General features: G+C 50.0%; 156 protein-coding genes and 2 pseudogenes (1 of these 158 only partly in view). 77 read left to right on the top strand and 81 right to left on the bottom strand.

What is annotated here, in order from left to right; translation table 11 throughout:
• A partial coding sequence (locus KRX19_09540) for a hypothetical protein (GenBank protein ID MBV7435265.1) occupies window positions 1–207 on the top strand: 207 nt, incomplete at its 5' end.
• An 11-nt stretch (window positions 208–218) separates the two neighbouring features.
• Here the strand turns inward: KRX19_09540 and KRX19_09535 are convergent.
• Window positions 219–2,117: an ATP-binding cassette domain-containing protein gene (locus tag KRX19_09535; GenBank protein MBV7435264.1), complete on the bottom strand. Its 1,899-nt coding sequence runs from the start codon at window positions 2,115–2,117 to the stop codon at window positions 219–221.
• Between the two features lie 403 nt (window positions 2,118–2,520).
• On the opposite strand from KRX19_09535, the gene KRX19_09530 reads away from it, so the two are divergent.
• From KRX19_09530 to KRX19_09515, 4 genes are read left to right on the top strand one after another with little or no spacing between them, the layout of a single operon-like run.
• Window positions 2,521–3,270 (top strand): SIS domain-containing protein, encoded by a 750-nt coding sequence (locus KRX19_09530; GenBank protein ID MBV7435263.1) that lies wholly within the window; start codon window positions 2,521–2,523, stop codon window positions 3,268–3,270.
• Between the two features lie 24 nt (window positions 3,271–3,294).
• On the top strand, window positions 3,295–3,762 hold the full coding sequence (locus tag KRX19_09525) for a PTS sugar transporter subunit IIA (protein MBV7435262.1): 468 nt from the start codon (window positions 3,295–3,297) through the stop codon (window positions 3,760–3,762).
• A gap of 22 nt (window positions 3,763–3,784) precedes the next feature.
• Window positions 3,785–4,066, top strand: a complete 282-nt coding sequence (locus KRX19_09520) for a PTS sugar transporter subunit IIB (protein ID MBV7435261.1) — start codon at window positions 3,785–3,787, stop codon at window positions 4,064–4,066.
• A gap of 29 nt (window positions 4,067–4,095) precedes the next feature.
• Window positions 4,096–5,529, top strand: a complete 1,434-nt coding sequence (locus KRX19_09515; protein ID MBV7435260.1) for a PTS ascorbate transporter subunit IIC — start codon at window positions 4,096–4,098, stop codon at window positions 5,527–5,529.
• Between the two features lie 75 nt (window positions 5,530–5,604).
• Here the strand turns inward: KRX19_09515 and KRX19_09510 are convergent, their stop codons facing one another.
• A complete protein-coding gene (locus tag KRX19_09510; GenBank protein ID MBV7435259.1) occupies window positions 5,605–6,441 on the bottom strand; it encodes an SDR family NAD(P)-dependent oxidoreductase in 837 nt (278 codons plus the stop codon).
• A gap of 428 nt (window positions 6,442–6,869) precedes the next feature.
• On the opposite strand from KRX19_09510, the gene yegD reads away from it, so the two are divergent.
• Both yegD and KRX19_09500 read left to right on the top strand, forming a co-directional pair.
• The gene (yegD, locus tag KRX19_09505) at window positions 6,870–8,222 is read left to right on the top strand and encodes a molecular chaperone (GenBank protein ID MBV7435258.1); all 1,353 of its coding nucleotides are present in this window, start codon (window positions 6,870–6,872) and stop codon (window positions 8,220–8,222) included.
• 263 nt (window positions 8,223–8,485) lie between these two features.
• Window positions 8,486–9,121: a CDP-alcohol phosphatidyltransferase family protein gene (locus tag KRX19_09500; protein MBV7435257.1), complete on the top strand. Its 636-nt coding sequence runs from the start codon at window positions 8,486–8,488 to the stop codon at window positions 9,119–9,121.
• Between the two features lie 342 nt (window positions 9,122–9,463).
• On the opposite strand, the gene KRX19_09495 is transcribed toward KRX19_09500, so the two are convergent.
• From KRX19_09495 to KRX19_09470, 6 genes are all read right to left on the bottom strand, one after another.
• The gene (locus tag KRX19_09495) at window positions 9,464–10,114 is read right to left on the bottom strand and encodes a MarC family protein (GenBank protein ID MBV7435256.1); all 651 of its coding nucleotides are present in this window, start codon (window positions 10,112–10,114) and stop codon (window positions 9,464–9,466) included.
• Between the two features lie 44 nt (window positions 10,115–10,158).
• On the bottom strand, window positions 10,159–11,169 hold the full coding sequence (locus KRX19_09490) for a mechanosensitive ion channel family protein (GenBank protein MBV7435255.1): 1,011 nt from the start codon (window positions 11,167–11,169) through the stop codon (window positions 10,159–10,161).
• Between the two features lie 247 nt (window positions 11,170–11,416).
• Complete coding sequence (locus KRX19_09485) at window positions 11,417–11,971, bottom strand: hypothetical protein (protein ID MBV7435254.1); 555 nt, start codon at window positions 11,969–11,971, stop codon at window positions 11,417–11,419.
• A gap of 181 nt (window positions 11,972–12,152) precedes the next feature.
• Window positions 12,153–13,094, bottom strand: coding sequence for a cation diffusion facilitator family transporter (locus tag KRX19_09480; protein ID MBV7435253.1), 942 nt, complete (start codon window positions 13,092–13,094; stop codon window positions 12,153–12,155).
• A gap of 98 nt (window positions 13,095–13,192) precedes the next feature.
• Window positions 13,193–13,987, bottom strand: a complete 795-nt coding sequence (gene fetB, locus KRX19_09475; GenBank protein ID MBV7435252.1) for an iron export ABC transporter permease subunit FetB — start codon at window positions 13,985–13,987, stop codon at window positions 13,193–13,195.
• Window positions 13,984–14,643 (bottom strand): ATP-binding cassette domain-containing protein, encoded by a 660-nt coding sequence (locus KRX19_09470; protein MBV7435251.1) that lies wholly within the window; start codon window positions 14,641–14,643, stop codon window positions 13,984–13,986. The genes fetB and KRX19_09470 overlap by 4 nt, the downstream gene beginning before the upstream one ends.
• A 227-nt stretch (window positions 14,644–14,870) precedes the next feature.
• Here KRX19_09470 and KRX19_09465 point away from each other — a divergent pair, with 227 nt between their 5' ends.
• Window positions 14,871–16,226: a cation:dicarboxylase symporter family transporter gene (locus KRX19_09465; GenBank protein ID MBV7435250.1), complete on the top strand. Its 1,356-nt coding sequence runs from the start codon at window positions 14,871–14,873 to the stop codon at window positions 16,224–16,226.
• Window positions 16,227–16,358: 132 nt separating this feature from the next.
• Here KRX19_09465 and crcB read toward each other — a convergent pair whose 3' ends face one another.
• The gene (gene crcB / locus KRX19_09460) at window positions 16,359–16,754 is read right to left on the bottom strand and encodes a fluoride efflux transporter CrcB (GenBank protein MBV7435249.1); all 396 of its coding nucleotides are present in this window, start codon (window positions 16,752–16,754) and stop codon (window positions 16,359–16,361) included.
• 71 nt (window positions 16,755–16,825) lie between these two features.
• Here crcB and KRX19_09455 point away from each other — a divergent pair, with 71 nt between their 5' ends.
• The gene (locus tag KRX19_09455) at window positions 16,826–17,905 is read left to right on the top strand and encodes a tRNA nucleotidyltransferase (GenBank protein ID MBV7435248.1); all 1,080 of its coding nucleotides are present in this window, start codon (window positions 16,826–16,828) and stop codon (window positions 17,903–17,905) included.
• Between the two features lie 73 nt (window positions 17,906–17,978).
• On the opposite strand, the gene KRX19_09450 is transcribed toward KRX19_09455, so the two are convergent.
• The 7 genes from KRX19_09450 to KRX19_09420 all read right to left on the bottom strand — a co-directional run bounded on the left by KRX19_09450 (window position 17,979) and on the right by KRX19_09420 (window position 25,166).
• On the bottom strand, window positions 17,979–19,178 hold the full coding sequence (locus KRX19_09450) for a low temperature requirement protein A (protein MBV7435247.1): 1,200 nt from the start codon (window positions 19,176–19,178) through the stop codon (window positions 17,979–17,981).
• Between the two features lie 88 nt (window positions 19,179–19,266).
• On the bottom strand, window positions 19,267–20,538 hold the full coding sequence (locus tag KRX19_09445) for an MFS transporter (protein MBV7435246.1): 1,272 nt from the start codon (window positions 20,536–20,538) through the stop codon (window positions 19,267–19,269).
• A 312-nt stretch (window positions 20,539–20,850) separates the two neighbouring features.
• On the bottom strand, window positions 20,851–21,627 hold the full coding sequence (locus KRX19_09440; protein ID MBV7435245.1) for an ATP-binding cassette domain-containing protein: 777 nt from the start codon (window positions 21,625–21,627) through the stop codon (window positions 20,851–20,853).
• On the bottom strand, window positions 21,624–22,613 hold the full coding sequence (locus KRX19_09435; protein ID MBV7435244.1) for an iron chelate uptake ABC transporter family permease subunit: 990 nt from the start codon (window positions 22,611–22,613) through the stop codon (window positions 21,624–21,626). The genes KRX19_09440 and KRX19_09435 overlap by 4 nt, the downstream gene beginning before the upstream one ends.
• Window positions 22,610–23,638 (bottom strand): iron chelate uptake ABC transporter family permease subunit, encoded by a 1,029-nt coding sequence (locus KRX19_09430; protein ID MBV7435243.1) that lies wholly within the window; start codon window positions 23,636–23,638, stop codon window positions 22,610–22,612. The genes KRX19_09435 and KRX19_09430 overlap by 4 nt, the downstream gene beginning before the upstream one ends.
• A gap of 9 nt (window positions 23,639–23,647) precedes the next feature.
• Window positions 23,648–24,595, bottom strand: a complete 948-nt coding sequence (locus tag KRX19_09425) for an ABC transporter substrate-binding protein (protein ID MBV7435242.1) — start codon at window positions 24,593–24,595, stop codon at window positions 23,648–23,650.
• Window positions 24,596–24,692: 97 nt separating this feature from the next.
• Entirely contained in the window at window positions 24,693–25,166 is a 474-nt protein-coding gene (locus tag KRX19_09420) for an Lrp/AsnC family transcriptional regulator (GenBank protein ID MBV7435241.1), read from the bottom strand.
• Window positions 25,167–25,286: 120 nt separating this feature from the next.
• Between KRX19_09420 and leuA the strand changes: the two genes are divergently transcribed.
• The gene (gene leuA / locus KRX19_09415) at window positions 25,287–26,960 is read left to right on the top strand and encodes a 2-isopropylmalate synthase (protein MBV7435240.1); all 1,674 of its coding nucleotides are present in this window, start codon (window positions 25,287–25,289) and stop codon (window positions 26,958–26,960) included.
• Between the two features lie 51 nt (window positions 26,961–27,011).
• Here the strand turns inward: leuA and dtd are convergent, their stop codons facing one another.
• On the bottom strand, window positions 27,012–27,449 hold the full coding sequence (dtd, locus tag KRX19_09410; GenBank protein MBV7435239.1) for a D-tyrosyl-tRNA(Tyr) deacylase: 438 nt from the start codon (window positions 27,447–27,449) through the stop codon (window positions 27,012–27,014).
• A 126-nt stretch (window positions 27,450–27,575) separates the two neighbouring features.
• Here dtd and pyrB point away from each other — a divergent pair, with 126 nt between their 5' ends.
• Genes pyrB through ybaK form a run of 3 tightly spaced genes read left to right on the top strand, consistent with a single transcriptional unit; the run spans window position 27,576 to window position 29,475 of the window.
• Window positions 27,576–28,628, top strand: coding sequence for an aspartate carbamoyltransferase (gene pyrB, locus KRX19_09405; GenBank protein MBV7435238.1), 1,053 nt, complete (start codon window positions 27,576–27,578; stop codon window positions 28,626–28,628).
• Window positions 28,629–28,631: 3 nt separating this feature from the next.
• Entirely contained in the window at window positions 28,632–28,970 is a 339-nt protein-coding gene (gene glnK / locus KRX19_09400; protein MBV7435237.1) for a P-II family nitrogen regulator, read from the top strand.
• A 34-nt stretch (window positions 28,971–29,004) separates the two neighbouring features.
• Window positions 29,005–29,475: a Cys-tRNA(Pro) deacylase gene (gene ybaK, locus KRX19_09395; GenBank protein MBV7435236.1), complete on the top strand. Its 471-nt coding sequence runs from the start codon at window positions 29,005–29,007 to the stop codon at window positions 29,473–29,475.
• A gap of 47 nt (window positions 29,476–29,522) precedes the next feature.
• Here ybaK and KRX19_09390 read toward each other — a convergent pair whose 3' ends face one another.
• Window positions 29,523–30,047 (bottom strand): hypothetical protein, encoded by a 525-nt coding sequence (locus KRX19_09390; GenBank protein MBV7435235.1) that lies wholly within the window; start codon window positions 30,045–30,047, stop codon window positions 29,523–29,525.
• Between the two features lie 258 nt (window positions 30,048–30,305).
• On the opposite strand from KRX19_09390, the gene htpX reads away from it, so the two are divergent.
• The gene (htpX, locus tag KRX19_09385; protein MBV7435234.1) at window positions 30,306–31,172 is read left to right on the top strand and encodes a protease HtpX; all 867 of its coding nucleotides are present in this window, start codon (window positions 30,306–30,308) and stop codon (window positions 31,170–31,172) included.
• Window positions 31,173–31,314: 142 nt separating this feature from the next.
• Here htpX and KRX19_09380 read toward each other — a convergent pair whose 3' ends face one another.
• Window positions 31,315–32,967 (bottom strand): phospho-sugar mutase, encoded by a 1,653-nt coding sequence (locus tag KRX19_09380; GenBank protein MBV7435233.1) that lies wholly within the window; start codon window positions 32,965–32,967, stop codon window positions 31,315–31,317.
• Between the two features lie 117 nt (window positions 32,968–33,084).
• On the opposite strand from KRX19_09380, the gene KRX19_09375 reads away from it, so the two are divergent.
• Window positions 33,085–34,359: a valine--pyruvate transaminase gene (locus tag KRX19_09375; protein MBV7435232.1), complete on the top strand. Its 1,275-nt coding sequence runs from the start codon at window positions 33,085–33,087 to the stop codon at window positions 34,357–34,359.
• Window positions 34,360–34,480: 121 nt separating this feature from the next.
• On the opposite strand, the gene KRX19_09370 is transcribed toward KRX19_09375, so the two are convergent.
• Together KRX19_09370 and KRX19_09365 are read right to left on the bottom strand one after the other, a co-directional pair.
• Entirely contained in the window at window positions 34,481–35,068 is a 588-nt protein-coding gene (locus tag KRX19_09370; GenBank protein ID MBV7435231.1) for a BON domain-containing protein, read from the bottom strand.
• A 105-nt stretch (window positions 35,069–35,173) separates the two neighbouring features.
• Window positions 35,174–36,346 (bottom strand): MFS transporter, encoded by a 1,173-nt coding sequence (locus KRX19_09365; GenBank protein MBV7435230.1) that lies wholly within the window; start codon window positions 36,344–36,346, stop codon window positions 35,174–35,176.
• Window positions 36,347–36,797: 451 nt separating this feature from the next.
• Here KRX19_09365 and KRX19_09360 point away from each other — a divergent pair, with 451 nt between their 5' ends.
• The gene (locus KRX19_09360) at window positions 36,798–37,397 is read left to right on the top strand and encodes an NAAT family transporter (protein MBV7435229.1); all 600 of its coding nucleotides are present in this window, start codon (window positions 36,798–36,800) and stop codon (window positions 37,395–37,397) included.
• Between the two features lie 9 nt (window positions 37,398–37,406).
• On the opposite strand, the gene KRX19_09355 is transcribed toward KRX19_09360, so the two are convergent.
• Window positions 37,407–37,907: an alpha/beta hydrolase gene (locus KRX19_09355; GenBank protein ID MBV7435228.1), complete on the bottom strand. Its 501-nt coding sequence runs from the start codon at window positions 37,905–37,907 to the stop codon at window positions 37,407–37,409.
• Window positions 37,908–38,099: 192 nt separating this feature from the next.
• Here KRX19_09355 and KRX19_09350 point away from each other — a divergent pair, with 192 nt between their 5' ends.
• On the top strand, window positions 38,100–38,822 hold the full coding sequence (locus KRX19_09350) for a transglutaminase family protein (GenBank protein MBV7435227.1): 723 nt from the start codon (window positions 38,100–38,102) through the stop codon (window positions 38,820–38,822).
• A gap of 187 nt (window positions 38,823–39,009) precedes the next feature.
• On the opposite strand, the gene KRX19_09345 is transcribed toward KRX19_09350, so the two are convergent.
• The 7 genes from KRX19_09345 to ribD all read right to left on the bottom strand — a co-directional run bounded on the left by KRX19_09345 (window position 39,010) and on the right by ribD (window position 43,716).
• A complete protein-coding gene (locus KRX19_09345; GenBank protein ID MBV7435226.1) occupies window positions 39,010–39,522 on the bottom strand; it encodes an NAD(P)H-dependent oxidoreductase in 513 nt (170 codons plus the stop codon).
• Window positions 39,519–39,776 (bottom strand): recombinase RecA, encoded by a 258-nt coding sequence (locus KRX19_09340; protein ID MBV7435225.1) that lies wholly within the window; start codon window positions 39,774–39,776, stop codon window positions 39,519–39,521. Before KRX19_09340 ends, KRX19_09345 begins: the two co-directional genes overlap by 4 nt.
• Entirely contained in the window at window positions 39,748–40,266 is a 519-nt protein-coding gene (nusB, locus tag KRX19_09335; GenBank protein MBV7435224.1) for a transcription antitermination factor NusB, read from the bottom strand. Before nusB ends, KRX19_09340 begins: the two co-directional genes overlap by 29 nt.
• A 64-nt stretch (window positions 40,267–40,330) precedes the next feature.
• The gene (gene ribE, locus KRX19_09330; protein ID MBV7435223.1) at window positions 40,331–40,807 is read right to left on the bottom strand and encodes a 6,7-dimethyl-8-ribityllumazine synthase; all 477 of its coding nucleotides are present in this window, start codon (window positions 40,805–40,807) and stop codon (window positions 40,331–40,333) included.
• A 19-nt stretch (window positions 40,808–40,826) separates the two neighbouring features.
• Entirely contained in the window at window positions 40,827–41,930 is a 1,104-nt protein-coding gene (gene ribB / locus KRX19_09325) for a 3,4-dihydroxy-2-butanone-4-phosphate synthase (GenBank protein MBV7435222.1), read from the bottom strand.
• A 22-nt stretch (window positions 41,931–41,952) separates the two neighbouring features.
• Window positions 41,953–42,594, bottom strand: a complete 642-nt coding sequence (locus KRX19_09320) for a riboflavin synthase (protein ID MBV7435221.1) — start codon at window positions 42,592–42,594, stop codon at window positions 41,953–41,955.
• 30 nt (window positions 42,595–42,624) lie between these two features.
• Complete coding sequence (ribD, locus tag KRX19_09315) at window positions 42,625–43,716, bottom strand: bifunctional diaminohydroxyphosphoribosylaminopyrimidine deaminase/5-amino-6-(5-phosphoribosylamino)uracil reductase RibD (GenBank protein ID MBV7435220.1); 1,092 nt, start codon at window positions 43,714–43,716, stop codon at window positions 42,625–42,627.
• A gap of 486 nt (window positions 43,717–44,202) precedes the next feature.
• Here ribD and KRX19_09310 point away from each other — a divergent pair, with 486 nt between their 5' ends.
• The 4 genes from KRX19_09310 (at window position 44,203) to KRX19_09295 (ending at window position 49,461) form a co-directional block, all read left to right on the top strand.
• On the top strand, window positions 44,203–44,721 hold the full coding sequence (locus tag KRX19_09310; GenBank protein ID MBV7435219.1) for a DUF2271 domain-containing protein: 519 nt from the start codon (window positions 44,203–44,205) through the stop codon (window positions 44,719–44,721).
• Between the two features lie 36 nt (window positions 44,722–44,757).
• Window positions 44,758–46,938, top strand: a complete 2,181-nt coding sequence (locus KRX19_09305) for a PepSY domain-containing protein (protein ID MBV7435218.1) — start codon at window positions 44,758–44,760, stop codon at window positions 46,936–46,938.
• 44 nt (window positions 46,939–46,982) lie between these two features.
• Entirely contained in the window at window positions 46,983–48,344 is a 1,362-nt protein-coding gene (locus KRX19_09300; protein ID MBV7435217.1) for an ankyrin repeat domain-containing protein, read from the top strand.
• 127 nt (window positions 48,345–48,471) lie between these two features.
• Complete coding sequence (locus tag KRX19_09295; GenBank protein ID MBV7435216.1) at window positions 48,472–49,461, top strand: FAD:protein FMN transferase; 990 nt, start codon at window positions 48,472–48,474, stop codon at window positions 49,459–49,461.
• A gap of 60 nt (window positions 49,462–49,521) precedes the next feature.
• Here the strand turns inward: KRX19_09295 and nrdR are convergent, their stop codons facing one another.
• The 4 genes from nrdR to KRX19_09275 all read right to left on the bottom strand — a co-directional run bounded on the left by nrdR (window position 49,522) and on the right by KRX19_09275 (window position 54,659).
• The gene (nrdR, locus tag KRX19_09290; protein ID MBV7435215.1) at window positions 49,522–49,992 is read right to left on the bottom strand and encodes a transcriptional regulator NrdR; all 471 of its coding nucleotides are present in this window, start codon (window positions 49,990–49,992) and stop codon (window positions 49,522–49,524) included.
• 16 nt (window positions 49,993–50,008) lie between these two features.
• On the bottom strand, window positions 50,009–51,262 hold the full coding sequence (locus tag KRX19_09285) for a serine hydroxymethyltransferase (protein MBV7435214.1): 1,254 nt from the start codon (window positions 51,260–51,262) through the stop codon (window positions 50,009–50,011).
• 62 nt (window positions 51,263–51,324) lie between these two features.
• On the bottom strand, window positions 51,325–52,698 hold the full coding sequence (locus KRX19_09280) for an MATE family efflux transporter (protein ID MBV7435213.1): 1,374 nt from the start codon (window positions 52,696–52,698) through the stop codon (window positions 51,325–51,327).
• A gap of 314 nt (window positions 52,699–53,012) precedes the next feature.
• Complete coding sequence (locus KRX19_09275) at window positions 53,013–54,659, bottom strand: glutamine--tRNA ligase/YqeY domain fusion protein (protein MBV7435212.1); 1,647 nt, start codon at window positions 54,657–54,659, stop codon at window positions 53,013–53,015.
• 88 nt (window positions 54,660–54,747) lie between these two features.
• Here KRX19_09275 and KRX19_09270 point away from each other — a divergent pair, with 88 nt between their 5' ends.
• From KRX19_09270 to purE, 4 genes are all read left to right on the top strand, one after another.
• A complete protein-coding gene (locus KRX19_09270) occupies window positions 54,748–55,353 on the top strand; it encodes a transglycosylase SLT domain-containing protein (GenBank protein MBV7435211.1) in 606 nt (201 codons plus the stop codon).
• A gap of 12 nt (window positions 55,354–55,365) precedes the next feature.
• Window positions 55,366–55,923, top strand: a complete 558-nt coding sequence (locus KRX19_09265; GenBank protein ID MBV7435210.1) for an L-threonylcarbamoyladenylate synthase — start codon at window positions 55,366–55,368, stop codon at window positions 55,921–55,923.
• A gap of 94 nt (window positions 55,924–56,017) precedes the next feature.
• Window positions 56,018–57,142 (top strand): 5-(carboxyamino)imidazole ribonucleotide synthase, encoded by a 1,125-nt coding sequence (locus KRX19_09260; GenBank protein ID MBV7435209.1) that lies wholly within the window; start codon window positions 56,018–56,020, stop codon window positions 57,140–57,142.
• Window positions 57,135–57,638, top strand: a complete 504-nt coding sequence (purE, locus tag KRX19_09255) for a 5-(carboxyamino)imidazole ribonucleotide mutase (GenBank protein MBV7435208.1) — start codon at window positions 57,135–57,137, stop codon at window positions 57,636–57,638. The genes KRX19_09260 and purE overlap by 8 nt, the downstream gene beginning before the upstream one ends.
• A 129-nt stretch (window positions 57,639–57,767) precedes the next feature.
• On the opposite strand, the gene KRX19_09250 is transcribed toward purE, so the two are convergent.
• Entirely contained in the window at window positions 57,768–58,223 is a 456-nt protein-coding gene (locus KRX19_09250) for a hypothetical protein (protein ID MBV7435207.1), read from the bottom strand.
• A gap of 107 nt (window positions 58,224–58,330) precedes the next feature.
• Here KRX19_09250 and KRX19_09245 point away from each other — a divergent pair, with 107 nt between their 5' ends.
• Window positions 58,331–58,831, top strand: a complete 501-nt coding sequence (locus KRX19_09245; GenBank protein ID MBV7435206.1) for a hypothetical protein — start codon at window positions 58,331–58,333, stop codon at window positions 58,829–58,831.
• 81 nt (window positions 58,832–58,912) lie between these two features.
• Here the strand turns inward: KRX19_09245 and KRX19_09240 are convergent, their stop codons facing one another.
• On the bottom strand, window positions 58,913–59,320 hold the full coding sequence (locus tag KRX19_09240) for an OsmC family protein (protein ID MBV7435205.1): 408 nt from the start codon (window positions 59,318–59,320) through the stop codon (window positions 58,913–58,915).
• 201 nt (window positions 59,321–59,521) lie between these two features.
• Between KRX19_09240 and KRX19_09235 the strand changes: the two genes are divergently transcribed.
• Window positions 59,522–60,061 carry a shikimate kinase gene (locus KRX19_09235; protein MBV7435204.1) on the top strand — a complete coding sequence of 180 codons (540 nt, stop codon included), beginning with the start codon at window positions 59,522–59,524 and terminating at the stop codon, window positions 60,059–60,061.
• Window positions 60,062–60,201: 140 nt separating this feature from the next.
• Here the strand turns inward: KRX19_09235 and rnhA are convergent, their stop codons facing one another.
• Complete coding sequence (gene rnhA, locus KRX19_09230; GenBank protein ID MBV7435203.1) at window positions 60,202–60,666, bottom strand: ribonuclease HI; 465 nt, start codon at window positions 60,664–60,666, stop codon at window positions 60,202–60,204.
• A complete protein-coding gene (gene asd / locus KRX19_09225; GenBank protein ID MBV7435202.1) occupies window positions 60,659–61,492 on the bottom strand; it encodes an archaetidylserine decarboxylase in 834 nt (277 codons plus the stop codon). Before asd ends, rnhA begins: the two co-directional genes overlap by 8 nt.
• Before the next feature lie 344 nt (window positions 61,493–61,836).
• On the opposite strand from asd, the gene KRX19_09220 reads away from it, so the two are divergent.
• Window positions 61,837–63,588: a lysophospholipid acyltransferase family protein gene (locus KRX19_09220; GenBank protein ID MBV7435201.1), complete on the top strand. Its 1,752-nt coding sequence runs from the start codon at window positions 61,837–61,839 to the stop codon at window positions 63,586–63,588.
• A gap of 117 nt (window positions 63,589–63,705) precedes the next feature.
• Here KRX19_09220 and KRX19_09215 read toward each other — a convergent pair whose 3' ends face one another.
• Window positions 63,706–64,248, bottom strand: a complete 543-nt coding sequence (locus KRX19_09215; protein MBV7435200.1) for a superoxide dismutase family protein — start codon at window positions 64,246–64,248, stop codon at window positions 63,706–63,708.
• Window positions 64,249–64,556: 308 nt separating this feature from the next.
• On the opposite strand from KRX19_09215, the gene KRX19_09210 reads away from it, so the two are divergent.
• Window positions 64,557–65,402: a hypothetical protein gene (locus KRX19_09210; GenBank protein ID MBV7435199.1), complete on the top strand. Its 846-nt coding sequence runs from the start codon at window positions 64,557–64,559 to the stop codon at window positions 65,400–65,402.
• 18 nt (window positions 65,403–65,420) lie between these two features.
• A complete protein-coding gene (locus KRX19_09205) occupies window positions 65,421–65,894 on the top strand; it encodes a hypothetical protein (GenBank protein ID MBV7435198.1) in 474 nt (157 codons plus the stop codon).
• Between the two features lie 94 nt (window positions 65,895–65,988).
• Here the strand turns inward: KRX19_09205 and KRX19_09200 are convergent, their stop codons facing one another.
• From KRX19_09200 to smpB, 5 genes are all read right to left on the bottom strand, one after another.
• On the bottom strand, window positions 65,989–66,621 hold the full coding sequence (locus tag KRX19_09200) for a hypothetical protein (protein MBV7435197.1): 633 nt from the start codon (window positions 66,619–66,621) through the stop codon (window positions 65,989–65,991).
• Entirely contained in the window at window positions 66,618–67,166 is a 549-nt protein-coding gene (locus KRX19_09195; GenBank protein MBV7435196.1) for a DNA glycosylase, read from the bottom strand. The genes KRX19_09200 and KRX19_09195 overlap by 4 nt, the downstream gene beginning before the upstream one ends.
• 61 nt (window positions 67,167–67,227) lie before the next feature.
• On the bottom strand, window positions 67,228–67,506 hold the full coding sequence (locus KRX19_09190; protein ID MBV7435195.1) for an N-acetyltransferase: 279 nt from the start codon (window positions 67,504–67,506) through the stop codon (window positions 67,228–67,230).
• Between the two features lie 14 nt (window positions 67,507–67,520).
• Entirely contained in the window at window positions 67,521–68,228 is a 708-nt protein-coding gene (locus tag KRX19_09185; GenBank protein MBV7435194.1) for an MBL fold metallo-hydrolase, read from the bottom strand.
• Between the two features lie 28 nt (window positions 68,229–68,256).
• Entirely contained in the window at window positions 68,257–68,733 is a 477-nt protein-coding gene (gene smpB, locus KRX19_09180) for an SsrA-binding protein SmpB (GenBank protein MBV7435193.1), read from the bottom strand.
• Here smpB and KRX19_09175 point away from each other — a divergent pair.
• The 18 genes from KRX19_09175 (at window position 68,653) to lpxC (ending at window position 87,304) form a co-directional block, all read left to right on the top strand.
• Window positions 68,653–69,237 (top strand): type II toxin-antitoxin system RatA family toxin, encoded by a 585-nt coding sequence (locus tag KRX19_09175; GenBank protein MBV7435192.1) that lies wholly within the window; start codon window positions 68,653–68,655, stop codon window positions 69,235–69,237. The two genes, smpB and KRX19_09175, sit on opposite strands and share 81 nt — an antisense overlap.
• Complete coding sequence (locus KRX19_09170) at window positions 69,218–69,496, top strand: RnfH family protein (protein MBV7435191.1); 279 nt, start codon at window positions 69,218–69,220, stop codon at window positions 69,494–69,496. The genes KRX19_09175 and KRX19_09170 overlap by 20 nt, the downstream gene beginning before the upstream one ends.
• Window positions 69,497–69,738: 242 nt before the next feature.
• A complete protein-coding gene (gene mraZ, locus KRX19_09165) occupies window positions 69,739–70,197 on the top strand; it encodes a division/cell wall cluster transcriptional repressor MraZ (GenBank protein ID MBV7435190.1) in 459 nt (152 codons plus the stop codon).
• A complete protein-coding gene (rsmH, locus tag KRX19_09160; GenBank protein MBV7435189.1) occupies window positions 70,194–71,111 on the top strand; it encodes a 16S rRNA (cytosine(1402)-N(4))-methyltransferase RsmH in 918 nt (305 codons plus the stop codon). The genes mraZ and rsmH overlap by 4 nt, the downstream gene beginning before the upstream one ends.
• Window positions 71,108–71,374, top strand: coding sequence for a cell division protein FtsL (locus KRX19_09155; GenBank protein ID MBV7435188.1), 267 nt, complete (start codon window positions 71,108–71,110; stop codon window positions 71,372–71,374). Before rsmH ends, KRX19_09155 begins: the two co-directional genes overlap by 4 nt.
• A gap of 18 nt (window positions 71,375–71,392) precedes the next feature.
• Window positions 71,393–73,276, top strand: a complete 1,884-nt coding sequence (locus KRX19_09150) for a penicillin-binding protein 2 (GenBank protein ID MBV7435187.1) — start codon at window positions 71,393–71,395, stop codon at window positions 73,274–73,276.
• 32 nt (window positions 73,277–73,308) lie between these two features.
• Window positions 73,309–74,715 carry a UDP-N-acetylmuramoyl-L-alanyl-D-glutamate--2,6-diaminopimelate ligase gene (locus KRX19_09145; GenBank protein MBV7435186.1) on the top strand — a complete coding sequence of 469 codons (1,407 nt, stop codon included), beginning with the start codon at window positions 73,309–73,311 and terminating at the stop codon, window positions 74,713–74,715.
• On the top strand, window positions 74,706–76,046 hold the full coding sequence (locus KRX19_09140) for a UDP-N-acetylmuramoyl-tripeptide--D-alanyl-D-alanine ligase (GenBank protein ID MBV7435185.1): 1,341 nt from the start codon (window positions 74,706–74,708) through the stop codon (window positions 76,044–76,046). Before KRX19_09145 ends, KRX19_09140 begins: the two co-directional genes overlap by 10 nt.
• A gap of 130 nt (window positions 76,047–76,176) precedes the next feature.
• Window positions 76,177–77,259 carry a phospho-N-acetylmuramoyl-pentapeptide-transferase gene (gene mraY, locus KRX19_09135; protein MBV7435184.1) on the top strand — a complete coding sequence of 361 codons (1,083 nt, stop codon included), beginning with the start codon at window positions 76,177–76,179 and terminating at the stop codon, window positions 77,257–77,259.
• Window positions 77,259–78,560, top strand: coding sequence for a UDP-N-acetylmuramoyl-L-alanine--D-glutamate ligase (gene murD / locus KRX19_09130; GenBank protein MBV7435183.1), 1,302 nt, complete (start codon window positions 77,259–77,261; stop codon window positions 78,558–78,560). Before mraY ends, murD begins: the two co-directional genes overlap by 1 nt.
• On the top strand, window positions 78,550–79,755 hold the full coding sequence (gene ftsW / locus KRX19_09125; GenBank protein MBV7435182.1) for a putative lipid II flippase FtsW: 1,206 nt from the start codon (window positions 78,550–78,552) through the stop codon (window positions 79,753–79,755). Before murD ends, ftsW begins: the two co-directional genes overlap by 11 nt.
• Window positions 79,752–80,843: an undecaprenyldiphospho-muramoylpentapeptide beta-N-acetylglucosaminyltransferase gene (gene murG / locus KRX19_09120; protein MBV7435181.1), complete on the top strand. Its 1,092-nt coding sequence runs from the start codon at window positions 79,752–79,754 to the stop codon at window positions 80,841–80,843. Before ftsW ends, murG begins: the two co-directional genes overlap by 4 nt.
• Before the next feature lie 47 nt (window positions 80,844–80,890).
• The gene (gene murC / locus KRX19_09115) at window positions 80,891–82,297 is read left to right on the top strand and encodes a UDP-N-acetylmuramate--L-alanine ligase (GenBank protein ID MBV7435180.1); all 1,407 of its coding nucleotides are present in this window, start codon (window positions 80,891–80,893) and stop codon (window positions 82,295–82,297) included.
• Window positions 82,290–83,243: a D-alanine--D-alanine ligase gene (locus tag KRX19_09110; GenBank protein MBV7435179.1), complete on the top strand. Its 954-nt coding sequence runs from the start codon at window positions 82,290–82,292 to the stop codon at window positions 83,241–83,243. Before murC ends, KRX19_09110 begins: the two co-directional genes overlap by 8 nt.
• On the top strand, window positions 83,243–84,052 hold the full coding sequence (locus KRX19_09105) for a cell division protein FtsQ/DivIB (GenBank protein ID MBV7435178.1): 810 nt from the start codon (window positions 83,243–83,245) through the stop codon (window positions 84,050–84,052). The genes KRX19_09110 and KRX19_09105 overlap by 1 nt, the downstream gene beginning before the upstream one ends.
• 15 nt (window positions 84,053–84,067) lie before the next feature.
• Window positions 84,068–85,273 (top strand): cell division protein FtsA, encoded by a 1,206-nt coding sequence (gene ftsA, locus KRX19_09100; GenBank protein MBV7435177.1) that lies wholly within the window; start codon window positions 84,068–84,070, stop codon window positions 85,271–85,273.
• Between the two features lie 22 nt (window positions 85,274–85,295).
• Window positions 85,296–86,366 (top strand): cell division protein FtsZ, encoded by a 1,071-nt coding sequence (gene ftsZ, locus KRX19_09095; GenBank protein ID MBV7435176.1) that lies wholly within the window; start codon window positions 85,296–85,298, stop codon window positions 86,364–86,366.
• A 2-nt stretch (window positions 86,367–86,368) separates the two neighbouring features.
• Complete coding sequence (lpxC, locus tag KRX19_09090) at window positions 86,369–87,304, top strand: UDP-3-O-acyl-N-acetylglucosamine deacetylase (GenBank protein ID MBV7435175.1); 936 nt, start codon at window positions 86,369–86,371, stop codon at window positions 87,302–87,304.
• A gap of 327 nt (window positions 87,305–87,631) precedes the next feature.
• On the opposite strand, the gene KRX19_09085 is transcribed toward lpxC, so the two are convergent.
• Entirely contained in the window at window positions 87,632–88,048 is a 417-nt protein-coding gene (locus KRX19_09085; protein MBV7435174.1) for a hypothetical protein, read from the bottom strand.
• A gap of 342 nt (window positions 88,049–88,390) precedes the next feature.
• Between KRX19_09085 and secA the strand changes: the two genes are divergently transcribed.
• The 9 genes from secA (at window position 88,391) to KRX19_09040 (ending at window position 98,632) form a co-directional block, all read left to right on the top strand.
• The gene (gene secA, locus KRX19_09080) at window positions 88,391–91,099 is read left to right on the top strand and encodes a preprotein translocase subunit SecA (protein MBV7435173.1); all 2,709 of its coding nucleotides are present in this window, start codon (window positions 88,391–88,393) and stop codon (window positions 91,097–91,099) included.
• Between the two features lie 4 nt (window positions 91,100–91,103).
• Entirely contained in the window at window positions 91,104–91,523 is a 420-nt protein-coding gene (locus KRX19_09075; GenBank protein ID MBV7435172.1) for a (deoxy)nucleoside triphosphate pyrophosphohydrolase, read from the top strand.
• A gap of 297 nt (window positions 91,524–91,820) precedes the next feature.
• The gene (locus tag KRX19_09070) at window positions 91,821–91,973 is read left to right on the top strand and encodes a glycine zipper 2TM domain-containing protein (GenBank protein ID MBV7435171.1); all 153 of its coding nucleotides are present in this window, start codon (window positions 91,821–91,823) and stop codon (window positions 91,971–91,973) included.
• Window positions 91,974–92,094: 121 nt separating this feature from the next.
• Window positions 92,095–93,687 (top strand): peptide chain release factor 3, encoded by a 1,593-nt coding sequence (locus KRX19_09065; GenBank protein MBV7435170.1) that lies wholly within the window; start codon window positions 92,095–92,097, stop codon window positions 93,685–93,687.
• Between the two features lie 82 nt (window positions 93,688–93,769).
• Window positions 93,770–94,537: an ATP-binding protein gene (locus KRX19_09060; protein MBV7435169.1), complete on the top strand. Its 768-nt coding sequence runs from the start codon at window positions 93,770–93,772 to the stop codon at window positions 94,535–94,537.
• A 3-nt stretch (window positions 94,538–94,540) separates the two neighbouring features.
• The gene (locus KRX19_09055; GenBank protein ID MBV7435168.1) at window positions 94,541–95,956 is read left to right on the top strand and encodes an MATE family efflux transporter; all 1,416 of its coding nucleotides are present in this window, start codon (window positions 94,541–94,543) and stop codon (window positions 95,954–95,956) included.
• A complete protein-coding gene (locus KRX19_09050; protein ID MBV7435167.1) occupies window positions 95,953–96,417 on the top strand; it encodes a tRNA (cytidine(34)-2'-O)-methyltransferase in 465 nt (154 codons plus the stop codon). The genes KRX19_09055 and KRX19_09050 overlap by 4 nt, the downstream gene beginning before the upstream one ends.
• Window positions 96,417–97,325: a 1,4-dihydroxy-2-naphthoate octaprenyltransferase gene (gene menA, locus KRX19_09045; protein MBV7435166.1), complete on the top strand. Its 909-nt coding sequence runs from the start codon at window positions 96,417–96,419 to the stop codon at window positions 97,323–97,325. Before KRX19_09050 ends, menA begins: the two co-directional genes overlap by 1 nt.
• A gap of 29 nt (window positions 97,326–97,354) precedes the next feature.
• Window positions 97,355–98,632, top strand: coding sequence for a TRAM domain-containing protein (locus tag KRX19_09040; GenBank protein ID MBV7435165.1), 1,278 nt, complete (start codon window positions 97,355–97,357; stop codon window positions 98,630–98,632).
• Between the two features lie 51 nt (window positions 98,633–98,683).
• On the opposite strand, the gene deoA is transcribed toward KRX19_09040, so the two are convergent.
• The 3 genes from deoA to KRX19_09025 all read right to left on the bottom strand — a co-directional run bounded on the left by deoA (window position 98,684) and on the right by KRX19_09025 (window position 102,213).
• Entirely contained in the window at window positions 98,684–100,018 is a 1,335-nt protein-coding gene (gene deoA, locus KRX19_09035; GenBank protein MBV7435164.1) for a thymidine phosphorylase, read from the bottom strand.
• 9 nt (window positions 100,019–100,027) lie between these two features.
• Window positions 100,028–100,777, bottom strand: a complete 750-nt coding sequence (gene deoC, locus KRX19_09030; protein MBV7435163.1) for a deoxyribose-phosphate aldolase — start codon at window positions 100,775–100,777, stop codon at window positions 100,028–100,030.
• A 140-nt stretch (window positions 100,778–100,917) separates the two neighbouring features.
• The gene (locus tag KRX19_09025; protein MBV7435162.1) at window positions 100,918–102,213 is read right to left on the bottom strand and encodes a NupC/NupG family nucleoside CNT transporter; all 1,296 of its coding nucleotides are present in this window, start codon (window positions 102,211–102,213) and stop codon (window positions 100,918–100,920) included.
• 183 nt (window positions 102,214–102,396) lie between these two features.
• On the opposite strand from KRX19_09025, the gene cdd reads away from it, so the two are divergent.
• Window positions 102,397–103,224, top strand: a complete 828-nt coding sequence (gene cdd, locus KRX19_09020; protein ID MBV7435161.1) for a cytidine deaminase — start codon at window positions 102,397–102,399, stop codon at window positions 103,222–103,224.
• 59 nt (window positions 103,225–103,283) lie between these two features.
• Here cdd and mutS read toward each other — a convergent pair whose 3' ends face one another.
• From mutS to KRX19_08955, 13 genes and pseudogenes are all read right to left on the bottom strand, one after another.
• Window positions 103,284–105,923: a DNA mismatch repair protein MutS gene (mutS, locus tag KRX19_09015; protein MBV7435160.1), complete on the bottom strand. Its 2,640-nt coding sequence runs from the start codon at window positions 105,921–105,923 to the stop codon at window positions 103,284–103,286.
• A gap of 14 nt (window positions 105,924–105,937) precedes the next feature.
• Complete coding sequence (locus KRX19_09010; GenBank protein ID MBV7435159.1) at window positions 105,938–106,732, bottom strand: inositol monophosphatase; 795 nt, start codon at window positions 106,730–106,732, stop codon at window positions 105,938–105,940.
• Between the two features lie 121 nt (window positions 106,733–106,853).
• Window positions 106,854–107,882: a HesA/MoeB/ThiF family protein gene (locus tag KRX19_09005; protein MBV7435158.1), complete on the bottom strand. Its 1,029-nt coding sequence runs from the start codon at window positions 107,880–107,882 to the stop codon at window positions 106,854–106,856.
• Window positions 107,882–108,304: a molybdenum cofactor biosynthesis protein MoaE gene (locus KRX19_09000; protein ID MBV7435157.1), complete on the bottom strand. Its 423-nt coding sequence runs from the start codon at window positions 108,302–108,304 to the stop codon at window positions 107,882–107,884. Before KRX19_09000 ends, KRX19_09005 begins: the two co-directional genes overlap by 1 nt.
• A 66-nt stretch (window positions 108,305–108,370) precedes the next feature.
• Complete coding sequence (locus KRX19_08995) at window positions 108,371–108,625, bottom strand: MoaD/ThiS family protein (GenBank protein MBV7435156.1); 255 nt, start codon at window positions 108,623–108,625, stop codon at window positions 108,371–108,373.
• Window positions 108,612–109,085 (bottom strand): cyclic pyranopterin monophosphate synthase MoaC, encoded by a 474-nt coding sequence (gene moaC, locus KRX19_08990; GenBank protein MBV7435155.1) that lies wholly within the window; start codon window positions 109,083–109,085, stop codon window positions 108,612–108,614. The genes KRX19_08995 and moaC overlap by 14 nt, the downstream gene beginning before the upstream one ends.
• The gene (locus tag KRX19_08985) at window positions 109,082–109,666 is read right to left on the bottom strand and encodes a molybdenum cofactor guanylyltransferase (protein MBV7435154.1); all 585 of its coding nucleotides are present in this window, start codon (window positions 109,664–109,666) and stop codon (window positions 109,082–109,084) included. The genes moaC and KRX19_08985 overlap by 4 nt, the downstream gene beginning before the upstream one ends.
• A gap of 3 nt (window positions 109,667–109,669) precedes the next feature.
• Complete coding sequence (moaB, locus tag KRX19_08980; GenBank protein MBV7435153.1) at window positions 109,670–110,188, bottom strand: molybdenum cofactor biosynthesis protein B; 519 nt, start codon at window positions 110,186–110,188, stop codon at window positions 109,670–109,672.
• Between the two features lie 11 nt (window positions 110,189–110,199).
• Window positions 110,200–111,651 carry a phosphoethanolamine transferase gene (locus KRX19_08975; GenBank protein ID MBV7435152.1) on the bottom strand — a complete coding sequence of 484 codons (1,452 nt, stop codon included), beginning with the start codon at window positions 111,649–111,651 and terminating at the stop codon, window positions 110,200–110,202.
• A gap of 83 nt (window positions 111,652–111,734) precedes the next feature.
• Window positions 111,735–112,709, bottom strand: coding sequence for a GTP 3',8-cyclase MoaA (gene moaA, locus KRX19_08970; protein ID MBV7435151.1), 975 nt, complete (start codon window positions 112,707–112,709; stop codon window positions 111,735–111,737).
• Window positions 112,706–113,869: pseudogene (locus KRX19_08965) on the bottom strand (molybdopterin molybdotransferase MoeA). Before KRX19_08965 ends, moaA begins: the two are co-directional and overlap by 4 nt.
• Window positions 113,870–114,054: 185 nt before the next feature.
• Complete coding sequence (hemW, locus tag KRX19_08960; protein ID MBV7435150.1) at window positions 114,055–115,191, bottom strand: radical SAM family heme chaperone HemW; 1,137 nt, start codon at window positions 115,189–115,191, stop codon at window positions 114,055–114,057.
• Window positions 115,188–115,748 carry a DUF615 domain-containing protein gene (locus KRX19_08955; GenBank protein ID MBV7435149.1) on the bottom strand — a complete coding sequence of 187 codons (561 nt, stop codon included), beginning with the start codon at window positions 115,746–115,748 and terminating at the stop codon, window positions 115,188–115,190. Before KRX19_08955 ends, hemW begins: the two co-directional genes overlap by 4 nt.
• Window positions 115,749–115,824: 76 nt before the next feature.
• Here KRX19_08955 and dacB point away from each other — a divergent pair, with 76 nt between their 5' ends.
• The 7 genes from dacB (at window position 115,825) to KRX19_08920 (ending at window position 126,052) form a co-directional block, all read left to right on the top strand.
• Window positions 115,825–117,249, top strand: a complete 1,425-nt coding sequence (gene dacB, locus KRX19_08950; GenBank protein ID MBV7435148.1) for a D-alanyl-D-alanine carboxypeptidase/D-alanyl-D-alanine-endopeptidase — start codon at window positions 115,825–115,827, stop codon at window positions 117,247–117,249.
• Window positions 117,246–117,959 carry a murein L,D-transpeptidase gene (locus KRX19_08945; protein MBV7435147.1) on the top strand — a complete coding sequence of 238 codons (714 nt, stop codon included), beginning with the start codon at window positions 117,246–117,248 and terminating at the stop codon, window positions 117,957–117,959. Before dacB ends, KRX19_08945 begins: the two co-directional genes overlap by 4 nt.
• Before the next feature lie 125 nt (window positions 117,960–118,084).
• Window positions 118,085–119,125 carry a TAXI family TRAP transporter solute-binding subunit gene (locus tag KRX19_08940; protein MBV7435146.1) on the top strand — a complete coding sequence of 347 codons (1,041 nt, stop codon included), beginning with the start codon at window positions 118,085–118,087 and terminating at the stop codon, window positions 119,123–119,125.
• Window positions 119,126–119,237: 112 nt separating this feature from the next.
• The gene (locus KRX19_08935) at window positions 119,238–122,069 is read left to right on the top strand and encodes a 2-oxoglutarate dehydrogenase E1 component (protein MBV7435145.1); all 2,832 of its coding nucleotides are present in this window, start codon (window positions 119,238–119,240) and stop codon (window positions 122,067–122,069) included.
• A gap of 24 nt (window positions 122,070–122,093) precedes the next feature.
• Complete coding sequence (sucB, locus tag KRX19_08930; GenBank protein MBV7435144.1) at window positions 122,094–123,284, top strand: dihydrolipoyllysine-residue succinyltransferase; 1,191 nt, start codon at window positions 122,094–122,096, stop codon at window positions 123,282–123,284.
• 62 nt (window positions 123,285–123,346) lie between these two features.
• Window positions 123,347–124,789, top strand: coding sequence for a dihydrolipoyl dehydrogenase (gene lpdA / locus KRX19_08925; protein MBV7435143.1), 1,443 nt, complete (start codon window positions 123,347–123,349; stop codon window positions 124,787–124,789).
• 408 nt (window positions 124,790–125,197) lie between these two features.
• Window positions 125,198–126,052 (top strand): DegV family protein, encoded by an 855-nt coding sequence (locus KRX19_08920; protein MBV7435142.1) that lies wholly within the window; start codon window positions 125,198–125,200, stop codon window positions 126,050–126,052.
• Between the two features lie 179 nt (window positions 126,053–126,231).
• Here the strand turns inward: KRX19_08920 and KRX19_08915 are convergent, their stop codons facing one another.
• On the bottom strand, window positions 126,232–126,573 hold the full coding sequence (locus KRX19_08915) for a rhodanese-like domain-containing protein (GenBank protein MBV7435141.1): 342 nt from the start codon (window positions 126,571–126,573) through the stop codon (window positions 126,232–126,234).
• Between the two features lie 173 nt (window positions 126,574–126,746).
• On the opposite strand from KRX19_08915, the gene thrC reads away from it, so the two are divergent.
• The 3 genes and pseudogenes from thrC (at window position 126,747) to nemA (ending at window position 130,414) form a co-directional block, all read left to right on the top strand.
• Window positions 126,747–128,177 carry a threonine synthase gene (gene thrC / locus KRX19_08910; GenBank protein ID MBV7435140.1) on the top strand — a complete coding sequence of 477 codons (1,431 nt, stop codon included), beginning with the start codon at window positions 126,747–126,749 and terminating at the stop codon, window positions 128,175–128,177.
• A 195-nt stretch (window positions 128,178–128,372) separates the two neighbouring features.
• Window positions 128,373–129,146 (top strand): glucose 1-dehydrogenase, encoded by a 774-nt coding sequence (locus KRX19_08905; GenBank protein ID MBV7435139.1) that lies wholly within the window; start codon window positions 128,373–128,375, stop codon window positions 129,144–129,146.
• Window positions 129,147–129,311: 165 nt separating this feature from the next.
• Window positions 129,312–130,414 (top strand): annotated as a pseudogene (nemA, locus tag KRX19_08900) (N-ethylmaleimide reductase).
• Window positions 130,415–130,482: 68 nt separating this feature from the next.
• Here the strand turns inward: nemA and KRX19_08895 are convergent.
• The 6 genes from KRX19_08895 to KRX19_08870 form a co-directional block, all read right to left on the bottom strand.
• On the bottom strand, window positions 130,483–130,857 hold the full coding sequence (locus tag KRX19_08895; protein ID MBV7435138.1) for a hypothetical protein: 375 nt from the start codon (window positions 130,855–130,857) through the stop codon (window positions 130,483–130,485).
• Between the two features lie 18 nt (window positions 130,858–130,875).
• On the bottom strand, window positions 130,876–132,747 hold the full coding sequence (locus KRX19_08890) for a transglycosylase SLT domain-containing protein (protein ID MBV7435137.1): 1,872 nt from the start codon (window positions 132,745–132,747) through the stop codon (window positions 130,876–130,878).
• A gap of 135 nt (window positions 132,748–132,882) precedes the next feature.
• Window positions 132,883–134,643, bottom strand: a complete 1,761-nt coding sequence (locus KRX19_08885) for a lytic transglycosylase domain-containing protein (protein ID MBV7435136.1) — start codon at window positions 134,641–134,643, stop codon at window positions 132,883–132,885.
• 3 nt (window positions 134,644–134,646) lie between these two features.
• The gene (locus tag KRX19_08880; GenBank protein MBV7435135.1) at window positions 134,647–135,543 is read right to left on the bottom strand and encodes a DUF4339 domain-containing protein; all 897 of its coding nucleotides are present in this window, start codon (window positions 135,541–135,543) and stop codon (window positions 134,647–134,649) included.
• A 4-nt stretch (window positions 135,544–135,547) separates the two neighbouring features.
• Window positions 135,548–136,615 (bottom strand): toxic anion resistance protein, encoded by a 1,068-nt coding sequence (locus KRX19_08875; GenBank protein MBV7435134.1) that lies wholly within the window; start codon window positions 136,613–136,615, stop codon window positions 135,548–135,550.
• A complete protein-coding gene (locus tag KRX19_08870; GenBank protein ID MBV7435133.1) occupies window positions 136,605–137,501 on the bottom strand; it encodes a 5-bromo-4-chloroindolyl phosphate hydrolysis family protein in 897 nt (298 codons plus the stop codon). Before KRX19_08870 ends, KRX19_08875 begins: the two co-directional genes overlap by 11 nt.
• Window positions 137,502–137,833: 332 nt before the next feature.
• Between KRX19_08870 and KRX19_08865 the strand changes: the two genes are divergently transcribed.
• The 7 genes from KRX19_08865 (at window position 137,834) to KRX19_08835 (ending at window position 145,803) form a co-directional block, all read left to right on the top strand.
• Entirely contained in the window at window positions 137,834–139,969 is a 2,136-nt protein-coding gene (locus KRX19_08865; GenBank protein MBV7435132.1) for an FAD-dependent oxidoreductase, read from the top strand.
• Window positions 139,966–141,036 carry an FAD-dependent oxidoreductase gene (locus KRX19_08860; protein ID MBV7435131.1) on the top strand — a complete coding sequence of 357 codons (1,071 nt, stop codon included), beginning with the start codon at window positions 139,966–139,968 and terminating at the stop codon, window positions 141,034–141,036. Before KRX19_08865 ends, KRX19_08860 begins: the two co-directional genes overlap by 4 nt.
• A gap of 95 nt (window positions 141,037–141,131) precedes the next feature.
• The gene (locus KRX19_08855; GenBank protein MBV7435130.1) at window positions 141,132–142,325 is read left to right on the top strand and encodes an ABC transporter substrate-binding protein; all 1,194 of its coding nucleotides are present in this window, start codon (window positions 141,132–141,134) and stop codon (window positions 142,323–142,325) included.
• 54 nt (window positions 142,326–142,379) lie between these two features.
• Window positions 142,380–143,990 carry a hypothetical protein gene (locus KRX19_08850; protein ID MBV7435129.1) on the top strand — a complete coding sequence of 537 codons (1,611 nt, stop codon included), beginning with the start codon at window positions 142,380–142,382 and terminating at the stop codon, window positions 143,988–143,990.
• Window positions 143,990–144,634 carry an ATP-binding cassette domain-containing protein gene (locus KRX19_08845; protein MBV7435128.1) on the top strand — a complete coding sequence of 215 codons (645 nt, stop codon included), beginning with the start codon at window positions 143,990–143,992 and terminating at the stop codon, window positions 144,632–144,634. The genes KRX19_08850 and KRX19_08845 overlap by 1 nt, the downstream gene beginning before the upstream one ends.
• A complete protein-coding gene (locus KRX19_08840) occupies window positions 144,627–145,229 on the top strand; it encodes a CDP-alcohol phosphatidyltransferase family protein (GenBank protein MBV7435127.1) in 603 nt (200 codons plus the stop codon). Before KRX19_08845 ends, KRX19_08840 begins: the two co-directional genes overlap by 8 nt.
• A 136-nt stretch (window positions 145,230–145,365) precedes the next feature.
• Window positions 145,366–145,803, top strand: coding sequence for a DUF2147 domain-containing protein (locus tag KRX19_08835; GenBank protein ID MBV7435126.1), 438 nt, complete (start codon window positions 145,366–145,368; stop codon window positions 145,801–145,803).
• Between the two features lie 177 nt (window positions 145,804–145,980).
• Here the strand turns inward: KRX19_08835 and KRX19_08830 are convergent, their stop codons facing one another.
• From KRX19_08830 to rph, 6 genes are all read right to left on the bottom strand, one after another.
• The gene (locus KRX19_08830) at window positions 145,981–146,766 is read right to left on the bottom strand and encodes a MetQ/NlpA family ABC transporter substrate-binding protein (protein ID MBV7435125.1); all 786 of its coding nucleotides are present in this window, start codon (window positions 146,764–146,766) and stop codon (window positions 145,981–145,983) included.
• A 50-nt stretch (window positions 146,767–146,816) separates the two neighbouring features.
• Complete coding sequence (locus tag KRX19_08825) at window positions 146,817–147,599, bottom strand: MetQ/NlpA family ABC transporter substrate-binding protein (protein MBV7435124.1); 783 nt, start codon at window positions 147,597–147,599, stop codon at window positions 146,817–146,819.
• A gap of 22 nt (window positions 147,600–147,621) precedes the next feature.
• Window positions 147,622–148,278: an ABC transporter permease gene (locus tag KRX19_08820; GenBank protein ID MBV7435123.1), complete on the bottom strand. Its 657-nt coding sequence runs from the start codon at window positions 148,276–148,278 to the stop codon at window positions 147,622–147,624.
• On the bottom strand, window positions 148,259–149,293 hold the full coding sequence (locus KRX19_08815; protein MBV7435122.1) for a methionine ABC transporter ATP-binding protein: 1,035 nt from the start codon (window positions 149,291–149,293) through the stop codon (window positions 148,259–148,261). The genes KRX19_08820 and KRX19_08815 overlap by 20 nt, the downstream gene beginning before the upstream one ends.
• Before the next feature lie 222 nt (window positions 149,294–149,515).
• Window positions 149,516–150,109, bottom strand: a complete 594-nt coding sequence (gene rdgB / locus KRX19_08810; GenBank protein MBV7435121.1) for an RdgB/HAM1 family non-canonical purine NTP pyrophosphatase — start codon at window positions 150,107–150,109, stop codon at window positions 149,516–149,518.
• An 8-nt stretch (window positions 150,110–150,117) separates the two neighbouring features.
• A complete protein-coding gene (rph, locus tag KRX19_08805; protein MBV7435120.1) occupies window positions 150,118–150,840 on the bottom strand; it encodes a ribonuclease PH in 723 nt (240 codons plus the stop codon).
• A 106-nt stretch (window positions 150,841–150,946) separates the two neighbouring features.
• Between rph and KRX19_08800 the strand changes: the two genes are divergently transcribed.
• Complete coding sequence (locus tag KRX19_08800) at window positions 150,947–151,804, top strand: YicC family protein (GenBank protein ID MBV7435119.1); 858 nt, start codon at window positions 150,947–150,949, stop codon at window positions 151,802–151,804.
• 254 nt (window positions 151,805–152,058) lie between these two features.
• On the opposite strand, the gene KRX19_08795 is transcribed toward KRX19_08800, so the two are convergent.
• The 4 genes from KRX19_08795 to grpE all read right to left on the bottom strand — a co-directional run bounded on the left by KRX19_08795 (window position 152,059) and on the right by grpE (window position 157,064).
• On the bottom strand, window positions 152,059–153,063 hold the full coding sequence (locus KRX19_08795) for a lipoate--protein ligase (protein MBV7435118.1): 1,005 nt from the start codon (window positions 153,061–153,063) through the stop codon (window positions 152,059–152,061).
• Between the two features lie 205 nt (window positions 153,064–153,268).
• Window positions 153,269–154,399, bottom strand: a complete 1,131-nt coding sequence (gene dnaJ / locus KRX19_08790) for a molecular chaperone DnaJ (protein MBV7435117.1) — start codon at window positions 154,397–154,399, stop codon at window positions 153,269–153,271.
• A 61-nt stretch (window positions 154,400–154,460) separates the two neighbouring features.
• Window positions 154,461–156,389 (bottom strand): molecular chaperone DnaK, encoded by a 1,929-nt coding sequence (gene dnaK, locus KRX19_08785; GenBank protein MBV7435116.1) that lies wholly within the window; start codon window positions 156,387–156,389, stop codon window positions 154,461–154,463.
• A gap of 81 nt (window positions 156,390–156,470) precedes the next feature.
• A complete protein-coding gene (gene grpE, locus KRX19_08780; GenBank protein ID MBV7435115.1) occupies window positions 156,471–157,064 on the bottom strand; it encodes a nucleotide exchange factor GrpE in 594 nt (197 codons plus the stop codon).
• Between the two features lie 123 nt (window positions 157,065–157,187).
• On the opposite strand from grpE, the gene KRX19_08775 reads away from it, so the two are divergent.
• Window positions 157,188–159,176 (top strand): hypothetical protein, encoded by a 1,989-nt coding sequence (locus tag KRX19_08775; protein MBV7435114.1) that lies wholly within the window; start codon window positions 157,188–157,190, stop codon window positions 159,174–159,176.
• 15 nt (window positions 159,177–159,191) lie between these two features.
• Here KRX19_08775 and KRX19_08770 read toward each other — a convergent pair whose 3' ends face one another.
• The 4 genes from KRX19_08770 to betT form a co-directional block, all read right to left on the bottom strand.
• Entirely contained in the window at window positions 159,192–160,283 is a 1,092-nt protein-coding gene (locus KRX19_08770; protein MBV7435113.1) for a patatin-like phospholipase family protein, read from the bottom strand.
• A gap of 144 nt (window positions 160,284–160,427) precedes the next feature.
• The gene (locus KRX19_08765) at window positions 160,428–161,399 is read right to left on the bottom strand and encodes a porin (GenBank protein MBV7435112.1); all 972 of its coding nucleotides are present in this window, start codon (window positions 161,397–161,399) and stop codon (window positions 160,428–160,430) included.
• A 224-nt stretch (window positions 161,400–161,623) separates the two neighbouring features.
• On the bottom strand, window positions 161,624–161,845 hold the full coding sequence (locus tag KRX19_08760) for a DUF465 domain-containing protein (protein MBV7435111.1): 222 nt from the start codon (window positions 161,843–161,845) through the stop codon (window positions 161,624–161,626).
• A 188-nt stretch (window positions 161,846–162,033) separates the two neighbouring features.
• Window positions 162,034–162,125, bottom strand: partial view of a choline BCCT transporter BetT gene (gene betT, locus KRX19_08755; protein ID MBV7435110.1) — the end only. It continues 1,879 nt past the right edge of the window; 92 of the gene's 1,971 nt are visible here — the last part of the coding sequence; its start codon lies off the right edge, out of view; the stop codon is at window positions 162,034–162,036.

The raw sequence follows: 162,125 nt of genomic DNA, 5'->3' as shown, positions 1-162,125 counted from the left end.
TATTGCCTATTGCCTATTGCCTATTGCCTATTGCCTATTGCCTATTGCCTATTGCCTATTGCCTATTGCCTATTGCCTATTGCCTATTGCCTATTGCCTATTGCCTATTGCCTATTGCCTATTGCCTGTTGCCTGTTGCCTGTTGCCTGTTGCCTGTTGCCTGTTGCCTGTTGCCTGTTGCCTGTTGGTCTGCTTATGTGCAAATGAGCTGTGTATCATCACGACAGCTCGGCCTGCTTCTCTTCCAACGTCTCGGCGGCGCTCAGCCATTCGGCTTCAATGGCATTGTGCTCGCGTGTGAGCTGCGCTTGTTTGGCGAGCAAATCCTGCAGTTTTACCTTATTTGCTTCATTGTAGATGTCGCTATCAGCGAGGGCTTCTTCTACTTTGTCTAGCGCGCTTTGCAGTTTGTCGAGCTGTTTTTCTGCTTTGTCCATGGCATCGCGGTAGGGCTTGAGCAGGCGGCGCAGCTCTGCTTCGTTGCGCTTTTGTACTTGGCGTGATGGTTCGCCCCCATCATTGCCGCCGTCGTTATCGTTGGCACTTTTTTTATCGCTAAGCAGTAAGTCGCGGTAATCATCCAGCGAGCCGTCAAAGATGCTTAGGCGGCCGTCTTTAACCAATCGAAATTCATCGCATGCAGCGCGCAGTAGTGAGCGATCGTGCGAGATAATCAGCATTGCACCTTGATAGGATTGCAGGCCGAGAGTGAGTGCGTCACGCATTGCGAGGTCGAGGTGGTTGGTCGGTTCGTCAAGCAGCAATAGATTGGGGCGCTTGGCAATCACCAGCGCTAGTGCCAAGCGTGCTTTTTCGCCACCAGAAAAACGCCCGACCGGTGCAAAGACGTCATCGCCGCGAAAGCCATAAAAGCCAAGAAAAGTACGCGATTCCTGATCGCTTTGCTCAGGAAGTAAGCGCTGCATGTGGGTGAGTGCATCAGCCTCAGCATCTAGCGCGTCTAGCGAGTGCTGAGTGAAGTAGCCAATGCGCGTATCGCGGTGAATATTGCGTTCGCCTTCAAGCGGGTCGAGTACGCCGGCAAGCAGTTTCATGACGGTGGATTTGCCCGCACCGTTGCGCCCGAGCAGGCCGATGCGAGCTTCATCACCGATATTCAGCTTAATGCCGCTGACGACTGGCTTGCCATTGTAACCAGCACTGGCTTTGCTCAAATTCATCAGTGGGTTGGGCAAGCGCTCAGCAACGGGAAAGCGCAGTTCATAGCTGCTTTCCGGCGGTGGTGGTGGGGCTGCATCGAGTTTTTCCAGTGCTTTTAGGCGGCTTTGCGCTTGTTTTGCCTTGCTTGCCTTGGCGCGGAAGCGGTCGACGAAAGATTGCAAGTGCGCACGCTTGGCTTCTTCCGCACGGTATGTGGCTTCCGCCTGCATGCGGTGCTCGTGGCGCTGGCGCTCGAAGTCGCTATAGTTGCCGCGATAGCTGTAGATGGTGTTGTTCTCAATGTGCAGGATATGCTGGCACAGGCTATCGAGAAAATCACGGTCGTGGGCGATGATGATTTGGGTTGCAGGATGGGTTTTGAGGAAATCTTGTAGCCAAATGATCGCATCGAGATCGAGGTGGTTGGTCGGTTCATCAAGCAGTAGGAGATCAGCCGGCGCAATCAATGCTTGTGCGAGGTTGAGGCGCATGCGCCAACCGCCAGAAAAGGCACTGACCGGATGGTTGTGGGTGTCAGGCGTAAAGCCCAGACCGGACAGCAGTTCGCCAGCGCGTGCAGGCTGCTGGTAGCCATGGCAGGCAGCCATTAGCTCATGGGCGTGAGCAATTGCCATGCCGTCGCCGCTTGCTTCAGCTTCGGTAATAGCCTTTTGCGCCGCGGTATATTCGCTGTGCCCGCTGAGTACATAGTCGAGTGCGGAAGTGGATAAGGCGGGCGTTTCCTGCCGCACGCTGGCAATGCGCCAGCCGCCCGGCATCAGGCAATCACCTTGTTCGGGGTCGAGTTCTCCGCGCAATAATGCAAGCAAGGTGGATTTGCCACTGCCATTGCGTCCGACGAGGCCGACGCGCTGTCCGTCGTGAATGCGTGCATTGGCATTGCGGATGAGGATATCGCTGCCGCGGGCGAGGGAAAGGTCGTTGAGTTCTATCATGCGCGTACTATAGCTGCGGCAAAAAAAAATTTCATGAAATTTATGCGCCAGATAGGTTTAGCGCATTTTACGCTTTTTTATTTCGTATCTATGCCGTGCCTTGAGCAAACATATTGTGCCAGGAATGTGGAAATGCTCAGGCTGATGTTTGGTTATTTATTATATTTGTGGAAAATGATTTATTTGTATATATCATCAAAAAACCACAAAACTCACTATGAAATATATTTCATGCATTTGTGCAACATATAATCATTGTTTTTTAATGCGTTAATAATTTATTAACCAATATTTAAAGTTGATTTTTTACCTTATGTAGCGCATCATTGTGTATATTATATGAACTTGATAATAATATTTTAACGGTTTTTCCACACATTTTTGTTCACATAGTGAGGTTTGTATGAAAAACGACTTGGCAAAAACTTACTTTTCAGCGGCAATTGATTTACTGAAGCGTTTGCAGGATGAGGAAACTCCGGAAATCAAAAAAGTGGCGAAAGCCATTGGTGAACGCCTGGCAGATGGTGGCCGCCTGTTCGCATTTGGCTGCTCGCACTCTTCTTTACCAGTGCAGGATATCGTTTATCGTGCTGGTGGCTTGATGTTGGTTAATCCTCTTTATGGCCCGGGCATTGCTGCACTCGATACCCGCCCGACCACACTAGGTAGCGAGATGGAGAAATTGCCGGGCTATGCCAAGGCTATTCTCGATAATTCTCCGCTTAAGGAAGGTGACGTTCTGATCGTCGTCTCTGTCTCAGGGCGTAATGCAGTGCCAATTGAGCTTGCGCAACTCGCGCAAGAGCGCGGCATTCTCGTTGTCGCGGTGACTTCACACGCTTATACCGATGCTGTGACCTCCCGCCACGAATCTGGCAAGAAGATGAAAGATTTTGCTGATTATGTGCTCGATAACAAGGTTGATGCAGGGGATGCGGTGCTTTCGCATGACGCTGTACCGCAGAAATTCTGCCCACTTTCCGGTGTGACCAGTATTGCGCTGTTGCACGCGTTGGTTGCTGAAATTGTCAACGACCTTGCTGAGCGTGGTATTACACCGCCGGTCTTCCTCGCCGCTAATCTTGATGGCGGCAAAGAGTGGAATGCCGAGAACATGGCGAAAAATGCCGATCGCATCTTCTATCTCTAATCCATACCAGACAACGGAGGCTTTATGAGCGACGTGAAATCTTTGGTTGAGCTGCTCGCACCTGAGCAGGTCAAGGCCAAGCAGGACGCAGCAGACTGGCGTGAAGCTGTCGCCATCGCTGGTCAGTTGCTGGTAGATGCAGGATGCTGCACGGGCGACTACGTCCGTGCAATGCAGGAAGGCGTGATTGAGTTTGGTCCTTATATTGTGATTGCGCCCGGTGTGGCGATGCCGCATGCACGCCCGGAAGCAGGAGTGCTCAAGCCGGGTGTGTCAATCATTACGCTGGCAGAGCCGCGTGAATTTGGCAATGAAGCCAATGATCCGGTCGATTTTGTCATCGCATTCTCTGCTGTCGATAAGAATGCTCATATTCAGACTTTGCAGCAAATTGTCGGCTTACTCGAAAGCGAAGACACAATGGCAGCTGTACGTGCGGCAGCGTCAGACGACGAACTTTGGGCTGCGCTTGAGCAGCACCATGCAAACTAATTTTTAACCCCAGGAGACTATTATGAAAATTGTAACTGTATGCGGTATGGGGCTGGGCACCAGCATGATGTTGGCGATGCAGATTCGCCAGATCGTCGCTGACGAGGGTATTGATGCAACGGTTGATCCGGTCGACCTCGGGTCGTTCAAGACCATGCCGGCTGATATGGTCGTCTCACCAAAAGACATGGAAAAGCAAGTATCTGGCGGCAAGGTAAAGCACGTTGTATTGATCGATAATCTGATTGATAAAAACGAAGTGAAAACCAAGGTATTAGAGGCTTTGCGTTCATTTCAGGGCTGACGAGATATAGCTAATTTAAGGGGGCTCTCATGCAGATTCTCGATTTTTTGATTAAATTGTTTCAGGTGCCGGCGATCATCATTGGCCTGATTGCGCTGATTGGCTTGGTGGCGCAGAAGAAGCCGCTGGGTGACACGGTAACTGGCACAATCAAAACCGTACTCAGTATTTTGATCATCGGCGGTGGTATTACCGTCCTGATCAATGCGCTGATCCCCATTCAAAGTATGTTCGCGACCGCACTGCCAACTGATTCGATTACCACATTCGTCACGTTCGACGAAGCGGTCGTTAGTGCGGTGCAAAGTGAGAACGTCGCACGGCTTGGTATGTTGATCGGCCTGACTTTGCTGTTCGGCTACATGTTCCACCTATTCTTGGCGCGCGTGACCAAGCAGCGTTATGTGTATCTCACCGGGCATATGATCTGGGTACATGCAGGCGGCTTTGCCATCTTGTTCCACAGCTTTGGCCTTGGTGATGTCACAACCGTTGCCGTTGCGTCTATCGTGGATGGTGCGTACATGACCTTCATGCCTGCACTGGCGCAGCCTTACATGCGCAAAATCACTGGCGGCGATGATGTCGCGTTTGCACACGGTCAGACCTTGCTTAACGTCTTTGCCGGATTTATCGGTAAATATGTCGGTGATCCATCTACCAGCACTGAAGATATCAAAGTACCGAAGCAGCTGAATTTCTTCCGTGATGTCGCCGTCTCAACCACAATCGTGATGATGTTCGTCGGCTACGCGGCTGCCATTGGTGCTGTCATTGCGACCGACGTCGCGCAGGTTGAGCAGGAAATTACCGGTGGTGAGAACTGGGTCATCTTCACCTTGCTGCAAGTGCTTGGCTTTACAGCGGGTATGCTGATCATGCTCTACGGCGTACGTATGCTGATTGCCGAAATCGTACCGGCATTTGAAGGTATTGCCCGCCGCTTGATCCCGTCTGCGAAACCAGCGCTCGACGTACCGGTCATCTTCCCATTTGCACCAAACGCGCTGGTTATCGGTTTAATTTCCGGTACCATCGGTCAGTTGGTCGGTATGGCAGTGCTTGCTTCCATCGGCTGGCCGATGCCCATTCCAAGCATGATCGTGGCATTCTTCGCCTGTGGTGCGGCGGCAATCTTTGCCAACGCAACTGGTGGCGTACGCGGTGCATGGATCGGCAGCTTCCTGTGGGGCTTCATCGCATGGATTGCGATCAGCTACGCGTACAAGTTCAACGTATTTGGCGACCTGTCAGCACTCGGCGCCAGCGCTTTGGGCTTCACCGTACCTGACTTGATCATTCCTGCGATCATTGTTGACGCTCTGCGTAACTTGCTTGGTGGCTGGATTGCGATTGGTATTACCGTTGGCTTTATCGTCTTGCTGATCGGGCTTAACTGGCAACCGCGCATCCCTCAGCTAGAAGCTGAAAAAGCTGCTGATGAAGCAGCGCCAAAAGCATAGTGTATTCACACTGCATTTGATGCTTGAAAGGAAAATGGCCGCTGTGATGCGGCCATTTTTTGTACTATAAATTGATTAACGATCAAAGTCGGTACCGAGCGTCAGTGCCTTATAAGCATCTCTTTCCTTACTGATACGTTCAAATTTATTGTCGACCATCTTCTGTGCATCGCTACCAAAATACATGCGCAGTGGAGGGGCATCGCTGTGGCTTAATGTGATCAGTGCTTCGGCGAGTTTATCGGGATTGCCGCGCTGCTGATGATTCATTGCGCTGACTTGAGCGAGAATATCGTGAACATGCACATAGTCATCAATTGCCCCAGCACTGCTTTGCATGGAACTGGGGTCGAGAAAGTCGGTACGGAAGCCGCCGGGGCAGATTGCCGTTACATGAATACCCAAAGGCTTGAGCTCCGCCGCTAACCCTTCAGAGAGTTGCAGAACAGCTGCTTTGGTTGCGCTGTAAACGGCTCCGGCAGGCGCGGAAACAGTCGCTGAAACCGAAGCAATATTGAAAATATGCCCACGCTTTTGCGCGCGCATCACCGGCAGCACAGTGCGCAACATCCGCATTACGCCAAATACATTGACCTCAAATCCGTCTTCGATCGTTGACCACGGCAGCTCTTCCAAATTGCCGAGCACGCCGAAGCCTGCGTTATTGACCAAAACATCAATACTCCCAAAATGGGCTTGCACCTGTGCTACGGCATTTTTGATGCTGTCATGGTCAGTGACTTGCATTTGAAGTGGCAGAAACTGGCCACTCTTCTCCCCCAGCACTTGTGCGAGCTTATGCTGATCACGAGAAGTCGCGACGACGCGATAATTTTGTGCGAGTAACACTCGTGCCAGCGCCAAACCCAAGCCCTTGGATGCACCGGTGATAAACCATACGGGTGTATTCATGTCTTTTCCTTGTGTGGTTAATGGTGTGGTTTGTATCAATGTAGCTTGTACAGCATAAAAAAACCACCGATGGGTATCGGTGGTTTAAACACAGCCTCAGATTAATTTGCCGGAGGCAGGAGCGCTGCTGATCCGTCTTCATAGGTTCGCGGACGCAGATTCCAAGGCTTGAGTAGTGGCTTGTCGCCAGTATTTTTATGTTGGCCGAGGATTTTGCCGTTATTTAGTTTGCAAAATAAAATTTGCGAAGGCGTTAAGTATTTTAAAAGTGCTAAAAGCAGTGAGCATACCAATCAGTATGTTTTCCTCATGACCAAGATGTTTCTGCGCCGTTTGGAGCAGTTCTGTATATAGGCCACGGATTTTCATATAATGCGCGCCCTTTGAGCGTCTCAACTTGAGATGCATATGAACTTTTGAGGCAAGTGATGGATATTGGTTTTGACTTTGGTACATCGAATTGTGCCGTGGCGACGATGGACGGCGATAAAGCAGTCATGTCGCGGCTTGAAGGCGAGCACGTTTATATACCGTCGACACTCGCAGCGCCAAACCGCGCCTCGGTATCGGAATACCTGTTCAAACACCACGGCATCAAGCCGAGCAGTAGCGCCGGCGACGAACTTTTGCGCCGTGCGATGCAGATTAACCGCGAAGAAAGTATCGACCTTGACCATCAAGACGTGGCATTTGGTCGCGAAGCACTGTCGCTGTATTTGTCAGACCCTGCTGATGTCTATTACGTCAAATCCCCGAAGTCTTTTCTCGGCACGACCGGCGTACACGAAGCGCAGCTGGCGTTTTTCGAGGATTTGGTGTGCGCGATGATGGTCAACGTCAAGGCACGTGTCGAAGCACAAGCCGAGCGGGAAGTGCGCCATGTTGTGATTGGCAAGCCGGTCAATTTCCAGGGCATTGGCGGTGAAGATGCTAACCGGCAGGCACTGACCATTCTTGAAAACGCGGCAACCCGTGCCGGATTCCGTGATACAGCATTTCAATTCGAGCCAGTTGCAGCAGGTTTGGCGTATGAGGCGACGTTGGCAGAAGATAAAATCGTGCTGGTTGTCGATATTGGCGGCGGTACGACTGATTGTTCGCTGTTGCGCATGGGTCCGTCGTGGCGACAGCTAACCGAGCGCAGTGCATCACTGATTGCACACAGTGGCGAGCGCGTCGGCGGCAACGACCTCGATATTCACCTCGCCTTTGCACAGCTGATGCCGCATTTTGGGCGTGGTAGCAAGACGCACACTGGTCTGGAAATGCCGACGCTGCAATTTTGGAACCCAATAGCGATCAATGACGTCGTCGCGCAGCGCAAGTTTTACGCGCGCGAGAATGATGCACAGCTGCAAACGCTGTTGCGTGACGCGCAGGAAGTGGAAAAGCTTGAGCGCTTGCTCGATGTGTACGAACAGGCGCTGGGCTATAACGTGGTCAAGCAAGCTGAGTCATTTAAAATTGCCCTGTCGGAAACTGAGCAGCTCCGCGATGTATTGGCATTGCCGTCAGAAAATATCGACATTGACATCAGTGAAGCGGATATGGTCGAAGCCATCCGCACGCCGATGGGCAAAATGACGCGCCTGATTGAAGAAGTCATGCAGCAGGGCGGGACACGCCCTGAAGTGGTGTTTGTGACTGGCGGTTCGGCCCGCTCACCGGTGTTGCGTCAGGCAATCGAGCAAGCAGTGCCGGGCGTGCCGATTGTCAGCGGCGACTACTTTGGCTCGGTCACCGCTGGCTTGGCGCGCTGGGCGCAGCTGTGCTTTGCCTAGATCACGCCCATATACGTTATAGCCAAATACCTTTACATTTATATATCGTTGCATTGTCTTTCCGGGTTCCCACGAAAAATACATTAGTGTTTTTCGAGGGATCCCGACGCTTTGTATAAAATTCAAAATCGTTCAGCTATATAGGACATTAGCCGAATCTGTGGGGGGCATTATTTTGTAGAAATGCTACGGTACGGTTGAATTGGTGTATTGTTTGGGTTTTGCTCACAACCGCATGTGGGAATGATCAACAAGGAAGAATTATGAGTATTGAAAACCGCCGGCCAATCACCTCGCGGCAAAGCCGCTGGGCAAACAAATTTGCCTCATACTTGGCGCATCGCACGCCCATCACCCCGAATCAGATTTCGGTATTCAGCGTCGTCTTCGCACTGATCGGGGCAGTTTTATTGCTTACCGTGCCGACAACGATCGGCTATGTACTGACCGCAATTTGTGTCCAGTTGCGCTTGGTTTGTAACTTACTGGATGGCATGGTAGCCGTGGAAGGCGGTAAGAAAACCGCTGACGGGGCGTTGTTTAATGAAGTGCCGGATCGCGTTGCCGATTCACTTTTGATTGTCGCAGCAGGGTATGCCACAGGTTACGCTTGGCTGGGGTGGCTGACGGCATTGCTTGCAGTGACTACCGCGTATATCCGCGTATTGGGCGGCAGCTTGGCGCAGCCGCAATTATTCAGCGGGCCGATGGCAAAGCCGCACCGTATGGCACTGTTAACTCTGGCTTGTGTTATTACAGCAGTCGAATGCCACTATCATGCGGATCGCTACGCTTTGCTGATTGCGTTGATTGCCATGGCTATCGGAACAGCGATAACCTGTATTGTGCGCTTGAAGCAGGTCAAGGCACAGCTAGACGATGATTTTATATCTCGGTAGCGAAAGTCAGAATATATAGTCAAAGGTTATACATCGTTGCATTGCCTTTCCTGACCCCATTGAAAAAATCCAAACGATTTTTCAATGGGAACTTGCCGTGCCAGCTGTACTGTCTGCGCCAATACGGGTACCCACGAAAAATACGTCAGTATTTTTTCGAGGGATCCCTATGCCTTTTATGAAAAATTCATCTATATCAATCATTTGATGATGACGGAAAGCCCCCTGAGTTTCATATGCACCCTCCTGCAATATGGCTGCAGATCTATGCGATAGAAGCTTAAAGGTAAAGATAGAAAAGAGGGCATTACAACTTGAGTAATGCCCCTGCTTTATTTGCAATTAGTGTACTACTGAAGTAATAGCCGGAAATGCGCTATGGATTCCTGTAACCAGCATTTGTACGCCGATCACAGCAAGGATTAGCCCCATTAGGCGCGTAATGACGGTCATGATATTTTGCCCGAGGAAGCGCACTAAAGGTTTGCCCCCGAGATAGATCAAATAGGTGATAAAGCACAGTAATGCAAAAGCGGCAATGGTCACGAGAGAGTGAGCAATGTCATTGTGTGCTGAAAGGTTCATTGCGGTTGCGATTGTACCGGGGCCAGCCATCATTGGAGTTGCCAGTGGTGATATGGCTACGTTGGTGCCTTCTTCCTGTTGTGCTGCATGCTGATCGCTATTGCTTGGATGCTGAGCAGTGGCAGCAGAGCCTTGAACCATTTGGTAGCCAATCATAAAAATCAGTACGCCACCGGCAATGCGTAAGGCAGAGATTGAAATGCCGAATAGCTCGAAGAGCATTTTCCCACTGAGCGAGAAAATGGCTACGATCAAAAAGGCAATCAAGCAGGCACGTAAGGCGATCGTTTTTGATGTTGCTGGTGATTCACTGCTGGTTAGTGAAAGATAGACTGGTAAAGTCGCACTGGGGTTCATGATGGCAAAAAATGCCATGAATGCGATGCTGAATGTATGGAATAACTCCATAATTTACTCCTTGGTTGTAAGTTGATCGTGTCGCAGTTTGGGATTTATGAATGCTTTTCTGTATGTGGATTCTCTACAGCGGGTTTGCTTGGGGGAGGAGTGAGTGGCTGATCGGAATGTTGGCCAATAGTATTTTGCTCACTGATCTGCAAAGGACGATCAAAGACATTGACTCCTCCTTTGACCCCAAAATCAAGTGTGGTAACCGGATAAGCAATATCGATATTCTCTTGTTCAAAGCGCTTTTTAACGCGCATGATGATATCGCTCATTGCGAGTCGGTAGTCGTTGTTGGTTCTGAACTTTATCCAGAAGCGCAATTCGAAATTGTAGCTGTAGCCCCCAATTTCAGTGTAGTAAAAGTCGATTGCGTCATCTGTCAGAAGGCCGGGAATGTTTTGTACTTCTTCAATAGCGGCTTTTTTGACCGTCTCAAGATCATCTCCATACGAAACACCGGTGGATAAAATAATCCGCCGTTTCTGATAGGTTGAATAGTTGGTGAATGAATTGCTGTAAATAACCTGGTTAGGAATAAAAACTTCTTGCCCGGCAACGGTATGGATGACGGTAGTAATCCAGCCTATTTGCACAATCACACCGTAATTGCCATCAATTTCGACCCAGTTATCCGGTTTGAAAGGGCGCTGGACTTTCAGTAGTAACCCTGCAAAAAGGTTAGACGCAACATCTTTGAATGCAAAGCCAGCGATGATGCCAACGATACCTGCTCCGGCGAGCAGCTTGGTCAGCATTTGCTCAAGGCCGAGTACTTGCAAAGTTAGGAAGATGCCGGAGACCAGAAAGAAAGAATAGATACTGTTTGCGACTATCCGGCCGATATCAGGGTGGGTTTTGAAGCTTTTATGATAGATCTTGAGGGTAATTTGCTTTGCAATTTTTGCTAGAAGGACAAAAACAATCAGCGTGATAATACCTAGCGCGAGCTGGGGTAAATAGTCCAGGATCGATTTCTGCCAACCCAAAAGAATATGCTCAAGATAGCTGATTTGATGATGTACCGTTTGGTCTACTTTATCTACTGACTTATCCATAAGTAATTCATTCCTTAACTGATGCTTTTTAGTATTACATGATATTAAAAATCATGTAACTTTCACCTGGCGTAATACAGACTAAGTATTTATATCTATTTGAGATTACAATAAATAGCAGGAGCTACTTTAATCATGCGCTAGTAATGATTCAGCAGCACCTTTACATTCCTGTTGTGTGAAATAAGCGAACTTAGTTGCTATGGCAGAAGCTTTGGAACGGATATGAGTGCTAGGAAAAGGTAAGTTAGTATTGTATTTGCGCATTTTTTTCGACGGGTTTGCTGTATTCAGTGGTTTTGTAATGAATGTTGAGTTCATTATTTCCCGTCTCACTGACGTTGAAGTCAGATCCAAGTGCACCCCATAGTGGTACTGTATTATCCTTTTCCAGTGAAATCAGTTCGGCGCTGTATTCATCGGCACTCCCCATGCCAAACATATTTTTTGTGCTGAGAAGTGCAACATGATCATTTTGATAGAGGATGCGAGGCTCAATGAAAGCAGCATCGAGTTTGTCATAGCAATCGGCATCAGGGTTGTCTGATTGCGGCTTGATGTGACTGCCGCGACAGGCCGCCAGTTCATCATCTTGCTTGGCACGGTAGTAGGAAATGATGCTTTCATTAAATGGTAGCCCAGCTTGTGCTTCAGGTTTTGCATCAGGCTTGGCAGCAGCTGGGGTAGCTTGAGTTTGAGAGCTTGTTGCTTCTGTTTCAGCTGTTTGTTCGCTTTTCTTTGTATCTTCATTACATGCACTTAGCACAATGGCGGCACTGAGCATGATAGCGGCTACTTTCATTGTTATCTCCCTCGGTATTGGCTATGTATCTGTGTGTGATTGAAACAGTCACTATAGTGACCTTGAGGCAAAGCTAAATACTATAAGGTGTGACAGTGAGTGCAACAACCTTTCTTAAATTAGATACTCACTTTTTCAAAATACCTTGCTTGGCTTACTGGCATCACAATCCATCTGGCTATCAGCCATGGCTATGGATATGATTGCCGCCATGAGTGGGCAAAGTGTCCAGACTGCAAAATAGCGCTTCATCATCGCAGTGGTGTACGGCTTCAATTTGTACTGTGGTGTGGTTGATATGGTGTTCGTGCGCTACATGGCTGATTGCGTCCTGAATCGCGCTGGTTTGTGCGACGGTCAGGTTGCCATCGACGCCGACGTGGCAGCTTAGTGCGTGCTGGCCGCTGGTGATCGTCCAGACGTGCAGATCGTGGACGCTGTGTACTTGATCGACCTCACTGATTGCATGAGCAATCGCGCTGGTATCAAGCCCTGCGGGCGTGCCTTCCATGAGAATGTGCAACGCGTCGCGGGTGATGCGCACACCGCTGAATGCGATCAGCACGGAAACGATGATGCTGGCGAGTGGATCAGACCACGCCCAGCCAAAAGCCATAATCAGTACGGCGGCAATGATTGCCGCGACTGAGCCGAGCAAATCGCCGATGACGTGCCAGAACGCGCCGCGCATGTTGAGATTTTCGTGGGTATCGCCGCCACGGTGCATGTACCACGCAACAAATATATTAACCAGCAAACCCAGCACGGCAATGATCATCATACCTTCGGCTTCGACGTGTTCGGGGGTGTAAAAGCGGCGGATGGCTTCAATGATGATAATCAGCGACAGCACAATCAGCGCAATGCCATTGAGTGCCGCAACAAGAATTTCCGCGCGCTTGTAACCAAACGTGCGCTTGGCATCGCTGGCCTTGTTCGCGAGGTGAAAAGCGAGCCACGCCATGCCTAAAGAGGCTGCGTCCGAAAGCATATGCCCAGCATCGGAAAGCAGGGCAAGGCTGTCGGTCAGCCAGCCACCAACTGCCTCGACGAACATAAATCCGGCGATGATGAAAAATGAAACCTTGATGATGGATTGATTAGTGGTGTGATGGTGTGCCATAACGTTTCAATGGATGTTGAAGTATTGAAATATATTAGCGCGTTTGTATGGGGTAATACCATTACGATAAGGGGCGAGAATCAGATGAAAGCTTTCCGCTAACCTATCTTGGGAATGACGAGGCGGTCGCGGCTGTCGAAGAAGCGGCGGCGGATGCGCAGGACGACGATCATGCAGCCAAGTGCACTGCCGGCGGCAATCATGAACATGACGAGTATTTGATAGCGCACAGCCTGAGTCGGGTCGGCGCCGCCGAGGATTTGCCCGGTCATCATGCCGGGTAAGCTGACCAACCCGACGACGCTCATTGAATTGATGGTCGGCGTCATGCCCATGCGCACGGCGCTGCGCGCAAATTCGCGGCAGGCTTCGTGCGGCGTTGCGCCAAGGGCGAGGCTGGCGTTGATGCGTTCGCGTTTGTCGTGCAGGGCGTCGATAAAGCGTTCGGAGGCGAGCGAGATACCGGTCAAGGCGTTACCGAGAATCAGCCCGAGCAGGGGGATGATGTAATGCGGCTGATACCACGGGGTCAGGCGCAGGATCATCAGCACGGTGATGAGTGCGACCAGCCAGCACGATGTGCCGAGGGCGATAAGGTTGTCGAACAGCAAGCCGGGGTAGCGCTTGCTGATGCGGTTACGTGCGGCAGTGGCAGCGATCAGGGTCATTATGCAGAGCAGGGCGATGATCGGTGCGGCGTGGTTTTGCGCAAATATCCAGCCGAGGATCAGGCCGATCAGGCTGAGCTGGATGACGCTGCGCAGGCTGGCAATGATCAGGCTTTTTTCAAGGCGCAGCGAGAAGAAAAACGACACGCCGAGGCTGATGAGAATCAGGCTGGCGGCGATGGCGATGTCGCCATAAGTGAGATGGATGGCGCTGAATGTGTTCATGGCTGCGGTTCGTCGGTGGTGAGTTGGTGGTCGTGCATCGTCCAGCGGCGCGTGGCGATACGGCTGATTTGCCCGTCGTCGTGGCTGATCCACAGCACGGCGCGTTGCGGCGCAGCTTTTAACCATTGCTGAATCAGCGTTTCAAAGGCGAGTGCGGCTTCGTGGTCGAGTGCGGCAGTGGGTTCATCGAGCAGGATGACTGAGGGCGAAAATTGCAGGCTGCGTAGAATGTGGATGATTTGTCGTTCGCCACCGGACAAGGCACTGATGGGTTGGTCAAATAAGGTTTTGGGTTTGCCGAGTGCTGCAAGCCAGTCGTCAATTTGTTGCGGATTGAACGATTGGTCGCGGTGGGCGCGAAAGGTGAAGGGTTCTTCGAGTGCGTCGCGGGTATTGCCGTCGCTGAACAGGGCATGCTGGCCGATGTAGCAGACGCTTTGCCGCCACTCACTCGGCGACATATCGGCATAGCTTGTGCTGCAGTACTGCAGCGCGTCGCATTCACATGGATCGATACCTGCTAAAGCGCGCCACAGCAAGCTTTTGCCGCTGCCCGACGCGCCACTGAGTATGATGCAGTCGCCGCTTGTGACGCTGGCACTACAGGGTTTGATTAGCGGTAGGTTGCGCAGGTTATGCCAGTGCAGAAGATTCATGGGTATGGCTGCTGTTATTTTAGAAAGGCGTCCAGAAAACGGCTACAGCATATAAAACAAGGCGTTATTCCTGTTTTATTTTTGGTTACTCTGTAAGCGTTTTTCTGGAATAAGACTATAGCACAAAACGGGCAGATAACTTTTGGTTATACGGCTATGCAAAGTGGTTGTTGGACGGCTGCATATGCGCTACGGATAATGCGCGGTTTTATGATTTTGGAGGTCGTATGACGACAGCGATTTGGGTAGCGGCATTTGTGGCGCTGCTGTTCGGGCTATTCCGGCTGCATCAGCATTGGAATAGCCTTGGGCGTACGGTGCTGGTCGGTCTGGTTGCCGGTTTGGCGTTTGGTTGGGTATTGCATACCTTTTCCGGTACACCGAAAGCCGCGCTGGACTGGATCAATATCGTCGGCAATGGTTATGTGAACTTGCTCAAGATGATCGCAATGCCGCTGGTGTTTATTTCGATTTTGGCGGCAGTGGCGAAAATCGAGCGTGCGGCGATGATCGGCAAGATCAGCTTTTGGGTGATCGCGGTGCTGATTGGCACGACGGCAATTGCCGCATTTGATGGCGCGGTGATTGCTAATTTGTTCGGATTGGACGCAAGTTCATTGGTCGCCGGTGACGCCGAAGTGGCACGCGGGCAAAGCTTGCTTTCGCGGCAGGATAACGTCGCTAACCTGACTGTACCGGGCTTGATCCAAAGCTTCATCCCGACCAACATCACCGCGACTTTGGCGGGGCTGTCGGATACGGCGATGATTTCAGCGGTGGTGGTTGCGTCGCTGCTCGGTATTGCCGCGCTGCAAGTGCGTAAAAAAGAGCCGGAACACGGTGCGCGCATTATCGCGGCGATTGATACTTTGCAGCACTGGATCATGGCGCTGGTGCGCATGATTATCCGCTTGACGCCGTATGGCGTTGCGGCGCTGATGACCAAGGTAGTGGTGACGACCGATGCCAATGCAATTTGGCAGTTGGCGAAGTTCCTGATTGCATCGTATGTTGCGCTGGTGATTATGCTTGGCGTTCATGCGCTGGTGATTACGCTGGCCGGACGCTCGCCGGTGGATTATTTCCGCAAGGTGTGGCCGGTACTGACTTTTGCCTTTACTTCACGCAGCTCGGCGGCGACCATTCCGCTGAACATTGAATCGCAAATCAACGACCTGAAAGTGGCGTCGCCGATTGCCAATTTCTCGGCATCATTTGGCGCGACGATCGGGCAGAACGGTTGTGCGGGTGTGTATCCGGCGATGTTGGCAATCATGATTGCACCGACGGTTGGCATTGATCCGTGGTCGGTGTCGTTTATCGCATCAGTAGTGGCGGTATCGGCGATTGCTTCGTTTGGTGTGGCTGGTGTTGGCGGCGGTGCGACGTTTGCAGCGATCATCGTGCTTTCAACTTTGGGCTTGCCGATCGAGCTTGCCGGTTTGCTGATCTCGATTGAGCCGCTGATTGACATGATGCGTACCGCAGTTAACGTCAGTGGTTCGATGACCTCCGGCGTGGTCACCAACCGCGTACTTGGTGAGAAGATCACGGAAGATGAGGCGGCCACAGAAGCGGCATAATATCAGCCAAGTATTTATTTGAGTCTAAATCGAATGGGTTACTGCTTTGCAGTAGCCCGTTTTTTAGCTGTATAAATGTGGTGCATATCGACAGTAAAGCAATGGTGTGTTTTTGAATAGGGGTGCTTGCGGCTACTGCTGCCAGTTGATGATCTGTTGCGCGGTGGCAAGCCCCGCGAGGCACAGGGCAAAGCCGCCGAGTAGCTGTATGGACAAGTGCAGGGCTGCAATGCCGAATTGGCCTTTTTGCATCAGGGTGAGCGCGTCGAGGGTGAAGGTTGAGTAGGTTGTGTAGCTGCCGAGAAAGCCGGTCATCAGGATCAGCGCCCATGCCGCATGAGGTTTGTGGTGCAAAATCAGGGCACTGACTACGCCGATGGCAAAGCAGCCGATGAGGTTGATGGTCAGCGTTGCCCAAAAAGTTTCTTTGTAGATGAAGTGGATGAGAATCAGGGTAGTGCCGTAGCGCGCGAGTGCGCCAAGTGCGCCGCCAAAGGCGACAGCAAATAATGCCGGATAAAGATTCATGATTGGGCTGTTCCTGTGATTGGTTTTGCGTATTATGGCAACCGTGTTTCGTGGTTGTAAATGGTAAAGCTATGCAAGTCTATCTGGTTGGCGGTGCGGTACGCGACAAGCTGCTCGGTTTGGCAGTCAAAGATCGTGATTATGTGGTGGTCGGGGCGACGCCGGAAATCATGAAGGAAAAAAGCTTTCAGTCCGTAGGGCAGGATTTTCCGGTCTTTTTGCACCCTAACACGCATGAGGAATACGCGCTGGCGCGGATGGAGCGCAAAACAGCACGCGGACATCAGGGCTTCAGCTTTGATTATGATCCGAATGTGACGCTGGAAGAGGATTTACTGCGCCGCGACCTGACCATCAATGCGATTGCCGAAGCTGAAGACGGCAGCCTGGTCGATCCGTACGGTGGATTGAATGACATAAAGGCGCGGGTGTTGCGCCACGTCAGCCCTGCATTTGGTGAAGATCCGCTGCGCGTGCTGCGCCTGATGCGCTTTTATGCGCGTTTTGCGCCACAGCAGTTCACCATTGCACCGGAAACGCTGGCGCTGTGCCGTGAGATGGTAGCTGAAGGTGAATTGCACGATCTGACCGCAGAGCGGGTATGGGCAGAATGTGAAAAAGCGCTGAGTTATGCCGAGCCGTGGCATTTTTTCGACGGGCTGGCCGAGGTTGCTGCGCTGGACGTATTGCTCGCAGACGCAGTACCCGATACGGCTGTGCTTGCGGAAATGGACGCGGCATTAAAAGTAGCGTGTGCGCAAGTCGATGATGTGGCACTGCGCTTCGCGGCGTGGTTACGGCTGTGTAGCGCGTGTGGCGAAGCGGCGCTGCGGGTGTTGCGCTTGCCGAACAAGGCCAAGCGCTGGATTGAATTGTTGATGAAAACTCAAGACATTGCACTGGACTGGGCGAATACGTCGGCGCAAGATCGCTGGCAGTTGCTCAAGCACTGCGGCAGCCTGCGTCAAGCCGGTGATTTGGCCGATTTGCTTGCGGTGCTGGGTGTAGATGATGCGCTGCAGCAGCGGATTATCGCACAGGCGCAGGCGGTGCAAGCATTAGATGTCGGTGCATTGCAGGCAGAGGGGCATAAAGGCGCAGCACTGGGCGCGGCGATTGCCGACGCGCAGCGCCGAATTCTGGCTGGCTAGGGTCTGTTGACATTTGATTTTTGTAGATAAAACGATGCAAAAATCGCGTAGCATAATTAGTTGTCAACAGACCTTAGGATGACGCTGCGCCGCCAAATTGATGATGGCGGTTGCGGTTGAAAAAGCCGATCATGAAAATCAGTACCACAATATCGAGCCAGACGCCGACGATGATCGAGAGGCCGTTATAGACGGCGATATGGCTCAGCACCAGCAGCCCGAGCGAACTTGCGAGAATCAGCAGCGCATGTGGTAGCCGGTATTGCATAAGAATTTGCAGATAAGTCAGCGCGACGAGATAAACCGCTATCGCTGCATTCAGGCATAGCATGGTGTAGCTTGGGGATAACTGTGCGGGGTCATTGAGCGAGTCGGCGACCAGTTCCAGCCCGGTGCCGACACTGGTCAGGGCAGCAAAGATGAAAAAATGCCCGTAATTGAACAGGAAAACGTATTTGTGTTCGGTGCGCTTTTCCAGCATTTTCGCAAACGGGGTGTCGAAATAGAGCCACCACAGGGCGAAAATTAACCCCATGACGCCGGCGCTGACGAAGAAGATGTCCAGCCAGTGGTCGTAAATATGGTGGCTGTAGAGTACGTTGATGGTATTGATCGCGCCGAGAACTCCTTCACCGAGGACGATGATGGCAAGCAAACCGTAGCGTTCGGCGATGTGGTGCGGGTTCCAGTGATTTGTTTTGCCTTCGTGAATCCAGCGCGTCATCAGCAGTTCGGCAGCGATGAGCAAAAACAGGGTGAGTACCTTTAGTCCCGGGGTGAAGAACAGACGCAGTATCCACAAGCTTTGTACGATTGCTGTGCCGATGAGATAGCGTTTGGCAACGGTTTTGCGCGCCGGTTCGTCGCGGTATATGCGTAACCACTGGCTCATCAGGGCAAGGCGGATGATGGTGTAACCGGCGACGACAATGGTCAGCGAGCCGTGCTCGAACAGCTGGCTTACGCCGACTGCAATCATTAGCGAGCCGAGCATTTGTACAAATGCGGCGAGGCGGTAATAGAGGTCGTCGCTGTCGTAGCAAGAGGCGAACCACGTAAAGCTTGCCCATGCGTTCCAGAGCAGGAAAAAAGCCAGAATGAAGTGGTAAATGCCGTCGCCGATGTGTTGCTGCTCGAGCAGGCTGTGGTGCAGGCTGGTTACGGTGGTGGCAATGCCGACCACATACACCAGATCAAACAGCAGCTCCAGTGGTGTTGCGACCCGGTTGGGATCGTGCGCATCGCGCAGACGCATTTTTTTGATGTCGAACATGACGCTGCCTTCTATGGGTAAGGGATGTCATTAGGCAGCTACCATATTAGCGCTGTAACCGATTGTTGCCAAATGCTTTAGCGGCAGGTCATGTGGTGGTTTCTTCTTCGTCCATATGGAAATCAAACTCCAGCTGGCGGTCGTCAAAAGCTTGCACCAGCGAGTCTGCGAGTGGCTGGGTCATTGGGGCAAAGGTGACGCTTTGCTCGTGCATGGTATCGGTTGAGCGCTGGGTCATGCGGTAGAGAGCGAACAGGAAAAAACTACCCATGACGGCACCAACGCAGATAAAGAATGCCTGATTGGCAATGGTTTGCATCAAAAAGCCGGTAATCATTGGCCCGGCAATAGCTCCTAGCCCGGCAACCAATACGATGGTGCTTGCTGCGGGAACGATTTCGCCGCTTTCAAGCCAGTCGTTGATGTAGGCGGTGGACATGCCGCTAAGTGGCAAAATAAACCCACCTGCGAGGATGAATAGCGGCAGTAGAAGGAGTAGGTTGTTACCGACGAAAGGTGCTGTTATCGCAGCGCAGCAGCCAATCATGGATGCACCAGCAAGGATAATGCGGCGGTCGAATTTGTCCGACAGGCGGCCAATTGGCAGAGTGAAAAGCAGTGCGCCGAGGTTAAGCGCCATGACGACCCATGCGGCGCGGCTTTCGATGATACCACTATTGACAGCATAGACTGGGGCAAGCGAAGTCAGTACGCCGACGCAGAAGCTCGCAGCGAATACGCCAATAAAGCCGAGTGGCGAACGGCGATAGAGCTTGAACAGGCTCATGGATCCTTGCTGCTCCTCAATCGGTGGTGCTTTGATGCGGGTCAGCAGCAGCGGAATAGAGGCGAGTGAGATCGCGATCGACGTGATCGAAAAGAGCAGGAAGCTGGTCGGGGCGATGAAGTTGAAGAACAGCTGCCCGATCATGCCCGAGCCGTAAATCGTCATCAGGTAAACAGCCATGGCTTGGCCGCGATCCTGATTATTGCTTTGCGCGTTAAGCCAGCTTTCGCAGATGATGTAGAGGCCGGATATGCAAAAGCCGGTGATGAAGCGGATCAGCATCCACTGCCATGCGGATACAAAGACGGTGTGCAGCAAAATAGTGATTGAGCATAATGCGGAAAGCGCGGCAAAAACACGGATATGCCCGACATTGGCAATGTAGCGGCCAGCGGTCAGTGCGCTGACCAAAAAGCCGATGAAAAAGCTCGCCATGATGAAGCCGATCTCGCTTTGTGAAAAGCCCTCAGCCGCACCGCGCAGGGCGATGAGGGTGTTTTGCAGGCCGGTACCAGTCATCATCAGTCCAATACTGAAAAACAGAACTTTATGACGGCGTAAAGCGTTCCACATGGTTGATTCCCCGATAATTCAGTTATTCAAAATTTGCGTGTTTAAGTATCGGTACAGCACGTATTGATGCGCAGTTGCGCTTACCCGAAAAATCACTGCACTGTAGCTGAGTGAAGGTGCGTTATACCAGTTTGTTCACAGGTGGTGTTGAAGAGGTGTAATGGCAATGAATGATACAGGAATTTATAAAATTCAAAAATAAAACAATTTATTATTTTGACTGTACTGCTCCATTTGGCACTGCACTGTGAAAATGCGTCAACCTTAAAGCCTTTATAGCGCGAAGACAACCCCATTTTGGATACGCTTTGTTCAGAGATAGATGCACATCGGGGTATACGCGACCGGGTCGGGTATGATTTGCGCGTCGACGTTGAATACGCTTTTCAGGGTGGCTGTGGTGATGACCTCGGCCGGGCAGCCGCTGCTGTGTAGCCGACCTTGCTCAAGTATGAGTAGGTGATCGCAGTAGCGCGCGGCCTGATTGAGGTCGTGCAGGACGACAATAATGCTTTTGCCGCCGTCTTTGAGCGTGCGCAATAGCTTGAGCAGCTCGATTTGATAGGCGATGTCGAGGAAGGTGGTGGGTTCGTCGAGCATGATGATGTCGGTGTCTTGCGCGAGGATCATGGCGATCCATGCGCGTTGGCGCTGGCCGCCGGACAGGTCTTCGAGGCTGCGTTCGGCAAATTCGTGGATGCGAACCTGGCTCATGGCGGCGTGGACGTGTTCGTGGTCGTCTTTGCCGAGGCGCCCCCAATGCGAAACGTAGGGGGTACGGCCGTATTCGACCAGTTGCTTGACGGTTAGCCCTTCGGGGTGGGTGAGGTTTTGCGGAAGGACGGATATGCGCTGCGCGAGGGCACGGTTGCTATAGCTGTGTACGTCTTTGCCGTCGAGGCAAATGCGTCCGGCAACGGGTTTGAGCAGGGCCGAGATGCCTTTGAGCAGGGTGGATTTGCCGCAGCCGTTGGGGCCGATTAGTCCGACGACCTGATTGACGGGTATGGTGGTCTTGAGGTCGTCGATAATGGTGTTGCTGTGTTTGCCGTCGCCGTAAGCAAGGCTGATGTTTTGGATGTCTATCATGTCCATCCTCGATAGCGTGATAAAAGATAGATGAAGTAAGGGCCGCCAATGACCGCGGTGAGGACACCAGCCGGCAGTTCTATTGGTGCAAACAGGGTGCGCGCGGTGGTATCGGCAACGAGCAGGACGAGTGCGCCGATGAGTGCGGCAAGTGGCAAGATGAGGCGGTGTTTGTGCCCGCAGAGCAGGCGCGCCATATGCGGTGCGAGTAGCCCGATAAAGCTGATGGTGCCGACGACGGATACGGCGAGGCTGGCGATGATGACGGCAATCAGCAGCGCCGTGAGGCGTAACGGGGTGACGCGGATGCCGAGATGGGCAGCGACGTCGTCACCCAGGCCAAGGACGTCGAGTCGCCACGCGAGATAGTAGGCGATGAAAAAGAGGATAATGAAGGTTGAGAGCAGCAGCGGGATGTGCTGCCAGCCACGCCCCCACAGGCTGCCGGTGAGCCACAGCATGGCAACGTTGATGTCGAGCGGGTACATCACGAGCAGGAAATTGGTGCAGCTTGAGAGAAAGGCACTGACTGCGATGCCGACCAGAGCGAGGCGTGCCGGGGTCGGCTTTGCCCATGCGGCGAGGGCGAGAATGATGGTAAAGGCGAGGATGCCACCAATTGCGGATGCGGCAGCCAGTAACCAAAGCGACGCGGCGGGCAGGAAGATAATCAGGGCGGTGGCGCACAGTCCTGCACCGGCACTGATACCCATCAGGTCGGGTGAGGCGAGAGGATTGCGAATGATGCCTTGCACCAGTGCGCCGGATAGCCCCAGTGCGGCACCAGCAACCGCAGCGAGGATGATGCGCGGAATGCGGTGTTGCCAGAGAATGAAATCCTGCGTGCCGGTGTGAAAATAGGCGTAGATTGTCTGCCAGGTTTTGCCGATGCTGATGTCGCTGGTGCCGACAAAGATGCTGGCGAACATCAAAACGAGCAGCAGGGTCAGGGCGGTGATGATGCGATGGCGGATGAAAATAGTCATGTGCGGCGCTTGCAGGCGAGTAAGATGAAAAATGGTGCGCCGATGAGTGCGGTGAGCAGGCCGACTGGAGTTTCTGCCGGGAAGGCAACAGCGCGCGAGAGTACATCCGACCACGCCATCAGGGCAGCGCCGAGGATGGCGACCAGCGGGATGAGCAGTTGATATGAATGGGCGCGGCAGGCGAGCAGCAGTTTTTTTGCTGCGTGCGGGATAATCAGCCCGACAAAGGCAATTGGCCCTGATACGGCGACGCTGGCAGCAGTCAGCAGCAAGATGATGCTGGCGCACTGGCGTTGCAGGCTGATGACGTTGGTGCCGAGGCTGCTGGCGACGTCGTCGCCAAGTGCCAGGATGTTCAGCCGTGGCGATAGCCACCATGCCCAAGTGAAACCAAACAGCGATAGGGGCAGCAGCCACGGGATATTTTCCCAGCGGCTGTTGGCGATTGAGCCCGCGAGCCAATACAGTACGCCAAAGCTGCTTTCATCGGCAACAATCAGCGCGGCACGGGTCGCGCCGAGCAGTAGTGCGTTGATCGCCACGCCGGAAAGAATGAGGCGCAGTGGGTGGATGAGGCGGTCGCTGGTGTAACCGGCAAGTACCATGACCAATGTCGCGGCAATCATCGCACCAATCAGTGCTTGCAGCAAGGTGGTCGGCAGCAGGTCGCCGAGTGCTGTGACTGATGCCAATGCGACCAGACAAGCAGCACCGGAATTGATACCGAGGATGGTGGGTGAGGCGAGCGGATTGCGTGTGATGGCCTGCATCAGTAATCCGGCAATGGCGAGATTCGCGCCAACACACACTGCGACCAATACCCGTGGCAAACGGATGTCGATGACCAGCCGTGTCGGCGTGGATAGTGATTCGCCACCTTGCCACCATTCGCCAAACGCTGCGAGCGACAATGGGAAATGCGAATAGGCGGTCAGTGCGACGGCAAAGCCCGCCAGCAGCACGGTGATGGCGAGCAGGAACAAGGCATACAGCCGCCAACGCGGCGGCTGTATTGAACGCGTCATAAGTGGGGTTTACTCCTGACTGTGTGCGATCAGGTCTTGTGCCATGCGCTCAGCAGACGGCATGCTGCGGCTGAGTGACCAGTATGATGAATCGACTTCGACCACATGGTCGTTCTTGACCGCTTTCAGGTTCTGATACAGTGGTGAGTCTTTCCAGTCTTCGAGGACGGTGTGGTCGTTGTAGCGGCCAACCAGCAGCCAGTCGGGATCAGCAGCGAGCAGTTGCTCAAGGCTGGTCGGGATATAGGCTTCTTCGGTTTGCTCGGGAATCGGGCTTTTCAGACCCAGCGACGAGATAACCGTACCGGCATAAGACGTCGGGCCGTGCATCCACATGCCTTTGTCGGTGATGACTGCAAACTGTACGGTTTCATCCGCCATTTTGCTGCCTTGCAAAGCGTCGCGTGCATCGCGCATTTTCTGCAAGTGGTCTTCAATTGATTTGCTCATGGTGTCGTCTTGGTGCAGAACATGGCCGATGACCTGTGCCGCTTGCAGGTTCTCGTAGTAATCTTCGCCACGGCTTTTGACGAACAGGGTCGGGGCGATTTTTTCGAGGTCGTCCTTGATGACAGTGTGACGATCTTTATCGGCAATAATCAGATCGGGCTTGGCATCGGCAATGGATTCGATATTGGGCTGGTAACGCGAGCCTAGCGAGGTGTATTCACCGACTGCGTCACGGAATTCGGGTATCAGCTTTTCAGGATTGCCGTCGTCAGAAATGGCGGTAGGCCGTTTGCCTGCTGCAAGAGCACCGCCGACAAAGGAAAACTCCATTGCCGCAATGCGCTGCGGGTCAGCCGGGTAGTCATCAATATTGGGTACAAATGCTGCAATTTCTTCAGCTGAGAGCAGGTGTGCGGCGGTATCGTTGCTGTCTTGAGCCTTATCTTGAGCATGGGCAAAGCCACTTGCAGTCAAAGCTGCAGCACAAATTAGGAAAAATCTATTCATTTTTATTTGTCTATCCTCTTTAAATGAGTTTTGCGCCGCAAAGAATAGCACAAACAATACTGATTATCATTATGCAGTATTTGTCATATACATTTTTCTAGGGTTGTGGACTGCGGCGGATGACCGAGCGGAGTTCAAAGCTGGTGTGGACGTTTTGCACGCCGGGCAGCGGGGTGAGTTTGCCGAGTAGGAACGATTCATAGGCAGGCATGTCTTTGACCACAACATGGATGAGGAAGTCTTCGGCGCGGCCAGTAACGATGCTGAGGCCAATAACTTCAGGAAATTGGCTGACTGCGGCTTCAAAGTGCTCAAAGCGTTCGGGGGTGTGCTTATCCATGGTTACGCCGATATATACGCTGAGCGCATAGCCAAGCGCATCGCGGTTGAGTTCGGCGCGGTAGCCTTCGATGATGCCGAGGTCTTCGAGGCGTTTTACTCGCCGTGCGCATGGAGTCGGCGAGAGATGCACAGCTTCGGCAAGAGCGAGGTTGTTGATCCTCCCGTCACGAGTAAGAATGCGCAGGATGTTACGGTCGGTTTCGTCGAGTTGGTAGAGAGTATCGCTCATTTTTTATCCATTTGTGGTTATTATTGCTAATTAGATCGCCATTATGGCAGATTTTTGGTGAGTTTTGTCGCACTGACTCCTTTATAATAAGTGCATACTTTTTAATGACCGGAGTTCATCATGTCGCAAGCGCGTTTTACCCATACTAAATATCCCCGTTTTGAATTTGCCCCGCAGCTGACCGACCGTCAGTGGCCAAACAAAACAATCACTAAAGCACCGGTTTGGGCGAGTGTGGATCTGCGCGACGGCAATCAGGCATTGATTGACCCAATGACGATTGAGCAGAAGCTGCGTTTTTTCAAGACCCTGGTCGCGTGTGGCTTCAAGGAAATCGAGATTGGCTTTCCGTCTGCTTCACAAATTGAGTTTGATTTTACCCGTCTGCTGATTGAGGAAGGCCATATCCCCGATGACGTGACGATTCAGGTGCTGGTGCAAGCGCGCGAGCATTTGATCGAGCGTACCTTCGAGTCTTTGCAGGGTGTTCGTCGTGCCGTGGTGCATGTGTATAACTCGACGTCGAAAGTGCAGCGTGAAAAGGTATTCGCCAAGTCAAAAGAGGAAATCAAGCAGATTGCGATTGAAGGAGCGCAGCTGGTCAAGGATCACGCGGCGCAGCATCCGGACAGCGAGTGGGTGTTCCAGTATTCACCGGAAAGTTTTTCCCAGACTGAAACCGAATATGCAGTCGAAGTATGCGATGCGGTGTGCGATGTGTGGCAGCCGCAGAATGGTCAGGCGGTGATTTTGAACTTGCCTGCGACGGTCGAAGCATCGATGCCGAATATTTTTGCCGATCAGGTAGAGTATTTCTGCCGCCACTTAAAGCAGCGCGAGCATGTGGTGATCAGTATTCATACCCACAATGACCGCGGTTGCGCAGTTGCAGCAGCAGAAATGGCGATTTTGGCTGGAGCTGACCGTATCGAGGGTACGCTGCTCGGCAATGGCGAGCGCACCGGCAATATGGACATCATGGTCATGGCGATGAACCTGTACAGCACCGGTATTGATCCTGAGCTGGATTTTTCGAACATGAACGAAATTGTGCATGTGGTCAGCGAGTGTAACAATTTGCCGGTGCATCCGCGCCATCCGTACGTTGGCGAGCTGGTATTCACTGCATTTTCCGGCAGCCATCAGGATGCGATCAAGAAATCGCTCGACCGTGGTGAAAGTGCGACTTGGGAAGTGGCTTACCTGCCGATTGATCCTCTCGATATCGGGCGCAGCTATCAGGATGTGGTGCGCATCAACAGCCAGTCTGGCAAGGGCGGCGTGGCGTATATCCTGTCGCGTGATTACGGCCTCAATCTGCCGCGCTGGCTGCAAGTCGATTTTGCGCAGCGCGTGCAAGCGGAATCCGAGCGTACCCAGAAAGAATTGTCGTCGCAGGATATTATTAATCTGTTTGAAGACAAATACCTGCAAGACAGTGTGTTGGTTCTGGAAGACTATCAGGTTCGTCGTCAGTCGCGTCAGGACAGCATGGAAGCGGTACTTGACCAGCACGGTGAGCAAATCACCATTAGCGGCAGCGGCAATGGTGTACTCAGCTCGTTCATTAATGGCCTTGAACAATACAGTGGCTTGAAAATCAGCGTCACCAACTACGCCGAGCATGCGATGACGCAATCAACCGACGCAAAAGCAGTCGCTTATGTGCAGCTGATCGTCAATGGCACGCTCTACACCGGTATTGCTTACAGCACGGATACTGTGACGGCAATGTTGCGCGCAGCACTGGTTGGTGTTTCGCAGGCATTGCGCGAAGAAAAACAGGCCGCATAAGCAAAGCCCAAGTAAGGAGAGAGCCGGATGCAGTGCTGCATCCGGCTTTTTTTAGGTTTGTAGCCAGAAAGTGACCGGCCCATCATTGACCAGTGATACTTGCATATCTGCACCAAATTCACCGGTTTGAATGTGTGGGTAAAGTGTTTGCATATGCTTGCAAAAGCGGGTAAAAAATACCTCTGCTTCGGCAGGCGGCATGGCTGGATCAAAGCCGGGGCGGTTGCCTTTTTTCGTTGATGCAGCGAGGGTGAATTGTGAGACGAGCAGGATGCTACCTTCGGCTTGCTGCACGTTGTTGTTCATTTTGTCGTCAGCATCGCTGAATATGCGGTAGTTGAGCAGTTTCTGCGCCAGTTTTTCGGCTTGTGGCCATGTGTCGGTTTTTTCAATACCGATCAATGCGAGCAAGCCGTGGTCGATATGGGCAATTTCCTGCTCTGCGACGTGAACCGCTGCACTGGTGACGCGTTGTATCAAGGCTATCATGGCAAAATTCCAGTCATTATTAAGTCACTTATTATAACGTGCAGAAAGCGGCTGTTTGGCCGCAAAAGCTGCGTGTTGTGGCATAATATACCGCGCATTTATCCCATAGCCGCATAAGGAAATACCATGTCGCTCGTTGGCCGCCACGTTTTATCAATTGATCCGTTTACCCGCCCTGAACTCGAACATTTACTTGCTGTTGCACGTAAGCTGGAGCCGGTCGCACGGCGACAAGTACGCTGTAATGTGCTGGAAGGTGCGGTCATGGCAAACCTGTTTTTTGAGGCAAGTACGCGTACGCGGATGAGCTTCCACACTGCTTTTTCCCGCCTTGGCGGTAGCGTATGCGATACCACAGGCTTTACTTTTTCTTCAATCTCCAAAGGTGAGTCGTTAGAAGATACGGCGCGCGTGATTGCCGGCTATGCCGATGCGATCGTCATGCGCCATCCTGAGCAAGGCTCAGTCGCGCAATTTGCACGTGGGATTAACGTACCGGTGATCAATGCGGGTGATGGAGCAGGTGAACACCCCAGCCAGGCATTGCTCGATTACTATACGATTTGCACTGAATTCTACCGCTTGTGTAAGCATATTGATGGTATGACTATCACCATGGTCGGTGACCTCAAGCACGGCCGCACAATTCACTCTTTGTCCAAGTTGTTGGCGCTATTTGATAACATCACCTTTAATTTTGCTGCACCAGAGGCATTGGCTGCGCCGCAAGCTTTGGTTGATAAGCTGCGTGACAAAGGTCATCAGGTCAATATCTATGATGATGTCGCAGAAGCGATTGCCAAAACGGATGTTATTTACGCCACGCGTATTCAAAAAGAGCGCTTTGGTACGGGAGAAACGCCGGAAGGATACAGTGAGCAGTTCCGCATCAATCGCCGCCTGATTGAACGCCATGCGCCACAGGATGTGATTATCATGCACCCACTGCCGCGCGACAGCCGCGAGGGCGCTTTTGACCTCGCGACAGACTTGGACGATCTGCCACAATTGGCGATTTTCCGCCAGGCAGATAATGGGGTGATCATGCGAATGGCGATTTTTGCGACGGTACTTGGCGTCGATGATGGTATTGAGCGCTACTTCACTGAACAGCGCGGTTTCCGCCCGCAGCGCTACAGTAACCACGATGCCAGTTTCTACACCATCAATGAGGATTAATCTATGAAAATGATCACTGCAATTATTAAGCCGTTCAAGCTTGATGACGTGCGCGAAGCACTGGCGGACGTCGGCATTCAAGGCGTGACGGTCACTGAAGTGAAAGGTTTCGGCCGACAGAAAGGGCACACAGAGCTCTATCGTGGTGCAGAGTATGTGGTGGATTTTCTGCCTAAGCTTAAGTTAGAAATCGCAGTCACAGATGAGCAAGTTGAAGAAGTGGTGCAGACTATTCAAGAAACGGCACATTCTGGAAAAATTGGTGATGGCAAGATTTTCGTCAGTTCGCTGGAGCAGGTAGTGCGGATTAGAACCGGTGAACTCGATAACGAAGCACTTTAAGTTTTATTGCCCAATGTAACTTAAGGTCGGATCAATGACTCCAGCAATTAACCTGTGCCGCGAGCGCGGCATTGATATCGTGGTTCATGAATTTCACCACGATCCAAACAACACCAACTATGGGCAGGAAGCTGCACAAGCACTGGGTATCGAAGCGGACAGAATTTTCAAAACTTTGATGGTCGCGGCCGATGCGCGTACATTTGCGCTCGGTATCGTGCCCGTTAGTGGCACGCTTGATCTCAAGCACATGGCGACTGCAATGGGCGTGAAAAAAGTGGCGATGGCAGATGCTAAAGTGGTGCAAAGCCGCAGTGGCTATCTCCTTGGTGGCGTCAGCCCATTAGCGCATAAGCGTCCGTGCCCATTATTTCTCGATGAGAGCGCGCAGTTATACGATACGATTTTCGTCAGTGGGGGAAAGCGCGGCTTGGATATTGAAATTGCGCCTGATGATCTGCTCACCTTGAGTGATGGGGTATTCGCTGATATCGCTTGCTTTTAGTTTTGCAGGAAAGTGGCGTAGTTATGGGGCGTTTTGCCCCATTTTTCTTAGCCATCACAATTTGCATCTTTAATTGGTAAAGGAACGAGCCCTTGCGGGGTAATCTCGCGCAGCAGCATCGTACAAATGGACTTGACAGAGCCGTATCGATCTGTTTTTAAGTCTATTTGATAATCTTTACCTTCTTCCGGAACGAAGCTACCCGAAATACCGCAGCGTAGCGCCGTTTCAGGTGTGGGCACCAAAGCTATGGCAATTGGCTGATTGGCCACGACGTAGAATTCACCGCTATCTTCCAAGTCGATATGTTCAGGGTTAGGCATGCCCAGAGAGCGGCCGCGATAACCTCTACTACCGACAATACCACCAAAAATACTGCCCGCACCCGGCTTGCCCCATGCAGAGAGAGAAAGGCAATCCGTGTTTGGTACGCCTTTGATGAGCATATTTGCGGTAATGCGCAAGCGTGCGCGAGGTCCATCTTCAGGTTCGGCCATTTTGATGAACTGAGTGGCGATGCTGGCGCAGCCAAACAGGCATAAGATGCCGAGGTAGGCGAGTGGTTTTTTCATTATGGTTATACTTTATGAATGATCAGGTTTGAAAATTATACAGTAGCTGCTTAAGGAAAGCGCTACGGCTTCTCATGGCATGAGTTACCCAGCATACTGAATTTGCTTTGTTGCATCAGGACAATTGCTATTTGCCCAATGGTTTTTAGGGCGTGAGGCAATGGATTTTTGGGGTTTGAATCTGTCGTGACTGCAATTCAATTTTTTTGCCAAGCCGTTATAATCGCTTTCTTTTTTAAAAATGAGGCATAAATAACAATGAAAGCAGCTTTATTATTGGTCGCGACCAATCTCGGGGTAATGGCGGTGCTTGCAGTGATTTTGCAAGTGCTCGGCATTAACCAAGCATTGGCTGAGCAAGGCGTTGGTAGCGTTGGCTTCCTCGCCTTTGCCTGTATTTACGGCTTTGCCGGTTCTTTTATCTCTTTGATGATGTCCAAAGGTATGGCTAAGCGGCAAATGCGCGTGCAGGTGATTGATCAGCCGCGTAATGAAAGCGAGCGTTGGCTGGTTGAAACTGTTCGTCGTCAAGCGCAGCAGGCTGGTGTCGGTATGCCGGAAGTGGGTATTTTTGATCACCCTGCACCGAATGCCTTTGCCACTGGTGCGAATAAGGATAGTGCGTTGGTTGCTGTAAGCACCGGCCTATTACAGCACATGAGCGCTGATGAAGTAGAAGCTGTACTTGGGCATGAGATGGCGCATGTCAGTAATGGTGATATGGTGACCTCAGCGTTGATTCAAGGCACGATCAATAGCTTTGTCATTGTGTTCGCTCAGATTATTGCATCATTGCTCAATCGTGGTAATGATGGGCGTGGCAATAGCGCGGGCTACTTTGCTACCTACATGATTTTACAGACTGTACTCGGCTTCCTCGGTACGCTGGTAGTGATGTGGCATTCGCGCCATCGTGAGTTCAAAGCCGATGAAGGCGGCGCAACATTTGCTGGAAAGCACAAAATGATTGCCGCACTGCGTGCCTTGCAGCGTGTTCAGCAGCAAGGCGCACAAGGTGCACTGGCACAAGATTTTAAAGCCTTTGGCATCGTGCCGATGAATGGATTATTCTCCACTCATCCCCCTCTTGAAAAGCGTATTGCTGCATTGGAGGCGATGCGTTAATGTTATCTGGTAACACTCATGTAATAATCGATAGGTAAAGTGCTAATCGTGGTGTCAGGGACGATGCCACCTTTTAAGGTTATGATTATAAATAAAAAGCGGATCGTTTGATCCGCTTTTTTGATGTTGGCAGAAGTATTTGTTATGCGCTGCGTTGAGTCGCTTCATCGCGCATAGCTGCTTCGAGTGCAGCAACACTTTCTTTGGCTTGTGCGACTGTTTCGGCGGCAGCATCCAAATACATTTTGACTTTCGGTTCCGTCCCTGATGGGCGGATGATGACGCGTGAGCCACCTTCGAGCTGGAAAACGAGAATATTGCTCTTTCGCTCTGTTTGCTCGTGGTCGATAAATTCAACCACATCCTTGCCAGCAATGGCTTTTGGTGGCTCGGCACGGAAGGATTGCATTAGTGTGCCAATTTGCTTGAGATCGGTGACGCGAATGGATACTTGGCCACTGGCATAAGCGCCAAAAGTCTCAGCAAACTCGCGGCGGTGGTCAGCGAGCGTCTGTCCGCAGCCTTTGAGCTTGATGATCAGATCGAGGAATGCAAGTGTCGCGGAAATACCATCTTTATCACGGACTTTTTCCGGATCAACCAAATAGCCTAGTGCTTCTTCATAGCCATAAAGTAGCTCGGGTGCGCGGCCAATCCATTTAAAGCCGGTTAAGGTTTCTGCTGAGTTGAGGCCATAGTGTGCCGCGACTTTTGCCAGTGCCGGGCTGGAAACCATCGAGCAAGCAAGAGTGCCTTTTTTGCCGGCTGTTTCAGCGCGGCGAGCAGCTTGCCAGCCAAGCAGACAGCCGATTTCATTGCCGTGCAAGCTGTGCCATTGGCCATCTTCATCAGGTACGGCAACAGCGAGGCGGTCGGCATCCGGGTCGTTGGCAATGATAAATTCAGCACCGACTTTTTCGGCTGCTTCGATGGCGAGATCAAGCGCGCCCGGTTCTTCAGGGTTGGGAAAGTCGACAGTTGGGAAGGTTGGGTCCGGTGTACATTGAGCTTCGACCAAAGTTGGTTCATCAAGCCCTGCGGCTCGGATAGTGCGCAGAAGGGTTTCGCAGCCGACGCCATGCATCGCGGTATAAACGTAGTTAAGTGGCTGTACAGGATGTTTGATCTGTTTGATGGTCTCAGCGATATAGCGCTCGACGATGCTGTCATCAAGTTGCTCATACACTTCACTGCGTGGGATGTCGTTCACGGATTGATTGGCTGCAACTTCATCAATGGCAGCGGCGATGTCTTTATCCGCAGGAGGTACGATTTGTGCACCGGCATCTTTTCCGCCAAGATAGACTTTGTAGCCGTTATCAAGTGGTGGGTTGTGGCTGGCTGTGACCATGACGCCTGCGGATGTGTCCAAGTCGCGAATTGCGTAGGCGAGTACGGGGGTTGGTAATTGCGCAGGTAAGAGCAGGGTACGGATGCCGGCTGCTTGCATGATTTCGGCAGTATCACGTGCAAAAACGTCAGAGTTTTTACGTGCATCACAGCCAATGACGATGGATGGCTGATCGTAGTTGGCATTTAAATAGTTGGCGAGGCCGGCAGCCGTTTGGCTGACCAACACGCGGTTCATCCCGGAAGGGCCGGCCATCAATGGGCCGCGCAATCCAGCAGTGCCAAACTGTAAGCGAGTGGCAAAGCGCTTTTCAAGCGTTGACAGGGCGTCGTTATCCCCTTTTTTTGCCTGCTCGATCAACGATGCCAATTCATCGTGCGTTTCTTGGTCTGGGTCTTGCGCCAGCCATGCGTTTGCGGTCTGGATCAGCTTTTCCTGTTGCATGATATGCTCCTTCTTAACTTTGGATTATTATCGTTTTTTAGGGGTAATCGAGCAAGGAAAAAGCATTTTTAGTGTGCTTTTCTCATGCTATGCTCATGTTTTATTCATTGGGATGAAATGATGCAGTTTTCAAGCTTCGGTGAAAAATTTACCGCTCAGTCAGGTATCTTGCGCTTAATGGCGGATATCGGCGAGGCTCAGGCTAGTGGTAAGACGTTTAATATGCTCGGTGTCGGGAATCCGGCTTCTATTGCCGCAGTGAATGCGGTGTTTGCTGAGGTTTATCAGCAAGCAGGGGAAAAGATTCTTGATAATATTGCCAGCTATGCGCCGCCACAGGGAGACAGTGAGCTGATTGCAGCGTTAGTCAGCTTTCTCAATCGCCATTATGGCTGGGGTATCAGCGAAAAGAATGTGGCGTTGACCAACGGTTCGCAAAATGCTTTTTTCTATCTCTTTAACTTGTTTGGCGGTCAGTTCGCTGATGGGACGCAGAAAAAAATATTGTTGCCTTTAGCTCCTGAATATATTGGCTATTGTGATGTGCACGTTCAGGGTGTTCACTTTGCGGCAAGTCAGCCTCATATCAGCCGTACTACCTACCGGGGTATGGATGGATTCTTCAAGTATAAAGTGGATTTTGATGCTTTGGCACAACATCCAGACCTGATTGCAGGCAATATTGGCGCGATTTGCTGCTCACGGCCAACCAATCCGACCGGAAATGTACTGACTGATGAGGAAATGGCACGTCTCGCAGCGATGGCACGTGAGCACCATGTACCGCTGATTATCGACCATGCCTATGGCATGCCTTTCCCTAATATCGTGCAGACTGACGCGACAATGCATTGGGATGAGAATACGATATTGTGCTTGAGTTTGTCGAAGCTGGGTATGCCGGGGCTGCGTTGCGGCATGATTGTGGCAGATGAAAGTGTGATTGAAGCGGTGACTGCACTTAATGCGATCATTAATCTCGCCCCGACGCGCTTGGGCGCGATGCTGGCAACGCCATTGCTGCAAGATGACCGAATCAAAGTGCTGTCTGATGAAGTGATCAGGCCTTATTACGCAGCACAGACGGATTTTGTGCTCGAATTATTGCACAAGGCATTTGCTGACTTGCCTCTGATGATTCACCAACCAGAAGGTGCCATTTTTTTGTGGTTGTGGTTCCCTGATTTACCAATCACAACTTCCGAGCTCTATGCCCGCATTAAGGCAAAAGGCACGATCGTTATACCTGGTGAGTATTTCTTCCCCGGGATTGATATTGCTGATTATCCGCATGCGCATGAGTGCATCCGTATCAGTATTGCGCAATCGCATGAGGCGCTGGAGGCTGGAATTGCTGATATCGCTGCGGCTGTTCGCGACGTATATGGATAACCTTGGCCGCACAACTGAGTGCCGCACTTAATTGTGTTCGGCGTTGTATCAAGTATTTGGATGCCAAAAATAAAGCCCCATAAGTAAACAAGCTTATGGGGCTTTGTGTTGTGTCGTTAATTTATAGGGCAGCAGGTGCTTCAAATAAGGTAACGACTTCTCTAACTCCAGACACGCGGCTTGCAATTCTTGCAGCTTCTTGTCCTTCTTGTGCTGTAACCAAGCCGAGTAGGTACGTTGTGCCGTGCTCAGTGACGACCTTCACCCGAGTTGGGTCAAAACCTGGAATATTAACGTCGAACATTGCGGCTTTAACTTTTGCCGTCTGCTTGGCATCGTAGGCGCGCTCCAGAAGCGTGCTGGCACGACCGATGATGATGCGGTTATAGACGTTTTTAACATTAGGCTCGGCTGAAGCGATGTTGCCAATTGCCTGACGAACCTGCTCACTTGCCGCTTCTCCGGTCAGTAGAATATTACCGTTGTAGCCTGTGACGTTTACATGGCTTTGATCAGCAAGAGGGGAGTTTTTGGCAATAATGGCATTTATCTTAACCTCGAGTGCATTGTCATCGACGATCGAGCCGGCAGTGCGGCGGTCGTGAACGACACTTGCTGTAGTCGTTGCGCCGCCAAGCAGAACAGGCACACATGCTGAGAGCAGGCAAGATGCTGCAACGAGAGGGAGAAGATAGCGTAGTGGTTTCATTGGCAATATCCTTATAATGCGGTAGAGAATTTTTACAATAATAGCACCGATCAATTCAATACGGTCAAATCTGCATGTTTACAGTTAGATGGCATTACTGAAGTTTTATGCGGCCAGCTTCTCTGGCTTACCTGCAAACCAGCCGATTGTGAGTTGCAGTGCATTGACGATCAGCAGCGCATATATTGGTATTTGCCAGCCTCCGCTAGTCTCATATAGCCAGCCAGCCGCGACTGGGCCAATTGCCGCAATCGCATAGCCCACAGTTTGCCCCATGCCGGATAAAGCAGCGGATTGGGCAGCTGTCTCGCCGCGCATGGCGAACAGCATCAAGCAGAAGGTAAAGCTGGCGCAGCCGCCAATACCGAGAATGGTGGTGAACAGCCACATTAATGATGTAGGTGCAAACCAGACGCCAGCTATACCGGTAAAAATCAGCGCTGAAGCACCAGCCAGCAGGTGATCCATTCGGCTGTATCGTTCGCTGAGTGGTGAGATCAGCAGGGCGGTCGGAAGGGCAATGAGCTGGAACAAGGTATTGTAATAACCGGCTTCCGTTTCGGAAAATCCACGTGCTGCAATGATGGTCGCAAGCCATGCAACGAGAGTGTAGAACATCATGGATTGCAGCCCGGTGTAGAGGCTGATTTTCCACGCCAGCGCACTGCGCCATACATTAAAAGCAGGGTTTGCTGGAGATTGTGCTGGTAAGTTACGCTGGTGTTGCTGGCTGCGGATTTTCAGCCAGACAAAAAAAGCTGGGATGGAGAGCAGAGACCATACAGCCAACGCCCACTGCCATCCGGCTACCTTGGCGATAGGTACGGCAAGTGCTGCTGAAAGTGCTGAAAGAATGCTGAACGAGAACATTTGTAGTGCCGTCATGCGCTGGATGCGCGATGGCTGATCGCGCTTGATCGCAGCAGCAAGTAGCACATTACCCATGGTAATACCGGCGCAAAGAATCACCGTGCCGAGCATGATGGTCCATTCACTGGCAAACAGCGAGCGTAACAAGCCACCAGCGGCAATTAGAATCAAGCCTGCGAGAATGGTGTTTTCAAGGCCAAAGCGCCGTGCCAATTTAGCAGCAAAAGGAGAGCAGGCTGCAAATGTGAGGACTGGCAGGGTGCCAATCAAGCCCATGATTGTTGGTGTTGAGTCGATGGCGCTGCGAATGGTTTCAACCAAAGGCCCAACGGCAATAATTGGCGCACGCAAATTGGCTGCGAGCAAAATAACAGCAAGGCTGAAGAGCAAATAAGGGCGCTGGTTCATAAGATCAACGGCTTTGTCATGATGGAAACTAGAGCATCGATTTTAGCATAGAGTGCTGTCATACGATGTCATTAAACGAGGGTGCTTTCAGTGGGTAATTAAGAAAAATGATATTTATAAAATTATGATTTTTCTACAAATACCCTTATTTCTATCAAAATTTTCACCGACTTTATCTATACCATCTTTGGATAGTATGTGCGTGCTGGCCTAAGCTTTTAATCAGATTTCGTGCTAGTTTTTGCCTCTACCTTCAGAACTTATATATCCAAGTGCATCACTTCGTACAGTACTAAGTTTTATTCCCGATATCTGTGTAAAGCAGATTATTGCATTGGGTAGTCAATTAAAAATTATCTTAAGCCTCATGTATGGTGTGATACTTCCCGCAGTGAATGGGATTAGGGCTCTTTAGACGATACAATACGCATTTATTTCACTCGGAACTGGTATGGAAATTATTGCAACGGCTGTGACGCTATTTTTAATTATGGATCCGCTCGGTAACTTGCCTATATGGATGAGTGTGCTGGCGAATGTGCCGCAGCGCCGCAGGCAGCGTATTATCGTGCGCGAAACACTGATCGCATTGGTCATTATGCTGCTGTTCCTCTATTCAGGCTCGGCGGTACTGAAAGTGCTTAACCTTTCGCGTGAAGCAGTTGCTATTGCTGGGGGGCTGGTTCTATTGACCATTGCCATGCGCATGATTTTTCCAATGCGTGGCGGTGGTGGCGTGATGGGGGATGATGATACTGATTCTGAGCCGTTAATTGTGCCGCTGGCGATGCCGTTACTCGCCGGCCCGTCTTTGCTTGCGACCCTGATTCTATTGGTTGAAAATGATCCACAGCACTTTTCGAGCTGGCTATATGCCGTACTTTTGGCATGGTTTGTGTCTGCCATCATTTTGTATTTTGGCGTGTATCTCTATCGCGTGCTGGGGCATCGTGGGCTAAAGGCAATTGAGCGCTTGATGGGGATGATCCTACTCGCAGTCTCAGTTCAGATGCTGCTCAATGCCTTTACTGACTACGTTCATAGTGTCTAAGCGAAGCTTTTAATCCCCAAGCTTGCGCAGGAATGCATCAAACAAGCCGGTAATTTGAGCCGTTGCTTGGTGGAGGACGTGATCACCTGCAATCAGGTGTAGCGTTGCATCAGCTTCGCGTGCGTAGCGCACCGAATGTTCGTAGAGAATCACATCATCATCCCAGCCATGCACAATTTCGGTGTGCGGCAAATCTGTTGGGTAGGTGCGCTGCTGGTATTGCGGTACGTAGAGTGCAGGTGCAATCAAAAATAGGCCGCGCAAGTCCTGACAGTGTTCGGCAGCAAGCACCGATGTATAGCCACCCATGCTTGAGCCAACCAAAACCAAAGGCTCACCAATATCTTTAACTGTGGCAATCAGGCGTTTGAGGCGTTCGTCAGGGTCTTGAGTGTCGATGTCATTGACGCGGTGGGTGGTGTGCCCTAATGCTTCTGCTGTGCGGGCTAGATAGACGATCTTTTTGGCGTTGGCCGAGCTGCCGCGGCCGTGTGAAAGGATAACGTGCATGGTTGTTTGCCTGTATAACTTATCTTTCTGAATCATACCGTATTACAGCGTCGATGGCATAGCCGCTACACGGCTCTGAAGATGGCTTGAGTAGGGCGATAAAGCATCAGCGAAGTTATTTTCAATTAAGATGCATGCTGAGGTGCGAATAGAATACTCATGTGAATGACGAGCCAATTCGGAGCAGTCAAAATGGATGAATTAATGCAAGAAACGAAGATTTTAGACTATGCCCACCCTGAGATTCAGGCGTTGATTGCGCAAAAAAACTGGCGGCGATTGAGCGAAATTGAGCGGGTTAAGTCTATTTACAACTTTGTGCGAGATGATATTGAGTTTGGCTATAACGCCAGTGATGATATTTCCGCTTCAAAAGTTTTGGCAGATGGCTACGGGCAATGCAACACTAAAGCAACTTTATTGATGGCACTGCTTCGCGGCGTTGGCATTAGAAATAGATTGCACGGATTTACGATCGATAAGGCATTACAAAAAGGTGCAATTAGCGGGATTTGGTATTACTTTTCACCCAAAAATATTCTGCACAGTTGGGTCGAAGTGAATGTAAATGATACGTGGTACAACTTGGAAGGCATTATTCTGGATAGAAAATATTTGAAGGCACTACAAGCGATGTTTACTGACTGCAAAACAACATTTTGTGGCTTTGGCGCTTATACGGATAACTTCGCCAATCCTAATGTCGATTGGGACTTGAATGACACCTATATCCAAGACAAAGGCATTAATCAGGATTTTGGATTGTTTAATACGCCTGATGCGTTTTATGCCAAGCATCAGCAGAAATTAAGCCCACTAAAACAGTGGATTTATAGCCATATCGTCAGACATCAAATGAACAAAAATGTGAGAAAAATTAGAGCGAAATTATGGCAGGTAGAGGGCGAAAAGTGATCGTGATTTACGCAATTGGTGACGTTGGCATCTTTCGCTTTGTTGTCTGAGATTGCTTTTTGTCGGGGGCAGTCTGGGGGCGATTGATATTCAAGGGCAGCCCCCAAGTTTTTACTGAGTCATTTTTGCGTCAGTTTGTGCCACTGTATGGCTGAAACAGTACGGTGGCACAACACTGAATAGAGGTTTAGCTTAGCTTTGCCAGTGCTGCTTTGAGCTGCTGGTCGAGGTCGTTGTCGATGAGTTTGTCGTCTTGGAATACCTCATAAAACTTGGGTACGGAGACGGTCGCGACGACTTCGCCATCAAAGAACGGCAGCATTTTCTCGGTAATGGAAAGCGCTGATTGTGCGCCGCCAGCGCCGGGTGAGGTCGCGAGCAGGATGATTTTCTTCCCTTGCAGGAAAGGGCGGTTATGGCGCGATAGCCAGTCGATTTGGCTTTTGAAAAAAGCACTTGGGCTGCCGTTATGTTCAGCAAGGCTGATGATCAGAGCGTCGGCGGCGGCAATTTCATCATGCAGACGCTGTACTTCGCCGGGAATACCGTGCTCATTCTCGTGGTCAGGATCGTACAGCGGAATATCGTAGTCGGTCAGCTTGATCACTTTGGTATCGCCACACAGTGATGCGGCGTAGCTCACTAGCTGGTGGTTGATTGATGTGCTGCTGTTACTGGCAGCGAAGGCGAGAACGGTCATTTTTGCTCCTGTTGTTTAGCGGCGGCAATCGCGCTGGTAATGGCTTTTCTTGCTTGTGGGCTGTTGCGCCAGCAGCTACTACCGGTCAGTTCGCTGCCGCGGTAAAGAATATCGTCAACATCAGCATTTGCCAATTCCTCAAGACGGGTAAAGCCCATCATTTCCAGGCGCTGGATGACGGTATCACCAACGCCTTTAACGGCACGCAATATGGTTTTCTCTTGCTCAGGAAAGCCCGTTGTTTGCGTCTTCATCTTGCTCAATGGCTACGTCGTCTTGCGCAGCCTCTGCTGCTTTGGCAGCAGGTGTGGCGTTGCTGCTTTTGGCCAGTTTGTCTAGCGTGGCATTGATGAATTTGTAGCTATCCTCACCGCCGAATTGCTTGGCGAGTTCGACAGCTTCATTGATGCTGACGCTGGGGTGAATGTCGAAGCGCTGCTTGATTTCATACGCACCGATCCACAGTATCGCGCGCTCGATGGGGTCGAGGAATTTTGGCTGGCGGCTCATATAGTCGCTGTAGGCGGCTTCGAGGACGTCGTTGTGCTCGCAGATATAGCCGTAAGCATCGTCAAAATAGTGCTGGTCAACGTCGCCGGTTTGTGGGTCAGTGAGGCGGTTTAGATAGGCTTGGCGCGGTTCGTCGCCACTGATTTGCCATTGATAGAGGATTTGCAGCAGCTGGCGGCGGGCGCGGCTGCGCTGTTCGATGGCTTGTCTTTTAAGGTTGGGCGCTTTACTCATGGTGTCCTTCGGGGCTTATTTCATTAAAAATTCAATTGTTGTGGCACTAAATGGCTGATAAGCCTTAGTTGATTTGACGCAGCAGACTAACCATTTCAATGGCGGCAAGGGCAACTTCGGCACCTTTGTTACCGGCTTTGGTACCTGCGCGCTCGATTGCTTGTTCGATGCTGTTGGTGGTAAGTACGCCGTTAAGGACTGGTAGGTCGTGCTTAAGTGCGACTTGCCCAAGGCCTTTGCTCGATTCATTGACGACGACGTCAAAGTGCGCTGTTGAGCCGCGGATGACGGCACCAAGGGCGATGATGGCTTCGTAGCGTCCGGTGGCTGCGAGGCGTTGTGCAGCGATAGGGAGTTCGTGTGCACCGGGTATGTAGATGACATCAATATTACTGAGCTCAGTGCCGTGGCGCTTGAGGGTGTCGATGGCGCCGGCTTCGAGTTTGCTGACGATGAGCTCGTTGAAGCGTGAGCAGATGATGGCGTAGCGTGCGTCTTCAAGGACGAAGTCGCCTTCGATGCGGTTGACTTGCTGATTCATGGTTATTCCTTGTTCTTTATTATTCGGGTTGGATGAATTCGCTGACTTCTAGCTGGTAGCCAGAGAGCCCGGTGAATTTATATGGCGTTGAGAGTAGGCGCATTTTGCTTACGCCTTGGTCGATAAGAATTTGTGCGCCGATGCCATAGGTGCGTAGGTCTTGCTCTTGGGCGCGTTTCGGCGGTGGGTCGTTGTGGGTGAAAGCGTGCATTCGCGCAAGAATGTCATTATTAGTGTGTGCTTCGTCGATGACGACGATGATACCGTGTGGTTCTTGTGCGAGGCAGGTAAGGGCATCATCAATACTATATGTGCGTTCACTGAGCTTGGCGTGGAATAGGTCACCGAGGGCATTTTGTACATGGACACGCACAAAGGTCGGCTGATCAGCTGGGATAGTCCCTTTGACCAACGCGTAGTGCAGGGTTTCATCGAGAATGCTTTGGTAGGCGGCGAGTTTGAACGTGCCGTATGCAGTGGGCAGTTCGCATTGTGCAACTTGGGTGACGGTTTGTTCGCGTTCGAGACGGTAGGCGATGAGGTCAGCAATAGTGCCTATTTTGAGGCCATGCTCGGCGGCGAAGATTTCAAGGTCAGGGCGGCGTGCCATGGTGCCATCATCTTTAAGGATTTCGACAATGACGGCGGCTGGTTCGCATCCGGCAAGGCGGGCAAAATCGCAGCCCGCTTCGGTGTGCCCTGCGCGGATTAAGACACCGCCTTCGCGTGCAACGATGGGGAAAATGTGGCCGGGCTGGACAAGGTCGGTGGGTTGAGCATTTTCGGCTACAGCAGCTTGTATGGTGCGTGCGCGGTCATGCGCTGAAATGCCGGTAGTGACGCCTTCAGCAGCTTCGATCGATACGGTAAAGTTGGTCGAGAAAGCCGAGGCGTTGTTGGTCGCTTGCGGCCACAACTTGAGGCGGTCGCAACGCGCTTGCGAGATGGTCAGGCAGACGAGGCCGCGCCCGTATTTGGCCATGAAGTTGATCGCTTCGGGGGTGATGTGTTCGGCAATCATCATCAGATCGCCTTCGTTTTCACGGTCTTCATCGTCCATGATGATGACCATTTTTCCCGCTTTGAGGTCGGCGATGATTTCTTCGGTAGTGTTGAGATTCATGCTGGTGTCCGCTGTGGTTGGGTCAGTAGCCGAGGTCGCGCAGGCGATCAAGCGTAAGTTCGCCGCTGTCGCTCGGGCTGATGAGCAAGCGCTCGACATAACGTGCAATGAGGTCCACTTCGAGATTGACCTGTTGGCCGCTGTGATAGTTGCCTAGTGTGGTGCGGCTCAGGGTGTGTGGCACGATATTGACGCTAAACTGTTCGCCGTCAACGTGGTTGACGGTGAGGCTGATGCCGTCGATGGTGATTGAGCCTTTCGTGGCAATGTAACGGACGATGTTACGTGGGGCACGAAAGGTAAGGCGCTCACTGCGTGCGTCGCTATGGCGCTCGACGAGTTCGCCGATGCCGTCAACGTGGCCGCTGACAAGGTGACCGCCGAGTGGGGTAGCAAGTGTCAGCGCAGATTCGAGGTTGACGCGGCTGCCGATGGCGAGGGCGCCGAGGGTAGTGTGGGTCAGGGTTTCAACCGAGACGTCGGCACGGAATTGCTGTGCAGCGAGATCGACGGCAGTGAGGCAGACGCCGTTGACTGCGATACTGTCGCCAAGCTGAGTTTGGCTGAAGTCGAAGTTGGGGGCATGGATGGTCAGGGTTTGATCGTCGCCATGTTGCGTGCGTTCGCTGAGCGTGCCAGTGCAGGCAATGATGCCGGTAAACATAATCTTGTCGTCTCTGTTTTTAAAGCGTGTTCAGCAGTCGGATTGGTCGGCGCGAGTTAGGATGAAGCGCCAGTCGTCACCCAAAGCACGGCTGTCTGATATTCGGTGGGCTATTTTATCAGATAAGACGGCCGGTGGGGCAGCGTTGAGCAATCCGCGGGCACCATCGCCGAGAAAAAAAGGTGCAAGATAAAGGATGATTTCCTGATACAGCGCAGCCGTGTAGAACGCACCGGCAAGCCCAGCGCCAGCCTCAACCCATACGCTGTTTATTTGTCGTGCGCCGAGTTCGTCGAGTAGGGTCGTAAGTGGGACTTTTCCAGCATCGCTGGCTGGCAGGCGCAGCAGTTCAACGTGCGCAGGATAATGTCGCTCCGGCGCGGTAGTTGTAGTGGCAATGAGGGTAGGCAGTCCATCGCTAAGTGCCGCAGCAGTAGAGGGCGTGCGTAGTTGGCTGTCGATGATGACTTTGAGTGGTGGATTGGCAGTGAGCTTGGTCGGATAGCGTGCGCTGAGGCGTGCGTTGTCGTCGATGATGCTACCACAGCCGGCAATAATCGCGTCACTACGCAAGCGCCAGTAATGTGCATCGTGGCGGGCGGCTTCTCCGGTAATCCACTGGCTTTCACCACTTGGTAAGGCGGTTTTTCCATCCATAGTTGCAGCCATTTTCAAGCGGACGTAGGGGCGCTGGTGGGTGATGCGGTAGAAAAAAGCACGATTAAGATCGTGAGCTTCTTTTTCGAGGATACCGCATTGGGTGGTAATCCCTGCTGCTTCGAGTAAGGCGATGCCTTTGCCCGCAACCAATGGATTTGGGTCTTGGGTGGCGATGACGACATGGGCGATGCCAGCGTCAATCAGTGCTTGCGCACATGGCGGGGTGCGGCCGTAATGGGCGCAGGGCTCTAGAGTGACATAAGCGGTTGCGCCGCGTGCTTGTACGCCGGCTTGGCGCAGGGCGTGGACTTCAGCATGTGGCTCACCAGTGCGCTCATGAAATCCTTCGCCGACAATTTGCCCGTTGCGCACGATGACGCAGCCAACGGCCGGATTGGGGGCTGCGGAAAATTGGCCGCGCTTGGCGAGTTCGAGTGTGCGCTGCATGTAGGTTAGATGCATAAAGAATGTGATGTCAGATTATGATGGTTAAGTATGGCAAATTTTGCACGATTCAATGCAGGATTTGTTCATCGATAAATAAGGGTAATATTTTTTATCAAAAAATGCATAAAAAATTATAAATGTTCAAATTTTGATTTTAATTCCAAAACAACAGCATAAGTTCAGTTTATCAGATTTTTGTTGTTGTGAATGGTTCTTGTTTATTGACATGCCAGCATCAGTTCCGTAGTCTTTTTGAGCATTTTCGCTAAATGCATCTAAATCTCATGCGTATTCATACACCATCTGGATCGTTGGGTGATGATCTTGTCGTCGGTATTAGTCGGCCAAGATGCAATGTGTAGTGTTGGTGATATTTTCTGTATAGGGTTGGATGCTTGGCGCACAGAAAAGCATGCGACTGGACTCATGCTTTTGCCATGCTGATTACAAAGGAACGACTTCGTGATCAGCGCTTTTTTGTTTCTACAGGATGGAGGATACATGTCAACATCACGACAATTTTTGTCAAACCCGTTGCGCAGTGCGCTGAAAAAAGCGATTGCTGCGAGTATGTTTGCTGCTGCGGCAATGCCAGGCGTCAGTCAGGCTGCTGAAGGTACATTGCTGGTTCAGCTCAATGATTATGAAGGCTACGAAGCATTTTATGCGATGTATTTGGTCGATCCGGAAGGTCGCTATGTGCGCACTTTGTGGGTTGCTGGATCTAAGCCACAATTCTTTAAAGATATGCCACGTTGGTGGAAGTACCTTGGTCGTGCACCGCAGGACCTTGATGCGATTACTGGCGCTTCCGTCGCTCCTGGTGACCGTGATGTGATCCGTATTGATCTCGATGATGATATTCTCGATGCAGGCTATAAAATCCGAGTCGAAACTTCGGTCGAGAATCAAAACAACTACCCAGAGGATGTGGAAGTCGAGCTGGATTCTGAACACATGAAGGACAAAATTCCCGGTACCGGCTACATTCGCTATTTCCGCTACAAGTGGGAAGACTGATTCCATGATGCAAGCGTAACTGACGGATTGTAGCTTATGTGGCGCAGTATCCACTCATGGATTGGATTGCTCGGGGCATTGTTGGTGATGACACTGGCTTTGACCGGCACAATACTCTCTACCCAGCCGCTTTATCAGGCATATACGACAGATAGTGCGGGCAGTGATGTTTCGGTAGCGGATGTGATCGAACGCATCGCGACTGCCAACAAACGCATTGAACCGCAACGCCTGAAAATATTGCCATCTGGTGAAGCAAAGCTGAGCTATTCGCGCAACAGTCGCTTGCGTGAAGATACACTGGCGCTCGATAGCGGCAAGTTCGTACGCGGACAAAAAGAGCCTGAGCTATACGTGTTTGTGCGTGATCTGCATCGTTCGTTTTTGCTCGGTGAAAATGGCCGTTTGCTACCTGCAGCTGGCGGGATCGTGATGACGGTGCTGTGCTTGTCCGGCATATTTTTGTTGCTGCGTCGTCTGGGTGGCTGGAGGCAGTTTTTTGACAGCATTTCCTTGCGTGGTGCGGCTAACCAGCATGCATCCTTTGGCCGCTGGGCGCTGTTGCCACTAGTCTTGACTGCATTGACGGCACTTTGGCTATCAGCTGTGACGTTTAATCTGGTCTCCTCCGGGGAGGATAAGCCGCCAGCGTATCCGGAAAGTCTTGAAGAGCTTGACTACGTTGATCCATGGACGTTGCACGGTTTACAGGAAATACCGATCACTGATGTCAGGGAAGTCGTTTATCCGATCCCTGATGACTGGTTTGATGTATGGACGGTGCGTACAGCAAGTGAATATGTCTTCATAGATCAATTCACCGGAGATGTACTCTCACGCGAATCATTACCCGTTTTAGCGAAAGTCATGGATTGGGTGATGTTTTTCCATACTGCAGAAGGCTCGGTCGGCTGGGCGGTGGTGCTGTTCTTCTCATCGCTGAGCGTACCGTTTTTTGCCGTGACCGGAGCGATCGTTTGGTGGCGCAATAAACGCAAGGGCAAAGGCCGGATCAAGAATAACGCCTCGGCTACGACGGCAACAACGCTGATCGTGGTTGGTTCAGAAGGTGGCAGTACATGGGGCTTTGCCAAGGCATTGCACCGTGGTCTGCACGCAGCCGGTGAACGGGTGCGTATTATCGAGATGAACGCACTTGGTGTGGCCTATCCTGAGCTCAAGCGGGTTTTGGCACTGACGGCAACTTATGGCAATGGTGATGCACCAAAGTCAGCAGGGCGCTTTCTGTCTCGCTTGGAAAAAATGCACAGTGAAGGTTTGCACTATGCTGTACTGGCTTTTGGTGACAAGGCTTTTCCTGAGTATTGCGCATTTGGGCAAGTGGTTGAAGCAGCAATGGCAAAGAAATTTGCCGCACCGTTGTTGCCATTGACCAAAGTAGATAAACAGTCGGCGCAGACTTTTGAGCATTGGTGTGATGATCTGGGCAAAGCGCTTGATTTACCACTAGATGTGCATTACGAGCCGAAGCGGCCAAAAACGCGTACCCTGACCCTCACATCACGGGAAGTGTATGGTGAAAGCATCGGTACGAAGATTGCCGTCTTGCGCTTTAGTGCGGACAAGCTGCCTAAATTCCGCCCTGGAGATCTGGTCGCTATTTATCCGCCAGAATGTAGCGTGCCGCGCCTGTACTCTATCGGCTCGGATGCGAAGCATGATGGCTATCTGGAAATTTGTGTGCGCTTGCAAGAAGGTGGGTTGTGTTCACCGTGGCTATGTCAGTTATCTGATGGGGCGACGATTGAGGTAACGGTAGAGCGTAACGATCGTTTCCGCATGCCATCGCGCAGGCCGGTAGTGATGATCGGTGCAGGTACGGGCATTGCACCATTTACCGGCATGATTCGCCTGAATAACGCAGCTCGCCCATTTGATTTGTATTGGGGAGGGCGACACCCCGATGCGGATGCGCTATACGGCAAGGAAATTGGTCAATGGCTGGAAAGCAAGCGCTTGCATCACTGCGTTGTGGCGTGGTCGAGGATCGGCGAACGCCATTATGTTCAGGACAAAATCCGTGCGGACCACGATCATCTGCTTGAGCGCTTGCGTAGCGGTGCGACTGTCATGGTTTGTGGAGGGCAGGCAATGGCATCCGCCGTGCGCAGCGAAATCGAACAGCTTGCGAGCGAACTCGGTACATCCGTGAGTGAACTCAAGCGCCGCAATCGCTATCTGGAAGACGTTTATTAATGTATTTATCGAAAACACTACGCCAAACTCAACAGGAGAATATTATGCGTACATTCAAACTTTCTTTACTGGCTCTGTCTATCGGACTGAGCGTATTTAACACTGCACTGGCTGATAACCCTATGCTAGATGGGGACTACTGGAAAGATGCCGATTTGGCAAAAGTCCAACAAACTGTCGCAGAAGGTAATAACGTTACCGACATGGACAAGAAACTCTACACACCACTGATGAACGCATTGCGCAATGGCGCAAGCGTTGAAGTTGTAGACTATCTGATCGAGCAGGGTGCGGATATTAACCGTATTGGCCACGATGGTCGCCCCGCCATTTTCTGGGCGGCTTCGGGATCGGATTTACCTGTAGTACAGCACCTCATTGAACTTGGTGCTGATACTAGCGTGCGTGATGCTTCAGACCGAAGTGTACTTGGCTACGCAGCCTTTAGCCAAAAAGATCCAGAAGTGCTGAAGTATCTCATCGATCAGGGCTTTGACCCGAATGACGTTGATGACAGTGGCCGTAACGCTGCATTGTGCGCCGCCTATTTGAACCCGAATCTCGACGTCATCAAGTACCTCGCTGAAGTATCTGATATTGAAGCATTGAATGATGATGGCGAAAATGCATTCTTGCTCGCTGCTTACCGCAACAAAAATCCGGAAGCGGTAGATTGGGTACTTGAGCGTGTTGGCGGTAAAGACAGTAAAACCGAAAAAGGTGAAGATGCGCTTTCCCGTGCAGCAATCCGCAACAAGCTTGCTGTGGTTGAATACTTGATTGATCAAGGCTTTGATCCAAAAGACACCACAGATGAAGGTCGTGATGCGCTGTCACAGGCAGCCTATCGCAACTCTGCTGATGTTGTCGGTAAATTTATCGAACTGGGACTGGACGTTAACCGTGCAGACAACAAAGGCAAAACACCACTGATGTATGCGATCCATCGTAATGATCCGGAAGTCGTTAAGCTGCTGCTCGACAATGGTGCAGACGTTAGTGTTGTTGATGAAGATGGCAATACAGTGCTGATTGAAGCAGGTAACCGTAGCCGTAAAGGCAGTGATGAAATTGTTGATATGCTGATTGCCGCTGGCGCTGATGCTACAGCTGTCAATGAAAAAGGCACAAATGCGTTGGTTGCTGCTGCACGTAACGGCCATAGCCTTGCTTCGTTGCAAAAGCTGGTTGAAGCTGGTGCAGATGTCAACGCGGTTGACCGTGATAAAATGAGTGCCCTGATGTATCTCGCTCTGAAAGGGGACGATGCAGCAGCTGTTGAGTTCCTGCTCGAATCTGGTGCAAATACAGACTTCGCTGATGACTTTGATGATACAGCTGCAGACATGATCAAGGAAAACAAAGCGTTGGCTGACAGCGATGTGGCCAAAAAACTGGCACAGTAGATCCATAGTGATGCTCTGCAAAATATTGCGCCATGATTTTGTTTGACGGTAGAGCTGTTTTGCAGAGTATTCTTGCCATTCGCCAGCCTTTCGGGGCTGGCGATTTTGCTTAATTTGGAATAAATATATGACCGATCATCAACATACTGATCATGCAATCCACCACGCCGCCGGTATCGTCATGGGTGGCCCGTGGCAATTACGCCATGTGCCTGTGCCCGGTATCGATAGTGAACAAGTCGCTAGTGCTGCACTTGATGCATTGAGTAGCGTGGATCGGCAGATGTCCCACTACAAAATGGAGTCTAATTTGATGCGCCTAAATCGGGCACCCAAAGATATTTGGGTGGAAGTGGCTGCGGATATGGTTGAGGTCATGCGTGCAGCTGCGGAGATGCGCGAATATACTCATGGTGCACTTGATGTCGGGCTTGGTCAGGCAATAAATGCATGGGGGTTTGGCCCCGAGCCAGCACCACAAAGCAGGCCGGATCAGGTGCGGCTATCTACTGGGCAAGGCCGAGATTACAGCTGGCAAACAGAACCACCGGCAATTAAAAAGCATCATGATCGCAGTTATAATTTATCTGCACTAGCCAAAGGCTTTGCTGTTGATCGAGCTGCGCAAGCTGTGCGAGCGCTGGGTGTGCGTGATTTTCTCGTTGAGGCGGCTGGTGAAATCTATGCGCAGGGGCAGCGTCCAGGTGGTATGGCTTGGCAAGTTGGCCTTGAGTTGCCAGTGCCGGGCAAGACGCTCATATACGGGCATATAGCCCTTGATAACATGGCAGTTGCAACCTCGGGCGGCTACCGAAAGCATCACCGTATTGACGGTAAGACAGCGATCCATACCTTTAATCCGCAAACGGCTACGCCACTGGAAAGTGATCTATTGGCAGTGAGCGTCATGGATAAAAGCTGTATGCGTGCTGATGCACTGGCGACAGCGTTATTTGTGCAGGGTGGGCAAGCTGGTTCGGCATTTGCCGATAAGCATGATATTGCTGCATTATTTCTACTGCGCACAGACGATGGAATCTGCGAAATACGCTCACGGCGTTGGATGGACTATCTTGCCGTGTGTGATGATCAAGATCACAAAACTACGAAAGAATAGAAGGATAGTCTAACTTATTGCCTGCACGAGTGTGTCAGGTCAATAGACAGGCTTTACGGGTTATGAGATATCGTCTGCTTGGCGAATCTCGCTGATCAGCTTTTGGAAAGCTTCGACGTCTGCAAAGCTGAGGTAGACCGAAGCGAAGCGAATATAGGCAACGTGGTCGATGTCTTTTAGGCCATCCATTACCCATTGCCCGATCAATTTTGAAGGAACTTCACGCTCACCGTAATGGCGTAGCTTTTGCTCTATTTGGTCAACAAGTGTATTCACTGTATCGATACTGACCGGACGTTTTTCCACCGCACGCAGTAATCCCGCGCGCAGTTTATCGTGAGAAAACTGCTCGCGGTTACCGCTTTGCTTGATGACGAGTGGCAAAGCAATTTCTGCGACTTCATAAGTCGTGAAGCGGCTGGCGCACTCTGCACTCAAGCATTCACGACGTCGCCTGACTTTATCCCCTTCAGGGGTCAGGCGACTATCGATGACTTTGGTTTCTTGATGTCCGCAAACCGGGCAAAACAAAGTGCGTTATCCCGGCTTATGAGTAAACGGGAAATTCAGCGCACAATGCACTGACTTTTTCACGGACAGTCTGGATGACTTCTTCGTTGTCGATGTCGTCCAAAATATCGCACATCCATGTTGCGACTTGCTTGCATTCGTTTTGCTTGAAGCCACGCGTGGTGATCGCTGGCGTTCCAATGCGGATGCCGCTAGTGACAAATGGTGATTGTGGATCGTTTGGTACGCTGTTCTTGTTCACAGTAATATGTGCCCGACCCAGCGCAGCATCAGCGGCTTTACCGGTTAGCTCTTTTTTGATCAGGCTGATCAGCATCAGGTGGTTTTTAGTACCGCCGGAGACGACATCATAACCGCGAGCCATAAAGACTTTTGCCATGATTTTCGCGTTATCAACCACTTGCTCTTGATACTGGCGGAAGCTTGGATCAAGTGCCTCTTGGAATGCAACTGCTTTAGCCGCGATGACGTGCATCAATGGGCCGCCTTGAATGCCTGGGAAGATAGCAGAGTTGAGCTTCTTCTCAATATCTGGGTTGGATTTTGCGAGGATGATACCGCCGCGAGGGCCACGCAAGGTTTTGTGTGTGGTTGAGGTGACGACATCTGCAAATGGGATCGGATTAGGGTAAACACCGCCAGCGACGAGGCCAGCAAAGTGTGCCATATCAACCATAAGATAAGCGCCGGCGCTATCGGCTATCTGGCGGAAGCGCTCGAAGTCCAGTACTTGCGAGTAAGCAGAGTAACCGGCAATAATCATTTTGGGCTGATGTTCTTCGGCGACACGCTGCACCTGATCGTAATCAATTAAGCCTGTTTTGCTGTCGAGGCCGTAGTGGACAGCATTGTACGTACGACCTGAAAAGCTGACTGATGCACCGTGGGTTAAGTGGCCACCGTGGGCAAGATCCATGCCGAGAACAGTGTCGCCAGCTTCGAGCAAAGCAAGGAAAACAGCAGCGTTGGCCTGCGAGCCAGAATGCGGCTGGACGTTCGCATAATCGGCACCAAACAGGGTTTTGACTCGTTCAATAGCGAGGCTTTCGACTTTATCCACATGCTCGCAACCGCCGTAGTAGCGCTTGCCCGGATAGCCTTCGGCGTATTTGTTGGTCAGGCAGCTGCCTTGTGCTTCCATCACGCGTGGGCTGGCGTAGTTTTCTGAGGCAATCAGCTCGATGTGGGTTTCCTGACGCTTGGCTTCAGCGTTAATAGCCGCGTCGAGTTCGTCATCAAAGCCTGAGATGATCATGTCTTTGCTAAACATAGCAGTGTTCCGTATGGTTGGTTATTAAGCAGTAGGCGGCATATCTTAGCGCTTTCGCTACTTTAGGGCAATGTGCTGGAGGCTTGATTGTCAATGCTGTGAAAGTTGGTGTGGTGGTGGAAGAGATAGAGTAGTGCTGTAGCGGTTGCAGCAAGCCCGATGCCAAGGCCCGTCCATACGCCATAAATACCAAAATCTAGCACCAAGCCAAGTAGCCAGGCAGTAGGTATGCCAATTAGCCAATAGCCAATAAGCGACCATTTGAGTGGTGTGACGGTGTCGTTTAGTCCTCGTAAAATACCGGAACCGATGATTTGCCCGGCATCGAATATTTGCAGTAGCGCAGCAAACCATAACCCATGTACGGCAAGTTGGAATGCGGTTGCGCTTTGTGCTTCGCCAGACATTAGCGCGCGGATAATGTGTTCGGGTATCCACAGATACAGCGCTGCAATCAGTATGCAAGGTAGAAGCGCCAAGGTGATTGCTGTGCGTGCTTCAATATGTGCTTGTTGCCAAGCTTTGTGTGCAAAGGCTTCGCTGATGTGTATTGATGCAGCATGGGAGAAGCCAGCTGAAATCATGAATACCATGAAGATGACCTGATTAACGATAGTTTGTGCGGCGAGCGCATCAACGCCAAGTGTACCTATCATTAGTGCGAGTACTGTAAAGAAGCTTGCTTCGGCAACGTTGGTCAATGCAACTGGCAATCCGAGGCGAAATACAGCACCAATTGCCCACCGTTCAAATGTGATCTGTGACAGATGTAGCCAGGGTTTCAGCTTTTTGTCTTGCTGTAGCATGACGTACATAATTAGCAGAGATGCGCTTAGCGTAAACAGGGTGCTTATCGCAGCACCACGGAAGCCCAGTGCTGGAAAGCCGAAATGACCAAATACCAGTACGTAATTAGACAATATACTCAGTACGATAGATGAAGCCATCATCCAAAATAATGGTCCGGGGCGTTTTAATCCGGTGCTGAAATGGCGCAGAGCCTGAACAAGTAATGCTGGCAGCATGGCTGGTGCAATAATGGCAAGAAAAGCGCTGCATTGCACGATGACTTCAGGTGACTGACCAGCCCAGCGCAGCAATATAGAAATATTGTAGAGCAGTACTATAAATAATAGGGAGCAGACTATAGCCCAAAAGATTCCGGCACCGAGCAGTGCATAGATGCGCTTTGGGCCACCCTGACTCAGAGACTCCTCTGCAGTGAGGTTACTTAAGCCAGTGACCACACCTGCTCCTGCGGTACGGAATTGGTTAAATAAGGCAATTGCCAAGCCACCGGCTGCCAATTCCATTGCACCCAGTGCGCCAAGTACAACAAGGTCAATTGTAGTCAGGGCTACATAGGCGATGTTGGTTGCGATCAATGGCAATGCCAGTGTCAGCATCGGGCGGATGTTAGATAGGATTGAAGGCATGGTTGTCTTTGCCAAGTTGTATTTTTGTGGTCGTTTAAATACTTAAATATGGCAATGGTATTTTGGTGGTTGGAATGCAGATTATGCCAGATACGGTGTGTTCAATACCACTAAGGGAACAGTGGTTCAAAAGGTGTCAGAGTATGGCAGCTTTATGAAGCTGGTCTGCGAGTTCATGCCAGTAGAAGAAATGGCGATGAAGATGGTCGCAACTCTTCTTTTTTATGAAATGGTCGTGCTGTTGACGTATTGCAGGAAGCAAATGGGTCATTGGGAAAGAGCGCCTACCGTAGTTGGTAGGCGCCATGATTGAGTTACTTCCAGCTGTCGCGTAGGGCAACTGTGAGGTTGAAGACCAGTTTGCTGTCTGTACTGTCCGGGTCGATGGTGTAGTAGCCCTGACGCTCGAATTGATAGACAGTGCCGGCATCTTCCGCAGCAGCCGGTTCGGCTTTGGCGTTGTCGAGGATGGTCAGCGAGTCCGGGTTGAGCGTATCAAGGAAGTGGTCGGCTGCCATTGGGTTGGGCTGATTGAACAGTAATCCGTATTGGCGTACTTCAGCATCTTTGGCGTGTGCGGCGCTGACCCAGTGAATAACGCCGTTAGGCTTATAGCCTTCGGGGTTTTTGCCAAGAGTGGCCGGATCGTGGCTACACTTGAGTTCAGTGACGTTGCCTTTTTCGTCGCGGATGACTTCATTACAGGTGATGACGTAGCTGCCGCGTAGGCGTACGGCTTGCCCTTCGGCGAGGCGCTTCCATTTTTTTGGTGGATTATCGCTGTAGTCTTCACGCTCGATGTAAAGGACGTTTGAGAATGGGACTTCACGTTCGCCCATCTCCGGGTTTTGCGGATGGTTGGGCAGGGTGAGCATTTGCTCGTGGCCTTCATTGAGTGTGGTGATGGTGACTTTGATTGGGTCAAGGACGACCATGCGGCGTGCAGCATTTTGGTTGAGGTCGTCACGGATCACTGATTCAAAGTGGCTCATGGCAACGGTGCCATCGGCTTTGCTGATGCCGATTGAGCGACAGAAATCACGCAACGCTTTGGGGCTAATGCCGCGGCGGCGCAGACCGGCAACAGTTGGCATACGCGGGTCGTCCCAGCCGTTGACATGGCCTTCGGTGACCAGTTGGATCAAGCGGCGCTTGGAAAGAACGGTATATTCGAGGTTGAGGCGCGAGAACTCGATCTGCTGTGGATGGCACGGGGTATCGAGTGCGTCGAGATACCAGTCGTAGAGTGGGCGGTGGTCTTCAAATTCGAGGGTGCACAATGAGTGGGTGATGCCTTCGATCATATCCGATAGGCAGTGGGTGTAGTCATACATTGGGTAGACTTTCCACTGGTCGCCAGCATGGAAGTGCGCAAGGTGGCGGATGCGGTAAATGACGGGGTCACGCAGGTTGATATTTGGTGCAGCCATGTCGATTTTGGCGCGCAGGACGTGCTCGCCATCGGCGTATTTTCCAGCGACCATGTCGTCAAACAGCTTGCGGTTTTCTTCGACACTGCGTTCGCGGTAGGGGCTGTTAGTGCCGGGCTCAGTGAGGGTGCCACGTTGGCTGCGGATGGTTTCGCCGTCCTGTGAATCGACATAAGCAAGGCCTTTGTCAATCAGCTGATAGGCGTAGTCGAGCAGTTGTGCGAAATAGTCAGATGCGTGGTGCAGGTTCGCCCATTCAAAGCCGAGCCATTGGACGTCTTTTTTGATCGCGTCCATATACTCGACGTCTTCCTTGGCGGGGTTGGTGTCGTCAAAGCGCAGGTTGCAGTGGCCTTTGAAGTCTTCTGCCATACCAAAGTTAAGGCATATGGATTTAACGTGGCCTAGGTGCAGGTAGCCGTTAGGCTCCGGTGGAAAGCGAGTGGCGACTTTGCCGCCATTCTTACCGTTACTGACGTCTTCTGTGATGATGTTTTTAATGAAATTGGCTGCTGCGGGGGTATCGCTCATGGTGTTTGCCTGTACCGATGCTAAAATGCGCTATTTTAGCAGATTTGACACCATGACAAGGGGGCGCTTGATGCGGTTACTGGGAATGATGCTGGCATTACTGTTGATTGGCTGTGGCAGTCAGCCTGATTCACAGCCAGAAAAGGTTGCATTGAACGATGCGGCAAAAGGCGCATTTTATCCGTACCGTGATGCGCGTTTTGCGCGTGAACAGCAGCCGTCAGTAGCGCAGCAGGATGATGCTTGTGCCTTGCTTGCGGCTCGTCCGCATTGGCGTGAGGCTTTGCAGGAGCTGCGCCACAATTGGCAAATTGAGCCGTGGTATGTACTGGCGTTTATGTATCAGGAGTCGCGCTTTAACCCGACTGCAATGAGTAAATCGCAAGCGTATGGGCTGGCGCAGGTGAAAGAACCGACGTGGGAATGGTATGAGCTGAAACGCGGACGGGTTAATACCTCGCGTGAGCGCTTTGACGACGCGACCGATTTTATGGGCTGGTATGCGCACCAGAACCGCATCCGCAACGGTATTGAGCTCAATGACGTGCGCAATCAATATCTCGCTTACCACGAAGGATTGGGTGGCTATGAGCAGGCGAGCTTTATCGGCAAACCGTGGTTACTGACGGTGACGGATAAAGTGGTTGATCGTGCGATGATGTATCAGGCGCAGCTCTTTACCTGCCCTTTATAAATTATGCCTGTAATGTATTGGCCTCAAGATCACGCTGAGGTATCGGCGGCACTGCGTGATGGGGCAGTCATCGCTTATCCGACTGAAGGTGTATTTGGTATCGGTGGTGATGCTGCTAATCCGGCTGTGGCCACTGAGGTATTGCGCTTGAAAAAAGGGCGTGATGTGGGTAAAGGGATGGTTGTGGTGGTGAGTGATTGGTCGCAGTGCGCTGGCTGGGTGGACGGCCTAAGCGCAGCTGATTTTACTGGATTGGACGCGGCATCGGCGACCCGCGCAACGACGTTTATTCTGCCGGCCAGTGATCAAGTGCCACAAGGTGTGCGCCATCGTGACGGTGGTATTGCCATTCGCCGCAGTTCGCATCCGGTTGTGCGTGCTTTATGCGCTTGCTTGGGGCGGCCAATCATTTCGACTTCGGCCAATTTGCCCGGTGAATTACCAGCGCGTAGTGTCGCAGAAGTGCAAGCCATTTTCCCGGATATGATGGTGATTGATGCTCCGCTTGGTGATGCTATGCGCCCGAGTCGGATTGTCGATTGGCGTAGTGGACAGGTTCTGCGCGACTAAATGACTTGATTAAATGGCTTAGGTAGTTTGGCAGCCATGCCAAGCTGCGATAAGATTCGCTTTTTGTATTTCCGCATAATGGCGGGGAGCGTTTATGAAAATTGGTATTCTTGGCGGCGGTCAACTGGGGCGGATGTTCTTGCAAGCAGCTGCCAATTATCCTTGCTCGATCAGCGTGCTTGATCCTGCAGCTGATGCGCCCTCAGCAACGATGGCTGATCACTTTGTTCAGGGTGACTTTAACGACGAGCAGACGGTGCTTGATTTTGCTCGTGATCTTGATGTGGTTGGTATTGAAATTGAGCATGTCAGCGTTGCTGCGCTGCGCAAGCTGAAAGATCAGGGTAAGCGCGTTATTCCCGAGCCACGTGTGCTGGAAATGATTCAGGACAAGGGTACACAAAAGCAGTTTTATGCAGATCGAGGCATTGCCACTCAGGACTTTTATCTGATTGCCGGCTGTGATGAGCTAGATCTGGAGCGCATTCCATTGCCTTTTGTGCAGAAAGCACGCACTGGCGGCTATGACGGTAAAGGCGTGCAAGTGCTGCGCAGTGAAGAGGACTTGGAAAAACTGTGGGATATCCCTTCGGTGATTGAAGCGATGTGCCCGATTGCCAAGGAAGTAGCAGTGTTCGTCGCGACAGATGGTGCTGGCGATGTGATCTGTTATCCAGTGGTGGAAATGCTGTTCAATGATGCGCTTAATTTGGTCGATGTCGTCAAGGCACCGGCCATCATTAAGGATCACCAACGCGAACGGATCATGGCATTGGCCGAAGATACCGTCTTGGCGCTGGCTAGCCCTGGTGTCTTTGCAGTAGAAATGTTTATTGATACGGAAGGTGAAGTTTGGGTCAATGAAACCGCACCGCGTGTCCACAATAGTGCGCATTTGACTATTGAGGCTTGCCCAAGTTCACAGTTTGACCAGATGTGGCGTATTCTCGCTAATCAGCCACTCGGTACGGTACAGCTCTATCGCCCAGCAGCAATGGTTAACCTGATTGGTGCAGATGGACATCAAGGAGAGGCGGTGATGCCGCACCTTGATATGCTGCTAGGTATGGATGAAGTATCGGTTCATTGGTACGGTAAATCTGAAACGCGCCCGGGGCGAAAGATGGGCCATGTGACGGTGCTCGCGGCAAGCGATGAAGTATTGATGCAAAAAGTCGAAAAAATTAAATCGTATGCGGAGGTAAGTGCTCGTGGCTAAAGTAGGGATTGTGATGGGGAGCGACAGCGATCTGCGCGTCATGGATGATGCTATTGCTGTATGTCGCCAGTTTGACGTGGAGTATGAAGTCACCATCGTTTCGGCGCACCGCACCCCAGAGCGCTTGATTGATTATGGTCGTACTGCGGCAGATCGTGGATTACAAGTGATTATTGCCGGCGCCGGTGGTGCAGCGCATTTGCCGGGTATGCTTGCTTCATTGACGCCGTTGCCGGTGATTGGCGTGCCGGTGCTTTCGAGCAACTCAATTGACGGCTGGGATTCTGTGCTTTCTATTTTGCAAATGCCGGGTGGTGTGCCAGTTGCGACTGTCGCATTGGACGGGGCAAAAAATGCCGGATTGCTCGCAGTGCGTATGCTCGGCATAAGTGATGAAACTCTACGTGGTCGTATGGCGGCGTATCAGGACGAAATGAATGCGATGGTGCTGGAAAAAGCCGAAGGGCTGAAAGATAAATATCCCTGCGATTATTGATCAGTATCATGATGTAAATCGAAGTATTCATGTGTGAACCATGCGTTGTCAATGCCATGGATTGTGATGCCATACTTGGCTAAGTAGCGCATGGAATCTTCGCCTGAAAAGTTTTTTATCATGAGTCTGTTAGTTTTTTGGCTTGGCCTTGTCTGTTGTGCATACCCATATCACCAAGCTGATTGCGCCGACTATTACAGATAAAAATGCACCTGTCAGCAAGGTTGTTAGCAGGGCAAATAAAAATGAATCGGACTCATGGACCAGCTTATCCACCAGCATAATGGCTGCTGAGCCAGCCCATATTTCGGGGATAAATGGTGGCAGATTATTGATGGCGAATAGATTGAGTACCTGCAGACCTGCTTTGATATAGACGCCACGGACTAATGCGCGTTGACCTGAAAAATGCTGATGTTTGGCTAGATAACCATCAAGCAATGTATAAAAGACGATAAAACAGACAACGCCACTCAATATACCGGCTAAATAAGGTAATGAGTTGCCTAAAAAGACCGCCCAAAAAAAGCTGGTAATGGCATTGACGATGACCCATAGTATCCAGAATGACCAGCGTAATTGCATTGTATGCCTTCAGTTTGCTAACAAAGCGTGAGATTGGAAGAATATTTTCGACGATAATAGCAAAGAAATTGATTGAATGATTTTTTGTGGAATCCAAGGAGTGTGCAATGCAGATTTACCATCGACGCTATGATAGCCGCCGGACAGCGGTATTGGCTGGGTTTAGCTTGTTTGTTGCGGCGCTGATGGGCTGGGCATTTTATAAAAATGCTACATTTCAGCCCGTGTGGCTGCTGTTTGTCTTGATGCCATTGGTGGTTATTTGGATACAGCGCAAACCGCCGCTCGTTTTTAACGAACAAGGCGTGAAATGGACGTATGCTTTGTGTGAAGAAAAGACGTTGCCTAGAGTTGGTTTTATTTATTGGCAAGACATTGAAGAGCTGACTTGGTTGCCGCGCAGTGAAGGTGGCGGTAGTGTTTTTATCGAATTTCATCGTGGGGCGTTGCAGCGGAACTTCCCGAGTGTGGGTGCATCATTGCCAGAAAAACATCATGGTGAAGTGGTTAGTATTTTGCTATTGCTTCATTGGTTGGATGCAGATAGTGAGCAGGTATTTAACGAGATGCAGAATGCTTGGGAGAAGGCACGAGATGTAGCAAGCTAACTGTAGGTAGCGTGCCATTGTGATCTATTTATCGGGGTAATGTGTATTACCCCGATTTTTTATGCGCCTACTTTGATGAGCTTAGGCGTAGTGGAATGTGAAAGTTTGCTCGAGGTCTGCACTCAGGCTGTGTGCGACCGGGCAGGCATGAGCAGCAGCTTCAAGTTTGGTGCGAACGTCCTGCGGATAGTCGTGATTGATGTGGAATGCAATGCTGATTGCACTAATTCGGCGTGGATTGGCCGCCATGGTTTTTTGCACTTCGGCGCGGACGTCGTTGAACTCGATGCCGAGTGAAGCAGCTTTCAGGCCCATGATGGTCAATGCGCAGCTTGCCAAGGCGCTGGCAACGAGGTCTGTTGGGGAAAAGGCTTCGCCCTTACCGCCATTGTCTGTCGGTGCGTCGGTTGAGATGACGGTGCCACTTTGATTGTGGGTGGCATCTGTGTGGAGGTTGCCAGTGTATTGAATAGTAGCTGTGTTAGACATGAAGTTCTCCTGAAGTGAGGGAAAGAATCATTTATTTGGGGGCGTAAAGATAGCTTATCAAATTATCTGTCATATACGAGCCAGAATATGGCGTTGTGGAGGTTAATAACAGTAGGTGACTGTTTATTATTTTTCATACAAGTCGGACATTACAGGGTTAGATGGTTATAATTGCGCCATATTATGAATTTGGGGCGCGTGATGACGCCGAATAGAAAAATAGTGTTAATTGGCCCTATGGGGGCCGGGAAGACGTCGCTCGGAAAACGCTTGGCGAGTAAATTGCGCTGGCGCTTTGTCGATACCGATCATGCACTGTGTGAGCGTACTGGTGTCGATATTCCGACGATTTTTGAAACGGAAGGGGAAGATGGCTTTCGTCGCCGTGAAGAAGGTATCCTCGCTGAAGTGCTGAGTGAACCGCACGACTGCATTGTCGCCTGTGGTGGTGGGATCGTGCTCAGTGCACTGAATCGCCGCTTGATTGCCCAGCAGCGCTATGTGGTGTTTCTCGATGTTTCGGTCGAGAGGCAGATGCAGCGTATCGGGTCAGACAAGCGACGCCCACTGACGCAGGTACCGAATGTCGCAGAGCGCTTGCAACAGCTGCGTGATGAACGGCTCGGCTTGTATGAAGGGCTGGCAGATTACCGCCTTGATACCGACGCGAATTTCTTCTCGCTGTCGTTTAAAAAACTACTGACCAGAGTGAATGAAGAATTGCAGCGTGAAGGGCTGTAGTTAATCGTCTTTGGTATTCATGCAGCATGCCTGCATCTCACCACCCCTTTGAACGTTATATAAACTTTTCAAAGGGGTGTTTGTATTATTGGGAATATGCTTTTTAGGCTAAATATGACCTAATATCAGTGAGCAGTGCATTAGCCTTGTTGCTCACGCAGTTCCTTGATCGCCTGATTGGCGAGCTGGTCGGCGACCTCATTGCCGGGATGACCGCTGTGGCCTTTGACCCATTGCCAGTCGATGTCGTACTGTGCAGCGAGGCTATCGAGTTCTTGCCACAGTTCGACATTTTGCACCGGCTTTTTCTGTGCGGTTTTCCAGCCGTTCTTTTTCCACGAGTGCAGCCATTGGGTGATGCCGTTTTTGACGTACACCGAGTCGGTGGTGAGGATGATTTTGCACGGCCTTTTTATCGCTTTGAGTGCTTCGATCGCTGCTTGTAGTTCCATGCGGTTGTTGGTGGTGTGTGCTTCTGCGCCACAGAGGGTTTTCTCGTGTTTGCCAAATTGCATCAGCACACCCCAGCCGCCAATGCCGGGGTTGCCTTTGCATGCGCCATCTGTGTAGATGTTGAGTGCCTGATCTTTACTGGAGCTACTCATGGCGGCTCGCAATCATTTCGCCCATGTGGATTTTGTCGGCTTTGTTCAGCGCGGCATCAGACCAGTTAATCCTGTTTGGTTCAAACAGCAGGATGACGGTCGAGCCGAGGTTAAAGCGGCCAATTTCATCACCTTTTTTGAAGCTGCGCGGCTGGTTGCGGTAGTCATAGGTATTGTTGGCGGCGTTGAGTACGTCACCATGCCAGACGGTGGCAATACTGCTGACGTTCAGAGCGCCGACCATGACCAGCGCCATGCGCCCAAATTCGGTATCAAACATGCAAACGACGCGCTCGTTGCCAGCAAAGATATTGGGGATTTTGTCGAGCAGTGAGAGGGCGACGCTGTGCTTGTCACCGGGGCAAAAGCGCATCTCTGTGAGGGTAGCATCGCAGGGGATGTGGATGCGGTGGTAGTCATCTGGGGCGAGATAGAGAGTGGCGGTGGTGCCATTGATAAAAGGCGCGGCCCACGATTCGCTGCCGAGCAGTTGTGCCGCTGAATACGGCATGCCTTTGGCTTGCAGCATGGTGTCTGCTTGCAGATTTTCATGGATAGCGCAGCGCCCATCTACGGGGCTGACGAGGTGTGCTGGATCAGCGTCTATCGGGCGTGCTCCATCGGCTAACGCACGGGTGAAAAAGTCGTTCAGGCTTGTGTAAGCGTGCGGATCTTTTTCAGCGGCAAAGCTGGTATCTGCACCGGTAATCCGCATGTATGTCGATATAATGCGGTTTTTAAGGGTAGGATGGGTTACGCGCGCAAGGCGGTACATGGCAGCGCTCATCATGCGCCGCGGTATCAGTTTGTATAGGGTCGTATTCATGCGTGTATTCTAGCGTAATTGCTATTGGTGCGTCAGCCGCTTTATCGGTTGGGGCGTGATGACGTTGGCATGTGCTCTGTGTCAGGAAAAGTACGAGCCTGATGCGGCGCAGATGGCATCTATCGGTGAGGCTGCTCATTGAGAAAATATTGCAGCAGACTCCGTGCGTGATGCAGCGGTGTGTTGGTCTGGCGCTGAATGATTTTTACGGTTTTCAGCGTGTGGTTCGCCGTGGCGGGATTTGCCTTTTAAATCATGATACGAGCTTGTTTTTTTGTGTGTAAAGCTGCGGTAACATTTCTACTCTAGACTTCATGAGAATTGAGAAGTTTGAGGGGGAAAAGATGATTGATATCGAAAAGGTGTATCAGCGTAAAGCACGAGGTGCTTGGCGCTGGCCTGTGATACGGCAGGGTGCCGTGGCTTTCTTGCGCTGGATGCTCAAAGAGAAAGAAATTAATCATTTTCTCCGTCAATATGAACATTTGCCGCTCAAGGAATTTATCGAGGAGGTCTTTGCTGAGTTAGGCGTGGACTATACGCTGAAAATGGATACTGATGCGGCTATTTCTGCGCAGGGTCGTTGCGTTGTGGTGGCTAATCATCCATTGGGTGGTCTTGATGGGCTGATGCTGCTGCACGCGATGCTCTCCGTGCGTGATGACGTCAAAATTATTGCCAATGAGCAGCTGTGCGCGTTAACACCGCTGGCGCCGTATATTATTCCAGTCAACGTATGGAAGAACGACTTCGCTCGCAATCAGATCAAGAGCGTTCAGGCAACGCTGGAAGATGGCGGGGCAGTGATTGTTTTTCCGGCTGGTGAAGTGTCACGAGCGGGTGCGGATGGTATTGCTGATCGCAAGTGGTCGAAGGTGTTTTACCAAATTGCCAAGCGCTGCGACGCACCGATTGTGCCGATCTATGTTGAAGGGTTGAATGGTCCGTGGTTTTACCGCATCAGCCGCTATTTGCCATTCATGTCGACATTGATGTTGGTGCGTGAGATGTGGCGTGAGCAGTATGAGCGCATCACGTTGCACATGGGCAAGATGTTGCCGATTAGCTTGCTGCAATCGTTGCCAGTTGATGATGCAGAGGTTGTGATGCTGATTCGTGCGCATGTCTATGGGCTGGCCGATGATGGTGGCGGTATTTTCCACGCACCACAGGCGGTTGCACAGCCGGTTGATGACAAAGTGCTTCAGCATGCTATCCGCTCGACAACAGTGTTGGGTGAAATTAACGATCAATACCGCGTATTGCTGCATCAGCCGCATAAAAACCCGATTTTATTGCAGGAAATTGGTCGCTTGCGTGAAATTTCCTTCCGCCAGGTTGGTGAGGGCAGTGGTCAACCGCGAGATTTGGATCACTATGACAGCCACTATCAGCATTTACTGGTTTGGGATAAAGAAGACCAAGCGATTATGGGGGCATATCGCGTATTGCCGGTTGCGAAAGGACATCGTGAAAAGCGTCTTGCCCAGCTTTATACGCAAGGCTTTTTTGATTTTGTCGGTGATCAGTCGTGGCTTGATCAGGCGATGGAGCTCGGACGCGGTTTTATTTGTCCTGATTACTGGAATACCCGCGCACTCGATATGATGTGGCAAGGTATTGGCGCTTATTATGCGACGCGTCCACATCTGCGCTATTTATTCGGCGGGGTGAGTATTTCGCCACAATATCCCAAAGAGGCGGTGGATTGGCTGGTCGGATACCATCGCCTCTATTTTGTGCCGGACGAGCCGATCGTGCGCGCGCGCAATCCGTATGTGATCAAGCCAGCGCAGCAGCGCAAGATTGCTGAAAATTTCGCCGGATTGTCGCGTGCCGAGGCTGAAAAAGTGCTCAAAAAGCGCCTCAAGCACATGAATTTGGTCATTCCTCCGTTGATGAAGCACTACGCGGCACTGTGTGACGAAGGCGGGGTGGTGTTTGGTGATTTTTCGATTGATCCCGCGTTTGGTTTTTGTGTAGACGGGTTTGTGGTGGTGGACATGAGCCGCATGAAAGCGAAGAAATACGAGCGCTATATTGCGCCGTTTGTGCGAGAGTATAGCGGTGATGTGGCGAGTGGCATGGTGGTTTGATTGTCTTGCCAAAAAAATGTAGATATCAACAGGTGTGCCGTAGTGGTACACCTGTATGAAGTGTTAATAGATGATTGATTTTAAAGGCTCTCATCTATGGGTTCAGGCTATAGTACGTTACTTTGATGCTTCCTTGATAATGGCACAGGCAATACGCGCACCGGCACCGCCGATTGGCTGGCTGCTATAGTCATCAGGGTTAACGTGAATAATGAGTGCGGCGCCGTCTTCATCCATTAAAGCAGCTCTGTCCTCGCTGGCATCAAAGCCGACGTAAGTTGAATACAATTCTACAGTCAGGCTACCATCTTCATTGACATAGACGTTAGGTAAGTCGCCGGCATCATTTGCTTCGGGATTCAGCAGGCCATGAACCAGTTCATCACTGCTGTGATGCACATGGCCGCCAGCACTTTTGAATTCCGGATGTTGGCAATCGCCTGTTTCATGGAAATGTATGCCGTGCCAACCAGCGGGCAGGCCATTTGCTTCAATGCGTAAAATAACCCCTTTTGGTGCATCGGTCAGCTTCACAGTGCCAATGGTTTCACCGGATTCATTATATAGATCAGCACTTTTTTGCTCTGCAGCAGATACGGCGATACTACTGAATAGGGCGGTCGATATCAGGCAGGTAGTAGCAAGAGAACGTATATTCATAAAATATTCCTGGTTGATGTTGTAAAACAGATAGGATTTGTAGACTGGTTATTGTGGCAATTCGTGAACCCTGACAGAGGCATACGGGCTTTGGGCATGCCGCAATAGTCATTGAAATAGTTAAGCCTTTAGATTATGGGGCAAGAAAGCAAATGTATAATTAAAATATAGCAAAGGCACGTACACATTGGCGCGTACACATTTATGCAGTGTTTAGGTGTGACATAAGCCGTTGTTTGCTTGTGATGGTCAAGCCTTTAAAATTTATCCTCAAGGATATGGTTGAAAATAAATCAAAGGTGTTGGTGATGAATGATCATATATTCAGTAAGCTGGAAGTCAGCGAAGCGCTTCATGCAGATTTGACTCTGCGCCAATGTGGCGAGATAGATGTGTTGGTGCTCAGTCATGCGCATTGTGAGGCAGCAGTGTCACTACAGGGCGCGCAATTGTTGCATTGGCGACCCGCGACAGTGAAGCAAAATGTGATCTGGCTAAGCGAGGTGGAACCATTTAAAGCCGGTCATGCCATTCGCGGTGGCGTGCCGATATGTTATCCGTGGTTTGGCAAAGCAGATGGTGAACCGGCGCACGGTACGGCGCGGATTCGCAACTGGTCGCTCGATGATTGGCAAATCGGCGATGAAGGCGCGATTCTGCTGTTCGGGCTTTATGACGATCATGGTCTGGAAGCGACCCTGCACATACAGCTTGGCGAGGCTTGCATGCTAACCCTGACCCATCAACGCGACACCCGGGCGCAAGCTGCGCTACACAGCTATTTCCAGATTGGCGACATCACGCAAACCCACGTTTCCGGCTTGCCGACCAGCTGTTTTGATGCCAATGCACAACAGCAAAGCGAAGTACCGTCCCCGCGCGAGATTGACGCACCGACAGATTGTATCTATCAAATTGAACAGCCGGTGCAATGCATTCATGATCATGGTAACCAGCGCACCATTACTTTGGTCCACAAAAACGCCAGCGATACGGTGCTGTGGAACCCGTGGTATAACACACCAAGCGCCATGCGCGACGATGCTTATAAAGAAATGCTCTGTCTGGAAACTGCGCGAATTAATCGGCCCTTATTACAAGGCGAAAGCCTGAGTGTTAGTATTTTGGTGAATGCAGCGATTAGTACTGACTGATTATTTTCAGGAATATAAGTGAAAATATTAGAGGCAAGAAAACTATTAACAGCTATATCAATTTGCTGGCTTTTAATGAGTTCTTTCTTACTTTTTATCTCGCCAAGGCTTATACAAGCAGATAATCAATTTACGTATATAAAGCACAATCATAAGTTACATTATTTTTTCAATAAAAATGGAACGGTAAAAGAAATTCGCTTTGTGAATAATGGGAATTTATATTCTGTTATGTGTGATGAACACCCGCAACTGTGTCTTGAAAAACCATCTGAAATATATGTGTTTGGCTTTGTTCAATGTATGACGAAATCGACTGTCTTTTTTGAAGATAAAATCTATCAATTTATGAAAACAGGCCTGATCAGAGATCATTATGCAGAAAATAATATATGCCTAAATTTCAGGAATAGATTGCTTTATCTTTTAACTTTTATCATCTCGTCAATCTATCTTTTGTATCTATTTATACGGCAAAAAATGAGAAAATGATAGAACTTCACATGACCCTATTTATTATCACTCTTGTCCTGATATAAAGCCGAATTTTAAAAATTTGCATGACATTAAAGATGCCATATTAATCTCATTTATTTTCCATTGCCTGAAGATTCAATGCGGCATTGATCGCATGCGCTAGGTCGCGCGCGTAGTACTGCATGGATTGTGCCTGGGTAGGCCACAGATTGGGATCACTCGTGCTGAAGGTATCGAGATTGACGTAGATTGCCGGGCAACTTTCGCCGCTATATGGGTCGCTATAGGCATCGGGCTGGACGTGGTGTAGCGGTACGCTACGGTATGGGCTGTGGGTTTTTGTCGTCCATGTTTCGAGAACGTATTGCGCGAGTTCGCTGGCGGTTTCGTCTTCAGGGTCGGTGGCAATCCATAGGCCTGTGCCAGCGCCGTCCGGCTGGTCTTCAGGGTTGAAGTGCAATTCTACTGCGAGCAAGGTGCAGCCGTCTGCTTCGGGTGCCGCGCCAAGTTCTTGCAAAATAGGTGCATCACTGGCGATGCTGTATCGCATACCACTGTCCTTGAGTAGTTCGGTGAAAAGCATTGTCGCGAGGAGGTTGGTGGCTTTCTGTTCACTGATGCGGAAGGCATCGTGTTCGAGAGCGAGGGGTTGCTCGTCGCCGGCAGCGTGAATAAGCATGTCGGCCGCATCGGCAGTGTGGATGACAGCGGCGAGTGAGGCGGCAAGGAAGATTTTGTTCATAGTAGTCCAGCGAGTTGGAAGAAGGTGCGATAAGCGTCGGCTTTTTTTGCTAGTGCGAGTGGATAAGCGCGTGAGGTAGATGGTAGGCGGTAGAGCGTAAGCGATCGTTCGTCAATATGAATAGGAATGCTTTGGTTGGTTTTCGGCGCTTTGTCTTCGTGCTCACAGAGGCTGAGGATGATGTCGGTGGCTTTGCCGCCAGTGGTCATGATCCAGCGGCAGTCGGGCAGTTGCGCGATGGTGGTGGCGAGATCGACGGTTTCGACGATGGTGAGGTGTTTGTCCGAGGCGTTGCCGTGTTCACGAATCGCTTTTCTGACCGTGGGGACGAGGGCAATGCCGCGTTGGTAGAGAAAGTCGCGGATGCGTTCCGGATCGAAGCGGTGTTCTTCGCCGACTTGAAAATGTGCCGCGTCGTTAAAAAAGACCAGCCCGTAGATGCGCCACATATCGTTGTAGAAGTTGGGGTAGTGAAACGGCATACACCATTTTTCAGGGCGTGGTGGCATACTGCCACTCATCATGACGGTAGCATGTGGCGGCATGATCGCGGCAAACGGGTGGCTTTCGACGGCCGGTGCGTTAGTTTGCGACGTCGGCACGGGTTCAGGCATCGGCGTTGACGTCCTGATAGCGATCATCGCGTGCAAAGGCAGTGGCGACGTAGCTGCACTGTGCCTTTATTTTGAGGTTTTCACTGCGCGCGTATTCTACGAGTGCATTGAGTAATTTCCCCGCGATGCCTCGTCCGCGCAGCGGCTGATCGACGTAAGTGTGATCGGCGACAATGATGTTGTCGCCTTGTGGCTTGAAGGTGATCTCGCCACCTTTGCAGCCGTCGTCTTTAGTGTAGATAAAAGCGTTGCCTTGTTTGTTTATGCTCATAATTTCCTATCAGGTTATTTACCGAGGACGCGGTCTAGTTCTTCTTGCTCGATTGGTCCGTAAGGTTGGCTGCGGGTTTCACCTGCAAGCTCCATGCGGTAACGGATAAAGTCAGCTTCGTCGTTGATCATCAGGAAGGGGTTGTGCGCAAATTGTTCGCCAAGGGTGGATTCTTCACAGACGCTGTAGTCGTGGCCGACCCAAATACGCGTGTCAGCTGAGAGTTTTTTCAGCTTTTGCAAGCTGCGGTAGAGGGTGGAAGGATTGCCACCTTTTAGGTCGGCACGGCCACAGCCATAGATAAACAGGGTGTCGCCAGTGAAGAGGTCATTGCCAATATGGTAGCAACAGCCGCCGATAGTGTGCCCTGGGGTGCTGATGACGCCGATGCTTGAACTGGCAAAGGCGATTTCATCACCATCATTAACGAGAATGGCGTCTTCCGGGCAATCTGGCCAAACAGGATGCTCTTTTTCACTGATGAAAATAGTTGCTTCAGGATAGAGCTTATAGAGTTCGTGAATAGCGTTGACGTGATCATGGTGGCTGTGGGTGATGAGGATCATTGTTAGGGTCAGATCTTCCTCATCGAGTACATCGGCGATGCCTTCTGCATCCCACGCAGGGTCAATGACGGCTGCTTCACTACTTTGGCGATCAGCAATGACGTGGATGAAATTGTCGCGGTCTTCGACTTTGAGTTGGATGACTTCGTGGCTCATGATAATTCCTGATGCTATTTAGGGAGGATTAATTGTTGTGCGTTTTCATAACGCGTGCTTTTTGGCGCTGCCAGTCGCGGTCTTTTTTCACCGCACGCTTGTCAAACTCTTTTTTGCCTTTGGCAATGGCGATGTTGACCTTGACGTAGCCGTTCTTCCAATACAGGTTAACTGGTGCGAGCGTGTAGCCATCGCGCTCAACAGCGCCAATCAATTTGCTGATTTCGTGGCGGTGCAACAATAGTTTGCGCGTACGTGACGGGTCGGGAAAGACGTGTGTCGATGCTGATGGCAGTGGATTGATATAGGCACCGAATAAAAAGACTTCGCCATTTTTTACCAATATATGACTTTCCTTGACTTGAATACGTCCGGCACGTAATGCTTTGACTTCCCAGCCCTCTAATGAGATACCGGCCTCGAAATGCTCTTCGAGGAAGTAGTCGTGAAAGGCCTTTTTATTGGTGATAATGTTGTTGTCGTGTGCGGGTTTTTTCTTGCTCATGTTTTTCTTGTCCTGAGCGCTGGTTTACAATACCGCGCAGTCATTAAATATAAAGGCTCTATTGTGCCACAGATCCGCAAGTCGAAAAAATTGCCATTTAGTTCTGCGCAGATGTTTGATCTGGTTGCCGACGTCGAGCGCTATCCGGAATTTTTGCCGTGGTGTAGTGAGGCGAAGCTGGTTAAGCGCGATGATAAAGAAATCGTCGGGTCACTGACCGCGGTTAAAGGCGGGCTGCGTAAGTCATTCACCACGCGTAATCACTATGAATATCCTAAGTGGATGGATATTACGTTGGTTGAAGGGCCGTTTAAGAAGCTCAACGGGCGCTGGGATTTTGTCGAACAGAATGATGGCGGCTGTGTGGTTAATTACCGTATGGATTTTGAAGTGCCGTTCTTTCTTGCACCGATTCTTGGCGGGTTGCTTGATTATATGGCCAATACGATGGTAGATAGTTTTGCGCAAAGGGCGAGAGCGGTTTATGGCGACCCTGCACGTTGAAGTGGCTTATGCCGAGCCAACGCGGCAGAAGATTATTCAGTTCGTGATCAACGAAGGTACGACAGCAGCGCAGGCTGCAGCGCGCTCTGGTATCGTGCGATTTTTCCCCGGGCTTGACTTAAAAGACGCTGAATACGGTATTTTTAGTCAGCCATGCGCGGCGGATCATGTATTGCGCGATGGTGATCGGGTTGAAATTTATCGGCCATTGATCGCTGATCCAAAGGAAATGAGGCGACAGCGGGCGCGCAGGACATAAGTCCGCAGGAAAAATTGGTGCAAGTATGGTGCAAAAGCACCATTTTTTTGTCACGAAATTTATTTTCCCACTTTATTGCACTTCTTTTGAAATTTTCATCTTAAAGCGTAGATTTTTTCATCTTTAAACCGCTATATACTTGACTCTACATCAGCTTATAATTGGCTATCTCTCTTTATATATTGCAAAAAAGCAAGGTATGGTTATAATGTGGGAAATTGTGCAATAAAAGTATTTCCCTCATGTTTCTCGGTACTTTCCCAATTTCGCTAGATAGCAAGGGTCGCTTGTCGATCCCGGCGAAGTTGCGCGATTTTTTTGCCGAGGAAAGTGACAACACGCTGGTGATAACCGCAGATGTTGAAAAAAACCTGCTGGTTTACACGCTTGATCAGTGGGAAAAGGTCGTGCCACAACTGGTTGCTTTGCCTTCATTTAATGCTCGTGCACGCAGTATCAAACGCCTGTATATGGGCTACGCCAATGACTGCAATATTGATGCCAGTGGTCGTGTACTGATTCCACCAGCTTTGCGTGAATACGCCGGGCTGGATAAGAAGGTCATGCTGGTTGGTATGGGGAACAAATTTGAGCTGTGGGATAAGGCGCGTTGGGATGAGGTTAATGCGCAAGATGCTGCGTTGCTTCTCAACGATGGTTTTGAAGGTTTTGATGATGTGCTGGGGTCACTGTCGTTATGAGTCAGCATGTTTCAGTTTTACTTGAGGAATCGGTTGCGGCGCTCGACATTCGCTCAGATGGTGCATACCTCGATGCGACGTTTGGTCGCGGTGGCCACAGTCGCTTGATCTTGCAGCAGCTTGGAGAAGGTGGGCGGCTTTATGCGCTTGATCGCGATCCGCAGGCGGCAGCTGAAGCGGCAGGTATTGATGACCCTCGCTTTCATTTTGCACGGGCTGCTTTCTCGCAGATGGCTGGCGCTTTTGCTGATATTGAGCGTGGTTCGCTTGACGGTGTGCTGTTTGACCTCGGGGTATCCTCACCGCAGCTTGATCAGGCTGAGCGTGGTTTTTCTTTTGCCAAAGAAGGGCCGCTTGATATGCGCATGGATAACGAAGTCGGTATAACGGCAAAAGAGTGGTTGGAGACGGTCAGTGAATCAGATTTGGCGCGAGCCATTCGTGATCTGGGCGGTGAGAGCCACAGTATTGCACGGCGTATTGCCCGCGCGATTACAGCTGAGCGAGGCAAGCTCAATACGACGCTCGATCTTGCCGAGGTCGTTTCGGCTGCGATGCCAAGGAAATATCATCGCCCGGGTTATCACCCGGCGACGCAGACGTTCCAGGCAATTCGCATATCGGTTAACGATGAAGTTGGCGAAATTGAGCGCGCGTTGGCAGCAGCGACAGATTTATTAAAAAGCGGCGGGGTACTCGCTGTGATTACTTTCCACGGACTGGAAGATGCGCTGGTCAAGCGCTTTATTCGCAGCCGTGAGGGTGAAGATTTACCGGCGGAAATTCCGTCACAAAGTGGCAGGATCGGTCAAGAGCTCGAGCTGATTCGTCCACTGATTAAGCCATCCGCACAAGCGGTAGCGGCGAATCCAAGATGTAGAAGTGCTCGTTTAAGAAAGGCGGTAAAAATATGAAACTGATGTTATTTGCGGTAGCGGTATTGCTGGCTGCAGCTGGCTACAATGGTGTGGTTGATGCGCAATATGCACAACAACACGGTCAACTGGTTGGTGAGGTTCAAGCGCTGAAAGAAGCGCGTGATCAAGTCAATGCGCAATGGACGCAACTTTTGATTGAGCAAAAAATGCTTGCTGATGACAGTGTGGTTAGCCACGCAGTACAGGCTGGTATGAAAATGCACCTGCCGGGCGCCGAGCAGGTTGTTTATCTGGATTGATTGACCTGGATTAATTAAATGGCACGTTCTGCTTTCCGTTATGGTGGTAAAACCCGACGCAATGTCGCTTTGGCTTTGCTGGGCATAGCTGCGTTATTGATTGTCGCCAAGTTGGTGTTCTTACAGACAGTGACGGCAGACTTTCTCGTTAAGGAAAGTATGAGTCGTTCATTGCGCATTACGGAAGAAGATGCGCTGCGCGGTATGATTCTTGACCGGGAAGGTGAGCCGTTGGCTATTTCATCGGTCATTAGTAATTTGGTGGTCAATCCGCGCCAAATGTGGGCAACGATTAATGGCGATTTCACTCGCTTGCAGGAAAAATGTCTGGCTAAAAAAGATATATCTCCAGATTGTGACTGGGTGAATGATAATGACCTTGATCAAGATGTCCGGCTGGTGCGGTATCAATATCAGCGCCTGAGGCCAGCAGCGATGATGCTTAATCAAAGCGTTGATGAACTCTACCGTACATTGGATAAGCGTAAGAACCGCCAGTTTTATTACGTTGAGCGCAGTTTGTCGCCAATGCAGGTCGATGATGTCTTGTCGGCAAATGTGCCTGGCTTTGATCGTGAAGATACCTATCAGCGCTTTTACCCTACCGGTGCCTTGATGGGGCAAATCATTGGCTATACCGATATTGATGAGAAAGGTCAGGAAGGTATGGAGTTGGTGTACAACTCATGGCTAGCCGGGCAAAAAGGGCAAGTTAAGGTCATTAAAGACCGCAACCGCAAGACGCTGCGTATGGTTGAAGAAATCCGCCCAGCCTCGCCGGGCTCTCCATTGCAGCTGAGTATTGACAAGCGCATTCAATACATCATGCATGATGTGTTGCAGCGTACGCTGGATCAGTTTAGTGCCAAATCAGCCTCAGGGGTTATGGTTGACGTCAAGACGGGTGAAGTATTGGCAATGGTATCGTTGCCAACCGGAAACCCTAATAACACTATGGAGCGCAAGCCTGAGTTGATGAAAAACCACATCATCACGGATGTGTTCGAGCCGGGTTCAACCATTAAACCAATCGCTGTCGCTGCGGCACTTGATGCTGGAGTGATTACGCCGTCAACGCGCTTCAATACTAATGGTACATTGCGCATTGGCAAGAATATCGTGCGCGATACACATTGGTATGGTGAGCTTGACACGACTGGCGTAATTCGCAAGTCATCTAACGTCGGTATGGCTCTGATCAGTAAGCGTTTACCAAAAACGGCGTATAACGATTTTCTGCACCGCATGGGCTTTGGCCGTAAAACAGGTGTCGCATTCCCGGGAGAGCAGGCTGGTGTGGTTCAACCAGCAGAAAAGCTCAATGAATTTGGCTATGCGACCACTATGTTCGGTTATGGTATGTCTGCCACGGCACTTCAATTAGCTCATGCCTATGCGACACTGGCTAACGACGGCGTTGCTCTGCCATTGTCATTGCTTAAGCAGAATATGCCACCGGAAGGTGAGCGAGTTTTGAAAGCTGAGACAGCGCAAGCTTTGCGCGGTATGTTGGTTGCAGCGGTGAGTCAGGGTGGTACGGGTACACGTGCGCAAATGCCAAGCTATACCGTGGCTGGTAAGACAGGAACTTCGCATAAGATCATTGATGGTGGTTACGCTAAAAACCGCTATCGCTCGCTGTTTGCCGGTTATGCACCAGCAAATAATCCACGTATTGCGATGGTGATCGTCGTTGATGATCCTGTTGGTAAAGCGTACTACGGTGGTCTCGTTGCTGCACCACCATTTGCTGAAATTGGCGAATGGGCACTCAATATCCTTGGGGTACTACCTGATAAGGTGGCGAAATCCGATCAAGTTAAGCTTGAATTCGAAGTCGATCCAGATATGGCGCCAGATTTGGCCTTGATTGAAGATCCATCAGCAAGGGTAGTGCAGTGATACGCTTACCTGAATTGCTACAGCGTGATGATGTGCCCGATGTAGCTGTACGCAATATTGAAACCGACTCGCGCTTGCTCAATGAACACACGTGGTGGTTGGCCAGTAAAGGCGTTTCCTCGCATGCACTCGATCATGCTGGTGGAGATTTGCTGTGTGCTGGGGTCGTTTATGAGCCACCTTATGCGTCAGTGGATCCTCAATGGATCGCTTTTTCTGAGCTGAGCCAGCATATTGGCGATATCGCAGCCCGTTTTTACGATCATCCCAGTCAAAAAATGACCGTATTTGCCGTGACCGGTACTGATGGTAAATCGTCACTGGTACATTTTTTGGCTCAAGCACTTGATGCGGGCATGATTGGTACGATTGGTAATGGTCGTTTGGAAAATTTGCAAAAAGCCAGCCATACCACACCGGACGCACTCAATATGCAGCGCCTGTTGGCAGATTTTGTCACGCAAGATATTAAACGGGTAGCGATGGAAGTGTCTTCCCATGCGCTGGATCAAGGGCGTATTGGTGGCGTGGATGTTGATGTTGCCGTGTTCTCAAATTTAAGCCGTGACCATCTCGATTATCATAATGATATGGAAGACTATTTCCTCGCCAAGGCACGGCTGTTTTCGCGCCCAATTAAGCATGCTGTAATCAATATAGATGATGAGTACGGCCGACGCTTGATTGATGACAACCTGATTTATCCTGATGCGACTATTTGGGCCGTGAGCAGCCATGGTCGGCTTCATAACCGAGCGGATCATTTACTGCAAGCCAAAGAAATTACCCTGCACAGTGGTGGTATTCGCATGATGCTTCAAGTTGATGGTGAAGCTGTTGCGATCGACAGCACACTGCTCGCACGATTTAATGTTGATAATCTGCTCAATGTTGCCGCGTGCTTACTCACAGACGGTTTGGCAGTAAGTGATCTTGCTGCAAAATTGCGTGGCTTGCGTGGTGTACCTGGGCGTGTCGAGCGAATTGCATTGCCACAAGGTTGTGCAGCTATGGTGGATTATGCGCACACGCCTGGCGCAGTGGAAAATGCTTTGCAAGGTGTGCGTGCGCATGTTGCAGGTAAATTGTGGGTTATTTTTGGCTGTGGCGGTAATCGCGACAAAGGCAAGCGTCCATTAATGGCTGCTGCAGCCGAGCGTTATGCAGATTGTGTGGTCGTGACGGATGATAATCCACGCCATGAAGATCCAAATGTGATTGTGCAGGACGTGCTTGCTGGTCTTGAGTATCCACAAAAGGTACAAGTTATTCAGCCTAGAGATGTTGCTATCCGCAGTGTGTTGGCGCAGATGCAGGCGGGCGATGGTCTGTTGATTGCCGGAAAAGGGCATGAGGATTATCAAATTATTGGTGATATTCGTCATCCGTTTAGCGATCAGGACGTGGTACGCAGCTGGGTGGAGGAAGTATGCAATTGAAGTTGAGTGATGTTGCAGAACTTACTGGCGGTGTATTGCACGGTAACGATGTGCCAATTACCACGATCAGCACTGATACACGTACGCTAAATGAAGGTGCTTTATTCATCGCACTGCGCGGTGATCATTTTGATGGCGACAAATTTGTTGCCACAGCAAAAGAGCAAGGTGCAACGGCTGCTATCGTGCACAATTTACAGGCGGTAGATTTGCCGCAAATTACCGTTAGCGATACCCGTGCTGCACTGGCTGCATTGGCTCGTGCACATTGCAGATCTTGCCAGGCGAGTGTGATTGCATTGACGGGCTCTAATGGTAAAACGACAACCAAGGAGTTGTTGCATCGTCTGTTAAGCGAGCGCGGTAAAGTGCTGGCAACGCAAGGTAATTTAAATAATGATATTGGTGTGCCACTGACGTTGCTACGCCTGCAAGGCGATGAAGACTTTGCCGTCGTCGAAATGGGTGCAAACCACGAAGGTGAAATTGCCCGGCTGGTCGCAATAGCTGAACCAGAAACAGTATTGGTGACTAACGTCTCGGCTGCACACCTTGAAGGATTTGGTTCGCTGGATGGCGTTATTCGTGCCAAAGGTGAAATGCTGGCCGCGAGTGCCGATGCGCATATCGCACTTAATTTGGATTTACCTTGTGCACAAGCGTGGCAAAAAGCTTATGGTGAGCGCATTGGCACAACTTTTGCTCTTGATTATGCCGCAGATATTACGGCGCTTAACATTGCCAAAGATGGGCGAAGCTTCACACTTGTTGATGGTGAAGACAGTACGCATATCGATTGGCAGTTGGTCGGGCGGCACAATATCGCCAACGCACTTGCCGCTTTTGCTGTGGCGAAGTCATATGGCGTCAGTGTTGAAGATGCTGCAAAAGCATGGTCGGGGCTGCGCTTAACGCAAAGCAGGCTCACTGCCTATCAGGTTCATGGCAATACCGTTTACGACGACACCTATAACGCTAATCCTGCATCCTTTAAAGCAGGCATTGATGTGTTGGCAGGCGAGCAACCAACATTGGTTGTTGCCGGTGCAATGGGAGAGCTTGGTGAGCATGCGCAAGCGCTGCACCAGGAAGTTGCCGATTATGCACAGATGCGTGGTATTGGCGGATTTTGGTGTGTGGGCGAGGGTGCTGCGCAATACGGTATGGAAACGAATTTCTTACGTTATTTTGATGATCATGTAGCAGCGGCTACGGCATTAAAAGCGTGGCTGGAGCAGTCGGAAGGCGGCGTTGTGCTGGTCAAAGGTTCGCGTAGTGCGCGGATGGAACGGGTAATTGAATTAGCAGGTATTAATAGCTGCGGACATTGATGCAGGGAAGCTGTCCGCTTTTGGATGTAGTTATTGTATGATGCGCGGTTTTTATTTTGCGATTGCTTGTTATTTGTGGCGCAGAATATGAGTGGCAACACCGTGAATTGGTAAAAATTAGGAATGTAATATGTTGTATTTGTTGGCAGAATGGTTAAATGATTATTTTACACCACTCAACGCCTTAACCTACCTCACATCGCGAATTATTCTCGGTGCGCTGACAGCATTGCTGCTCTCTATTTTTCTCGGTAAGCCAATGATCCGTTTATTGCAGCGACTGCAAATGGGGCAGTTTGTGCGCGATGATGGCCCACAGACCCACCTGAAAAAAGCAGGCACCCCAACCATGGGTGGGGCGTTGATTATTATCGTGGTCACAGTTGCGATGTTTGCTTGGGCAGATTTGCGTGTCGTCTATACATGGATTGCACTGTTCGTCTTATTGGGCTTTGGTGCGGTCGGCTGGGTCGATGATTACCGTAAGCTGGTACTCAAAGATCCGCAAGGTCTGCGTGCCAAACACAAATATGGCTTGATGTCGTTAGTTGCGATCGTTGCGGCACTGTGGCTTTATCTGATTGCCGATAACCCGATTGAAACTACTTTGGTCGTGCCATTTTTCAAGCAAGTTACCTGGCAAATGGGATGGCTATTTGTACCATTTGCTTATTTAGTCATGACTGGGGCAAGTAATGCGGTCAATTTGACCGATGGCCTTGACGGGTTGGCGATTATGCCGGTGGTACTGGTTGCTGGTGCTTTATGCGTCTTTGCTTATTTGTCTGGTAATACTTATTTCGCCAATTATTTGCATATTCCTGCGATTGTTGGAGCAGGGGAAATGGCGGTTTTCTGTGCGGCCATTGCTGGTGCAGGACTGGGTTTCCTGTGGTACAACGCTCATCCAGCACTGGTATTTATGGGCGACGTTGGTGCTTTGTCACTCGGTGCGGCATTGGCAATTGTGGCCATTATCATTCGTCAGGAGCTGGTATTTGCCATCATGGGTGGTTTGTTCGTCGCTGAGGCGTTATCAGTCATGGTTCAGGTCGGCTCTTACAAATACCGTGGCAAACGCGTGTTACGCATGGCGCCATTACATCACCACTTTGAATTATCCGGCTGGCCGGAATCACGCGTTACCATTCGTTTTTGGATTATCACTGTGGTTCTGGTGCTGATTGGCCTTTCAACACTGAAGTTACGCTAATGAATACTTATATCAATCGCCTGCGGGCACTCAATCTTGCTGAGCCGGTCTATGTGGCCGGCATGGGTATGTCTGGCCGTAGTGCTCTTGATGTATTGCGTGAAGCTGGTTACGACGCCATTGGTATTGACGAGCGCAGTGAAGGCCGCCATATCCAAAAAGTTAATTTTGATGATGCTGATTTGAGTAGTGCGGCAACGCTGGTTGTCAGCCCCGGGATTGACCGCCGCCGCGGTGCTTTTGCTCGCTATTTTGGCGAGATGATAAATGATGTTGAGTTGTTTGCGCGGATCATCGATAAGCCAGTACTGGCGGTAACCGGTTCGAACGGAAAATCAACCGTTGTCACAATGCTTGCTGAAGCGCTGCGTGCAGTAGGAAAAACCACAGCACTGTGTGGCAATATTGGCTACCCGGTACTGTCTGCACTGATCAACGATGATCCGGCTGATGTGTATGTTCTCGAATTATCCAGTTATCAGCTGGAGCTTTGCCCGAGTTTGGTGTCGCAAGTTGGCTGTGTTCTTAACGTCAGCCCAGATCACCTGGATCGCTATGAGACTCTTGAAGACTACACGGCTGCCAAAGCAAACTTGGTGCGTCAATCTAAGGTGTGTGTACTCAATCACGATGATGTGGCATGTCGCAAGATGGATGTGCTGAGTCCAGCTCTCCAATGGTTTGGTGCCAATCAGATAAATACGGTTAGTGATGGCTCAGTGGTGATTGATGGTGAGCCGCGTTTGCGTACTGATGAGTTGACGCTTAAAGGTGGGCATAACTATGCCAATGTTGTTGCCGTCTTGATTATGTTGCACGAGTTGGGATTGGATAATGATGCGGCGCTGGGCGCGGTCAAGTCTTTTGCCGGATTACCGCACCGTATGCAGGTAGTCCGTGAGCATAAGGGCGTCACTTGGTTCAATGACTCCAAGGCGACCAATACCGGCGCGACAGAAGCGGCATTGAGCGGCATTAACGCGCCATTGTTGTTGATTCTCGGTGGTCAGGATAAAAATCAGGATTTCAGCGGATTAGCTAGCTTACTCAAGGATAAGGAGCTACGCTCACTTCTGCTGATTGGCGAAAATAATACTGCGCTGGAAGGCTCGCTCACCAACGCAAACCTCAATTATGAGGTGTGTCATACGTTGGATAAGGCTGTAGCTAGGGCGCGTGAACTCGCCCAATCCGGAGATTGGGTGGTATTGTCGCCTGCATGTGCGAGCTTTGATCAATTTAGAGGCTATGCCCAGCGTGGTGAAGCCTTCATTAATGAGGTGAATCGCCATGGCGACTAAAACAGCAGGGCTGAAACGTCCAGTCGATAGTTTTCACCGTGCCCAGCGTGGTAGTGCATCTCGCTGGCATGATCTTGCTTTTCCCGATACGTGGCTTTTGGTTGCGTGGTTTTCATTGATTGCAGCGGGTTTGGTTGCTGTGACGTCAGCCTCTATGCCTGAAGCTGCAGATAATGGACAGTCATATTATTACTATTTACAGCGCCAATTAGTGTTTGTCGCAGTCGGGTTGATGGCGGCATATATTTGTTTTTCGGTTTCTATTCGTCAGTGGATTAAGCTGAGCCGCAGCATGATTGTCATTGCGGGTTTGTTGCTTGTGGTTATTCATATACCCGGCGTGGGCGCAGAAGTTAATGGTTCAGTGCGGTGGCTGAATTTGTTGGTGGTTAAGTTCCAGGTTGGTGAGTTGGTCAAGCTGGCAATCGTGCTTTATGTTGCCTCATTTCTTGATCGCAACAGCCGTGGACTGGATCGCTCGTGGTCACCAGTTATACGATTATTGATCTTAACGGCCGTATTTGCTGCTGCACTTTTGATCCAGCCTGACTTCGGTACCACTGCTGTGGTCACCGCGACTATTTTTGGCATGATGTTCCTTGGTGGTGTGAACCTCAAGCGCCTGCTTATTGTGGTTTCTTTGGGTATCATTGCAATGGTTGCATTGTTAGTGGCGGCGCCATATCGCCGTGAGCGCTTGGCTACATTTATGGATCCTTGGGAGCAAAAGTACGATAGCGGTTACCAGCTGGTGCAATCATTGATTGCTGTTGGCAATGGCCGTTTACAAGGGCTTGGATTAGGGCAGAGTATTCAAAAACATCAATTTCTGCCTGAAGCTCATACCGACTTCATTTTTGCAATCATTGCCGAGGAAACCGGCCTGATTGGTTGCATGGTTATTATTTTGCTGTTTGCGCTGCTGGTGTGGCGTATTTTCGTCACCGCGATGATTGCTGAAAGTGTGCGCAAGCGCTTTGCTTCACTGGTTGCTTATGGTGTTGGGATGTGGATTGCGATGCAGGCGTTGGTCAATATTGGCGTAACTGTTGGTGCATTACCGACTAAAGGCCTGACTTTACCATTCATTAGTTATGGTGGTAGCTCTATCGTGATTATGATGATGGCAATGGGCATTGTTTGTCGTATTGATGCCGAAAGTCGCTATCTTGCGCGCCGTGAGGGCATTATATGAGTCGCTTTGCCGGAAAGACGGTTTTATTCATGGCCGGTGGTACAGGCGGGCATGTTTATCCAGCCTTGACTGTTGCTGATGCCTTAGCGGCGGAGGGCGCAATAATTCATTGGCTTGGTAATGCGGATGGTTTTGAAGGTCGTGTAGTACCGCAGTACGGCTACGAATTGCACGATATTCAGGTTCGTGGATTACGCGGTAATGGTGCTGCTGGTTGGTTGAAAGCACCTTGGATGGTGTCGCGTGCCGTATCGCGGGCGTCTGGCGTCATTAAGGCTATTCGTCCTGATGTGGTCATCGGTATGGGTGGTTTTGCCGCCGGGCCGGGTGGTGTTGCAGCCAAATTGCGCGGCATTCCCCTGATCATTCATGAGCAGAATGCAGTAATGGGACTGACCAATAAGCTGCTTGCTCGCATTGCCAATTCTGTTTTGCTGGCTGATGTTCGCGCGAGCAAGGCGTTAGGTAGTAAAGAATATAAGGTGGTCGGTAATCCAGTTCGTGCGCAGATTATCGATAGTCGCCAACAACCAGCACGCTATCAGACGCGTGATGGCCAGATCCGCTTATTGGTACTTGGCGGTAGTCAGGGTGCCAAAGCTGTTAACGAAGCTGTGCCGCAAGCACTGGCTTTGCTCGATGCAGAAGAGCGACCAGCGGTTCGTCATCAGGTTGGGCCACGCTGGGTGGACGTGGTCAATAGTGCCTACCACGATGCAGGCGTCGTGGGTGAAGTTGTGCCTTTTATTGATGACATGGCAGGTGCACTGGCAGATTGCGATTGGGTCGTATGCCGTAGTGGTGCGCTAACAGTTGCTGAGTTAGCGACGGTGGGTGTACCGGCAGTGTGTATACCGTTACCACAAGCAGTAGATGATCATCAGACAGCCAATGCACAGACGCTGGTTGATGCAGGTGCCGCTGAAATATTGCCGCAGTCACAATTAAATGCACAAACCTTGGCCGAAGCAATTCGCAAGCGGCGCGATCGAGCCGCGTTGCGTATACAGGCTGAAGCAGCACTAAGCTGCGCTAAACCAAATGCAACACAGGATATTATTCACACCGTGGAGCCCTATTTATCATGATCAATAAAGCAGCAGACATTCATTTTGGTCGCATTGAGAAACGCCAGATGCGCCGGGTGCAAGAAGTCTTTTTTGTCGGTATCGGCGGTGTGGGCATGAGTGCAATCGCTGAAGTGCTGATTAATCTTGGTTACCGCGTCAGTGGGTCGGATTTGAAGCCTTCCGCTAATACTGATCGTTTGTGTGCTAAAGGTGCACGGATTGCTTTCGGACATGCTGCTGAGAATGTTGGCGATGCCAGCGTGGTCGTCACATCATCAGCGATTGATCCACGTAATCCGGAAGTGATTGAGGCGCGTGAGCGCGGTATTCCTGTTATTCGCCGTGCGGAAATGCTTGCTGAATTGATGCGTTTCCGCTTTGGTATTGCTATTGCAGGTACGCATGGCAAGACGACTACGACCAGCCTGACTGCTTCTATTCTTGCCGATGCAGGGCTTGATCCAACCTTTGTGATTGGTGGCGTTCTGACCAGTGTTGGTAGTAATGCCCGCCTTGGTGAGGGTCAATATCTCGTCGCTGAAGCTGATGAGTCGGATGCGTCGTTTTTGCATTTGCAGCCGATGATTTCAATTGTGACCAATATTGACGCAGATCACTTGGAAAACTACGGTGGCAGCTTTGAGCAACTTAAAGCCGGGTTTGTACAGTTTTTGCATAATCTACCGTTTTACGGGCTTGCCGTAGTGTGTATTGACGACCCGGGTGTGCGTGAAGTATTGCCAGAAATTGCACGCCCGACGCGCACTTATGGATTTGGTGAAGACGCAGATATCCGTGCCATTAATGTACGCCAGGATGGTTTGCTGATGCGTTTTGACGTCTATGACCGCGCTAGCGGTGAGCAATTCCCTGCAGCATTGAATATGCCGGGTAAGCACAATGTGCTTAATGCCTTGGCGGCGATGATTGTCGCTGAAGAGCTTGGTTTGGATCGTCAGGCGATTATTGATGGTCTTGCCCATTTCCGTGGTGTCGGCCGTCGCTTTACGCATCATGGCCAAGTCATGCATGCACGCGGTAGTGCGGACGTATTTGAAGATTATGGGCACCATCCGAGCGAAATTCGCGCAGTGCTTGATGCTGCGGCAGAAGGTTTTGCCGATCGCCGTGTTGTGGCAGTTTTCCAACCGCACCGTTTTACCCGTACCCGTGATTTATTGGATGATTTTGCCGCAGTACTCAGCCAGTGTGATGCGCTGGTGCTGACAGATGTCTATAGTGCTGGTGAGGCGCCCATTGATGGTGCTGATGCACGTACATTGGCGCGTGCTATTCGCGCACATGGCCGCGTTGAGCCGATTCTGATAGCGGATAAAAATGAGATTAATGCCCGCCTAAACGATGATTTACTTGAAGACGATGATGTGGTGATCTATTTTGGTGCGGGTGATATTGGCCGTTACGCAAAAGAAATGACCAAAAATGCTGGGGAGGAGTTAAGCAATGCATAAGCACGACTTGCAGCCTGCTTCCGCCTTTGGCAAAGTCGCCGTATTATATGGTGGGCGCTCTGCCGAGCGTGATGTTTCACTAAACAGTGGCCGTGCGGTTCATGAAGGATTGTGTGCATACGGCATTGATGCGCATTTGATCGATACAGGGCGTGATGATGTCCTGCATTCTCTTGCAGGATTTGATCGTGCATTTGTCGTCTTACATGGCCGTGGTGGTGAGGACGGCCAAATTCAGGCATTGCTCGATTATTTGGGCATACCTTATACCGGTAGTGGGATGACGGCTTGTGCTGTTGCAATGGATAAGCTACTGACCAAATCGGTGTGGCGCGATCATGGTTTGCCAGTATTGCCTGATACTCGCTTAAGTGCAGAAGATGATTATGTCTCTGTTTCAGCATTGCTTGGATGTTCGCAATTTGTGGTTAAGCCAGCACTGGAAGGCTCAAGCGTTGGTGTGAGTAAAGTCATCGATAGTGAGACATTCAAAAAAGCTTATCAGGCGGCTGGCGGCGATGGTGAAAAAATCATGGCTGAGCCTTGGATTGACGGGCGCGAACTGACTTACTCAATTCTCGGTGAGCGCGTGTTGCCCGGTATTGAAATCACCGCCAGCCAACAGCATGTTTTCTATGATTATGAGGCTAAATATCTCGCTGATGATACAGACTACGTCTGTCCCGCTCCGATCGACGATAAACTCAATGAATTTTTAAGCGAAACAGCACTCAAGGCATTCAAAGCACTGGGTGCATCAGGTTGGGGAAGAATTGATTACTTGCTAGATAGCGACAACAATGCCTACTTGCTCGAAATCAATACCGTGCCGGGTATGACTTCTCATTCATTGGTGCCTTTGGCTGCGCGCACCGTCGGGATTGAGTTCAGTGGGTTGGTTGTGCGGGTTTTGCAAACGACTTTGGCTGATAAGCAGGGGCGGTAATGAAATCAGGCAAAAGGTCAGTACGTTCATCAAAATCTGCGGTTAGTGTTCCGCGTGATCGTCATCCGTTGTGGCTAGGGTTGCTGGCAATCAGTGAGGCGATGTTGATTTTATTGTTGGTCGTCGGTATTGCGGTGGCGCTTTATTTCGCGTATCAGCGCCTGACCAAACAAGCTTTTTTCCCTTTGCGCAGGGTTATCATTGCAGAGCCTCTTCGCTATGGTTCGGCTGATGATGTCGCAGCAGCTGTGAATCGGGCAGGTGAACCAGATTTGATGCATGTCGATGTTCAAGAATTGGCAAAAAATATTAGTGATATCTCATGGGTGAGTGATGCAGTGGTGGAGAAGCGCTGGCCGGATAGTGTATACGTCCGCTTGCAGGAGCGCTTTCCGGTAGTACGGTGGGGGGGGCAGTATCTCGATAAGGATGCGGTACGTTTTTCATTGCCTAATCCACCGGCTCAGGAAGCACTCTTTCCTGTGATGGGCCCTGACGGTTATGAAGGGAAAGTATTGGCGCGCTATCGCGAAATGGAACCATGGCTGCTTGGCCAGCAGGTACCCATGAATGGTATTCGTCTCGATCCACGCCTGATTTGGCATATTGATTTACCTGGAGATATTGATGTGATCTTGGGGCGTGATGACCTCAATAACCGACTGAAGAAATTGGCGATGGTGTACAAGCGTGTGGTTGTGCCTTACGAAGCTTATATTGATGCAGTCGACCTGCGTTATCAGGACGGATTTTCAGTACGTTGGAAACCGGGTGTCAAACCTAAAAATGGACAAGAAGCGGCACTGTAGCGCCAGGAGTTAAAGATGAAAAATCGATCAGTAGAAGTCTTGGTAGATGTGGGCAGTGCGGCAGTGCGAGTGGCGATTGCTGAAATTGGAGGCCCCGCGGGGATTGAATTGCTCGGCGTTGGGTGTGTCAGAAGTCAGGGTATGCGTCGTGGTTTTATCGTCGATATGGAAAAGCTTCGCAATAGCCTGGAATATGCGATCGACGATGCAGAACGTAGTGCGGAATTAAAAATTAACAGTGCATGGTATGCCATCGGTGGCGAGATACTTGCGCTTAATACAGATGCTCATACGGCCATTCGTCAGCGTAATGTCACTGAGCAGGATATGGCGCTATTGCGTGCTGATGCTGTACGTAATGCCTCCGACAGTCGCTATCACTTATTGCATGCTTTGCGTCAGCATTATATGGTCGATGAACACGAAGGTATTGAGCAGCCAAAAGGCATGATTGCGGATCGACTTGGCGTGCGTATGCATGTTATTCAAGCACCGATAACCAATGTACGTAACCTTGAGCGATGCAGTGAAGGTGCGGGCATTGGTACAGATGGATTCATGTTTTCTGGTTTGGCAGCTGCTGAGTCGGTAGTGACAGAAGACGAGCGCCAATTAGGTTGCTGCGTTGCAGATATAGGTGCGGGTACGATTGATTTTGTTGCCTGGATACAGGGTCAGCCAGTCTATTCTGGATCGTTACCCATAGGCGGTGAGCACGCTTCTTCGGATCTGGCACAATTGCTCAAAACACCACGGGCTTATGCTGAAACCCTAAAATGCAGTAAAGGTAGCTTGGATACAGCGGATGATCAGGGTGAGGTCAGTGTATCGAGTACTGGCTTGCAAGGGCAGCGACAGTATAAGCGTAAGGACGTTAATGAAATACTGCGCCAGCGTTATAGCGAAATGCTGAGTTTGCTGACCAAAGAGTTACACCGTGGCGGCTGTCTACGCCATATGCACGCAGGTTTGATTTTGACTGGTGGTGCTGCTCGGATGCGTGGATTGGCGCAATTTGCCACGGAACAGAGCAATCTTTCCGTCCGCGTTGCACGGCCAGCGCCGATTCCGGGCCTTGCTGGGCGAGATGATGAGTATTGCTTTGCTACAGTCGTTGGTATGGCGGCTCTTTTGGCTGAGCCAGAAGAAGATGGTGCTTGGGAAACGCAGCCAAAACAAGGTATAATCGACAAATTAAAATCTTTTTTTCAGCGGCAATAATTGTGCGCAATAGGGGTAGAGTATGGCTTTTGAGTTAATGGAAGAACAGGAAACAATGCGTCACGTGCTGATTAAAGTGGTTGGCGTAGGCGGTGGCGGTTGTAACGCTGTTCGCCAAATGACTGATTTTGATCTAGAAGGTATTGAACTAATCGCGGTTAATACCGACATGCAAGTGCTGCAAAAAAGCCCTATTCAACATAAATTGCAGCTCGGTGTTGAGACAACAAAAGGCTTGGGCGCAGGTTCTAAGCCAGAAGTGGGCCGCCGCGCGGCTGAAGAGGATCGCGAGCGCATTCAAGAGACTTTGGTCGGTGCAGATATGGTGTTTATCGCTGCTGGTATGGGCGGTGGTACCGGTACGGGTGCAGCGCCAGTCATCGCTGAAATTGCGCGCGATATGGGCATTCTCACGGTAGCTATTGTTACCAAGCCTTTCTTCTTTGAAGGCGCACAGCGCATGAAAAAAGCAGAAGCTGGATTGGAAATACTGAAAAAGTCAGTTGACTGCCTGATCGTGATCCCTAATGACCGTATTTCTGCAGTAATGGGCGCGGAAGCGACCTTACTTGGTTCGTTCAAGACCGTTGACGACGTCCTTAAAAATGGCGTACAGAGCATTGCCAATGTGATCCAGCGCGAAGGCCTGATCAATATGGACTTGGAAGACGTCAAGACAATTATGTCCGAGCGTGGTATTGCTATGATGGGTACAGGCGAAGCTGAAGGCGAAGACCGTGCACGTGCCGCTACAGAAAAAGCAATCTCCTCACCACTATTGGAAAATATCGACTTGTCTCGTGCACGTGGTTTGCTGGTCAATATCACGGCGAGTTCATCAATTAAACAATACGAATACACAGCCGTTGGCGAGTTGGTTAATAGCCTTGTAGATGAAGAAAAAGTTAACGTCAAAATCGGCGTTATGCTTGATGATGATTTGGGCGAAGTCTTCCGCGTCACAGTCGTGGCGACGGGCATCAATAGCGATGATGAATTGCTAGCTGAGCAGGCAGATACTGATGAGGTTGAGGAAGATGACGGTTATATCGGGCTTGATATTCCGGCTATCTTACGCAATAAAGCCCGTTAATTATGACCAGACAACGCACAATTAAAATGCCGGTTTCCGGCTCCGGGATTGGTTTACACAGCGGCAACCGTGTCGATATCCGTATACTGCCTGCATCGGTAAATACGGGTATTGTCTTTCGTCGTATAGACCTCAAGCCACAAGTTGATATACCTGCACGCGCTGATTGGGTACGGGATACGATGTTGTGTACGGCATTGGTTAATCCGCAAGGTATTCGAGTCGCGACTATTGAACACTTGATGTCAGCACTTGCCGGGCTTGGGGTTGATAACGTTATTATCGAGCTCAATGCTGCTGAAGTGCCTATTATGGACGGCTCAGCTGCGCCTTTTGTGTACCTGCTGCAAAAAGCAGGTATTCAGGCTCAGGATGCTGCTCGTAAGTTTATTGCAGTCCATGAGACTGTTGAAGTGCGTGATGGTGACAAGTGGGCGCGTATCATTCCGTTTAACGGTATGCGTTTTGATTTTAGAATTGACTTTGATCACCCCGTCTTTCGCAACCGCAATAAGCATGCCCGTTTGGACGTTGATGCAGAATCTTACGTGCGCCATATTAGCCGTGCCAGAACGTTCGGCTTTTTGAAAGACATTGAGTATTTGCACAGCAATGGTCTTGCCTTGGGTGGCAGCTTGGACAATGCAGTCGTCGTCGATGATTATCGAATCATGAATGAGCAAGGGCTGCGCTACGATGATGAGTTCGTGCGCCATAAATTACTCGACGCGATGGGTGATTTGTATTTGGCTGGAGCGCCAATTCTTGGCTGGTATATGGGCTATAAGTCAGGGCATGATCTCAATAACAAGCTCTGTTTGGCGCTTCTTGAAGCACGTGCTTCGTGGGCGTGGAAAGAGCTTGATGAAGAGGATCAGGCCAAAGATGCTACAGTAGGTAATGCTGTTGGCAACACCTTGCTCGGCGGCTCTTTTTAATTCCAATATATTGCGCACCAAATAATGGTGCGCTCCAAAAAATCATACATCCGTAGAAACAAACGTATTGTTTTGATCGGTCGGCTGTATGATTTTTTGGTATTGGCTGTCTTGCTTATCGGAGCTACCGATATTTAAGTTTGTCGGTAAAAGGTGAGAAATTTTGAATAGATCAGCTGAACCTGAGCTAGCCTGCTGTAGGTGATATTGACAGCGGAGTCGCTTCGACTGAATATCAAGCGAAACTTTAGTATTTTGGCTCTAAAGTGTAGGCAATTAACTATAAGGTATGCAATATCATTGATGGCAATTAATTGCCAATAGAGCTTAGCCTAATCCACTTTCTTTAAATGCTTGCAGAATGCTTTCAGCTTCGCTGTCTGTGTAGCGCTTTGGATAAAGCGTTGCCGGAGGGCGTACGGTAATGCCTTGTTGTAATCTCATGCCTGGGTTTACTTGTATTTTGACTGTTGGTGGGTGTGGTAGTAGTGAAGCCAGGCGAGCTTCAATTTCACCTGCTAAAAAGCGCAATTGATACGCATCGCCGCCATTGTTGACGTATAAAGTCCAAATGCCATTTTGTACCCCGGCACTGATAGCGCGTGTTTGCCATTGATCCGGCAATGCTTGCAGCATTAAGCGGTCAAGGCGAGCACGGTCACGAGAGCCATCACTGTCGTTGAGTTGATTGGTCCAGCGAATGGCTAAGCGATCAGCTTTGGTAAAGGTATTTTTGTATTTCATTGTTTGATAAAAATAGCAGAGCTATATTGGGGCGGGCTTATTTTCTGGTAATCAGTTTATAGCTGATCAAAGTTAAAATCCACGTATATCACACGACTGGGATGAGGGGGTATTTCTGGTCAATAAGGTATGTTTACTTGAAATTTGGATGGCCAGCCCCCAGTTTTAATCATGATTGTATTTTTAATCGCTGGTCATCCGTGCCATCTTTGCTGGTTTCGGCTATGATGGCGCCCATATTTCAATGGTTATGTACAGTTGTTGTACTGACCAACGTTTGGTCAAGAGGTGTGTTATACACGGTTTGGTCAGCGTTTAACCGTAGAGAATTTAGGATAAGTTATGTTTAAGAATGTTGCGGCAAAAATGTTTGGGTCTAGGAATGACCGACTGATCAAGCAATATGGCAAAACAGTCGCTGCTATCAACCGACTTGAAGAGCAAGTAGCGGCGCTAGATGACGGTGCGTTGCAGGCAAAGACGAGTGAGTTTAAGCAAAGGATTGCTGATGGCGAGTCGTTGAAAAATCTGTTGCCTGAGGCTTTTGCCGTGGTGCGTGAAGCATCCAAGCGGGTGCTTGGGTTGCGCCATTACGATGTTCAGTTAATCGGCGGTATGGTATTGCATGAAGGCAAAATTGCCGAGATGCGTACTGGTGAAGGTAAGACATTGGTCGCAACGCTAGCGGTTTATCTCAATGCACTGACGGGTAAAGGCGTGCATGTTGTTACGGTGAATGATTATCTTGCTCGCCGTGACGGACAGGAACTTGGCGAACTCTATAGCTTTCTTGGCTTGTCGACCGGTATTATCGTCTCCGGTATGCCTCCTCATGAGAAACAAGCTGCATACAATGCTGATATTACTTATGGCACAAACAATGAGTTTGGCTTTGACTACTTGCGCAGTAATATGGCTCTTTCACCTCAGGATCGCTTGCAGCGTGAGCTCAACTTTGCGATTGTCGATGAAGTCGACTCAATCCTGATTGATGAGGCGCGCACACCGCTGATTATTTCTGGTGAAGCGGATATGAATACCGACCTTTACCGCCAGCTTAATGCACTGGTGCCAGCCTTGACCAAGCAGGAAGAGGAAGATGGCCCGGGCGACTTTAGTATTGATGAAAAAAGCAAGCAAGTTGGCTTGACCGATGAAGGGCATGATCACGTTGAAGCGCTGTTGATCGAGAAAGGCCTAATTGGCGAGGGTGAGAGTCTTTACAATCCGAAGAATATTGGCCTATTCCACCACTTGAATGCTTGCTTGCGCGCGCATCATTTGTTCCATAACAATGTGGACTATATCGTACGCAATGATCAGGTGATTATTGTCGATGAATTTACTGGCCGTACTATGGAGGGCCGCCGTTGGTCTGATGGCTTACATCAGGCGATTGAAATCAAGGAAGGGGTAACGGTCAAGAAAGAATCACAGACCCTTGCTTCAATCACATATCAGAACTTTTTCCGTATGTACGACAAGCTTGCCGGCATGACGGGTACTGCAGATACAGAGGCGTTTGAGTTTCAGGATATTTATGGCCTTGAAACAGTCGTTATCCCAACCAACCGCCCGGTACAGCGTATCGACCATGTTGATTTGATCTATCTCAATCAGCAGGGTAAATACACCGCTATTGCTGAGGAAGTCAAAGCCTGCCAAGAAAAAGGACAACCAGTACTGCTGGGTACGGCATCTATTGAAACGTCTGAAATTCTTTCTACTTTGCTCAACAAAGCCGGTGTTGCGCACAATGTACTCAATGCCAAGCAGCACGAGCGTGAGGCAGAAATTGTCGCCCATGCGGGCGAGCCGGGTGCGGTGACTATTGCTACTAACATGGCTGGTCGTGGTACAGACATCGTCTTGGGTGGTAACCTTAAGGCCGAACTTGCTGCGCTTGGTGCTGAGGCGAGTGCTGAGGAAAAGGCTAAAGTACGCGAAGATTGGCAAGCGCGACATGATCAGGTGCTTGAGGCCGGTGGTTTGCATGTGATTGGTGCTGAACGTCATGAATCACGCCGGATAGACAACCAGCTACGCGGTCGTTCGGGCCGTCAGGGGGATGCCGGCTCAAGCCGTTTTTATGTCGCATTGGATGATAATTTGGTGCGTATATTTGCTGGTGAACGCATGGCAAACATGATGACCCGCTTCGGTATGAATGATGAAGAAGCAATCGAGTCAAAAATGGTTTCGCGGCAGATAGAAGGTGCTCAGCGTAAGGTAGAAGCACATAACTTTGATGCGCGTAAAAACCTGCTTGAATACGACGATGTCGCGAATGAACAGCGCAAGGTCATTTACAGCCAGCGTAATGAGATTATGGAAGCTGAAAGTATTGCTGAGCTGGTCTCGAGTATGCGCGAGACGGTGATTAGCGAAGTCGTAGATCGCTACTTGCCAGCAGATCAGGTTCGCCAAAGCTGGGACGTCCGAGGGCTTGAGGCCGCATTGCTCGGAGATTTTGCTCTGAAAGTGGATATTGACGGTGAGTGGTTTGTAGCTGAGCCGGATATGAGTGCAGAAGCAGTCAAGCACCGTGTTATCGATATGCTTAGCGATATTCATGCAGAGAAAGAGTTGCGAGTTGGCGGCGAATTGATGCGCCGTGTTGAAAAGTATGTTGCTTTGCAAACCATTGATGACCAATGGAAACAGCACTTAAGCACGATGGATATGCTGCGCCAGTCAATTTGGCTGCGTTCGCGCGCGCAAAAAGATCCAAAGCGTGAGTATCAGCGTGAATCTTTTGAATTGTTTTCGACCTTGCTTAATCAAATTCAGTTTGAAATTGTGCGTGTACTGACGCATTTGCAGTTCCAAGAGCAACCTGCCTCGGCAGATGAACTTGAGAAGAAAGCACAGGAAAAACGCCAGCAGGAACTCTCAAGCGCGCAATATGCTGATGGGAAAGCTGCAGGCAGTGCTGAAGGTGCTGGGCGTTCTGAGCTGACGGAGGTGCAAATGAAGCGCACTGGTCGTAATGATCCGTGCCCATGTGGTTCCGGTAAAAAATTCAAGCAATGCCACGGTAAATTGAGTTAAAAATATGGCGTCAGGAGTTGCTGGTTCGTCTACCATTCATGTCGTGGTTGGTATTGTGTTTAATCGTGAGGGCGAAGTGCTGATTGCACAGCGGCCCTCTGATAAATCCTATGCAGGCTACTGGGAATTTCCCGGCGGCAAAGTAGAACAGGGAGAGTCTCCCGGTAGCGCACTGGTACGAGAGCTGAGAGAAGAGCTTGGTATAGATTTGCAAGGCTGTATATTTACCCATTTCATGCGTGGAGAACGAGACAATATCTTGCTCGACTTTTATACAGCTCACCCTCGCCAAGCTTTGGCGCCGCAGGGCTTGGAAGGTCAAGCCTGGAAATGGGCAGCTGTCAGTAGTCTGGATCAATACACATTTCCCGAGCCCAATACGGAAGTAATTGCCAAGCTTCGTGCTGGTGGATTGCAAAAATAACACTTTGGTGTGAATGTAGATTGGTAGAATAGGGCTTATATTTTTCTAAAGGGGTTGACGATGAAAAAAGGTAACAGAGCATTATTATTAGCAGTATCAGCCGCGGGGCTTGTTATGGCTGGATGTACCCAACCGTACCCTTCGCAGCAAGCTTATTCGCAACCACAGCAAACCTATACACAACCACAGCAAGTATACGGACAACAGCAAGGCTATAATCAGCAGCAGGGTTATAATCAATACAACCAGCAGCAAAATTACAACCAACAAGCCCAATACAACAATGGCCAAGGCCAATTGATTGGCAAGCCTAATCAGGCGCGTAATGCTGCATTGGGTGCTGCAGCTGGTGCGGCTGTAGGGCAATTGTGGGGTAAAGATACTGAAGCGACGGTCACCGGTGCTGTAATTGGTGGTTTAATTGGCAGTCAGGTAAATACGCCAAATTAATGCTTAGTTGAACAGATACCTAAACGCTGTGCTCAATTGCGCAAATGGCGTGTTAAAATGAGTCTCCCAACGTACCCGCCAAATCGGCGGGTCGTTTTTTTGAGCTAAAATAGAAATACAAATGACTGACATTTTATCTAACGATTACAGAGATCGACGCACCTTCGCGATCATTAGTCACCCGGACGCAGGTAAAACCACATTGACTGAAAAGCTGCTGTTATTCGGTGGCGCGATTCAGTTGGCGGGTACGGTCAAGGGCCGTAAAGCTGCGCGCCATGCGACGTCCGACTGGATGGCGATGGAGCAGGAGCGTGGTATTTCTGTTACTTCGTCAGTGATGCAGTTCCCCTATAACGGCAAGGTGATAAACCTACTCGATACACCAGGACATGAGGATTTCTCTGAAGATACCTACCGTACTTTGACTGCGGTGGATTCCGCGCTGATGGTGATTGACTGTGCCAAGGGTGTCGAGGAACGTACCATCAAGCTGATGGAAGTGTGTCGCCTGCGTGATACGCCCATTTTTACCTTTATCAATAAGCTCGACCGCGAAGGTCGTGATCCGATGTCGTTGATCGACGAAGTTGAAGAAGTGCTTAAGATTGATTGCGCACCGGTGACGTGGCCAATCGGCATGGGGCGTAATTTGAAGGGCGTTTATCACCTGCTTGAAGACAAAGTATTCTTTTACGAGCCGGGTAAGGGCAGCTTGGTTAATGTCGGTGAGGAAGTCGATGGGCTCGATAATCCACGCCTCGATGAATTATTACCCGATATGATTGATGAGTTTCGTGATGAAGTTGAGCTGATTCGTGAGGCGAGTAACAGCTTCGATCGTGATGCTTATTTGCGCGGTGAACTAACGCCGGTATTTTTCGGTTCGGCGATTGGTAACTTCGGTATCCGCGAGATGCTCAATGACTTTGCTGAATATGCGCCATCGCCTTTGGCACGCAAGACGACTGAGCGCGATGTCGCACCGAGCGAAGATAAATTCAGCGGATTCGTGTTTAAAATCCAAGCGAATATGGATCCAAAACACCGCGATCGCATTGCCTTTATGCGCATCAATAGTGGGCAGTTCTCTCCAGGCATGAAGCTGCGCCAAGTGCGCCTCGCACGGGACGTGAAAATTCCTGATGCGTTGACTTTCCTCGCAGCTGAGCGTGACCACGCAACCAGTGCAGTAGCAGGCGATATTATCGGTATCCACAACCACGGCACGATCCGTATTGGGGATACTTTTACTGAAGGTGAAGATTTGCAGTTTGTCGGCATTCCCGACTTCGCGCCAGAACTGTTCCGCCGTGTGCGCTTAAAAGACCCACTTAAAATGAAGGCACTGCTCAAAGGCTTGGAGCAGCTTTGTGAAGAAGGCGCGACGCAGTTTTTCAAGCCAATGATCGGCAATGATTTGATCCTTGGTGCGGTTGGTGTCCTGCAATTTGACGTGGTGCAAGCGCGCTTACAGACCGAGTACAAGGTTGATTGTATTTTTGAGGGCGTCAACGTCGCGACAGCACGCTGGATTGAAGCGCCAAACGACAAGGCACTCAAGCAGTTCGTTGATAAAAATCAGCAGAATCTCGCCGAAGATCACTACGGGCAGCTGGTATACGTTGCGCCGTCGCGGGTCAATTTACAGCTGACCCAAGAGCGTTTCCCGGATATTACGTTCTCGGCGACGCGCGACCATTTGGCACAATAAACATCCGTCACGGCAATATTGTCTGATCTTGCGGGTGGGCTTTTTGCAAAGATATGGTGTTTGGTTATAGACAGGAGCAAATATGATGAATGAGGAAGTGACTCAGCTGAATCAGGTTCTTGAAACCGGGCGTGCTTTTGCTCGCCTGCGTTGGCAGAACAGTGCATATTTGCTGCCAGTGACGGTGCGTGATGACGTACAGCTTGATGACTTGCTCGGCATTGAGCAACACAAGCAGGCTGTGAGCGATAATATTGCGCGCTTCCTCAATGGAAAAAGCTATAACCATATGCTGCTGTGGGGGGCTCGCGGCACGGGGAAATCCTCGCTGGTTCGTGCATTGTTTCACGCCAATGAAAGGCTGGCGATGATTCAGCTGGCCTGTGATGATCTCGAAGATCTGGCTTTTTTGCTGTGGGTGCTCGGTGAACGCCGTGGCCAGCATTATTTGGTCTATATTGATGATTTATCTTTTGCTGCTGATGATGGCAGCTATCGTGCGCTAAAAGCAGTGCTTGATGGCTCATTGCAGGGCATTCCCGATAACGTCATGCTCTGTGTGACGTCAAATCGTCGCCATTTGCTCGCTGAATATCATCGCGGTGACGATGCGGTGCATCCTGAGGAAGACGTTGAGGAACACATTTCCCTCTCAGAGCGCTTTGGCCTGCGCGTTTCATTTCATCCTCTCTCCCAGCAGGCCTACCTCGATGCGGTGGCACATTGGCTGGCTCAAGATCATCGAGATGCTGATGAACACAGCCGCCGTGCGGCATTGCAGTTTGCATTGGCGCGTGGCTCGCGCAGTGCGCGCGTCGCAGAGCAGTTTGTGCGTCAGTACCGAGGCTGATTCATGGAAGGGCAGCACATCGCACGTTTCACCAAAGGCAGCTTATGGCGCCATATCACGGTGATGTCTCTGACCAATGCCACCGGTATGGTCATGGTGTTTCTAGCTGACTTTGTCGATATTTTCTTTATTGCCCAACTTGGTGTTGCTGAACTCGCGGCGGGGGTCGGCTTTGCCGGAACAGTGCTATTTTTTGTACGTTCATTAGCGGTGGCGATGGGTATTGCCACCAGTGTGCTGGTGTCGCGTTACCTCGGGATGAATGATCGCGATGGTGCAGCGCGGATGGCGACCAATACGCCATTGCTCGCGCTATTGATTATTGCCTGTGTGGCGACTGTGGTATTTATTTGGCGCAGCACGTTGCTTGGCTGGGTCGGTGCGACGGGTACGACACTTGAATATGCGGCGAATTATCTTGCGATCGTGATTCCTGGTACGCTGATGATGACGCTTGGCATGTGTGGCGGGCAAATTATTCGCGCGATGGGTGAAGCCAAGCAGGCGATGTGGATTCCGATAGCGGCCGGCTTGGTTAACGTTGCACTTGATCCGTTGTTTATCTTCGTCTTTGGTTGGGGATTGCAAGGTGCAGCGTGGGCGACGGTACTGTCGCAGGCGACGATGATGTTGCTGACGTGGTGGATCATCATTTTCCGCCATCGCATGGTTACGCGCAGTAGTGTACGTGAATGGATTGATGGCGTGCGCCCGACGCTCGAAATTGCCGTACCGTCGATGCTGACTAGCCTCGCAGCACCCGTCAGTACCGCATTTGTATCGCGCATGATGGCGCAGTTTGGCGACAGTGCGATTGCGGCCTTTGCCGTGGTTATGCGCTTGGTGCCGGTCAGCCTTGCGGTGGTTTTTGCTCTCTCGAGTGCGGTCGCGCCAATCGTTGGGCAAAATGCCGGTGCCGGGCAATTCGACCGTGTACGACAAACCCTGAATGTCGCGTTCAAGTTTAATTGGCTGGTGGTTGCGATTGTCACTGCATTGCTGTTTTGCCTGCGTCATATTTTGCCGGAGCTGTTTTCACTCAGTGGTGATGCAGCTGCGCTGATGGTGTTCTTTTGCAGCGGTATGACGCTGCTATTTGGCTTTGATGGTATGGTATTTTTCCTCAATGCAACTTTTAACAACCTCGGTCGTCCGCTGTATTCGACGCTGGTTAATGTTGGTCGTGTGTTTCTCGGCGTGGTGCCGATGGTCTATATCGGGCAGCATTTCTGGGGGGCTAATGGTGTATTGCTCGGTTTTATGGCGGAATGTGTTGTGGTCAGCTTTATCAGCTGGTTTGTCGCTACACGTTTGATTGGGCGCTATCAGCGCGGTGAATTGGTGCTTGGGCGTCAGCGTCGCCGTGATCAGCGTCGTGTTGTCGCGCTGTGGCCGTTTACCAAGCGGTGGCCATCATGATGCATGTTGCTTTATTTCAACCGCAAATCCCGCCCAATACCGGCAATATCATCCGCCTGTGTGCCAATACTGCGACAACGTTGCACTTGATCCATCCGCTTGGTTTTGTGTGGGACGATAAGCGCCTGCGCCGTGCGGGTATGGACTATGCAGAATTTGCTGCCGTGCAGCATCACGATAATTGGGCACAATTCGCTACAGCCATGCACGGTAAAACCATTTGGGCATTGACCACACGCGGCCAGCGTAGTGTCTATGATGCTACTTTTAGCGCAGGTGATGTCCTGCTGTTTGGCAGTGAAACAGCGGGATTGAGTGCAGAAGTTCATGCTTTTCTACCGGATGTACAAAAATTGCGCTTACCAATGCATGCAGAATCACGCAGTATGAATTTATCCAATGCCGCGGCGGTCGTGCTTTATGAAGCACTGCGCCAAACCGGCTTTGATGGTTTGCGCTGATGCTGCGATTATCCGTTTTACTCGCGCTTATTCGCCCTCGCACGTTGTTGCTCGGTATTGCCGTTATGTTGCCCGGTAATGCGGTGGCGTGGCGTGATGGTCAGTTTAGTGTAGTGTTATTTGCCCTGATGCTGGCGACGACCATTGCTTTGCAATCTTTATCCAACATCGCTAACGATTATGGCGATGGCAAGCGCGGTACAGATGATCAGCGTATCGGGCCAGTTCGAATGGTTGCCAGTGGTGCATTGTCTTTGCGCGCTGTGCGGCGCTGTATGTGGGTATGTGCGCTATTGGTGTTGCTGCTCGGGGCGTCTCTGCTATTTCTTGCATTTGATCAGTGGGTGCAGGTCGCCGATTTTGCTGTTTTGGGTATTTTGTCGATGCTTGCCGCAGTTGGTTATACGGTTGGGCGCTATGCTTACGGCTATTACGGGCTTGGAGAAATTGCGGTATTTGTTTTTTTCGGCTTGCTTGCCGTGATGGGAAGTTATTACCTGCAGACGCATCAGATTAATTCAAGTCTGTGGATTGTGGCGTGTGGTTGTGGTTTGTTTGCGGCGGCTGTACTCATGATTAACAATTTGCGTGATCTGGATAATGATCGCGATGCCGGCAAGCATACTGTTGCGGTTTTTCTGGGTCGTAAGTATGCACTGTTACTTTATGGCTGTGTATTATTTGCTGGGTTACTGTGCTATTTGATGTTTGCATTGATGGCTCGGCAATGGGGTGTGCTGCTCTGCATTATTTTGATGCCAATGCTGATCAAACATATTCATCGCCTGCGACTCGCCACCAGCGCACATAAAGTTGGTGCAGAATTGCCGGCCATCGTGGTTATTAATCTGTTGGTCAATGGCTTGTTCGTGGTTGGGACTGTATTGTCGGCACTATTATTTCAATAAAAATCAAAGATATTATCGGGTGAGGCAGGATGAACAGTGAAGCAGTGATCGAATCACTGGATTATCAAGGGCGTGGCGTTGCTCGACTCGATGGTAAAGCAGTATTCGTCAGTGGTGCTTTGCCCGGTGAACGGGTACGTATCCACATCACACGTGATAAAAAGCGTTTTGCAGAAGCACAAACCAAAGCAGTACTCTCCGCTGCGCCAATGCGCGTTGAGCCGAGCTGTGTGTATTACAATAGCTGCGGAGGCTGTGATTTGCAGCACAGTGATGCAGATTGGCAAATTGAAGCCAAGCAGCAATTATGGCTGGAGCAGCTTGAGCGCTTGGGTGGTGTGCGGCCGGAAGTAATTTTGCCAGCACTTTCCGGTGACCCCTGGCATTACCGCAGCCGTGCGCGCTTGTCAGTCGCTTATGTTGGTGGGGCAGTTTTGCTTGGCTTCAAAGGGCGACAGTCACACCGTGTGGTTGATGTGGATAGTTGTCTGGTACTTGATGCACGTATCAGTGAGGCTTTTCCTGCATTGCGTACTCTTCTTGCCGCGCTGCTTCCGCTGAAAGTAGAGGAGGTGTCACTAAACGTCGGTGATAGTGCAGTGGTGGTTGGGCTGAAATCACAGCAATGGCACAAAAAAGCGACACAAGCCGTCCTCGGCTGGCAAGAGCAACAAGCGCAAGAATGGCAAGTCTGGCGGCATGGGCATGGCTATGTAGAGCCAGTACAAGAGCCAGCATTGACCTTTAGCCCTACAGTACATACACAGCTGCCTTTTACCCCTGATGACTTTACCCAAGTCAATGCCGCAATGAATCAGGCGATGGTTGCGCAAGCATTGTCGCTTTTGTCTATTGAGCATGGACAGCGGATTTTGGATCTATTCTGCGGTCTGGGCAATTTTGCCGTGCCAATGGCAAAAGTCGGTGCAAATGTGTTAGCGATCGAAGGTGTGCAAGCAATGGTCAATCGTCTGCGGGAAACGGCTAAGACGCAAAATTTAGCAGATCAACTGACTGCTGAACGTGCAGATTTGTTTGCTGTGACGGCAAAAGATATTCAGCGCTGGGGCAAAGCAGATGCGTGGCTGCTCGATCCGCCGCGTGCAGGTGCGCAGGCAGTGGTTGAGGCATTAGCGAAGAAAAGCATGCCTCAGAAAATCGTTTATGTGTCGTGCAATCCATCAACCTTGGCACGCGATGCCAAAGTGCTGGTTGGGAAAGGCTATCGTGCAGCGCAGGGTGGTATCATCAATATGTTTCCGCAAACAGCACATGTGGAAAGTATGGTGATGTTTCTGCGCGATTAAACGCAGCACGGCGGCATCGAGATGCCGCCGTGTTGAGTGAAAGCCAGGATGTTAATTACTGGCTGTGATCGTCTCGTAAACCATCGGATTATCTTCTGGTTTACTGTCGCTGATGGTGATTGCTGCGAGATAATCTTGTGCAGCCTGCTCCCAGTCGTCCTCACTGTCTGCATGGATAGTGACAATTGGAGTCTGACTGTCAACGGCGCTACCAAGGCCGAGGATATCGTCAAAACCAACTTTGTGGTTGATTTTGTCCGCTGCGAGGCGGCGACCACCACCAAGGTTGATCACCGCAACACCAACGCCACGCGTATCAACGCTGCTGATGAAGCCAGCTTGTGGAGCCATCAATGGCTTGATGATTTTGGCCTGACCGAGGTGACGCTTGTAGCTGCTACAGAAGTTATCCGGCCCGCCTTGAGCGATGACCATATGATCAAAGCGCTCAGCTGCTTTACCATTGTCGAGAACGGTTTGCAGTGAATTGCGCGCTTCATCACGAGTGCCAGCCAAATCAGCATTGACAAGAATTTCTGCACACAGCGCCATGGTGATTTCTTTCAGACGTGGATTGACGTTCTCATTGCGCAGGAAGCGTACTGCTTCGGCAACTTCGACGGCATTACCAGCGCTTGAAGCGAGTACCTGATTCATGTCGGTAAGTAGGGCGGTGGTATTACAACCAGCGTGGTTAGCAACATCGACAATTGATTGTGCGAGCGCCTGTGATTTCTCGTAGGTAGGCATGAATGCACCGTTGCCGACCTTGACGTCCATAACCAAGCTATCGAGCCCTTCAGCGAGCTTCTTCGACAAAATTGACGCGGTAATCAGTGAGATGGATTCGACTGTGGCTGTGACGTCGCGGGTCGCATAGATTTTGCGGTCGGCTGGGGCAAGGTTACCGGTTTGTCCGATAATCGCACAGCCGACGTTTTTGACGATGTGACGCAGTTCATCCGAGCTTGGGTACATACCGAAGCCGGGGATAGATTCGAGCTTATCCAGCGTACCGCCGGTGTGGCCAAGACCACGGCCGGAAATCATCGGTACGTAGCCGCCACATGCTGCGATCATTGGCGCAAGCATCAGCGAGACAACGTCACCGACGCCGCCGGTTGAGTGCTTATCGACGACCGGACCATTGAGGCCGGCATTTTGCCAGTCCAATGAATCGCCACTGTCGCGCATGGCAAGCGTCAGAGCAGTGCGTTCGTCAATATTGAGGTCATTGAAAAAGATCGCCATGCACAGTGCAGCAATTTGCCCTTCACTGATACTTTCATCGGTGACGCCGCGTACGAAAAAGGCAATTTCTTCGTCAGTGAGGACGCCGTGGTCGCGTTTTTTACGGATAATTTCCTGTGGTAGTAAACGTGCCATGTTCTCTCCTTAACCGATTTGGTTATTTTGCAGCAGCTCATCAAGTAGCGATGATGCACCGATACGCACATGCTGCGGGTTAATCCAGCTATCGCTCATGCGCGACTCAATCAGTTCGAGATAGTTTTGTGCATCTGCCTGAGTGCGTACGCCGCCGGAAATTTTGATGCCAACTTCACGGGTGACGTGTTCGGCATTAATGGATTCAATCATCAAGTCAACGGCTTCGGGTGTTGCACCAACCTTGATTTTGCCAGTTGACGTTTTGAGGAAGTCAGTACCTGCTTCAATAGAGAGTTCACAGGCGCGGATAATATTTTCTTCTGTTTCCAATGCGCCTGTTTCGAGAATGACTTTGACCAGTCGCTTATGCGCGTGCGCTTCTTGGCAGACGGCGGTGAGCAACTCGCTGGCATGCTGTTCATCACCCTTCATCATTGCCTCATAAGGCAGAACGACGTCGATTTCATCTGCACCGTGTTCAATGGCTTTGCGCGTCTCGTGGACGGTTTTTTCAACCGAATCACGGCCGTGAGGAAAATTGACCACAGTGGCGATGGCAACGCCACTGATATTTGCTTTTTCGAGGCCTTCGCGAGCAGCTTTAATCAGGTGTGGGTAGACGCACACTGCGGCGACGGTTCCCGCGCTATTGCTAGCTTTGCTGCACAGCTTGTGGATGTCAGCCGGGGTGTCTGTTTCGTTGAGTGACGTAAGATCAATCAACGCTACGATTTGTTGGGCGTTAAATGTGCTCATGATAGCTCTTGTTCCTTTGCTTTAAACAATATCTCAAACGACTATTCTACACCATGGCTGCCTTGGTTTGGCGAGTGTCGATGGGTATAAAAAAAGCGCCATACCCAATGGGCACGGCGCTTGCTGTCAGTAGCTGGATATTAAACGAGGTTTAATGCTGCTGTACCAGCGAGACCGATGAATAAACCAGCAATGGTCGCACTCATCAGGTTAGATAATGTACCGGCAATCAGTGCGCGGATACCAAAGCGTGCGACATCCTTACGGCGATTTGGCGCCATAATGGTCAGGCCGCCGACCAGAATTGCGATTGAACTGAAGTTTGCGAAACCACACAGCGCAAAAGAGATAATCGCTTGTGTTTTTGGACTCAATGCCGCAGCAGTCGCAGGATCTTTGAGGTATTCCATGAATGAGCTGTAGGCAACAAATTCATTGACGACCAACTTCTGGCCGATGAACGAGCCAGCCAGCTGTGCTTCATTACCGGTTGCGCCGATCAGCCACGCCAAAGGTGCGAAGATCCAGCCGAGGATTTGCTCAAGGGTCAGGTTGTCAGCGCCAAACAAGCCGCCGATTCCGCCAATGATACCGTTGAACAGGGCAATGATCGCGATGAAGGCGAGCAACATTGCGCCGACGTTCATGGCGATGTGCATACCGGTAGTTGCACCAGTTGCTGCAGCGTCGATGACGTTTGTAGGCGCATCTTCATCTTCAGCGGTGAACGTATCGACCATGTGTTCGTTACTTTCCGGCTTTTCTGTTTCCGGTACGATCAGCTTGGCGAATAACAAGCCGCCCGGTGCAGACATAAATGATGCTGCAAGCAGGTAAGGCAGGGGAACGCCCATCGCGGCATAACCTGCGAGTACTGAACCGGCAACCGAAGCAAGACCACAGCTCATGACGGCGAACAGCTCGGACTGAGTCATGCGCGCGATAAACGGCTTAACCACCAGTGGTGCTTCAGTCTGGCCGACAAAGATATTAGCTGCAGCAGACATGGATTCAGCACGTGATGTGCCGAGTAGTTTATGCAGGCCACCACCAAGAATACGAATGATCCACTGCATGATGCCGAGGTAGTAAAGTACAGCGATCAATGACGAGAAAAAGATGATCATTGGCAGTACGCGCAGAGCAAAGATGAATCCACCACCGCCAAATACTTCAAACATTTTGTCGCTAATCAAGCCGCCAAACAGGAATTCAATACCCTGATTACCAAAGCCGATGACCCATGCGACACCTTCTGATGCCTTATTCAGCGCCTGTTGACCGATTGGGACAAACAGCACCAATGCGCCGATGGCGAATTGCAGTAAAAAAGCCAGTGAAACCGTACGGATATTGATTGCACGGCGGTTATTGGAGACGATGATGGCAAGAAGGATCAGTGTTGCCATACCGAGAAAGCTAATAGCGATGCTCATGTTGGAGAAGTACCTTGTTGAAGTGCAGAAAGCACGCAGTGTATGACATATAGGCAATATAGTAAACAACTTATAATGCTGCATTAGCTTGCTCATTTTTGCAGATGCGATATGCACCTTTTGTATTGGTAGTAAAGGCTTATAATTACCCATATATTTAGCAATGAGGTAGTGGATATGAGCATGGAAAAACAGCTCGCAAATGGTGGTGTTTTTTGGTCGTCAGCCATCGTGAAAACGTGGGGAGAAGACCTAACTGCGCAGATCAAATATGCATTAAGCCTGCTTGATGAAATCAAGCAGCTTGCCGTTGTACCTGTGTCGCAATTTCAGGTTGGTGCTATCGTGATTGATGATGAAGGCAATGCCTATGCTGGCGTCAATCAGGAATATGCTGGCGCCGCGATGGGGCAAACTGTGCATGCCGAGCAGAGTGCGATAGCGCATGCATGGTCGCGCGGGGCAAGGGAAATCCGCCATGTGATCGTCAATTATCCACCGTGTGGGCATTGTCGACAGTTCATGAACGAATTGCGTGACAGTGATCAAATACGCATTCATTTGCCTGAGGAACAGAATTTACCATTGCATGGCATCTTGCCACATGACTTTGGCCCTGCGCACTTGGGTATGAGTGAACGCCTGCTTGATCAATCGCGAGTTGAGCTCAAGGCCACCATAGCGGTCGAAGATGATTTGATGCAAGCGGCCATTGATGCCGCACAGTACAGTCACGCACCTTATAGTGGCGCATATGCCGGGGTTGCGTTATTACTCAAAGACAAAAGCATCATCACTGGCCGTTACGCTGAAAATGCCGCTTATAACCCGAGCCTACCGCCACTACAAGCGGCACTGAATTTATTGCATCTACGCGGATTGGATACTGATAGCATCGTTGATGCAGCAATGGCTCGTGTTCCCGGCCATGGCCAAGCGGTGCATGCCAATGCCTTGTGGCAAAGTCTGAATGTACCTAAATTGAGGGTGATACCTGTCCTGCCGGGTTAGAGGGCTATTTGATTAAACACCTATTAACTGTTTGTTAGTAGGTGTTTATAAATAACTTCCTAGTTTGAATGCCGTAGCTGTTTACGCCACTGATAGATTAGCTCGTGGGCGGCTTTGGGCGTGAGTTCGTCTGGATCGGTGTTGCGGATGGTATTGATCAGTTCAATGGTCGCAGGGTCAACCTCGGGTGCTGAAGGCTTGGCTGCTGGCTTATTGGACGTTGGTTCTGGTTGTAAGTCAGGGATGAGGGCGGTTTGTGCCATTTTTGCCGGACCATGATCGCGCACTGCTTCAAGTTGACGCATTTTTTGAGTAGCAGCATGGATGACGTCGGTGGGGACGCCGGCAAGTTTGGCAACTTGCAGGCCGTAGCTGCGGCTTGCCGCACCGTCTTGCACTTGATGCATAAAGACGATGTTGTCCTTGTGCTCAACCGCATCGAGGTGGATGTTGTGTACGGTCTTATGGTTATCAGTAAGCGCGGTTAACTCGAAGTAGTGGGTAGCAAACAGGGTTAGGGCTTGGTTGTCGCGGTTAAGGCGTTCGGCGGTTGCCCATGCCAGTGATAGGCCGTCGTAGGTACTGGTGCCACGGCCGACTTCATCCATGATGACAAGGCTGTGTTGGTCGGCATTGTTGAGTATGTTTGCGGTTTCGGTCATTTCAACCATGAAGGTTGAGCGCCCGCCTGCGAGATCGTCGCTGGCGCCGATGCGGGTGAATATGCGTGTGAGTTTACCAATGTGGGCGCTGTCAGCAGGGACGTAACTACCGGCATGAGCGAGAATGGCAATCAAGGCATTTTGCCGCATATAAGTGGATTTACCGCCCATGTTCGGGCCGGTGATGATCAGTAAGCGGCGCTTTTTGGAAAGATTAAGGTCGTTGGCGATAAAGGGGGCGTCGAGGCTGGCTTCGACGACAGGGTGGCGTCCGGCCTTGATATCGAAGCGGGCACTGTTGCTGAATTGTGGGCGGCAGTAATGGCGCGTGACCGCGAGTTCGGCAAAACCGGCGAGGGTGTCGGTTTCAGCGAGAGCAGTAGCGCAGTGGTAGAGGTCGTCGCGCTGGCTGTCGATGCGGCCGAGCAGTTCGTCGTAGAGTGTTTTTTCGAGCGCTAGTGCGTCGTCGCGTGCGCTCAAGATGCGGTCTTCGAGTTGCTTGAGTTCATCGGTGATGTAGCGTTCGCTGCTTTTCAGGGTTTGGCGGCGTATCCAATGTGTGGGTGCTTGTTCGCTGTCGCGGCGTGAGATTTCGATGTAAAAGCCGTGCACGCGGTTGTAGCCCATTTTAAGGTTACTGACACCGCTGGTTTCGCGTTCTTTGGCTTCCATCTCAGTGAGGATGGCATTGCTGTCGCGCTCAAGGTGGTTGAGTTCGTCGAGTTTGGCGTGATAGCCGTCAGCGAAAATACCCCCATCCTTGAGTAGCAGTGGTGGGGTTTCAACAAGGGCTTTGTCGAGGTGGGCGGCGAGTTCGGTAAATGCGCCAAATGCGGGCAGGTACGCTTCAAGTTGGGCACTGTGTTTGGCCGCAGGCGCGAGCGTTTCAGCGAGTGCGGGCAGAAGGGCCAGTGTGTCGCGCAGTTGTGCAAGTTCGCGCGGGCGGGCGCTACCCATGGCAATACGCGTGGTGATGCGTTCGATGTCGGCGATGTGGCGCAGTTGGTCGCGCAGCGTAGTGCGTTCATCAGCATCAATCAGTGCGGCAACGGCATCGAGGCGGGTATTGATGTGGTCGTGGTCAGTGAGCGGCAGGTTAATCCAGCGGCGCAGGTTGCGGCTGCCTGCTGGGCTTTGGCAGAGGTTGATGATGCCGGTGAGGCTGTGCTTGTGGTCGCCACTCAGGGTGTATTCGAGTTCAAGGTTGCGCCGTGTGGCAGCATCGAGAATGAGATTGTTGTTGCGGGTTTCTTTTTTCGGTGCGCTCAGAGGCGGTAAGGTTTGGCGATGGGTGTCGTGCAGGTATTGCAGCAGGCAGCCAGCGACGCTGATAGCTGGGTCATCAGCATCAATGCCAAAGCCGTCGAGATGATTGACCTGAAAGTGCTCTTGCAGGAGTTGCGTGGCGCTGTCGCGGTCAAAGTACCAGTCGGGCTGGCGGCGAGGGCGCTTTTGCTGCGGGAAATTGGGCAGGCGACACGATTCCGGCATGAGAATTTCGGCTGGGCGCAGGCGTTCGATGAGTGCGCGTAAGTCGTCTAGAGTGAGTGCTTCGCTGAGGATAAAGCGTGCACTGCTGATGTCGGCGTAGGCGGCGACGTAGTGGTCGTTTTTCAGCGGTGCGAGGCAGAGCAGGATGTTGTCTGAGTGTTCATCGAGCAGGCCGTCGTCGGTGACGGTGCCGGGCGTGATGATGCGCGTTACCGCGCGCTCGACCGGCCCTTTACTGGTCGCTGGGTCGCCGATTTGTTCGCAGATGACTGCTGATTGGCCTTGCTTGATCAGCTTGGCGACGTAGTTTTCCAGAGCATGGACGGGGACGCCCGCCATCGGTATGGGTTCACCGGCTGATTTGCCGCGGGTGGTGACACTGATGCCGAGCAGTTTGCCGGCGCAGTGGGCGTCGTCAAAAAATAATTCGTAGAAATCGCCCATGCGGTAGAGCACCAGGATGTCGGGGTAGTCCTTTTTGATGTGCAGATATTGCTGCATCATCGGGGTATGGTCCGCGACGTTCAGTTTGGTGCTGTTACTCATAGGCGATTAGGTTGTTAGATTGATTGCTGTAATGCAGGGCGTAGGGCGGTGAGCAATGCTTTGTGCATGTGTGGGTTGCCACAGGCAACTTGACCGTTTTCGAGCATGTTTTGCTTGTCGTTAAAGTCGGTCACAATGACGCCTGCTTCTTGGGCAATCAGGATGCCGGCGGCCATATCCCACGGCTGCAGATCCATTTCGTAGAAGCCATCGAGGCGGCCACAGGCAACAAAGCAGATATCGAGTGCGGCTGAGCCGAGGCGGCGGATATCCGGGAAGGTATCGAGGACGCTTGAGACACAGGCTTTCTGTGTTGGCATTAATTCAGGGCTTTTGAATGGGAAACCGGTGCCGATAATGGCACGTGATGGCTCTTTTTGCCCGCCTGCGCGGATTTTACGCCCGTTGAGCTGAGCGCCTTGGCCTTTGGCTGCGGTAAAGGTTTCATCTGTGACGGGGTTATAAACGATACCGGCTTCGAGTTTGCCATTTTTGAGCAATGCGATAGATACGGCAAATTGTGCGATGCCGTGTAAGAAGTTATTGGTGCCATCAAGAGGATCAATGACCCATTGGTATTGCCCGTCGTTGCGCTCGGCATTGGTTTCGCCGCTTTCTTCGCCAAGAATACTGTGGCTTGGGAATTTGTCGAGCAGGACGGATTTGATGACTTGCTCAGCGCGTTGGTCGACGATGCTGACGAAGTCGCCGGGGGATTTTTCCTGCGCCTGAATTTGATCGAGTTGGCGGTAGCCTTGTTGGATGACGCGGCCTGCTTCTTCGGCGGCGCGCTTGGCAATGGTGAGCATCGGATGCATGTCAATTCCTTGGGTTTAGTTAGCGCGGCATTTTAACAGAAGGGAAACTGTTGGGCTAAAAATGCGTCACTGTATTTATGGTGCTTTGGCTTTGCGTGGAGAAAAAAGCCGTTTACCACGCGGAAGGAAAGGCAAAGACGTTGTCGTAGCCCTGCTGAGTGAGGATTGCCGCAGTGTGTTGGGTACGCGCACCAGCTGCACAGACGAGCAGGTATTGCTTGCCCGCTTCGATATGCGCATCGGGGTTGTTGAGCAGGTCGGTCATTTCTACCTGCATGTCTGCTTGCGGCAGGGTGCGTGCAGCCCATTCTTCGGGGCGGCGAATGTCGATAATGGTCATGCCGTCGGCTTTGCCTTGGTCGATACTGTGTGGATAGATAAATTCGTGCATGTGTTTTTTCCTGAAAGATGACTCATCTGGGTGGTGATTACAGTTGGGTTGTTTGCCAATGCGTAGCACCTGTTGGCGCATAGTCGCAAAGTCATAGTAAAGCATTTCATCATGCGCGATCGGCATGTCAGCGAGTAACTTGATTGCAGTCAGTGCCTGCCAGCAGCCAAGCGTGGCCGGTACTGGACCGAGTACACCAATCGCATTGCAGTTGCCACCGGGTTGGACGTCTTCCGGCCACAGGCAGCGCCAGCATGGCGTATTGTCGCCGGGGTTCATAGTGAACAGCTGACCAGATAGTGCTGCAGCATTGGCAAAAATGACCGGTTTTCCGGTGAGTAATGCGGCGTCGCTGAGTAAGTAGGCAAGCTGGCGATCATCGCTGCAGTCGAGCACTATATCGTGTGTGTGCATGGCTGCAAGCCATTCCATGGCATCAAGGCGCTTGCAGATGGTGTCAAACGTGCCATATGGGCTGCGTGCTCGACAAAATGCCGCGGCAACTTCAGCTTTGTAGCGGCCAATATCGGCGTAAGTAAACGGAATTTGCCGGTGCAGATTGCTGGCTTCGATACGGTCGTCATCGACGATAGTTATGTGGCCAATGCCAGCTGCGGCGAGGTAGGGCAGTGCGGTTGCACCCAGCCCACCTGCGCCAACCAGTAGAATGCGCGCGGCTTTGAGTTTGTTCTGCACCGCGTCGCTCATGCCGCTGACTTTGAGCTGACGCGAGAAGTCGTATTCAGCCATTAGCAGCAATGGTGGTTAAGCGTCCATTCATTTGTGCCGTCGCGGTAGTATTCGTGCTTCCAGATGGGGACGTCATGCTTGATGGTGTCGATGATGTAGCGGCAGGCGTCAAACGCGACGCCACGGTGCCCGGCACTGACGCCGACCCATACCGCCATGTCACCTATTGCCAGCTCGCCAATGCGGTGGATGCAACAGGCAGCGTCGATGTCGAATTTATCCAGCGTGGCTTGCACGATTTTTTGGCCTTCTTTTTCAGCCATTGCTTGGTAGGCGCTATAGATGAGCTTGTCGACGGCTTTGCCGTTGTGGTGATCGCGTACCCAGCCTTCAAAGCTGACGTAACCGCCGCTTTGGTTTAGGCGTAGTGGTGCGCGGGCAGCGGCAGTGTCGATTGGTTGATCGGTGATGTGAAAGAGCATTTTTATTTTCCGTTGCGTTGTGTGCGGATAGCTTGCTTTTGGTGGTAGCACAAATTGAGGGTATTGCTAACCGCCGGCGACAGGCGGGATAAAGGCAATTTCATCGCCTGCTTGTGGCGCGTCCGTCCACTGGCAAAAGCTTTGGTTGCGCGCGACTCGGAGCTGATTTTGCGCCAGCGTAAAGCCGTATTTGCTTTGTAGGGCAGCATAGAGGGCGGCAAGATCAGGATAGCTTTCGCTGATGGTTTCAGCTGATTTTCCAGTGGCTTCGGCAAGTGCTGCGAAATAGAGGACGGTATAGCCGGTATTAGTGGTAGTCACTTTTGCCTCCGGTTTTGTTGAGCAGGTGGATGTGGTCGATGCTGATGTCGTGGCTCATCGCTTTGGTCATGTCGTAGATGGTCAGTGCAGCAACAGAAACAGCAGTGAGTGCTTCCATTTCGACGCCAGTTTTGTGCGTGACGCGCGCAGTTGCACGAATGACAATGGCAAAATCAGCATCCTGATAGTCAAATTCGAGTTTGACGCTATCGAGTGGTAATTGGTGGCAAAGCGGGATCAGTTCGCTGGTTTTTTTGGCCGCCATGATGCCGGCAAGATGCGCAGTATCTGTGATGGAGCCTTTTTTTGTTTGCCCATTGACGTCGCGCAGTGCTTGATAGACTTCTGGTGGGAAGGTGACTTGTGCGCTGGCGGTAGCGCTACGACGAGTGACGCTTTTGTCGCCGACGTCGACCATGTTGATGTTGCCATCGGCATCGAGGTGTGAAAATTGGCTCATGATGAGGTTTCCTGAATGTGTTGTGCGGTTTGCCAGTCTTCCGGGGTATTGAAGTTATCACGCCCTACCCAATCGTCAGGCATGACGACGTGGCGGATATCGCTGACTGCGGCAAGCGGCATCATTTGCCGTATGCCACTGCTGAGCCATGATTCAATGCGCGGAAGCAGCGCGCAGCTATACCATGCAAATAGCAGTTGAGGTTTGCCGTCGCGTACGGCGATGACGCTGCTTGCCGGAAGTTTGTCGCGTAGGGTAGCGATAAGCTCAGCCGGGGTGACGAGTGTGTCAATTGGCATCAGCCATGTGCCTTGTGCGCCAGTCAGTGTGGCTGCGGTCAATGCACCAGCCAATGCTGATAGTGGGCCAGCTTGGTCAGGTAATTTATCGTGTACGCGTATGACATTGGCGGGTAGGTCGTAATCTGTACCAGCGCTGGCGACTTGTACTTGTAGGCCTTCTGCTTTGGCGAGGCGGATGTGGCGCGCAAGCAAAGTTTCGCCGTTGTATTCGAGCAGGGCTTTGTCTTGCCCCATACGGCGAGATTGACCACCACAAAGAATGGTGAGGGTTTCAGACATATTTTATGATTGTGGTTGCAAGTGTGGGTAAAAATTACACGGGCGGGTGCGGCTGTCAAGCTGGTCTTTAAGGACTTTGTTCCAGCCTGTTTTACATGCGCCGGTTGAGCCGGGTAGGGCGAAAATGGCTGTACGGTTAGCAATGCCGGCGACAGCGCGCGACTGCAGAGTGCTCATGCCGATTTCTTCGAGTGAGACTGCACGGAAAATTTCGCCAAAGCCTTGTATTTCTTTGTCGAATAATACGCTGATTGCTTCAGGCGTATTATCGCGGCCGTAAAAGCCTGTGCCGCCGGTGATGATGACGGCGTTGACTTCTGGGGCGGCAATCCAGGCGCTGACTTTGGCGCGGATGCCGTATTTACAGTCGGTGAGCAGGGCGCGCTCGGCAAGATGATGGCCTGCTGCGATGATGCTGTCTTCAAGATATTGCCCTGATGTATCTTCAGTAAGCGTGCGCGTATCGGATACGGTGAGGATGGCAATATTGAGTGGATGGAAAGTTTTTTCTGCATGGCTCATGTTAGGTGTCCTTATTGCATTAACGGTTCGCGCGGCAATGTTGCCGGGTCGGTAAGATGATCGCGCTGATAGATCTGGATGTTTTTATCTTCAGGAAGTTTATCCGGCTGACGTAAATCGTATTCCTCAGTGTAACCTTTTATGTCAATGCCAAGCCAACTTGCAAAGATATCGATAAAGTGAGCGCCACTGAGCGCTTTTTGGACCACACGGTGCGCTTGGGCATCACTATCAATCAGAATTAATGGGACTTCATAACTGTTAATGATGTCATCAGATTGAGTGATGGCTTGTGGTGTGATCGAGAGGCCGTGGTCGGAAAAATAGATTAAAGAATAGCTACCGTGCTGCGCGAGAATGTCGGCTGTTTGGTGAATGAAGTCGTCAGTCTTTTCAATACTGGCAAGGTAGCAGTTGAGATCTTGACCATGGTTGAGGTCAAAGTGGTTGGGGAAGCCGTGTAGGCGTTCGCAGGCAATAGGGTGCGAGCCAAGTGTGTGCATCACGATTAGGCGTGGGGTGTTGTTTGGCTCTGGCTGGTCAAGCGTGCTGGCCAATTTATCCAGCAGTAAATTGTCGTCGTAATTGGTATCAGCCCATGTACCGTTATTGAGGAATGTGGCTTTTTTGGTACGCATCGCGACAAATGAGGTTGAAGTATCGTATTTGCCGAGCCGTCCTTGATTGGATAGCCAATAGGTTTGATAGCCGGCTTTATTGGCAAGGGTGATGATGTTGTTCTCGGGGATGGCATTGCCGTGCTCATCAAGCTGTTGCAGGGTATGGGAAAGCGCAGCGATGGTGTTGGCGCCACTGGCTAACATACCGTCGATAAAGATACCGTTACTTTGATCAAGCCATGGTGTGGTTTTGTGTGGGTAACCATAGAGGGAAAAGTAATCTTTGCGCGCACTTTCGCCGATGATCAGAACATAGTTTTGGTAGCGGTTGTGGTCTGCATTTGTGCTTATTTGCCAGCTATCTTGCTTGGCTAAGCTGGCGACGAGTTGCTGATGGTTTTCTGTATAGCGAATGCTGTGGCGGATAGTATCGCGTATTAGCGTGCCTGGCCATGATGACATTAAAGTGTATAGAAAAGTAGGAATAATCAGTACGTATGCAATTTTACGTGCTTTAAATAGGGTCGCCGTACGGTAGTAAAGGATCGAAAGAATAATGAAGCCAATGCCAATAAGGTAACTGACCCAGCGGATGTTGCTTAGAAATTCCCCACTTTCATTTGGGGTGGTTTCCAGTGCGGAAGCAAGCATGGCCAGTGTAGGGCGGCCATAGATAGTTGCGATTGGGCTGTATAGCGCAAAAATCAGCAGCATAACTAGCGCTATTCGCAGCATCCATTTGCTATAGCGTGCGAGTAGCAATGCTGGAAGTAGTGGCCATGCGTATTTAATTTTGGTTAGCGTTGGATCAACCGCAGCAGTTGTTGCGATTGTTAGTAACACAATAATTATTAAATTCAGTATGTTTTTATTTCTATAAGACATTTTTAAAATTGTGGAAATATTCTTACGTGCTGTTGCGTGGATTAACCGCCGATCTGCGAGAGGTGGCGCATGATGCCGGGGTTGTCTTCGTGCAGGTGGTGGGTGGCGGGTTTGTGTATGAGCAGGCGTTGCAATTGTGCTTTGAGCCCGGCGACGTCTTCTTCTATAAGCCAGCGGCGCAGGTCGTAAGCGAGGCTATCAAATAGGCAAAGGTGCATTTTGCCGCTGGAGGTGACGCGCAGGCGGTTGCAGCTGGCGCAGAAGTCCTTGCTGTACGGGGCGATAATGCCGATGCCGCCGAGATAATCAGGGTGGGTAAACTCTTTGGCAGGTCCAGCCATTGGGCTGCGTTCGCGTAGCGTCCAGCCTTCGCGTATTAGGCGCTCAGTGATGGTTGCGGCGCTGACGTGTGATTTTTTGAATAGGGCTTCGTTATCGCCGGTACGCATCAGCTCGATAAAGCGCATGGTGATTGGGCGCTGCTTGACGAAGGCGAGGGTGTCGTCGATGACTTCGTCTGCGGTTTCTTTCATCAACAGCGCGTTAAGCTTGACGTGGCAGCCGTAGTCGAGCATTTGTTCGACACCGCGTAAGATGCTGTGCAGGGCATTTTTACCGGTCATTTTGGCGAAGGTGTCGGCGTTGAAGCTGTCTATTGAGACGTTGAATTGTGCAACACCTGCATCGTGTAATGGCTGGTAGAGCTTTTCGAGGCGGTGACCGTTAGTCGTCAGTGCGACTTTTTTGATGCCGGGCTGTTCGGCGCAGATGCGCACGATATCGGTGATATCGCGGCGCAGGGTCGGTTCGCCGCCGGATAGGCGGATCTTTTGCGTGCCGCTTTCGGCAAAGCCACGTACTAAAGTAGCGATTTCGGGTATGGTGAGGTCGTTAGGGTTGCCGCAAGCCTGATAACCATCGGGTAGGCAATAGACGCAGCGGTAATTGCAAAAGTCAGTAACCGATAGGCGCAAGTAAGCAATGCGGCGCTTGAAAGGGTCTATCAGGTTGCTCATAGTTGGCCGCCCATGGCAAAGCGGTTGGTAAAGGGTACGACGGTGACGTATTCACCAGCAGCTTTGTCGCCATCATCCGCTTCGAGCACGATAAAACAGTTGGCGCGTGCAAGGCCATAAATGCGGTGTGAGTCCTGCCTGCCTTGTGGGGCGACTTGCCATGTGCCGTTGTGCTGGGTGAGTAAGCCGCGCTGGAAGTCTTGTCGGCCGGGGCTTTTGTGCAGGGCGTCTGCGAGGGCAACATTTGCGGTCAGCGTCGGTGGTGCTTTTGCGCCAGAGAGTTGCCATAGAGCTGGTGCGATGATTTGCTGAAAGCCGACAAAGCCGGAAACAGGGTTGCCGGGTAAGCCAAAGTACCATGCTTCACCAATTCGCCCATAAACAAACGGTTTGCCGGGTTTCATTTTGACTTTGTATTGGCGGATTTCGCCGAGTTCACTGACGGCCGCTTTGAGGAAGTCGTAGTCGCCGACTGAGACACCGCCAGAGGTGATGATGACGTCACATTCCTGAGCAGCTTTGGCTAATGTGGCTTTGATGCGCTCGAGGTCGTCATTAATCAGGCCGTAATCGACAACTTCTACAGGTAAATCAGCGAGTAGTGATTTGATCATTGCACGATTGCTGTCGTAGATTTGCCCGGCTTCGCTGAGTGGCGTGCCAGGTGCGACCAGTTCGTCGCCGGTAGAGAATACTGCCACTTTGAGTGGCGCATAAACAGCTACTTCACCATATCCGACACTGGCGAGCAGTAGAATGTCGGCTGGGTGGATGATTTGCCCGGCTTGAATAACGGTTTCGCCTTGGCTGAGTTCTTCGCCTCGGTAGCGGATGTTGTTGTGTGGTTTGCCATGGCGAGTGAAGGTGATGTGTTTGTCATCTGCCTGAATGTACTCTTGCATTTCGACGCTGTCTGCACCTTCAGGAACGACTGCACCGGTCATAATACGGACGCATTCGCCTTGGCTGATTTTGCCGATAAATGGCTTGCCGGCAATGGATTCGCCGATCAGGGTCAGGGTTGTGCCTTCGGCAAGGCCGTCTTCTCCGCCAAAGAATGCATAGCCGTCCATTGCCGAAACATCCGCAGCGGGAATTGCGACGTTGGATTGTACGTCTTCGGCGAGTATCTGGCCTCGTGCTTCGTCGAGCTGTACAGTTAGTTGTTTGTGTTGAATGGCATTTTCAGCCTCGCTACCAATGAGGGTATTTAGTTCTTTTAATGAGATCACACCCTACCTCCTTTATTTCGTGCTCTATTGTAACCTTTTTATCGGTTTTTACATTGATATAAATCAATTATCAGTATGGTTATATTTGCTTATTTACATGGCGTATATCGAATTTACAAAAATGCTTCAAGTACGTTGTTGAGCAGAGCAAAGCCGCGAGGCGTTGTCCTCAGATGGTGCTCAATATTCGGCTCTATGAGCCCTTGATTGATCAGTGGCTGTAGGGTTGGGCGTAGGTCGCCTAGAGTGAGAGCTGTGCGCTGCTCGAGGTAGGTGGTGGGTACGCCGCTTTGCAGGCGTAAGGCATTCATCATAAATTCAAAGGGCTGTTCATCATGAGAAATGGTGTGCTGCTGATCTTGATAAGGGTTTGCGTAGTCACTGTTGGCTTTTTGATAGCGGGTTGGTGCGCGGTATTTGCTGTTGCGGATAATCGTTTTATTGCCACTGGTGCGTTTGCCGTGTGCGCCTGCGCCAATGCCTAAATAGTCGCCAAACTGCCAATAATTGAGGTTGTGGGTACTGGGTCGGTTGCGCGTCCATGCGCTGGTTTCATATTGGGTGAAGCCAGCGCTGCGTAGCAATTCGCTGCCGCGTTCGTAAATCTCTATCTGTCGCTCGTCGTCGGGTAGGCTTGGTGGGTTGGCATAAAAAGCGGTGTTTGGCTCGATGGTGAGCTGATACCAGCTTAAATGCTCAGCGCCAAAAGCGATGGCTTGCTCAAGGTCACTGAGGGCTTGTGCGGTACTTTGTTGTGGTAGGGCGAACATAATATCCGTGTTGATACGTTCAAACCCTGCTTGCTGGGCGATGGTGATTGCACGACGTGCTTCTTCACTGTCGTGAATGCGGCCGAGCGTTTTCAGGTGTTGTGGATCGAAGCTTTGAATGCCTATGGAAAGGCGGTTGATGCCTGCGGCGCGGTAGTCACGGAACTTTGCTTGTTCGAAAGTGCCGGGGTTGGCTTCCAGCGTGATTTCGCAGTCGGGCGCGAGTGTCATGCGCTCATTGATGCCATCAAGCAGCGCAGCGATGGATGCTGCGCTGAAAATGCTGGGAGTGCCGCCGCCGATGAAAATACTGGTTAGGGGGCGAGGATCGCGGTCGTGATCAAGGTCTGCAAGCAGGTGCGTGATATAGGCAGATTCATCCGGTTGGCGGCGTAAGGCATGTGAGTTGAAATCACAGTACGGGCATTTCTGTACACACCACGGAATGTGCACATAGAGGCTCAGGGGAATATCGTTCAATCTTGGTAGTACTCGTTCAACGGTAAGGTTTGCAGGTACTTTTGTAGTTGGCGTTGGTGCTTGCCTGGCTTTCTGTCGCGTTGTTCCGGTTCAAGCTTAGCTTGCTCTTCGCGGTGTTTTTGCATTTCTCGCGTGAGTTGGCGGATGTGCTGAAGGTCAGGATCAGCGTAGCGGGCAAAGAGTTCGCCAACGATTTCAGGGTCATTTTCTGCCAGACGCTCAATTTCACGCTGGATACGCTGCATTTTTGCACCGTCGTTTAAAAATGGGTGGTTGATGTGTTCATGAGCGTGGCGAACGGCTTCGACATCATGCTCGTCAAGTAGGCGGGTGAGGTAGTTGAGATGGCGCTTGAATGCGTTGCCTTGTAGGCGCTTGCCTTCGATTAGTGCTGCTTGTAGGGTCTCAGTGATGGGTAAAAGTCCATATTGCCCTGAAGGCAGGGTGAGCAGTTCTTGGACAAATGTTTTGATTTCTTCACGTTGGCGCTTTTCTTCACTGCGGTTGGCGCGGATGACACGGCCTTCTTCGTCGTATTGTTTTTCCTGTTCGGACATGATGATTTGGGTATGGCAAATGTAAATGTGCGGCTATAATAGCAGCCTTTTTGGTCGCTTGCGGGGCGCTTTATTTATGAGGGAGGTTCGAGTGCGATTTTTGCTGGCTGTAGCACTGATTCTGTACACAGGGTGGACATGGGCGACGATATTGCCAGCTGAGGTTGCGGCGATGCTTGATAAGCATGGCGTTAATCGTGATGATGTCAGTATCTGGGTTCAAGCTGTTGATGCTGATCAGCCTCTTGTGGAGCTTAATGGGCAGCGGCAGCGTAACCCTGCATCTGTTGCCAAGTTGCTGACAACATCCGCAGGGTTAATCCGACTGGGGCGTGACTACCGTTGGCAGACGCGTTTTTACGTCGATGCACTGCCAGATAATAATGGTGTTGTGCATGGCAATCTCTATATTGAAGGTGGTGCTGACCCATTTTTGGTTGAAGAGCGCCTTTCAGCTATGATCGATACTTTGCGTGAACGTGGCATTCGCCATATTACCGGTAATATCGTTCTCGATGAGTCGCTATACAGGCTTCCTGCAGAGGCGCGCGACCGCGAGTCATTCGATGGTAATCCTTGGGCGGCCTATAACGCGGTACCTAATCCGTTGATGGTTAATTTTCGCACCATTAAATTGACGATGCGCCCACAAGGGGGAAGTGTTGCATTCGATTTGTGGCCAAATATCGTCAATTGGAAAATCGATAATCAGATGAATGTGAACAATGGTTCTTGCAGTAAGAACTATGCTCCGATTGTCAGTATTGAGCGCGATGATATGGGCTATGCGACGGTCATCTTAAAAGGGCGTTACAGCTTGCAGTGCGGAAAGCGCGAAGTGACGGTTGTTATGGGTGAGGCTGTTGAGCAGTTTTATTATTTATTTCGCGACCTCTGGTATCAGAAAGGTGGAACGCTTGATGGTGCGGGGGCGGTTGGTCCGCACCCTGCTCAGGCCAAGCTGTTTTATACAGGGGAGTCGCTGCCGTTGTCTGAGTTAATTGCGATGATGAACCAGCAGAGTAACAATGTGATGACGCGCCAGCTGATGCTCTCGCTTGGTGTGGAAACCTATGGCCGGCCGGGTAGTCTGCAAAAGGGGCGTGATGCAGTCATTAATACCCTTAGCGCATTTGGCGTCGATACTCATGGCATGATTATTGATAATGGCGCCGGATTGTCGCGGATTAGCCGCGTAACTGTTGCACAGTTAGTTATGTTAATGCGGAGCTTGTATTATTCCGATAAAAAGCAAGTATTCCTCGATTCGCTGGCTGTAGCAGGTGAAAGTGGGACATTGCGCAAGCGCTATCGCGGTGAGCGTCTGGGCGGCAATTTACGTGGAAAAACCGGTACGATTGATGGGGTTCGCGCTTTTGCTGGCTTTTTGCGCAGTAAAAGTGGTCGGGATTATGTTGTCGTGATTATTGGTAATGGTAAGGCGGCTTTGCCGAGCCGCTATATGCAGGATGACTTCTTTCGCTGGGTTGAAGGTAAATGAAGATAAAAAAATTGTTTATTGCCGGATGCATGATGCTGCTTGCGGCGTGCTCTGATGTTGAACTGCCCGCTTCACAAGCTGGGTCATCACTTAATGAGCTGGTTTCCAAGGCAAATGTGCAACAAAAGCTTACTCAGCGTGGTTTTGAGTGGGGTGCACCTGCATTTATCCGTATTTTCAAAGAAGAAAATATTCTTGAAGTATGGCTTGAGCGTGAGCAGGGAGAATATGCCTTATTTCAGCAATATCCAATTTGCACTTACTCAGGGGATCTTGGCCCCAAAAAGCGTGAGGGAGATAAGCAGTCTCCGGAAGGATTTTATGCTTTTGGTATGCGGCATTTAAATCCTAATAGTCGTTATCACCTATCATTTAACCTCAACTATCCAAATGCTTATGATAAAGCTCATGGATATACGGGGAGCTATTTGATGGTGCATGGCGATTGTGTTTCGGTGGGTTGTTATGCCATGGGTAATCGTCAAATTGAAGAAATTTACACATTGGTAGGCTCTGCTTTACAGCATGGACAGCCGTTTGTGCGAGTGCATGCCTTTCCGTTTCGCATGAGTGAAGAAAATTTGGCGCGACATCAGTTTTCCCCTCATATCAATTTTTGGCGCATGCTTAAGCCCGGATATGACGCATTTGAGCGCAATCATAAGCCACCGGTAATAGAGGTCGTTGATGGTCTATACCAGCTTCGCTAGAGTGCTGAAGTAATGAAAAGTATGTCCATATAAAATAATCCATATATATAGAATGTGTTTGCTTTCAGCCTGTGTTAGTATTTTGGCGTCCAAAATTATATTCTACAAAACAGGGTAAGGCTTAAATGAAGGGGATAATACGCAGTTTGGCTCTTTGTCTCACCGTATTATGGAGTGGCTCTTTTGCTCAGGAGCTGGAGGCTGGAGGTGAAACGGCAGAGGATGAATTGCAGTCTCAACCAATGCTCTTTCGTGTTGGCAGTGGCTACAATAATGGTATTTATTTCATGCTTGCTACGGTACTGGGTGGGATAATCTCTCACCCTGAAGGTGATTTGCCCTGTGATCACGGGGGTAATTGCGGGGTCGATAATCTGCTTTTGGTTAACGTTTCAACGCCCGGTTCTGCAGCGAATATCAAAAAGCTGGAACGCAATGAGGTTGATTCGGCATTTGTACAATCAAACATTGCTTATTGGCGTTACACCGCAAGCGGCCTTTACGTGCAAGACAAGCCGTTTGATGAGTTACGTGCTTTAGCCAGCTTATATCCGGAAATGCTGCACTTGGTTGTACATGCTGATAGCGACATCAAAAATATCGAAGATCTCGCCGGTAAGCGGGTCGCGGTGGGGGCGCAAAATTCCGGTACATTTATTAATGTAGATGAGCTGCTTGCAGCTTATGGTATGAATGCTTCACAATTTGATGCGGTTTATGATGATGCACCTCAAGCCGTTGAGAAATTTCTCGATAATGACGTAGATGCGGTGTTTTTTGTGGCTGGAGCGCCTACGCCACAAGTGCAATATTTGAGCACACAAACAGATATTCGTTTGATCCCAATCTCGTCAGTACAAAGAGATGCGTTGCTTTCGCACAATCACTATTACACCAGCACCGTCATACCAAAAGGTATGTATCAAGGGATAGATGAAGATACGCCAACTGTTGCTGTGCAAGCGCTATGGGTCGTTAGAGAAGATCTCGATAATGAGCTTGCCTATCAGTTGACTAAAGCTTTATGGCGCGATGATCACGCTTATTGGCTGCATCGCGTCTTACCTGATTCCGCATTGAGTATTGCCCACTCGTTGGACGGTATCGGAATACCGTTACATCCAGGTGCGAAACGCTATTACAACGAAATAGGAAAACGCTTTTGAAACGCAAAGCTCAGCTTGTGGTTATTTGAGAAATCGCCGCTTGGCGCGTATTATAGCGCTAATTGTAAGCTGGCTAGTCTAGCAAGGTATTATTAAGATTCAGGAACTGAATATGTCCGAAAGTTATCAACAAAATAAATCATCATCGGGGCTTTACGGCGGCAACGCAGAATACGTTGAAGCGCTTTATGAGCAGTTTCTCCATGATCCGGAAAGCGTCAGTGATACGTGGCGCCAATATTTTAGTGAGCTAAAGCAAGACAGTACTGAGGTTTCACGCCTTGACGTACAAGAGCGCTTTGAAATATTGGGGCAGATGCCTGCTGTCGCATCTTCAGGTGAAGGCGAAAGTCAAAAGCAAATGGGTGTACGTAAGCTGATCCACGCTTACCGTTTACGTGGACACCGTAAAGCCAAAATTGATCCAATCAATCTCCGTGGAGAATATGAAGTTCAAGAATGTGAGCTGGCTTATAACGGACTGGATAAATCAGACCTTGAGACAACATTTGCTACGGATAATGCCTTTGGTAAGTCTGAACTGAAGCTCAAAGATTTGGTCGCAAAACTGGAATCAGCCTATGCAGGGCATTTGGGTGTTGAGCTTGCGCATGTTTGGGAATTGGAAGAGCGTCGCTGGTTTTTTGAACGCTTGGAAAAGCATGCAGAAGACTATGGCTTTAGTGCGGAAGAAAAGAAGGTATTCCTTGAGCGCTTAGTAGCCGCAGACGGTATGGAAAAATATCTGCACAAGCGTTATGTCGGTCAAAAGCGCTTTTCTCTCGAAGGTGGCGATGCGCTGATTCCATTGATGCAGAATCTTGTCGACCACCTTGGTCGTCACGGTACAGAAGAAATCGGTATCGCTATGGCACACCGTGGTCGCCTAAACATGCTGATCAATATTTTTGGTAAAAACCCCCAAATGCTGTTTGATGAGTTTGATGGTAAGTTCCAAGCCGCTGAAAACCGTAGTGGTGATGTGAAGTACCACATGGGTTTTTCGTCTCGTATTGAGATTGATGGCAAAGAAGTCGACTTGTCGCTCGCCTATAACCCATCGCATTTGGAGTTTGTTAATGCGGTACAGATGGGATCTACTCGTGCGCGTCTTGAGCGCCGTCGGCACGATAGCGATCCGGATAGTAACATGCTTGATATTGCCAATAAGGCAGTACCAATTTTGATCCACGGTGACGCAGCTTTGGCTGGTCAAGGGATCAACCAAGAGACGTTGCAGCTATCTCAATTGCGTGGTTATCAAGTAGGTGGTTCTATTCATATTGCCGTTAATAACCAAATCGGCTTTACTACGTCGAACCTGAAAGATTCGCGTTCTTCCATGTACTGCACAGATATAGCTAAATCTATTCAGGCACCTGTGTTGCACGTCAATGGGGATGATCCTGAAGCAGTCGTATTTGCAGGTAAGCTGGCAGCAGATTATTTGCTCAAATTCCAGAAAGATATCTTTATTGACTTGGTTTGCTACCGTCGCCTCGGGCATAACGAAGCTGACGAACCATCAGCGACTCAGCCCAGAATGTATGAAAAAATTCGCAAGCATCCTGTGCCAGCAGAAGTTTATGCTGAGCGCTTGGTCAAAGAAGGCGTTATCGATAAAGAGACCTATAAAGCTATGCAGGATGATTACCGCCAGCGCCTAGAAAGCGGTGAGCGTGTTGCACCTGCGAAAGAAATTGACAGCAATGCCCGCGACGAACTTTATCTTGAGTGGTCTGCATTGCGTGAGCAAGATTGGGGTAAACCGGTTGATACCACCTATCCTGCACAAGAAATCAAAGATTTGGGCAAGAAAATTTTTACCGCACCGGAAGGATTTAATGTTCATCCGATTGTTAAGCGAATGCTTGATACTCGCTTGAAAATGATCGCGGAAGATCAGGCATTTGACTGGGGAACTGCAGAAAACCTTGCATATGCAACTTTGTTGAATCAAGGCTATCAAGTGCGTGTATCCGGTGAAGATTGTGGCCGTGGAACGTTTTCTCATCGTCACGCTGTCTTGCATGATCAGCAAACAGGTGATAGCTATATGCCTCTTGCTCATATTAAAGAAGATCAGCCTTCTTGCCGTATTATCGACTCGCTACTTTCAGAAGTTGGTGTGCTTGGCTTTGAATATGGCTATGCTACAGCTGAGCCCAAGGGCTTGATTATCTGGGAAGCTCAGTTTGGTGACTTCGCCAATGGTGCGCAGGTCATTATTGATCAGTTTATCGCCTCCGGTGAGACCAAGTGGGGTCGCTTCTGTGGCTTGGTCATGCTATTGCCACATGGCTACGAAGGGCAAGGGCCAGAACACTCATCAGCACGACTGGAGCGCTATCTCCAATTATGTGCAAAAGACAATATGCAGGTTTGTGTGCCATCTACACCTGCTCAGGTTTATCATATGTTGCGCCGTCAGGTTTTGCGTGAATTCCGCAAGCCATTAGTCGTCATGACGCCAAAATCATTGCTGCGCCACAAACTGGCTGTGAGTTCATTAGAGGATCTTGCTGAAGGGCATTTCCATGAAGTCATTCCAGAAATTGATGATATTGCAGCAGATAAAGTGAAGCGCGTGGTGTTGTGTGCTGGTAAAGTCTATTACGACTTACTGCAACGCCGTCGTGATGAAAATATTGATGATATTGCGATCATTCGCGTTGAGCAGTTGTATCCTTTCCCGGTACAGCAATTGCGCGATTTGCTGTCATCTTATCCACAAGATGCACAATTGCTATGGTGTCAGGAAGAGCCGCGAAATCAGGGTGCTTGGCATCAAATTTATGAATCATTGCTTGATGCTGCACCAGAAGGTCGCCGCGTCTATTATGTTGGCCGAGAAGAATCCGCATCCACAGCTGCCGGTTACGCAAAAGTACATGCCGCAGAGCAGGCTGCTTTGGTCGATCAGGCACTAGATATCACTAATTAATAAATTGCTTTCAGAGGTAAAAATATGAGTACAGAAGTAAAAGTTCCTGAGTTGCCAGAGTCGGTTGCAGATGCGACGTTGGTTAACTGGCATAAGCAAGTTGGTGACTTTGTCGAAGAAGGCGAAAATCTGGTTGATTTGGAGACAGATAAAGTCGTCTTGGAAATGCCTGCGCCAACCTCAGGTACCTTAAAGGAAATCATACAGGAAGACGGTGCCACTGTTACTTCAGGTGATGTTGTTGCTATTCTTGAAGCAGGTGAGAAGCCAGCTGCAGAGGGTGGTGAGAGCGAAGCCAAGGCTGAGCAAACTGATGAAGAAAAGTCTTCAGCAGCAGAAAATAAGGCTGAGAAGTCTGGTAATAAGAGCAGTGATACAACTGATAAAAATGCGAGTCCGGCGGCTCGTAAATTGGGCGTTGAGAACGACATTAACACTAAAGATGTTGCTGGCTCAGGTCGTGGCGGGCGCGTAACCAAGGCTGATGTGAAGCAGCATATGGCTGGTGGCGGCTCACGCCATGAAGAGCGCGTACCGATGACACGTATGCGTAAGCGTATTGCTGAGCGCTTGATGGATGCTCAAGCAAGCACTGCGATGCTGACTACCTTCAACGAAGTTAACATGAAGCCAATCATGGATCTGCGTAAGAAGTATCAGGATCAGTTCGTTAAAAAGAATGACATCAAGCTTGGCTTTATGTCGTTCTTCGTCAAAGCTGCAGTGGATGCGCTTAAGCAGTTCCCGGCTGTGAATGCTTCAATTGATGGCGATGATATTATTTATCACAACTACTGTGACATCGGTATTGCTGTATCTGGTCCTCGTGGCTTGGTTGTGCCAATCCTGCGCAACAGTGAATTGATGGGCTTTGCAGATATTGAGCAAGGCATTAAAGATTTCGCAGACAAGACCAAAAACGGTACGTTAAGTCTTGAAGAAATGACCGGTGGTACATTCTCTATCACTAATGGTGGTACATTTGGTTCGATGATGTCGACACCAATTTTAAACCCACCTCAGAGCGCTATTTTAGGCATGCACAATATTGTTGAGCGCCCAGTAGTGGAAAATGGTGAGATTGTGATCCGTCCAATGATGTATTTGGCGCTATCTTACGATCACCGCATTATCGATGGTCGCGAGGCTGTAAGCTTCTTGGTGGCGATTAAAAATGCTATTGAAGACCCAGCCCGTATGCTGCTTAACGTCTAAAATTCTCAACAGGGCGCGTCAGTCGCGCCCTTTATTGTTACGGTAATTAAAAAGGTTTCGCTATGAGTCAACAATTTGACGTCATCGTAGTTGGTGGCGGTCCTGGTGGTTATGTCGCTGCTATCCGCGCGGCTCAACTTGGTTTTAAGGTCGCTTGTGTGGAAATGTGGCAAGACGATGAAGGTAAAGATCGCTTGGGTGGTACTTGCCTTAACGTAGGTTGTATTCCTTCAAAAGCACTACTGGAGTCCTCTGAATTATTCCACAAGGCTCAGCATGATTTGGAAATCCACGGTATCGACGTGTCTGATGTAAAAATTGATATCAGTAAGATGTTGGCACGTAAGAATCAAATTGTTGAGCAACTGACTGGTGGTATTGCACAGCTATTCCAAGCTAATGGTGTTGAATGGTTGAAAGGTCGTGGTAAATACCTTGGTGACAAAAAAGTTGAAGTGACTGCTCATGATGGTGATGTCAGTGAATATAAGGCGTCCAAAGGGGTTATTCTTGCATTTGGTTCTGTGCCAGTTGATATTCCTGTTGCCAAAATGGATGGTGAGAACATCGTCAGTTCTACCGGTGCACTAAATTTTGATCAAGTACCAGCACGACTTGGCGTTATTGGCGCTGGTGTTATAGGTTTGGAAATGGGTAGTGTATGGCGTGCGGTTGGCTCAGAAGTTACCGTGCTTGAAGCTACTGATGCTTTCTTACCTATGGCTGATCAGCAGCTCGCCAAAGAAGCTCAGCGAACATTTAAAAAGCAGGGTATTGAGATCAAGCTTGGTGCAAAAGTCACTGGTGCTGAAGTTAAAGACGGCGAAGTGGTCGTCACTTATGAAGACAAAAATGGTGAACAGAGTGCGACTTTCGATAAGTTGCTGGTCGCTGTTGGCCGTAAGCCAAATACGCAAGATGTGCTTGGTGAAGGCTGTAAAGTCAAAATTGGTGAGCGTGGATTTATTGAAGTCGATGAGCACTGCCGTACTGCCGAGTCTGGTGTGTTTGCAATTGGTGACTGTGTACGTGGTCCAATGCTCGCACATAAAGCCAGTGAAGAAGGCGTGATGGTCGCTGAAATACTTGCAGGCCAAGCTGGTCATGTACGTTATGACGTTATCCCTTCTGTTATCTATACACACCCTGAAATGGCGTGGGTAGGGCAAACAGAAGAGCAGCTGAAAGAAGCAGGTGTGGATTACGTTAAAGGTGATTTCCCGTTTGCGGCTAATGGCCGGGCAAAGGCAATGGATGCGGCTGGAGGATTTGTGAAAATCCTTGCTGATGCAGAAAGTGATGAAATTCTTGGCGCGCATATTATTGGCCCTAATGCGTCAGAAATGATTCACGAGTTGATCGTGGCTATGGAGTTTTACGCTGCAAGTGAAGATATTGCCCGTATCGTTCATGCCCACCCGACGCTTTCTGAGTCAATTCACGAAGCTGCTTTGGCCGTTAGTGGTTCTGCGTTACATAAAGTGAATCCTAAGAAGAAAAAGTAGTCAGTAATTGGCGTCGCCTTATTGCATAAGCGATAAAACGAAGGCTCCTAAATTTATTTAGGAGCCTTTTTGTATAAATATTTAAGTAAGTTCTGGGGTTCAGGAGTCAGAGGTTATACTTAATACTTTATTTTGTTAAGTAATCTCTCCATTTTAAATATTTTTGATTTACTCTCATTTTACAGAGTAAGTTATCGATTTATATTTTGACTTCGAAATATAAATTAATCATTATCAATAGGTGTCAAAATATCCAAGTAATGATAGTATATTAAATTAAATATTAGTATTGAAAATGTTATTGCGTAGAATTACTACTACTTTGGCTATGATGATAGGTATTGTAAGTACAATACTACTTTTTAAGCTTAATTGAATAGGTGATGAGATTAAAGTGGATAATTAAAAATGGGTAAGTATATTCTGGCAACAGATTCGACGAGTTGTTTACACTATATAGCACCGCACGTAACTGATGTGGAAATTTTACCTTTGTATCTTTTTATGCGTAATCAGCCAAGAAGAGACTCTATAGATATAACTATCGATGAGTTTTTACAATGGATGAATGACCATCCCGATGAGTTGCCATACTCTCGACCTCCATTGGAATATGATATTGATCGCATGATTTGTCGCTGGATAGAGCAAGGTTATGAAGAAGCTTTGTTTGTGACGCTTTCTGGAGCAATTAGTAAGACCAATGAGTTGGTTAAAAAAAATGCGTTAAAGTACAAAGATAAAATAAAAATAGCTGTCTTTGATTCGCGTAGCCAATCTGTGGCACAAGCGATGTTGTTACTCGAGGGTAAACGCCTTTTAGAAAGTGGCAATAGTCTTTCTGCGACGGTAACCAAGCTTGAGTTTATGCGTCGCCGTGGGCAATTGTTTTTTACCTTACAGACATTGAGCTACCTTGTCCGTAATGGTCGTTTTGATAAAAAGAAAGCAACTGTGGCCAATTTGTTTCGTGTGAAGCCTATTCTAAGCTTTAATGAGGAAGGTAGTATTATTCCTATCGAACAAGCATTAGGATTGAATCAGGCAATGCAAATTTGTATTGATAAATGTGAAGAGTTTGTGTTAGGTCGGTCTGCGACAATTTTTGTTAGTCATGCTGGCGATAAAAAAGGTATAGAGTTTCAAAGGAAGGTGGAACGTCATTTTCCAGAGACTCGGATATTAAGCGTACTTACCTCACCCGTTATTGCCTGCCACACTGGACCTGGTTTATACGGTATTGGTGCGTTCTTAAATGAGTAATATGCTCTGCTAGAGTGATGATGCAACTATTGCAAATTTTGTGTTTGCATGCGTCCTGATGACGGCATTAAATGATTATTTAACTGCTGGTTATAGCCGTATTGTTAATCAAAAAGCTGCCCAGATGCTATTGGATATCGCATGCTTTGGGCAGCTTTTCTACTGGTGAGATTGTTCTGTTATTTGTCGGGCATTTCAGTAATATTTGCTTCTTGCGCATCAGCTAGCGTACCGAGATTGGTCACATTATTGTAGCCAAGGTCTTTTAATGTCTGCGCTGCTATTTCAGCACGGCGACCACTTCTACAATAGACAAAAATCTCATCATTTTTATCGCTAGTCAGCTCAGTGATTTTTTCACCAATTTCATCGTAGGGAATATGCTCAGCATTGTTAGCGTGTTCTTCAGCGTATTCATCAGCGCTGCGTACGTCAATGAGATAAGCTTCGGCCATTGCTGTAGATGTAGCAAATAAACTAACCAACATACAGAGGCTGATTAGGCGTTTGGAGATAGACATGAGTATAGCCTCAAAGGGAACCATTTTATCTTGCTGCTATGTTTGGCGCCAGTATTTTTGCCTTTGCTGAACAGAGAATGATAACTGGTGGTCGAATCTTATAATTTTACTTGCTGGGATCCGGTTCAAATGGTAAAAAGCGAAGTTATTACCTGTTTATTTTGGAGAATCGGATGCAATATGTATCAACGCGCGGTGGAGAGTCTTTAGGGCAGTTTTGTGATGTATTGCTGTCGGGTCTGGCAGCAAATGGTGGATTGGCGATGCCACAGTCCATTCCACAAATTTCTGCTGATGATCTCACAGCGTGGCGAAAATTGTCATATGCCGATTTGGCTTATCAGGTTATGTCGCCTTTCATCAGTGATATCCCGGTTGAGGATCTGCAAGAGATTTTGCAAAAAACATACCGTCCTGATGTTTTTCACAGTACTGATATTACTCCATTACAGCAATTGGATAATGGGCTGTATCTTCTTGGATTATCTAATGGCCCATCGCTGGCATTTAAGGATATGGCGATGCAGTTCCTTGGCAATGTGTTTGAGTATGTGCTGGCGAAGCGTGGGCAATCAATTAATATTCTTGGCGCAACTTCTGGCGATACTGGCTCGGCCGCAGAATACGCAATGATTGGCAAGCATAATGTGAATGTCTTTATGTTGTCACCACACGGGCGTATGAGTGCATTCCAACAGGCACAGATGTTTAGCCTCGATGAGCCAAATATCTTCAATATTGCTGTGGAAGGGGTCTTTGATGACTGTCAGGACTTGGTCAAAGCCGTCAATAGCGATGCAGCGTTTAAAGAAAAATATCATATCGGCGCAGTTAATTCGATTAACTGGGCGCGTGTTTTGGCGCAAACGGTCTATTATTTCAAGGCTTATCTGGCATTGGATCTCGAAAATGGTGAACAGGTAGATTTCTGTGTCCCCTCAGGTAATTTCGGCAATGTATTTGCTGGGTATCTTGCCAAGCAAATGGGCTTGCCAATCGGTACTTTATTGGTTGCAACCAATGAGAACGATGTACTTAATCAGTTTTTTGCTGAGGGTATTTACCGAGTGCGCCCATCAGCTGAAGTGGCGAAGACGTCCAGCCCGTCGATGGATATTGGTAAGGCATCAAATTTTGAGCGTTTTTTGTATTTGATTGCCGGATGTAATGGCGAGCAAGTTGCAAAGTGGTATGAAGAGATTGCTCAGCAGGGCGAGATTGATTTGCGCGATACGCCATTTTGGCATGCTGTACAGCAGTCTGGCTTTAGCGCAGGACGCTCTACACACGAAAACCGCCTCAGCGTGATTGCTGCATTATATGCCCATGATGGGGTGCTTATTGATCCGCATACAGCTGATGGTGTGTACGTTGCGGAGTTGTATTGCCGTGCATATGATAGTGGGCGGCCAATGGTGTGCTTGGAGACTGCATTACCAGTTAAATTTACAGATACTGTTGTGGAGGCTACGGGGATTGAGCCAGATCGTCCCTCTCGCTTTGATGGCATAGAAGAGCAGCCACGTCATGTCGACGTCCTACAAAATGATGTGTCCGTACTTAAAGACTTTATTACCCAGCGCATAGCAAACATCGAAAGTTAGTAGAAATCTGTTAGGCGTTTGAATCAGCACCCAATTCATGACTTAGTGTATTGGTAAAGAGAAATATTATGGGTTTGATTGGTTTATGCATATTTTTTAGTGCATAAAGGGTTGGTTCAATGGTATATTTCTTTTTAATAAAGTAGTTAATTGTTTTTTCTGCTTTAGCCTATGGACAGATGGAGGAGATGGAACATGAGTGTTGAAAAACTTTGGGATTTGTCAGGTAAGGTTGCGATCATCACTGGTGCTGCAAATGGTATAGGGCGTGCGAGTGCATTGATGCTCGCTGGTGCAGGTGCTGATATTGCAATCGGTGATTTGGATATGGACGCAGCCGGAAAAGTTGCCGATGAGATTCGAGCAATGGGACGTAAGGCGATTGCTGTGCCATGTAATATTCTCAAGGATGAGGAAATGGTTGCGGCGGTTGAAAAAACGGCTTCAGAGCTTGGCCGTATTGATATTTTGGTTAATGTAGCTGGTGGTGGTGCCGGAGGGCGTGAAGATCCAGGCAAGATAACGGTTGAAGATTTCGAACGTGATTTCCGTCTTAATGTTTTTTCAGCATGGCGCATGATTCAGCTCTGTGCACCGCATATGGAAAAAGCAGGTTCTGGTTCGGTGGTAAATATTGCGTCAATGGGTGCGATCACCACTAGCCCAAAAATGAGTGGCTATGCTTCCTCAAAAGCGGCCGTTGTGCATATGGGGGCAAACCTTGCTTTTGATTACGGCCCAAATATTCGTATTAATGCTGTCGGCCCTGGCGCCACTCGTACCCATGCGCTCGAAACGGTATTAACGCCAGAAATTGAGCATGAAATGCTCAAGAATACGCCGATCAAACGCCTTGGTGAACCAGATGATATTGCAGGTGCAGTGTTGTATTTTGCTGCGCCAATTTCTGGATGGGTTAATGGTCAGGTCTTGTTTGTGAATGGCGGTGGCGTGCAAACGCTGGGTTAATGATCCTAACTGTGACCTGTGCTATTCAGCCCTGCTACAAGCAGGGCTGAATCTTTTTGGCCTTGTATAAGTGACGTTGTGTTAAAGATTAAGAGGTTGTCTACTCTTCAATACTCATTATCTATATTATGTTTAGTTAGATAATTTAACGATTAAGAGGATGCTATGCCACACAATGCATTGTTTACTCCCCTGAACATAGGTAACCTCACTGTGAAAAATCGTATTTTCATGGCGCCACTCACAAGGTTGCGCGCAGTTACGCCTGGGGATGTGCCTTCCGCACTTGCAGTTGAATACTATCGCCAACGTGCTGGTTCAGGTTTGATTGTTGCCGAGGCGACAGATATCTCACCACAAGCGCGTGGTTGTGAAGGTGCACCGGGTTTATATAGCGAAGATCAGGTTGTTGCATGGAAAGCAATAGTCGATGCCGTCCATGCTGAAGGAGGGCATATTGTTGTTCAGTTGTGGCATACGGGGCTGGTATCGCATAAAAGTTTACAACCGAACGCCAAGCGCCGATCTCCGCATCTGCAGTAAATATTGGATCACGCACATCTTTGCGTGATCGTGACGGCTATACCATTCGCACAGAAGCAACACCATCTCGTGCTGCAACTCGTGATGAAATTGAACAAGTTATTGCTGATTATGCGCATGCCACGCGTTGTGCCCAACAAGCAGGTTTTGATGGTATTGAAATCCACGCTGCGCATGGCTATCTGCTGCAACAGTTTTGGAACGAACACACCAATAAGCGCACAGATGAATACGGAGGAAGTAAGGAAAACCGCGCACGCTTGATGTTGGCAGTTGTAGATGCTTGTGTTGAGGCTTGGGATGTGGAGCATGTCGGGCTGCGCCTGTCTCCGTTGGGTAAGTTTAATCAAGTAGATGCTGGCTACAATGAAAAAGACAGTATTTGGTTGATTGAGCAGCTTAACCAGCGTAATTTGATGTATCTACACTTGTCTGAGTGTGAATGGGCTGGCGGAAAAGCGTATAGTGATGATTTCCGCCAAACCATCCGAAATACTTTTACAAACCCGATTATTGTCGCTGGTGGTTATGATGCAGACAGTGCTGAAAAGGTGATTGGTGCGGGTTATGCTGACGCAGTCGCTTTTGGTCGTGACTATATCGCTAACCCTGATTTGGCAGAGCGCATCCGCTGTGGTGAGCCGCTTAATCAGCGCGATGAAGAGACGACTTATGGAGGAGGCGCGAAAGGCTATACAGATTATCCGTCGATGGAGAAAAGCTGATAAGAGTCAATAGCAAAACTCCCCCATAAAAGAGGGGCTACTTGAAGAATCGAAGATAAATCCCGTTATTATCGGACTATGCAGCCACCAGAGTAAATCTCATCACTAAGGGGACGGCCAATTGCTGCAAATTTTCCATCGCTATAAAAGCCAATGGCCGCATTGCTGTAGATGGCTGGGTTTGATCCAGGCTCTCTCAGGAGGTGATGGCTGCCCATAGTGCTTGTCTCAAGTATCAGCTCACTACCGTTAGCCGTACTGTAGCGCGTGCGCAGTGTGTTGCCGTCTGCACAATGCCATATCGTCCATTTATCGGCCGTGATGGGTAAGTTTGCCTTTGGTAGCGCTAATTGTTTGCTTGATAGGCGTGTGTCTGAGTTATTTCCTGCACAGGCTGCGAGTAATAAAAGTGTAGAGGCTAAAATCAGGTGCTTTTGCTTCATGTTATTTCCTTATTTGTTTTACCAAGCACGAACAGTAGCGCTGCTATATGGCGTGTAGTTTAATCCTAAGCGGTACTGATACACTTTTTCGTATTCTAAAACACGCTTGACGTAGTCACGAGTTTCGTTAAATGGGATTTGTGCAATCCATTCATCAAGCGGTAGGTTAGGGTATTCAGCAAGCCATTTTCGCGCACGATGTGGCCCAGCATTGTACGCTGCTGCAGCGTAACCTAGGTGGCCAAATTCGCGCAGTCGGTCTGCAAGATACTGGCTGCCGATAGTGAGGTTTGTGTCAACGTTGGTCAGCTGGCTCGTTCCACCATATGGAATGTTATAGCGCCGTGCGGTGTCGCGAGCAGTGGCGGGCATCACTTGCATTAGCCCCAAAGCACCAGCTGGAGATTTGATTGTTGGTTGGAAAATACTTTCTTTGCGGATAATAGCGTATATGGTTGCCGGGCTCAGCGCATGTTTGGTCGCCAAGGCCCGTACGCGCGCCTCATAATCGGTTGGGAATCGAACGTTAAGTGCATCCCAGTCCTTTTCTTTTGCCAGCGTACTGATGGCGTGAATATGCCAGCCATATTTATCTGCAAGCAGTGCAGCTTGGCGTATTTGAGCGTTGGTTTTATTTTTAATCAAGCTTTTCCACTCGTTAATCGCACGGCTTTCCATACCCATGTTTTGGAAGATGCGCATGCGGTATGCTTCAGGTTCGCTGAGCAGTGCTTGTTCGATACCAATATCACGAGTGATTGAGTGATCATTGAAGGCATAGGATTGCCCCAGTTTTTCGGCAGCGAGAAAGCCAAAAAAGTCGCGCTTGTTAGCGGCTTTCTGGTAATACGTCTGGCTATTGCGTTGATTGCCCAATTTTTCATACGCTTTGCCTACCCAATAATTGATTTCAGGGTTGTTATCTTTACTCGCAAGCCCTTGGGCAAAGGTGGCAACGATACTTTGCCAGTCACCTCTGCGCAAAAAGTAGGCGACCATATCATAAGCGGTATTGTCTTCTTGCATGTCGGCCGGGATGCGTGCCCATGTTTGGGTTGCGCGAGGGTCGTTATTACTGGCCAATGCACGAGTCAGGCGGTTATATAGCTGCGCTTCCAAATCAGGGTCGGCAATTCCCGGTTTGTTTAGCTCAAATGCCATTGAGGCAACGCGGTTAGTATCTTTAAAAGCCTGACGGCTGAGTGCGTTGACCAATGCACTTTGCTGCCAAAATGGATCGGTGATGGTCATCGCCTGTTGGTAAGGCGCATTGCCACTGACGATGCTGAGCCAGATATTGGCTGCGAGAATCCCATCACTCGGTAGCATGGTTGAAATATGGCGTGCTACACCATAGTTGCCTTCTCTCATGGTGAGGATAAAGCGGTTGCGTATGTCGGCCGAGGTCAGTTTGCCACTACGTACGGCTGCGGCAAACAGAGGATCACATGCAGCTTCAATACTGCTGGCTTTCTGCCAAAGATCGTTAATGCCATTAAATGCTGCTTGTTGGTTACCGCTGGCTAATTGTGCCAGGCGGTATTCACACTCAATGGATTCATCCGCAAAACGGGGGTCGTATGTTTCGATGATTGTTTGATATTGTCTGCTTGACAGCCAATGTGGGAAAGCTCTCTCAGCCAACCAGCCAGAAAATGGGGCGGTAGGGTGAGCGCGAAGGAAAGTTGAGATAACGCTGCTTGGCGTCGTGGCAAGATTATCCCGATAAGCTCTGTATTGAAGGTAGGGATATAAAGGATGACCTTGCATACTTGCGACAGCACTGAGTGGTGCACCAGCCTTAACCAGTTCTTCATTATCGAGTAGACGTTGTTGCGCATGACTGATACACGCGGAAATTGAAACCAGCAGGATGAATGCTTTTCTCATGATTCCTCTTGGCAATTGATGGGTTGCAGGTATTTATGGGGTTGCATGTTCATACGCTAGCAAGCGTATACGTGCGGTAGCAGTAAAGCTTATCATGGTGGAAGCGTGATATTCCACATCTGTTTGTATACATTATCATAATCCGATCAGTGCGGGATTGCTGCGATAGCGGCGATAATATTGCATTACTTTGGGTACATACGCTTTAGTTTCAATAAACGGTGGAATTTTATAGCCGTACTTGATGACATTTCCCTCACCGGCATTATAACCAGCGATGGCCAGCTGCATATTGCCATTGAACTTTTTGAGTAGCCATTTAAGGTAAGTTGCGCCACCGCGGATATTTTGTCCGGTATGGAAAGGGTCACTGACGTTAAATCGCTTTGCTGTTGGCGGCATCAGCTGCATTAACCCCTGAGCACCAGCATGTGATACGGCACGGGATTTATACGCTGACTCTGCTGAGATCACGGCATGGACAAGGTAAGGATCAACGCCAATTTCCTTGGCTATGCGGTTGATTTGGGCACTGAGGCCACGTTGGCGCTCGAGAAATGCGCCACTTACAGCCACATTTAACCCGGTACGTACGGCTTGGGCAATTTCTTGGGCAACGATTTGGAATGCAGCAGGGCAGTTCTTGGTTGGCTCCAAATGAAGTACGCGCCCATTAGCGCTGGTGATTGTGCCACCACAGCTGCCGCTGGTATTGAGGTAATCCTGATCGTATGCTGCGATGGTTGCATGGCGATCACCCAAGCGGATTTCTCCTCCGCTAGAGCCGGGCGTATGGTCGTATGAACGGGTTGCACATTCGTAGGCATGTACTTCACCATTGATTTCTACTCTCCCGGCGCCACTGCACGACAGACTATTTTCATTGCCATTACCCAGATTTTGCGGCTGGCCGATGCTTTTGCTTACAGCCGCAAAAGAGCGGGAAAAAAATGTACAACGCTGAAAATTTTTACGGGCATTTTCATTGACGAAACTTGGTAAGCCTTCATCGTCATAGCATTTATAAATATCACCCGGCTGTGATGAAGTCGTCGCTATTGCTGCTTGTGTAGCAGCAGAGTCATCGCCAGTGTCTATCGTGGTGTGTTCCTCGGTTGTGAGCTTGGTTGCCTCATCACCTCCTTCGCTCGTTACCCCCATGACTTGGCAGTTTTCCGCTGGTGGGTTGATGCTTTGAATAATGGATTGATCTCCCTGCGCATCTTGGCAGAGATAAATCTTTTCCCCTTCGGTATTAAGATTTTTTGCGGCTAAGTTATCCGCTATTGGAGGGCGTTGCTCGTCTGTTTCCAGTACGTTCACTTTGATTTCCGAAGCCAGATTGTGGTCATTTGATGCTGAAGCGACGGAAGGGCGCACCAATGCTTTTGCGCCACCTTTTGCGCCCATAACGATACAAGATGCCTTGGGCTTGGTTTTGGCTTCTATAACCTGACTTTTTGCCGTACCGTTACCGCTTGCCGGGCAGAGATAAATTTTAGTGGCGTCTTCTCGATAAATTCGTGTTGTGGGTAAGGCGTATTGAAAAATAGGAACGGGCGTCAACGGTGCGTAGGGGACGTTGCTGAAATCCAGTGGTGGCGGTACAGAAGGGAGCACTCCTTCTGGAGGCGTATTCGAAACGGTTAGCTTACCTTTGGCTGGTGTTTGTGGCCTGGGTTTTGCCGTCTGCTCCGGAGCAGAATCAGATTGCTTTGGTTTGATCTTATGAATACTGTATGGCTCACATGCTGGCGCAGGTGCTGATGTGGCACTGACCACATTGTCAACGCCACTGGGGTCGGGGCATAGCCATAAATTATCTGTTGCTGCGCTATATGCCCTGAAGCTAATCAGGGCAAAAAAAGCGTACAGCCAAGGTCGGAGCTGCACCATTAATTAAGATTGAAATTCTGGAAACTCAGCAATAGGTTTCCAAGTGGTGAGGCCTTTCTGCCACAGCAGATCGCGTTTACTTAAAACACCGTCAGCCAATTTTTGTTCGATGTCTGCGTGAGAGAATGGGCCGTGCTGCTGGCCGTTACGCACATAGTAGAATAGCTTTTCCGGCTTTTGCTCTTGATGAATGATAACCTGCTCTACAGAAGGCGCATTTTCTTGATGCTCCGCAGTTTCTACTTTTTCCGATTGGCTATCTGAATCGGTGGTTTTTGCTTGATTAGAAGTTGCTTTTTCATGTTCAGGCTTAAGGATATTTAGCGATAGAGCATGGAGGGCAAGCCCACGTGGGCGTAAAGCCAATGCCAAAGCATCACGAAGGTAATTGGTGAAGCGCACATTTTCAGCGTGAATATCTTCTACCGGAACGCGCTGAGCTTTAAGAATAGTCGCGATACATTGTGAAATCCACTGCGAAAAATCATGGTCATTATGAAATTGAGCACCTTTGAGGCAAAACTGCATCAGGCGCTGAGGGCTGTCTATCTTGATGCTGTAGGTGCCGGTAAGAGAGAGCTTTACATGATGGTGGTCGGTATAGTCGAGTGACCAATCTCCTTCACTCTTGCTGTTATCGCGCACATAAAAATAGTGCAGCGGTCTGGTTTGCTCAAAAGTATCCGGATGGAGCTCGTGGGTGCCGCTGGGTAGCTGCGTACAGTCCTTGTCTGCTTGAGCCAAAACACAAGACTGTGATTCGGGGACGTCGACAGTTGTGATCGCTGTGGGAGACTGCACCGTGCTGTATTGAATCTGATGCTGCGCATCGAGGTTAGAGGTCAATACGCTAGATTTAGGCTGGCTGGTAGTGAATTTTTTAAATAAACGTTCAAACATGGTTTTAGACTTTTTGGCTGTTACTGGCGTTGGTAAGGGCGGTTTTTAATGCGGCTTCTGCTTCATTGAGCTTGGTGATGGCCTCGTGGCGTTGCGAACGTGCTTGCTCGTGCAGGGTAATGCTTTCTTCAATGGTTTCAATCAGGCTACGGTTGGCGCGTTCGATACTCTCGATGTCAAAAACACCACGCTCAATTTGCGTTTGGCTGGTTTTGTTGGCCATTTTCAGATTAGCGGCATTTTGTTTGAGTAATTCATTGGTCAGATCGGCACTGGCTTTGAGTGCATCGCTGGCGTCTTGTGCATGATGAATAGCAATAGCTTGGGCAAGCTGCTGACGCCATAGCGGTACTGTATTGATCAAGGTAGTATTGATTTTATTAACCAATCCTTTGTCGTTTTCTTGCAGCAGGCGAATGCTTGGCAAGTTTTGCATTGCAACTTGGCGGGTGAGCTGTAAGTCGTGCAGGCGACGGGCGAGCTCATCGTGGTGGCCTTGATAATCGCGCAAACGCTGGGCTGCTGCAATGTCGTCACTGTCGAGTGCTTTCTGCTTCATCTCAGGCAGGGTTTCTTCATCGCTGCGTTTGAGTACTGCTTCGGCTGCTGCAATGTAGTGGCAAAGCTCACGGTAGTATTCGAGGTTTGCATCATATAGGCGATCAAGTGATTTAATATCGATCAGTAATTGCTGCTTTTGCACTTCGAGGTGGTTGCTGATTTGATCGATCTGATCGCTAACGCTATCAAAGCGCTGAAAAAAATGCTCAATTGATTGCTTTTTGCCCGTCAGGCGTGCGAGGAATCCGGGCTTTTTGGCAAGCGTTTTTTCACTGCCTTGAAAACCGCGCATCAGCGATACCATTTGGTTAAGTAGTTGCCCGGCTTCGCCGCTGTCTTTGCTTTTGACGTCGCTGAGCATGTCATCTGCGATGTGCGTTAAATTGCGCTGGGCATCGCAGCCAAAATCCAGAATATTCTGGCTGCTGTTGAGGTCGATTTCTTTTGCTATCTGTGCGACTTTTTGTGAGTCCAGCGTAGTGTTGTCGAGATCTGTATGTTTATCGCTCATCTTGTCGAAGCTGCTCCAATTGTTCTTGCAGGACGTCCATTTGGATACTGAGCCGCTGCTGATCCATGTCGCTGATGTTGCGGTAGTGAGCGGTCAATTGATCGTGTATTGTATCCAATAATGCGCTGAATTGCTGTCGGGATTGGTCTTTTTCAGCATTATTGGCAGTGCTGTATGTCGTGCTGATGTCTGCAAGCTCGGGTAAGTGCACCACCAGTAGGGTGCGCGCCTCACGAACACGGTTGCCATCCTTACCGAGTTCGCCGATCAAGGCATTGCCCCGGCGTAAAATCTGCTTCAATCTTGTGTAGATATATTGGTCTCGTTCGCTGTCTGCGAGCAGTGTGCTTGCTTGAGTGATACGGCCAAGATATTCACGGGCGTTGGTGAGCATGCTGCGCAGCGTCGGAGAGAGATTTGCTTCTTCAATCTCTTCATCTTCCTCTTTGACCTCGACAACGATGTCGCCATGTTCATCGACATCTGGAGCGTGATAAGGTTCGGCAAGGTAATTCAGGTAATAGCCGAGTGCTGCGAGTGCTGTGGCAATCAGACCAACCGGCATGACGCGGCGTGTGGCAAATACAGACAATATAAAAACACCGAGGCAAATAAAGCCCATCGCTATTTTTCGTTCGTCACGGATGGGCATATCTGCTTTACCGAGCAGAATTTGGTCACGCTTTTGCAGATAGTAGCGGCGGGTCAGGTTTGCGCCATAAGTAATACAAGCGATCACCATTGCCAATGCGGCTGATTTAAGCAGCTGCCCACGAAACAGGGAAATAGGCACAGCCAACCACAGTGGCGCCTGCATCAAATATAGGCTACTGCCACGCAAGCTGAGGTGTTGAATTTTTAAGCCGTCTAGGAATTTTTTCAGCATCAGTTAAAAATGGTGATACAAGAAGGAATGAAAATAACACCGGCCAGCAGTAGCCAACCCAGTGAGCGAAGAATTGGATTCATTTTTATAAACCAATGTGGAATTTTGATTACTTGATTTTAGCATGTTGATTAAAAACTTGGCGGGTGTGACCGCCTGTTCATATTCGTTCAATATATCTGCATCAGGGCAATGGCGCTTTAGGCTATATGATGCGAGATGAGTTGATCATTTTTATAGGCCGTTATCATTGAAAAATATATAGTTTTGATCTTTAAGTAGCGTGGTAGAATCCGCAGCTCTTTATTCCTACGACAAAAAAGGTACATGGGATGTTGCATTTTGTTAGGAAATACGGCGTATGGTTGCTGCTGATTATTGTGCTCGGATTAGGTCTATGGGCTGGGCAACGCTATCTCAATTTGGCTTCGTTACAGGACGTACTGGGCAATTTGCACGCTTTGGTCGATAAACACCCGGTAGTGACCGTTGGTGGGTTTGTATTGCTGTATGTGATCGTGACTGCTTTGTCGATCCCGGTTGCGACGGTACTTACTTTGCTTGGCGGAGCACTATTTGGCTTGTGGCTGGGCAGTTTGCTGGTGATTTGTGGTGCGACTTTGGGCGCAACTGTGGCGATGTTATTTAGCCGCTATGTATTGCGCGACAAAGTGCAGCACCGCTTTGCGCGGCAGTGGCGAGCGGTTAACCAAGGTATTGAGCGTGATGGTGCGTTTTATCTCTTTACCTTGCGTATGATTCCGATCTTTCCGTTTTTTATCGTCAATCTGTTAATTGGCTTGTCCACACTGCGTACATGGACATTCATGTGGATCAGCTTTGTCGGCATGCTGCCGGCGACGATGGTCTACGTCAATGCAGGCCGTACCTTTGCCACGCTTGATTCACTGTCGGGTATCGTCTCGCCGCGGATGTTGTTCGCCTTTTCCTTGCTTGGTTTATTGCCGCTACTGTCGAAAAAGATACTTAATATTTACCGGCGTCGTAGCGTGTTAAAAGGTTGGCAAAAGCCCAAGCAGTTTGATCGCCATCTGATTGTGATTGGTGCCGGAGCAGGCGGATTGGTCAGTGCGTATATTGGCGCGGTACTCAAAGCCAAAGTGACGCTGATCGAAGTGGGGGAGATGGGTGGTGATTGCCTCAATACCGGTTGTGTGCCGTCGAAAACCTTGCTCAAAAGTGCCAGTGTTGCCCAAACCTTACGCCAAGCAGACAAACTTGGCTGGCGCAATGCCACAGCAGAAGTGGATTTTGCGGCTGTGATGGATCGGGTTCAGCAAGCAATTACGCGTATTGAGCCGCATGACTCAGTTGAGCGTTATGAACGGCTCGGTGTCGAGGTTATCAAAGGCAGAGCAGCGCTACTCGACCCGTGGACGGTTGCCGTCAATGGCGACAAGTTGACTGCTAAATCCATCATCATTGCCACCGGGGCTAAACCACGTATCCCAAAGATAGACGGTATCGAGCAAGTAGATTATCTCACCAGCGAAACGGTGTGGACGATTCGTGAGCAGCCACAGCGCTTATTGGTGATTGGCGGCGGGGCGGTCGGCTGCGAATTGGCACAAGCATTTCAGCGCCTCGGTTCGCAAGTCACGCTGGTGCAGCGCGATGAGCATTTATTACCACAAGCTGATCATGGAACCAGCGCACTATTGGCGCAGGCATTAACAGATGAAGGGGTTGATGTACGCCTCGGCTATCACACTGTGGCATTTGATGATGCACAAACCTTGCGTTGCCGCGATAGAGAAGGCAATGAGCATACAATGGCATATGATCGCGTGCTGCTTGCCACTGGACGACAGGCAAATGTCGACGGCTGGGGGCGTGAAACCTTGGGATTGGCATTGCGTGACAATGCTACCCTGCAAACTGATGATTTTCTTGCCACGCGTATGCCGCATATTTATGCCGTTGGCGACGTCACTGGCCCGTATCAGTTCACTCATGCTGCTGCGCATCAGGCATGGCATGCGGTGGTCAATGCGCTGTTTGGCAGCTTCAAATCTTTCCGCGTCAGTTACCGCACTTTGCCGTGGACGGTTTATACCGACCCTGAAATTGCGCAAGTCGGGCTGACAGAAGTGCAGGCGCAGGTCGATGGCATTAAATATGAAGTGACGCAGTACGATCTGGACGACCTCGACCGCGCGATTACCGATGGCGCAACCATTGGCTTTATCAAGGTGCTCACCGCCAAAGGGAATGACCGCATCCTTGGTGCAACCATTGTCGGCGCGCATGCTGGTGAGCTGATCAATGACTACGTCACTGCGATACACAACGGTAAAGGCCTTGGTAGCTTGCTCAAAACTATTCGCCCATACCCAAGCTATGGTGAAGCCAATAAATACGCCGCTGGTGAGTGGAAAAAAGCGCATTTATCACCGCGTACCATGCAGTGGTTGGAAAAGTTTCAGCAATGGCGCTTGGGTAAATGAAGCAGGCTGATTTACTACTGATTGGCGGTGGGCATGCGCATCTAGTTGCAATGCGTGAGTGGTTGCGCAAGCAGCAGCGGCCGACTGGCACAATTGCCCTGATCATGCCTTCACCGCACGGCTACTATTCAGGGCGCTTGCCAGCTTGGCTGGCTGGTCGTGCCGAGTTGGATGATTGCAGCGTGGATATTGCCGCACTGTGTCAGCGCCTCGACATTGAATTGGTGATAGGTAGCGTACATGGCTTTGATGCCGCACAACGTTTGATCAGCAGCGATAACGGATCCTGGCAAGGGCGAGTTGTGTCATTTGATACTGGTGCAGCATTGCGCACGCCGGAACAGATTGAAGCAGATACGGACGTACTTGGCGTTAAACCATTTGATGCGTTTGTTGCCGGTATTGAGCATTGGCGACAGCAGCCCGAGCCGATTGCCGTGATTGGCGGCGGTGCAGCAGGCGTTGAACTCGCTTTGGCGTTGGCACAAACCATGCCCGATATAACTTTGATCAGTAGCGGCAAAATATTGCCCGAGCAGCTTGCCAACTTGCGCGAGAAAGTGTGCAAAGCATTGGTTCATAACGGTATTACCTTGATCGAGCATGCACCAATCAACCATTTGGCAGCAGATGGCGCTTACGTAAATCAGCAAAAGATAAGTAATGCTAGCTGCTTTATCCTTACCACAGGTGCAGCTGCGCAGCCTTTTTATCGCAATAGTGGCTTGGCGCTTGATGATAGAGGGTTTGTCCGTATTCGCTCGACCTTGCAAAGCATCTCACACGCAAATGTCTTTGCCGCCGGTGACTGCGCCAGCTTGAGTGGTGCAGATAAAAGCGGCGTTTATGCGGTGCGCCAAGGGAGTATCCTTGCTGAAAACTTGTCTCACGCATTAAGCGGCAAGCCATTGCTTGAATACTCCCCACAACCCAACGCCTTGGCACTGCTTGCTGACGGCAAAGGCGGCGCATTTATGTCGTGGCGTGGCTACAGCGCACAAGGCCGCTGGTGTGGGTGGTGGAAAAATTATCTCGACAATCAGTATTTGCGTAGTATGCAGGCTTAATGATTGACTGGGATTTTATAAAAGCTGTTGTAAGATTTTCCGGCAATATTACGTCTAATTGTTTTCATGGAAAAATAACACCATATGGGGGATTTATGACGAAAGTATGGAAAAAGGGCTTGTTGGCAACGGCTTGCCTTGTGACAAGTATGGCAGCAACAGCGCAAAATACAGCGATTAACTGGGATGATGTTCTACAACACGCCAAAGGCGAGACGGTTTACTTCAACGCATGGGGCGGCAACGAAGCGACCAATCAGTATCTCGTTTGGGCGGCAGAGCAGGTGCAAGATCAGTACGGCGTGACGCTCGAAGTGGTGCCGATTTCGGATATTAAGGACACCATTCGCCGTATCGAAACCGAGGTAGCCGCAGGTAAGGCTGATAATGGTTCGGTCGATTTGGTGTGGATTAACGGTGAGAACTTCGCGGCACTGAAAAAGCAGGGCTTGTTGCTTGAGGGCTGGGCGCAGCAGTTGCCGAACTGGCAGTATGTCGACTTGAGCAAACCGGTTGAGAAGGACTTTTCCTTGCCAACCGATGGTGCGGAAGCCCCGTGGGGCGGCGCACAGCTGACCTTTATCGGCAACCGCGATACCCTCGCAGAACCGCTGACCAGCCCGCAAGCTTTGCTGGCTTACGCACAAGACCATCAAGGCATGCTGAGCTATCCTCGCCCGCCAGATTTTACCGGCACAACCTTCCTCAAGCAGCTGATGCTGTCGTTGGCCGAAGATCCGGCAGCTTTTGAGCAAGCGCCACAAGATACTGACGCGGAAGCTTTAACAGCGCCACTTTGGGCGTATCTCGATCAATTGCATCCGTTACTGTGGCGAGAGGGCAAAGCATTCCCGACGTCACCCAGCGAAATGGATCGCATGCTTGGTGATGGTGAGCTGGCCATGTCGATTACCTTTAATCCGCTGCATGCGCAAAATCAGGTACAGAGTGGTAAGTTACCGGAGTCGGTCTATACCTTTGGTTTTGCGGACGGCATGATTGGTAATGTGCATTTCGTCGCTATCCCGCGCAATGCGAGTAATGCTGATGGCGCAATGGTCGTGGCCAATTTCCTGCTTTCGCCGCAGGCTCAGGCGCATAAAGCGGACGTCAGTGTGTGGGGCGATCCGACGGTTCTCGATGCGAATAAGCTTGAAGGTGGGGAACAGGCGGCCTTAAAAGCGGCGTCACCCTCTGAAGCGTCACAAGTCCCGGTCATCAGTGAGCCAAATGCGGCGTGGATGGACTGGCTGCGCGAACAGTGGACTCAGCGCTATGGCGCGTCATAGGTTCTTTTGTGCAGCATAAGCACAAAAGATGAGAAAGCCATTTTGCTGCGCAATGTGTTTACTCAATACGATTTGAAGCGTAAGCCTCTGATTGCGGTGGCGGGTATAGCCATGGCAGTGGTGTGCTTGCCAATGGTCTATGGCTTGTGGCAAGTGTCGCATGCGGGGGCGTGGTCAGCATTGTTTGCAGATAATCAATTCGCGCCAGCGCTGATCGCGACACTGATTTCTACGCTGGTATCCAATAGCGGTGCGCTACTGATTTGCTTGTTGGTGTTACTGGCGTTTTATCCTGGTCAGCGTTGGCAGCGCCACCAGCGGCGCTTGCCGTTTTTTCTCGCTTTGCCGCATATCGCCTTTGCGGTTGGTTTGTTCTTTCTATGGATGCCGAGTGGTACGCTGGTGCGTGTGCTGTATGCAGTTGGGCTTGATTGGCGCAGTGTGTGGCCGGATATGCGTGATGGGAATGGTATCGGCTTGGGTATCGTGCTGGCACTGCGCGAAAGCTGGTTTTTGCTCTGGGTTGCTGCTGCACAGCTACAGCAGCAAGGATTGCATAGTCAACTCTTGGTGATGCGCAGCATGGGCTACGGGCGCTTGCAGGCGTTTGTATTCGTGTTAGTGCCACAATTATTGCCGCGTATGGGTTGGGCATTGCTGGCGACGACCGCGTATTCAATCGCGGTGGTCGATATTGCTTTGCTGGTCGGGCCGAATAATCCGCCCACTTTGGCGGTGCTGGCGTGGCAGTGGATCAATCATTCTTCACCAGTGATGCGTGAGATGGGCATGACCGCGATGTTTTTATTGGTGTTACTGATGATCGCTTTTGCCAGTAGCGCGTGGTTACTTTGGCAAGTATTACGCCGTACGCTGTTCCCATTTTCCGGGCGGCGCATCAGTTGGCGATTGGGTTGGGCAGGGCGGCTGACTTCAATACTATTAAATGGCAGTGGCATTGCTGTTCTGCTGATCTTGCTGCTGTGGTCGTTGGCAGGAGCGTGGTTCTATCCGGCTTTATTGCCAAAAACGTGGACGTTGGCTAATTGGCAACACGCAGATTGGTCGCTGCTGGCAACCACATTTAACCTCGCTGTGTGCTCAACATTGATCGCATTGCTACTGCTGATGCTATGGCTCGATGCAGGTATGGCACGCTTTAATCGCTTGGTGTGGTTGCCGCTGCTGTTGCCTGCTTTACCGCTGGTGATCGGGCAGTATGATTTACTTTTGCGCATAGGCTTGGACGGTACATTTATCGGCGTGGTGTGGACGCATTTGCTGTGGGTCGTGCCATACATGCTGCTGGTGCTAGCGCCGGCTTATCAGCATCTCGATCCGCGCTTGCAGCTTATTGCGCGCAGCTTGGGGTTGTATAGCTGGCGCTTGGCATTGCTGGTGCGCTGGCCGCTACTGGTGCGTCCGGTACTGGCTGCATGTGCGATCGGATTTTCGGTCAGCGTTGCGCAATATTTACCGACGCTATACAGCGGTGCAGGGCGCTTTCACACTGTGACCACACAAGCTGTGGCACTTGCCAGCGGGGGGAATCTGCGCGCACAAGCGGTGCAGGCTTTTGTACAGTGGCTATTGCCTGCACTGGTCTTTCTCGGATTATTGATGATCAGCTTGTGGATTGGGCGTAAAAGGCGGGAGCTGGATTAATGTTGGAAGTAAAAAATGCGGCAATTTACCGCGACGATAAAGCGATGTTTGCGCCACTGTCGTTCCGCGTTGCGGCGGGTGAGGTCTTGGCGTTGATGGGGCCGTCGGGCAGCGGTAAATCGAGCTTGCTCAATTGGATGATTGGCGCATTACCGGAGGCTTTGCGCGGCGATGGTGAATTGTGGCTCAACGATGAGCGCCGCGACCATTTACCAACCGAGCAGCGGCGTATGGCGATTTTGCTGCAAGCGCCACTGCTGTTTGCGCATCTGAGCGTCGGGCAGAACTTATTGCTCGCGATCCCTGGGCGGTACGGTAGTTTAAGCCAGCGCCGTGAACGTGCCAAAGCTGCATTGGCACAGGCCGAACTGAGCGACTTTTATCACCGAGATCCTGCAACGCTGTCTGGCGGGCAGCAAGCGCGGGTTAGCGTCTTGCGCGCGCTGTTGTGCGAACCACAAGCGCTGCTGCTCGATGAGCCTTTTTCGTCCCTCGATCACGACTTGCGCGGCCGTTTCCGTGAATTTGTCTTTGCGCACATTGCGCAGGCTGATATACCGGTATTGATGGTCAGTCATGATCCGCAGGATGTACCGGCAAATGGGCGCATTATTCACCTGAATCAGGATGGCTATCATGATTGACCACTTCCTTATTACCCACAGTGAACGCTATCGTCAGGCCGCCGCACGGCGCTTACAGCGCGCCAATGTTTCGGCAGATATGATGACATGGGCTGGCTTCGCCTGTGGCGCAGTAGCAGTGGTGCTGATAGCTACACAGCACTATTGGCTGGCGGTTGTGTTTATATTGCTTAACCGCATTGGCGACAGTCTGGATGGCGCGCTGGCGCGCCTGAATGGCGTCACGGATAAGGGTGCGTTTCTCGATATTACGCTTGATTTTATTTTTTATGCCGGCGTAGTACTTGGCTTTGCCCTTGCTGATCCGCTGCACAATGCCTTGCCGGCCGCAGTGCTGCTGTTCAGCTTTTTTGGCACTGGGTGCAGCTTTCTCGCTTTTGCGATCATGGCTGAAAAGCAAAAGCTCGCCAGCCTCGATTATCCGAATAAGGGTTTTTACTATCTTGGGGGGCTGACGGAGGGGGCGGAAACTATTGCCTGCTTCGTGCTGATGTGCATCTTTCCACAATGGTTTGCAGCGCTGGCTTATGGTTATGCGTCGATGTGTATGATGACGACGATCGTGAGAGTAACCTTTGGTGTAAAAACCTTGTAGTGAGAGTAGCGCTTTTATCCTCCATGTTATTAGCCGGGGCAATAACCAATATCAGAGGGTTGTGAGAAGTGTCTGTTTGTTGGATTTTTATTATCTGTGCCTTACAATAACTCGCCTTTAATAACGGAGAGATAACATGTTAAAAAAATGGATGGTTGCTGCAATGGTCGGTGTATTTGCTACGGCTGTATCATGGGCGCAAGGTTCACCGGCTGGTCAGTGGCAGACGTTTGATGAAGATTCTGGCGCGAAAAAAGCCATTGTACAAATTACGCAGCTGCCGAGTGGCGAACTGATTGGCAAGGTCGTCAAATTGATTCAGAAGCCGGGTGCGACTTGTGAGAAATGCGATGGCAGCAGAAAAGGTAAACCCATCGAAGGGATGACGATTTTATGGGGGCTGCTGCCTGATGGTGATAATGAATGGGATGACGGTGAGATCTTCGATCCACAAAGTGGCAAAACCTATAGCTTGAAAGCAGAGCTGTCTGACGATGGGCAGACGCTGGAATTGCGCGGTTACCTCGGCTTTTCATTGCTTGGCCGTACTCAGACGTGGAAGCGCATCAAGTAATTTTATTTGCTTGATGACATAAAAAAGCTGCGGCATTTGCCGCAGCTTTTTTGCGTTTATACGACTTATATAGCTGAGTGATTTTAAATTTCATACAAGGCGTGCTATCGCAGACAGTACTCTAGTACGGCTAGATAGCACAACGCTGTATGAAGTTTTAGGGTACTCAGCTATGAATTACCAGCCTTTGACCGCAGCACCCTTGAATGCTTCTTCAGCAGCTTCTTCTACTGCTTCAGTTTGGTATGCTTCAACGAACTGCTTGACCGCTTCTTTGTCTTCATCGCCAGCACGAACAACGATCAGGTTCACATATGGTGAATCTTCGTCTTCACGCAGGATTGCGTCGTCAGTCGGAGTCAAGCCTGCGTCAACGGCGTAGTTTGAGTTGATGAACGCAACGTCTACTTCGTCAAGGACGCGTGGCAGCTGGGCTGCGTCAACTTCCTTGATGTCGTAGTTGTGCTCATTTTCAGCGATATCGAGCACAGATGCTTCAAGGTTGGTGTTGTCATTGAGCTTGATCAGGCCACTTTTGTCCATCAGGATCAACGTACGTGCACCATTTGAAGGGTCATTTGGAATGGCAATTGATGCGCCGTCTTGCAGGTCTTCGATGTTTTCGATTTTGTTGCTGTACGCGCCGATTGGGTAGACAAAGGTGTTACCGACTGCAACCAGATCAAAACCGCGCTCTTTGACCATTGCGTCAAGGTATGGGCCGTGCTGGAATGCGTTGGCGTCAATTGAGCCATCAGCCAAAGCGATGTTTGGGGTGACGTAATCGTCGAATTCTACGACTTCAACGTCGAGGCCGAACTTCTCTTTGGCAACGTCTTTGGCTGCATAGACGAGGTTGGCTTCTTTGCCGCTCATGGTGCCGACTTTGAATGCGTCAGCAGCGAAAGCTGAAGTACTCAGTGCGGCAACAATGGCCAGTGATAGTGTTTTAAAAGCGTTCATAAATGCTCCTTGATAGTAAATGAACAATAGTGTGTTGGTTAAGTGTTTGGTTACCAGCCTTTGACGGCGGCTCCTTTAAATGCTGCATCAGCAGCTTGCTCTACTTCGTCACTTTGATATGCCTGAACGAATTTTTTAACTTCATCTTTATCAGCGTCTTCTGTACGCACGACGATGATATTGACGTAAGGTGATTGCTCGGATTCGCGCAAAACAGCGTCTTTGGTAGGCTGTAAGCCAGCATCGACGGCGTAGTTAGAGTTGATGAATGCCATATCAACTTCGTCTAGCACACGTGGCAATTGAGCCGCATCGACTTCTTTGATGTCGTAGTTATGCGGGTTTTCCGTGATGTCGAGTACAGATAAAGTGAGGTTGCTTGGGTCCTTGACTTTAATTAGACCGTGTTCGTGCATCAAAATAAGGGTACGAGCGCTGTTTGATGGATCATTGGGGATGGCAATGGTTGCGCCGTCTTTGAGTTCGTCAATGCTCTTGATGGTGTGGCTGTACGCGCCAATCGGGTAAACAAAGGTGTTTCCAACCGGCACAAAGTCGAAGTTACGTGATTCCATGATCGCACGCAAACCAGGCTCATGCTGATAGGCATTGGCGTCAATTGAGCCTTCATCGAGTGCGGCATTTGGGGTGAAGTAATCGGAAAATTCGACAACTTCGACGTCGAGTCCGTAGCGCTCTTTGGCCACTTTTTGTGCGGCGTAAAGCAGATCGGATTCTTTACCGCTCATGCCGCCGACGCGAAATGGATCAGCCTGTGCCGATAGGCTTGATAGCGTGAGTGCAGCAAGTACGATAGTGGTGAGTGCTTTCATGGTTATGTCCTCAATTGATGAATCAGCTGCGGCGGTCCGCACGTTTGGCGAGGAAATCGCCGAGACTTTGTACGCCTTGCACCATCAGAACAAGGATGATGACGGTATAGTTCATAATTTCAACGTTATAGCGCTGGTAGCCGTAAGAAATGGCGACTTTACCGAGACCGCCTGCACCGACCGCACCGGCCATTGCCGAGTAACCGATCAGGCCGATAATGGTGATGGTCATGGCGTTAATGATGCCCGGACGCGCCTCAGCAAGCAGCACCTTATTGATGATCTGCATTGGCGTTGCACCCATTGACTGCGCAGCTTCGACCAGGCCACCGGGTACTTCGATCAGTACGCCTTCAACCATACGCGCAACAAACGGAATCGCGCTGATTGTAAGGGGTACGATTGCGGCGGTATTGCCGATAAACGTGCCAACCAGTAGCTTGGTAAACGGAATGATGTAGAGGATCAAAATAATGAACGGAATCGAGCGCCCGATGTTGACGATCGTGCCGAGCGGATAGTTGATCCACGGGTTGGCAAAGAATTTGCCTTTGCGTGTGATGTAGAGAACCACGCCGAGTGGAATACCAAACAGGGCGCTGAGCAGGGCGCTGACGCCGACCATATACAGTGTATCGCCGGTCGCGCTGAGTAAAATATTAAAGAGTTGGCTCGACATAACCGAGTACCTCCAGTTCAATCGGTTGTTCGCGCAGATAGGCAATAGCTGCGTCATTTTGTTCAGGTGTGCCTTCGAGTTCGACGATCAGCAAGCCGATGTTGCTGGTGTGAATGTGCTCGATTTTTGCCTGAATAATGCTGACGTCGAGATCAAATGCCCGGGTCAGGTGCGATAGCAATGGCTTTTCAATGTTGTCGCCGTGGAAGGCGAGCTTGACTAGCGGATGGCTACCTTGTGGCTTGACGCGATTGGCGTAAAGCGGCGGCAGGTCAAATTGCTGAATTTGCGCGACGAATTTTTGGCCCAGTTCGGACTGCGGATTAGAGAAGAACGCATCGACGTCGTTACTCTCGACCAGTTCACCACCTTCGATCAGTGCGACGCGGTGGCAAATCTTTTTCACTACTTCCATCTCGTGGGTGATCATCAAGATGGTCAAGCCGAGCTTGGCGTTGATGTCGCGCAGCAATTCGAGAATGGATTCGGTCGTTTTGGGGTCGAGCGCAGAAGTTGCTTCGTCTGAAAGCAGTACTTTTGGATCACTGGCGAGTGCGCGGGCGATCGCGACGCGCTGCTTTTGGCCGCCGGACAGTTGCGCCGGATAGTGGCGCGCTTTGTCTTCAAGGCCAGTCAAAGCGAGTAACGATTTGACCTTTTCCTTGATTACTTTGCGGCGTGTGCCGATCAGCTCAAGCGGCAGTGCGATATTGTCAAATACCGTACGGCTAGAAAGCAGGTTGAAGTGTTGGAAAATCATGCCGATGTCGTGGCGTGCCTTGAGCAACTGACGATCGTTCATTGCGGTTAAATCTTTGCCGTCAACGAATACTGAGCCAGTGGTTGGGCGCTCGAGCAAGTTTACGCAGCGAATTAAGGTACTTTTGCCGGCGCCACTTTGCCCGACCACGCCATAAATTTGCCCAGCCTGTACGTCAAGATCAACGCCGCGCAGAGCATGGATGGTCTTGCCCTTGTGGGTGTATGTTTTACTGATGTTGGAAAGTTTAATCATCGTTCCGTCATGCTTGTATGAATGATACTGATTGCACGGATTGCTGGAACTGAAGAAGGAAAGCATATTGCTTTTTTGAATATCCCTTTTAGCCTTTCTTCAGTATAGCGCCAGCAATCCGGGAACAAATCAGCGCTAGGGGGTAGCTTACGATGATTGAGCGATGCGGTCAACAGCGCTGCTTATGCCTTTTTTGCATAACAACATGAGTAAAGTGCATAGTTAGTGCATTTCGCCGCTGAGCATTTTTTGTAATTGGCTCAGGGCAATGGCGCGATGGCTGATCCGGTTTTTCTCATCGGCATCAAGCTCAGCCGCAGTGCAGCCGTGCTCGGGGAGGAAAAAAAGTGGGTCGTAGCCAAAGCCGCCATCACCGCGTGCTGCTGTCAGTACTTCGCCATGCCACAACCCTTGCGCAATCAGAGGCAATGGGTCATTAGCGTGACGTAGATAGGCAATCACGCAGACGTAATACGCATCGCGATTAGATTTGCCATCAAGCTCAGCGAGTAGTTTGGCATTATTGGCTTCATCACCACCGTGTTCACCGGCGTAACGTGCAGAATAGACGCCTGGTGCGCCATCAAGCACAGGTACACAAATGCCTGAGTCGTCAGCAATCGCTGCCTTGCCACTGAGCCGTGCGGCGTGGCGTGCTTTGATGATCGCATTTTCAACAAACGTTGTGCCAGTTTCATCGGCATCGCTGATGTTGAATTGGCTTTGCGGAATAACTTCCATGCCGAACCCGGCGAGTATCGCGCCGAGTTCTTTGATTTTCTTTTGATTGCCGCTGGCCAGTACGCACTCAATCATTTTTTGGTTCATTGATTTAGCCCTAATACACGACGCTGCTCGGCCATGATTTCTTGTACGCCTTTTTCAGCAAGATCGAGCATGGTGTTCATTTCTTCACGACGGAAGGCATGGCCTTCAGCTGTGCCCTGAATTTCGATGAATGCGCCAGCATCATTCATGACTACATTCATGTCGGTTTCGGCTTCGCTGTCTTCAGCGTATTCGAGATCAAGCACGGCTTCACCGCGATAAATACCGACGGATACAGCAGCCAACTGACCATGCAGTGGGTTTTGCTTGAGTTTGCCTTGCTTGATCAGGGTGCGCACGGCTTCAGCGAGCGCAACAAATGAGCCGGAAATGGCTGCGGTACGGGTGCCGCCGTCAGCTTGCAGGACGTCGCAGTCGATGGTGATGGCGCGTTCGCCAAGTGCACGCAGATCAACCACGGCACGCAGTGAACGACCGATCAAGCGCTGGATTTCGATGGTACGGCCTTGCTGTTTGCCACGGGCAGATTCGCGCACGGTACGTTCGTGAGTCGCACGTGGCAGCATGCTGTATTCGGCGGTGACCCAGCCTTGACCTTTGCCGCGCAAAAACGGTGGTACACGTTCGTCGATGCTTGCCGTGCACAGGACTTTGGTGTCGCCAAAAGTAACCAGTGCCGAGCCTTCTGCGTATTTATTGACCTGAGTTTCGATCGTGACCGGGCGCATTTGGTCATTGGCGCGTTTGGATGGGCGCATACTGTTTTCTCCCAAAAATTGCTGCATTATACAGTATGTAAGCTGGTTTCAACGTGGGTTAGGTTGCGGCAATGTTATGATGTCGCTTTTGCTTTGAGGAAATAACATGCGCCATGGTATGACTGCTTTTGCCCGCGTATATCAGCAGATCGGGGATTACCGTGTACAGGTCGAGGTCCGCTCGGTCAATCACCGTTATCTGGAACTTTCACCACGTATCGGCGAACATTGGCGTCATTTGGAAGCGCCAATGCGTGAGCGATTACAGCGTATGCTCAAGCGTGGCAAGGTTGATTTTTGGTTAACCGTGGAAGCAGCAGGGCAGGCAGCGTTGCCATCACTGAATGAGAGCGTGCTGCAAATGTGGATCGAGCGTCTTGAAGCGCACCGTTACGAGAGCCTTGGTAAGCCGGATTGGTCGGTATTACTCAAATTACCAGGGGTGCTGAATGACAGCAGTGAGGCTGGCTTACCAGATGATGAAGCGATTATGGCTGTTTTTGCCGAGGCTGTTGATGAGTTGCTGCGTGTACGCGCGGCGGAAGGTGAGGCGATGGCAAGCGCGATCAATGAGCGCCTTGATAGCGTTGCAGAGCAAGTCGCGGCGGTGCGCGCACATTATCCGCAGGTGCAGGCAAAAATTGAGCAGGATTTGCGCGATAAGATTGCGGTGCTCCAGATCGAGATCGATCAACAGCGCTTTGAGCAAGAGCTGGTTTATTTGCTGTCGCATGCGGACGTTGCTGAAGAAATTGATCGCCTTGATTTCCACGTTGCAGAAACGCGGAAAACCTTGGCGCAGAAAGGATCGATTGGCCGTCGCCTCGATTTTTTGATGCAGGAGTTTAACCGCGAGGCGAATACGCTGGGTTCTAAGTCCAGCGATCAGTTGATCAGCCGTGCAGCGGTTGACCTGAAAGTGTTGATTGAGCAAATGCGCGAGCAGGTGCAAAACATTGAGTAAGCCGGATTAGCCGCTTGATCTGATCTTATAGAGCGCCCTTGCAAAGTAGATACGTTATAGCCAAACACCTTATAAATCGCATACAGCGTTTATTGTCTTACCGTACTGGTTGTACTGCTCGCGCCAATGCGGGCACCCACGAAAAATACATTAGTATTTTTCGTGGGTGCCCAGCGCCTTGTATGAAATTTAAAATCGTTCAGCTATATGTAAATATTAAGGTGTATCTATTTGGCAGAGGGCTGTAGAAAGGCTTAATAAATTAGCGTGACCAGCTCTTCCTCGCTGATGTTGCCAAAATACTTTTGTACGTCTATGCCTTGTAAAGCTTGCTCGATGTGGCTACGCTCATAGGCTGTGCCAATCAGGGCTTGCTCAACGTCGGCGATGTTACCGAGGCCGAAGAAATCACCGTAGATTTTCAGGTCGGTGATGTGGCCTTTTTCAACGTTAAGGCGGATATCGACCAAGCCAGCGTCAAATTTTTTACGCCGCTGAAGCTCAAATTTGGGCGAGCGTCCGTAGTTCCAGTCATAGTTGGCAAAGCGTTCAGCACGGATTTTTTCAACAGCTGCCCAATCTTCCTCAGTCAAGATGTATTCTTTGACATCTTCACGCTTTTCTACCCCAAAAATATACAGCAACAGCTGATCTCGCAATTCTTCTGTGCTGATCTGCTGCCACTTTTTATTCATGTGTGGCTTGATATTGGTGACACGGCTGCGAATGGATTTAATACCTTTGGAAATGATCTTTTCTTGGGCGGGCTTGAGTGCTTCGGTGACGACATCGAGGTCGCTGTCGTAGAGGATGGTGCCGTGTGCGGTCATGCGACCTTTTTGCACATACATGGCATTGCCGGAAAACTTTTTATCACCGATTACCAAGTCGTTTCGCCCACGCAATTCAGCGCCATTGACGCCCATATGGTGTAGGGCTTCGATCACTGGTCGGGTGAAGCTGTTAAAGTCGCGAAATGAGCCATCATCATCCTTGATAAAGCAGAATGAGAGGTTGCCGCGGTCGTGATATACCGCGCCACCACCGGACATCCGGCGCACGACATTGATGTTGTGCTCCCCGACGTATTCGCGGTTGATTTCTTCGATGGTGTTTTGATTGCGCCCGATAATAATCGATGGATCATTTATGTAAAACAGCAGGATAGGTTCATCGACAAGGCGGTTTTCAACAAGATAGGTTTCCAGCGCAATATTGGTGCTGGCGTCATAGTGGTTTTGGTTATCGACAAAATACATGGTAATCCCTTTTTCATGCAGAAGTTTGATGTGTTGCTATAGCCAATATCCCACACACTCCATACGTGGCAAGTGAAGACACAATACCAAAGTGATGTATGAATTTTGTGGGCATCCTGTTCATCACCTCTAATTTTTTTGTCTTTATAAACTAAAAAGCCCGCAATGCCTAGAGCATTGCGGGCGGTTTTGATAGTCAGAATAATTAGAGATTGTCGAAAAAGCTCTTGACGCTGTCAAAAAAGCCTTTTTCCTTCGGTGCATGGCGGTTACCGCCTTCTTCAATAGTCTTGCCGAATTCTTCAAGCAATTCTTTCTGTTTGGAAGAAAGTTTGACAGGTGTTTCTATATTGACTGTGCAATACAGGTCACCTTCGCTACGGCTGCGTACCGACTTGACACCTTTGCCGCGCAAGCGGAACGTTTTGCCGGTTTGCGTTTCGGCTGGGATGGTCAGGTTAACGCGGCCTGAGAGGGTAGGGACTTCAAGTTCACCACCAAGACACGCAGTGACGAAACTGATCGGCATTTCACAATGCAAATCGTCGCCTTCACGAGTAAAGATGGCGTGCTTGCGTACGCGCACTTCGACGAACAAGTCACCGGACGGCGCACCATTTTCACCAGCTTCACCTTCACCAGATAAGCGGATACGGTCTCCGGTATCAACACCAGCTGGAATGCTGACGGTGAGGTTTTTCTGTTCGCGTACGCGCCCGTCGCCGTGGCAACGGTCACATGGATTCTCGATCAGCTGACCTTTGCCTTTACAGTTCGGGCAAGTCTGTGCAATAGAAAAGAATCCTTGTTGCATGCGTACTTGGCCAGCACCTTGGCAGCTTGGGCAAGTGCGCTTACTGGATTTCTCTGTAGCGCCACTGCCATCACACTGCTTACAGGCTACCTGAGTTGGAATGCGCAGCGTTTTTTCGCAGCCTGCGACAGCTTCCTCAAGTGATAAATCTAATTCATAAGCGAGGTCACGACCGCGGTTTTGTCGTTGGCCACCTTGTCGGCCACCGCCAAATATGTCACCAAAGACGTCACCAAAGATATCGCTGAAGTTGCCGCCACCAAAGCCACCTGCGCCAAAGCCTCCTGGTCCGTTGCCACTAGCAGCGTCAAAACCATGCTGATCGTAGACGGCGCGTTTCTGGTCGTCTGAGAGGATCTCATAGGCCTTTTTGACGTCTTTAAAGCGTTGCTCTGCTTCTGCATCACCGGGATTTCTATCCGGATGGTGCTTGGCCGCCATTTTTCGGTAGGCTTTTTTGATTTCCTCTTTGGAAGCACCTTTGCTGATGCCGAGTATTTTGTATAAGTCTTTGTCTGCCATAATCGCCCGATAATTAAGTTGGGGCGGTTACCCGCCCCAAGTTTATGTGGTTAATCAGTGATTACTGATTGTCTTTTTTGTCTTTAACTTCTTCAAAGTCTGCATCGACTACATCATCATTTTGCTGGCTTTGTGCACCGGCTTCACTTTCGCTACCTTGCTGCTCTTGAGCCATCTTGGTGTAGGCTTTTTGCATGACAGGGCCAGATGCTTCAGTCAATGCTTCAGTCTTGCTGTTGATCGCGTCCAGATCGTTTGCCGCAATGGCTTCACGCAGTTCCTTGATCGCGTTTTCCGCAGCTTCACGTTCTTCGGCACTGACGTCATCACCGAGGTCTTCAAGGGACTTTTCTACCCCATGAATCATGGACTCAGCACTGTTCTTGGCAGTGACGGTTTCCTGGAAGCGCTTGTCTTCTTCAGCGTGTGCTTCAGCATCCTTGACCATTTGCTCGACTTCTTCATCCGATAGGCCAGAGTTTGCCTTGATGACGATAGACTGCTCTTTGCCGGTTTCATTGTCTTTAGCAGAGACGTTTAAGATACCGTTGGCATCGATGTCGAAGGTTACCTTGATCTGTGGCATGCCGCGTGGTGCAGGGCGGATGTCAGTCAGGTCGAAGCGGCCAAGTGATTTGTTGGCGCTGGCTTGCTGACGCTCACCTTGCAGAACATGGATGGTTACCGCAGTTTGGTTATCTTCAGCAGTTGAGAATACCTGTTCCGCATTGGTTGGGATGGTAGTGTTCTTCTCAATCAGCTTGGTCATTACGCCGCCCATGGTTTCAATACCAAGTGACAGTGGAGTAACGTCGAGCAGCAGTACGTCTTTAACATCACCACCAAGAACCCCACCTTGGATAGCGGCACCCATAGCAACTGCTTCATCAGGGTTGACGTCCTTACGAGGCTCTTTGCCGAAGAAGTTTTTAACTGCTTCTTGTACTTTAGGCATGCGGGTCTGACCGCCGACGAGGATGACGTCTTTGATGTCGCTGCTGGATAGGCCTGCATCTTTAAGTGCCATTTTGCAAGGCTCAAGTGTGCGCTGAATCAGCTCGTCTACCAAAGACTCAAGCTTAGCACGGCTCAACTTGATGTTGAGGTGTTTAGGGCCAGAAGCATCTGCAGTGATGTATGGCAGGTTGATTTCGGTCTGCTGGCTTGATGACAGCTCAATCTTCGCTTTTTCTGCAGCTTCTTTCAGGCGTTGCAGCGCGAGTGAGTCTTTAGAAAGGTCAATGCCGCTGTCTTTCTTGAATTCAGCTACGAGGTAGTCGATGATGCGGCCGTCGAAGTCTTCACCACCAAGGAACGTGTCGCCGTTGGTAGAAAGTACTTCGAACTGGTGCTCACCATCGAGGTCAGCAATTTCGATGATAGAAATATCGAATGTACCGCCACCTAAGTCATAAACTGCAATTTTTGCGTCTTCTGCTTTGCGATCCATACCGTAGGCAAGAGCTGCTGCAGTTGGTTCGTTGATAATACGCTTGACTTCGAGACCAGCAATCTTACCGGCGTCTTTAGTTGCTTGACGCTGGCTGTCGTTGAAGTATGCAGGTACAGTGATGACTGCTTCAGTGACTTTTTCACCGAGGTAGTCTTCAGCAGTTTTCTTCATCTTCTGCAATACGCGTGCAGAGATTTCTGGTGGTGCCATTTTCTTGCCGTTGACTTCGACCCATGCGTCATTGTTGTCTGCTTTGACGATGTTGTAAGGTACGAGATCAATGTCTTTCTGGACAGCTTGCTCGTCGAAGCGACGTCCGATCAGGCGCTTGATTGCATACAGTGTGTTTTTCGGGTTGGTGACAGCCTGACGCTTGGCTGGCTGACCTACAAGTACTTCACCATCTTCAGTGAATGCAACGATTGATGGGGTGGTACGTGCACCTTCAGCATTTTCAATAACGCGTGGCTTATCACCATCCATTACGGCAACACATGAGTTAGTAGTACCTAAGTCAATTCCGATAATTTTTCCCATAATTTCCTCTTTACAATAATTTTAAAACTGATGTTGTTTAAATGGGGCAAGTGATGAATTTTTCAAGCCCCTTAACAATGATTAATCTGCTTTGGAAATGATCACTTGCGCTGCACGGATAACTCGACCATTTAATGCATATCCTTTTTGTGCAACGTGCAGCACGGTATTGGGTGCGACATCATTATTTGGTAGAGCAGTTACCGCTTCGTGTAATTCAGGGTTGAATTTCTCTCCTTCCGGATTTAATTCCTCGACGCCATGCTTGGCGAGCGTCTCGCGTAGTAGCTTGAGGGTCATTTCTGATCCTTCAATAAATTGCTCTAGTGCTGCGGAGTTGTTTTCATTGTTACGCGCAGCATCTATGCCTAGCGTAAGGGAATCGAGTACCGGAATAAGATCTTTGATTAGGCGTTCAGTGGCGAATTTATGCGCACTTTGCAATTCACGTTCCTGCCGCTTACGAAGGTTGTCGTTTTCTGCGCGCTCACGCATGACTTGATCTTTTAGGGCAGAAACTTGTTTGCCGAGCTTCTCAACTTCTGCTTCTAAAGTGCCTGCTTCTTCAAGCTCGGCTTGATCTTCTATCTGCTGATCTTCTGTTTGTCCTTGGTCGAGCGTTTCGTCAGCTTCATTTTGTGCCTCTGGCTGATTCGCTTTGTGCTCTTCTTGCATGATGTCCTCTTCAATGTTGTATTTGACTGGTATTGATATGAGGCCTGTGAATTATTTTTCAAGGCTGCCGCTTTACTGCTCGCACGTTGCAGCTATATTGAGGATAATGCGCGGATGAAAAATGTGATCGCTATACTCCTTTTTATTCTGGTGCCGTGCGCGAGTGCACTGACGTTGCGCGTATCGATCGATAATGGGCAAATGCTCGGCAACAGTATTGACGGATTTACGGCAGTAGTAAAAGGTGATGAACATTATCGCCATTGGCAACTCGAAGGTAGCGCTGATGCGCTGCACTATCAAGGTGAGCGATTTGTTGATGCAAAAATTTTTGCAACAGCGGTGATTGAGCAAGGGGACTTTGATCTGCAGTCCGTACAAATCAGTGGGCGTTGGCGTGATACGTTACTTGGTCTTGATGCAGAATCTTTACTGTTCAAAGGTTTGATGACGGGGCAATTTGCATGGCCTGAAGGTATGGCTGTGCAATTCAGTGCTGATGGGCGAGGAATTAAGGCACAAGGTAAATATTCAGATCAGATTTTGAGTAGTACGCTGGACGGTACGATACCACAAGCGTGGTTACATGAAGCACTAAAGGCTGCTGGGCTGGATGTGACGGGGACGCTGACTCCTAATCTAAGTGTGACTTATAAACGTGGGCGATTTCATATCAGAGGAGATGTAGGGTTTAGAGGGGTTAATTGGAGTAATGCGGACGCACTATATGCGGTAGAAAAGCTGGGTGGACGATTGATGCTAGATGTCAGCGGTGTTGGGCAATCATGGCGAGGTAGTATAGATGTTAAGCTCGATGACGGTGAGGCATTAGCGACGCCATTGTATTTTAATCTTAACCAGCTGGCCAAGCGTCTGCGTGGTAACTTTGATTGGCAAGCGGGGGGGTTGTCTATCAGTGATGCAGAAATGATTGATGAAGGGGTGAGTGCCCACTTTGGTCTTACCTATGACGGTAGCAGCAGTAGCCTGGCGAAGCTACACGTCAATGAGTTAAGTGGTGATGCTGGCGTTATTTATACACGCTACGTACAACCATTTTTAAGCGATACATTATTGGATGATGCAGAGGTCAGTGGAGTGGTGTTTGCAGCATTTGACTGGCAGTTTGGCAAGCTGGGCGATGTGGCGGTAGTGTTCAATCATGTAAGCATAGAAGATAAGCAGTCACGTTTTAAGATCAGTGATATTGATGGCCAGTTCGGCAAAGGTGACCATACAAATCCCTCAGTGCTACGCTTTGGCCCAATTCAGTGGAGAGGGCTGCCGCTTGGAGTATCTAGCATGTATTTCACATGGGATGAAAAGGGCGTTGAATTACTCAAACCTTGGCGTATTCCGCTGTTTGATGGAGCATTGATTTTGACGGACCTCAGGCCAGTTGAGAAAAATGGTTACCAGATGAGTGCACGTATTGAGCCTATTGATATTGCGCAGATTGCTCAAGCGCTGGATTTATTGCCATTTCAAGGCGAGGTTTCTGGAGAATTTCCCAACATACGGATTAATAAGGATCAAATGTTTATCGGTGCACCGATTTATTTGCGCCTATTTGATGGTAATGTTGAGGTACGTGATTTCCGCATTGCCGGTTTGTTCAGCGGCTCGCCACTGCTCTATTTTGATATAGCTATAGATCATATTGATTTACAGCGCTTAACTCACGCCTTGCAAGTCGGTGAGATTCAAGGGCGCTTAAGTGGTTTTGTACGTGATGTTGCATTGCTTAATTGGCAACCGCAACAGTTTGATGCGGCATTGGAGACGCCAAAACAGAATGCAGGACGACGCCAAATCAGCCATGAAGCTGTGCAATATTTGTCCGAAGCTGGTGGTGGTAGTGAAGTTGTGGGTAGTTTTGTGGAAATGCTTAACCAGTTTCCATATGAAAAATTGGGTGTACATGCGCTACTCACAGGTGGAGTACTCAATTTAAATGGTGTCGAACCAGCACCCAATGGTGGTTATTATTTGGTCAAAGGTCGTGGCTTGCCTCATCTTGATATCATCGGCTATGGGCATAAAGTTGATTGGGATGAGCTGCTAGCGCGGCTTAAGGCTGCTGCTGAAAGTGATGGCGCTGTTATTGAGTAGCGCTAAAGCGCTTAATCAGTCTCGGAAAAAATCTTCTATGTCTTTGGCTTGGTTCATGCCGTCTTCGTAGCCAAGTGCCATCAGGCGGCGCGTAAATGGTGCATGAAAAAGTAAATAGCTGATCAAACCGCTGCTTTTACTCCCGCCTGTAACGTACTGTAAGTAACGCATACTGATTGGTAAATCAGTCATGTAATCTTGGGCAATCTTGGCAAAGTCGTGCTGCGGGCGGATACACAAAGTTTTGATGTGGCGCATAGGCAATTCGGAGCAAATTTTTAACATCTCGTTAATTCTTTGTGCACGCTCGATGTCTCCATCAATCGTATCCATAAATACACTGTCCATTAGGAATTCGGCAAGTGCCCCAGGCTTTGGGTATTCACTCAGTGGTTTGGATGTGGCTGCAGCGTTATTGAGGCCAATGGTCATGATGCGGTCTGCACCGAGGTGGATAGGTGTGGAAAGTGGTGTAAACTCGCGAATTGCGCCATCACCATAATAAGTATCATTGAGTGAAACAGCAGGAAAGGCAAATGGAATGGCTGAAGATGCCATTAAATGGTCAAGCGTGATTGTTTCATTAACACCAATACGTTTATTGCGCTCCCATGTCTCAATGGGCTCACCTGACTGGTAAAAACTGGTCGAACGGCCAGTGCCATAATCTGTCGCGGTAATACTGAATGCACGAAGATACCCTTCGCTTAAATTGTTGGTGATTTTGTTGAAATCAATATGTCTGGCCATTAAGCGGCGTAATGGTCGATTATTAAGTAGAGACTTTGGTGCAATAGCACCTTTGGCTCCAAATAAAGAAGCACCTAAAAAGCGTAGATTGGTACCAATCAATTGGCCAAGGTGAGTTTGAATTACTTGGTCAGGCGTGAAGTTGCCCCAGACGTAATCAAGATGCTCTATGGTTAGGTCCATGCTGTCAGCGTCCATTGCAACAGCTGCGGCGTTAAACGCACCAGCTGATGCACCGCAAATGAGATCGAAAGGGCAGTATTGCGTTTGCATAACATCATTTACAGCGCGAAGAATACCTACTTGATAAGCCGCACGCGCGCCACCGCCGCTAAGGTATAGGGCTGAAACAGTCATAGGAAGCCTTTAATCTAATGGTAGATTATTGCGAAAGAATACAGAGTGAAGAAAGGATGCACTTTAGCGTTTGCCTAGTTAAAGTGTCGTTACAATAAAAAAGCGAGCCGAAGCTCGCTTTTTTGACTGTAATCTGAAATTAGATTAGAAGTCGTGACGGATACCAACGCTTGCAGTGAAGTCGTTGTCGCCGTGCTTAACAGTGTTGTATACACCTTCAACCCAAGTCTTGGTACGCTTGCTGAAGTTGTACTGGTAGCCAAGGCCGTAAGCAACTTCATCGTTGCCGCCTTTAGCGTCAGTGAAGCCAATACCACCACGGATTTCGTTAGCGTCGAACATGTACTTACCATGTACGTTGTAAACAGTGTTAGCGCTTGATTCATGCTGAGCATTACCAACAACACCGAACTGATCATTTTCGTAGCCAACTTGCAGACCCATAGCTTCAGTAGAACCGTTGCTGATGGTTGCATTTTGTGGGTTAGTGTCAAGCTTCTTGCCGTAAGCTGCAGAAGCCATAAAGCCATTAGCTTCATATGCTAATGAAGTATCCCACTGGTCAGCACCTTTGCTTGCAGGGTTAGCATTATCTGCTACAGCGCGAGCTGCAACTTTGAAACCACCGAAGTCAGGAGTAGTGTACTTGATGGTCTTGCTTTCGCGACCTGGAGCCCAAACTTCTTTGTAAGGAGAAGAAGTCTTGAAGTAGTCTTCATCAGTATTCCAAGTAGAACCTTGGCGGCCGATAGTTACTGTACCGAAGTCACCTTTCAGGCCAACGAAGACGTCACGAGTACCGTCAATACCGTTGTTGCCTTCACCAGCTTGTACTTCAAACTGGAAGATAGCTTGCAAGCCATTGCTCAGGTCTTCAGTACCTTTAACGCCAAGGCGTGCACGGTCTTGCTTAATGTTCCAATGGTTTTCTTTAACAGACTTCAGTGAGTCTTTAACGCCTTGAGTGGTGTTCTTCCAAGCGCTGCCGTCAGTGTTAATTTCTGACTTAGCAATAGTAGATGAGAAGCCGATTGAGCCGTAAAGGGTAGTAGTATCAGCTTGTGCAGCAGCGATAGAGCCGGCAGCAACAGCCAATGCGATCAGTGATTTTTTCATGTGAGTCTCCTAGCAATAGCTAATGTGTAATTCGCGGATTGCCTAATCCGAGGTCAATCATACTGGGTTTTTTGTATCTGTGCAACACTTTTGTTGCGGAAAAACGAAAAAAGAAAAAACTTGTGGTTTTTTTGCAACACACAACCTATTTTAGCGGATTGGGTGGTGTGTTACCAGTAAAAAGCCCTCACAGAAACTGCGAGGGCTATCATATCGTTAGGCTTTTATTTGTTGCTTTCTTGCTTCAAGATTGCATGGATCTCATCTTTGATTTTGAGCTTTTTGCGCTTTTTCTGTTCAATTTCGTCGTGATGGTTAGGTGCTGCTGGATCTTTTTCTAGCTTATCGATCTCTTCATCGAGTTCGTTGTGCTCTTGAAACAATCTGGCAAAGTGGTTGTTACTTTGTTTCAGTTCTGAAATGAGGTCGCGGTATTCATGAAACATGAGTGCTCCTTTAGGTTGTGATACTCATATTCATTATAGCGAAATTGGGCATGGGAATACATGCAAATATTTGTCGTAATAGCGTAAAAAACCCGCCATAACGGCGGGTTTATAAAAATTGCTAATGTGCTGTGACCAAGCAGGTCGCTATGGTCACATGGTAGTAGCAAATTGGCTTTAGAACCTGATTAGGTTAAACGATGCAAGAAGTGCATATGCTTGTGGTATTGGTTGAGAATGTCATGAATGACGGCTTCTTCACTCCAACCCATGATGTCGT

The sequence above is a fragment of the Cardiobacteriaceae bacterium TAE3-ERU3 genome (assembly GCA_019218315.1).
Taxonomy (GTDB): domain Bacteria; phylum Pseudomonadota; class Gammaproteobacteria; order Cardiobacteriales; family Cardiobacteriaceae; genus JAHUUI01.
This window is presented reverse-complemented; position numbering and strand designations above follow the sequence as displayed.

What these genes read in the sequence shown, in the direction of transcription:
- murG (MBV7435181.1), top strand. Translation starts at nt 79,752, where the DNA reads ATGAGTCGCTTTGCCGGAAAGACGGTTTTATTCATGGCCGGTGGTACA.
- KRX19_09185 (MBV7435194.1), bottom strand. Translation starts at nt 68,228, where the DNA reads ATGAGCCACGAAGTCATCCAACTCAAAGTCGAAGACCGCGACAATTTC.
- KRX19_09060 (MBV7435169.1), top strand. Translation starts at nt 93,770, where the DNA reads ATGATGAATGAGGAAGTGACTCAGCTGAATCAGGTTCTTGAAACCGGG.
- KRX19_09235 (MBV7435204.1), top strand. Translation starts at nt 59,522, where the DNA reads ATGACGCCGAATAGAAAAATAGTGTTAATTGGCCCTATGGGGGCCGGG.
- KRX19_09240 (MBV7435205.1), bottom strand. Translation starts at nt 59,320, where the DNA reads ATGTCTAACACAGCTACTATTCAATACACTGGCAACCTCCACACAGAT.
- KRX19_09485 (MBV7435254.1), bottom strand. Translation starts at nt 11,971, where the DNA reads ATGAAAGTAGCCGCTATCATGCTCAGTGCCGCCATTGTGCTAAGTGCA.
- KRX19_09000 (MBV7435157.1), bottom strand. Translation starts at nt 108,304, where the DNA reads ATGCTCTTTCACATCACCGATCAACCAATCGACACTGCCGCTGCCCGC.
- KRX19_09005 (MBV7435158.1), bottom strand. Translation starts at nt 107,882, where the DNA reads ATGGCTGAATACGACTTCTCGCGTCAGCTCAAAGTCAGCGGCATGAGC.
- KRX19_09195 (MBV7435196.1), bottom strand. Translation starts at nt 67,166, where the DNA reads ATGCCGCCACATGCTACCGTCATGATGAGTGGCAGTATGCCACCACGC.
- KRX19_09465 (MBV7435250.1), top strand. Translation starts at nt 14,871, where the DNA reads ATGACGACAGCGATTTGGGTAGCGGCATTTGTGGCGCTGCTGTTCGGG.
- KRX19_09285 (MBV7435214.1), bottom strand. Translation starts at nt 51,262, where the DNA reads ATGTTTAGCAAAGACATGATCATCTCAGGCTTTGATGACGAACTCGAC.
- KRX19_08845 (MBV7435128.1), top strand. Translation starts at nt 143,990, where the DNA reads ATGTTGGAAGTAAAAAATGCGGCAATTTACCGCGACGATAAAGCGATG.
- KRX19_09355 (MBV7435228.1), bottom strand. Translation starts at nt 37,907, where the DNA reads ATGCACGTTATCCTTTCACACGGCCGCGGCAGCTCGGCCAACGCCAAA.
- KRX19_09305 (MBV7435218.1), top strand. Translation starts at nt 44,758, where the DNA reads ATGTGGCGCAGTATCCACTCATGGATTGGATTGCTCGGGGCATTGTTG.
- thrC (MBV7435140.1), top strand. Translation starts at nt 126,747, where the DNA reads ATGCAATATGTATCAACGCGCGGTGGAGAGTCTTTAGGGCAGTTTTGT.
- KRX19_09220 (MBV7435201.1), top strand. Translation starts at nt 61,837, where the DNA reads ATGATTGATATCGAAAAGGTGTATCAGCGTAAAGCACGAGGTGCTTGG.
- ftsA (MBV7435177.1), top strand. Translation starts at nt 84,068, where the DNA reads ATGAAAAATCGATCAGTAGAAGTCTTGGTAGATGTGGGCAGTGCGGCA.
- KRX19_08915 (MBV7435141.1), bottom strand. Translation starts at nt 126,573, where the DNA reads ATGTCTATCTCCAAACGCCTAATCAGCCTCTGTATGTTGGTTAGTTTA.
- KRX19_09440 (MBV7435245.1), bottom strand. Translation starts at nt 21,627, where the DNA reads ATGATAGACATCCAAAACATCAGCCTTGCTTACGGCGACGGCAAACAC.
- KRX19_09215 (MBV7435200.1), bottom strand. Translation starts at nt 64,248, where the DNA reads ATGAATATACGTTCTCTTGCTACTACCTGCCTGATATCGACCGCCCTA.
- KRX19_08955 (MBV7435149.1), bottom strand. Translation starts at nt 115,748, where the DNA reads ATGTCCGAACAGGAAAAACAATACGACGAAGAAGGCCGTGTCATCCGC.
- KRX19_08830 (MBV7435125.1), bottom strand. Translation starts at nt 146,766, where the DNA reads ATGAACGCTTTTAAAACACTATCACTGGCCATTGTTGCCGCACTGAGT.
- nusB (MBV7435224.1), bottom strand. Translation starts at nt 40,266, where the DNA reads ATGAGTAAAGCGCCCAACCTTAAAAGACAAGCCATCGAACAGCGCAGC.
- KRX19_08860 (MBV7435131.1), top strand. Translation starts at nt 139,966, where the DNA reads ATGAAGCAGGCTGATTTACTACTGATTGGCGGTGGGCATGCGCATCTA.
- KRX19_08760 (MBV7435111.1), bottom strand. Translation starts at nt 161,845, where the DNA reads ATGTTTCATGAATACCGCGACCTCATTTCAGAACTGAAACAAAGTAAC.
- secA (MBV7435173.1), top strand. Translation starts at nt 88,391, where the DNA reads ATGTTTAAGAATGTTGCGGCAAAAATGTTTGGGTCTAGGAATGACCGA.
- htpX (MBV7435234.1), top strand. Translation starts at nt 30,306, where the DNA reads ATGAAAGCAGCTTTATTATTGGTCGCGACCAATCTCGGGGTAATGGCG.
- KRX19_09200 (MBV7435197.1), bottom strand. Translation starts at nt 66,621, where the DNA reads ATGAACAAAATCTTCCTTGCCGCCTCACTCGCCGCTGTCATCCACACT.
- KRX19_08885 (MBV7435136.1), bottom strand. Translation starts at nt 134,643, where the DNA reads ATGGTGCAGCTCCGACCTTGGCTGTACGCTTTTTTTGCCCTGATTAGC.
- KRX19_09175 (MBV7435192.1), top strand. Translation starts at nt 68,653, where the DNA reads ATGCTCTTCGAGGAAGTAGTCGTGAAAGGCCTTTTTATTGGTGATAAT.
- KRX19_09150 (MBV7435187.1), top strand. Translation starts at nt 71,393, where the DNA reads ATGGCACGTTCTGCTTTCCGTTATGGTGGTAAAACCCGACGCAATGTC.
- KRX19_08870 (MBV7435133.1), bottom strand. Translation starts at nt 137,501, where the DNA reads ATGCTGAAAAAATTCCTAGACGGCTTAAAAATTCAACACCTCAGCTTG.
- moaB (MBV7435153.1), bottom strand. Translation starts at nt 110,188, where the DNA reads ATGAGCCATGCAGAAAAAACTTTCCATCCACTCAATATTGCCATCCTC.
- murC (MBV7435180.1), top strand. Translation starts at nt 80,891, where the DNA reads ATGCGCCGGGTGCAAGAAGTCTTTTTTGTCGGTATCGGCGGTGTGGGC.
- KRX19_08875 (MBV7435134.1), bottom strand. Translation starts at nt 136,615, where the DNA reads ATGAGCGATAAACATACAGATCTCGACAACACTACGCTGGACTCACAA.
- smpB (MBV7435193.1), bottom strand. Translation starts at nt 68,733, where the DNA reads ATGAGCAAGAAAAAACCCGCACACGACAACAACATTATCACCAATAAA.
- KRX19_08840 (MBV7435127.1), top strand. Translation starts at nt 144,627, where the DNA reads ATGATTGACCACTTCCTTATTACCCACAGTGAACGCTATCGTCAGGCC.
- KRX19_08825 (MBV7435124.1), bottom strand. Translation starts at nt 147,599, where the DNA reads ATGAAAGCACTCACCACTATCGTACTTGCTGCACTCACGCTATCAAGC.
- KRX19_09360 (MBV7435229.1), top strand. Translation starts at nt 36,798, where the DNA reads ATGGAAATTATTGCAACGGCTGTGACGCTATTTTTAATTATGGATCCG.
- KRX19_09520 (MBV7435261.1), top strand. Translation starts at nt 3,785, where the DNA reads ATGAAAATTGTAACTGTATGCGGTATGGGGCTGGGCACCAGCATGATG.
- KRX19_08920 (MBV7435142.1), top strand. Translation starts at nt 125,198, where the DNA reads ATGGGTAAGTATATTCTGGCAACAGATTCGACGAGTTGTTTACACTAT.
- KRX19_09515 (MBV7435260.1), top strand. Translation starts at nt 4,096, where the DNA reads ATGCAGATTCTCGATTTTTTGATTAAATTGTTTCAGGTGCCGGCGATC.
- KRX19_09535 (MBV7435264.1), bottom strand. Translation starts at nt 2,117, where the DNA reads ATGATAGAACTCAACGACCTTTCCCTCGCCCGCGGCAGCGATATCCTC.
- deoA (MBV7435164.1), bottom strand. Translation starts at nt 100,018, where the DNA reads ATGGCACGTTTACTACCACAGGAAATTATCCGTAAAAAACGCGACCAC.
- ribB (MBV7435222.1), bottom strand. Translation starts at nt 41,930, where the DNA reads ATGAATCTCAACACTACCGAAGAAATCATCGCCGACCTCAAAGCGGGA.
- moaA (MBV7435151.1), bottom strand. Translation starts at nt 112,709, where the DNA reads ATGAGCAACCTGATAGACCCTTTCAAGCGCCGCATTGCTTACTTGCGC.
- KRX19_09110 (MBV7435179.1), top strand. Translation starts at nt 82,290, where the DNA reads ATGCATAAGCACGACTTGCAGCCTGCTTCCGCCTTTGGCAAAGTCGCC.
- KRX19_09455 (MBV7435248.1), top strand. Translation starts at nt 16,826, where the DNA reads ATGCAAGTCTATCTGGTTGGCGGTGCGGTACGCGACAAGCTGCTCGGT.
- KRX19_09345 (MBV7435226.1), bottom strand. Translation starts at nt 39,522, where the DNA reads ATGACCGTTCTCGCCTTCGCTGCCAGTAACAGCAGCACATCAATCAAC.
- KRX19_09085 (MBV7435174.1), bottom strand. Translation starts at nt 88,048, where the DNA reads ATGAAATACAAAAATACCTTTACCAAAGCTGATCGCTTAGCCATTCGC.
- rph (MBV7435120.1), bottom strand. Translation starts at nt 150,840, where the DNA reads ATGCGCCCATCCAAACGCGCCAATGACCAAATGCGCCCGGTCACGATC.
- KRX19_09435 (MBV7435244.1), bottom strand. Translation starts at nt 22,613, where the DNA reads ATGACTATTTTCATCCGCCATCGCATCATCACCGCCCTGACCCTGCTG.
- cdd (MBV7435161.1), top strand. Translation starts at nt 102,397, where the DNA reads ATGGAAAAACAGCTCGCAAATGGTGGTGTTTTTTGGTCGTCAGCCATC.
- KRX19_09010 (MBV7435159.1), bottom strand. Translation starts at nt 106,732, where the DNA reads ATGCTCACCATTGCCAAGCGCGCCGCCGAAGAAGCAGGCCGCGTCATC.
- KRX19_08865 (MBV7435132.1), top strand. Translation starts at nt 137,834, where the DNA reads ATGTTGCATTTTGTTAGGAAATACGGCGTATGGTTGCTGCTGATTATT.
- leuA (MBV7435240.1), top strand. Translation starts at nt 25,287, where the DNA reads ATGTCGCAAGCGCGTTTTACCCATACTAAATATCCCCGTTTTGAATTT.
- KRX19_09105 (MBV7435178.1), top strand. Translation starts at nt 83,243, where the DNA reads ATGAAATCAGGCAAAAGGTCAGTACGTTCATCAAAATCTGCGGTTAGT.
- KRX19_09350 (MBV7435227.1), top strand. Translation starts at nt 38,100, where the DNA reads ATGGATGAATTAATGCAAGAAACGAAGATTTTAGACTATGCCCACCCT.
- KRX19_08770 (MBV7435113.1), bottom strand. Translation starts at nt 160,283, where the DNA reads ATGACTGTTTCAGCCCTATACCTTAGCGGCGGTGGCGCGCGTGCGGCT.
- KRX19_08765 (MBV7435112.1), bottom strand. Translation starts at nt 161,399, where the DNA reads ATGAAAAAATCACTGATCGCATTGGCTGTTGCTGCCGGCTCTATCGCT.
- KRX19_09310 (MBV7435219.1), top strand. Translation starts at nt 44,203, where the DNA reads ATGTCAACATCACGACAATTTTTGTCAAACCCGTTGCGCAGTGCGCTG.
- KRX19_09245 (MBV7435206.1), top strand. Translation starts at nt 58,331, where the DNA reads ATGCAGATTTACCATCGACGCTATGATAGCCGCCGGACAGCGGTATTG.
- mraZ (MBV7435190.1), top strand. Translation starts at nt 69,739, where the DNA reads ATGTTTCTCGGTACTTTCCCAATTTCGCTAGATAGCAAGGGTCGCTTG.
- KRX19_08905 (MBV7435139.1), top strand. Translation starts at nt 128,373, where the DNA reads ATGAGTGTTGAAAAACTTTGGGATTTGTCAGGTAAGGTTGCGATCATC.
- KRX19_08935 (MBV7435145.1), top strand. Translation starts at nt 119,238, where the DNA reads ATGTCCGAAAGTTATCAACAAAATAAATCATCATCGGGGCTTTACGGC.
- ribE (MBV7435223.1), bottom strand. Translation starts at nt 40,807, where the DNA reads ATGAATCAGCAAGTCAACCGCATCGAAGGCGACTTCGTCCTTGAAGAC.
- grpE (MBV7435115.1), bottom strand. Translation starts at nt 157,064, where the DNA reads ATGCAAGAAGAGCACAAAGCGAATCAGCCAGAGGCACAAAATGAAGCT.
- KRX19_09375 (MBV7435232.1), top strand. Translation starts at nt 33,085, where the DNA reads ATGATGCAGTTTTCAAGCTTCGGTGAAAAATTTACCGCTCAGTCAGGT.
- moaC (MBV7435155.1), bottom strand. Translation starts at nt 109,085, where the DNA reads ATGAGCCAATTTTCACACCTCGATGCCGATGGCAACATCAACATGGTC.
- KRX19_08800 (MBV7435119.1), top strand. Translation starts at nt 150,947, where the DNA reads ATGCGCCATGGTATGACTGCTTTTGCCCGCGTATATCAGCAGATCGGG.
- KRX19_09370 (MBV7435231.1), bottom strand. Translation starts at nt 35,068, where the DNA reads ATGAAACCACTACGCTATCTTCTCCCTCTCGTTGCAGCATCTTGCCTG.
- KRX19_09490 (MBV7435255.1), bottom strand. Translation starts at nt 11,169, where the DNA reads ATGGATAAGTCAGTAGATAAAGTAGACCAAACGGTACATCATCAAATC.
- KRX19_08795 (MBV7435118.1), bottom strand. Translation starts at nt 153,063, where the DNA reads ATGTATTTTGTCGATAACCAAAACCACTATGACGCCAGCACCAATATT.
- KRX19_09480 (MBV7435253.1), bottom strand. Translation starts at nt 13,094, where the DNA reads ATGGCACACCATCACACCACTAATCAATCCATCATCAAGGTTTCATTT.
- menA (MBV7435166.1), top strand. Translation starts at nt 96,417, where the DNA reads ATGCTGCGATTATCCGTTTTACTCGCGCTTATTCGCCCTCGCACGTTG.
- asd (MBV7435202.1), bottom strand. Translation starts at nt 61,492, where the DNA reads ATGAATACGACCCTATACAAACTGATACCGCGGCGCATGATGAGCGCT.
- KRX19_09430 (MBV7435243.1), bottom strand. Translation starts at nt 23,638, where the DNA reads ATGACGCGTTCAATACAGCCGCCGCGTTGGCGGCTGTATGCCTTGTTC.
- KRX19_09390 (MBV7435235.1), bottom strand. Translation starts at nt 30,047, where the DNA reads ATGAAAAAACCACTCGCCTACCTCGGCATCTTATGCCTGTTTGGCTGC.
- ftsW (MBV7435182.1), top strand. Translation starts at nt 78,550, where the DNA reads ATGGCGACTAAAACAGCAGGGCTGAAACGTCCAGTCGATAGTTTTCAC.
- KRX19_08855 (MBV7435130.1), top strand. Translation starts at nt 141,132, where the DNA reads ATGACGAAAGTATGGAAAAAGGGCTTGTTGGCAACGGCTTGCCTTGTG.
- sucB (MBV7435144.1), top strand. Translation starts at nt 122,094, where the DNA reads ATGAGTACAGAAGTAAAAGTTCCTGAGTTGCCAGAGTCGGTTGCAGAT.
- KRX19_09065 (MBV7435170.1), top strand. Translation starts at nt 92,095, where the DNA reads ATGACTGACATTTTATCTAACGATTACAGAGATCGACGCACCTTCGCG.
- KRX19_09495 (MBV7435256.1), bottom strand. Translation starts at nt 10,114, where the DNA reads ATGGAGTTATTCCATACATTCAGCATCGCATTCATGGCATTTTTTGCC.
- lpxC (MBV7435175.1), top strand. Translation starts at nt 86,369, where the DNA reads ATGACCAGACAACGCACAATTAAAATGCCGGTTTCCGGCTCCGGGATT.
- KRX19_09190 (MBV7435195.1), bottom strand. Translation starts at nt 67,506, where the DNA reads ATGAGCATAAACAAACAAGGCAACGCTTTTATCTACACTAAAGACGAC.
- KRX19_08940 (MBV7435146.1), top strand. Translation starts at nt 118,085, where the DNA reads ATGAAGGGGATAATACGCAGTTTGGCTCTTTGTCTCACCGTATTATGG.
- KRX19_09075 (MBV7435172.1), top strand. Translation starts at nt 91,104, where the DNA reads ATGGCGTCAGGAGTTGCTGGTTCGTCTACCATTCATGTCGTGGTTGGT.
- KRX19_09270 (MBV7435211.1), top strand. Translation starts at nt 54,748, where the DNA reads ATGCTGGCATTACTGTTGATTGGCTGTGGCAGTCAGCCTGATTCACAG.
- yegD (MBV7435258.1), top strand. Translation starts at nt 6,870, where the DNA reads ATGGATATTGGTTTTGACTTTGGTACATCGAATTGTGCCGTGGCGACG.
- pyrB (MBV7435238.1), top strand. Translation starts at nt 27,576, where the DNA reads ATGTCGCTCGTTGGCCGCCACGTTTTATCAATTGATCCGTTTACCCGC.
- ybaK (MBV7435236.1), top strand. Translation starts at nt 29,005, where the DNA reads ATGACTCCAGCAATTAACCTGTGCCGCGAGCGCGGCATTGATATCGTG.
- KRX19_09340 (MBV7435225.1), bottom strand. Translation starts at nt 39,776, where the DNA reads ATGAAGACGCAAACAACGGGCTTTCCTGAGCAAGAGAAAACCATATTG.
- KRX19_09470 (MBV7435251.1), bottom strand. Translation starts at nt 14,643, where the DNA reads ATGAATCTTCTGCACTGGCATAACCTGCGCAACCTACCGCTAATCAAA.
- KRX19_09170 (MBV7435191.1), top strand. Translation starts at nt 69,218, where the DNA reads ATGGCGACCCTGCACGTTGAAGTGGCTTATGCCGAGCCAACGCGGCAG.
- ftsZ (MBV7435176.1), top strand. Translation starts at nt 85,296, where the DNA reads ATGGCTTTTGAGTTAATGGAAGAACAGGAAACAATGCGTCACGTGCTG.
- murD (MBV7435183.1), top strand. Translation starts at nt 77,259, where the DNA reads ATGAATACTTATATCAATCGCCTGCGGGCACTCAATCTTGCTGAGCCG.
- dacB (MBV7435148.1), top strand. Translation starts at nt 115,825, where the DNA reads ATGAGGGAGGTTCGAGTGCGATTTTTGCTGGCTGTAGCACTGATTCTG.
- dnaK (MBV7435116.1), bottom strand. Translation starts at nt 156,389, where the DNA reads ATGGGAAAAATTATCGGAATTGACTTAGGTACTACTAACTCATGTGTT.
- KRX19_08985 (MBV7435154.1), bottom strand. Translation starts at nt 109,666, where the DNA reads ATGTCTGAAACCCTCACCATTCTTTGTGGTGGTCAATCTCGCCGTATG.
- KRX19_09250 (MBV7435207.1), bottom strand. Translation starts at nt 58,223, where the DNA reads ATGCAATTACGCTGGTCATTCTGGATACTATGGGTCATCGTCAATGCC.
- KRX19_09260 (MBV7435209.1), top strand. Translation starts at nt 56,018, where the DNA reads ATGAAAATTGGTATTCTTGGCGGCGGTCAACTGGGGCGGATGTTCTTG.
- KRX19_09530 (MBV7435263.1), top strand. Translation starts at nt 2,521, where the DNA reads ATGAAAAACGACTTGGCAAAAACTTACTTTTCAGCGGCAATTGATTTA.
- KRX19_09050 (MBV7435167.1), top strand. Translation starts at nt 95,953, where the DNA reads ATGATGCATGTTGCTTTATTTCAACCGCAAATCCCGCCCAATACCGGC.
- KRX19_09055 (MBV7435168.1), top strand. Translation starts at nt 94,541, where the DNA reads ATGGAAGGGCAGCACATCGCACGTTTCACCAAAGGCAGCTTATGGCGC.
- KRX19_08890 (MBV7435137.1), bottom strand. Translation starts at nt 132,747, where the DNA reads ATGAGAAAAGCATTCATCCTGCTGGTTTCAATTTCCGCGTGTATCAGT.
- ribD (MBV7435220.1), bottom strand. Translation starts at nt 43,716, where the DNA reads ATGCATCTAACCTACATGCAGCGCACACTCGAACTCGCCAAGCGCGGC.
- KRX19_09140 (MBV7435185.1), top strand. Translation starts at nt 74,706, where the DNA reads ATGCAATTGAAGTTGAGTGATGTTGCAGAACTTACTGGCGGTGTATTG.
- KRX19_09300 (MBV7435217.1), top strand. Translation starts at nt 46,983, where the DNA reads ATGCGTACATTCAAACTTTCTTTACTGGCTCTGTCTATCGGACTGAGC.
- KRX19_09275 (MBV7435212.1), bottom strand. Translation starts at nt 54,659, where the DNA reads ATGAGCGATACCCCCGCAGCAGCCAATTTCATTAAAAACATCATCACA.
- KRX19_09525 (MBV7435262.1), top strand. Translation starts at nt 3,295, where the DNA reads ATGAGCGACGTGAAATCTTTGGTTGAGCTGCTCGCACCTGAGCAGGTC.
- mutS (MBV7435160.1), bottom strand. Translation starts at nt 105,923, where the DNA reads ATGAGTAACAGCACCAAACTGAACGTCGCGGACCATACCCCGATGATG.
- KRX19_09025 (MBV7435162.1), bottom strand. Translation starts at nt 102,213, where the DNA reads ATGAGCATCGCTATTAGCTTTCTCGGTATGGCAACACTGATCCTTCTT.
- KRX19_08895 (MBV7435138.1), bottom strand. Translation starts at nt 130,857, where the DNA reads ATGAAGCAAAAGCACCTGATTTTAGCCTCTACACTTTTATTACTCGCA.
- KRX19_09450 (MBV7435247.1), bottom strand. Translation starts at nt 19,178, where the DNA reads ATGTTCGACATCAAAAAAATGCGTCTGCGCGATGCGCACGATCCCAAC.
- rdgB (MBV7435121.1), bottom strand. Translation starts at nt 150,109, where the DNA reads ATGATTGAGTGCGTACTGGCCAGCGGCAATCAAAAGAAAATCAAAGAA.
- crcB (MBV7435249.1), bottom strand. Translation starts at nt 16,754, where the DNA reads ATGAATCTTTATCCGGCATTATTTGCTGTCGCCTTTGGCGGCGCACTT.
- rsmH (MBV7435189.1), top strand. Translation starts at nt 70,194, where the DNA reads ATGAGTCAGCATGTTTCAGTTTTACTTGAGGAATCGGTTGCGGCGCTC.
- KRX19_09425 (MBV7435242.1), bottom strand. Translation starts at nt 24,595, where the DNA reads ATGAATAGATTTTTCCTAATTTGTGCTGCAGCTTTGACTGCAAGTGGC.
- deoC (MBV7435163.1), bottom strand. Translation starts at nt 100,777, where the DNA reads ATGAGCACATTTAACGCCCAACAAATCGTAGCGTTGATTGATCTTACG.
- KRX19_08820 (MBV7435123.1), bottom strand. Translation starts at nt 148,278, where the DNA reads ATGTCGAGCCAACTCTTTAATATTTTACTCAGCGCGACCGGCGATACA.
- KRX19_09510 (MBV7435259.1), bottom strand. Translation starts at nt 6,441, where the DNA reads ATGAATACACCCGTATGGTTTATCACCGGTGCATCCAAGGGCTTGGGT.
- KRX19_09320 (MBV7435221.1), bottom strand. Translation starts at nt 42,594, where the DNA reads ATGTTTACCGGCATCATTGCCTGCACTGGCACGCTCAGCGAACGCACG.
- lpdA (MBV7435143.1), top strand. Translation starts at nt 123,347, where the DNA reads ATGAGTCAACAATTTGACGTCATCGTAGTTGGTGGCGGTCCTGGTGGT.
- KRX19_08815 (MBV7435122.1), bottom strand. Translation starts at nt 149,293, where the DNA reads ATGATTAAACTTTCCAACATCAGTAAAACATACACCCACAAGGGCAAG.
- KRX19_09280 (MBV7435213.1), bottom strand. Translation starts at nt 52,698, where the DNA reads ATGCCTTCAATCCTATCTAACATCCGCCCGATGCTGACACTGGCATTG.
- KRX19_09295 (MBV7435216.1), top strand. Translation starts at nt 48,472, where the DNA reads ATGACCGATCATCAACATACTGATCATGCAATCCACCACGCCGCCGGT.
- KRX19_09265 (MBV7435210.1), top strand. Translation starts at nt 55,366, where the DNA reads ATGTATTGGCCTCAAGATCACGCTGAGGTATCGGCGGCACTGCGTGAT.
- rnhA (MBV7435203.1), bottom strand. Translation starts at nt 60,666, where the DNA reads ATGAGTAGCTCCAGTAAAGATCAGGCACTCAACATCTACACAGATGGC.
- KRX19_09040 (MBV7435165.1), top strand. Translation starts at nt 97,355, where the DNA reads ATGAACAGTGAAGCAGTGATCGAATCACTGGATTATCAAGGGCGTGGC.
- dnaJ (MBV7435117.1), bottom strand. Translation starts at nt 154,399, where the DNA reads ATGGCAGACAAAGACTTATACAAAATACTCGGCATCAGCAAAGGTGCT.
- glnK (MBV7435237.1), top strand. Translation starts at nt 28,632, where the DNA reads ATGAAAATGATCACTGCAATTATTAAGCCGTTCAAGCTTGATGACGTG.
- KRX19_09500 (MBV7435257.1), top strand. Translation starts at nt 8,486, where the DNA reads ATGAGTATTGAAAACCGCCGGCCAATCACCTCGCGGCAAAGCCGCTGG.
- KRX19_09155 (MBV7435188.1), top strand. Translation starts at nt 71,108, where the DNA reads ATGAAACTGATGTTATTTGCGGTAGCGGTATTGCTGGCTGCAGCTGGC.
- dtd (MBV7435239.1), bottom strand. Translation starts at nt 27,449, where the DNA reads ATGATAGCCTTGATACAACGCGTCACCAGTGCAGCGGTTCACGTCGCA.
- KRX19_08880 (MBV7435135.1), bottom strand. Translation starts at nt 135,543, where the DNA reads ATGTTTGAACGTTTATTTAAAAAATTCACTACCAGCCAGCCTAAATCT.
- KRX19_08945 (MBV7435147.1), top strand. Translation starts at nt 117,246, where the DNA reads ATGAAGATAAAAAAATTGTTTATTGCCGGATGCATGATGCTGCTTGCG.
- KRX19_09210 (MBV7435199.1), top strand. Translation starts at nt 64,557, where the DNA reads ATGAATGATCATATATTCAGTAAGCTGGAAGTCAGCGAAGCGCTTCAT.
- KRX19_09380 (MBV7435233.1), bottom strand. Translation starts at nt 32,967, where the DNA reads ATGCAACAGGAAAAGCTGATCCAGACCGCAAACGCATGGCTGGCGCAA.
- KRX19_09420 (MBV7435241.1), bottom strand. Translation starts at nt 25,166, where the DNA reads ATGAGCGATACTCTCTACCAACTCGACGAAACCGACCGTAACATCCTG.
- KRX19_09365 (MBV7435230.1), bottom strand. Translation starts at nt 36,346, where the DNA reads ATGAACCAGCGCCCTTATTTGCTCTTCAGCCTTGCTGTTATTTTGCTC.
- mraY (MBV7435184.1), top strand. Translation starts at nt 76,177, where the DNA reads ATGTTGTATTTGTTGGCAGAATGGTTAAATGATTATTTTACACCACTC.
- KRX19_09445 (MBV7435246.1), bottom strand. Translation starts at nt 20,538, where the DNA reads ATGTGGAACGCTTTACGCCGTCATAAAGTTCTGTTTTTCAGTATTGGA.
- KRX19_08835 (MBV7435126.1), top strand. Translation starts at nt 145,366, where the DNA reads ATGTTAAAAAAATGGATGGTTGCTGCAATGGTCGGTGTATTTGCTACG.
- fetB (MBV7435252.1), bottom strand. Translation starts at nt 13,987, where the DNA reads ATGAACACATTCAGCGCCATCCATCTCACTTATGGCGACATCGCCATC.